The sequence below is a fragment of the Corallococcus sicarius genome (assembly GCF_003611735.1).
In the GTDB taxonomy this organism is placed as follows: Bacteria; Myxococcota; Myxococcia; order Myxococcales; family Myxococcaceae; genus Corallococcus; species Corallococcus sicarius.
This window is the reverse complement of the sequence record NZ_RAWG01000001.1, coordinates 1-163,856: the sequence shown is the minus strand read 5'-3', so window position 1 is coordinate 163,856 and position 163,856 is coordinate 1. Positions and strand designations below refer to the sequence as shown.

Annotated in this window: 66 protein-coding genes, 1 tRNA gene and 1 pseudogene; 35 read left to right on the top strand and 33 right to left on the bottom strand. The window is 70.4% G+C overall.

Annotated elements, in window-relative coordinates; translation table 11 throughout:
* Nucleotides 1–114: 114 nt before the first annotated feature.
* The 3 genes from D7X12_RS42725 to D7X12_RS00325 form a co-directional block, all read right to left on the bottom strand.
* Nucleotides 115–282: a hypothetical protein gene (locus D7X12_RS42725; RefSeq protein WP_158619908.1), complete on the bottom strand. Its 168-nt coding sequence runs from the start codon at nt 280–282 to the stop codon at nt 115–117.
* A 17-nt stretch (nt 283–299) separates the two neighbouring features.
* Nucleotides 300–818 carry a hypothetical protein gene (locus D7X12_RS00330; protein ID WP_120623259.1) on the bottom strand — a complete coding sequence of 173 codons (519 nt, stop codon included), beginning with the start codon at nt 816–818 and terminating at the stop codon, nt 300–302.
* Between the two features lie 74 nt (nt 819–892).
* Nucleotides 893–2,098 carry a phosphatase domain-containing protein gene (locus tag D7X12_RS00325; RefSeq protein ID WP_120623258.1) on the bottom strand — a complete coding sequence of 402 codons (1,206 nt, stop codon included), beginning with the start codon at nt 2,096–2,098 and terminating at the stop codon, nt 893–895.
* Between the two features lie 119 nt (nt 2,099–2,217).
* Between D7X12_RS00325 and D7X12_RS00320 the strand changes: the two genes are divergently transcribed.
* Nucleotides 2,218–3,000, top strand: coding sequence for a 4'-phosphopantetheinyl transferase family protein (locus tag D7X12_RS00320; protein WP_120623257.1), 783 nt, complete (start codon nt 2,218–2,220; stop codon nt 2,998–3,000).
* Here the strand turns inward: D7X12_RS00320 and D7X12_RS00315 are convergent.
* Complete coding sequence (locus D7X12_RS00315) at nt 2,997–3,779, bottom strand: thioesterase II family protein (protein ID WP_120623256.1); 783 nt, start codon at nt 3,777–3,779, stop codon at nt 2,997–2,999. The two genes, D7X12_RS00320 and D7X12_RS00315, sit on opposite strands and share 4 nt — an antisense overlap.
* Before the next feature lie 274 nt (nt 3,780–4,053).
* Between D7X12_RS00315 and cysD the strand changes: the two genes are divergently transcribed.
* From cysD to D7X12_RS00270, 9 genes are all read left to right on the top strand, one after another.
* The gene (cysD, locus tag D7X12_RS00310; protein WP_208718740.1) at nt 4,054–4,959 is read left to right on the top strand and encodes a sulfate adenylyltransferase subunit CysD; all 906 of its coding nucleotides are present in this window, start codon (nt 4,054–4,056) and stop codon (nt 4,957–4,959) included.
* Nucleotides 4,959–6,224 (top strand): sulfate adenylyltransferase subunit 1, encoded by a 1,266-nt coding sequence (locus D7X12_RS00305; protein WP_120623254.1) that lies wholly within the window; start codon nt 4,959–4,961, stop codon nt 6,222–6,224. Before cysD ends, D7X12_RS00305 begins: the two co-directional genes overlap by 1 nt.
* Nucleotides 6,225–6,231: 7 nt before the next feature.
* Nucleotides 6,232–6,792, top strand: coding sequence for an adenylyl-sulfate kinase (gene cysC / locus D7X12_RS00300; RefSeq protein WP_120623253.1), 561 nt, complete (start codon nt 6,232–6,234; stop codon nt 6,790–6,792).
* Between the two features lie 117 nt (nt 6,793–6,909).
* A complete protein-coding gene (gene hppD, locus D7X12_RS00295; RefSeq protein WP_120623252.1) occupies nt 6,910–7,980 on the top strand; it encodes a 4-hydroxyphenylpyruvate dioxygenase in 1,071 nt (356 codons plus the stop codon).
* Nucleotides 7,977–9,182, top strand: a complete 1,206-nt coding sequence (locus D7X12_RS00290; protein ID WP_244224256.1) for an aminotransferase-like domain-containing protein — start codon at nt 7,977–7,979, stop codon at nt 9,180–9,182. The genes hppD and D7X12_RS00290 overlap by 4 nt, the downstream gene beginning before the upstream one ends.
* A gap of 6 nt (nt 9,183–9,188) precedes the next feature.
* Nucleotides 9,189–10,280 (top strand): alpha-hydroxy acid oxidase, encoded by a 1,092-nt coding sequence (locus tag D7X12_RS00285; RefSeq protein ID WP_120623251.1) that lies wholly within the window; start codon nt 9,189–9,191, stop codon nt 10,278–10,280.
* A 31-nt stretch (nt 10,281–10,311) separates the two neighbouring features.
* Nucleotides 10,312–12,105 carry an FHA domain-containing protein gene (locus tag D7X12_RS00280; protein WP_120623250.1) on the top strand — a complete coding sequence of 598 codons (1,794 nt, stop codon included), beginning with the start codon at nt 10,312–10,314 and terminating at the stop codon, nt 12,103–12,105.
* An 8-nt stretch (nt 12,106–12,113) separates the two neighbouring features.
* Nucleotides 12,114–16,205, top strand: a complete 4,092-nt coding sequence (locus tag D7X12_RS00275; protein WP_244224255.1) for a TOMM system kinase/cyclase fusion protein — start codon at nt 12,114–12,116, stop codon at nt 16,203–16,205.
* A 1-nt stretch (nt 16,206) separates the two neighbouring features.
* Nucleotides 16,207–16,629, top strand: coding sequence for a BMA_0021/BMA_0022 family TOMM bacteriocin (locus tag D7X12_RS00270; RefSeq protein WP_158619907.1), 423 nt, complete (start codon nt 16,207–16,209; stop codon nt 16,627–16,629).
* 61 nt (nt 16,630–16,690) lie between these two features.
* Here the strand turns inward: D7X12_RS00270 and D7X12_RS00265 are convergent, their stop codons facing one another.
* Genes D7X12_RS00265 through D7X12_RS00250 form a run of 4 tightly spaced genes read right to left on the bottom strand, consistent with a single transcriptional unit; the run spans nt 16,691 to nt 23,418 of the window.
* Entirely contained in the window at nt 16,691–18,091 is a 1,401-nt protein-coding gene (locus D7X12_RS00265; RefSeq protein WP_120623247.1) for a SagB family peptide dehydrogenase, read from the bottom strand.
* Between the two features lie 10 nt (nt 18,092–18,101).
* Complete coding sequence (locus tag D7X12_RS00260) at nt 18,102–19,259, bottom strand: amidohydrolase family protein (RefSeq protein WP_120623246.1); 1,158 nt, start codon at nt 19,257–19,259, stop codon at nt 18,102–18,104.
* A gap of 3 nt (nt 19,260–19,262) precedes the next feature.
* On the bottom strand, nt 19,263–21,224 hold the full coding sequence (locus D7X12_RS00255) for a B12-binding domain-containing radical SAM protein (protein WP_120623245.1): 1,962 nt from the start codon (nt 21,222–21,224) through the stop codon (nt 19,263–19,265).
* 7 nt (nt 21,225–21,231) lie between these two features.
* Nucleotides 21,232–23,418: a TOMM precursor leader peptide-binding protein gene (locus tag D7X12_RS00250; RefSeq protein WP_120623244.1), complete on the bottom strand. Its 2,187-nt coding sequence runs from the start codon at nt 23,416–23,418 to the stop codon at nt 21,232–21,234.
* A gap of 94 nt (nt 23,419–23,512) precedes the next feature.
* Here D7X12_RS00250 and D7X12_RS00245 point away from each other — a divergent pair, with 94 nt between their 5' ends.
* Nucleotides 23,513–25,189: a S53 family peptidase gene (locus D7X12_RS00245; RefSeq protein ID WP_158619906.1), complete on the top strand. Its 1,677-nt coding sequence runs from the start codon at nt 23,513–23,515 to the stop codon at nt 25,187–25,189.
* A gap of 18 nt (nt 25,190–25,207) precedes the next feature.
* Here D7X12_RS00245 and D7X12_RS00240 read toward each other — a convergent pair whose 3' ends face one another.
* Both D7X12_RS00240 and D7X12_RS00235 read right to left on the bottom strand, forming a co-directional pair.
* Nucleotides 25,208–26,092: a sulfotransferase domain-containing protein gene (locus D7X12_RS00240; protein ID WP_120623242.1), complete on the bottom strand. Its 885-nt coding sequence runs from the start codon at nt 26,090–26,092 to the stop codon at nt 25,208–25,210.
* A 69-nt stretch (nt 26,093–26,161) separates the two neighbouring features.
* Entirely contained in the window at nt 26,162–27,736 is a 1,575-nt protein-coding gene (locus tag D7X12_RS00235) for an MBL fold metallo-hydrolase (protein ID WP_120623241.1), read from the bottom strand.
* 361 nt (nt 27,737–28,097) lie between these two features.
* Between D7X12_RS00235 and D7X12_RS00230 the strand changes: the two genes are divergently transcribed.
* Genes D7X12_RS00230 through D7X12_RS00220 form a run of 3 tightly spaced genes read left to right on the top strand, consistent with a single transcriptional unit; the run spans nt 28,098 to nt 110,080 of the window.
* Nucleotides 28,098–52,145, top strand: coding sequence for a non-ribosomal peptide synthase/polyketide synthase (locus D7X12_RS00230; protein WP_120623240.1), 24,048 nt, complete (start codon nt 28,098–28,100; stop codon nt 52,143–52,145).
* Nucleotides 52,138–69,663, top strand: a complete 17,526-nt coding sequence (locus D7X12_RS00225) for a non-ribosomal peptide synthase/polyketide synthase (RefSeq protein ID WP_120623239.1) — start codon at nt 52,138–52,140, stop codon at nt 69,661–69,663. The genes D7X12_RS00230 and D7X12_RS00225 overlap by 8 nt, the downstream gene beginning before the upstream one ends.
* On the top strand, nt 69,653–110,080 hold the full coding sequence (locus D7X12_RS00220; protein WP_120623238.1) for a non-ribosomal peptide synthase/polyketide synthase: 40,428 nt from the start codon (nt 69,653–69,655) through the stop codon (nt 110,078–110,080). The genes D7X12_RS00225 and D7X12_RS00220 overlap by 11 nt, the downstream gene beginning before the upstream one ends.
* Before the next feature lie 31 nt (nt 110,081–110,111).
* Here D7X12_RS00220 and D7X12_RS00215 read toward each other — a convergent pair whose 3' ends face one another.
* Together D7X12_RS00215 and D7X12_RS00210 are read right to left on the bottom strand one after the other, a co-directional pair.
* Nucleotides 110,112–111,410, bottom strand: coding sequence for a DUF2254 domain-containing protein (locus D7X12_RS00215; protein WP_158619905.1), 1,299 nt, complete (start codon nt 111,408–111,410; stop codon nt 110,112–110,114).
* A 216-nt stretch (nt 111,411–111,626) separates the two neighbouring features.
* The gene (locus D7X12_RS00210; RefSeq protein WP_244224254.1) at nt 111,627–113,393 is read right to left on the bottom strand and encodes a glycoside hydrolase family 15 protein; all 1,767 of its coding nucleotides are present in this window, start codon (nt 113,391–113,393) and stop codon (nt 111,627–111,629) included.
* Between the two features lie 294 nt (nt 113,394–113,687).
* On the opposite strand from D7X12_RS00210, the gene D7X12_RS00205 reads away from it, so the two are divergent.
* The 6 genes from D7X12_RS00205 (at nt 113,688) to D7X12_RS42220 (ending at nt 119,614) form a co-directional block, all read left to right on the top strand.
* Nucleotides 113,688–114,482 (top strand): alpha/beta fold hydrolase, encoded by a 795-nt coding sequence (locus D7X12_RS00205; protein ID WP_120623235.1) that lies wholly within the window; start codon nt 113,688–113,690, stop codon nt 114,480–114,482.
* Between the two features lie 8 nt (nt 114,483–114,490).
* Nucleotides 114,491–116,491: a PAS domain-containing hybrid sensor histidine kinase/response regulator gene (locus D7X12_RS00200; protein ID WP_120623234.1), complete on the top strand. Its 2,001-nt coding sequence runs from the start codon at nt 114,491–114,493 to the stop codon at nt 116,489–116,491.
* Nucleotides 116,492–116,569: 78 nt separating this feature from the next.
* Nucleotides 116,570–116,643, top strand: a tRNA-Arg gene (locus D7X12_RS00195).
* A gap of 527 nt (nt 116,644–117,170) precedes the next feature.
* The gene (locus D7X12_RS00190) at nt 117,171–117,674 is read left to right on the top strand and encodes a phage tail tape measure C-terminal domain-containing protein (protein WP_120623233.1); all 504 of its coding nucleotides are present in this window, start codon (nt 117,171–117,173) and stop codon (nt 117,672–117,674) included.
* Nucleotides 117,675–117,835: 161 nt separating this feature from the next.
* Nucleotides 117,836–117,973, top strand: coding sequence for a hypothetical protein (locus D7X12_RS42720; RefSeq protein ID WP_158619904.1), 138 nt, complete (start codon nt 117,836–117,838; stop codon nt 117,971–117,973).
* Between the two features lie 693 nt (nt 117,974–118,666).
* Nucleotides 118,667–119,614 carry a hypothetical protein gene (locus D7X12_RS42220; RefSeq protein ID WP_147443466.1) on the top strand — a complete coding sequence of 316 codons (948 nt, stop codon included), beginning with the start codon at nt 118,667–118,669 and terminating at the stop codon, nt 119,612–119,614.
* Between the two features lie 661 nt (nt 119,615–120,275).
* On the opposite strand, the gene D7X12_RS00180 is transcribed toward D7X12_RS42220, so the two are convergent.
* Nucleotides 120,276–120,623 (bottom strand): hypothetical protein, encoded by a 348-nt coding sequence (locus tag D7X12_RS00180; protein ID WP_120623231.1) that lies wholly within the window; start codon nt 120,621–120,623, stop codon nt 120,276–120,278.
* A gap of 140 nt (nt 120,624–120,763) precedes the next feature.
* Between D7X12_RS00180 and D7X12_RS00175 the strand changes: the two genes are divergently transcribed.
* Nucleotides 120,764–121,591, top strand: coding sequence for an OB-fold protein (locus tag D7X12_RS00175; RefSeq protein WP_120623230.1), 828 nt, complete (start codon nt 120,764–120,766; stop codon nt 121,589–121,591).
* A gap of 141 nt (nt 121,592–121,732) precedes the next feature.
* Here the strand turns inward: D7X12_RS00175 and D7X12_RS43390 are convergent, their stop codons facing one another.
* Nucleotides 121,733–121,984: a hypothetical protein gene (locus D7X12_RS43390; RefSeq protein ID WP_167508960.1), complete on the bottom strand. Its 252-nt coding sequence runs from the start codon at nt 121,982–121,984 to the stop codon at nt 121,733–121,735.
* On the opposite strand from D7X12_RS43390, the pseudogene D7X12_RS45335 reads away from it, so the two are divergent.
* Nucleotides 121,884–122,261 (top strand): annotated as a pseudogene (locus tag D7X12_RS45335) (phage tail protein); the annotation flags it as partial. The gene D7X12_RS43390 and the pseudogene D7X12_RS45335 overlap by 101 nt on opposite strands.
* Nucleotides 122,262–122,379: 118 nt before the next feature.
* On the opposite strand, the gene D7X12_RS00165 reads toward D7X12_RS45335, so the two are convergent.
* The 6 genes from D7X12_RS00165 to D7X12_RS00140 all read right to left on the bottom strand — a co-directional run bounded on the left by D7X12_RS00165 (nt 122,380) and on the right by D7X12_RS00140 (nt 129,303).
* Nucleotides 122,380–122,853: an SMI1/KNR4 family protein gene (locus D7X12_RS00165; protein WP_120623229.1), complete on the bottom strand. Its 474-nt coding sequence runs from the start codon at nt 122,851–122,853 to the stop codon at nt 122,380–122,382.
* A 5-nt stretch (nt 122,854–122,858) separates the two neighbouring features.
* A complete protein-coding gene (locus tag D7X12_RS00160; RefSeq protein ID WP_120623228.1) occupies nt 122,859–123,500 on the bottom strand; it encodes a hypothetical protein in 642 nt (213 codons plus the stop codon).
* 60 nt (nt 123,501–123,560) lie between these two features.
* A complete protein-coding gene (locus tag D7X12_RS00155) occupies nt 123,561–124,526 on the bottom strand; it encodes an endonuclease/exonuclease/phosphatase family protein (RefSeq protein ID WP_158619902.1) in 966 nt (321 codons plus the stop codon).
* 13 nt (nt 124,527–124,539) lie between these two features.
* Entirely contained in the window at nt 124,540–125,106 is a 567-nt protein-coding gene (locus D7X12_RS45330; protein ID WP_120623226.1) for a protease pro-enzyme activation domain-containing protein, read from the bottom strand.
* A complete protein-coding gene (locus D7X12_RS00145; RefSeq protein ID WP_120623225.1) occupies nt 125,103–127,022 on the bottom strand; it encodes a HEAT repeat domain-containing protein in 1,920 nt (639 codons plus the stop codon). The genes D7X12_RS45330 and D7X12_RS00145 overlap by 4 nt, the downstream gene beginning before the upstream one ends.
* A gap of 112 nt (nt 127,023–127,134) precedes the next feature.
* Nucleotides 127,135–129,303, bottom strand: coding sequence for a hypothetical protein (locus tag D7X12_RS00140; protein WP_244224253.1), 2,169 nt, complete (start codon nt 129,301–129,303; stop codon nt 127,135–127,137).
* A 561-nt stretch (nt 129,304–129,864) separates the two neighbouring features.
* Here D7X12_RS00140 and D7X12_RS00130 point away from each other — a divergent pair.
* Nucleotides 129,865–131,478 (top strand): ATP-binding protein, encoded by a 1,614-nt coding sequence (locus D7X12_RS00130; RefSeq protein WP_244224252.1) that lies wholly within the window; start codon nt 129,865–129,867, stop codon nt 131,476–131,478.
* A 21-nt stretch (nt 131,479–131,499) separates the two neighbouring features.
* Here D7X12_RS00130 and D7X12_RS00125 read toward each other — a convergent pair whose 3' ends face one another.
* Both D7X12_RS00125 and D7X12_RS00120 read right to left on the bottom strand, forming a co-directional pair.
* Entirely contained in the window at nt 131,500–131,703 is a 204-nt protein-coding gene (locus tag D7X12_RS00125; protein WP_244224251.1) for a hypothetical protein, read from the bottom strand.
* 90 nt (nt 131,704–131,793) lie between these two features.
* On the bottom strand, nt 131,794–133,542 hold the full coding sequence (locus D7X12_RS00120) for a CocE/NonD family hydrolase (RefSeq protein ID WP_120623262.1): 1,749 nt from the start codon (nt 133,540–133,542) through the stop codon (nt 131,794–131,796).
* Between the two features lie 156 nt (nt 133,543–133,698).
* Here D7X12_RS00120 and D7X12_RS00115 point away from each other — a divergent pair, with 156 nt between their 5' ends.
* The 3 genes from D7X12_RS00115 to D7X12_RS00105 all read left to right on the top strand — a co-directional run bounded on the left by D7X12_RS00115 (nt 133,699) and on the right by D7X12_RS00105 (nt 135,787).
* Complete coding sequence (locus tag D7X12_RS00115) at nt 133,699–134,286, top strand: TetR/AcrR family transcriptional regulator (RefSeq protein ID WP_120623223.1); 588 nt, start codon at nt 133,699–133,701, stop codon at nt 134,284–134,286.
* Nucleotides 134,287–134,382: 96 nt separating this feature from the next.
* The gene (locus D7X12_RS00110) at nt 134,383–134,838 is read left to right on the top strand and encodes an Rrf2 family transcriptional regulator (protein WP_120623222.1); all 456 of its coding nucleotides are present in this window, start codon (nt 134,383–134,385) and stop codon (nt 134,836–134,838) included.
* Nucleotides 134,831–135,787, top strand: a complete 957-nt coding sequence (locus D7X12_RS00105) for an alpha/beta fold hydrolase (RefSeq protein WP_120623221.1) — start codon at nt 134,831–134,833, stop codon at nt 135,785–135,787. The genes D7X12_RS00110 and D7X12_RS00105 overlap by 8 nt, the downstream gene beginning before the upstream one ends.
* 92 nt (nt 135,788–135,879) lie before the next feature.
* Here the strand turns inward: D7X12_RS00105 and D7X12_RS00100 are convergent, their stop codons facing one another.
* Nucleotides 135,880–137,025, bottom strand: coding sequence for a right-handed parallel beta-helix repeat-containing protein (locus D7X12_RS00100; RefSeq protein ID WP_341868192.1), 1,146 nt, complete (start codon nt 137,023–137,025; stop codon nt 135,880–135,882).
* A gap of 258 nt (nt 137,026–137,283) precedes the next feature.
* Here D7X12_RS00100 and D7X12_RS00095 point away from each other — a divergent pair, with 258 nt between their 5' ends.
* Complete coding sequence (locus tag D7X12_RS00095) at nt 137,284–139,011, top strand: RCC1 domain-containing protein (RefSeq protein ID WP_147443465.1); 1,728 nt, start codon at nt 137,284–137,286, stop codon at nt 139,009–139,011.
* A gap of 46 nt (nt 139,012–139,057) precedes the next feature.
* Here the strand turns inward: D7X12_RS00095 and D7X12_RS00090 are convergent, their stop codons facing one another.
* A complete protein-coding gene (locus tag D7X12_RS00090; protein WP_167508961.1) occupies nt 139,058–139,687 on the bottom strand; it encodes a TetR/AcrR family transcriptional regulator in 630 nt (209 codons plus the stop codon).
* Between the two features lie 123 nt (nt 139,688–139,810).
* Here D7X12_RS00090 and D7X12_RS00085 point away from each other — a divergent pair, with 123 nt between their 5' ends.
* The gene (locus tag D7X12_RS00085) at nt 139,811–140,407 is read left to right on the top strand and encodes a DUF2867 domain-containing protein (RefSeq protein WP_120623218.1); all 597 of its coding nucleotides are present in this window, start codon (nt 139,811–139,813) and stop codon (nt 140,405–140,407) included.
* 129 nt (nt 140,408–140,536) lie between these two features.
* A complete protein-coding gene (locus D7X12_RS00080) occupies nt 140,537–141,694 on the top strand; it encodes a hypothetical protein (protein ID WP_244224250.1) in 1,158 nt (385 codons plus the stop codon).
* A gap of 28 nt (nt 141,695–141,722) precedes the next feature.
* Here D7X12_RS00080 and D7X12_RS00075 read toward each other — a convergent pair whose 3' ends face one another.
* On the bottom strand, nt 141,723–142,559 hold the full coding sequence (locus D7X12_RS00075; protein WP_158619900.1) for a phytochelatin synthase family protein: 837 nt from the start codon (nt 142,557–142,559) through the stop codon (nt 141,723–141,725).
* 261 nt (nt 142,560–142,820) lie between these two features.
* Between D7X12_RS00075 and D7X12_RS00070 the strand changes: the two genes are divergently transcribed.
* Nucleotides 142,821–144,245 carry a YncE family protein gene (locus tag D7X12_RS00070; RefSeq protein WP_147443464.1) on the top strand — a complete coding sequence of 475 codons (1,425 nt, stop codon included), beginning with the start codon at nt 142,821–142,823 and terminating at the stop codon, nt 144,243–144,245.
* Between the two features lie 21 nt (nt 144,246–144,266).
* Here the strand turns inward: D7X12_RS00070 and D7X12_RS00065 are convergent, their stop codons facing one another.
* Nucleotides 144,267–145,283 carry a hypothetical protein gene (locus D7X12_RS00065; RefSeq protein ID WP_120623215.1) on the bottom strand — a complete coding sequence of 339 codons (1,017 nt, stop codon included), beginning with the start codon at nt 145,281–145,283 and terminating at the stop codon, nt 144,267–144,269.
* A 225-nt stretch (nt 145,284–145,508) separates the two neighbouring features.
* Here D7X12_RS00065 and D7X12_RS00060 point away from each other — a divergent pair, with 225 nt between their 5' ends.
* A complete protein-coding gene (locus tag D7X12_RS00060) occupies nt 145,509–147,104 on the top strand; it encodes a S8 family peptidase (protein WP_120623214.1) in 1,596 nt (531 codons plus the stop codon).
* On the opposite strand, the gene D7X12_RS00055 is transcribed toward D7X12_RS00060, so the two are convergent.
* On the bottom strand, nt 147,085–147,660 hold the full coding sequence (locus tag D7X12_RS00055) for a hypothetical protein (protein WP_120623213.1): 576 nt from the start codon (nt 147,658–147,660) through the stop codon (nt 147,085–147,087). The genes D7X12_RS00060 and D7X12_RS00055 overlap by 20 nt on opposite strands.
* Nucleotides 147,661–148,069: 409 nt before the next feature.
* Here D7X12_RS00055 and D7X12_RS00050 point away from each other — a divergent pair, with 409 nt between their 5' ends.
* The 3 genes from D7X12_RS00050 to D7X12_RS00040 all read left to right on the top strand — a co-directional run bounded on the left by D7X12_RS00050 (nt 148,070) and on the right by D7X12_RS00040 (nt 153,363).
* A complete protein-coding gene (locus D7X12_RS00050; protein ID WP_120623212.1) occupies nt 148,070–149,617 on the top strand; it encodes an eCIS core domain-containing protein in 1,548 nt (515 codons plus the stop codon).
* Nucleotides 149,618–149,620: 3 nt separating this feature from the next.
* Complete coding sequence (locus tag D7X12_RS00045; protein ID WP_120623211.1) at nt 149,621–150,040, top strand: hypothetical protein; 420 nt, start codon at nt 149,621–149,623, stop codon at nt 150,038–150,040.
* A gap of 104 nt (nt 150,041–150,144) precedes the next feature.
* A complete protein-coding gene (locus tag D7X12_RS00040; RefSeq protein WP_120623210.1) occupies nt 150,145–153,363 on the top strand; it encodes a Kelch repeat-containing protein in 3,219 nt (1,072 codons plus the stop codon).
* 81 nt (nt 153,364–153,444) lie between these two features.
* Here the strand turns inward: D7X12_RS00040 and D7X12_RS00035 are convergent, their stop codons facing one another.
* The 6 genes from D7X12_RS00035 to D7X12_RS00010 form a co-directional block, all read right to left on the bottom strand.
* Entirely contained in the window at nt 153,445–153,732 is a 288-nt protein-coding gene (locus D7X12_RS00035; RefSeq protein WP_120623209.1) for a hypothetical protein, read from the bottom strand.
* Nucleotides 153,733–154,068: 336 nt separating this feature from the next.
* Nucleotides 154,069–154,566 (bottom strand): hypothetical protein, encoded by a 498-nt coding sequence (locus tag D7X12_RS00030; protein WP_120623208.1) that lies wholly within the window; start codon nt 154,564–154,566, stop codon nt 154,069–154,071.
* 997 nt (nt 154,567–155,563) lie between these two features.
* Nucleotides 155,564–157,303, bottom strand: a complete 1,740-nt coding sequence (locus D7X12_RS00025) for an Hsp70 family protein (RefSeq protein WP_120623207.1) — start codon at nt 157,301–157,303, stop codon at nt 155,564–155,566.
* 4 nt (nt 157,304–157,307) lie between these two features.
* Nucleotides 157,308–158,759, bottom strand: coding sequence for a hypothetical protein (locus tag D7X12_RS00020; protein ID WP_147443463.1), 1,452 nt, complete (start codon nt 158,757–158,759; stop codon nt 157,308–157,310).
* A 106-nt stretch (nt 158,760–158,865) separates the two neighbouring features.
* Nucleotides 158,866–159,267, bottom strand: a complete 402-nt coding sequence (locus tag D7X12_RS00015) for a sigma-54-dependent transcriptional regulator (protein WP_120623205.1) — start codon at nt 159,265–159,267, stop codon at nt 158,866–158,868.
* A 26-nt stretch (nt 159,268–159,293) separates the two neighbouring features.
* The gene (locus D7X12_RS00010) at nt 159,294–162,446 is read right to left on the bottom strand and encodes an ATP-binding protein (protein ID WP_120623204.1); all 3,153 of its coding nucleotides are present in this window, start codon (nt 162,444–162,446) and stop codon (nt 159,294–159,296) included.
* A 224-nt stretch (nt 162,447–162,670) separates the two neighbouring features.
* Here D7X12_RS00010 and D7X12_RS00005 point away from each other — a divergent pair, with 224 nt between their 5' ends.
* Nucleotides 162,671–163,849, top strand: coding sequence for an alpha/beta hydrolase (locus D7X12_RS00005; protein ID WP_120623203.1), 1,179 nt, complete (start codon nt 162,671–162,673; stop codon nt 163,847–163,849).
* The last annotated feature ends 7 nt before the right edge of the window (nt 163,850–163,856 follow it).

Here is a 163,856-nt window from a genome sequence, read left to right as displayed (position 1 = left end):
CCCTGACGCCCACGACCCCGACCCCACCGGACGCTCCACCCGTGTGAAGCGTCCGGAAGGTGGGGGTGCCCCCCACGTCGCGCCAACTGCTCGGGACCGGGGGGCAGTGCCCTGTCAGGGGGTCGGCATCAACGCGAGGTCGTACAGCTCGCTGAAGGACTTGGGGGGCGCGGAGCCCACGTACTCCCAGCCCAGCCCCACCGCGCCCACGCCGCGCCCACGCCGCGCCCGCCGGAGCCGATGGCATTTGAAGAACCTGCCGCGCGGCGCAATCCCTCTCATGGGAGGGGGGCGGTGTTTCAGGTGCCTACGACTTCCACGGTGACGGGCGTGGTGATGGGCGTGCCCGGGCCTTCGCTTTCGCACGCCAGGGTGTAGAGGCCCGTGAAGGTCGCGTGGATCTTGGCCTGCGCGGAGTCCCGTCCGCCGCTGCCCCCGGTGAAGGCGAGCGTGACGGCGCAGCCCTCCTCGTCTTCGATGGGAAGGGCGAGGAGGCAGGTGCCGGGGTTCACCTTGAAGGTGGACTCGCCCGTCATCGTCCCGGTCAGGTCGCAGTCGTAGAACAGGAAGGAGATGCGCAGGCCGTCCTGGGACGCCGGGTCCTGGGTGAGGGTGAACGAGGTCGGGAAGGGTTCGGGCTCCTCGGGGATGCCCGGGATGCGCATGCTCATCTGGACGGGGTGGGTGCCCGTGACGTTGGCGCGCGTGTCCTTGAGCTGCTCCTGGGGCGTGTTGTCGTCGTCCTCGTCGCCTCCGTTACAGGCAGCGCAGAAGAGGGAGAGGGCGGCGGCGGACGTCAGGGCAAGCATGCGGGACATGGCGATGGGCTTCTTTCGGTTCCCGGAGGAAGTGTTCCGGGGCGCGCGTCAGGACGCCGCACCCCGGTCGATATTCAGGCAGGCATTGCGCGGGGAAGGGCCTGCACCCGGGACAGGTCGCGCGCCAGCTCCGCCTCGCGCGCCTGTCTTTGGGCGGGGGAGGTGAAGGCGATGGCCGCCAGGGATTCCACCGCGGCGGCGGCGATGCGGTCCACGCCGTCACGGCAGAGGACGCCCGCGTGGAATGCCTCCACCGCCGCGCCGACGTAGGTGTCGAAGAAGAAGACGTGCTGCGCGCGCCACTCCTCGCGCTTCGGCTCCGGCGTCGCCACCACGTCGTGGATGAACACGGCGCGCACCGCCTGCGGTTGGGCCGCGCGCATCTTCGCGCCGAACTCCACGTCGCCCTGGCCGCTGTCGCCCACGAAGACAAAGCCATACTCGGGGAAGAGGCGGGCGTAGCGCTCGAAGTTGTCGAACTTCTTCTGCGCGATGCGCGTGTTGCCCACCAGGTAGATGAAGCTGCCGGACAGCATCACCGCCAGCGGGACGCCGCGCTCGCGCAGCGACTCCAGCGTGGCGTTCTCGATGAGGCCCAGCGGATCCTGCGGCCGTGCGCTCACGAACGTGAGGTCGCCCGCGCGGCCCGGGATGAGGCCCGGCCCCCGGTCCAGCTCCTGGTAGAACGTGAGCACGCCCGGGTACACCGTCTTCTTCGGGTAGCGCGGGTCCACCCAGTTGGCGAAGAACGTGTCGTCGATGTCACTGAGGATCTTGTTCTCGCCGCTGGGCACCGCCTCCGCCTCGCGCTGGAAGTGGGTGAGCAGCTCCGTGCGCACGGTCAGGTCATCCACGTCGTCGAAGAGCAGGTGTTGCAGGTCGTGGTAGTCGCCGCCCGCGTCGAGCAGGTTCTTGAACGCGGTCAGCTCCCGGCCCTTGAGCGCGAGGAACAGGTCGCGCAGCCGCCGCTCGGCCTGGGAGTGCGTGGCGCCCTTCTGGAGCGCGGTGGCCAGCGACGCGCGCACCGGCAGGGACAGCTCCGGGGCCCGGTGCGTGCACAGGAGGTCCAGCAGCTCCGTGTGGTGGTCGGGGCCCACCGGCCGGTCGTCCACGTCCGACAGCAGGCGCACCAGGTCCACGTTGGACAAGAGGAAGTTCAGCTCCTCGCCCGTGGCGCCCTTCAAGAGGTCCAGGATGCGGCGCTCGTCGTCCCGGTTCGTGTGGCCGGTCATGTCCCCGCGCAGCGCCTGGAGCTTCGTCGTCGCGATGGACAGGTCCATGTCGGTTCACCCGGAGGGCGCGCCCGGCGTGGGCCCGCGGACCGCGAAGCCTACGCGGCCCCACCTGGGAGCGGCCAGCCCCCGTGACATGGGTGGCGGATCCTGCTTCCCTTCGCCGCATGATCGCGTCCTCCCCCTTCGTGCCCCTGGCCCTGCCACCCGACGAGGTCCACGTGTGGCTCGTCGAGCCCGAGCGCATCGTCGACCCTCGGCTGGTGGCGGCCTACCTGCCCCTGCTGGACGCCGGTGAGCGCGAGCGGCAGCGGCGCTTCCACTTCGAGCGCCACCGGCACCAGTACCTCGTGTCCCACGCGCTGGTGCGGCTGGCCCTGTCGCGCTACGCGCCCGTCGCGCCGGAGGCGTGGCGCTTCGTCCCGAACGAGTACGGACGCCCCGCCATCGTCGGCCCGGAGGGGCAGTGGCTGCGCTTCAACCTGAGCCACACGGACGGCATGGCCCTGGTCGCGGTGGGCCGGGACGTGGACCTGGGCGCGGACATCGAGGACGCGCAGCGGTCCGGGGAGACGGTGGAGATCGCGGACCACTACTTCGCCCGCTCGGAGGTGCAGGCCCTGCGCGCGCTGCCGAAGGAGCGCCAGCAGGCGCGCTTCTTCGAGTACTGGACCCTGAAGGAGGCCTACATCAAGGCGCGCGGCGCGGGCCTGTCCCTGCCGTTGGATCAGTTCGCGTTCGACCTGGTGCCGGGCCAGATGCCCCGCATCACCTTCGACCCCCGGATGGGGGACGTGCCGGACGTGTGGCAGTTCGTGCAGCACCAGCCGTCCGAGCGCCACCAGGCGGCGGTGGCCTTCCGCCGGCCCCGGGGCGGGCCCCTCACCGTGCGCTGGCAGCACACCGTGCCGCTCGACGGGGACGCTCCGCCGCTCATCGTGACCGTCTAGCGGACGGGGGCCATCCAGCGCGTCAGGTCCTCGCGCACCGCGGCCAGCACCGGCGGCCCGTGGGTGCGGATGAAGAAGTGGCCTCCCTCGAACTCGCGGATGCGCACCTCCGCGTTGGACTGCGAGCGCCAGTGCTCCATGCGGTCCATGCCCACGTGCTTGTCCGCCTTGCCGCCGTACACGGACAGCGGGATGTCCAGGGGCGCCGCGTCCTCGCCATTCTCCGACCAGGCCAGGGCGAAGTCCGCGCGCAGCGTGGGGAGGATGAGCTCCAGCAGCTCCTTGTGCTGGAGGACCTCCTCGGGCGTGCCGTCGTAATCGCGCAGCTTCGCGATGAAGCCCGGATCATCCAGCTGGTGGATGGGCTCCCGCTCGTTGTGCGACGGCGGCGGCGCCGCGGCCGCGATGAGGCCCAGCGGTCGGGGTCCCCCCATGCTGCGCAGCCTGCGGCAGATCTCCAGGCTGATGCGCGCCCCCATGCTGTAGCCGAAGATGGCGAAGGGCCGGTCCATCAGCGGCGTCAGCACCGGCATCAGCACGTCCAGCAGCGCCGGCAGCGACTTGTAGGCGGGCTCCATGAGGCGCCGCTCCCGGCCGGGCAGCTGCACCGCGCACAGCTCCACGCCCGCGGGGAGCGCATTCGCCCAGGGCGTGTAGATGGCCGCGCTCCCGCCGGCGAATGGCAGGCAGAACAGGCGCAGCCGCGGCTCCGGCAGCGGCTTGCGGGAGGGAAACCAGCGATCAGGGACAGGGGGCGTCGGGGTGGTCGCGCTTCGCATGGGGCGGCCGTCTATACCATGCGCCGCGCCCACGGAATGCCTTCCCGCACGCAGGGTGAGGCCAACGCCTCCACTCGTGGAGCACTCCGAGCAGCTCGGAGCATCTCCGAGCTTCTGGGAGCATCCCGGAGAGACAGCCATCCTGACGGGTGGGGTGGGTGTGTTTCATGGCCCGCTCCCGCATGTCGCATCCGGTGTGTCTCACCGCGCGGCACCCGGAAAACTTTCATGGCCACGGTTGGGTGGAAAGCCGGTTGTGCTACCTTGCTTGCCCGTGAGCTACGAGCTTTCACATCTTGAGGCCCTGGAAGCCGAGTCCATCTTCATCATCCGGGAAGTCGCGGCGGAGCTGGACCGGCCCGTGCTGCTCTTCTCCGGTGGCAAGGACTCCGCGGTGATGTTGCACCTGGCGGTGAAGGCCTTCTGGCCGGCGCCGCTGCCGTTTCCACTGATGCACGTGGACACGGGGCACAACTTCCCGGAGGTCATCCAGTATCGCGACCAGCGCGTGGCGGAGCTGGGGGCGCGGCTCATCGTCGCGTCCGTGCAGGAGGCCATCGACGCGGGGCGCGTCACGGAGGAGAAGGGCCCGCGCGCGTCGCGCAACCGCCTGCAGACGCAGCCGCTCTTGGAGGCCATCGAGAAGAACGGCTTCAACGCCGTCTTCGGTGGCGCGCGGCGCGACGAGGAGAAGGCCCGCGCGAAGGAGCGCGTGTATTCCTTCCGCGACGAGTTCGGCCAGTGGGATCCGAAGAACCAGCGGCCGGAGCTGTGGGGCCTGTACAACGGCCGCCACCGCCGGGGTGAGCACCTGCGCGTCTTCCCGCTCTCCAACTGGACCGAGCTGGACATCTGGCAGTACATCGGCCGGGAGAACGTGGCGCTGCCGTCCATCTACTACACGCACCGGCGCGAGGTGTTCCGCCGCGACGGGATGTTGATGGCGTGGTCGCCGTACCTGCAGACGATGCCCGGCGAGCAGGTGACGACGCAGACGGTCCGCTTCCGCACCGTGGGCGACATGACGTGCACCGCGTGCGTGGAGTCCACCGCGGCGACGGTGGAGCAGGTCATCGCGGAGGTGACCGCGTCGCGCGTCACCGAGCGCGGGGCCAGCCGCACCGACGACAAGTTCAGTGATACGGCGATGGAAGACCGCAAGCGCGAGGGATACTTCTAGTGGAACTGCTGAGATTCGCGACCGCGGGCTCCGTGGATGACGGCAAGAGCACCCTCATCGGGCGGCTGCTGTTCGACACGAAGTCCATCCTCGAGGACCAGCTCGCCGCCGTGGAGCGCACCAGCCACGCGCGCGGCGACGAGTACGTCAACCTGGCGCTGCTCTTGGACGGGCTCAAGGCCGAGCGCGAGCAGGGCATCACCATTGACGTGGCGTACCGCTACTTCTCCACGGTGAAGCGCAAGTTCATCATCGCGGACACGCCGGGGCACCTGCAGTACACGCGCAACATGGTGACGGGCGCGTCCACGGCGGACCTGGCGCTCATCCTGGTGGACGCGCGCAAGGGCGTGCTGGAGCAGACACGGCGGCACGCGTTCATCGCGTCACTGCTGCGCGTGCCGCACCTGGTGCTGTGCGTGAACAAGATGGACCTGGTGGACTACGACGCGGGCGTCTTCGAGCGCATCCGCGAGGAGTTCCGCCAGTTCTCCATGAAGCTGGACGTGTCGGACCTGTCGTTCATCCCCATCTCCGCGCTGGGCGGGGACAACGTGGTGACGCGCTCGGAGAAGATGCCCTGGTACCAGGGCCCCACGCTCCTGCACCACCTGGAGAACGTGCACATCGCGTCCGACCGCGACCTCATCCACCTGCGCTTCCCCGTGCAGGGCGTCATCCGGCCCGCGTCCGCGAAGAAGTTCCACGACTACCGCGCGTACTCCGGTCAGGTATTGGGCGGCGTGATGCGGCCGGGCGACGAGGTGATGGTGATGCCGTCCGGCTTCACCACGCGCATCAAGTCGCTGGAGCTGGCGGGCAAGGCGGTGACGGAGGCGTTCCCGCCCATGTCGGTGAACGTGTCGCTGGAGGAGGAGCTGGACATCAGCCGCGGCGACATGTTGTGCCGGCCGGGCAACCCACCCACCGCGAGCCAGGACCTGGACGCGATGGTGTGCTGGCTGTCGGACCAGACGGTGCTCAACACCGGGGCGCGGCTGGCCATCAAACACACCACCCGCATGGCGCGCGCGATGGTGAAGCAGCTGCACTACCGGCTGGACGTCAACACGCTGCACCGCGACGAAGAGAGCACCGGCCTGAAGCTCAACGAGGTGGGCCGCGTGACGCTGCGCACGACGGTGCCGCTCTTCTTCGACGAGTACCGCCGCAACCGCAGCACCGGCAGCTTCATCCTCATTGACGAAGGCACCAACGCCACCGTGGGCGCCGGGATGATCAACGGCCCGGCCGTGGAGAGGTAGAACGACGATGCATCCGCGTCCGGGCTTCATCCTCTGGTTCACCGGCATGTCCGGCGCGGGCAAGAGCACGCTGTCCACCGCGGTGGTGCGGCAGCTCGCGCCCGTGCAGCGCGTGGAGCTGCTCGACGGGGACGAGGTGCGCACGTACCTGTCCCGCGGCCTGGGCTTCACCCGCGCGGACCGCGAGGAGAACGTCCGCCGCATCGGCTACGTGGCCCGGGTGCTCGCGAAGCACGAGGTGGGCGTCATCACCGCCGCCATCTCCCCGTACAAGAGTTCGCGGGACGAGGTGCGGGCTTTGGCCACCCAGGCCGGCATCCCGTTCCTGGAGGTGTACGTCCAGGCAAGCCTGGAGGCCCTCGTCGCCCGGGATGTGAAGGGGCTCTACAAGAAGGCCCTGGCGGGGGAGATCCCCCACTTCACGGGGGTGTCGGATCCCTATGAGCCGCCTGAAACACCTGAAATCATTGTTCGTTCTGATTCAGAGACAGTGGAAGCGGGGCTCGAGCGCATCCTCGACACACTGAGGGACAGGGGCCTGCTTGCCTCCGCGGCGAGCGCCGCGTAGAGGGTACGTACCGCGAATATCCAGCTGTTTTGGACGGTCGAGAAAGCAGGCGCTGCTGTCGCCTGGATCGTCTATCCTCCGCGCCAATCAGAAATCACCGGGACAGGACCTCCATTCATGTATTTCGATGATATCGAGTACGTTGAGCTCTGCGTCGGCGACGCTGCGGCTGCCTCCGGTTTCTACACGGACAGCCTGGGCTTCACGCGCATGGCGGAGGGCGGTCCGGAGACGGGGCTGGTGGGGCGGCGCTCGGTCCTGCTGCGGCAGGGGACGCTGCGGCTCTTGCTGACGCAGGGGCTGACGGCGGACGACGCGGCCTCGGTGTTCGTCGAGCGGCATGGCGACGGCGTCCGGGACATCGCGCTGCGCACGAAGGACGCGCTGGCGGCGTTCGGCCATGTCACGCAGCGCGGGGCCCAGCCCTTGCGTGAGCCGGTGACGGGGAAGGACGGCGCGGGCCGGCGCATGCTCCAGGCCACCGTGGCGGCGATGGGGGACGTGGTGCACTCGCTCATCCAGAGCGACGCGGCGCCCGGGACCTTCCTGCCGCCGGGGCTGGTGGCGTGCGAGGCGCCCGTGACGCTGGACGCGGCGCTGTTCACCGGGTTGGACCACCTGGCCATCTGTCTGGAGCCGGGCACGCTGGATGAGACGGTGCGCTTCTACCAGCACGTCTTCGGCTTCCATCAGTCCCACCAGGAGGTCGTCCACACGGACGCCAGCGGGATGAACTCCAAGGTGGTGCAGAGCCCGTCGTCGCGCATCGTCCTGCCGCTGCAGGAGCCGCTGTCGCGGGAGAACCCCGGCCAGATTGGCGAGTTCCTCCGCCGCCACGGTGGCCCGGGCGTGCAGCACCTGGCGATGCTGACGACGGACATCGTCGGGTGCGTGCGCCAGTTGCAGCGTCACCTGCCGTTCCTGCAGATCCCGGCGCGGTACTACGAGCGGCTGGAGTCGCGGCTGGGCGCGCTGTCCTTCGACATGGGCCCGCTGCGCGAGCTGGGCATCCTGGTGGACCGCGACGAGTGGGGGACGCTGTTGCAGACGTTCACCCGCTCGGTGCACTCCCGTCAGACGCTGTTCTTCGAGGCCATCCAGCGCCAGGAGGCGCGTGGCTTCGGAGGGGCCAACATCCGCGCGCTGTTCGAGGCGGTGGAGCGGGACTACGCGCGGGTCCAGGCGTGAGCGCGGCCACGGGCGAGGCCGTGTCCCTGCCGCTCGCGGCGTGGGCCCGGGAGCTGAAGCCGTCCGCCATCCAGGACATGCTCCAGCGCATCCACCGGCCGGGCATCCTGTCGCTGGCGCTGGGGCTCCCCGCGCCGTCGCTGTTCCCGTCCGCGGGGCTCGCGGCGGCCGCCGCGAAGGTGATGGCGGAGGAGCCGCTGGCGCTCCAGTACCGGCCCACGCTGGAGCCGCTGCGCCGGCAGGTGGTGGCGCTGATGGCCCGGCGCGGTGTCACGTGCGTGCCGGAGCAGGTGTTCCTCACCGCGGGCGGTCAGCAGGGGATGAGCCTGCTCACGCGGCTGCTGTTGGATCCCGGCGGCACGGTGCTGGTGGAGGACCGCGTCTATTCGGGCTTCCAGCAGGTGTTGGATCCGTTCCAGCCGAAGCGGCTCACCGTGCCCGCGCACCCGGAGACGGGCATCGACGTGGACGCGGTGCGGGTGCTGCTGGAGCGCGGTGAGCGCCCCGCGCTCCTGTACACGATGAGCGACGGCCACAACCCGCTGGGCGTGAGCATGCCGCTGGAGTCGCGTCAGCGGCTGGTGGCCCTGGCGCGCGAACACCAGCTGCCCATCATCGAGGACGACGCGTACGGGCTGCTCCAGTACGAGCCCCAGACGCTGCCGGCGCTGCGCGGGCTGGAGGACCGGTGGGTGTACTACGTCGGCTCCTTCTCCAAGGTGCTGGCGCCCGCGCTGCGCGTGGGCTGGGTGGTGGTGCCGGAGGCGATGGTCGGCCGGCTCGCCACGGTGAAGGAAGCGAGCGACATCGACACCACGACGTTCGCCCAGCGCGTGGTGCTGGCGTTCCTGGAGTCCGGCGGGCTGCCGGCGCACCTGGAGCAATTGCGCGCGGGCTACCGCGAGCGCCGCGACACGTTGCTCGCCGCGCTGGAGCGCCACCTCGCTCCGCATGGCGCCCGGTGGACGAAGCCCGCGTGCGGCATGTTCGTCTGGGTGGAGTTCCCCGACCGCGTGGACACCACGGTGCTGCTCGGCCGCGCGCTGGAGGAGGTCCAGGTGGCCTTCCTTCCCGGGCAGGCCTTCTCCGTGGCGGGTGGACGGACCGCGTCGCACGGCCTGCGCCTCAACTTCTCCCACGCCGAGCCCGCCGTCATCGAAGAGGCCGTGTCCCGGCTGGGCCGCGTCCTCGCGCGAAGCTGACGGCCCATGCGTCCCCTGTGCCTGGACGAGTACGAGCAGCAGGCCCGCGCGAAGTTGCCCGCGGACGTCTTCGACTACGTGTACGGCGGCAGTGACGACGAGTCGTCGCTGCGCGACAGCCGCAAGGCCTTTGACGCGTGGTGGCTGCGGCCCAACGTGCTGGTGGACGTGTCCCGCTGCGACACCTCCGTGAGCCTGCTGGGCACGACGCTTTCGCACCCGCTGGTGGTGGCGCCCATGGCGTACCAGTGCCTCGCGCATCCGGACGGAGAGGTGGCGACCGCGCGCGCGGCCGGGTCGCTGGGCGGGCTGATGACCGTGAGCACCATGGCCAGCCGCACGCTGGAGGACGTGGCCCGTGCCGCGTCAGGGCCGCTCTGGTTCCAGGTGTATTGCTTCCGCGACCGCGCGGTGACGACGGCGCTCATCCGCCGCGCGGAGGCCGCGGGCTACCGCGCGCTGGTGCTCACGGTGGACACGCCCCGGCTGGGCCGCCGGATGCGGGACATGCGCAGCGGCTTCGGCCTGCCGGCCCATGTGCGCGCGGCCAACTTCGAGCTGGATGTGAGCCAGGCCCTGGCCACCCGCGCGCCGGGCGAGTCGGGCATCGCGGCCCATGCGTCGCGGGACTTCGACACCGCGCTGACGTGGGAGGCGGTGGCGTGGGTGCGCTCGGTGTCGAAGCTGCCGGTGCTCCTCAAGGGCGTGCTGACGGCGGAGGACGCGGAGCGCGCGGTGGCGGCGGGCGTGGACGGGCTGGTGGTGTCCAACCACGGCGGCCGTCAGCTGGACGGGGCCCTTCCTCCGCTGGAGGCCCTGCCGGAGGTGGTGGCGGCGGTGCGCGGCCGGTGCGAGGTGCTGGTGGACGGCGGCATCCGCCGGGGCACGGACGTGCTCAAGGCGCTGGCGCTGGGCGCGAAGGCGGTGATGGTGGGGCGCCCGGTGTACTGGGGGCTCGCGGCGGGCGGCGAGGAGGGCGTGGGCCACCTGTTGTCGCTCCTGCGCGAGGAGCTGGAGCTGGCGCTCGCGCTGGCGGGCAGGCCCTCGTTGGCGGCGCTGGACGGGTCGGTGCTCCGGCGCCGGGCCTCTTTCGGCTAGGCTACCCCCTCCGAGGGGGTCCGCCGTGCCGATGCTCGTCTACAACCCAGGCCAGACGGACGAGCTGTCCTATCCGCTGGGGGACGCGCCGCTCACCATCGGGCGTGCCGACGACCAGTCCATCTGCATCCCGCACCGCAGCCTGTCGCGCCAGCACGCCCGCATCGAGTCCTCCGACGGGCGCTTCTTCGTCACCGACCTGCAGAGCAAGAACGGCACCTTCGTCAACGGCGTGCAGATCCGCCGCAAGGAGCTGCGCCCCGGCGACACGCTGACCCTGGGGGAGCTGGTCTTCCTCCTCACCCACGAGGCCCCGCCCGCGGTGGCGCCGGGCCTGCCGGGAGCGCCGTCCGGGACCGCTGCCGAGCCCCGCCCCCAGCTCACGCGCGCGCTCACCCGGGTGCCGCTGAAGACGCTGGTGCAGGCGGTGTCGGGCCCGGGAACTGGGCCCGAGCCGTCCGTGTCCGAGTCCGTCAGCACGGCGACGCGCGCGAGGGAGCGGCTGCGCATCCTCCAGGAGGTCGCGAAGCTGCTGTCCGTCACGGACGACTTCGACACGCTGCTGGGCAAGGTGTTGGACCTCGCGTTTCAAATCCTCCACGTGGACCGGGGCGTCATCCTGCTGCTGGACGAGCAGACGGGGAAGCTGGAGCCGCGCGTGTCCAAGACGGCGGAGGGCACGGCCGTGCGCGGGCCCATCTTCAGCCAGAACATCGTGGACTACGTCCTGCGCCGCAGCGTGGCGGCCCTCTTCTCCGACGCGGTGAACGACCCGCGGCTGGACGCGGCCCAGTCCATCATCTTCAGCTCCATCCGCGCCTCCATGTGCGTGCCGCTCAAGCCGCGGGATGAGGTCATGGGCGTGCTGTACGTGGACAACGTCTCCACGCCCAACCGCTTCTCCGAGGACGACCTGGACTTCCTCGTCGCGTTCGCGGGGCAGGCGGCGCTCGCGCTGGAGAACGCCCGGCTCTACCGCCGCATCGAGGAGGAGACGGTGCAGCGCATGCAGCTCATCATGGACGCGAAGCTGGCCTCGCTCGCGTCGATGGTGGGCGGCATGGCGCACGAGCTGCGAAACCCGCTCAACTTCATCAGCAACTTCGCCGGCCTGTCGGTGGGCCTCACGGAGGACCTGGCCAGCGTGCTGGAGCCGCAGCGCGAACGGCTGGGCCCGGAGTCCGTGCGCGATGTGGATGAAGCGCTCGCCTGCCTGCGCACCAATGTGCAGAAGATCAACGAGCACGGCCGCCGTGCGGACGGGCTCATCCAGGGCATGCTCCAGCACGCTCGCCGCTCACCGGGCCCGCGTGAGGCCGTGGACCTGAACGCGCTCGTCGCGGAGAGCCTGGCCCTGGGGCAGGGCGGCGTGCGCGGTGAGCCCGTGCCCGTGCGGCTGGAGGCGGAGTACGACCCCGCCGTGCCGCACGTGGAGCTGGTCCGCGCGGACGTGGGGCGCGTCATCATCAACGTCGTGGACAACGCGCTCTACGCCATGCGTCAGAAGTGGAAGGCGCAGGGGGCGGCGTACGTGCCGGTGCTCAAGGTCCGCACCCTGGCACGTCAGGAGTCCGTGGAGGTGCGCTTGCGCGACAACGGCCCGGGCATTCCGGGCGACAGTGCGCAGCGCATCTTCGACCCGTTCTTCACGACGAAGCCGCCGGGGCAGGGGACGGGGCTGGGGCTGTCGCTCAGCCATGACATCATCGTCCAGGGTCACCAGGGCACCTTCCGCATGGAGACGGTGCCGGGCGAGTTCACGGAGTTCGTCATCACCCTGCCCAGGCAGGGTCGCCAGCGGTTCGAGGCTCGGGGAGCGAAATGAAGAACCCAATGGATCCCAACCTGCTGGAGGCCTTCCAGGGCCGCTACGAACTCTTGTCGGAGCTGGGCGAGGGCGGGTTCGGCCTCGTCTACAAGGCCCGGCAGGTGACCACCGGCCAGAACGTGGCGGTGAAGCTCTTGCGGCTGACGGAGGGCGCGACGCCGGAGTCGGTGGAGCGGCGCAGCGCGCGCTTCGAGCGCGAGATGAAGCTGTGCGCGCAGATGCACCACCCGAACATCGTGCGGCTCATCGACTCCGGGCGGGCGCCGGGCGGCGCCGTCTACTCCATCTTCGAGTTCGTCCCAGGCAAGAACCTGGCGCAGGTGCTCGCGGAGGAGGGCGTGCTGGATCCGGTGGAGGTGCGCCACCTGATGCTCCAGCTGCTGGACGCGCTGGCGTGCGCGCACGCGCAGAACGTGGTGCACCGCGATTTGAAGCCCGCGAACATCATGGTGGTGCCCACCGGCGCGCGCCGCAACGCGCTGGTGCTGGACTTCGGCATCGGCTCCGTGACGGATGAGCTGACGCGCGCGGAGCCGCAGCCGCGCATCACGTCCACCAATGAATCGCTGGGCACGCCGTCGTACGCGGCGCCGGAGCAGCTCCGAGGCCAGCCGCCCACGCCGCGCTCGGACCTGTACGCCTGGGGCCTGGTGTTCCTGGAGTGCCTCACCGGCAAGCGCGTCTACGAGGGCGCCACCGTCGCGGAGGTCATCTTCCAGCAGCTCTCCGCGGAGCTGGTGGCCATCCCCGCGGCCATCGCCGCGCACCCGGTGGGCAAGCTGCTGCAGAAGGCCACCGCGAAGGACCCGTCCCAGCGCACCGTCTCCGCGGAGGTGCTGCTGCGCCAGCTGGAGGCGGTGGACCTGTCCAACCTGCCGCGCCGGCCCGCGCCCGTGCGCATCCAGCCCGCGGCCCCCAACGCGGAGACGGCGACGGTGGAGCTGAGCAGCCGCACGCCCCACGCGCTGTCCACGCGCTCACGGCGGTGGGCGGAAGGGGAGCGCCGGCAGCTCACCGTGGTGTGCTGCACGCTGTCCGCCACCGCGACGGCGCCGGGCCCGGTGGACATCGAGGAGTTGGACCACGTGCTGGGCGCCCAGCAGGAGGTCTGCATCGAGATCGCCCGGCGCTACAACGGCCACATCGCCAGCGCGCTCGGCGACATCGTCCTCTTCTACTTCGGCTACCCGGCCGCGCGGGAGGACGACGCCCGCCGCGCCGCCCAGGCCGCGCTGGACATGGTGGCCGAGGTGCAGCGCCGCGGCCGTGCCATCGAGGCCGAGCGCGGCACGCGGGTGGAGATCCGCGTGGGCGTGCACACGGGACTCGTGGTGTCGCGCGAGCAGCGCGACCCAACGCTGTCCGGGCTGGGCTTCGTGGTGGGCACCACGCCGAAGCTGGCGTTCCGGCTCTCCACGTCCGCGCCTCCGGGCGGCATCCTCGTCACCGGGGACACGCAGCAGCTCGTGCGCAAGCACTTCCCCATGGCGCCCGGCTCTCCGGCCGTGAGCGACCTGCTGCCTCCCGGCCTGGAGACGTTCGTGCTCCAGGGCGCGGACGCGACGTGGAGCGGCGCGGACGACGCGCTCTCGCTGGTGGGACGCACGCGGGAGCTGGACCTGCTGCTGTCGCGCTGGGAGCAGGTGCGCGTGGGGCAGGGGCAGGCGGTGCTCATCACCGGCGAGCCCGGCATCGGCAAGTCGCGCCTCACGCGTGAGCTGGGTGACAAGCTGGGCGTGGAGCCGCACACGTGGCTGGAGGCCCGCTGCATGGCGGACAGCTCCAGCCAGGCGTACTTCCCGGTGGTGGACCTGCTCACGCGGCTGGTGGATCCGAACCGCGACCTGTCGCCGGAGGGCCGGCTGAAGGGCCTGGAGGCGCTGCTGTCCGGCTTCAGCTTCGACCTTCCGGAGACGATGCCGCTGTTCGCGCCGCTCTTGTCGCTGCCGCTGCCGCCGGAGCGCTGGGCCCCGCTGGACGTGTCGCCCCTGAAGCACCGGGAGCTGACGCGGCACGCGCTGCTCGCGTTCCTCGCCGCGATGGCGGAGCGGCAGCCGGTGGTGCTGGCGCTGGAGGACCTGCACTGGGCGGACCCGTCCACGCTGGAGCTCTTGAAGGAGCTGGTGGCGGAGGTGCCGTCGCAGCGCCTGTTCGCGGTGTTCAGCGCGCGGCCGGAGTTCGAGCCGCCATGGCCTTCGTCGTCGGTGATGCAGGTGCAGCTGGGCGCCCTCGCGCGCGCGGAGGTGGAGCGGCTGGCCGTGGCCGCGGCGGGAGGCCCGCTGTCTGCCGAGGCGCTGGAGGAGATCGCCTCGCGCACGGACGGCATCCCGCTGTTCATCGAAGAGCTGGTGCGCACGCTGCGGGAGTCCGGCGCGCTGGTGGAGCGCGAGGGCCGCTTCGCGCTGGATGCGGGCAAGGCAGGCTCCACGGTTCCTGGCACGCTGCGCGACCTGCTCGTCGCCCGGTTGGACCGGCTGGGCCGCAGCAAGGAGACGGCGCAGATCGCCTCCGTGCTGGGGCGTGAGCTGTCGCACGATCTGCTTCGCCACATCAGCCCGCTGACGCCCGAGGCGCTGGAGGCGGACCTGGAGCGCCTGGTGGGCGCGGGCCTGCTGCACAGGAAGCGCCGGCCCAAGGGCCCCGCGTACCTCTTCAAGCACGCGCTGGTGCGCGACGCGGCGTACGACTCCATGCTCAAGCGGCACCGGCAGCAGGTGCACGCGAAGACGGCGGCGGCGCTGGAGGAGCACTTCCCGGACCTCGTGAACGAGCGCCCGGACCTGCTCGCGCACCACCACGCGAGCGCGAACCTCAAGCGCAAGGCCATCGTCTACGCGCAGAAGGCCGCGCTCGCCGCGCTCATCCGCTCCGCCTACCTGGAGGCCATCCTCTTCGCGCGGCTGGGCCTGTCGTGGCTGGACGCCATCGAGGAGCCGCTGGAGCGCGCGCAGCTGGAGCTGAGCCTCAACGGGGTGCTCGCGCCCGCGCTGATGTCCACCCAGGGCTGGCGCTCGCAGGACCTGCGCACCGTGGCCGAGCGGTCGCTGGAGCTGCTCTTCACCGTGGGGGAGAGCCCGTACGCGGCCCCGACGCTGTGGGTCCTCTCCATCTACTACCACCTGGGGGGTGATCAGCGCCGGGTGCGCGGGCTGTTGGACCGCCTGGTGGCGCTGGCGCAGGCCTCCGGTGACGCGGGCCAGGAGGCGGTGGCGCTCACCATCCTCTCCAACTGCGAGCTGCTGGAAGGCCGGCTGGGCGAGGCGAAGGCGCGCGCGGAGCGGTGCATCGCGTTGTTCGACCCCGTCGCGCACCGCATGCACCGCATCCTCTACGGGCAGGACACGCGCGTGGGCGGCGAGTCGGTGCTGTGCCGGGCGCTGTGGCTGCTGGGCTTCGCGGACCAGGCGAAGGCGCACGGCGAGGCCGCGGTGGCGTGGGGCCGCGAGCTGAACCACGGCACCAGCATCGGCCTGTCGTTCATCTACCTGCTGCTGATGGCGCAGGAGCATGGGGACCGCGCGGAGGCACAGCGGCTCATTGCTCAGCACGCGGAGCTGTCGCAACGCTACGGCCTCTTGGAGCAGTCCGCCTACGTGGGCATCCTGCGCGGCTGGGCGGAGAAGAACCTGGCCGCGACGCGGCAGGGCGTGGCGATGCGCGAGGCGTTCGGCACGGAGATGGACCAGCCGGCGTACTACGCCATCCTCGCGGAGCTGGAGCTGGAGCTGGGCCACGTGGAGGCGGCGCTCGGCTCGGTGGAGCGCGGCCGGGAGCGCGCGCAGGTCCTGGGCGAGGGCTACCACGAGGCGAAGCTCCTCCGGCTCAAGGGCCGGGCGCTTCTCCAGCGTGATGGGAACTCTGCCCCGTCGGCGGAAGCGTGCTTCCGGCAGGCCGCGGAAGTGGCGCATGCGCAGGGCGCGCGGATGCCGGAGTTGCAGGCGATTACTGCACTGGCCCGGGTGCTCCAGGCATCGGGCCGGCAGGAAGAAGCCCGGCAGCGGCTCCAGACGATCTACAGTACCTTCACCGAAGGGTTGGGAACGCCGCCCGTCGTGGAGGCCCGCGCGCTGTTGGATGCGCTGGGAGGAGACAGCTGACATGAGCAAGAAGAAGCCGGAGTCGAAGTCCGCACCCGCGCCCGCGAAGGCCCGCCCGCTGGCGCGCAAGACGCGCGCACCGGGCCAGGGGGCCCAGGCCTCGGTGAATGAATGGCACGCGGTCTGGATGCGCGCCGTCGCCCTGTCGTGGAAGGACGCCGCCTTCGAGAAGGCCCTCCAGAAGGACCCGCGTCAGGCGCTCAAGGAGCGGTTCGACTTCGAGCTGCCCGCCGGCATCCACCTGAAGGTCGTCCCCTCCACCGCGAAGGATCCGGCCGCCGCCACCGAGTGGAAGCTCGCCAGCGCCGACGTGGAGCTGGCCCTGCCGAAGAAGCCGGACAACGTGGCGGACCACGCGGTCGCGCTGTCCAGCCTCACGGACACGTACAACCGCTCGCACTGCTGCGGCAGCCCCTGCTGCTGATGGCGGCTCCCAGGGCTTTGATTCCGTAGCCCCAGGGCCGGAAGCCCCGGGGCGGGACCCTTCAGGGAGCGCCGGACGACGGCTCTCCCCCGGACACCGCGAAGGCACCCACGGACGCCTCCGCGAAGCCGTCCACGCTCGCCACGCGCTGGAAGAGGTCCGGGTCGCTGCGTCCCAGCGCGTAGGGCCGCAAGCCCAGCGCGGTGGACACCAGGTAGAGCGTCTGCACCAGCGCTCCGGTGTCCTGCAGCACCAGCGAGTACGCCAGCGTCTCGTACTTCCACGCGAGCCGGGGCACGCGCGCGGCCACCACCATCAGCACCTCCGGCCGCTCGAAGGGCTCCACCGGGGCGCGGGCCTCGTCCAGCAGCGCGTGGAACTCCGGCGTGGGGCCGCTCATCCGCTCCAGCCGGTGGCCCAGCGGATCATAGTGGTACGCGCCCGAGGCCAGCCCCTGGCACTCGCCCACGAGCGGGTACAGCTCCAGCGCGTACGCCGCGCCAGCGCTGGGATAGGGCCGGTCCGTGATGTCGCCATCGCGCGTGGCCCGCACGTCGCGCACGCGCGCGGCGCGGAAGAGCAGCTCGCCCAGTTGCCGCACGTTGAGCGGCGTGGACCCGCGGCCCCGCAGGCTGCGCCGGTTCTCCAGCACCTCGGTGAAGGACAGGTCCCCGGTGCGCAGCGCCGCCATGTCCGGACGGAACAGCTCCAGCGTCTCCTGCGCCGTCGCCGGCTTGAGCGCGGGCGGGCTGGGCAGCTCCCCCCGGAAGCGGTAGGTGGCGCCCGCGCGCGTCTGGTGGCCCCAGCCACGCGAGCGCAGGTGGAACAGCAGGTCGTGCGGCTCCCACTGCCGCAGCGCCGTGAGCGTCTCCTCCGACGCCGGCACGTCCAGGCCGTTGGGCACGAGGATGCCCGTCTCCGCCAGCAGCCGCACGAGCTCCCGGAGCGTGGCGGACTCGATGCCGGTGTTGAACTGGTTGAGCCGCGCCAGCAGCGTGGGGCGGGCCATGTCGAACAGGAGCGACACCACGCGCCGGTCATGCAGCGCCGCGGTGGCGTGCACGGTGGGGCAGTCCAGCACCGCGTGCCCCGCCGCCATCCGCGTGTGCGCGAAGCGGGACAGCTGCAACGGCAGGTTCGCGTCGAACGTCGCGCGGCGGCGCAGGAAGGACGCCGAGGCCGGCGTCAGCGTCATCAACAGATTTCCGCGCTCCTCCACCGTCCACGACAGCAGGCCGCCGTCACCCGCGAGATCCAACCAGTACCAGGCGAGTGACGCGTCCGTGCCCGCCGCGGCCGGCACCTCCGACTCATGGATGCCGCCGTCCGCGAGCGACTCGAAGACGGCGCGCACACCGGGGGCCAGCAGCCCCAGCCGCAACGAACGACCCGGGCCTTCCAAGCGCGCGTCGTCCGCGTCGGAGCAACGCAACGCCACGCCTTCGGCGAGCGACAATCTCATGCAAGCGGCCTCACGGTTCCGCACCGTAGAACCGGGTCGGGTTTTCCCAGAGAACCTTTCGTAGACGACTTTCGGGTATCAGGTCACGCAAGGAGAGCATGGAACCCAGGACATCGTCTCCGTGGTCCAGATGCGGGAAGTCGCTGCCGAAGAGCAGCCGGTCCTCGGGCAGATGTCGCATCATGTCGGGCAGGTAGGGCTCATCCGGTTCTACTGACACGAAGCAGTGCCGGCGCAGGTAGGCGGATGGAGCCTGTCGGACGGTGGCGGAGACCTCGGCGCCCACGGCCTGGTGCTCCGCGTCCAGGCGCCAGGACCAGTAGGGCAGCCAGCCGCAGCCAGCCTCCATCGCGCCCACGCGCAGTGCGGGGTGGCGCTCCAGCACGCCGCCCTGGAGGAGGGCGAGCAGCCCCATCATCAGCTCCATCGGGTGGGCGCAGGCGTGGTTGGCGAAGCGGGTGTCGAAGCGGTCCGCGCCAGCCGACGGCACGTAGACGTGGCCGCTGCCGTGGAGCACCACCGCGATGGAGCGGGCTTCGCACTCGGTCCAGAAGGGCTCATACGCAGCGTCGGAGAGGAGCCGGCCGCCAATGGGGTTGGGCCGGACCATCACCGCGCGCCAACCGAAGCCCGCCACCCGGCGCAACTCCGACACCATGGCCTCCGGTTCGTGCCGGCTGATGAGGCCCACGCCCCGGAGGCGCTCCGGCTGATGTGCGCAGAAGCCATGCAGCCAGGTGTTGTAGACGGCCGCGAAGGCGGTGGCTACGTGGGGCTTCAGCGGCCAGAAGCCCTCCAGGAGCAGCGCGTACGTGGGGAAGAGGGCCGCGACGTCCACGCCCGTGCGGTCCATCTCCGCCAGGTACACGTCCGGCCGCTGGAGCAGCTCGTTGCGGCCCAGCTGCCGGTACGAGCGCGCGGAGAACTCCAGCCACGCGCGCTCCGGCATGTGGTTCCACAGGGGCTTTCCGTCCACCTCGGGGAGGGGCTGCACGGGCAGGAGGCCCTGGGGACCCAGCCGCTCCAGGCGCGCCTGGAGGGGTTCGTCCCGGAGCCGACCGGGCCGGGGCGCGTGCTTGCGCAGCCCAGGGTCCAGGTGCTCCGCCCAGAGGCTCAAGGGCTCCAGGACGTGTCGGTCCGCGTCGAAGATGTGAAGGCCGTCACGCATCGCTCACCGTCCCCAACTCGCGAGCTCGTCGCGCACGTCCTTGAGCAGCGCTTCCAGCAGGCCCGTGCGGCGGGCCTGGGTGCGCAGCGCCTGCTCGTCGTCGGCCTGGAGGGCCGCGAGTGCCCCGGGGTGTCCGCCCCGGGCCGCCACCGCAGCGTCGCACAACTCGCGCAGGAACTCGTGGTGTTGCGGCTGGAGCGCCTGGAAGCCCTCGCCCCAGCGGGAGACGAAGTCCACCAGCACGTCGCGTGACGCCTCGGGCACGTCGCGGCGGTCGGGCAGGTCGCGGCTCAGCCGCACGTACAGGTCCGGGAACACGTCGCGCATCGCCGTGGCGAAGGTGGCCGGGACGTAGACGGGCTGCGTGTCCGGGATGAAGTCGCCCAGGCGTTCGGCGGCCAGCACTGCGTCGAAGTCGGTGAAGAGGCGCTCGTGACGCCGGCGCTCGTTCTGGTTGCGCGCGAGGAAGAACACCGCGCGCGGCAGCATCGTGGGCGCGGTGCGGCGGACCTCGGCGAGCGTGTCGCCCAACACCGCGCGCTCGGCGGACGTGAGGGCCCAGGCGTCGGTGGCCTCGCGCAGGAAGCGGTCGGTGATGGCCTCGGGCCAGGCGGGCTCCTCCACGCGAGGGAAGCGCTGGATGCCGGAGATGAAGCCCCGGATGCGCTCACAGGCCGCGTCCCAGGTGGACAGCCGCTCCACCAGATCGCGGAAGCCCTCGAGCAACTGGGGCCGCGTCATCCCCAGGGGCATCACGTTGAGCGAGATGGCGCCCCGATCTCTCGACAGCGCCTTGCGCGGCGTGGCGAGCCGGCCCTCCGCGCGCAGCCGCGTCCACAGCTTCGTGCCGCGCGGGGCCTGGAGGGGCGCCACCACCACCCACGGCAGGTGCGAGCGCTGGATGTTGGCGTGCAGCGAGTCGAAGACGGCGGGCGTGTCGTGGTCGAACCCGACGATGAAGCTGCCCCGGGGCCCGATGCCGTGCGCTTGAATCCGCAGCAGGTCGCCCATCAAGTCCGCGCGCACGTTCTGGTGCTTCTGCGCCTCCTTGAGCGCGGCGGGATCGAACGACTCGATGCCGAGCACGACGGTGTAGAAGTTGGCGTCCGCCATGCCTTCCATCAGCTGCGCGTCGCGGCTCAGGTTCATCGTCACCTGGGTGAAGAAGCGCAGCGGGCGGGGCAGGGCGCGGTTCAAGGGCACCAGCCCCGCGAGCACCTCCTTCGCGTAGCCCGCGTCCCCGATGAACTCGTCGTCCGCGAAGAAGACGCCCTCCGCGCCCAGCACCGCGTGGCGCCGGACCTCCTCCAGCACCTGGGCCACCGGCTTGTGCCGCTGCTTGCGGCCGTACAGGTAGATGACGTCGCAGAACGAGCAGTCGAACGGGCAGCCGCGCGTCGTCTGCACGGAGCCCCAGGCGTAGCGCGGGAAGTCGGCCGCGATGCCGTCCCAGCGCGGCGGCGGGCTCTCGCTCAGGGCGGGCTTGTCGATCTGCCGGTACTCGGGCGCGTACTCGCCCTGGAGGTAATCCGAAAGGAAGCGCGGCCAGGTGCGCTCGGCCTCGTTGACGAAGAGCGCGTCGAAGAAGCCGCGGTAGTCCTCCGGCGCGGCGGACACGGCGGGCCCGCCCGCGACGACGGTGGCGCCCCGGTCGCGGAAGAAGCCGCCCAGGAAGCGGGCCTGATACGTGAGCGCGGAGTACATCACCGACACGCCGACGATGTCGTAGTCGCCCACGGGCGTGTCCACGCGCAGCTGCCCGTGCAGCTCCTCATCCCAGATGTCCACGGTGAAGGTGTCGGGCGTGAGCGCCGCGAGCGTCGCGCAGGCCAGCGGCGTCATCGTCGCGCGCTTCACGAGGCCCCGCTCGGGATCGAAATCCTCCGTCTCCCGGTCGACGTGGCGTCGGTCCGGGCCGCACTGGACGAGCAGGATGCGGGGCTTGGGCGAAGGCGTCAGCGTCATGGCGTGCTCAGAAGTAGAAGGGCACGGGGTTGAGCTGGGCTTCCGTCAGGGGTTCGGCCAACCACCCCATCCGCACCGGCACGTCATACAGCCGGCCAGGGCCGAGGCGGGGCCAGAAGTGTCGCAGGCCCGGCACGATGACCTTCACCGCGGACAGCCCCACCTCCGGGCGCCCCTGGTCCACCACCAGCGTCTCCAGCCCCACGCTCGCGGCGCGCTCGACGCAGGCAATCACGTCGTCCCGCAGGTCATCGTGCTCCACGCGCGGGAAGTCGAGCCGGACGCGTGGAGGGGCCGCCTCGTCGGGAAGGAGCCACGAGGGGTCCGCGTGCGCGCGGGTGTCCCACGGCGACGGTGACAGGTCCTTCGGGTCGTAGCACTGGGCCACCTCCGTGAGCGCGCGCTGCACGGCGAGCTTCGCGTCGAAGTGGCTGCCGCAGCCGGCCCAGGCCCGGCCGCGCTCCGGAGACCACGCGAGCGCGACGAACACCGGGATGCCCAGGTCGTGCGTGAGGTCGAGCACCCACAGCCGCAGGCCCAGCGTCCGGTAGTGCGCTTCCACGGAGGCGAACCACGGCTCGTTGAAGCTGCCCAGGTCCACGCGCGGACGGCGCAGGCGGTTGTACCACCAGAGCGCCACCGCATCGCGCTCCACCAGCTCCAGGAAGCCCTGGAGGATGGCCTCCTCCACGCAGTTGCCGGCCGCGTTCCCGTTGGAGTTGAAGAGGGCGAAGGGCCCGTCCGCGGGCGGCGGCGCGAAGAGGTACGCGAACGTCGTGGGCACGGAGCGGTGCTCACCGTGCGTGAGCGACCACGCCGGGCTCCAGTCCATCGGTTGATCCGCGTAGGGCCGGGGCACGGCGGTGCGCGCATCCCGGTGGCCCGGGCCCTCGGGCCGGTTCCCGAACTGGGCAGCGCTGAAGTGCTGGAGCGCGTCCGGGTGGATGGCCCTGGGCCCCAGTGATGACGCGGTGGCGTGGACGCGCGGCTCGTCCCCGTGGAACACGGCGCTGTAGCGCTCCAGGGCCTCGCACAGCGCGCCCGCGCGGGCCTGGGCCTCGGTGCGTCCCTTGCCGCTGGCCACGCGGTGGAAGTCGTCGGAGGCCGGCGCGTCCGTCCACGGGCACACGCGGAAGAGGGCGGACTGCACGTGGCCCAGCGGCGCGTCCCCCGGCACCGCGCGCAGGTCGCTCACCACGCCCGTCACGGGGCTCACGAGGTGACGGTGGCGCTCCCACGTCTCCTCGGGCGTGAGGATGCGGTGGCCGCCATCCCCCGTGAAGCGCTTGGGGCGAGAGGCCAGCACCAGCGGTTGCCGCGCACGCGCTTCCAGCATCATCGGGTCGCCGCAGTCGGGACACTGCGGCCTGCGCGTCACGGCATGCGACTCCAGCTTCCAGGTGGCGAAGTCGAGCGTCCACAGCCGCGCGTGCCGCGCCACGTCTCCATCCACCACCCACCGGGCGACGAGGGTCGCCGCGAACGACAGCCCCGCCTGCGCCGTGGTGGGCAGGCCGGTGCGCGGCGGCCGGGGCGCGTGCGTCCGTCCGCCCCTGCGCGCCAGGTACTGCTCGACAGGGCGGTTGCCCCAGAGCCCCTCCGTGAGGCACGTCCAGCACGCGCCCTCTCCGGGCACGACGACGGGGCCCGCATGGCACGCGGAGCCCGTGACCTTCACCGGCAGGAACGTCACGCCCGCGCTCCGGGCCGCCCGCGCGAGCTCCCGTGCCTCTGGGGACAGGTAGTCATCCACCAGCAGGACGTGGCGGTCCGCCTCTTCGCGCACGTCCAGGCCGGTGTCGCGCAGGGCGTCCGTCAGCCGCTCGACGTCCTCGCCCGCGACGGCGCGCACGGCGACGGGCGTGTCCAGCAGCCGTCCGGCCGCGACCGCCGCGTCGATGCCCAGCGACTCCCAGAACCCGGCGACCTCCGCGTCGAACACGTCCTCCGCTTCCTCCACGTGGCCGCGCTCCTCCAGGAGCGACAGCGCGTAGAGCACCTCTGGCGCGGAGGCCTGTCCCTCCAGCGCGCTGATGACCTGGGCCACGGTGCGCTCGCCATCCAGCAGGGGCACGATGCGCGCGTGCAGCGCCCCCTCCAGGAGGAAGTGGGAGCGCTCACCGACGAGGAAGACGCGTCGCGCATCGAGCACCTCGACGCGCAGGTGGGGCTTGATGCGGAGGACTCGGTTCATGAGCAGGCGGGCGAGCCTACCCGGGGCGCGCGGCGCTGGATATGACCGTGGGTGCGCGGGAGGCGGCCAGGGCGTGCGTGGTAGAAAGCCACCCATGGCCCCCATCTCCCTCCTGCACAGCGAGCGTGTCTCGCCCATCCCCGCGCGCCCTCCCATCCGCAGCCGTACCCCCACCGGCACCGTGGAGGTCACCCTGGTGCTGCGCCACGGCGCGCCGCTGCCGACGGTGGAGGCGCTGTGCGCGGAGCCACCGCGCCGTCCGCTCACGCACGAGGAGTTCGAGGAGAAGTACGGCACGTCGAAGAAGGACCTGGCCACGGTGAAGCGCTTCGCGAAGGCGCACGACCTGAGCGTCACCTCCGTGCAGCGCGACCGGGGCCACGTGCGGCTCGCGGGGAAGCCGGCCTCGCTCCAGAAGGCCTTCGGCGTGGACCTGAAGCGCTTCCAGCACGGCAAGGTGTCGTTCCTCAGCCACACGAAGCCCGTCTCGCTGCCGCGCTCCCTGCGCGACGTGGTGGAGTGGGTGTTCGGCCTGGACACGCGCCCGCTCGTCACCCACAGCGCGGCGTCCCTGCCCGTGCCCGCGAAGCAGGCGGCGCAGGCGGGCCTGCGCTCGTACACGCCCGAGGAGGTGGCGCGCCTCTATCGCTATCCCGCGACGCAGGGCGAGGGCCAGTGCGTGGGCATCATCGAACTCGCCGGGGGCTACAAGGCGTCGGACCTGACGGCCTACCTCGCGGAGCTGGGCGTGAAGCGGGAGGCACCGGTGGACGTGGGGCCCAACACGCCGGGCTTCAGCGTCGCGTCCAACGCGGAGGTCACCATGGACGTGGAGCTGGTGGCCGCGACGTGTCCGAAGGCGCGCGTCGTCGTCTACAACGCGGGCTCCAGGGACTACTCGCTGCACGACTACCACCGCATCCTCGCCACGGCCATCAGCGACCGGGTGAACCGGCCGTCGGTGCTCACCACCAGCTGGTCCTTCTACGAAGGGTCGCTCATCCAGAAGGGCGAGGAGGCGGCCTTCGAACGGCTCTTCCGCGAGGCGGCGCTCCTGGGCATCACCGTGTGCGCGGCCTCCGGTGACCTGGGCTCGCAGGTGCCCACCGAGGGCGGCTCACCTACGGGTGCCATTACGGTGGCGGCGACGAGCTACCCCGCCGCGAGCGCGCTGGTGCTGGGCTGCGGCGGCACGACGCTCGAAGGCAGGGGCGACACCATCCACCACGAGCGCGTGTGGAACCGGCTGGGCGAGTCCATGTGCATGAGCCCCCGGGGCCCGGCGGTAGCAGCCGGCGCGAGCAGCGGCGGGGTGAGCACCATGAACGCGCTGCCCCTGTACCAGCGGGGCATGAACGTGCCCGAGTGCGTGACGACGTCGTGGGAGAACGGCGTGTTCAAGGTGGTGTCGCGCACCCCCGGGCGCGGCGTGCCCGACGTCGCGGCCAACGCCGACCTGCACACCGGCTACCAGATCTACTTCAAGGGTCAGTCCGGAGTGGCCGCGGGCACGAGCGCCGCCGCGCCCATGTGGGCCGCGCTCATCGTCCGCCTCAACGAGGCCCTGGGCCAGCGCGTGGGCTTCCTCCACCCCCGCCTCTACGCGCTGATCAGCGAAGGAGCGCCCGTCCTCAATCGCATCACCCAGGGCGGCAACGGCGCGTGGTTCGCAAGCGAGGGCGCCCTGTGGAACGCGTGCACCGGCCTGGGCACACCGGATGGAGAAGCGCTGCTCGCGGGGCTGCGAAGGCTCCAGCGCCGCAAGCGCTGAAGCCGTCGCGCGCGCGTTTCAGAGCGCGTCGTCGCTGATGCCCATCTTCTGGCGCATGCTGTTGACGCGTGTGTCCAGCTGGGCCTGCTGCTCCGGCTTCATGGCCTGCTTGCCGCGGCCCATGCCGCCCTTGAAGACGAAGCCCCGGCCCGGGGCCAACGGCTCGTACAGCGTCAGCCGCGGGTCGAAGCGGAAGTCGTTCTGCTTCATGTGCTCGAAGCTCGTCTTCTCCATCAGGAGCGGCAGGTCCTCGTCCTGCACGGGGACGCCCAGGAAGGCGCCAATGCGGCGCAGGCACGACTCGCGGTCCGCGATGAGGTCCGCATAGCGCAGGTGCAGCACGTTGGGGTCGTTGCGGTGCGGCCACCACGAGGCCAGGTGCTTGCCCCACTCGTTGACGCCCATGTGCTGGCGGAAGAAGCCGTCGAAGTCCAGCTGCGTTCCGGTCATCAAACAGTTGTGGTGGTAGCGGGACAGCAGGCTGTCCGCGGCGGAGCGCGTGACGTAGATGATGCGGCAGTTCTTGGGCGCACGCAGGGCCCAGTAGGCCAGGTGCGTCTTCAGGATGCGCGGCTCCGCCAGCCCGTCCAGCAGCCGCTCTCCGTGGGGCAGCAGCGCCACCATGTCCACCATGGGCGCCACCTGGAGGATGTGCTCGTACTCACCCCGGCCGCGCGTGAGCAGCTGGTAGACGATCTGCTGCATCCACGTCGTCCCTGCCTTGGGCGCGGTGGAGATGTAGATGTCCGTCGGACGGGGCTTCAGCCACACGTAGCGCAGCCGCAGCCAGCGGAAGATGTCGAACGCCAACACCACCAGGTTGCGCAGCATGAGGAAGAACGCCACCGCGGCGTTCAACACCGCTCGCAGCACGGGACGGGTCGTGGGAGGACGGGGAGCCATGGGGACGCATCCATAGCAAAACCCGCCCTCCCGGATAACCGGTGCGCGGACGGCCTACCGGGTCACCTGCTACTCCAGCACGCGCTCCATCCGGAGGAAGGGCCGAGACGCCGGAATGTTTCGGCCACGGCAGACCTCGATGAACTTGTTCGACTCGATCATCTGCGGCGCTGTTTCGTCGTACTGGAGCACCATGACGTGGCGCAGCCAGGGCTCCTGGCCCATGGCGTAGACGAAGGTCTCCTTCGGCTTCAGGTGGTTGAGGATCTCCGTGGCGCGCGCGGAGTCGGAGCCGTTGAGCCGGCGCGACTGGTCCATCTTGCGCGGCAGGGGCTGGCTGAGCAGCGGGCCGTACATCCAGCTCATCGGGCCGCCCTCGCACTCCATGCCCAGGTAGAGCGCGTCCAGGTCCCCGACGAGCTCCGTCAGGTGCTGGTACATCCGGGGCTCCAGCGCGTTGGAGTCCGCGGCCATCAGCATGGAGCGGCCGCCCAGGCGCACGAGGTGCGCCGTCTTCGCCTGCACGCTCAGGTCGCTGTGCTCGCCGATGAAGGGGATGCCCATCAGCGAACCGCCGGGGATGCGGATCTCCTGCAGGTCGTCGATCTCCACCACGTTGCGGAAGCCCGTCTTCTCCAGCATCAGGCGCAGCGACGGATCCGCCAGCGAGAACGCGTTGGCGCGCGGCACGACGATGGTGCCGATGCGGTGACGCAATTGCAGCAGCGTCTCCATCATCAGGTGGTCGGCGTGGCCGTGGGTGATGAGGACGTAGTCAATCTTCTCCGGCAGGTCGGCGTGCGTGAAGCGCGTCTGCTCCGTGGGGAACTCGTAGCTGATGACGGGGTCGGTGAGGACGGACACCTCGCGCGTCTCCATCAGCACGCACGCGTGGCCGAAGTAGCGCACGCGCACGCCCGGGCCGGTGTAGGGCTCCGGCTTGCGCGGGGCCTCTTCCGTGAAGAGGTCCGCGAACGCGGCCGCCGCGGAGCTCGGCACGCCCAGCATCTCCGCCACCTGGCCGGGGTTGCCCGACGTGTGACGCATGCGGAAGAGCGCGTCGATGCCCTCGTGGCGGAACGGCACCTGGAGCCACAGCGGCGTGTCGCCCTCGAGCCGCGGGGTGCTGAAGACGTACTTGCGCGAGTCGCCGGTGACGCGCATCAGCGAAATGCTCTGCGACGACTCCTTGTAGAGGCTGCTGCGGTAGAGCAGGGGCTCCAGGATGCGGGCGTTGGCGCGGTGGGCCAGGTCGTACGTCAGCTCCACGTAGCCGCGCAGCTGATCCGGCACCTTCGCGTAGAGCGGCTCCAGGGACTCACCCTTGGAGCTGGCGAGCAGCTGCTCCAGGTCCGCCAGGGCCTTGGTGTAGGCCAGCATGTCCGCGTGGTCCTTCGTGGTGCGCTCGAGCAGCGCCTTCACGTCCCCCACGCGCGAGACGGGGTGGTTGATGAAGGGGCCGCCCATCAGCGCCGGGTTCTGGAGCGCGGCGACGTGCACGTCCGGGTTCGCGACGAACGACTGCATCAACTTCAGGTGCAGGCGCGACACGTAGAGGGGCGCCGTCGCGGGCGACAGCAGGTACCACCAGACGTACCACTGGTTGAACAGCGGCTCGATGGCGACATCGGGCTTCAGGTACATGGGGCGCTCGCGCGGGAGAAGGGCAGGGGCTGCCGTTGAGGAGGAGCAGGCATCCGGCTTCCTCCGGAGGCGCTCGCGTCCCGCCAATGTTGATGATTCTCCGGGTGACTTCAAGGCGCTAACACCCGGCGTGCGGGCCGGGGCTTCCCAGATTCCGGGGCTACAGGAGGGTTTTTTTACAGCCCTGTCCGGGGAATGCGGGGCTGTTCCGGGTTCCCATACAGATTTCCAGAGAAAAGCAAGAAGCGCAGGCGTCACATTTCTCGCTGGGTTTGTTTGCGGATACAATCCGGCCCTTGTGCGCAGCCCGGTCCCCCCCGGTTCAGGCCGCGCACCGCCAGCCATCTCGAGGAAGTCCACCATGCTTTTGGCGAGCCACGCGTCGTCCTATGCCACGTTGCTGGACCTGCTCGACGCGAGGGCCGGGCAGGGGGCGGAGGCGCGGCTCTTCACGTTCCTGGAGGACGGCGAGGAGGCGGTGCTGACGTTCGCGGGGCTGCGCGAGCGGGCGCGGGCGATTGGCGCCGCGTTGCAGGCGCACGGAGGCCCGGGGGAGCGGGTGGTGCTGCTCTATCCGCCCGGGCTGGAGTACGTGGCGGGTTTCTTCGGGTGCCTCGCCGCGGGGGCGGTGGCGGTGCCTGCGTATCCGCCGGATCCGTCGCGGCTGGAGCGCACGCTGCCCAGGCTGCGGGCCATCATCCAGGACGCGCGCGCGACGGTGGTGTTGACGACGTCGTTCGTGCTGTCGATGGCGGAGTTCCTCTTCGAGCAGGCGCCGGAGCTGCGGGACGTGAAGTGGGTGGCGACGGACGCGCTGCCCGCGGACGCCGCGGTGTCCTGGAAGGCGCCGGAGCTGACGGCGGACTCGCTGGCGTTCCTCCAGTACACGTCCGGCTCCACGGGCACGCCCAAGGGCGTGATGCTCACGCACGGGAACCTGCTGCACAACCTGGAGCTCATCCACCACGCCTTCCAGGCGCGGACGGACAGCGTGGGCATCATCTGGCTGCCGCCGTACCACGACATGGGGCTCATCGGCGGCATCCTGGAGCCGCTCTACGGGGGCTTCCACGCGGCGCTGATGTCGCCCCTGAGCTTCCTCAAGCGGCCCATCGCGTGGCTGGAGGCCGTGAGCCGCTTTGGCGGCACCATCAGCGGAGGCCCCAACTTCGCGTTCGACCTCTGCGTGCGCAAGAGCACGCCGGAGCAGCGGCAGGCGTTGGACTTGAGCCGCTGGGAGGTCGCCTTCTGCGGCGCGGAGCCCATCCGGCCGGAGACGCTGGAGCGCTTCCTGGAGGCGTTCGGTCCGAGCGGCTTCCGGCGCGAGGCGTTCTATCCCTGCTACGGGCTGGCGGAGGGGACGCTCATCGTCTCCGGAGGCCAGAAGTCGGCGCCGCCGCTGTCGGTGACGTTGTCGGGCAGCGCGCTGGAGCGGCACCGCGCGGAGGAGGTGGACGCGAACGCGCCCGGCGCCCGGACGCTGGTGGGCTGCGGCCAGACGCTGCTGGAGCAGCGCATCGCCATCGTGGATCCGGACACGCGCGAGCGGCGCGCCCCGGGTGAGGTGGGGGAGATCTGGGTGTCCGGCCCGAGCGTGGCCAGGGGCTACTGGGGCCGCGAGGACGCGACCCAGGACACGTTCCAGGCGCGCATCACCCGCGAGGACTCGCTGCCCTACCTGCGCACGGGGGACCTGGGCTTCCTGCGCCCTGACGGCGAGCTGTACGTCACCGGGCGGCGCAAGGACCTGATCATCCTGCGCGGTCGCAACCACTACCCCCAGGACCTGGAGGCGACGCTGGAGGTGGGCCACCCCGCGCTGCGCCCCGGCAACGGCGCGGTGTTCGCGGTGGACGTGGGCGGCGAGGAGCGCGCGGTCGTCGTGCAGGAGATCGACGTGCGCCGGCTGGGTGGCCTGCGCCAGCAGTTCGAGGCGGCGGACGCGGCCATTGGCAGCATCCGGCAGCGGCTGGCGGAGCTGCACGAGGTGCAGGCGCACGCGGTGGTGCTCATCGAGCCCGGGAGCCTGCCCAAGACGTCCAGCGGCAAGGTGCAGCGGCACGCGTGCCGCACCGCCTTCCTCACCGGCGCGCTGCAGGAGGTGATGGCCTGGAAGGAGTCCCCGCCCGAGCCGTCACCCGAGCCGCCCTCGGGCCCGGGCTCCAGCCCTGCGTCGAAGGCCCCCGCGACCGCCGTGGGCACCGTGGCGCCGGTGACGAAGGCGGGCGCCGAGACGGCGGAGGCGCTGGAGGCGTGGCTGCGCGACGTGGTGGCCCGGCACCTGCGCGTGCGCCGGGAGGAGTTGGATCTCCAGGCGCCGGTGACGCGCTACGGCCTGGACTCGCTGGCGGCGGTGGAGCTGGCGCACGAGGTGACGACGGGCACGGGCCTGACGGTGCCCATGGAGGTGATGCTCCAGGGACCGAGCATCGCGTCCCTGGCGCGGCAGTTGGTCGCGCTGCGGGAGGCGCAGGGGCCGGGGCGCACCGCGCCGCGACGCCTGGATGTGAAGGGCGACCGCGAGGTGTCCTTCGCGCAGGCGCGGTTGTGGTTCCTGGATCAGTACGCGCAGGGTGACGTGGCCTACAACCTCCCCGCGGCGGTGCGGCTGGAAGGGGCGTTGGACGTGGTGGCGCTGGAGGAGAGCCTCGCCGCGCTCGCCGAGCGGCATGAGGCGCTGCGGACCACCTTCCGCGCGGAGGATGGACGGCCGCTCCAGGTCGTCGCCCCGCATGCGGCGCTGCCGTTGGAGCGCGTGTCGTTTGAATCCCTGCCGGAGTCGGAGCGGGAGGCCGCCGCGTCATTGCGGGCGCACGAGGAGGCCCGCCGTCCGTTCGACCTGGCGCGAGGGCCGCTGGTGCGCGCCACGCTGCTGACGTTGGAGCCGCGCACGCACGTGCTGGTGCTGGTGATGCACCACGCGGTGTCGGACGGCACGTCCATGGCGGTGCTGGTGCGCGAGGTGTCCGCGCTCTACGCGGCGCTGCGCGAGGGCCGGCCGACGTCGCTGCCCGAGCTGCCGCTGCGCTATGCCGACTACGCCGACTGGCAGCGCGAAGGGCTCACCGGGCCCGCGCTGGACGCACGGCTGACGTACTGGAAGCAGCAGCTCAAGGGAGCGCCCCGGCTGCTGGAGCTGCCCACGGATCGGCCGCGTCCCGTCGTGCGCGAGGCGCGCGGTGAGCGCCTGCCGGTGGCGCTGGACCGGGCGTTGACGGACTCGGTGCGCACGCTGGCGGTGCGTGAAGGCGTGACGCCCTTCATGGTGCTGCTCGCGGGCTTCCAGGCCGTGCTCGCGCGCCACTCGGGGCAGGACGACGTCAGCGTGGGCACCGCCATCGCGGGGCGGGATCGCGCGGAGTTCCAGGGGCTGGTGGGCTTCTTCGTCAACACGCTGGTGATGCGCACCCGGCTGTCCGGCGCGCCCACGTTCCAGCAGCTGCTGGGCCGCGTGCGGGAGACGGCGCTGGGGGCGTACGCGCACCAGGACGTGCCCTTCGAGAAGCTGGTGGAAGCGCTCCAGCCCGCGCGCGAGCGGGGCCACACGCCGCTGTTCCAGGTGATGTTCATCCTGCAGGGCGCGCAGGTGGGGGCGCCCATGCTGCCGGGCCTCCAGTCGCGCCTCTTGGACGTCCACACCGGCACGGCGATGTTCGACCTGACGCTGTCGCTCTCCGAGTCCACGAAGGGCCTGGAGGGCTGGCTGGAGTACGCCACCGACCTGTTCGACGCGGACTCCGTGGCCCGGCTGGCCGGACACCTGCGCGTGCTGCTCCAGGCCGCGGTCGCGGATCCTTCGCGCCGGGTGGACGCGCTGCCGCTGCTGGACGCGGCCGAGGCGAAGCACCTGCTGACGCTGGCCCAGGGGCCCGTCACCGACTTCCCGGCGGACGCCACCCTCGCGTCGCTCTTCGCGGCGCAGGTCCTCCGCACGCCTGAGGCCGTGGCGCTCATCGTCGGGGATACCCGGCTGACGTACCGCGAGCTGCGGCAGCGGGCGCGGGCCGTGGCGAGGGAGCTGCGCGCGCGGGGCGTGGGCCCGGAGTCCGTGGTGGGCCTGTGCGTGGAGCGCTCCGTGGAGCTGGCGGTGGGGCTGCTGGGCATCCTGGAGGCGGGCGCGGCCTACCTGCCCCTGGACCCCGGGTACCCGCCGGAGCGGCTGGCGCAGATGTGGCAGGACTCGGGCGCGCGGGTGCTGGTGGGACCGCGCCACCTGGACGGTGTGCTGCCCGTGCCGGAGGCACAGCGGCTCGTCCTGGAAGCGGAGCAGGACGCGGGCGCGCTGCCGGCGGGGGACTTCCCGGACGCGGCGCCCCGGCAGACGGACGCGGGGACGCTCGCGTACGTGCTCTACACGTCGGGTTCGACGGGCCGTCCCAAGGGCGTGCTGGTGCCGCACCGGACGGTGATGAACTTCTTCCGCGCGATGGATGCGCACGTGTCCCCGCGCGCGGGCACGTGGCTCGCGGTGACGAGCATCTCGTTCGACATCTCCGTGCTGGAGCTGCTCTGGACGTGGACGCGCGGCTTCCAGGTGGTGCTCGCGCCGGTGGGCCTGGAGCCCGTCGCGCTCGCCCAGACGCTGGAGCGCCACGCGGCCACGCACCTGCAATGCACGCCGTCGTATGCGCGCGCGCTCGCGGAGGAACCTCGCGCGCTGGAGGCGCTCGGCGGGCTGGGGCAGCTGCTGGTGGGCGGTGAAGCACTTCCCGGTGCGCTCGCGGCACGCTTGCGGGCACGCGTTCCAGTATTGCTCAACATGTACGGGCCCACCGAGACGACGGTGTGGTCCTCGACGCACCGCGTGGAGTCGGAGCGCTCCGGAACGGTGTCGTTGGGACGGCCGCTGGCCAACACGGGCCTGCACCTGTTGGACGCGCACCTGCGTCCGGTGCCCATGGGCGTTCCCGGCGAGCTGTTCATCGGGGGCGAGGGCGTGGTGCGCGGCTACCTGGGGCGCGCGGATCTGACAGCGGAGCGCTTCGTACCGGATGCATTCGGTGGGACGCCGGGAGCGCGGCTGTACCGCACGGGAGATCGCGCGCGGTGGCGGACGGACGGGACGTTGGAGTTCCTGGGCCGCGTGGATCACCAGGTGAAGGTGCGGGGCTTCCGCATCGAGCCGGGCGAGGTGGAGTCCGTCCTGGGGCAGCACGCGGGCGTGGCGGCCTCGGTGGTCGTCGCGCGCGAGGACGTGCCGGGCGATGCGCGGCTGGTGGCCTACGTGGTCGCCCGGCCCGGACAGACGCTGGTGGAGTCCGCGCTGCGGGAGCACGCACGGCGCCTGTTGCCGGAGTCGATGGTGCCGTCCACGGTGATGGTGCTGGACGCGCTGCCGCTCACGCCCAACGGCAAGGTGGACCGTGCCGCGCTGCCAGCACCAGAGGCACCGCGCGCGGAGCACGGCTTCGTGGCCCCGGGCACGCCCACGGAGGTGCTGCTCGCGGGGCTGTGGAGCCAGCTGCTGCGCGTGGAGTCGGTGGGGCTGCACGACGACTTCTTCGCGCTCGGCGGCCATTCGCTGCTGGCCACGCGGTTGTCCTCCGCGGTCCGGGCCGCGTTCCAGGTCGAGCTGCCCGTGCGCGAGCTGTTCGACGCGTCCACGCTGGAGGCCCTGGCGGCGCGCATCGATGCCCTCCGTCTGGGGCAGGCCGGGGTGCATGCGCCCGCGCTGCATGCGGTGCCCCGCGAGGGCGCGCTGGTGCCGTCCTTCGCGCAGCAGCGCCTGTGGTTCCTGGAGCAGCTGGAGCCGGGCAATCCCGCGTACCACATCCCCGTGGCGGTGGAGCTGGACGGCGCGTTGGACGTGCACGCGCTGGAGCGCGCGTTCGATGCGCTGGTGCAGCGGCATGAGTCGCTGCGCACGACGCTGGTGGCGCCGGAAGGGCAGCCGTTCCAGGTCGTGGCCGCGCCGTCCCCGGTGCCGCTCGTGGGGCGTGATCTGTCCGCGCGGGAAGACGTGGAGCCGGAGGTGCGGCGCCTGATGGCGGAGGAGGCGCGTCGTCCCTTCGACCTGGCGCGCGGACCGCTGCTGCGCCTCACGCTCCTGAAGTGCGCGCCCACGCGCCACGTGCTGCTGCTCACGATGCACCACGTCGTCTCCGACGGCGGCTCCATGCTGGTGCTGGTGCGGGAAGTGGCCGCGCTCTACGAGGCCTTCGTGTCGGGGCACGCGTCGCCGCTGCCGCCGCTGCCGCTCCAGCCCGCGGACCATGCGGCGTGGCAGCGGGCGTGGCTCCAGGGGGAGCCGCTGGAGGCGCAGCTCGCGTGGTGGCGCGCGAAGCTCGAAGGCGCCCCGCACGTGCTCGCGCTGCCGACGGACCGGCCGCGTCCGGTGGTCCAGTCCGCTGCCGGTGCGACGCTCCCGGTGCACCTGTCTCCCGGGCTGACGGAGGCCGTGCGTGCGCTGGCCCGGCGCGAGGGCGTGACGCCCTTCATGGTGCTGCTGGCGGCGTGGCAGGTGTTGCTGGCGCGCCATGCGGGACAGGACGACGTGCTCGTGGGCACGCCGGTCGCGGGGCGGGATCGCGCGGAGCTGGAAGGGCTCATCGGCCTGTTCGTGAACACGCTCGTGCTGCGGGCGCGGCTGGGTGACGACCCGTCGTTCAGGGAGTTGCTCCAGCAGGTGCGCGAGACGACGCTGGGCGCGTACGCGCATCAGGCGGTGCCGTTCGAGAAGCTGGTGGACGCGTTGCAGCCCCAGCGCGACCTGAGCCGTTCACCGCTGTTCCAGGTGATGCTGGCGCTCCAGGAGGATCCGCTGCCGGAGCTGCGCCTGCCGGGGCTGTCGCTGCGGATCCTGGAGGAGGAGGGCGCGGGCGCGCAGTTCGACCTGAAGCTGTCGCTCACCGACGCGGCCTCCGGCTTCACGGGCACGCTGGAGTACAACACCGACCTCTTCGACGCGGCGACGGCGGCGCGGTGGGCGGAGCACCTGGACGTGCTCCTGACGGCGGCCGTGGCCCATCCGGAGACGCGGGTGAAGTCGCTGCCGCTGATGTCGGGCGCGGAGCGTCACCTGCTGCTGGTGGACTGGAACGCCACGCAGCGCGACTACCCCACGGACGTCACGCTGCACGGGCTGGTGGAGGCCCAGGTCGCGCGCACGCCGGACGCGGTGGCGGTCGACTTCGAGGGCTTGCGGCTCACGTACCGGGAGCTGGATGCCAGGGCGAACCAGCTCGCGCGCTACCTGCGGGAGCGCGGCGTGGGGCCCGAGGTGCGCGTCGGCGTCTGCGCGGAGCGTTCGCTGGAGATGGTGCTCGCGCTCCTGGGCGTGCTCAAGGCGGGCGGCGCGTACGTGCCCATCGACCCGTCGGCACCGGCCGAGCGTCTGTCGTACCAGGTGGAGGACTCGGCGGTGGCGGTGCTGCTCACGCAGCAGCACCTGGTGGACGTGCTCCGCGTGGGGGCCACGCCCGTGGTGTGCCTGGACTCGGATTGGGTCCACGTGGAGCGGTCGTCCGCGGATCCGGTGGTGTCGGGCGTCGGGCCGGAGCACCTGGCGTACGTCATCTACACGTCGGGCAGCACGGGCCGCCCGAAGGGCGCGATGAACACGCACGCGGGCATCTGCAACCGGCTGCTCTGGATGCAGGAGGCCTACGGGCTGGAGCCCCAGGACGTCGTGTTGCAGAAGACGCCCTTCAGCTTCGACGTGTCGGTGTGGGAGTTCTTCTGGCCGCTCATCACCGGGGCGCGGCTGCTGGTCGCGCGGCCCGGGGGGCATCAGGACGCCGCCTACCTGGTGGACGTGATGGCGCGCGAGAGCGTCACGACGCTGCACTTCGTGCCGTCGATGCTCCAGGTGTTCCTGGAGGAGCCGGGGCTGGAGCGCTGCACGGCGCTGCGGCGCGTGGTGTGCAGTGGCGAGGCTTTGCCGCTGGAGTTGAAGGACCGCTGCCTGGAGCGGCTGGGCGTGCCGCTGCACAACCTCTACGGCCCCACGGAGGCCGCGGTGGACGTGACCTTCTGGGCGTGCGAGCGCGACGACGGGCGCCGCAGCGTGCCCATTGGCCGGCCGGTGGCGAACACGCGGATCCTCATCCTGGACGCGGCCCTGGAGCCGGTGCCGGTGGGGCTCGCGGGCGAGCTGTACATCGGCGGTGTGCAGGTGGGCCGTGGCTATCTGGGCCGCCCGTCGCTGACGGCCGAGCGCTTCGTGCCCGACCCGCACGGGGCCCCCGGGACGCGGCTGTACCGCACGGGAGATCAAGCCCGCATCCTGGCGGATGGGAGCATCGAGTACCTGGGCCGCCTGGACTTCCAGGTGAAGGTGCGAGGCTTCCGCATCGAGCTGGGCGAAGTCGAAGCCGCGCTGGGCCAGTGCAAGGGCGTCCGCGAGAGCGTGGTGGTGGTGCGCGAGGACTCGCCGGGCATCAAGCGACTGGTGGCGTACGTCGTGGGCCAGGCCGACGCGCGGGTGTCGGCGGACGAGCTGCGCGCGGAGCTGAAGGCGAGGCTGCCGGAGTACATGGTGCCCGCGACCTTCGTCGTCCTGGAGGCGCTGCCCCTGTCGTCCAACGGCAAGGTGGACCGCAAGGCCCTGCCCGCGCCGGAAGCGAGCACGCAAGCCGTTGAGTCCTACGAAGCGCCGAGGACACGGACGGAAGCCACGCTGGCGGGAGTCTGGGCGCGGGTGCTCGGGGTCGAGCGCGTGGGCGTGCGCGAGAACTTCTTCGCGCTGGGCGGCGACTCCATCCTGAGCATCCAGGTGGTGGCGAAGGCGGGACAGGCGGGCCTGAAGGTGACGCCGAAGCAGCTGTTCCAGCACCCGACGGTGGAGCAGCTGGCGAAGGTGGTGGAGGAAGGGCGCGGGGCGGTTGGAGAGCAGGGCGTGGTGGAAGGCGAAGTGCCCCTGACGCCGATCCAGCGTTGGTTCTTCGAGAAGGAGCTGCCGCAGGCGCACCACTTCAACCAGGCGGTGTTGCTGGAGGCGAAGGAAGGGGTGGAGGCGGAGCGGCTGGAAGAGGCACTGCAAGCGCTGGTGGCGCACCATGACGCGCTGCGGATGCGCTACGTGCGCGGCGCTTCAGGTTGGACGCAGCACGACACCGGCCTGCGGAAGTCGCGGGTGTTGCAGCAGGTGGAGCTGTCCGCGCTGTCCGAAGCGGAGCAGGCCCGGGCGCTCGCGGATGCGGTGGCGCGGACCCAGGCGAGCCTGTCTCTGGAAGAGGGCCTGCTGCTGCGCGCGCTGTTGATGGAGCGCGGCGCGGGCCGGACGTCACGGCTGCTGCTGGTGGTGCACCACCTGGTGGTGGACGGCGTGTCGTGGCGGGTGCTGCTGGAGGACCTGGGCACGGCGTACACGCAGCGGCGAGAGGGCCGCGCGGTGGAGTTGCCGCCCAAGACGACGTCCTTCCAGGCCTGGGCGCGCAAGCTGGAGACGTACGCGCGCGGGCCGGAGCTGGAGAAGGAAGCGGCGTGGTGGCTCTCGCAGGCGCAGGAAGTGCCCGCGCTGCCCGTGGACACGGCGGGCGAGAACACCGTGGCGTCCGCGCGCGGCGTGGTGGTGGGGCTGGACGCGGAAGAGACGCGCGTGCTGCTCCAGGAAGTGCCAGCGGCGTACCGGGCCAGCGTGAATGAAGTGCTGGTGGCGGCGCTGGCGCGGGTGCTGACGCAGTGGACGGGCCAGGCGCAGGTGCGGGTGGACGTGGAAGGCCACGGGCGTGAGGAGCTCTTCGCGGACGTGGACGTGACGCGCACGGTGGGCTGGTTCACCTCGCTGTACCCGGTGGTGCTGGACGTGCCGGGCGCAGGCACGCCCGGAGACACGCTGCGGGCGGTGCGGGACACGCTGCGGCAGGTGCCGGGCAAGGGCGTGGGCTACGGCCTGCTGCGCTACCAGGGCCCCGCGGCGGTGGTGGCGAAGCTGAAGGGGGCGCCGAAGTCGCAGGTGGCCTTCAACTACCTGGGGCAGTTCGACGCGCTGGCGAATGGCGCGGGCGGCTTCACGCTGGCGAAGGAGTCCTCGGGCCCGGCGATGGGGCAGGGCGGGCAGCGAAGCCACGTGCTGGAGGTGAATGGGCTGGTGGTGGGCGGCCGGCTGGAAGTGACGTGGACGTACAGCGAAGCACTGCACACGCGGGCCACGGTGGAAGCGCTGGCGCGGGCGTACACCGAAGCATTGCGGACGCTGGTGACGGGGCGTCAGACGCCGGACGCGTCGAAGTACACGCCGGCCGACTTCCCGCTGGCGAAGCTGGATGCACGCTCGCTCGCGCACGTGCAGTCGAAGGTGGACGACTTCGAGGACATCTACCCGCTGTCGCCGATGCAGCAGGGCATGCTCTTCCACGCGCTGCTGGCGCCGAAGTCGGGCGTGTACTTCGAGCAGCTCTCCTGGGACTTCCACGCCGCCCTGGACACGCAGGCCCTGCGGCGTGCGTGGGAGGAACTGGTGGTGCGCCACGCGGTGCTGCGCACGACGTTCCTCTGGGAGGGGCTGGAGGCTCCGTTGCAGGTGGTGCGCCGTCACTCGGCGCTGCCCTGGCGGGAGCTCGACTGGCGGGACCAGCCAGAAGAGGCGCAGCGGCAGCAGTTGAACACCTTCCTGGAGGAGGACCGCGCCCGGGGCTTCGATCTCGCGGAGGGCCCCTTGCTGCGCATCGCGCTGGTGCGCCTGGACACGAACGTCCACCGGTTCGTCTGGAGCTTCCACCACACGGTGCTCGACGGCTGGAGCATGGCCCTGCTGCTCAAGCAGGTCTTCGCGCTCTACCAGGCGCGGGTGCAGGGCCGCGTGTTGCCCAAGGGGCCCGCGGGCGCGGACTACCGCGACTACATCGCGTGGCTGGGACAGCAGGCTCCGGAGCGCTCGGAAGCGTTCTGGCGCGCGGAGTTCGCCGGCATCCACGCCCCGACGCCGCTTCCGGGTGACACGCACGCTGGAGCGTCGACGCTCGTGCCGGAAGGCCATGGGGAGCGCTCGCTCACCATTTCGTCGGAGACCACCGCCGCGCTCCAGTCCTTCGCGCGGCGTCAGCAGCTCACGCTGAACACGCTGGTGCAGGCGGCGTGGGCCCTGGTGTTGTCACGCCACAGCGGAGAGTCGGAGGTCGTCTTCGGCGTCACCGTGTCGGGAAGGCCCACGGACCTTCCGGGCGTGGAGGACGCTCCAGGCCTGTTCATCAACACCGTGCCCGTGCGCATGCGCGTGCCGGCCGAAGCCCCGGTGATCCGGTGGCTCCAGGACCTTCAGGCGCGTTACACGGAGTCGCGTCCGTACGAGCACGACTCGCTGGTGCGGGTGCAGGGCTTCAGTCAGGTGCCGCGCGGCACGCCGCTGTTCCAGAGCCTCTTCGTCTTCGAGAACTACCCGTTGGACGTGTCGCTCGCGGCGCAGGGCAACCCGCTGGGCATCCGGGACGTGCACGGCGTCGAGCGCAGCAACTATCCGCTGACGGCCTCGGCCATCCCGGGCCCGGAGCTGTCGCTGAAGCTGGCGTACGACCTGCCGCGCTTCGAAGCGGAAGGCATCGAGCGGCTGCTGGGACAGTGGCAGCTGGCGCTGGAAGGACTGGTGGCGTCAGAGCAGGGGCGCGTCGCGGCGGTGGACGTGCTGTCCGCCGAGGAGAAGCAGCGCGTCCTGGTGGCCTGGAACCAGACGGCCTCGGTGTACCCGCGCGAGGCGAGCATCGGGGACATCTTCTCCGCGCAGGTCGCGAGGCGTCCGGAGGCGGTGGCGCTGGAGGCGGGTGACGAGAAGCTGACGTACGCGCAGCTGGATGCGCGGGCGAACCAGTTGGCGCACCTGCTGCGGGCACGAGGCGTGGGCCCGGAGTCGCGGGTGGCGCTGTGCCTGGAGCGCGGCGTGGAACTGGTGGTCGCGCTGCTGGGCATCCTCAAGGCCGGCGGGGCGTACGTGCCGCTGGAGGCGGACTACCCGCGCGAGCGGCTGGCCTCCATGCTCATGGATGCGGCGCCGCGCGTGCTGGTGACGACGCGCGCGTTGGGCGAGCGGTTGCCGGTGGACGGGCTGGACGTGGTGCGCGTGGAGGAGGTGCGGGAGGAGCTGTCCCGTCAGCCGACGCACACGCCTGCAGCGGGTGTGGGCGGGAGCAACCTCGCGTACGTGGACTTCACGTCGGGGAGCACGGGCAAGCCGAAGGGCGTGTGCACGGTGCACTCGGGTGTGCTGCGCACGGTGCTGGACACCAACTACGCGCGTCTGGGCGAGGGCGATGCGTTCCTGCTGATCGCGCCCGTGTCCTTCGACGCGTCGACGCTGGAGGTCTGGGGCCCGCTGCTGAACGGCGCGCGACTGGTGGTGTACCCGCCGGTGCCGGTGGGAGATGTGAAGGCGCTGGAAGGGGTGCTGAAGCGCCATGGCGTGACGGTGCTGCACCTGACGGCGGGCCTCTTCACGCAGATGGTGGACGGCAACCTGGAAGGGTTGCGCGGGGTGAAGCAGCTGCTCACGGGTGGCGACGTGGTGTCGGCGCCGCACGTGAAGCGGGCGCTGGAGGTGTTGGGCGTGACGGTGACGGCCTGCTACGGGCCGACGGAGGGCACGCTCTTCACCAGCTGCCACCGGATGCGGACGGTGGAGGACGTGGGCGTGGCGGTGCCCATTGGCCGGCCCATTGGCGACACGCAGGTGTACGTGCTGGACGGGCGCGGGCAGCCGGTGCCCGTGGGCGCGGCGGGCGAGCTGTACGCGGCGGGTGACGGTCTGGCGCGCGGCTACCTGGGCCGGCCGGAGCTGACGGCGGCGGCGTTCCTCCCCAATCCCTTCGGCCCTGCTGGCAGCCGCATGTACCGCACGGGCGACCTGGCGCGGTGGCGCGCGGACGGCGTGCTGGAGTTCCTGGGGCGCGGCGACACGCAGGTGAAGGTGCGGGGCTTCCGCGTGGAGCTGGCGGAAGTGGAGGCGGCGCTGGGCCGCTGCGAGGGCGTCCGCGAGAACGTGGTGATGGCGCGCGGCGAGGGCTCGGGCACGAAGCGGCTGGTCGCATACGTGGTGGGCGACCACCTGGACGTGGCCCGCGTGCGCGCGGCGATGAAGGCCCAGGTGCCGGAGTACATGGTGCCGTCGGCCTTCGTCGTGTTGCCGGCGATGCCGCTTACCGCCAACGGCAAGGTGGACCGCAAGGCCCTGCCGGAGCCGAAAGACGCAGGCGTGGAGGTCTCGGGCGCGTACGTGGCACCGAGGACGCCGACGGAGGAGGTGCTCGCGGGCGAGTGGGCGCGCGTGCTGGGCGTCGCGAGGGTGGGCGCGCGGGACGACTTCTTCGAGCTGGGCGGCCACTCGCTGCTGGCGACGCAGGCCATCTCGCGCATCCGCACCACCTTCGGCGTGGAGCTGCCGCTGCGGGCCCTCTTCGAAGCGCCCACCGTCGTGGACCTGGCGGCGCGGATCGACGATGCCCGGCGCGGAGCGACGTCGGACGTGCGACCGCCGCTGGTCGCCCGACACTGGGAGGGCGCGGCGCCGGTGTCGTTCGCGCAGCAGCGGCTGTGGTTCATCGATCAGTTCGAGCCGGGAAGCGCCTCCTACAACATCCCCGCCGCCGTCCGGCTGGAGGGGGAGCTGGACGTGTCGGCGCTGGAGCGCGGCCTGCAGGCGCTCATCCGCCGTCATGACACGCTGCGGACCCTCATCCGCGCGGATGAAGGCCATCCCGCGCAGATCGTGATGCCGGACTGGGAGCTGCCCCTCACGCTCGTGGACGTGTCGGCGCTGCCCGAAGCGGAGCGTGAAGTCGAGGCCCGCAGGATTGCAGGCGATGAAGCCCGCCGTCCGTTCCAGCTCGCGCGAGGGCCGCTCTTCCGCAGCGCGCTGGTGCGGCTCGCGGAGCGACAGCATGACCTGTTGCTGACGATGCACCACATCGTCTCCGACGGCTGGTCCATGGGCGTCCTCGTGCGCGAGCTGACCGCGCTCTACGAGGCATTCCGCACGGACAAGCCCTCGACGCTGCCTGCGCTGCCGGTGCAGTACGCGGACTACGCGGCGTGGCAGCGAGGCTGGTTGCAGGGAGAGGCGCTCCAGGCGCAGCTCTCGTGGTGGACGCGGCAGTTGGAAGGCGCGCCGTCCGCGCTGGAGCTGACGACCGACCGGCCCCGTCCGGCGGTCCAGTCCTTCCGGGGCGCGCGGCGGCCCGTGGTGCTGAGCGCCGCGCTGTCCGAGTCCCTGAGGGTCCGTAGCCGGAGCGAGGGCGTGACGTCGTTCATGCTGCTGCTCGCGGCGTGGCAGGTGCTGCTGTCGCGCTACAGCGGGCAGGACGACATCAGCGTGGGCACGCCCATCGCGGGGCGCAACCGTACGGAGCTGGAAGGTCTCATCGGCTTCTTCGTCAACACGCTCGTGCTGCGGACGCGGTTCGACGGCGAGCCCACGTTCCGCGACGTGCTGGCGCGGGTGCGCGAGGCGACGCTCGGAGCCTTCACGCACCAGGAGGTCCCTTTCGAGAACCTGGTGGAAGCGCTGAGCCCGGAGCGGGACCTGCGCCGTTCGCCGTTGTTCCAGGTGATGTTCGCGCTCCAGCAGGAGGCACTGTCCGAACAGCAGCTGCCCGGGTTGTCCCTGCGTCCGCTCGACGCGGATGACCGCACGGCCAAGTACGAGCTGACGCTGTCGCTGTCGGACACGCCCGCGGGGTTCGCGGGGTCGATTGAGTACAACACCGACCTGTTCGACGCGGCGACGGTGGCGCGGATGGCAGGGCACCTGGAGGTGCTGCTGACGGCCATCGCCGCGGATCCGGACGCGAAGGTGGGGCGGCTCCCGCTGCTGACGGCGGAGGAGCGGCAGCGGCAGGTGGTGGCGTGGAATGCGACGCGCACGGCGTACCCGCGCGAGCAGTGCATCCACACGCTGGTGACGGCGCAGGTGGAGCGCACCCCCGACGCGTTGGCGCTGCACTTCGCTGGAGCGCAGCGGACGTTCCGGCAGGTGGAGACGCGGGCGAACCAGCTCGCGCACCGGCTGCGGAAGCTGGGCGTGGGGCGCGGCTCGCGCGTGGGCCTGTGCGTGGAGCGCGGCGTGGGGATGGTGGAGGGGATGCTGGGCATCCTCAAGGCCGGCGCCGCATACGTGCCGCTGGACGCGAGCTACCCGCCCGAGCGGCTGGCCTTCATGGTGCGGGACGCTGGCGTGGAAGTCCTGGTGACGCAGGCGTCGCTACGAGGCGCGCTGCCGGAAGGCCCGTCGCGGGTGGTGGACCTGGACGAAGGCTCGCTGGATGCGGAGCCGACGCACGCGCCGGAGAGCGGCGTGGAGGCGGAAGAACCGGCCTACGTCATCTACACGTCCGGCAGCACGGGGACGCCCAAGGGCGTCTGGGTCCCGCACCGGGCGGTGGTTCGACTGTTGGTGGAGACGAACTTCATCCAGCTGACGGCCGAGGACCGCATCGCGCAGGCGTCGAATGCCTCGTTCGACGCGGCGACGTTCGAGGTCTGGGGTGCGCTGTTCCACGGTGCGCGGCTGGTGGGCGTGACGCGGGATGTGGCCCTGTCGCCCGCGGCGTTCGCGGCCTATCTGCGCAATGAGCGCATCAGCACGCTCTTCGTCACGACCGCGCTCTTCAACCAGTTGGTGGCGCAGTCCGCGGAGACGTTCCAGACGTTGCGCCAGCTCCACGTGGGCGGCGAGGCGGTGGATCCGGGGGCGATGCGCACGGTGCTCGCGCGTGGAGCGCCCGGCAAGCTGATGAACGTCTACGGCCCTACGGAGAGCACCACGTTCGCCACGTGGCACGAGGTGACAGAGGTTCCCGGGGACGCGTTGACGGTGCCCATCGGGAAGGCGCTGTCCAACACGGAGCTGTACGTCCTGGACACGCGGCTTCAGCCCGTGCCCGTCGGTGTTCCCGGCGAGCTGTACATCGGCGGCGACGGTCTGGCGCTGGGCTACCTGGGGCGGCCGGCGCTGACGGCGGAGAAGTTCGTGCCGCACCCGTTCAGCTCGCGGCAGGGGGCCCGGCTGTACCGCACGGGCGACCTCGTGAAGCAGTCACCGGGCGGAGCGGTGATCTTCCTGGGCCGCCTGGACTCGCAGGTGAAGGTGCGCGGCTTCCGCATCGAGCTGGGCGAAGTCGAAGCGGCGCTGATCCAGCGCGAGGACGTGCGCGAGAGCGTGGTGGTGGTGCGCGAGGACACGCCGGGCCACCGCCGGCTGGTGGCGTACGTCGTGGGACAGCCCGGCACGGGAGTGACGGCGGAAGGCTTGCGCGCGGACCTGAAGGCGAGGCTGCCGGAGTACATGGTGCCCGCGGCCTTCGTCGTCCTGGACGCGCTGCCGCTGACCCCCAACGGCAAGGTGAACCGCAAGGCCCTGCCCGCGCCGGAGCAGGTGGGGTCCGCGGACGAGTCGTACGACGCACCGAAGTCGAGGACCGAAGAGACCCTGGCGGCCGTGTGGGCCCGGGTGCTGGGCGTGGCGAGGGTGGGCGTGCGCGAGAACTTCTTCGCGCTGGGCGGCGACTCCATCCTGAGCATCCAGGTGGTGGCGAAGGCAGGGCAGGCAGGCCTGAAGGTGACGCCGAAGCAGCTGTTCCAGCACCCGACGGTGGAGCAGCTGGCGAAGGTGGTGGAGGAGGGGCGCGGGGCGGTTGGAGAGCAGGGCGTGGTGGAAGGCGAAGTGCCCCTGACGCCGATCCAGCGCTGGTTCTTCGAGAGGGAGCTGCCGGAGGCGCACCACTTCAACCAGGCGGTGCTGCTGGAGGCGAAGGAAGGGGTGGAGGCGGAGCGGTTGGAGGAGGCGCTGCGGGCGCTCGTCACCCACCACGATTCGCTGCGGATGCGCTACGCGCGCGGCGACGCGGGTTGGACGCAGCACAACGCCGGCCTTGGAAACGGGGCCCTGTTGCAGCGGCTCGACCTGTCCTCACTCGCGGAGGATGAGGCGGCCCAGAGTGATGCGCTGGCGGTTGCCGCGAAGGAACTCCAGCAGGGACTTCGGTTGGAGGAAGGCCTGCTGTTGCGCGCGCTGCTGATGGAGCGCGGAGCGGGCAAGACGTCACGGCTGCTGCTGGTGGTGCACCACCTGGTGGTGGACGGCGTGTCGTGGCGGGTGCTGCTGGAGGACCTGGGCACGGCGTACGCGCAGCGGCGAGAGGGCCGCGCGGTGGAGTTGCCGCCCAAGACGACGTCCTTCCAGGCCTGGGCGCGCAAGCTGGAGGCGTACGCGCGCGGGCCGGAACTGGAGAAGGAAGCGGCGTGGTGGCTCTCGCAGGCGCAGGATGTGCCCGCGCTGCCCGTGGACACGACGGGTGAGAACACCGTGGCGTCGGCGCGCGGCGTGGTGGCGGGGCTGGACGCGGAAGAGACGCGGGTGCTGCTCCAGGAGGTGCCGGCGGCATACCGGGCCAGCGTGAATGAAGTGCTGGTGGCGGCGCTGGCGCGGGTGCTGACGCAGTGGACGGGCCAGGCGCAGGTGCGGGTGGACGTGGAGGGCCACGGCCGCGAGGAGCTCTTCGCGGACGTGGACGTGACGCGCACGGTGGGCTGGTTCACCTCGCTGTACCCGGTGGTGCTGGACGTGCCGGGCGCAGGCACGCCCGGAGACACGCTGCGGGCGGTGCGAGACACGCTGCGGCAGGTGCCGGGCAAGGGCGTGGGCTACGGCCTGCTGCGCTACCAGGGCCCGGCGGCGGTGGTGGCGAAGCTGAAGGGGGCGCCCAAGGCCCAGGTGGCCTTCAACTACCTGGGGCAGTTCGACGCGCTGGCGAATGGCGCGGGGGGCTTCACGCTGGCGAAGGAGTCCTCGGGCCCGGCGATGGGGCAGGGCGGCCAGCGAAGCCATGTGCTGGAGGTGAATGGGCTGGTGGTGGGGGGCCGGCTGGAAGTGACGTGGACGTACAGCGAAGCACTGCACACGCGGGCCACGGTGGAAGCGCTGGCGCGGGCGTACACCGAAGCATTGCGGACGCTGGTGGCGGGCCGTCAGACGCCGGACGCGGCGAAGTACACGCCGGCCGACTTCCCGCTGGCGAAGCTGGATGCACGCTCACTCGCGCGAGTGCAGGCCGTGACGACGGACCTGGAGGACATCTACCCGCTGTCGCCGATGCAGCAGGGCATGCTCTTCCACGCGCTGCTGGCGCCGAAGTCGGGCGTGTACTTCGAGCAGCTCTCCTGGGCCTTCCATGCGCAGCTGGACGCGCGAGCGCTGCGGCGTGCCTGGGAAGCGTTGGTGGCACGCAACGCGGTGCTGCGCACGACGCTCCTCTGGGAGGGGCTGGACGCGCCGTTGCAGGTGGTGCGCCGTCAGGCGGCGCTGCCGTGGGCGGAGCTGGATTGGAGCGGCCAGTCCCCCGAGGCGCAGCGGCAGCAACTGGACACGTTCCTGGAAGAGGACCGCGCCCGGGGCTTCGACCTCGTGGCGGGCCCGCTGCTGCGCGTGGCGCTGGTGCGCCTGGACACGAACGTCCACCGGCTCATCTGGAGCTTCCACCACACCCTGCTCGACGGTTGGAGCCTGGGCCTGGTGATGCAGGACCTGTTCGGGTTCTACGACGCCTTCACGCGCGAGCAGCCCGCGCTGGCCACGGCGCGACCCGCGTTCCGGGACTACATCGAATGGCTGGGGCGGCAGGAGCCGGCCCGCTCCGAGGCGTTCTGGCGCGAGCGGCTCGCGGGCTTCACCGCTCCCACGCCGCTGCCCCTGGACAAGGGCGCGGGCTTCAACGACAGCGAGGCGGTCCACCAGCACGGCTCGCAAGAGATCGCCCTCCTGGCGGAGACCACCTCCGCGCTGGAGTCCTTCGCGCGTCGCCACCAGCTCACGCTGGGCGCGGTGGTGCAGGGCGCATGGGCGCTGCTGCTGAGCCGCTACAGCGGTGAGCAGGACGTCGTCTTTGGCACCACCGTCTCGGGTCGCCCCTCGGAGCTTCCGGGGGTGGAGGGGATGATGGGCCTGTTCATCAACTCCCTTCCGCTGCGCGTGCGGATCGCGCCGGAAGACACGCTGGTGTCCTGGCTGCGCGGCATCCAGACGCAGCAGGTGGCGCTGAGCGCCCATGAGCACTGCCCGCTGGTCCAGGTACAGGGCTGGAGCGAGCTGCCCCGTGGACAGCCGCTCTTCGAGAGCCTCGTCGTTGTCGAGAACTACCCCATCGACGAGGCCATCCAGCAGCGGGCCCGCGGCCTGGACGTGCGCGACTTCGAGGGCCGCGAGCGGCTGACGCTGCCGCTGGCCCCCGCGGTGTTGCCCGGTGAGAAGCTGGGCCTGCGCCTGTCCTACCAGTTGTCGCGCTTCGACGCGGAAGCCATCACCCGCTTGATGGGCCACTGGCGCACGGTGCTGGAGGGCATCGCCGTCGCTGCTCCCGACGCCCACGTCCGCGACCTCTCGCTGCTCACGCAGGACGAACGGCACCAGGTGCTGAAGGGCTGGAACACCGCCGTCGCGCCGCTGGAGGAGGAGGCTTCGCTGCACGGCCTCTTCGAGGCGCAGGCGGAGCGCACGCCGGACGGCGTCGCCGTGGAGCTGGGCGACACGCGTTGGACGTACGGCGAGCTGAACGCGCGCGCCAACCAGCTGGCCCGCCAGCTGAAGCTCCTCGGCGTGGGGCCGGAGGTCCGCGTGGGCGTGTGCCTGGAGCGCTCCCCCGAGCTGCTGATGGCATTGCTCGGCATCCTCAAGGCGGGCGGGGCCTACGTGCCCATGGATCCGGACTACCCGTCGCACCGGCTCGCGTTCCTGCTGGAGGATTCGCGGGTGCCGGTGCTCGTCACCCGCGAGTCCATCGCGGACGAGCTGCCCTCGCGTGGAGAGCAGCTGCTCTGCGTGGACTCCGACGCCGCGAGCCTCGCGCGCCAGGGCACGGGCAACCTGGGCACCTTCGCCGGGGGGCGTCACCTGGCGTACGTCATCTACACGTCGGGCAGCACGGGCCAGCCGAAGGGCACCCTCGTCGAGCACCGGGGCATCGTCAACACGCTGGTCCACGCCGTGCGGGACTTCGACGTGGGGCCCGGCACGCGCACGCTCCAGTTCGTGTCGATGAGCTTCGACGTGTCGCTGCTGGAGATCTTCTCCACGCTCGCGGCCGGTGGGACCCTGGTGCTGGCGCCTCGCGAGGCCCTGCAGCCCGGCCCCGAACTCGCGCGACTGATGCGTGAGCGCAACATCACCACCTCTGTGCTGCTGCCCTCCACGCTGGCGGTGCTGTCCCCCGAGGACTTCCCCACGCTCCAGACGGTGGTGACGGGCGCGGAGGCGTGCTCGGCGGAGTTGATGGACCGCTGGGCGGCCGGTCGCCGCTTCGTGAACTCCTACGGTCCCACCGAGGCGAGCATCACGGTGACGAGCGCGGTCTGCGCACCGGGCTCCGGGACGCCGCCCATTGGCCGGCCGTATCCGAACGTGCGCGCCTACGTGCTGGATGGGACGCGCGCGCCCGTGCCCGTGGGCATCGCGGGAGAGCTGTTCATCGGAGGCGTCGGCGTGGGCCGGGGCTACCTGGGCCGGCCGGAGCAGACGGCGGAGCGCTTCGTGCCGGATCCGTTCAGCCCGGAGCCGGGGGCGCGGCTGTACCGGACGGGCGACCTGGTCCGCTACCGCGCGGACGGAGCGCTGGAGTTCGTTGGCCGCACCGACCACCAGGTCAAGGTGCGCGGCTTCCGCATCGAGCTGGGCGAGATCGAAGCGGTGCTCGCGGGCGCGGGCTCGGTGCGCGAGGCCGTGGTGCTCGCCCGCCAGGACGTGCCCGGAGACCGGCGCCTCGTGGCCTACGTCGTGGCCCAGGAGGACGAGACGGTGGACGTGGCCGCGCTGCGCCGCCACCTGGACGAGAAGCTGCCCGAACACATGGTGCCGTCCGCGTTCGTGGTCCTGGACGTGATGCCGCTCACCCCGAACGGCAAGGTGGACCGCAAGGCCCTGCCCGCGCCGGACGCGGTGCGCTCGGAGCAGGGGCCGACGTATGTCGCGCCCCGCACGCCGGTGGAGGAGACGCTGGCCGCGACCTGGCGCGAGCTGCTGGGCGTGTCCCAGGTCGGCATCCACGACGACTTCCTGGAGCTGGGAGGCCACTCGCTGCTGGCCACGCAGGCCATCTCGCGGATCCGCGCCGCGCTCGGCGTGGAGTTGCCGCTGCGTGCGCTGTTCGAAGCCCCCACCGTGGCCGCGCTCGCCCTGCGGGTGGAGGCCGCCCGTGCGCAGGTATCGCCCAGGGTGCCCGCGCTGAAGGCGGCGCCGCGCACCGGCCCGTTGCCGCTGTCGTTCGCGCAGCAGCGGTTGTGGTTCCTGGAGCAGTTGGAGCCGCAAGGCGCGCTCTACAACATTCCGAGCCTCCTGAAGCTGGAGGGGGCCCTGGACGTGAGCGCGCTGGAGCACGCGTTCAACGCCCTCATCCACCGGCACGAAGGCTTGCGGACGACGTTCCACGCCGAGGACGGAAAGCCCTTCCAGCGCATCTCCGCAGCGCCCGCCTTCCCGCTGGCGGTGGTGGACCTGCGCGGTCTGGACGAGGCCGGCCGTGAGCCGGAGGCCTGGCGACGGGCCCGGGCCGAAGCCCAGCGACCGTTCGAGCTGAGCCACGGTCCGCTCCTGCGCGTCACGTTGCTGCGCATGGCGGAGCGGGAGCACCTGCTGCTCCTGACGATGCACCACATCGTGTCCGACGGCTGGTCCGCGGGAGTGCTGGTGCGGGAGCTTGTCGCCCTCTATGCCGCGCGCATCGAGCAGCGAGAGGCCGTCCTGCCCGAGCTGCCGTTGCAGTACGCGGACTACGCGGTGTGGCAGCGCGGCTGGCTCCAGGGCGAGGCGTTGGAGGAGCAGGTCGGCTGGTGGCGGCGCGAACTGGAAGGAGCCCCGGCAGCGCTGGAGCTGCCGACGGACAAGGTGCGGCCGGCGGCGCCCACGGCGATGGGTGGCTCGGTGTCCGTGCGGTGGTCGAAGTCGCTGACGGATGCGCTGAGGGCGCTGGGACGCAAGGAAGGCGCGACGCCGTTCATGGTGCTGCTCGCGGCCTGGCAGGTGTTGTTGTCGCGCTACAGCGGCCAGGGCGACATCAGCGTGGGCACGCCCGTGGCGGGCCGCACCCAGTCGGAGGTGGAAGGGCTCATCGGCCTGTTCCTCAACACGCTGGTGCTGCGCACGCGGCTGACTCCGGCCGACAGGTTCCGCGAGGTGCTCGGGCGCGTGAAGGAGACGACGCTGGGAGCGTTCGCGCACCAGCAGGTGCCTTTCGAGCGGTTGGTGGATGCCTTGCGCCCGGAGCGCGACCTGGGCCGCACGCCGCTGTTCCAGGCGATGCTCGTGCTCAACACCGAGGTCGACACCGAGCTGACGCTGCGCGACCTGAAGCTGCGCCGCCTGGAGCTGGAGAACCAGCAGGCCAAGTTCGACCTGAACCTGTCGCTGAGTGATGCGCCGGAGGGTTTCCAGGGCGCGTTGACGTACAGCACGGACCTGTTCGAACGCTCCACGGTGGAGCGGATGGTGGAGCACCTGCGGGTGCTGCTGGAGGGCATCGCCGCGAACCCGGACGTGTCCGTGGGAGCCCTTCCGTTGATGGAGGAGGGCGAGCGTCAACGGGTCTTGAAGACCTGGAACCAGACGGCGGAGGCGGTGCCGTCGGAGTGCATCCACTCGCTGTTTGAAGCGCAGGTGGAGCGCGTGCCCGGAGCCGTGGCGGTGGTGGCGGAGGGCCGTCAGCTCACCTACGCGGAGCTGGACGCCCGAGCCAACGGAGTGGCGAAGCGACTGCGAGCCCTGGGCGTGGGGCCCGAGGTGCTGGTGGGCCTCTACGTGGAGCGCACCGTGGAGTCCATCGTGGGCATGCTCGGCATTCTCAAGGCCGGGGGTGGATACGTGCCCATGGACACGTCCTTCCCCACGGCGCGAGTGAAGGCGATTGCCGAGGATGCGGGGCTGCGAGTGGTGGTGACGCAGCGGGTGTTCGCGGGAGCGGTGGCGAACCTGGGGTGCCAGACGCTGATCGTGGAGGAGGTGTCCGCGGATACGGCGCGCGTGGAGTCGGGCGTGCGGAGTGAAAACCCGGTGTACGCCATCTTCACGTCAGGCAGCACGGGGCGGCCGAAGGGCGTGGTGGTGGAGCACCGGCAGCTGGCCAACTACGTGGAGAGCATCCGAGGCCGGCTGAAGCTGACGGAGGGAATGAGCTTCGCGTCGGTGACGACGCTGGCGGCGGACCTGGGGCACACGGCCGTCTTCCCGATGCTGTGCGGGGGCGGGACGCTGCACCTCGTGGCGAAGGACGTGGCCTCGGACGCGGAAGCGCTGGGTGCGTACATGCAGGAGCACCGGGTGGAGGGCCTGAAGGTGGTGCCCTCGCACCTGCGGGCGCTGCTGAGTGGACCGAATGCGAAGCAGGTGCTGCCGCTGAAGCGACTGGTGGTGGGCGGCGAGGCGTCGGACCGGGCGCTGGTGGAGGCGGTGCGGAGGCTTGCGCCGGAGTGCGCCGTCTTCAACCACTACGGCCCGACGGAGACGACGGTCGGCGTGCTGACGAACCCCGTGGAGGGCACGTGGGATGAAGGCGCGGCGACGCTGGCGCTGGGCCGGCCGATTGGCAATGCACGGATGTACGTGCTGGACGCGAGCGGGCGTCCGGTGCCGCGAGGGGTGGCGGGAGAGCTGTACGTGGGCGGCGCGGTGGTGACGCGCGGGTACGCGGGGCGTCCGGAACTCACGGCGGAGCGGTACGTGCCGGATGCGTACAGCGAGGAGCCCGGAGCGCGGCTGTACCGGACGGGAGACAAGGTCCGGCAGCGGGAGGACGGGAAGCTGGAGTTCCTCGGCCGCGTGGACTTCCAGCTGAAGGTGCGCGGCTACCGCGTGGAGCTGGGTGAAGTGGAGGCGGGGCTTGCCGCCTGCGAAGGCGTGCGCGAAGCGGTGGTGGTGGCGCGCGAGGACGTGCCTGGGGACAAGCGACTGGTGGGGTACGTGGTGGCGAAGCCGGGGCAGGCCCTGGACGTCACGACGCTGCGAAGCGAGCTGAAGGGGCGGCTGCCGGAGTACATGGTGCCGTCGGCCCTGATGGTGCTGGAGGCGCTGCCCCTCAACGCCAACGGCAAGGTGGACCGCAAGGCCCTGCCCGTGCCCGACGCCGACTCCGAGCCCCGCGCCCGGGAGTTCGTCGCCCCGCGCAGTGAGCTGGAGCAGCAGCTGGCGGACATCTACTCCGAGCTGCTGGGTGTGAAGCGCGTGGGCATCCACGATGGCTTCTTCGAACTGGGGGGCCACTCGTTGCTGGCGACGCAGGCCATCTCGCGGATCCGGCGGACGTTCGAAGTGGAGCTGCCCCTGCGCAAGTTGTTCGAGTCGCCCACCGTGGAGACGCTCGCGGTGCTCGTGATGGAGGCCCAGGCCGCGCAGGTGGACCCCGCGGAGCTGGAGCGGCTGATGGCGGAGATGGAAGAACTGTCCAGTGACGAGGCGCAGGCCCTCCTGGACGCGGAACCGGCGCACGACAGGAAGACTTCCAATGAGTGACACCTCGAAGCGTTTCTCGTCCCTGTCACCCGAGAAGCAGGACCTGTTGATGCGCAAGCTGCGCCAGAAGAGCGCAGGCACCCCTGCCGCGACGCTGGTGGCGCGTCCCAGGAACACGGCGTCCCACCCGCTGTCCTTCGCGCAGCAGCGACTGTGGTTCCTGGATCAGTTCGACCCCCAGAACCCGCAGTACAACATCCCGCTCGCGGTCCGGCTCGATGGCGTCCTGGACGTCCCCGCGCTCCAGCGTTGCCTGGATGAGTTGGTCCGTCGTCACGAGGTGCTGCGCACGACGTTGCGCGCGGAGGAGGGCGGCGCGGCGCAGGTCATCGCGCCCCCTGCGCCCGTGGCGCTCATCGAGGTGGACCTGCAGGTCCTCCCCGTCGAGGCACGTGAGGCGGAAGCCCGCCTGCGGGTGTTCCGGGACGTGCAGCAGCCCTTCACGCTCTCCGTGGGGCCGCTGCTGCGCGCGATGCTGCTCAAGCTCACCGCGACGGAGCACGTGTTGCTGCTGACCCTGCACCACGTCATCTCCGACGGCTGGTCGCGCGGCATCTTCCTGCGCGAGCTGCTCGCGCTCTACGGTGCGTTCAGCCAGGGCAAGCCGTCACCGCTGCCGGAGCTGGCGCTCCAGTACGTGGACTACGCGACGTGGCAGCGCGAATGGCTGCAGGGCCCCGTGCTCGAAGCGCAGCTCGCGTACTGGCGCAAGCAGCTGCTCGGGGCCACGCAGGCCATTGAGCTGCCCACGGACCGGCCCATCCCCGCGATGCCGTCGGTCAACGGCGCGGTGGTGTCCGCGCACTTCCCCCGCGAGGTGGAGGCCGCGCTGAAGGCGCTCGGGCAGAAGGAGGGCGCCACGCCCTTCATGGTGTTGCTCGCCGCGTGGCAGGTGCTGCTGTCGCGCTACAGCGGCCAGACGGACGTGAGCGTCGGATCCCCCATCGCGGGTCGCAACCGCGCGGAGCTGGAAGGGCTCATCGGCTTCTTCGTCAACACGCTGGTGCTGCGCTCGAACCTGGAGGGCAATCCGTCCTTCCGGGAGCTGCTGCGTCAGGTGAAGGAGACGACGCTGGGCGCGTACGCGCACCAGGAGGTCCCCTTCGAGAAGCTGGTGGAGGAGCTCAAGCCCGAGCGCAACCTCAGCCGGTCGCCGCTGTTCCAGGTGATGTTCTCGCTCCAGAACGCGGCGCCGTCCTCCACAGAGGCGACCACGGGTTCGGGGCTCACGCTGCGTGCGCTGGAGACCGAGGGCAGCACGGCGAAGTTCGAGCTGTCCCTCGACATGGCGGAGACGGGCCAGGGGCTCGCGGCCTCGCTGGAGTACAGCACCGACCTCTTCGACGCGGCGACGGCGCAGCGGATGCTGGCGCACTTCGGTGTGCTGCTGCAGGGCATCGCGGCCCAGCCGGACGCACGCGTGCTGGACCTGCCGATGCTGGGCGAGGCCGAGCGGCGGCGGGTGCTGGTGGAGTGGAATGACACCGACGTGGTGCTGCCCGCGGAGCAGGGGATTCCGGAGCGCTTCGCGGCCCAGGCACGCCTGACGCCGGACGCACCGGCGGTGGTGGCGCCGGGAGAGAAAGCACTCACGTACGGCGAGCTGGATGCGCAAGCGAACCAATTGGCGCACCACCTGAGAAGCCAGGGCGTGGGCCCGGAGGTGCTGGTGGGCGTGTGCCTGGAGCGCACGCCGCGCCTGCTGGTAGCGCTGCTGGGCATCCTGAAGGCAGGCGGCGCGTATGTGCCCCTGGATCCGTCCTACCCGGCGGACCGCCTGGCGCTGATGGTGTCCGAGTCGCGCATGTCGCTGCTGCTGACGCAGCAGTCGCTAGAGGGCACGGTGGAGGCCCCGGGCCTGCCGCGCTACCTGCTGGACGTGGAGGCCCCCGCACGCGCGGGCCTGTCCACGGAGGCTCCGGCCCGGACAGCGCAGTCGGAGAATCTGGCCTACGTCGTCTTCACGTCGGGAAGCACGGGGACGCCCAAGGGCGTCATGGTTTCGCACCGCAGCTGGGCGAACGCGTACCTGGGCTGGGAGCGAAGCTATGCGCTGAAGGAGGCGTGCCGAAGCCACCTGCAGATGGCGAGCTTCTCCTTCGACGTCTTCGGCGGCGACTTGTCCCGCGCGCTGTGCTCGGGCGCGAAGCTGGTGCTCTGCCCGCGCGAGTGGCTGCTGGAGCCGCAGAGGCTGCACGGGTTGATGGAAGAGGAGCGCATCGACTGCGCGGAGTTCGTCCCGGCGGTGCTTCGCGGGCTGTTGCAGCACCTGGAGGAGACGGGCCAGCGACTGGAGGCGATGAAGGTCCTCATCGCGGGCTCCGACGCCTGGTACGTGAATGAGTACCGGCGCATCCGGGGTGTGATTGGCGCAAAGACGCGCCTCATCAACTCCTACGGCATCAGCGAAACCACCATCGACAGCACGTGGTTTGAGAGTGACGCGCTGGCGGCAGGGGACAACCGGCTGGTGCCGATTGGGAAGCCCTTCGCGAACGTGCGGATGTACGTGCTGGACGCGGCGTTGAAGCCGGTGCCCGCGGGCGTGGCGAGCGAGCTGTACATCGGCGGCGAAGGCGTGACGCGTGGCTACTGCCACCGTCCGGAATTGACGGCGGAGCGCTTCGTTCCGAATCCCTACGGGGCACCGGGCTCGCGGCTGTACCGCTCCGGAGACAGGGCGCGGCACCTGACGGACGGGAACATTGAATTCCTGGGCCGTGCGGACACGCAGGTGAAGCTGCGTGGCTTCCGCGTGGAGCTGGGCGAAATCGAATCGGTGCTGGGCAAGCACCCCGCGGTGCGCACGGCGGTGGTGCTGCTGCGCGAGGACCCGCGCCGCCTCATCGCATACGTGGTGGCACCGGAGGGCACGGACAGCGTGCAGTTGCGCGACTTCCTGCGCGAGCGACTGCCGGAGTACATGGTGCCGGCCGCCTTCGTGGTGCTGGACGCGTTGCCACTGACGCCGAACGGGAAGGTGGACCGCAAGGCCCTGCCGACGCCGGACGGAGCGCAGGAGACGGCGCACTTCGTGGCCCCGCGTACGCCGACGGAGGAGTTGCTGGCGCAGGTGTGGGCGCAGGTGCTGGGCGTCGCGCGCGTAGGTGCGGAGGACAACTTCTTCGACCTGGGCGGGCACTCGCTGCTGGCGACGCAGGCGATGTCGCGGGTGAGGAGCGCCTTTGGGGTGGAGTTGCCCCTGCGCGCGCTCTTCGAGGCGCCGACCGTCGCGACCCTCGCGACGCGCGTGGACGAAGCGCTGCGCGCACGGCAGGGCGTGAAGGTGCCGCCGCTGACGCCGACGGTGCGCAGCGGTGAGCTGCCGCTGTCGTTCGCGCAGCAGCGCCTGTGGTTCCTGGATCAGCTCCAGCCGGGCAGCGCCGCCTACAACGTGGCGACCGCGGTCCAACTGGAGGGCACGCTGGACGTGGCCGCCCTGGAGCATGCGCTGACGGAGCTGGTGCGTCGGCACGAGGCCCTGCGCACCACCATCCAGGCGGTCGACGGAACGCCCTTCCAGAGCATCTCCCCGCCGGGGACCCTGGCGTGGGACGTCATCGACGTGAGCGCGCACCCGGAGCGCGACGCCGAGGCCCGCCGCCTCGTCGATGCGTGGACGCGCGCGCCGTTCGACCTCGCTCGGGGACCCCTGCTGCGCACGCGACTGGTGCGCACGGGTGAGCGCGAACACGTGCTCGCGATGGTCATGCACCACATCGTCTCCGACGGTTGGTCCATGGGCGTCCTCGTGCGCGAGGTCGTCGCGCTGTACGCGGCCCGGTTGGCCGGACGCCCCTCGCCGCTGCGGGAGCTGGCGGTGCAGTACGTGGACTACGCCGCATGGCAGCGCGGCTGGTTGAAGGACGAGGTGCTCGACGCGCAGGTGGCGTGGTGGCGGCAGCAGCTGGAAGGTGCGCCCCGGGTCATCGAGCTGCCCACGGATCATCCGCGCACGGCCTCTCCGTTGGTCCGGGGAGCCCGCCGGTCGATGACGCTCTCCCCGGCGCTGCGTGACGCGCTGTGGAGCCTGGGCCGCAAGGAGGGCGTGACGCCCTTCATGCTGCTGCTGGCGGCGTGGCAGGTGATGCTGTCGCGCTACAGCGGGCAGGACGACGTCAGCGTGGGCACGCCCGTCGCGGGCCGCAACCGCACGGAGCTGGAAGGGCTCATCGGCTTCTTCGTCAACACCCTGGTCCTTCGCGCCCGGCTGGGCGGCGAGCTTACGTTCCGAGAGCTGCTCAAGCAGGTGCGGGAGACGACGCTCGGCGCGCAGTCGAACCAGGAGGTGCCGTTCGAGAAGCTGGTGGAGGCGCTCAAGCCCGAGCGCGACCTGTCCCGCCCGCCGCTGTTCCAGGTGATGTTCACGTTCCAGAACGCCCCTCCGGCCGAGGCGATGCTCCCGGGGGGCCTGCGCCTGCGCCCGGTGGAGACCGGCACCGATGCGGCGAAGTTCGAGCTGGCGCTCTCGCTGGCGGACTCCGCCGACGGACTGCTCACGGCGGTCGAATACAGCCCGGACCTCTACGACGACGCCACCGCGACGCGGATGCTCTCCCACCTCCAGGTCCTCCTGGAGGCCATCGTCCAGGAGCCCGGCCAGCGCGTGAGCGACCTGCCCCTGCTCCCGGAAGCGGAGCGCCAGCAGGTCCTGGTGGATTGGAACCACACCACGCGCGACTACGCGCGGGATGCCTGCGTGCATCACCTGTTCGAGTCCCAGGCCGCACGCACGCCGGATGCGGAGGCCGTGCGCTTCGAGGGCGAAGTCCTCACGTACGCGCAGCTGGACCGTCAGGCCAACCAGCTCGCGTGGCACCTGCGCGAGCTGGGCGTGGGGCCCGAAGTGCGCGTGGGCCTGTGCGTGGACCGCTCGCCCCAGATGGTGGTGGGTCTGCTGGGCATCCTGAAGGCCGGCGGTGCGTACGTGCCGCTGGACGCGTCGTACCCGGCGTCGCGGCTGCGCTTCATGCTGTCCGATGCGGGCGCGCCCGTGCTCGTCACGTTGAAGCGGTTCGCGGACACGATGCCGCTCGCGGATGAGCGGGTGGTGCTGCTGGACGCTCACAAGGCCCAGGTGCGCGCGCGTCCGGAGACGCCGTGCGACGCGGGCGTGACGGCGGGTCACCTCGCCTACGTGCTCTACACGTCAGGCAGCACCGGTCAGCCCAAGGGCGTCATGGTGCCGCATGGCGGGTTGAACAACTACGTCGCCTGGGCCCTGGAGGCCTACGGACTGGGGCGGGGCATTGGCGCACCCGTGCACTCGCCGGTGGTGTTCGACCTGACGGTGACGAGCCTGCTGGTGCCGCTCGTCGCGGGGCGTGGCGTGTGGTTGCTCCCGGAGTCGGACGGGGTGGAGGGTCTGGCCCGGTCGCTGCGAGCCCGCGCGGACTACACGCTGGTGAAGCTGACGCCGGCGCACTGGGAGCTGCTGCGCCAGACGCTGACGGCCTCCGAGGCGGCGGGGCGCGTGGGGGCCCTGGTGGTGGGCGGCGAGGCCCTGGCTCCCGCGAGCCTGGACTTCTGGCGCCAGCACATGCCGGGCACGCGGCTCATCAACGAGTACGGCCCCACGGAGACGGTGGTGGGGTGCGCGGTGTACGACGTGCCGCGCGACGCGGACGTGTCGGCCGGAGTGCCCATCGGGCGGCCCATCGCGAACACCCGGCTGTACGTGCTGGATGCGCGTCTGCGCCCCGCGCCGCTGGGCGTGGCAGGCGGGCTGTACGTGGGGGGCGACGGCGTCACGCGTGGCTACCAGCAGCGGCCGGAGCTGACGGCGGAGCGCTTCATTCCGGATCCGTTCAGCACGGAGCCGGGCGCACGGATGTACCGCACGGGCGACGTGGCGCGGTGGCGGGCGGACGGGCAGCTGGAGTACCTGGGCCGCGCGGACTTCCAGGTGAAGGTGCGGGGCTACCGCATCGAGCTGGGAGACATCGAAGCCGCGTTGTCGCGGCAGCCCTCGGTGCGTGAGTCGGTGGTCGTGGTCCGCGAGGACGTGCCGGGAGACAAGCGACTGGTGGGCTACGTCACGGGCGAGGCGGTGGATGTCGCCGCCCTGCGTGCCTCGCTCCAGGAGCAGCTGCCGGCGTACCTGGTGCCGTCGGCCCTGGTGGTGCTGGAAGCACTGCCGCTCACGTCGAACGGCAAGGTGGACCGCAAGGCCCTGCCGGCGCCGGAGGGCGAGTCGCGTAAGGACTCGGATGTTGGCGGCCTTCGCACGCCGACCGAGGAGCTGCTCGCGAGTCTCTTCGCGCAGGTGCTGGGCGTGGAGCGGGTGGGCCCTCGGGACGACTTCTTCGAGCTGGGTGGCCACTCGCTGCTGGCGACGCGCGTGGTGGCGCGGGTGCTCGGGCTCTTCGGCGTGGAGCTGCCGCTGCGCGAGCTGTTCGACGCGCCGACGGTGGAGAAGCTGGCGCGCAGGGTGGAGGCACGGACTCAAGCTGGTGACACGCGACCGGCTCCGGCGCTCGTGCGGGTGCCGCGCACGGACGCGCTGCCCCTGTCGTTCGCGCAGCAGCGGATGTACTTCCTGGAGCAGCTGGAGCCGGACAGCCCGCTCTACAACATCCCCAACGTGATCCGCCTGGAGGGCGCGGTCGACGCATCGGCCTTGGAGCGTGCGTTCGACGCGCTCCTCCAGCGTCACGAAGCCTTGCGCACCACCTTCCACACCGACGCGGAGGGACGCCCCTTCCAGCGCATCGCCTCCGAGCTGAAGTCAGGACTGCTGCGGTTGGACCTCCGCGACCGCCCGGATTCCGAGCGTGAGGTCGGGGCCCGGCGACTGGCTCGCGCCGAAGCGCTGCGACCCTTCAAGCTGGGCGAGGGACCGCTCTTGCGCGCGACGCTGCTGCGCACCGGGGAGCGGCAGCACCTGCTGGTGGTCGTACTGCACCACATCGTCTCCGACGGCTGGTCCGCAGGCGTGCTGGTGCGCGAGCTGGGAGCGCTCTACGCGGCCTTCAGCGCGGGCCGGCCCTCACCGCTGCCCGAGCTGCCGTTGCAGTACGCGGACTACGCGGCGTGGCAGCGCGAGTGGCTGCGGGACGAGGCCCTGGAGGAACAGGTCGGCTGGTGGCGGCGCGAGCTGGAAGGCGCGCCGGCCGCGCTGGAGCTGTCGACGGACAAGGTGCGTCGCGCGACGTCGACGTCCCGGGGAAGCTCGGTGCCGGTGCAGCTGCCGAAGCCGCTGTCGGACGCGCTGAAGGCGCTGGGGCGCAAGGAAGGCGCGACGCCGTTCATGGTGGTGCTGGCGGCCTGGCAGGTGTTGCTGTCCCGCTACAGCGGGCAGGACGACATCAGCGTGGGCACGCCCGTCGCGGGTCGGACGCGGGCGGAGGTGGAAGGGCTCATCGGCCTGTTCCTCAACACGCTGGTGCTGCGCACCCGGCTGACGCCGGAGCTGAACTTCCGGCAGGTGCTGGGACGCGTGAGGGAGACGACGCTGGGAGCGTTCGCGCACCAGCAGGTGCCGTTCGAGAAGCTGGTGGAGGCGCTCAAGCCCGAGCGCGACCTGGGCCGCACGCCGCTGTTCCAGGCGATGCTCGTGCTCAACACCGCGGTCGACACCGAGCTGGCGCTGCCAGACCTTACGCTGCGCCCGGAACCCGTCGAAGGCGAGCACACGAAGTTCGAGCTGAGCCTGTCGCTCTCCGCGTCGGACGAGGGCTTCCGGGGTGCGCTCGGCTACAGCACGGAGCTGTTCGAGCGCTCCACGGTGGAGCGGATGGTGGAGCACCTGCGGGTGCTGCTGGAGGGCGTCGCGGCGAACCCGGACGTGTCCGTGGGCGCGCTGCCGCTATTGGACACCGTCGAGCTTCAACTGGTCCTGAAGACGTGGAACCAGACGGCGGAAGCCGTGCCGCCTGCGTGCATCCACGCGCTGTTCGAGGCGCAGGTGGAGCGCGTGCCCGGGGCCGTGGCGGTGGTCGCGGACGGCCGTCAGCTCACGTACGCGGAGCTGGACGCGAAGGCGAACCGGCTGGCGCGAGCGTTGGTGAAGGAAGGCGTGGGCCCCGAGGTGCTGGTGGGCCTCTACGTGGAGCGCACGGTGGAGTCCGTGGTGGGGCTGCTGGGCATCCTCAAGGCCGGAGGCGCGTACGTGCCAATGGACACGTCCTTCCCGTCGGCACGCGTGAAGGCGATCGCCGAGGACGCGAGCCTGCGCGTGGTGGTGACGCAGCGGGCGTACGCCGAGGACGTGGCGGGGCTGGGCTGCACCACCGTGGTTGTCGAGGCGGTGGAAGAGGCGGGCGGGAGCACCGAGCGCGTGGAGTCGGGCGTGCGGAGTGAAAACCCGGTGTACGCCATCTTCACGTCGGGCAGCACGGGCCGCCCGAAGGGCGTGGTGGTGGAGCACCGGCAGCTGGCCAACTATGTGGAGACGATTCGCGGCCGGCTGAAGCTGACGGAGGGAATGAGCTTCGCGTCGGTGACGACGCTGGCGGCGGACCTGGGGCACACGGCCGTCTTCCCGATGCTGTGCGGAGGCGGGACGCTGCACCTGGTGGCGAAGGACGTGGCCTCGGACGCGGAAGCGCTGGGCGCGTACATGCAGGAGCACCGGGTGGAGGGCTTGAAGGTGGTGCCCTCGCACCTGCGGGCTTTGCTGAGTGGACCGAATGCGAAGCAGGTGCTGCCGCTGAAGCGACTGGTGGTGGGCGGCGAGGCGTCGGACCGGGCGCTGGTGGAGGCGGTGCGGAGGCTTGCGCCGGAGTGCGCCGTCTTCAACCACTACGGCCCGACGGAGACGACGGTCGGCGTGCTGACGAATCCCGTGGAAGGCACGTGGGACGAGGGCGCGGCGACGCTGGCGCTGGGTCGGCCCATTGGCAATGCGCGGATGTACGTGCTGGACGCGAGCGGGCGTCCGGTGCCGCGAGGGGTGGCGGGAGAGCTGTACGTGGGCGGCGCGGTGGTGACGCGCGGGTACGTGGGGCGTCCGGAACTCACGGCGGAGCGGTACGTGCCGGATGCGTACAGCGAGGAGCCCGGGGCGCGGCTGTACCGGACGGGCGACAAGGTCCGGCAGCGGGAGGACGGGAAGCTGGAGTTCCTCGGCCGCGTGGATTTCCAGTTGAAGGTGCGCGGCTACCGCGTGGAGCTGGGCGAAGTGGAGGCGGGGCTTGCCGCCTGCGAAGGCGTGCGCGAAGCGGTGGTGGTGGCCCGGGAGGACGTGCCTGGGGACAAGCGACTGGTGGCGTACGTGGTGGCGAAGCCGAGCCACACCGTCGAGGCCACGGCGCTGCGAAGTGAGCTGAAGCGACGCCTGCCGGAGTACATGGTGCCGTCGGCTTTCGTCGTTCTGGAGGCGCTGCCCCTCAACGCCAATGGCAAGGTGGACCGCAAGGCCCTGCCGAGGCCCGAGCACACGGAAGCGGACGCGCAAGACTTCGTCGCGCCGCGCACGCCCACCGAGCAGACCCTGGAGCGCATCTGGGCCCAGGTGCTGCGGCGGGAGCGCGTGAGCATCCACGCCAACTTCTTCGAGCTGGGCGGCGACTCCATCATCAGCCTCCAGATCGTCGCGCGCGCGGCTCAGGCCGGGCTGCGCATCACCACCCGACAGCTCTTCCAGCACCAGACGATCGCCGCGCTCTCGGGCGTCGCCACGACGGCCCAGCTCGTCGTCGCGGAGCAGGGCGAGGTGCGTGGGCCTGTACCGCTCACGCCCATCCAGCGCCGTCTCTTCGAGGAGGACGTCGTTGATCCGCATCACCTCAACCAGTCGTTGATGATCGAAGTCCGCCGTCCGGTGGACTCCGCGATGCTGGAGCAGGCACTCCGCCAGCTCGTCGCGCACCACGATGCACTGCGCCTGCGCTTCACGCGCGACGCCCATGGCTGGTCGCAGGAGAACGCGGGACTGGACCACCCCCTGACGCTGCGGCGGCTGGATGTCTCCGCGCTGGACGAAGCCGCGAAGGCTCGGGCGCTCCAGGAGGCCGCGTCCCAGGTGCAGGCGAGCCTGGTGCTGGAGGAAGGACTGCTGCTGCGCGCGATGTTGATCGAACGCGGCGCAGGCCACACGGCGCGGTTGCTCCTCGCGGTACATCACCTCGCTGTGGATGGCGTGTCCTGGCGCGTGCTGCTGGAGGACCTGGAGACGGCCTACCAGCAGCTCGCCTCGGGCCAGCAGGTCCGGCTGCCCAGGAAGACGACCTCCTTCCAGACGTGGGCCCGCAAGCTGGAGGCCCACGCCCGCACCCCGGAGGTGCTGGCCGAGCGCGCCTTCTGGCTGGAAGGCACCCGGAGTGTCACGCCGCTGCCCGTGGACCGGGCCGGCGGTGAGAACGTCGTGGCCTCGACGCGGAGCGTGTCGCTGTCGCTCGACGTGGAGGAGACGCGGCTGCTGTTGCAGGAAGTGCCCGGTGCGTGGCGCGCGCAGATCAACGACGTGCTGCTCGCTGCGCTGGTCCAGTCGATGGCGCGCTGGACGGGCCAGCCCCGCGTGCGCGTCAACCTGGAGGGCCACGGACGCGAGGAGCTGTTCGCGGACGCGGACATCTCCCGCACGGTGGGGTGGTTCACCGCCGTGTATCCCGTGCTGCTGGAGGTGCCGGTGTCCGGCAGCCCTGGCGACGGCCTGCGCGCGGTCCGCGACACCCTGCGGCGCCTGCCGGGCAACGGCCTGGGCCACGGGCTCCTGCGCTTCCTGGGAGACGACGCGACGGCGGAAGCCCTGCGCGCCGCGCCTCCCGCACAGGTGTCCTTCAACTACCTGGGGCAGTTCGACGGCGTCGCGTCCGGAGCAGGGGACACCGCCTTCAGCATCGCCCGCGAAGGCAGCGGCCCCGTGCGCAGCCCGCGCGCTCCGCGTCGCCACCTCCTGGACGTCAGCGGGCTGGTGCTGGACGGACAGCTCCAGTTGAGCTGGAGCTACAGCGAGAACCTGTACACCCAGGCCACCATCGAGTCCCTGGCCCGCGACTTCGTGGCCGCGCTGCGCACGCTCATCTCGACGCGTGCGTCGCAGGATGCCGCCCGTCGCACGCCCACGGACTTCCCGCTCGCCCGCGTGGAGCCGGCCGCGCTGGAACGCGTGATGGCGGCGGTGCCCGACCTGGAGGACCTGTACCCGCTGTCTCCCATGCAGCAGGGCATGCTCTTCCACACGCTGCTGGAGCAGGCGTCGGGCGCGTACTTCGAACAGCGCTCGTGGAGCTTCCACTCCGCGTTGGATCTGGGCGCCCTCAAGCAGGCCTGGGAGGACGTCCTCGCGCACCACCCGGTGCTGCGCACGTCCTTCTTCTGGCAGGGGCTGGAGGCCCCGCTCCAGGCCGTGCATGCGCGCGTGACACTGCCGTGGAAGGAACTCGACTGGCGCGGGCTGCCCGCGGCTGAGCAGTCGTCGCGGCTGGAGTCGTTCCTCGCGGAGGATCGGGCGCTCGGCTTCGAGTTGTCCCGTGCGCCCCTGATGCGGCTGGCGCTGATCCGCACGGAGGAACACGCGTACCGGCTGGTGTGGAGCTTCCACCACCTGCTGACGGACGGCTGGAGCTCCGCGCTCCTGCGCAAGGCGGTCTTCACCCGCTACGCCGCGCTCGTGCAGGGCAACGCCCCGGCCCTCGCCAAGGGCCCCGCGTATCGCGAGTACATCGCGTGGCTCCAGCGTCAGGACCTGGCGCGCACGGAGGCCTTCTGGCGCGCCACCCTGGCGGGCTTCTCCTCCGCCACGCCGCTTCCGGCGGGCGTGGCCTCCCGCACTCTCGCCACCGGGGGGCTGTCGGAACAGGCCGTGCTTCTGCCGGCCGCGGAGACCGAGGCCCTCCAGTCCTTCGCGCGCCGTCACCAGCTCACCCTCAACACGCTGGTGCAGGTCGCGTGGGCCCTGGTGCTCGCGCGTCACGCGAACACCTCCGACGTCGTCTTCGGCGCGACCGTCGCGGGACGCCCGTCGGAGCTGCCGGGCGTCGACACGATGCTGGGCATGTTCATCAACACGCTGCCCGTGCGCGCCCGCCTGGAGGAGCAGGCGACCGTCGTGCCGTGGCTCCAGCAATTCCAGGCGCAGCAGGTGGAGTTGCGCAACCACGAGCACAGCCCGCTCGTGCAGGTGCAGGGCTGGAGCGCCGTGCCCCGGGGAACGTCCCTCTTCGAGACGCTGCTCGTCTTCGAGAACTACCCCGTCGACACCACGGTGGACTCGCAGGCCCGCCAGCTGGACGTGCGTGACTTCCACGCCTTTGAGCGGACGAACTACCCGCTCACCGCCGTGGCCGCTCCCGGCCGGGAGCTGTTGCTCAAGCTCGCCCATGAGACGCCGCGCTTCGATGAGGCCACGGCGAAGGCCCTGCTCGGCCAGTGGCGCCGTGCCCTGGAGGGACTGGTTGCTCGGGATGCCCAGCGGCTCGCGGACGTGACGCTCCTGTCGTCGGAGGAGACGCACGCGCTGCGCGACACCTGGAACGCGACACGCACGGAGTACCCCCGCACGCTCGCGGTGCAGCAGCTCTTCGAGGCCCGGGCCGCGCAGGCCCCCGACGCGGAGGCGCTGCGCTGGAACACAGGCCGCATGACGGCCGGGGCACTGGACGCGCGCGCGAACCAGCTCGCGCATCACCTGCGCACGCTGGGCGTGGGCCCGGAGTCCCGCGTGGGCATCTGCCTGGAGCGCGGCCCCGACCTCGTCGTCGCGCTCCTGGCCGTGCTCAAGGCCGGTGGCGCCTACGTGCCCCTGGACCCGACCTATCCCGAGGACCGGCTGGGCTACATGGCCCGCGACGCCGGCCTCTCCGCGCTGCTGACGCACCAGCATCTGGAAACGCGCCTGCCCGGCGTGAACACCCCGGTGGTCCGCATGGACGCGCTGGAGTCCGTGCTCGCGGCGCAGCCGACCACGCGCCCGGACGTGGAGGTGCCACCGGAAGCGCTCGCGTATGTCATCTACACGTCCGGCAGCACGGGCCGCCCCAAGGGCGTGATGGTGACGCACGGGGGCGTCGTCAACTACCTCGCCTGGACGCTGGGCGCGTATCGCGTGGCGGACGGGCAGGGCGCGCCGGTGCACTCGTCGTTCTCCTTCGACCTCACCGTGACGAGCCTCCTGGCGCCGCTCGCCGCGGGCCGTCCCGCCGTGCTGGTGGACGAGGCCGTGGGTGCGGTGGAGGGCCTGGGTGAGGCCCTGCGCCGTCAGGCCGACCACAGCCTCGTGAAGCTGACGCCCGCGCACCTGCGCCTGCTGGAGGCGCAGCTCGGGGAACAGGACGCCCCCGGCCGTGCTCGCGCCTTCGTCATTGGCGGCGAGGCCCTGGGCTACGAAGCGCTGGAGCACTGGCGGCGGTACGCGCCGGGCACGCGGCTCATCAACGAATACGGCCCCACCGAGACGGTGGTGGGCTGCTGCATCCACGAGGTGCGCGAGGACGAACCGCGCACGGGCCCCGTGCCCATCGGTCATCCCATCGCCAACACCCGCCTGTACGTGCTGGACGCGGCGGGACGGCTCGCGCCCCTCGGCGCCGTGGGCGAGCTCTTCGTCGGTGGCGACGGCGTGGGCCGTGGCTACCTGGGCCGCCCCGACCTGACGGCGGAGAAGTTCGTGCCGGATCCGTTCAGCACGGAGCCGGGCGCCCGCCTGTACCGCACGGGCGACACCGTGCGTCGCCGCGCCGACGGCGTGCTGGAGTACCTGGGCCGCAAGGATGATCAGGTGAAGGTGCGGGGCTTCCGCATCGAGCTGGGTGAAATCGAGTCCGTGCTGACCGCGCTCCCGGACGTCGCCGCGGGCGTGGTGCTCGCGCGCGAGGACGTGCCGGGAGACCGCCGCCTCGTGGGCTACGTGGTGCCGAAGCACGGCGCCACGGTGGATGCCGCGTCGCTGCGGACCGCGCTGCGCAAGACGCTTCCGGACTACCTCGTCCCCGTGGCGTTCGTGGTGCTGGACGCGCTGCCCGTGGCGGTGACGGGCAAGGTGGACCGCAAGGCCCTGCCCGCGCCGGAGGCCGCACGCCCGGGCGAGGACTCGGGCTTCGTGGCCCCCCGCACGCCGGAGGAGGAGCTGCTCGCCGGCCTCTTCGCCCAGGTGCTGGGCGTGGAGAAGGTGGGCGTCCACGATGACTTCTTCGCGCTGGGCGGACACTCGCTCCGGGCGACGCAGGCGGTGTCTCGCGCCCGGGACGTGTTCCAGGTGGAGCTGCCCCTGCGCGACCTCTTCGAGGCGCCCACCGTCGCGGGGCTCCTGCCGCGCCTGCTGGACGCGAAGGCGAAGGACGCCGAGGGCCCGCGTGTGCCGCCCCTGGTGGCCGTGCCGCGCACGGACGCGCTGCCGCTGTCGTTCGCGCAGCAGCGCCTGTGGTTCCTGGATCAGCTGGAGCCGCAGGGCGCGTTCCACAACGTACCCGCGGCGCTCCGGCTCACGGGCACGCTGGACGTGTCCGCGCTGGAGCGGGCGTTCGCGGAGCTGTTCCGCCGCCACGAATCCCTGCGCACCGTCTTCCGCTCCGAGGAGGGCAGGCCGCTCCACGTCATCCTGCCGGTGCCGGAAGTACCTCTGCCCACGCAGGACCTGCGCTCACTGCCCGAGTCCACCCGCGAGGCAGAGGCGCTCCAGCGTGCGCAGGACGAGGCGAAGCGTCCCTTCGATCTCGCGAAGGGACCGCTGCTGCGCGTGTCGTTGTTGCAGCTCGCCGAACAGGAGCACCTGCTGCTCCTGACCATGCACCACATCGTCTCCGACGGCTGGTCCATGGGCGTGCTCGTGCGCGAGCTCGTGGCCCTCTACGAAGCGTTCCGCCAGGGCCAGCCGTCGCCGCTCGCGGAGCTGGCCCTCCAGTACGCGGACTACGCGGCGTGGCAGCGCAAGTGGCTGGAGGAGGGCGCGCTGGCGCAGCAGCTCGCGTGGTGGCGTAAGCAGCTGGACGGCGCACCGCAGACGGTGGACCTGCCCACGGATCGGCCCCGGCCCACCGTGCAGACCCACCACGGTGAGCAGCTCCAGGTGCTGGTGCCGCCCTCGGTGATGGCGGACCTCCAGGCCCTGTGCCGCCGCGAGGGTGTCACGCTCTTCATGGCGCTCTTGGCCGGCTTCCAGGTGGTGCTGTCGCGCTACACACGCCGCACGGACATCGTGGTGGGCACGGACATCGCCAACCGCAACCGCGCGGAGACCGAGGGGCTCATCGGCTTCTTCGTCAACCAGCTCGTCCTTCGCGGGAACCTGGGCGGCGACCCCACCGTGCGCGAGCTGCTCGCCCGCGCGCGGGAGACGGCGCTGTCCTCCTACGCGCACCAGGACCTGCCCTTCGAGGAGCTGGTGAAGGAGCTGAACCCCAAGCGCAGCCTGGGGCAGGCCCCGCTGTTCCAGGTGAAGCTGGTGCTCCAGAACACCCCCGCGTCGCGGCTGGAGCTGCCGGGCCTGAAGCTGTCCCAGGTCGGCCAGGAGGTCACCCGCGCCAAGCTGGACCTGACCGTCGCGGTGCAGGAGACGCCCCAGGGGCTCGCCTGCGTCTGGGAGTTCGCCACCGACCTGTTCGACACGGCGACCGTGGCCCGGATGGCGAAGCACTTCGAACAGGTGCTGGAAGGCCTGACGCGCGAGCCGTCCCGCCGCCTGTCCTCGCTGTCCCTGCTCACGGGCGAAGAGCGCCGCACGCTCTTGGAGACGTGGAACGACACCCGCACGGCCGAACTGCCCGGCCCGACAGCCACCGCGCTGTTCGAGGCGCAGGCCGCGCGCACGCCCCAGGCGCTGGCGGCGGTGTTCGGCTCGGAGTCGCTGACGTACGCGCAGCTCGACGCGAAGGCCAATCAGCTCGCGTGGCACCTGAAGCAGAGCGGGGTGGGCCTGGAGTCGCGGGTGGGACTGTGCGTGGAACGCTCGCTCGACATGGTGGTGGGCATCCTGGGCATCCTCAAGGCGGGCGCGGCCTACCTGCCCCTGGATCCGTCCTACCCGGCTGACCGCCTGGCCTACATGCTGGCGGACGCGGCGGTGCCCGTCATCGTCACCCAGGACGCGCTGGCGGATGAATTGCCGTCGCAGGGTGAGTTGCTGGTGTGCCTGGATTCCGACGCGGCCCGCATCGCGAAGCATCCCGTGACTCCGCCGCCCGTGAAGCTGGAGCCGGAGCACCTGGCGTACGTCATCTACACGTCGGGTTCGACGGGAAGGCCGAAGGGGACGCTGCTGCACCACCGTGGCTTGTGCAACACGGCCACGGCGGCCATCGCGGCCCTGGGCATCACGCCCTCCAGCCGCGTGCTCCAGTTCGCGGCGTTCGGCTTCGACGCGTCGGTGTGGGAGACGTTCTCCGCGCTGCTGGCCGGCGCGGCCCTGCACCTGACGCCCCGCGAGGACCTGATGCCCGGCGCGCCCCTGCACGGTCTGTTGAAGTCGCAGGGCATCACCACGGTGACGCTGACACCCTCCGTGCTGGCACAGCTCCCCGCCGAGGACCTGCCCGCGCTCACGTCCGTGGCCGCCGCCGGTGAGGCGTGCTCCGCGGAGCTGGTGCGCCGCTGGTCCCCCGGCCGCCGCTTCCTCAACGCCTACGGCCCCACCGAGGTGACGGTGTGCGCCACCGTCCGCGCGAACGTGGATCCGGAGCGGCCCACCATCGGCACGCCGCTGCCGAACGTGCGGGTGTACGTGCTGGACGAGCACGGACAGCCGGTGCCCGTGGGCATCCCCGGCCAGCTGCACGTGGGCGGCGTGGGGCTTGCGCGAGGCTACCTGCACCGAGCGGACCTGACCGCGGAGCGCTTCGTGCCGGACGCCTTCGGTCCCGACGCGGGCGGCAGGCTCTACGCCACGGGCGACCTGGTGCGCTACCTGCCGTCCGGGGACCTCGAGTTCCTGGGCCGCATCGACCACCAGCTCAAGCTGCGCGGCTACCGCATCGAGCTGGGCGAGGTGGAGGCGGCCATCGCGGATCACCCCGCGGTGGAAGCCACCGTCGTCCTCCTGCGCGAGGACGTGCCCGGCAACCCCCGGCTCGTGGGCTATGCGGTGCCGCGTGAGGGCGAGGTGCTGGACCTGCGCGCGCTGAAGGAAGCGCTCCTCACGCGCCTGCCCGAGTACATGGTGCCCACGGCCTTCGTGTCGCTCCCGGCGCTGCCGCTCACGCCCAACGGCAAGCTGGACCGCCAGGCGCTGCCGGCACCGGACACGGAGCGGCCCGCGCTGGAGAAGGGCTACGTCGCGCCGCGCGACGCGCTGGAAGAGGAGCTCGCCGGCATCTGGGCGGAGCTGCTCGGCGTCAAGCAGGTGGGCGTCCACGACGACTTCTTCGAGCTGGGAGGCCACTCGCTCCTGGGCACCCAGCTCATCTCGCGCATCCGCACGACGTTCGACGTGGAGCTGCCGCTCCGGGACATCTTCGAGTCCCCGACGGTGGAGAACCTCGCCGTCCACATCGTGCAGGCCCAGGCCGCGCAAGCAGACCCCGCGGAACTCGAACGACTCATGGGGGAGCTGGAGAACCTGTCCGCCGAAGAGGCGGAGGCGCTCCTTTCCTCTGACGAAGTGCTCCCCCAGGACACCAAGAAGGCTTCCAGCAATGAGCAGTGACGCCGACAAGCGCATCGCAGCCCTGTCTCCCGAGAAGCGTGCCCTCCTGCTCAAGCAGCTGCGTCAGCAGCAGGCGCAGCAGGGCAAGCCCGCGCGCGCGCCGGTCATCGCCTCTCGTCCGCGGGATGGTTCGCCGCTGCCGCTGTCCTTCGCCCAGCAGCGCCTCTGGTTCCTGGATCAGCTGGAGCCGGAGAGCGCGCTCTACAACATCCCCCTCGCCATCGAGCTGAAGGGCGAGCTGAAGCGGGACGCGCTGGAGCAGGCCTTCACGGCCCTCCAGGAGCGCCACGAATCGCTGCGCACCACCTTCCGCACCACGGAAGCGGGGCCCGTGCAGGTCATCGCGCCACCGTCGCCGCTGACGCTGGACGTGGTGGACCTGCGCGACCTGTCCGGCGCCGCGCTCCAGGACGAGCTGTACCGGCACGTGCGCGAGGAGTCGCTGCGCCCGTTCCACCTCACCCGGGGCCCGCTGGTGCGCGCGTCACTGCTGCGCACCCAGGAGCACGAGCACGTCCTGCTTGTGACGATGCACCACGCCATCTCCGACGGCTGGTCCATGGGCGTCGTCATCCGCGAGCTGGCCTCGCTCTACGACGCGTTCCTCCACGGCCGGCCGTCGCCGCTGCCCCCGCTGACCCTCCAGTACGCGGACTACGCGGCGTGGCAGCGCGAGTGGCTCCAGGGCGAGACGCTGGAGGCGCAGCTCAAGTGGTGGAAGGAGCAGCTCTCCGGTGCGCCGGATGTGATTGACCTGCCCACGGACCGGCCGCGTCCGGCGGTGCAGAGTTCGCGCGGCGCGAAGCACTTCGTGCAGCTGCCCCGCGCGCTGTCGGAGTCGCTCAAGGCGCTCGGGCAGAAGGAGGGCTCGACGCCCTTCATGACGCTGCTGGCGGCGTGGCAGGTGCTGCTCGCGCGCTACACCGGCCAGGACGACCTCCGCGTGGGCACGCCCATCGCGGGTCGCAACCGGGCGGAGCTGGAAGGCCTCATCGGCTTCTTCATCAACACGCTGGTGCTGCGCGCGCGGGTGACGCCGGAGATGACCTTCCGGCAGGTGCTCGCGCAGGTGCGGGAGCGGGCGCTGGGGGCGTACGCGCACCAGGAGGTGCCGTTCGAGAAGCTGGTGGATCTGCTCCAGCCGACGCGCTCGCTCAGCCACTCGCCGCTGTTCCAGGTGATGTTCAGCCTGCAGAACGCGCCCGTGTCGGAGCTGGTCCTCCCGGAGGTGGCGCTGCGCACGCTGCACGTGGAGTCCCAGACGACGAAGTTCGAGTTGACGCTGTCGCTGTCGGAGGCACCGGCGGGGTTCAACGGGTCGATTGAGTACAACACCGACCTGTTCGACGCGGCGACGGTGGAGCGGATGGCGGGGCATCTGGAGGCGATGCTGCAAGGCATCGTGAAGGATCCGGACACGCGCGTCTCGGACCTGCCGCTGATGGGCGTGGAGGAGCGCGCGCGGGTCTTGGGTCCGCTCGCGGGCACGGTGGTCCCGGAGCGTGAGGGCACGGAAACCATCCATGGTCTCTTCGCGGCGCAAGCGGTGAAGACGCCGGGCGCGGTGGCCGTGGTGCACGAAGGGACGGAGCTGACGTACGCGCAGGTGGAGGCGCGGGCGAACCAGCTGGCGCGTCACCTGCGGACGCTGGGGGTGGGGGAGGAGAGCCGGGTGGGCGTGTGCGTGGAGCGCACCGAAGCCATGGTCGTGGCCCTGCTGGGCGTGCTGAAGGCAGGGGCCGCGTACGTCCCGCTGGACGCGACGTACCCGAAGGAACGTCTGGCCTACATGCTGGAGGGCACGGGCGCGCCGGTGGTGGTGACGCAGGCGGGCCTGGAGGACGTGCTGCCGGAGTACACGGGGCAGCGCGTGCGGCTGGATACGGACGCGGGCCTGCTGGCCGCGTACCCGGAAGCATCCCTGGCCACCACGAGCGCCGCGCAGCAACTGGCGTACGTGCTGTACACGTCGGGAAGCACGGGCCGTCCCAAGGGCGTGGCGGTGACGCACGCCAGCGCGGTGACGTTCCTGAAGTGGGCCACCGCGACCTTCAAGCCGGAGCAGCTGAAGGGCGTGCTGGCGGCGACCTCGCTGAACTTCGACCTGTCCGTGTTCGAGGTCTTCGCGCCCCTGGTGAGCGGCGGCATGGTGGTGGTGGCGCAGAACGCGCTGGCCCTGGCCGAGCTGAGGGAAGCCGTGCGCGTGACGCTGCTCAACACGGTGCCGTCGGCCGTGGCGGAGCTGGTGCGAAGCGGAGGCATCCCGCCCGGCGTGGAGACGGTGAACCTCGCCGGTGAAGCGCTGCAGAACAAGCTGGTGCAGTCGCTGTACGCCCTGCCGCAGGTGAAGGAGGTCAACAACCTCTACGGCCCGACGGAGGACACGACGTACTCGACGCACGCGAGGGTGGAGCGCGGGGCGAAGGAGGAGCCGCGCATCGGCCGTCCGTTGGACGGCACGCAGGCGTACGTGCTGGACACGAAGGGCCAGCCGGTGCCCGTGGGTGTGCACGGAGAGCTGTACCTGGGCGGCGAAGGCCTGGCGCGCGGTTACCTGGGCCAGCCCGGGCTGACGGCGGAGCGCTTCGTGCCGGACGCGTTCAGCAAGAAGCCGGGCGCGCGGCTGTACCGCACGGGCGACAAGGTGCGGTGGGGCCGTGACGGCGCGCTCGAGTACCTGGGCCGGATGGACTTCCAGGTGAAGGTGCGTGGCTTCCGCATCGAGCTGGGTGAAGTCGAAGCAGCGCTCAGCAAGTGCGAAGGCGTGAGCGAGAGCGTGGTGGTGGTGAGCGAGGAGCCGCCGGGCATCAAGCGGCTGGTGGCCTACGTGGGCGGTGCGGAGGAGACGCGCCCCACGGTGGACGCGCTGCGCGCGGCGTTGAAGGGCCTGCTGCCGGAGTACATGGTCCCGGCAGCGTTCGTGATGCTGAAGTCGCTGCCGCTCAACGCGAACGGCAAGGTGGACCGCAAGGCCCTGCCGGCGCCGCAGGCGGGTCGGCAGGAGTCGGGCAAGGACTTCGTCGCGCCCCGGACTCCGGAGGAGCGGACGCTGGCGGACATCTGGGCGTCGGTGCTGGGCGTGGAGAAGGTGGGCATCCACGACAACTTCTTCGCCCTGGGTGGCGACTCCATCATCAGCATTCAAATCATCTCTCGCGCCAACCAGGCCGGCCTGCGGCTGATGGCGAAGCAGCTCTTCCAGCACCAGACGGTGGCGGAGCTGGCCCGGGTCGTCACCGCGGCGCTCGCCTCCCAGGCCGAGCAGGGCCTCGTGCGCGGACCCGTGCCGCTCACGCCGGTGCAGGGCTGGTTCTTCGAACACGCGCCTGCCCAGCCGCACCACTTCAACCAGGCGGTGATGATCGAAGCGCGGCAGCGCGTGGACGCCGGGTTGCTGGAGCGGGCGCTGGCGCGACTGGTGGAACACCACGACGCCCTGCGCCTGCGCTTCGTGCGCGGTGAGGCGGGCTGGTTGCAGGAGAACGCGGGCCTGGAGCAGCCGGTGTCCCTGCGGCGCATGGACGTCTCGCGCTTCGCGGGAGACGACGAAGCGCAGCGGCGCGCCATCCAGGCTGCCGCGACGCAGCTGCACCAGGGCCTGCGCCTGGACGAAGGGCTGCTGCTGCGCGCGATGCTGTTCGAGCGCGGCGAGGGCCACACGGAGCGCCTGCTGCTGGTGGTGCACCACCTCGCGGTGGATGGCCTGTCGTGGCGTGTCCTGCTCGAGGACCTGAACACCGCCTACCAGCAGCTGCGTCGCGGCGTGCCCGTGTCGCTGCCGCCGAAGACGACGTCCTACCAGGAGTGGGCGCGCAAGCTGGAGGCCCACGCCCACGGTCCGGAGCTGGATTCGGAGCTGGCGTTCTGGCTGGACGGAGCGCAGCAGGTCGCGCCCCTGCCGGTGGACTTCGCGGGGCCCAACACGCTCGCGTCGGCGAGCAGCGTCCGCTCAGTGCTGGAGGTGGAGGACACGCGCACGCTGTTGCAGGAGGTGCCGGCCGCGTATCGGGCGCACATCAACGACGTGCTCCTGGCGGCGCTGGCGCAGGCGCTCTCGCGGTGGTCGGGACAGGAGCGGGTGCGCATCAGCCTGGAGGGCCACGGCCGTGAGGAGCTGTTCGCGGACGTGGACATCTCCCGCACGGTGGGCTGGTTCACCGCGATGTACCCGGTGCTGCTGGAGGCGCCGCGCGCGGGCACGCCGGGCGACGGGCTGCGCGCCGTGCGAGACACGCTGCGGCGCCTGCCGAACAAGGGCGTGGGCTACGGGTTGCTGCGCTACCTGCGCGACGGTGGGGACGCCGCGAAGCTGCGCGCCGTGCCCCCGGCGCAGGTGTCCTTCAACTACCTGGGCCAGTTCGACGCGATGGCCGCGGGCGAGTCGATGTTCGGACTCGCCCGGGAGCCGGCGGGCCCCGGCCAGGGCGAGGACGGCCTGCGCACCGCGCTGCTGGAGCTGAACGGCCTGGTCATCAACGGCCGGCTGGAGCTGTCCTGGACGTACAGCACCCAGGTGCACGCACGCGCCACGGTGGAGGCGCTGGCGGAGTCGTTCATGACGACGCTGCGCACCCTCATCGCGAACCGCGAGACAGAGGACGCCAAGCGCTTCACGCCCGCGGACTTCCCGCTGGCGAAGCTGGACGCGCCGGGGCTCGCGCGACTGCTGGCGGAGCGCCCGGACCTGGAGGACGTGTATCCGTTGTCGCCCCTCCAGCAGGGCATGCTCTTCCACGCGCTCCTGGAGCCCGGCTCGGGCATGTACTGCGAGCAGATGGCGTGGAGCTTCCACGGCACCGTCAACCTGCCGGTGATGCGCCGCGCGTGGGAGCTGCTGGTGGAGCGCAACGCCGTGCTGCGCACGTCGTTCGTGTGGGACGGGGTGGCGGATCCCCAGCAAGTGGTTCACGCCACGGCCGAGCTGCCCTGGCGGGAGCTGGACTGGCGCGGCCTGTCGCCCACCGAGCAGCAGGAGCTGTTCCAGCAGTACCAGGAGGAGGACCGCGCGCGAGGCTTCGATGTGTCGCGCGTGCCGCTGCTGCGGCTGACGGTGATCCGGCTGGATGATCAGGTGCTGCGCTGCCTGTGGACCATCCACCACCTGGTGCTGGACGGCTGGAGCATGTCGCTGCTCATCCAGCAGCTGTTCGGGCTCTACCGGGCCCTGGACCAGGGACAGGAGGTGCCCCGCGAGCGCCCCGTCGCGTACCGCGAGTTCATCGCGTGGCTCCAGCGGCAGGACACCGCCCGCATGGAGGAATTCTGGAAGCGCGACCTCGCGGGCTTCCGCGCCCCCACGCCGCTGCCGTACGACGAGCGCGCGGCCCAGGCGAAGCTGCACGCGCAGGCCCCCGCGGAGCAGTCCCTCCGCCTGTCCGCGGACTCCACCGCGAAGGTGGACGCCTTCGTCAAGCGCCACCAGCTCACGTTGAACACGCTGGTGCAGGCGGCGTGGGCCCTGGTGCTCGCGCGGCACAGCGGCGAAGCGGAGGTGGTGCTGGGCGCCACCGTGTCCGGTCGTCCGTCCGACCTGCCGGGCGTCGAGCGGATGACGGGCATGTTCATCAACACGCTGCCGGTGCGCGTGGCCGTCCCCGCGAACGAGCAGGTGGTGCCCTGGCTGCGTCAGATTCAAGAGCGGCAGCTGGAGCGGCGCCAGTACGAGCACAGCCCGCTGGTGCGGGTGCAGGGCTTCAGCCAGGTGCCGCGCGGCACGCCGCTGTTCCAGAGCCTCTTCGTCTTCGAGAACTTCCCCATCGACTCCACGCTGAGCCAGCGCGCCAGCGTGCTGGAGGTGCGGGACGTCCAGGGGCATGAGCGCAGCAACTTCCCGCTGACCGCGTCGTCCAGCCCCAGCCGCGAGCTGCTCCTGAAGCTGGCGTACGACACGCCGCGCTTCGAAGCCGAAGGCATCGAGCGGCTGCTGGGACAGTGGCAGCGCGCGGTGGAAGGCCTGGTTGCGGCGGAGGCCGGGCGCGTGTGGCAGGTGGGCGTGCTGTCGCCGGAGGAGCAGCGGCGGGTGCTGGTGGAGTGGAACCAGACGGCCACGGAGTACCCGCGCGAGGCGAGCATCGGGGACGTCTTCTCCGCGCAGGTGGCGCGGCGGCCGGACGCGGTGGCGCTGGAAGCCGGCGACGTGCAGCTGACGTATGCCCAGCTGGACGCGCGGGCGAACCAGCTGGCGCACCTGCTGCGGGCACGAGGCGTGGGCCCGGAGTCGCGGGTGGCGCTGTGCCTGGAGCGCGGCGTGGAGCTGGTGGTGGCGCTGCTGGGCATCCTCAAGGCCGGTGGCGCGTACGTGCCGCTGGAGGCGGACTACCCGCGCGACCGTCTGGCGTACATGCTGGCGGAGGCCGGGCCCCGCGTGCTGGTGACGACGCGCGAGCTGGGCGCGCGGCTGCCCACCGAAGGCCTGGACGTGCTGCGCGTGGAAGAGGAGCGCGAGTCGCTCGCGCGCCAGCCCACGTCCCTGGTGGTGAGCGGCGTGGGGGGCGGCAACCTGGCCTACGTGGACTTCACGTCCGGCAGCACGGGCAAGCCGAAGGGCGTGTGCACGGAGCACGCGGGCGTGCTGCGCACGGTGCTCCACCCCAACTACGCGCGGCTGGAGGCCGAGGACACGCTGCTGCTCGTGGCGCCGGTGTCCTTCGACGCATCGACGCTGGAGGTCTGGGGCGCGCTGCTGAACGGCGCGCGGCTGGTGGTGTACCCGCCGGTGCCCGTGGGTGACGTGAAGGAGATGGAAGGGGTGCTGAAGCGGCATGGCGTCACGGTGCTGCACCTGACGGCGGGCCTCTTCACGCAGATGGTGGACGGCAACCTGGAGGGGTTGCGCGGGGTGAAGCAGCTGCTCACGGGTGGCGACGTGGTGTCGGCGCCGCACGTGAAGCGGGCGCTGGAGGTGTTGGGCGTGACGGTGACGGCCTGCTACGGGCCGACGGAAGGCACGCTCTTCACGAGCTGCCACCGCATGGAGACGGTGGAGTCCATTGGCACGACGGTGCCCATCGGGCGGCCCATCGGCGACACGCAGGTGTATGTGCTGGACGGGCAGTGGCAGCCGGTGCCGGTGGGCGTGGCGGCGGAGCTGTACGCGGCGGGCGACGGCGTGGCGCGCGGCTACCTGGGCCGGCCGGAGCTGACGGCGGCGGCGTTCCTGCCCAACCCGTTCGGCCCTCCGGGCAGCCGCATGTACCGCACGGGCGACCTGGCGCGGTGGCGCGCGGACGGCGTGCTGGAGTTCCTGGGACGCGGCGACACGCAGGTGAAGGTGCGGGGCTTCCGCGTGGAGCTGGCGGAAGTGGAGGCGGCGCTGGGCCGCTGCGCGGGCGTGCGCGAGTGCGTGGTGGTGGCGCGCGGCGAGGGCGCCGGGAACAAGCGGCTGGTGGCTTACGTGGTGGGCGACGGCCTGGACGTCGCGAGCGTGCGTGCGACGCTGAAGGACGCGGTGCCGGAGTACATGGTGCCGTCGGCCTTCGTCGTGTTGCCGGCGATGCCGCTCACCGCCAACGGCAAGGTGGACCGCAAGGCCCTGCCGGAGCCGCGTGAAGCGGGCGTGGAGGTGTCTGGCACCTACGTGGCGCCGAGGACGCCGACGGAAGAGGTGCTGGCGGGCGAGTGGGCCCAGGTGCTGGGCGTGGCCCGGGTGGGCACGCGCGACAACTTCTTCGAGCTGGGCGGGCACTCGCTGCTGGCGACGCAGGCCATCTCGCGCATCCGCTCCACGCTGGGCGTGCAGTTGCCGCTGCGGGCCCTCTTCGAAGCGCCCACGGTCGCGGAGCTGGCGCTGAAGGTGGATGCCGCCGCGCTGGGCGCGAAGGCGCCCCCCCTCCTGCCCGTGGCGCGCACGGACGCGTTGCCGCTGTCGTTCGCGCAGCAGCGCCTGTGGTTCCTGGATCAGATGGAGCCCGGCACCACGGCCTTCAACATGTTCACCGCCCTCCGCCTGGAGGGCACCCTGGACGTGGCCGCGCTGGAGCGCGCCTTCCAGGAGCTGGTGCGTCGGCATGAGTCGCTGCGCACGACGTTCCAGGCCGTGGGCCAGGAGCCGGTACAGCGCATCTCACCCGTGCCGGAGCAGGTGCTCGCGCGGGTGGACCTGCGCGCGCTGGAGGACAGCAAGCGCGAGCTGGAGGCCCGTCGCATCGCGGGCGTGGAGTCGCGCTGGCCCTTCGACCTGGGCCGGGGGCCGCTGTTCCGGGCCACGCTGCTCCAACTGGGGGAGAAGCAGCACCTGCTGCTCCTGGCCAAGCACCACATCATCTCCGACGGCTGGTCCATGGGCGTCCTCGTGCGCGAGGTGACGTCCCTCTACGAGTCGTTCCGCACGGGCCAGCCCTCGACGCTGCCCGCGCTGCCGGTGCAGTACGCGGACTACGCGGCGTGGCAGCGCGGCTGGCTGAAGGGCGACGCGCTGGAGGAGCAGCTCTCCTTCTGGCGCGGGCAGCTGGGAGGCGCCCCGCGCCTGCTGGAGCTGCCCACGGACCGGCCGCGTCCGGCGGTGCAGGGCACGCGCAGCGCCATCCTCCACCGGATGCTCCCGGAGCGGCTCACGCACGCCCTGCGCACGCTGGGACAGCGCGAGGGCGCGACGCTGTACATGACGCTGCTCGCGGGCTTCCAGGTGTTGCTCGCGCGGCACAGCGGCCAGACGGACATCGTGGTGGGCGCGGACATCGCGAACCGCCACCACGCGGAGACCGAAGGGCTCATCGGCTTCTTCATCAACCAGCTCGCCCTGCGTGCGCGGCTGGAGGATGACCCCACCTTCCTCACGCTGCTGGGACGGGTGAAGGACACGGCCCTGGGGGCGTACGCGCACCAGGACCTGCCGTTCGAGGAGCTGGTGAAGGCGCTCAACCCCGAGCGCAGCCTCGCGCACGCGCCGCTGTTCCAGGTGAAGCTCATCCTGCAGAACACGCCCACGTCCGCGCTGGAGCTGCCGGGGCTGACCTTCCGCGCCTCGGGCGCCGAGTCGGTCTCCTCGAACCTGGACCTGACGCTCTCCATCACGGAGACGCCGCAGGGCCTGTCGTGCCAGTGGGTCTACAGCACCGACCTGTTCGACGCGGCCACCATGGACCGCATGTCCACGCGGCTGCGCGCGCTGCTGGAGTCCGCGGTCGCTGAACCCGCGGCGCGCGTGTCCTCGCTCGACGTGCTGTCCGCCGAGGAGCGCCGCACGCTGCTGGAGTCCTGGAACGACACCGCGCTGGCCCTGCCCGAGGAGGGTGGGCTGCACGGGCTCGTCGAGGCCCAGGTGGAGCGCACGCCGGATGCGGTGGCCGTGGAGTTCCAGGGCGAAGCGCTCACGTACCGCGAGCTGAACGCTCGGGCCAACCAGCTCGCGTGGCACCTGCGCGGCCTGGGTGTGCGCGCGGAGACGCGCGTGGGCGTGTGCCTGGAGCGTTCGCTGGAGCTGGTGGTGGCGTTGCTCGGCGTGCTCAAGGCGGGCGGCGCGTACGTGCCGTTGGATCCGTCCTATCCCTCCGAGCGGCTGGGCGCGATGTTGGAGGACGCCCGCGTCCCGGTGGTGGTGACGCAGGACACGCTGGCGGATGAGGTGCCCTCGCGGGGCGAGTGGCTCTTGTCGGTGGACGCGGAGCAGGCGGTCATCGCGCGCAAGCCGAAGGAGAATCCCCCGTCGCTGACGGAGGCCCGCAGCGCGGCCTACGTCATCTTCACGTCCGGTTCGACGGGGCGGCCCAAGGGCGTGCTCGTGGAGCACCGGGGCATCCGCAACACCATCCTGCGCACGGTGGTGGACTTCGACATCCAGCCGGGTCGCCGGGTCCTCCAGTTCACCGCGTTCGGCTTCGACGCCTCCGTGCTGGAGATCTTCGGCACGCTCGCGGGTGGCGGCACGTTGGTGCTGGTGTCCCGCGACGCGCTGCTGCCCGGACCGGAGCTGACCGCGCTCCTGCGCGACCAGCGCATCACGACCTCCGTGCTGTTGCCGCCGGTGCTCGCGGCCCTGCCGCAGGAAGCGCTGCCGGAGCTCCAGACGATCATCTCCGGCGCGGAGGCGCTGCCCTCCGAGCTGGTGGACCGCTGGGGCGTCGGGCGCAGGTTCGTCAACTGCTACGGCCCCACGGAGATCAGCGTCACCGCGACGAGCGCCGAGTGCGTGCCCGGAGCAGGGCGCCCCGGCATCGGTCGGCCGTACCCGAACACCCGCCTGTACGTCCTGGACGGCGCGGGGAAGCCCGTGCCCACGGGCGTGCTGGGCGAGCTGTTCATCGGCGGCGTGGGCGTGGGGCGTGGTTACCTGGAGCGCCCGGACCTGACGGCCGAGCGCTTCGTCCCGGACGCCTTCGGTGGCGAGCCCGGAGGCCGGCTCTACCGGACGGGCGACGTGGTGCGCTACCGCGCGGACGGCCAGCTGGAGTTCGCGGGACGCGCGGACCATCAGGTGAAGCTGCGCGGCTTCCGCATCGAGCTGGGCGAAATCGAAGCGGTGCTCGGCCAGCACACCAGCGTGCGTGACGTGGTGGTGGTGGCGCGCGAGGACGTGCCCGGCCAGAAGCGCCTGGTGGCGTACGTGGTGCCGCAGGAGGAGGAGACGGTCGACGCGGAGGCGCTGCGCCGGTTCGTCAAGGAGCGGCTGCCCGAGTACATGGTGCCGTCCGCGGTCGTCTCGCTGGACGCGCTGCCGCTGACGCCGAACGGCAAGGTGGACCGCAAGGCGCTGCCCCGGCCCGACGTGCAGCGGCTGGCGGCGGCGCCGGAGGACTCCGCGCCGCGTCCGGGTGTGGAGACGACGCTCGCGGGCATCTGGGCGGAGCTGCTGGGCGTGGAGCGCGTGGGGCGCACGTCGGACTTCTTCGAGCTGGGCGGCCACTCGTTGCTGGCGACGCAGGCCGTGTCGCGCATCCGTCAGGCGTTCCGCGTGGACCTGCCCGTGCGGGCGTTCTTCGAGATGCCCAACGTGGCCGCGCTCGCGGCGTGGCTGTCCACGCACGTCCAGGCTTCGGGGCCGGAGGTGCCGGCGCTGGTGCCGGTGTCGCGCGACCAGCCGCTGCCGTTGTCGTTCGCGCAGCAGCGCCTGTGGTTCCTGGAGCAGCTGGAGCCGGGGAGCCTCGCGTACAACATCCCGTTGACGGTGAGCCTGGAGGGCGCGCTGGACGTGCCCGCGCTGGGCCGTGCGTTCGGGGAGATCCTCCGCCGCCACGAATCCCTGCGCACGGCGTTCGGCGTACACGAGGGCGAGCCGGTGCAGGTCATCTCCGGCGTGCCCGACGTGGCGCTGGAGGTCGTGGACCTGGGGGCACTGACGCCGGAGGAGGCCGGGGCGCAGCTGGAGCAGCGCGCGCTGGAGGAGTCGCGCCGCCCGTTCGACTTGTCACGCGGTCCGCTGGTGCGGGCCACGTTGCTGCGTCAGGACGATCACCGGCACGTGTTGCTGCTGACCATGCACCACATCGTCTCCGACGGTTGGTCCATGGGCATCTTCATGCGGGAGATGGCCGCCCTCTACGAGGCGTTCCATGCGGGCCGGCCCTCGCCGCTGCCGGAGCTGCCAGTGCAGTACGCGGACTACGCGGCGTGGCAGCGCGGCTGGCTGAAGGGTGACGCGCTGGAAGCGCAGCTCTCCTACTGGCGCGAGCAGCTGCGGGACACGCCGCGCCTGCTGGAGCTGCCCACGGATCATGTCCGGCCGACGGTGCGCACGCACCGCGCGGGGACGGTGCCGACGGAGTTCCCCAAGGCGCTGTCGGAGAAGCTCCAGGCGCTCAGCCAGCAGGAGGGTGCGACGCTGTACATGACGCTGCTCGCCGGCTTCCAGGTGCTGCTGTCGCGCTACAGCGGGCAGACGGACATCGTGGTGGGCACGGACATCGCGAACCGCAACCACGCGGAGACCGAGGGGCTCATCGGCTTCTTCGTCAACCAGCTCGCCATGCGCACGCGCCTGGACGACGCCCCGACGTTCCGCACGCTGCTGCGTCGCGTGAAGGACACGGCGCTGGGAGCGTACGCGCACCAGGACCTGCCGTTCGAGGAGCTGGTCAAGGCCATCAACCCCGAGCGCAGCCTGGGCCACTCTCCTGTGTTCCAGGTGAAGCTGTCGGTGCAGAACACGCCCGCGTCCTCCATCGAGCTTCCGGGGCTCAAGCTGCGCTCGCTCGGCCGTGACGAGGGGGCGGCGAAGGTCGACCTGACGGTGTCCTTCAAGGACACCGGCATGGGGCTGGTGTCCATCAGCGACTACCGCGCCGACCTGTTCGGGCGGACGACGGTGGAGCGGATGATGGCGCACTTCGGCGTGCTGCTGGAGGGCGCTGCGGCGAACCCGGACGTGTCCGTGGCCGCGCTGCCGTTGATGGGGGAGGGCGAGCGCCAACAGGTCTTGAAGACCTGGAACCAGACGGCGGAGGCCGTGCCGTCGGCGTGCATTCACGCGCTGTTCGAAGCGCAGGTGGAGCGCGTGCCCGGAGGCGTGGCGGTGGTCGCGGATGGCCGTCAGCTCACGTACGCGGAGCTGGACGCGAAGGCGAACCGGCTGGCGCGAGCGTTGGTGAAGGAGGGCGTAGGCCCCGAGGTGCTGGTGGGCCTCTACGTGGAGCGCACGGTGGAGTCCGTGGTGGGGCTGCTGGGCATCCTCAAGGCCGGCGGCGCGTATGTACCGATGGACACGTCCTTCCCGGCGGCGCGCGTGAAGGCGATTGCCGAGGACGCGAGCCTGCGCGTGGTGGTGACGCAGCGGGCGTACGCGGAGGACGTGGCGGGGCTGGGCTGCACCACCGTCGTGGTGGAAGCGGTGGAAGAGGTGGGCGGGAGCACCGAGCGCGTGGCGTCGGGCGTGCGGAGTGAAAACCCGGTGTACGCCATCTTCACGTCGGGCAGCACGGGCCGCCCGAAGGGCGTGGTGGTGGAGCACCGGCAGCTGGCCAACTACGTGGAGAGCATCCGAAGTCGACTGAAGCTGACGGAGGGAATGAGCTTCGCGTCGGTGACGACGCTGGCGGCGGACCTGGGGCACACGGCCGTCTTCCCGATGCTGTGCGGGGGCGGGACGCTGCACCTGGTGGCGAAGGACGTGGCCTCGGACGCGGAAGCGCTGGGTGCGTACATGCAGGAGCACCGGGTGGAGGGCCTGAAGGTGGTGCCCTCGCACCTGCGGGCTTTGCTGAGTGGAGCGAATGCGAAGCAGGTGCTGCCGCTGAAGCGACTGGTGGTGGGCGGCGAGGCGTCGGACCGGGCGCTGGTGGAGATGGTGCGGAGGCTTGCGCCGGAGTGCGCTGTCTTCAACCACTACGGCCCGACGGAGACGACGGTCGGCGTGCTGACGAATCCCGTGGAAGGCACGTGGGAGGAAGGCGCGGCGACGCTGGCGCTGGGTCGGCCGATTGGCAATGCACGGATGTACGTGCTGGACGCGAGCGGGCGTCCGGTGCCGCGAGGGGTGGCGGGAGAGCTGTACGTGGGCGGCGCGGTGGTGACGCGCGGGTACGTGGGCCGTCCGGAGTTGACGGCGGAGCGGTACGTGCCGGACGCGTACAGCGAGGAGCCCGGGGCACGCCTCTACCGGACGGGCGACAAGGTCCGGCAGCGGGAGGACGGGAAGCTGGAGTTCCTGGGCCGCGTGGACTTCCAGTTGAAGGTGCGCGGCTACCGCGTGGAACTGGGCGAAGTGGAGGCGGGGCTTGCCGCCTGCGAAGGCGTGCGCGAAGCGGTGGTGGTGGCGCGCGAGGACGTGCCTGGAGACAAGCGGCTGGTGGGGTACGTGGTGGCGAAGCCGGGGCAGGCCCTGGACGTCACGACCCTGCGAAGCGAGCTGAAGGGGCGGCTGCCGGAGTACATGGTGCCGTCGGCCCTGATGGTGCTGGAGGCGCTGCCGCTCAACGCCAACGGCAAGGTGGACCGCAAGGCCCTGCCGAAGCCCGAGCACACGGAAGCGGACGCGCGAGGCTTCATCGCGCCGCGCACGCCGACCGAGCAGCAGCTCGCGAGCATCTGGAGTGCGCTGCTGGGCGCGAAGCAGGTGGGTCTGGGCGACAGCTTCTTCGAGCTGGGTGGGCACTCGCTGCTGGCGACGCAGGCCATCTCCCGCATCCGCCAGACGTTCCAGGTGGAGCTGCCGCTGCGCGCGTTGTTCGAGGACGCGGTGTTGGAGCGGCTGGCCACGCGCATCGACCTCGCGATCCATGCGGGCAGCGGCATGCGGATGCCGCCCCTGGTGCGGGTGAAGCGCACGGAAACGCTGCCGCTGTCGTTCGCGCAGCAGCGCCTGTGGTTCCTGGATCAGCTGGAGCCGGGCGGGACCTCCTACAACATCCCGACGGCCGTGAGGCTGTCGGGCGAGCTGGACGTGGCCGCGCTGCGCCGCACGTTCGGCGAACTGGTGCGGCGTCACGAGTCCCTGCGCACGACGTTCCGAGCCCTCGCCGGAAGCCCGGTGCAGGTGGTGGCATCCGCTGCGGAAGTGCCCCTGACGTGGGTGGACCTGTCGGGCGAGGTGGACGCGGAGGCCCGTGCCCAGGCGTTGGCCGAGGCTGAAGTCCGGCGTCCGTTCGATCTGGATCGGGGCCCGCTCTTCCGGGTGACGCTGATCCGGTTGTCGGCCGTGGAGCACGTGCTCCTGTTGTCGGTGCACCACATCGTCTCCGACGGTTGGTCGCGCGGCGTCCTGGTGCGGGAAGTGGCCGCGATCTACGGCGCGTACAGCACCGGGCAGCCGTCGCCCTTGCCGGAGCTGGCGGTGCAGTACGCGGACTACGCGGCCTGGCAGCGCGGCTGGTTGCAGGGAGACGTGCTGGCGGAGCAGCTCTCGTATTGGAAGCGGCAGCTGGGCGGAGCGCCGCACGCGCTGGAGCTGCCCACGGACCGGCCGCGTCCGGCGGTGCAGACGTTCCGGGGCAGCAGTTGCTCCGTGACCATGCCCCAGTCGCTGCGAGACGCCCTCTGGGCCCTGAGCCGCGAGGAGGGCACGACGCCCTTCATGACGTTGCTCGCGGCCTGGCAGGTGCTGCTCTCGCGCTACAGCGGGCAGGACGACATCAGCGTGGGGACGCCCATCGCGGGCCGCAATCGCACGGAGCTGGAAGGGCTCATCGGCTTCTTCATCAATACGCTGGTGCTGCGCACGCAGGCCGCCGGTGATGCCACCTTCCGACAGGTGCTGCGTCAGGTGCGGGAGGTGGCGCTGGGCGCCTATGCACACCAGGAGGTCCCGTTCGAGAAGCTGGTGGAGGAGCTGAAGCCTGAGCGCGACATGAGCCGTTCGTCGCTCTTCCAGGTGATGTTCTCGCTCCAGAACGCCCCGTTGCCCGCGGCTCAGCTCCCGACGGGACTGAGGCTGCAGCCGCTGGATGCCGAAGGCGACACCGCGAAGTTCGAGCTGTCCCTCGATATGGGAGACCGGGGCCAGGGCCTGTCAGCGTCCCTCGAGTACAACACCGACCTCTTTGACGCGGCGACGGCGCAGCGGATGCTGGCGCACTTCAGCGTGCTGCTGCAGGGCATCGCGGCCCACCCGGACGCACGCGTGCTGGACCTGCCAATGCTGGGCGAGGCCGAGCGGCAGCGGGTGCTGGTGGAGTGGAACGACACCGACGTGGCGCTGCCCACGGAGCAGGGGATTCCGGAGCGCTTCGCGGCCCAGGCACGCCTGACGCCGGACGCACCGGCGGTGGTGGCGCCGGGAGAGAAAGCACTCACGTACGGCGAGTTGGACGCGCAGGCGAACCAGCTGGCGCACCACCTGCGAAGCCAGGGCGTGGGCCCGGAGGTGCTGGTGGGCGTGTGCCTGGAGCGTACGCCGCGCCTGCTGGTGGCGCTGCTGGGCATCCTGAAGGCAGGCGGCGCGTATGTGCCCCTGGATCCGTCCTACCCGGCGGACCGCCTGGCGCTGATGGTGTCCGAGTCGCGCATGTCGCTGCTGCTGACGCAGCAGTCGCTGGAGGGCACGGTGGAGGCCCCAGGCCTGCCGCGCTACCTGCTGGACGTGGAGGCCCCCGCACGCGCGGGCCTGTCCACGGAGGCTCCGGCCCGGACAGCGCAGTCGGAGAATCTGGCCTACGTCGTCTTCACGTCGGGAAGCACGGGGACGCCCAAGGGCGTCATGGTTTCGCACCGCAGCTGGGCGAACGCGTACCTGGGCTGGGAGCGAAGCTATGCGCTGAAGGAGGCGTGCCGAAGCCACCTGCAGATGGCGAGCTTCTCCTTCGACGTCTTCGGCGGCGACTTGTCCCGCGCGCTGTGCTCGGGCGCGAAGCTGGTGCTCTGCCCGCGCGAGTGGCTGCTGGAGCCGCAGAGGCTGCACGGGTTGATGGAAGAGGAGCGCATCGACTGCGCGGAGTTCGTCCCGGCGGTGCTTCGCGGGCTGTTGCAGCACCTGGAGGAGACGGGCCAGCGACTGGAGGCGATGAAGGTCCTCATCGCGGGCTCCGACGCCTGGTACGTGAATGAGTACCGGCGCATCCGGGGCGTGATTGGCGCAAAGACGCGCCTCATCAACTCCTACGGCATCAGCGAAACCACCATCGACAGCACGTGGTTTGAGAGTGACGCGCTGGCGGCAGGGGACAACCGGCTGGTGCCGATTGGGAAGCCCTTCGCCAACGTGCGGATGTACGTGCTGGACGCGGCCTTGAAGCCGGTGCCTTCGGGCGTGGCGAGCGAGCTGTACATCGGCGGCGAAGGCGTGACGCGTGGCTACTGCCACCGTCCGGAATTGACGGCGGAGCGCTTCGTTCCGAATCCCTACGGGGCATCGGGCTCACGGCTGTACCGCTCCGGCGACAGGGCGCGGCACCTGGCGGACGGGAACATCGAATTCCTGGGCCGGGCGGACACGCAGGTGAAGCTGCGTGGCTTCCGCGTGGAGCTGGGCGAAATCGAGTCGGTGCTGGGCAAGCACTCCGCGGTGCGCACGGCGGTGGTGCTGCTGCGCGAGGACCCGCGCCGCCTCATCGCGTACGTGGTGGCCCCCGAGGGCACGGACAGCGTGCAGTTGCGCGACTTCCTGCGCGAGCGACTGCCGGAGTACATGGTGCCGGCGGCCTTCGTGGTGCTGGACGCGCTGCCACTGACGCCCAACGGGAAGGTGGACCGCAAGGCCCTGCCGACGCCGGACGGAGCGCAGGAGACGGCGCACTTCGTGGCCCCGCGCACGCCGACAGAGGAGTTGCTGGCGCAGGTGTGGGCGCAGGTGCTGGGCGTGGCGAAGGTGGGGGCGGAGGACAACTTCTTCGACCTGGGTGGGCACTCGCTGCTGGCGACGCAGGCGATGTCGCGGGTGAGGAGCGCCTTCGGAGTGGAGTTGCCCCTGCGCGCGCTCTTCGAGGCGTCCACCGTGGCCAAGCTCGCGCTGCGAGTGGAAGCGGCGCAGCGGGCAGGGCAGGAAGCCGTGGTCCCGAAGCTCGTGGCGGTGGACCGCGCCGCGAGCGACCTGCCGCTGTCGTTCGCGCAGCAGCGGCTGTGGTTCCTGGATCAGCTCCAGCCGGGCAGCGCCTCCTACAACATGGCCACCGCGGTGAAGCTGGCGGGGCGCCTGGATGTGCCTGCGTTGGAGCGCACGTTCACGGAGTTGGTGCGTCGGCACGAAGCGTTGCGGACGACCTTCGAGACTCGCGACAGTCAGCCGGTCCAGGTCATCGCTCCCCGGGTCGCGTCCGCGCTCGAAGTGATCGCGCTCGCGGGACGGACCGCCTCCGAGCAGGCCGCCGAAGTGAACCGGTTCGCCAGGGAGGAGGCCACCCGTCCGTTCAATCTGAGCCGGGGTCCGCTCTTCCGCGCGAAGCTGGCGCGGCTGTCGGAGACGGAGCACGTGCTGGTGCTCGTGATGCACCACATCGTGTCCGACGGCTGGTCGATGGACGTGCTGGTGCGCGAAGTGGCCGCGCTCTACAGCGCGTATGCGGCAGGCCGAGCGTCGCCGCTGCCAGAGCTGGAAGTGCAGTACGCGGACTACGCGGCGTGGCAGCGCGGCTGGCTGCGAGGCGAGGTGCTGCAGGGCCAGCTCGGCTGGTGGCGTCAGCAGTTGGAGGGAGCGCCGCACGCGCTGGAGCTGCCCACGGACCGGCCGCGCCCGGCGACGCAGAGCTTCCAGGGCGCGAGGACCGGGCTCCAGTTGCCGCGAGCCCTGGAGGAGGGAGTGGCGGCCCTGGCGCGTCAGGAGGGTGCGACGCCCTTCATGGTGCTGCTGGCGGCGTGGCAGGTGCTGCTGGCCCGCTACAGCGGACAGCAGGACATCACCGTGGGCACGCCCATCGCGGGCCGTAACCGCACGGAGCTGGAAGGGCTCATCGGCTTCTTCGTCAACACGCTGGTGCTGCGCACGAAGCTGGAGGACGGCGCAAGCTTCCGTGAGGTGCTGCGCCAGGTTCGCGAGACGACGCTGGGCGCGTATGCGCACCAGGAAGTGCCGTTCGAGAAGCTGGTGGAGGAGCTGAAGCCGGAGCGCGACCTGAGCCGCTCGCCGCTCTTCCAGGTGATGTTCACGTTCCAGAACACGCCGGGTGGATCAGGACAAGCGCTGCCGGGCGGGCTCGTGCTGAGCCCGGTGGAGACGGAAGGGACCACGGCGAAGTTCGACCTGTCGCTGGGAATGGCGGAGACGGGCCGGGGCCTCGCGGCATCGCTTGAGTACAACACCGACCTGTACGACGCAGAGACGGCCCAGCGGCTGTTGGGGCATCTCGGAACGTTGCTGGGCGCGATCACGAAGAACGCGGATGCGAGTGTTTGGGACCTGCCGCTGCTGGAGGCGGAGGAGCACCAGCAGGTGCTGAAGCACTTCGCGGGCACTCCGACCCCGCAGCGTGAGACGACGGAAACCGTCCACGGGCTCTTCGCGGCGCAGGCGGCGAAGACGCCGGACGCAGTGGCGGTCGTGTACGAGGGCGCGCGGTTGACGTACGCGCAGGTGGAGGCGCGTGCGAACCAGTTGGCGCGTCACCTGCGGACGTTGGGCGTGGGGGAGGAGAGCCGGGTGGGCGTGTGCGTGGAGCGCACGGAAGCGATGGTGGTGGCGCTGCTGGGCGTGCTGAAGGCGGGCGCGGCGTACGTGCCGCTGGACGCGACGTACCCGAAGGAGCGCCTGGCCTACATGCTGGAGGGCACGGGCGCGCCGGTGGTGGTGACGCAGGCGAGCCTGGAAGGCGTGCTGCCGGAGTACACGGGCCAGCGCGTGAAGTTGGACACGGATGCCAGGGTGCTGGACGGCTACGTCACCACGCCGCTGAAGGTGAGCAGCGTCCCGAATCAGCTGGCGTACGTGCTGTACACGTCGGGAAGCACGGGCCGTCCGAAGGGCGTGGCAGTGACGCACGCCAGCGCGGTGGCCTTCCTCCACTGGGCCACGGGCACCTTCAAGCCAGAGCAACTGAAGGGCGTGCTGGCGGCGACGTCGCTGAACTTCGACCTGTCGGTGTTTGAAGTCTTCGCCCCGTTGGTGAGCGGCGGCACGGTGGTGGTGGCGGAGAACGCGCTGGCCCTGGCCGGGCTGAAGGAAGCCGGGCGCGTGACGCTGCTGAACACGGTGCCGTCCGCCGTGGCGGAGTTGGTGCGAAGCGGAGGCATCCCGCCGACGGTGCAGACGGTGAACCTCGCGGGTGAGGCGCTGCCGAACCGGCTGGTGCAAGCGCTGTACGCGCTGCCGCAGGTGAAGGAGGTCAACAACCTCTACGGCCCGACGGAGGACACGACGTACTCGACGCACGCGCGAGTCGAGCGCGGAGCGAAGACGGAGCCGAAGATTGGCCGCCCGCTGGAAGGCACGCAGGCCTACGTGCTGGACACGAAGGAGCAGCCGGTACCGGTGGGCGTCCCGGGAGAGCTGTACCTCGGAGGCGAAGGCCTGGCGCGAGGCTACCTGGGCCAGCCCGGGCTGACGGCGGAGCGCTTCGTGCCGGACGGCTTCAGCCAGAAGCCCGGCGCGCGGCTGTACCGCACGGGCGACAAGGTGCGGTGGGGCCGCGACGGCACGCTGGAGTACCTGGGCCGGATGGACTTCCAGGTGAAGGTGCGAGGCTTCCGCATCGAGCTGGGCGAAGTCGAAGCCGCACTGGGCGCGCAGCCGTCCGTGCGCGACGTGGTGGTGGTGGTGCGCGAGGACGCACCCGGAGACAAGCGACTGGTGGCCTACGTGGTGGCGCAGCCGGGCCACACCGTGGAGGCCACGGCGCTGCGAAGCGCACTGAAGGGCCGGTTGCCGGAGTACATGGTGCCGTCGGCCTTCGTGGTGCTGGAAGCGCTGCCCCTCAACGCCAACGGCAAGGTGGACCGCAAGGCCCTGCCCAGGCCGGAGGCAGGTGCGGAGCGCACGCGCATCTACGTCGCCCCCCGCACGAAAACCGAGGAAGGACTGGCGAACGTCTGGGCCCATGTGCTGGGCGTGAAGCAGGTGGGCCTCCACGACAGCTTCTTCGAGCTGGGCGGCCACTCGCTGCTGGCGACGCAGGCGGTGTCGCGCATCCGCACGGCGTTGAACGTCGAGCTGCCGCTGCGAGCCCTCTTCGAGGCCCCCACGGTCGAGGAGCTGGCCCTCAAGGTGGAGGCAGCCCGAAGCGCGGGGCTCGCATTGACGGCTCCCCGCCTGGAGGCACTGCCTCGGACGGGTCGGGAACCCCTGTCCTTCGCGCAGCAGCGGCTGTGGCTGCTGGATCAGCTCCAGCCCGGAAGCGCGTCGTACAACCTCCCGCTGGCGGTGCGTCTTTCGGGCGCGCTCGACGTGGTGGCCCTGCGCCGCACCTTCGACGAGCTGGTGCGGCGTCACGAGTCCCTGCGCACGACCTTCCAGGTACACGACGGTCAGCCCTTCCAGGTGGTCGCTCCCTCGCAGGAACTGGCCTGGGCCTTCACGTCACTGGACGGCCTGTCCGAGTCGCAGCGTGAGACGGAGCTCCGGAAGCAGGTTAACGCGGATGCCCATCGTCCGTTCGACCTGAGCCAGGGCCCGCTCTTCCGCGCGACGTTGGTGCGGCTGACGGAGACGGAACACGCGCTGGTGCTCGTGATGCACCACATCGTGTCCGACGGCTGGTCGATGGACGTGCTGGTGCGCGAAGTGTCCGCGCTCTACGGCGCGTATGCGGCGGGCCGTGCGTCGCCGCTGCCGGAGCTGACGGTGCAGTACGCGGACTACGCGACGTGGCAGCGCGGCTGGCTGCGAGGCGAGGTCCTGGAGGCGCAGCTCGGCTGGTGGCGTCAGCAGTTGGCCGGCGCACCGCATGCGCTGGAGCTGCCGGCGGACCGCCCAAGGCCCGCGGTGCAGCGCTTCCACGGCGCCAACGCGTCCCGCGTGTTGCCGAAGTCATTGAACGAGTCGCTGAAGACGCTGGCACGTCAGGAGGGCGCGACGTCCTTCATGGTGCTGCTGGCGGCGTGGCAGGTGCTGCTGGCCCGCTACAGCGGGCAGCAGGACATCAGCGTGGGAACGCCCATCGCGGGCCGCAACCGCACGGAGCTCGAAGGGCTCATCGGCTTCTTCGTCAACACGCTGGTGATCCGCTCGCGGCTGGAAGGCAGTCCGTCCTTCCGTCAGGTGCTGCGTCAGGTGAAGGAGACGACGCTGGGCGCGTACGCGCACCAGGAGGTCCCGTTCGAGAAGCTGGTGGAGGAGCTGAGCCCGGAACGCGACTTGAGCCGCACGCCGCTGTTCCAGGTGATGTTCACGTTGCAGACGGTCTCGCCCAACACGGGAGAGGTGCGTCCGACCGAGGGACTCGCGCTGCGGTCGCTCAACACCGAAGGGGCGACGGCGAAGTTCGACCTGACCCTCGGAATGGCGGAGACGGAGCAAGGCCTCGCGGCGTCGCTTGAGTACAACACCGACCTGTACGACGCGCAGACCGCACAGCGGTTGCTCGGACACCTGGGCATGCTGTTGGAAGGCATCGCGAAGGACACGGACGCGAGCGTCTGGGATCTGCCGCTGCTGGAGGCGGAGGAGCGCCAGCAGGTGCTGAAGCACTTCGCGGGTACTCCGGCCCCGGAGCGTGAGACGTCGGAGACCGTCCACGGGCTCTTCGCGGCGCAGGCGGCGAAGACGCCGGACGCAGTGGCGGTGGTGCATGAAGGCGCGCGGTTGACGTACGCGCAGGTGGAGGCGCGGTCGAACCAGTTGGCGCGTCACCTGCGGACGTTGGGCGTGGGAGAAGAGAGCCGGGTGGGCGTGTGCGTGGAGCGCACCGAAGCGATGGTGGTGGCGCTGCTGGGCGTGCTGAAGGCGGGCGCGACGTACGTGCCGCTGGACGCGACGTACCCGAAGGAGCGCCTGGCCTACATGCTGGAGGGCACGGGCGCGCCAGTGGTGGTGACGCAGGCGAGCCTGGAAGACGTGTTGCCGGAGTACACGGGGCAGCGCGTGAAGTTGGACACGGACGCGGGCGTGTTGGCCGCGTATCCGGAAGCGGCCCTGAGCACCACGGGTGCCGCGCAGCAGTTGGCGTACGTGCTGTACACGTCGGGAAGCACGGGCCGTCCGAAGGGCGTGGCGGTGACGCACGCCAGCGCGGTGGCCTTCCTCCACTGGGCCACAGGCACCTTCAAGCCGGAGCAGCTGAAGGGCGTACTCGCGGCGACGTCGTTGAACTTCGACCTGTCGGTGTTCGAAGTCTTCGCCCCGTTGGTGAGTGGCGGCACGGTGGTGGTCGCGGAGAACGCACTGGCCCTGGCCGGACTGAAGGAAGCGCACCGGGTGACGTTGCTGAACACGGTGCCGTCGGCCGTGGCGGAGTTGGTGCGCAGCGGAGGCATCCCGCCGACGGTGGAGACGGTGAACCTCGCGGGTGAAGCGCTGCCGAACCGGCTGGTGCAGGCGCTGTACGCGCTGCCGCAGGTGAAGGAGGTCAACAACCTCTACGGCCCGACGGAGGACACGACGTACTCGACGCACGCGCGGGTGGAGCGCGGAGCGAAGACGGAGCCGCGAATCGGCCGTCCGCTGGAAGGCACGCAGGCGTACGTGCTGGACACGAAGGGCCAGCCGGTACCGGTGGGCGTCCCGGGAGAGCTGTACCTCGGAGGCGAAGGCCTGGCGCGCGGCTACCTGGGCCAGCCGGGGCTGACGGCGGAGCGCTTCGTACCGGACGGCTTCAGCCAGAAGCCGGGAGCGCGCCTCTACCGCACGGGCGACAAGGTGCGGTGGGGCCGGGACGGCACGCTGGAGTACCTGGGCCGGATGGACTTCCAGGTGAAGGTGCGAGGCTTCCGCATCGAGCTGGGCGAAGTCGAAGCAGCACTGGGCGCGCAGCCCCAGGTGCGCGACGTGGTGGTGGTGGTGCGCGAGGACGTACCCGGAGACAAGCGACTGGTGGCCTACGTGGTGGCGCAGCCGGGCCACACCGTGGAGGCCGCGGCGCTGCGGAGCGCGCTGAAGGGACGACTGCCGGAGTACATGGTGCCGTCGGCCTTCGTGGCGCTGGCCGCACTGCCCCTCAACGCCAACGGCAAGGTGGACCGCAAGGCCCTGCCCAGGCCCGAGGCAGGCGCGGAGCGCACGCGCATCTACGTCGCCCCCCGTACTCAGACAGAAATCGTCCTCGGTTCACTCTGGGAAGCAGTCCTCGGCGTGAAGCAGGTGGGCCTCCACGACAACTTCTTCGAGCTGGGCGGCCACTCGCTCCTGGCGACACAGGCGGTGTCGCGCATCCGCACGGCGTTCAACGTCGAGCTGCCGCTGCGAGCCCTCTTCGAAGCCCCCTCGGTCGCCGAGCTGGCGCTCAAGGTGGAGGCCTCGAACCAGGGGCTGTCCGCGCCGAAGCTGGTAGCTTCCGTCCGCACGGGCGCGGAGCCGCTGTCCTTCGCGCAGCAGCGCCTCTGGCTGCTGGATCAGCTCCAGCCCGGGAGTGCGTCGTACAACCTGCCCGCGACGGTGCGCCTCACGGGCGCGCTGGACATCGACGCCCTGCAGCGCACCTTCCAGGAGCTGGTGCGGCGTCACGAGTCCCTGCGCACGACCTTCCAGGTGCGAGACGGCCAGCCCGTCCAGCACATCGACCCCACGCGCGACCTGGCATGGGAAGTCGTGGTGCTCGATGCGGTGGATGCCACGCAGCGCGAAGCCGACATGCGCCGCCGTGTCGAACTGGAAGCGCGGCGTCCCTTCGACTTGAGTCGGGACTCCCTGCTCCGCATCACGCTGTTGCGTCTGACCGAGCAGGATCACGTCCTGGTGCTGGTGATGCACCACATCGTGTCCGACGGCTGGTCCACGGGCGTCCTCGTGCGCGAAGTGGGAGCGCTCTACACGGCCTTCTCGCAGGGCCGTCCGTCTCCCTTGCCGGAGCTCCCGGTGCAGTACGCGGACTACGCGACCTGGCAGCGCGGCTGGCTCCAGGGCGACGTGCTGGAAGCGCAGCTGTCCTGGTGGCGTCAGCAGCTCGCGGACGCACCGCACGCGCTGGAGTTGCCCACGGACCGGCCTCGGTCCGCGGTGCAGACGTTCCGGGGTGCCCATCGGTCGGCGCATTGGCCGAAGGGGCTCGGAGAGCAGCTCAAGGCCCTGGCACGCCAGGAGGGCGCGACGCCCTTCATGGTGCTGCTGGCGGCGTGGCAGGTGCTGCTGGCCCGCTACAGCGGGCAGCAGGACCTCTCCGTGGGAACGCCCATCGCGGGCCGCAACCGCACGGAGCTGGAAGGGCTCATCGGCTTCTTCGTCAACACGCTGGTGCTGCGCACGAAGCTGGAGGACGGCGCGAGCTTCCGGCAGGTGCTGCGTCAGGTGAAGGAGGCGACGCTGGGTGCGTACGCGCACCAGGAAGTGCCATTCGAAAAGCTGGTGGAGGAGCTGAAGCCGGAGCGCGACCTGAGCCGCCCGCCGCTCTTCCAGGTGATGTTCACCCTGCAGAACGCGGAGTCCGGAACGCCGGAGGCACCGTCCTCCGAGGGCACGCTGTCCCTGCGCTCGCTCGAAACACCCGGAGACACGGCCAAGTACGACCTGACGTTGTCGATGATGGACGACGCCACGGGCCTCCTCGCGTCGCTCGAGTTCAACACGGACCTCTTCGACCCGACGACGGCGGAGCGGATGTTGAAGCACCTGGGGTTGCTGCTGGAGGGACTCGCGAAGGACGCGGATGCGGACGTGTGGGACGTGCCGCTGCTGGATGCGGCCGAACGTCAGCAGGTCCTGGTGCTCTGGAACGACACCCGCGTCGACTTCCCGGAGGACGGAGCCGTACACGAGCGTGTCGCGGCCCAGGCCGCGCGGGCGCCCGATGCGTTGGCGGTGGAGTCGGCCACCGGCGTGAAGCTGACGTACGGCGAGCTGGAGGCCCGGTCGAACCGACTCGCCCGGCACCTGCGCGCGTTGGGCGTGGGGCCCGAGGTCCGCGTGGGCCTGTGCGTGGAGCGCTCGCCCGAGATGGTCGTGGGCATGCTGGCCGTGCTCAAGGCGGGCGGCGCGTACGTCCCGTTGGATCCGGCCCATCCTCGCGAGCGACTGGCGTACCTGCTGGAAGACGCCCGGATGCCGGTGGTGCTCTCGCAGCGCTCGCTGCGTGAGACGTTGCCGGAAGGACCGGCGCATGTGCTGTGCCTGGACTCGGACTGGGAGACCCTCGCGGCCCCGGAGGCCGGACCCCTGGCCCCGGTGGCGGCGAGGCAGCTCGCCTACGTCATCTACACGTCGGGCTCCACCGGAAGGCCGAAGGGCGTGGAGGTCGAACACGCGAACCTTACCCACCTGGTGACGTGGCATCAGCACGCTTACGGGGTGAAGACAGCGGACCGCACGACGCAGCTCGCGGGCCTGGCCTTCGACGCGTCCGTCTGGGAGATCTGGCCCACGCTGGCCGCGGGTGCGAGCTTGCACCTTCCGCCGGAAGAGGTGCGCACCGCGCCCGTTGAGTTGTTGCGCTGGCTGACAGCTCGGCGCATCAACATCGCGTTCCTGCCCACGGTGCTCGCCGAAGCGGTGATCGCTCAGGAGTGGTCCGGACCGACATCGCTCCGGACGCTGCTGACGGGCGGAGACCGGTTGCACGGCGTGGACGTCGACGGCCTGCCGTTCGATGTCGTCAACCACTACGGCCCCACGGAAGGGACCGTGGTCTCCACCGCGGCCGCGGTGAATACCTCGACACAGGCGCCTCCCATCGGTCAGCCCATCACCAACATGCGGGCCTACGTGTTGGACGCCCGCCTGCGGCCAGTCCCTGTCGGGGTCGGTGGCGAGCTGTACGTCGCGGGAGCGGGCGTGTCGCGCGGCTACCTGCGCAGGCCCGAGCTGACGGCGGAGCGCTTCATCCCGGATCCGTTCACCACCGAGCCCGGAGCCCGGCTGTATCGGACCGGCGACCGGGTGCGCTGGCTGGCCGAAGGGACGTTGGAGTTCCTGGGCCGCGCCGATGATCAGGTCAAGGTGCGTGGCTTCCGCATCGAGCTCGGAGAGATCGAACAGGCGCTCACCCTGCACCCGACGGTGCGCGAGTGCGTGGTCGTCACGCGCGATGACGCCCGGGGTGGCAAGCGACTGGTGGCGTACGTCGTGGGCGAAGGCGGAGCGACGCTGGAGACGGGCGTGCTCCACGCCTTCCTGCGCGAGCAGCTGCCCGAGTACATGGTGCCATCGGCGTTCGTGGCGCTGGACGCGCTGCCGCTCAACACCAGCGGCAAGGTGGACCGGCGCGCACTGCCGGCACCCGAGGCGGGCCCGTCTCGTCCGGACCAGCAGGTGACCCCGAGCACCCCGACGGAGGTGTTGCTGGCGAGCCTCTGGGCCCAGGTCCTGGGCGTGCCCCAGGTATGGGCGGAGGACAGCTTCTTCGAGCTGGGCGGCCACTCGCTGCTGGCCACGCAGGCGATGTCCCGCATCCGTTCAGCGTTCGGCGTGGAGCTGCCGCTGCGTGCGCTCTTCGAGGCACCCACGGTGTCCGGCCTCGCAAGGAAGGTGGACGAAGCGGTGCGTGCGATCCACGACACCGCGGGGGCCGGGGTTCCTGCCCTGGTGCCCGTGGCGAGGACGGGAGCCGAACCGCTCTCCTTCGCGCAGCAGCGCCTGTGGTTCCTGGATCAACTCCAGCCGGGAAGTGCGCACTACAACCTGCCCGTCGCCCTGCGGCTGTCGGGGCGACTGGACGTGCCGGCCCTGGAGCGCACGTTCGCGGAGCTGGTGCGTCGGCATGAGGCCCTGCGGACCACGTTCCAGGTCCGTGACGGCGAGCCGGTCCAGGTCATCACGCCAGCGACCTCCGGGACGCTGGTCCTCACTGATCTCTCCCAGCGAGCGCCGGATGCACGGCAGGACGAAGTCCGGCGTGTCGTGGAGACGGAAGCCGCGCGTCCGTTCGACCTGGCGCAGGGCCCGCTCGTCCGCGCGTCGCTGCTCACGGAGTCGGAGCAGGAGCACGTGCTGGTGCTGGTCATGCACCACGCGGTGTCGGACGGCTGGTCGATGCGGGTGCTGGTGCGCGAGGTGGTCGCGCTCTACGCCGCGTACACGGAAGGGCGTCCCTCGCCGCTGCCGGAGCTGGCGGTGCAGTACGCGGACTACGCGGCGTGGCAGCGCGGATGGCTCCAGGGCGACGTGCTGGAATCGCAGCTGTCCTGGTGGCGTCAGCAGCTGGAGGGGGCCCCGAGGGCCATCGAGTTGCCGACGGATCGGCCCAGGCCCGCGGTCCAGACGGTGCGGGGTGCGAACACGTCGGTGCAGTTGCCAAAGGCGCTGGAAGAGGCGGTGTCGGCGCTGGCACGCCAGGAAGGCGCGACGTCCTTCATGGTGCTGCTCGCGGCGTGGCAGGTGTTGCTCGCGCGCTACAGCGGCCAACAGGACATCAGCGTGGGCACGCCCATCGCGGGCCGCAACCGCACGGAGCTGGAAGGCCTCATCGGCTTCTTCGTCAACACGCTGGTGATCCGCTCGCGGCTGGAGGGCAGTCCGTCCTTCCGGCAGGTGCTGCGTCAGGTGAAGGAGACGACCCTGGGCGCCTACGCGCACCAGGAGGTCCCGTTCGAGAAGCTGGTGGAGGAGCTGAAGCCGGAGCGCGACCTGAGCCGTTCACCGCTCTTCCAGGTGATGTTCACCCTGCAGAACAGCGCGAAGGGACCGGACGAAGCCCTGACCGGCGGTGGCGGGTTGACGTTGCGTCCGGTGGAGACGGAAGGCGCGACGGCGAAGTTCGACCTGACGTTGACGATGTCGGAGACGGGCCAGGGGTTCGCGGCGTCGCTCGAATACAACACCGATCTGTACGACGCACAGACGGCCCAGCGGCTGCTGGGACACCTGGGGACGTTGCTGCGCGGGCTCACGAAGGACGCGGATGCGAGCGTCTGGGACCTGCCGCTGCTGGAGGCGGAGGAGCGTCAGCGCGTGCTGAAGCACTTCGCGGGCACGGTGGCCCCGGAGCGTGAGGGCACGGAAACCCTCCACGGTCTCTTCGCGGCGCAGGCGGCAAAGACGCCGGATGCGGTGGCGGTGGCGCACGAAGGCGCGGGGCTGACGTTCGCGCAGGTGGAGGCGCGGGCGAACCAGCTGGCGCGTCACCTGCGAACGTTGGGCGTGGGGGAGGAGAGCCGGGTGGGCGTGTGCGTGGAACGCTCGGCCGAATTGGTGGTGGCGTTGCTGGGCGTGCTGAAGGCAGGGGCCGCCTACGTGCCGCTGGACGCGATGTACCCGAAGGACCGTCTGGCCTACATGCTGGAGGGGACGGGCGCTCGGGTGGTGGTGACACAGACGGGCCTGGAGGACGTGCTGCCGGAGTTCACCGGGCAGCGCGTGCGGCTGGACTCGGATGCGGACGTGCTGGCCGCGTACGCGACGGACAGCCTGGGAGACACCGGCGCCGCGGAGCAGCTGGCGTATGTGCTCTACACGTCCGGAAGCACGGGCCGTCCGAAGGGCGTGATGGTGCGTCACAGCTCGGTGCTCAACCTGCACCAGGGCCTGAAGCGGACCGTCTACCAGGGGCTGCCCGCGGGCTCGCGAGTGAGCCTCAACGCGCCGCTCGTCTTCGACGCCTCCGTCCAGCAGCTCGTGCAGCTGCTTGACGGCCACTGCCTGTGCATCGTCCCGGAAGCCACGCGGAAGGACGCGGAGGCGATGGTGGCGTGGCAGCGGAGGAATCGGGTCGTCGCGCTCGACTGCACGCCGTCGCTGTTGCGTCTGCTGTTGCAGGAGGGACTGCTGGAGGGAGAAGGCGCCCCGGAGCTTGTGGTCTCCGGCGGTGAGGCCGTCGATGAGGCGACGTGGGAGGTGCTGGGCGCGTCGGAGCGCACGCGCACCTTCAACGTGTACGGCCCCACGGAGTGCACCGTGGACGCGACGGCCATCGCGGTCCAGCAAGGCACGCGGCCCACGTTGGGAGGGCCGCTGCTCAATGTCCGGACGTACGTGCTGGACGCGAACGGGCAGCCGGTTCCGGTGGGTGTGCCCGGAGAGTTGTACCTCGGAGGCGAAGGCCTGGCGCGCGGCTACCTGGGCCAGCCCGGACTGACGGCGGAGCGCTTCGTGCCGGACGGCTTCAGCGAGGAGCCGGGAGCGCGCCTGTACCGCACGGGCGACAAGGCGCGGTGGGGCCGCGACGGCACGCTGGAGTACCTGGGCCGCATGGACTTCCAGGTGAAGGTGCGAGGCTTCCGCATCGAGCTGGGCGAAGTCGAGGCGGTGCTGGGTGCGCAGCCGCAGGTGCGCGACGTGGTGGTGGTGGTGCGCGAGGACGCACCCGGCGACAAGCGACTGGTGGCGTACGTGGTGGCGCAGCCCGGGCACGGGGTGGACGCCGCGACGCTGCGGAGTGCGCTGAAGGGACGGCTGCCGGAGTACATGGTGCCGTCGGCCTTCGTGGTGCTGGAAGCGCTGCCGCTCAACGCCAGCGGCAAGGTGGACCGCAAGGCGCTGCCGAAGCCGGAGGCAGGCGCGGAGCGCACCCAGGAGTACGTGGCGCCGCGCACGGAGACAGAAGAGGTGCTCGCGCGACTGTGGGCGCTGCTGCTCGGCGTGAAGCAGGTGGGCCTCCACGACAGCTTCTTCGAGCTGGGTGGCCACTCGCTGCTGGCGACGCAGGCGATGTCCCGCATCCGCTCGGCCTTCAGTGTCGAGCTGCCGCTGCGAGCCCTCTTCGAGGCCCCGACGGTGGCAGGGCTCGCCCTCAAGGTCGAAGCGGCCCGGAGCACGGGGCTGGCGTTGACGGTGCCGAAGCTGGAAGCCATGGCGCGGACGGGCCGGGAGCCGTTGTCCTTCGCCCAGCAGCGGCTGTGGTTGCTGGATCAGCTCCAGCCCGGGAGTACGTCCTACAACCTCCCCATGGTGGTGCGGCTCTCCGGTGCACTGGACCTGGAGGTGCTGCGTCGCACCTTCGACGAGCTGGTGCGCCGCCACGAGTCCCTGCGCACGACGTTCCAGGTGCATGACGGCCAGCCCTTCCAGGTGGTCGCGCCGTCCCAGGAAGTGGCCTGGAGCCTGATGGCACTGGAGGGCGTACCGGAGGCCTCGCGTGAGACGGAACTCCGCAAGCAGGTGGGCGCCGAGGTCCTCCGTCCGTTCGACCTGGGCCAGGGCCCGCTCTTCCGGGTGACGCTGATGCGGTTGAGCGGTTCGGAGCACGTCCTGGTGCTGGCGATGCACCACATCGTGTCGGACGGCTGGTCGATGGACGTGCTCGTGCGTGAAGTGACCGCGCTCTACAGCGCGTACGCGGAAGGGCGTCCTTCGCCGCTGCCGGAGCTGGCGGTGCAGTACGCGGACTACGCGGCGTGGCAGCGTGGGTGGCTGAAGGGCGAGGTGCTGGAGGCGCAGCTGTCCTGGTGGCGTCAGCAACTCGAAGGCTCACCGCACGCACTGGAGTTGCCGACGGACCGGGCACGGCCCGCGGTGCAGACCTTCCACGGCGCCAATGCGTCCCGGGTGCTCCCGAAGACGCTGGAGGATTCCGTCAAGACGCTGGCACGTCAGGAGGGCGCGACGTCCTTCATGGTGCTGCTGGCGGCGTGGCAGGTGCTGCTGGCGCGCTACAGCGGCCAGCAGGACATCAGCGTGGGAACGCCCATCGCGGGCCGCAACCGCACGGAGCTGGAAGGCCTCATCGGCTTCTTCGTCAACACGCTGGTGCTGCGCACGAAGCTGGAGGACGGCGCGAGCTTCCGTCAGGTGCTGCGTCAGGTGAAGGAGACGACGCTGGGTGCCTACGCGCACCAGGAGGTCCCGTTCGAGAAGCTGGTGGAGGAGCTGAAGCCGGAGCGCGACCTGAGCCGCACGCCGCTCTTCCAGGTGATGTTCACCCTGCAGAACACGCCGAGCGGTTCGGGAGAGTCGCTGCCGGCGGGCCTCGTCCTGCGCCCGGTGGAGACGGAAGGGACCACCGCGAAGTTCGACCTGACCCTCGGGATGACAGAGACGGGTCGAGGCCTCGCGGCGTCACTCGAATACAACACCGACCTGTACGACGCGGAGACGGCCCAGCGACTGCTGGGGCACCTCGGCGCGCTGCTGGAAAGCATCGCGAAGAACGCGGATGCGAGTGTCTGGGACCTGCCGCTGCTGGAGGCGGAGGAGCGTCAGCAGGTGCTGAAGCACTTCGCGGGCACCCCGGCCCCGGAGCGTGAGACCACGGAGACCGTCCACGGCCTGTTCGCGGCACAAGCGGCGAAGACGCCGGATGCGGTGGCGGTGGTGCATGAAGGCGCGCGGTTGACGTATGCGCAGGTGGAGGCGCGGGCGAACCAGCTGGCGCGGCACCTGCGGACGTTGGGCGTGGGAGAAGAGAGCCGGGTGGGCGTGTGCGTGGAGCGCACGGAAGCGATGGTGGTGGCGCTGCTGGGCGTGCTGAAGGCGGGCGCGACGTACGTCCCACTGGACGCGACGTACCCGAAGGAGCGCCTGGCCTACATGCTGGAGGGCACGGGCGCGCCGGTGGTGGTGACGCAGGCGAGCCTGGAAGGCGTGCTGCTGGAGTACACGGGCCAGCGCGTGCGGCTCGACACGGATGCCAAGGTCCTGGGCGGCTACGCCACCACTCCGTTGAAGGTGAGCAGCACCGCGCAGCAGCTGGCGTACGTGCTGTACACGTCGGGAAGCACGGGCCGTCCGAAGGGCGTGGCGGTGACGCACGCCAGCGCGGTGGCCTTCCTCCACTGGGCCACGGCGACCTTCAAGCCAGAGCAGTTGAAGGGCGTACTCGCGGCGACGTCGCTGAACTTCGACCTGTCGGTGTTTGAAGTCTTCGCCCCGTTGGTGAGCGGCGGCACGGTGGTGGTGGCGGAGAACGCGCTGGCCCTGGCCGGACTGAAGGAAGCCGGGCGCGTGACGCTGCTGAACACGGTGCCGTCGGCCGTGGCGGAGCTGGTGCGCAGCGGAGGCATCCCGCCGACGGTGCAGACGGTGAACCTCGCGGGCGAGGCACTCCCGAACCGGCTGGTGCAGGCGCTGTACGCCTTGCCGCAGGTGAAGGAGGTCAACAACCTCTACGGCCCGACGGAAGACACGACGTACTCGACGCACGCGCGAGTGGAGCGCGGAGCGAAGACGGAGCCGAGGATTGGTCGCCCGCTGGAGGGCACGCAGGCCTACGTGCTGGACGCGAAGGGGCGGCCGGTACCGGTGGGTGTGCCCGGAGAGCTGTACCTTGGAGGCGAAGGCCTGGCGCGCGGCTACCTGGGCCAGCCCGGATTGACGGCGGAGCGCTTCGTACCGGATGGCTTCAGCCAGAAGCCGGGAGCGCGCCTCTACCGCACGGGCGACAAGGTGCGGTGGGGCCGAGACGGGACGCTGGAGTACCTGGGCCGGATGGACTTCCAGGTGAAGGTGCGAGGCTTCCGCATCGAGCTGGGAGAAGTCGAAGCGGCGCTGGGTGCGCAGCCCCAGGTGCGCGACGTGGTGGTGGTGGTGCGCGAGGACGCACCCGGAGACAAGCGACTGGTGGCGTACGTGGTGGCGCAGTCGGGCCACACCGTTGAAGCCACGGCGCTGCGAAGCGCACTGAAGGGACGACTGCCGGAGTACATGGTGCCCTCGGCCTTCGTGGCGCTGGCCGCACTGCCCCTCAACGCCAACGGCAAGGTGGACCGCAAGGCCCTGCCCAGGCTGGAGGCAGGCGCGGAGCGCACGCACGTCTACGTCGCCCCCCGCACGAAAACCGAGGAGGTGCTGGCGAACGTCTGGGCCCAGGTGCTCGGCGTGAAGCAGGTGGGCCTCCACGACAGCTTCTTCGAGCTGGGTGGCCACTCGCTCCTGGCAACGCAAGCGGTGTCCCGCATCCGCTCGGCCTTCAGCGTCGAGCTGCCGCTGCGATCCCTCTTCGAGGCCCCCACCGTCGCGGAGTTCGCCCCGAAGGTGGAGGAAGCCCAGCAGTCGGGACGTCGCTCGACGATGCCCGCGCTCGTGAAGCAGGCCCGCACGGGCGAGGAGCCGCTGTCCTTCGCGCAGCAGCGACTCTGGTTCCTGGATCAGCTCCAGCCGGGCAGTGCCTTCTACAACCTGCCCGCGGCCGTCCGGCTGTCGGGTCCATTGGACGTGGACGCCCTGCGCCGCACCTTCGACGAGCTGGTGCGGCGTCACGAGGCCCTGCGCACGACCTTCCAGGTCCGTGACGGCCAGCCAGCACAGGTGGTCGCACCGTCGGCGAAGGCGGTGCTGGAGTTCGTGGACCTCGAAGCGTTGCCCACCGCCGAGCGTGAGGCGGAGGCCCAACGCCGGGCGCAGTGGGAATCCCAGCGTCCGTTCGACCTGGCCCAGGGCCCGTTGTTCCGAGCCCGGCTCCTGCGGCTGAGCGCCACCGAACACGTGCTGGTGCTGGTCATGCACCACATCGTGTCGGACGGCTGGTCGATGGGCGTGCTGGTGAAGGAAGTCGGAGCCCTCTACACGGCCTTCACGCAGGGCCACGAATCGCCCCTGTCCGAGCTGCCGGTGCAATACGCGGACTACGCCGCGTGGCAGCGGGGCTGGCTGAAGGGCGAGGTCCTGGAGTCGCAGCTCGGCTGGTGGCGGCAGCAGTTGGAAGGCGCGCCGCCCGCACTGGAGTTGCCGACCGACAAGCCGCGTCCGGCGGTGCAGCGCTTCCGGGGCGCGAGCCACTCGGTGGCACTGCCGCGCTCCCTGGAGGAGCAGGTGAAGGTGCTGGCACAGCGGGAGGGCGTGACGTCCTTCATGCTGCTGCTGGCCGCATGGCAGGTGGTGCTGGCGCGCTACAGCGGACAGCAGGACGTCAGCGTGGGGACGCCCATCGCGGGCCGCAACCAGACGGAGCTGGAAGGCCTCATCGGCTTCTTCGTCAACACGCTGGTGCTGCGCACGAAGGTGGAGGGGCATCGCTCCTTCCGTCAGGTGCTGGCCCAGGTGCGGGAGATGACGCTGGGCGCGTACGCGCACCAGGAGGTCCCGTTCGAGAAGCTGGTGGAGGAGCTGAAGCCGGAGCGCGACCTGAGCCGCACGCCGCTGTTCCAGGTGTCCTTCACGCTGAACACCGTGCCGACAGGCAACGGCCAGTCCCTGCCGGGCGGGCTGGTGCTGCGCTCGGTGGAGACGGAGGGCGCGACGGCGAAGTTCGACATGACGCTGGCGATGTCGGAGACGGGCCAGGGTCTGGCGGCGACGCTGACGTACAACACGGACCTCTTCGAGGAGGCAACCGCGAAGCGGCTGCTCAAGCACCTGGGCGTCGTCCTGGAAGGAGTGACGGCCCGACCCGATGCCCGCATCGAGCAGGTGGCCCTGCTGCGGGGCGCCGAGGCGCAACGCGTGCTGGTGGAGTGGAACCAGACGGCGGCGGAGTTCCCGCGAGAGGCGACGCTGCACGGCCTCTTCGAGGCGCAGGCCCGGAAGACGCCGGAGGCGGTGGCGATCGTCAGCGAAGAGGGGACGTTCAGCTACCGGCAGGTGAACGAAGCCGCCGAGTCGTTGGCGGACAAGCTGCGCGCCTGGGGCGTGGGCCCGGAGGTGAAGGTGGGCCTGGCGCTGGAGCGTTCCGCGGCGCTGGTGGTGGCGCAGGTGGCGACGCTGAAGGCAGGCGGCGCCTGGGTGCCACTGGACGTCGAGTATCCGGCGGAGCGGCTGGGCTTCATGGTGGAAGACAGCGGCGCGGCCCTGGTGCTGGCACATGTGGCCCGGGCGCACGAGCTGCCCGTCACCACCGCGCGCGTGGTCCACATCGAGGAGGCCCTCTCCGCGGGGGCCTCGCTGGAACGCACTCCCCGCGAGCCAGCCCGAGATGCGGACGCCTTGGCGTACGTCATCTACACGTCGGGCAGCACCGGGAAGCCGAAGGGCGTGGGCGTGGGACACCGCGCCGTCGTCAACCACCTGCACTGGAGGCAGGAGCGCTTCCCGATGGAGGCTGGCGACGCGTTCCTGGCGAAGGCATCCAGCAGCTTCGACATCTCCGTCTGGGAGGTCTGGGCGCCGCTGATGAGTGGAGCGCGGCTGGTGTTGGCGAAGCCGGGAGGCCAGCGCGACACGGAGTACCTGGTGAAGACGGTGGCGGAGCACGGAGTGACGCACCTTCACTTCGGGCCGGCGCCGCTGGGGACCTTCCTGGAGACCGCTGGAGTGGAGCGCTGCGAAGGCCTGCGGTACGTCTTCTGCGGCGGTGAGGCATTGGGAGCGGGCCTGCACCGGCGCTTCGTGAAGAAGCTGGGCGCGAAGCTGGTGCATCAGTACGGCCCGACGGAAGCGTGCATCGACTGCGTGACGTGGGAGACGCCGCGCGAGGCGGTGGAGGTGGTGCCGCTCGGCCGGCCCATCGCGAACACGGACGTGTACGTGGTGGACGAAGCAGGGCGTGCCGTGCCGGTGGGCGTGGCGGGCGAGCTGCTGGTGGGCGGCGAGGGCCTGGCGCGGGGCTACTTGGGCCGCGCGGACCTGACGGCGGAGCGCTTCATCCCGGACGGGCTGAGTGGACGTGCCGGAGCGAGGCTGTACCGCACGGGAGACAAGGCGCGCTGGAGGGAGGACGGGACGCTGGAGTACCTGGGCCGGTTGGACTTCCAGGTGAAGGTGCGGGGCTACCGCATCGAGCTGGGCGAAGTGGAAGCCGCGCTGGTGGCACAGGCCGGAGTCCGCGAGGCCGTGGCGGTGGTGCGTGATGAAGCCGCGACGGGCAAGCGGCTCGTCGCGTACGTGGTGGCGAAGCCGGGTGAAGCGCTGGAGGCCCAGGCGCTGCGCGCGGCCCTGAAGCAGCGGTTGCCGGAGTACCTGGTGCCGTCGGCGCTGGTGGTGCTGGACGCGCTGCCGCTCAACGCCAATGGCAAGGTGGACCGCAAGGCCCTCCCGGCGCCGGAGGCGGCTCTGTCGCAGGCTGGCAGGTACGAGGCGCCACGCACGGCGACGGAAGAAGCGCTGGCGTCTCTCTGGGCGCAGGTGCTGGGTGTGCGGCAGGTGGGTGCCCAGGACGACTTCTTCGCCCTGGGGGGGCACTCGCTGCTGGCGACGCAGGTCGTGTCGCGCATCCGGACGGCCTTCGGGGTGGAGCTGCCGCTGAGGGCCCTCTTCGAGGCCCCCGTGCTGCAGGGCCTGTCGGAGCGGATCGACGCGGAGGTTGCTCAGGGGAAGGGCACGAAGCAGCCGCCGCTGGTGGCCCGGCCGCGCACGGGACATGAACCGCTGTCCTTCGCGCAGCAGCGCCTGTGGTTCCTGGATCAGTTGGAGCCGGGCAGTGCCCTCTACAACCTGCCGTCCGCCGTGAGGTTCACGGGACGGGTGGATGTGTCCGCGCTGGAGCGCACGTTCGCGGAGCTGGTGCGCCGGCACGAAGCCCTGCGGACCACCTTCCAGGGGGTCGACGGAGAACCGATCCAGGTCATCGCGCCGCTGGCGGCGAAGACGCTGAGGGTCATCCCTCTCTCCGAGCAGGGCACCGAGGAGCGCCGGGCAGAGGCACGTCGCCTCGCGGAAGAGGAGGCTGCGCGTCCGTTCGACCTGGCACAGGGCCCGCTCTTCCGTGCGGCCCTGATCTCGGTGTCGGAGGAGGAGCACGTGCTGGTGCTGGTGATGCACCACATCGTGTCGGACGGCTGGTCGATGCGGGTGCTGGTGCGCGAAGTGGCCACGCTCTACGCCGCGTACGCGGAGGGGCGTCCCTCGCCACTGCCGGAGCTGGAGGTGCAGTACGCGGACTACGCGGTCTGGCAGCGCGGGTGGCTGCGCGGTGATGTGCTGGAGACGCAGCTCGCCTGGTGGCGTCAGCAGTTGGAGGGCGCGCCGAGGGCCATCGAGCTGCCCACGGATCATCCGAGGCCCGCGGTGCAGACCTTCCGGGGCGCGAACACGTCAGTGACGTTGCCGAAGGCGATGGAAGACGCGGTGTCGGCGCTGGCACGGCAGGAGGGCGCAACGTCCTTCATGGTGCTGCTGGCGGCGTGGCAGGTGCTGCTGGCGCGTTACAGCGGGCAGCAGGACATCAGCGTGGGGACGCCCATCGCGGGCCGCAACCGCACGGAGCTGGAAGGCCTCATCGGCTTCTTCGTCAACACGCTGGTGCTGCGCACGAAGCTGGAGGACGGCGCGAGCTTCCGGCAGGTGCTGCGTCAGGTGAAGGAGACGACCCTGGGCGCGTACGCGTACCAGGAGGTGCCGTTCGAGAAGCTGGTGGAGGAGCTGAAGCCGGAGCGTGACCTGAGCCGCTCGCCGCTGTTCCAGGTGATGTTCACCCTGCAGAACAACGCGAAGGGGCCGGACGGAAGGCAGCCCGGAGACGAAGGGCTGGCGCTGCACGAAGTCGATACCGGGAGCGGAGCCGCGAAGTTCGAGCTGTCACTGGCCATGGCGGAGACGGGCCGGGGCCTCGCGGCGTCGCTCGAATACAACACCGACCTGTACGACGCGCAGACGGCCCAGCGGATGCTGGGGCACCTGGCGGTGCTGCTGGAAGGCATCGCGAAGGATGCGGACGCCAGCATCTGGGACCTGCCGCTGCTGGAGGCACAGGAGCGTCAGCAGGTGCTGAAGCACCTCGCGGGTGCGGCGGCCCCGGAGCGTGAGACGACGGAGACCGTCCACGGGCTCTTCGCGGCGCAGGCGGCGAAGACGCCGGACGCGGTGGCGGTCGTGTACGAGGGAGCGCTGCTGACGTATGCGCAGGTGGAGGCACGGGCCAACCAACTGGCACGTCACCTGATGGCGTTGGGAGTAGGGGAGGAGAGCCGGGTGGGCGTGTGCGTGGAGCGCACGGAAGCGATGGTGGTGGCGCTGCTGGGCGTACTGAAGGCGGGCGCGACGTACGTCCCGTTGGACGCGACGTACCCGAAGGACCGTCTGGCCTACATGCTGGAGGGCACGGGCGCTCCGGTGGTGGTGACACAGGCGAGCCTGGAAGGCGTGCTGCCGGAGTACACGGGCCAGCGCGTGCGGCTCGACACGGATGCCAAGGTGCTGGACGGCTACGTCACCACGCCGTTGAAGGTGAGCAGCGTCCCGAGCCAGCTGGCGTACGTGCTGTACACGTCGGGAAGCACGGGCCGTCCGAAGGGCGTGGCGGTGACGCACGCCAGCGCGGTGGCCTTCCTCCACTGGGCCACAGGCACCTTCAAGCCGGAGCAGCTGAAGGGCGTACTCGCGGCGACGTCGTTGAACTTCGACCTGTCGGTGTTCGAAGTCTTCGCCCCGTTGGTGAGCGGCGGCACGGTGGTGGTGGCGGAGAACGCGCTGGCCCTGGCCGGACTGAAGGAAGCTGGGCGCGTGACGCTGCTGAATACGGTGCCGTCGGCCGTGGCGGAGCTGGTGCGCAGCGGAGGCATCCCGCCGACGGTGCAGACGGTGAACCTCGCGGGCGAGGCACTCCCAAACCGGCTGGTGCAAGCGCTGTACGCCTTGCCGCAGGTGAAGGAGGTCAACAACCTCTACGGCCCGACGGAGGACACGACGTACTCGACGCACGCGCGAGTGGAGCGCGGAGCGAAGACGGAGCCGAAGATTGGCCGTCCGCTGGAAGGCACGCAGGCCTACGTGCTGGACACGAAGGGCCAGCCGGTGCCGGTGGGCGTGCCCGGAGAGCTGTACCTTGGAGGCGAAGGCCTGGCGCGCGGCTACCTGGGCCAGCCGGGGCTGACAGCGGAGCGCTTCGTACCGGATGGCTTCAGCCAGAAGCCGGGAGCGCGGCTGTACCGCACGGGCGACAAGGTGCGGTGGGGCCGCGACGGCACGCTGGAGTACCTGGGCCGCATGGACTTCCAGGTGAAGGTGCGAGGCTTCCGCATCGAGCTGGGCGAAGTCGAAGCGGCACTGGGCGCGCAGCCGACCGTGCGCGACGTGGTGGTGGTGGTGCGCGAGGACGCACCGGGGGACAAGCGACTGGTGGCGTACGTGGTGGCGCAGCCGGGCCACACCGTGGAGGCCACGGCGCTGCGAAGCGCACTGAAGGGCCGGTTGCCGGAGTACATGGTGCCGTCGGCCTTCGTGACGCTGGAAGCACTGCCCCTCAACGCCAACGGCAAGGTGGACCGCAAGGCCCTGCCGAAGCCGGCGGTGGGAACCAGCGCCGCGGGGACGGTCATCGCGCCCCGTGACACCGTGGAGTTGCAGCTGGTGTCGATCTGGGAGGAGCTGCTGGGGACCTGGCCCATCAGCGTCGATGCGGACTTCTTCGAACTGGGAGGCCACTCGCTGCTGGCGGTCCGGCTGATGACGGCGATCCGCAAGCGGCTGGGGAAGGGCCTGCCGTTGGCGGCGCTCTTCCTGAGTCCGACGGTGGAACGGCTGGCGGCGCTCCTGCGCCAGGACGCGGCACCGTCGATGTCTCCGCTGGTGACCATCCAGCCGGAAGGCAGTCGTCCTCCGTTGTTCTGCGTCCACCCGGCCGGAGGCAACGTCCTCGGCTACGTGGAGCTGTCACGGCAACTGGGTCCGGATCAGCCGTTCTACGGCTTGCGCTCGCTGGGCATCGAAGGCGAGCAGGCGCCGTTGGAGACCATCGAGGCGATGGCGACCGCCTACGTCGAAGCCGTGCGCACGGTGCGGCCGCAAGGGCCCTACCTGCTCGCGGGCTGGTCCATGGGCGGAGCCGTGGCCTACGAGATGGCCCGCCAGCTGCGTGCGGCGGGACAGACCGTGGCGCTCCTGGCGCTCATTGATCCGGGCTCCGTGAGCCCGACGGGAGGCACGGGCACGGAAGGCGAGCAGGTCAGCCAGGAGCTGGAGGCCCTCTTCGAAGAGGCCCCCGGGGCTGGCGAGCGGCCCTCGAAGGACGCGCTCCTGGCGCGGCTGTTGGACGAGGCGAAGAAGGCTGGAGCCGTGACGCCGGACGTGGAACTGCAGGACTTCCGCATCCTGATGGGCATCTTCGAGCTCAACCGCAGGGCAACCCGTCAGTACGTCCCCGCCCCGCATGAGGGCCGCATCACCGTGTTCCGCGCCAGCAAGAGCGCGGATCCCGCGCCGCTCGGCCGGGACCGGGGATGGGGCGCTCTCGGCCTGGGAGGCGTGACGCTGCTCGAAGTGGAGGGCGACCACTACTCCATCCTCCGGGCCCCCCAGGTCTCGGTCCTGGCCGAGGTGCTTCGGAAGCGGATCGCGGAGGCGCTGGAACAAGGCCCGGAATGACCCTGCTCCTCCGCAGCCAGGCTGCCAGCGCTCAGAACTCGAGCGCTGGCAGGGGAGGGAGGGGTGCTCCCTCCATCGCCCGCTCCACCTCCCGGGCGTAGCGCTGTTGCAGTCCCAGCGGGGGCGAGTCCCTCCGAGCCCGCTCTGCTTCGGCGAGAATGCGCTGGAGGGTGGCGTGCGCGGCCTGCCGATCCTCCGGCTCCCGTGCGCTCTGCCCCACCGCGCCCACCAGTCTCAGCAGCCGCAGCACGACCACGGGCTCCCCGGCGCCGTAGCGGGTGATCTGCTCCGTGGCGAGGTCCAGGTAGTCGCGCAGCTCCGGCGCGCGCAGGAAGACACGCGCCCGCCCATCCCCATCCGCCAGCACGCGCGGCCCCAGTCGCAGGTGTGCCAGCCCGCACAGGACGAAGGTGAGCTGATCCAGCGCCTCCACGGCCGTGTACGGATCATTGATGCCCGGCGACAGTGCCTTGATCGCGATGTCCACCAACTGCCGCACGCCCAGGGCCACGTCCGCATCCTGATCCCTCCAGCGGTCCAGCGCGATGGCGCTCACGAGGGACTCGGGCTCGCGTGCCGCCCGATGCAGCCCGGTGCGCTCCGGCTCCACCCACCCGATGGGGGTGCCCCGCAGCACCGGCTCGCCAATGGCGACGTTCACGTGCACCACGAGCCTCCGCGCCTCCGCCCGCGCCAGCAGGGCCGCCCCGTCCACGTCCACGACGAAGCCGTCCGCCGGGGCCCTCAACGGCAGGGCATGCGGGGAGCGCGGCGGCGGCGCGACCGGAGGCGCGTCCGTCTGGCGGCGTTGGTCCAGCCTGCGCGCCACGGCCATCGTGATGCCCGCCACCTTTCGCACCAGGTTCTCCACGCGCAGGAGCTGGAGGGTGTGCAGCACCTGGAACACCAGCGCTGCTCCACACGCGACGAGCAGGAGGACGGCCATGCCGGCCGCGGGGCGCGGCTGCTCCTGAACGCCAGGAATCAGGCCGAACCGTTGGATCGCCACCACGCAGTAGACGCAGGTGGTGATGAACACCGGGATGACGATCCGGATGCCCGCGTCGCGCTGGTAGATGCGCAGCAGGCGTGGCGAGTACTGCGCACCCAGGTTCTGCGCCACCAGCATGGACAGCGACAGGATGATGCTCAGCGAGGTGATCGCGGTGCCCAGCACCGTGGACAGGACGGTCCGGGTCTCCCTGGGCGTGCCCCGCCACGCCAGGCCACCGAGCGCCCACACCGAATCAGCGGACGGATCCACCAGCACCACGCCCAGCACGACGCCCAGCAGCGCCGCGAGCGTGGGCAGCAGCCAATTGCTCCTCAAGCTCCAATCGCGGAGCCGGCGGGTCTCATGCCAACGCTTCGTCCGCTTCGGGGCGCCGCCTGGCCGCGCCTGCGCGTGGAGAAGTGCCCCGGTGCCCGCCATCTGCCTCCCCCTCCACGGCTGAGTGCCTTCGCCAAGCGTGGCCATGGGCCCGGAGCGCTTCAACCCGCCGCTCCCCCGGCCGCGCGAGGGCTGCCGGGCGGCGGGCTTCGCCTGCTAATGCGGCAGCGGCTTGTATCCCTCGGCGAGGATGTAGGCGCAGTTCACAAGCGCCAGGTGGCTGAACGCCTGGGGGAAGTTGCCAATCTGCCTGCGCTCTCGGGGCAGGTACTCCTCGGCGAGCAGGCCCACGTCGTTGCAGAGCCCCACCAGCTTGTCGAAGAGCCGCCGCGCGTCCTCTTGCCGCCCCATGAGCTGGTAGGTGTTCGCGAGCCAGAAGGAGCAGGCAAGGAAGGCGCCCTCCTCGCCGGAGAGCCCGTCGACGCTGTCCTCCGTCAGGTAGCGCAGCACCAGCCCCTGTGGCATCAGCTCCTGCTCGATGGCCCGCACCGTTCCGACGACGCGGGGATCATCCGCCGGGAGGAACCCGGCCATGGGAATGAAGAGCAGGCTCGCATCCACGCCCTTCGAGCCGTAGTACTGCGTGAACGTGTTGCGTTTGGCGTCGAAGCCCTTGCTGCACACCTCGTCGAAGATGGCCTGCCGCAGCTTCACCCACGGCGCCTTGTCCTCCTTCAAGCCGTACAGCTCGATGGCTTGCACCCAGCGATCGACGGTGGTCCACGCCGCCACCTTGGAGGCGGTGAACTCGTGCTTCGGACCCCGCATCTCCCAGATGCCATGGTCTGGCTGCGTCCAGACCTCGGACACCCGGGTCGCCAGGATCTTGAGGGCGTTCTGACCGCGCTCTGGCAGCTTGCCTATCAGCTGCGCATGGATGAAGAGGACCGCGGCGAACTCGCCGAGGACGTCGAGCTGGAACTGCGTGTAGGCACCGTTCCCGGTCCGCACGGGCCGAGCCCCTTCGTAACCTTGCAGCCAGTTCAGCGGGATCTCGGTGAGGTGCCGCTCGCCCCGGATGCCATACATGATCTGCAGCTGGCCCGGGGCGCCTCCGACGGCGTTCTCCAGCCAGGTGCCGAACGCATCCGCCTCGCCCGTGAGGCCGGAGCGCATGAGCGCGTTCAACGTCAGCACCGAGTCGCGAATCCAGCAGAACCGGTAGTCCCAGTTGCGCTCCCCCCCCGGGGTCTCCGGGAGCCCGAAGGTGGGCGCGGCGACCAGCGCCCCCGACGGATGGAAGGTGCACGCCTTGAGGGTGAGCAGCGAGCGGAGGACCACGTCCTTGTACTCGGCGGGCAGGCGGAGCTTCGAGGCCCAGTCCTCCCAGAACGACTGCGTCTCACGCAGGGCGACGTCCGGGTCGAGCGGCTCGGGGATCTCCTCGTAGGGCCGGGCCCAGGAGAGCACGAAGGGAATCCGCTGGCCGGCTTGAACCTTGAACTCCGACTCGAACGGAGGTGGCGCCTCACCGACCGCGCCTCGCAAATAGAGCGCGTCCGGACCGGCGATGGCGGCGCAGGAATGGTCTGTCTTGCGCACCATGGGGACGGTGGAGCCGTTGGCGAACCGGGGCCGCAGCTCGCAGCGCATCGTCACCGTGCCCTGGACTCCCTCCACCCACCGCACCAGATGGGGGGTGCCCTTGCGAATGGGCATGAAGTCCACCAGGCGCACCGTGCCCTCGTCCGTCACGAACTCCGTCTCCACGATGAGGGTCTTGCCGCGGTAGCGCCGTTTCACGTCGCGCACGGTCGCCGTCGGAGCAATCTTCCACCGCCCGTTGTCGGTTGTTCCCAGCAACGACGTGAAGCACGCGTCCGAGTCGAAGTCCGGGAGGCAGAGAAAGTCGATGGACCCGTCCCGGGCCACGAGCGCTGCCGTATACAGATCTCCCAGGAGCGCGTGATCCTCGATGAGCAACCCCGGCTCCTGCCGGGTCTTGGTTCCCCAACCGGTCCTGGGGGACTCCTTCGTTTGCACGGTCTGTGTCGAAGCCATTCACCGCTCCTGGTTTGTGGGTCCCGGAAAACGTAGGCACCGTCACCCCTCAGGCCAGTCACGTGGGGGCGTACAAGCCGGCCCACCCCAACCCGGACGCACGGTGTCACCTGCCGGGCAGGAGCGGGGCACGATCCAGAAATTCATGGAAGGAACAATGAACTTCGGTACTCATAGGAGTGGTCGCAAACCCTCCCTTCACCGTTGGAGTCACACATGGGTGTGCTCACCCGGAACAACGTCAAGGTGAAGGGGCAGGGCGGCCAGGCCATGGTCTTCTCCCATGGCTTCGGCTGCGACCAGAACATGTGGCGCTTTGTCGCCCCCGAGTTCGAGCGGGACTACCGCACCGTGCTCTTCGACCACGTGGGGGCGGGCGGCTCGGACATCACCGCCTATGACCGCACGAAGTACGGAACGCTGGCGGGCTACGCCCAGGACGTGTTGGAGATCTGCCGCGAGCTGCGGCTGGAGAGGGTGGTCTTCGTCGGTCACTCCGTGAGCGCGATGGTCGGGGTGGTCGCGGCCATCCAGGAGCCGGAGCGCTTCGACAGGCTCGTGCTCGTCGGGCCGTCGCCCTGCTACATCGACGACGAAGGCTACGTCGGCGGCTTCTCGCGCCAGGACATCGAGCAGTTGCTGGAGTCGCTCGACGACAACTACCTGGGGTGGTCCAGCACGATGGCGCCCGTCATCATGGGCAACCCGGATCGCGCCGAACTGGGCGCGGAGCTCACGAACAGCTTCTGCCGAACGGACCCGGAGATCGCGAAGCACTTCGCGCACGTGACCTTCCTCTCCGACCACCGGGCCGACCTGCCGAAGGTCCAGACACCGTCCCTGGTGCTCCAGTGCTCGAATGACGTCATCGCGTCGGAGGCGGTGGGCGAGTACGTGTGCCGGCACCTGCCTGGCGCGGAGCTGGTGCTCCTGAAGGCCACGGGCCACTGCCCGAACCTGAGCGCTCCCGAAGAGACCGTCGCTGCCATGAAGGCCTATTTGAGCGCCTGAGCGCGACGATGCCGGATGACGTGGAGGACACCGGATCCGCAGAGGCGCCGTTCGAGGAGTCGGCGGAGGACCTCTATGAGAACGCTCCGTGCGGCTACCTCTCGACGACGCCGGAAGGGCTCATCGTCAAGGTCAACCAGACCTTCCTGACGTGGACGGGCCACACCCGGGAGGCGCTGGTCGGACGCAAGCGGTTCCGGGAGCTGCTCGCGGGCGCCGGCCGCATCTTCCATGAGACGCACTACGCGCCGCTCCTCCAGATGCAGGGGTTCGTCCACGAGCTCTCCCTGGACCTGCTCTGCACCCATGGCCGTCCGCTCCCGGCGCTGATCAACTCCGTGCAGGTGCGGGATGCGCTGGGCAGGCCCCGCTCCGTCCGGACCACGGTCTTCAACATGACGGACCGCAAGCGCTACGAGCGGGAGCTGCTGCTGGCGCGCAGGAAGGCGGAACAACTGGCCCAGGCCAAGGCGAGCCTCCTGGCGACCCTGAGCCACGAGATCCGCAACCCGCTCAACGCCATCACGGCCGCCACCCGGCTCATGGGGATGACGCCGCTGTCGGACAAGCAGCAGAAGTACCTGCGCATCCTCGGGTCGTCCTCCGGCAACCTGCTCGCGATGGTCAATGACATCCTCGACTGGAGCAAGATCGAGGCGGGCAAGCTGTCGCTGGAGCAGCGCGAGTTCGATCCTCGCGAGCTGATCAGCGGCATCGTGAATGGACAGTCCGCCCGGGCCGAGGAGAAGAAGCTCCTGCTCCAGGTGGAGCTGGACGCGCAGCTCCCGTCCTGTCTCCTGGGGGATCCGGTCAAGCTGGGGCAGATCCTCACCAATCTCCTGAGCAACGCCCTCAAGTTCACGGAGAAGGGGGCGGTGCGGCTCGCCGTGGTCGTCCGGGCCCGGGAGGGCGACGCGTGCGACCTGTCCTTCCAGGTGAGTGACACGGGGATTGGCATCTCCCGGGACCGCATCGCCGCCATCTTCGAGGAGTACACCCAGGCGAACTACGACATCGGGATGAAGTACGGAGGCACGGGCCTGGGCCTCAGCATCAGCCGCAAGCTGCTGGAGCTGTACGGCAGCAGGATGGTCGTCACGAGCGAGGTGGGGAAGGGAACGCGCTTCTCCTTCGACCTGCGCCTGAAGGTGGGGGCAGGGGACCCCGACACGGCGCCTGACCGCGCGTTGCCCACGCAGATCCTCCGGGGGCTGCGGGTGCTCGTGGTGGAGGACAGTGAGGTCAACACCTACGTGCTCGCCCGTTGGTTCGAGCAATGGGGGGTGGTGTTCGATGCCGTCAGGAACGGGCAGCAGGCGGTGGAGCGGCTCCGCCAAGGTGACTACGAGCTGGTGCTCATGGACCTGCACATGCCGGGGCTGGGCGGCTTCGACGCGGTGAGGGTCATCCGGCAGCTCCCGGACGAGCGCCTGCGCAAGCTGCCCATCATCGCCATCTCCGCCTCCGCGAGGGCCTGGCAGGAGGGCCGCATCCTGGCCTCCGGCTTCACGGACTTCATCGGCAAGCCCTTCGACGCGGACGTCCTGCTGCAAAAGATGGCGAGGTGCACGTCGCGCGAGGTTCCAGCGGAGCCCGTGCGCGCGCCGGAGCCGGTCCTCCGGGCTTCCGGGTCCACCGACATCTTCCAGGCCCAGGCGCCGGACTTCAGCCTCGCGAAGCTGGGGCAGCGGGCGGCGGGGGATCCGCAGGCGCGCGCGGCGCTGGCCCGTCTGGCCCTCCAGGAACTGGAGCAGGTCCGGCCGGTGCTCCTGTCGACGCTCAAGGCCGGGCACCGGGAGGCATACGTGCGCCTGTGTCAGGGGCTCACGGGGACGCTCGACTTCCTGGAGGCCCAGGGGCTCGCGGCCGCCCTGCGGCGGGCCCGGGGAGTGCTCGACAGCCCCTCCCAGGCCCCCGCGAGGATGCAGGCGGCCCTGTTCGCGGTGGACTGGGAGGTGGAGACCCTGGTGGGAGCCCTGGTGGCCGTCGCGAGCGAAGCCGACCCGTGAGCAGGCGGACACCCCGCGGCCGGGGGGCCTCACGCGCGTTGCGCGCGTCGGGACGCCTGCTATAAAGCCCACCGCCCTGACCCCGTAGCTCAGTTGGATAGAGCGGCGGTTTCCTAAACCGCAGGCCACAGGTTCGATTCCTGTCGGGGTCGCTAGCTAACCCCCCGGCCCGACTGAGGAAATCAGCGGGCCGGGGGCGGACGACCCAGCAAGCAGCAAAGCCTTGGGAGTTCCGGTGACGGTGCTCGCGCGAGCGGCCCGCCAGGACTCCCCGACAGCTTCCACACCGTGGAGGGACTGCGCGGGAGGGGCTGCGCGCCATCATCGCTGCCGCTGCGAAGCCTTCCGAGGAAGCCTCCACGCTCGCCGAGGCGTTCGGCCAGGAGTTCTCCGTGCTGAAGCACATGCAGGACTCCGCCGGGCGCACCGAGGCAGCCTTCCAGAAGATGGCCTCGACGCCCCCAGTTCGCCCTGGACCAACTCCGGGCCCGCTTCTCGGAGCTGCAGGGCGAGGTGGGCGGGGACATTCTGTCGGCGACGAAGCCGGGCGTCCCTGAAGACGGAAATGGATCAGCTCGCCAAGCAGCTCAACCCGACGGCGGAGCTGCAGAAGCGCCTGGAGATGGTGATGCAGCTCTTCGCCGAGGGGCGCGTCACCGCAGCGCAGTACCGGTAGGAAGTGGATCGCCTTCAGGACCAGATCAACACCGGCTTCAGCTACACGAAGGAGATCGTGGGCACGGCCACGCAGCACATGGCGGACACCTTCGCGAACTTCGTCACCACGGGTCGGCTGGAGTTCGGGGTGATGGTGGACGGCATCCTGAAGGACCTGGCGCGCCTCATGGCCCAGAAGGGCTTCGTCGCCCTGGTGGACGCGGGCCTGAGCGCCATCGGGGGAGGGAGCACCTCCTCACTGTCCCTGGGCGGTGCCCACGCGGCCGGCGGGCCGTCCGCGCGGCCCAGGCTCACTTGGTGGGCGAGCTCGGGCCGGAGCTCTTCATCCCCAGCAGCTCCGGCCGCATCGTCCCCAACGATGCGCTGGGCGGGGCCCAACGTGAACCAGACCATTCACGTCACCGTCAACGCGGACGGCTCCTCGCAGGTGAGCGCCTCGGTGGAGGGCGGGCGCGCGGAAGCGGAGCGCCTCGGCAAGCGCATGGGAACGCCATCCGCAAGGTGATGCGGGAGGAGATGCCCCCGGCGGCATGACGTACACCTTCGTCCGGGGGCGGTAGGGGTAACGGGTAGGTGCGTGTCACCGTCTCTGAGCTAGACGGTGACGGCGGGTATGGGGAGAACGGACCGCCCGTCAAGAAAGTGATCGCTCGCTATGTGGGCTGTATGACAAACCACATCACGAAGCACATCAAGACGTCGTCCATCCGCCGTGCCTCCGAATGCCTCAAGCTTGTCTTCTACGCCTACAAGGTGTTGAAGCTCGCGCCCGAGGTGCTCCACGACATCGCCCAGTTCTTCTAGCCGCAGGCCGCAGCCTGCCTCGAAGCCTTGGGGCGGGCTGCGCCAGGAGGCCTTGCAGCAGTTCGCCGCACTCCAGGTTGTAGCGCTCGCGCAGCAGCTCCGCGCGGCGGCCTATGCGGGACGGCCGTTGTCCGCGAGCAGGTCTCTTGCGTTGCCGAGCGCCCGCAGCGCCGCGTCCGCGTGGCCCAGCGCCTCTTCCCACCTTTTGCACGTCTGTCCATGCCTGGAGAGAAGGGGCGCCGTGCGCTGACCGTCGGCATCACCGACGGTCGGGAGCGGACCGGACCGGTGGGGCGAAGCACCAGGGATGCCCGGCGAACCGGGGCTCTTCGGAGGAGGCAATCCAGCGGAAACCTCAACGGCTCATCATGGTTATGCTTGCCGCCTCCCGGACTTGCCGGACCGGACCGGCAGGGCCAAGGGTACGCACGCCGCGCGTACCCCAGGGGTGTCCATGCTGTGGACACCCTTCCCGCCCAGGCGGTTCAGGTTTCGCGCCCTCATTCGAGGGGGCAAAACCTGAACCAGGTCAGACAGCGCGAGTGTGGCCACCCGCCTCCAGCTGGCGCGCGGCGCGTTCGCAGTAGCGCTCCTCCAACTCCACGCCCACGGCCCGGCGCCGAGCTGCTGCGCTACGGGGGCACCGGCCGACGACAAGACAACGCTGTTCAGGGTCGCTACCGTCAAGGTCCCATGAGCACTGGCGACCCAGAGATCACCGTCGACGCCGACTTCGTGCGCGACTGGTATGAGCACATTAGAGCGAAGCTCGTCCAATTGGGTGACAAGCCCAAAGCAGATGAGCGTGGTCAGGACCTGTTCGTCCGCCTCCTCAATATTCGGAACCGAGGGGTGCCGGTTCGCCCTCGCGCCGTGGTGCGGTCACGAGAGTTGGCGTGCCCACCCGAGCATGAAGATGGCCTCGCTCTATTTGTGGAAAAGGCCGAAAGAGGGGAAGACCTACGGCCACATCTCAGCACCAGCATTGAGGCTGACTTTGGATTTAATGATTTTCTTCTCAACTCCCTAGGTGTGCACCACTTCCACCTGGGGCGAGAGATCAAAAAAATCAAGAAAGTAAAGGGCGATTTCGTCCGGCGAACTGGCCCTCTTCTCTTCGCAAGAGTCACAGCTGATGAACTCTATCTCATCAGCATAACTGGACACAAACCAGCTCCGTGGCATCGCGTCCACTTTGTTGAAATACTTCACGCCAATTGGCCTGAAGCCATTTCTGATTTCCGCATCAATGGAGTGATGGCGCCGCGACTGGCTGACGAGGAACGTGCCAATCTTCAGAGCCGCAATATGAACTCATTCGTCCAAGTGGCAGACGGAACGGTCTATGGGCTGATCGGGGGCGGAATGGCTGCTGCCGGCAACACTGTTCCTGTGATTTTCGAACATGACTTCAAAGTTAAAACACTAGAGTACATGGAGAAGGCGGTGCGCGAAAACATCTCCGCCATCGCCGCGAATCTTCGGTCCAACGGAGTAGCGATAGGTTCGGAAATGCGGCTCCGTCATCAATTCGACGCGGGCGGCGAGCCAGCAACGATTCTCGAAATGACAAGCGGAAGGCAAATTCGACTTACAGTTGCATATTCGGAGCCAGGGTCAGAAAATAAACAGCCGAACTGAGTCGCTATCCACAAACGTCGCTCAATGCACCAGCACGCCATGCCGCGTGCCGGAAAGACGAAGACGCATCCAGAGCGGCGTCGCGGGCACCACCGCTCGCATCAGTGAGCCGTGCCGGTGCCGCGACGGCTGAGTCTGGTGGAGCCTGATGGTCAGCACCAGCAAACGGCCCGCCCCGGCCCACCCTGGGGGGCGGGGTGCTTCAGCGCGCCAGACGTACTTGGCGGGCCATCGGGGCCGCCGTCCACGCCCCCACCGAAAATCCGGAGCATGACCAAGTCGACTCATGACGGGGGGCGGTAAGCTGTCAGGGGCCGGGGTCATGGACCGCATCCGGGTCGGCCAAACGGATCGCGACTCCTGATCGATCAGGACTGGCCGCTTGCGGCCGGTTGCCCTTCGCCCGCGCGCGGAGGGAGGGGCAAGGGCGCAGAACCGTTCAGGTTTCGGCGTAGCCGACCCTTGACGCTCCCGAGCACGCGGGCTGGTCGGGCTGATCGAGACAGCGATCCGAGGAGGTGACCCTCGCGCGATCCGATAGGGCGGCCCATGACACCTGGAGCGGGGCCGGCCAGCTATCCGAGCAGATCGAACAATGAGCGCTGAGATGTAAGCATTGTCGGATCTAACGCCGGCATGTTGCAAAGCTTGTCGGAAGCCGTCAGCAGGCAGGCACCTGGATCGCCCGCCACGCGGAGCCCGGAGGGTAGCTCCGCTGTTGATGGCAGACGTAGCGCAATGCAGCCAGGACGAGGTACCGCCCCTCGGGAACGCTGAGCCGACGGGCGATGGCCATGGCGGTCGAGTACTCCGCGTCACCCATCTCAACCGTCAGCGTATCAGACAGCGCCTCAGTCGCGGACTGCCAATCCTGGAGCCTCATCATGCCGCCCATGTCGACCGCTGCGTGCTCGATCAGCCGCTCGGCGGAGAATCCGCCCACCGCTGCAGCTGCGCGGATGGTGGAGGCTTCCAAGGGGGTGGCGTGGAGGGTGAGCGTGACGGTCATGACGTCTCCAGGGAGATGGAGGAGCGAGCCTCGACGCAGCGGACTTCGCCGTCAAGGCGATCGGATGGGGCATCCTGACCCCACGCCTTGCCCGTAGCCTTCGCTCCGTGCTGTCGTGCCGCCCCTCAACGGAGGGGACGATGCGCGCGTGTTGGCTCGTTGCTGTGCTGATGGTGGCCGGGTGCAAGCAGGAAGCGGTGCCCTCCACTGGACAGGCGGCCGCGCCGGCCGGAGAAGCCCCAGGCACTACCGGCAAGGCTTCCACTCCACCGATGACTCCGGCTGTCCCTGCTTTGCTCCACGTCGGCCCGCGCGAACTGTGGGATGCCTACACCGACAACGAGGTGGCTGCGGACATGAAGTACCGCGGGAAGGAGGTGGAGGTGGCGGGCCTCATTCAAGATATCGCCAAGGATGCTACGGACAGCATCGTCATCTCACTGGACGTGGGCGAGATGATGAGTTCCGTCATGTGCCTCGTTCCGGACGAGCAAATGCAGGCTGTGGCAGAGCTGTCGAAGGGGCAGCTCGTCGCCTTTCACGGCAAGGTGCGAGGTCTCTTTCTAAAACGGCCTGTCGTCCAAGACTGCCGCGTGGCATGGGCCGGTCCCAAGGCGAAGGAGAAGATCGACAAGCAGGGTGCGCGCCTTTTTGCGCGTGCCGCCGAAACATGTGCGTTCCAGATCATGCGTCGGCTGAGAGGTCCGAGCATGAAGCGCGCTGATGGTGGCGTGGTCACCGACGAGGAGCTTCGAGCCATCTCCGAGGCGCCCGACTCGCCCGTAGGTAAGATGATTGCTCGTGCTCGTGCGGATCTCGCCGATGCTGGGATCACTTCCGTATCGTGCGATCAGCCAGCCCTGCCACTCCCGCTTCGATGTGATGAAGGTGGCTCGCAATCGAAACATCCGGCGCCGGAGTGCCGGACTCCTTTCGTTGACGCCGTTATCAGCGAGATGCAGCACTGACGGCAGGGGCGCCGCGCACGTCGGGATGCTGTCCACGCCTGGGGCGATGAATCCCCTATGGTTGCCCCTTGCCAGCTGGCGCTGGCTGAAGACGTCCTTGCCGCCGGACAAGCCCACGCCCAGGAGGCCTACCCTCGCGAGTCATGCGGCCTCGTGGTGCTGGTGGACGGCGCCCAGCGGTACCTGCCCTACCGCAACCTCGCCGACGGTCAGGCGCACTTCGTCCTCGCCCCGGAGGACTACGCTCAGGCGGAAGGAGAGGGTGTCCAACCTCGCGAGCATCTTCCGGGGCATGACGTACTGGGCTTCCGGCGCCGTCTTCGTCGCCCAGGACGCGCCGCGCGACGCCGAGTACCTCTTCACCCCGGCCAACGTGGTGGACGGCCTCTTCACCTACGCCTCCAGCGGCAAGCGCGCGCGCCACTCCGTCGCCCTCGTCACCTGGAATGATCCGGCCAACCACCTCAAGGCCGCCCAGGAATACGTCACCGACGAGGAGGGCCTCGCCACCTACGGCTACAACCCCACCGACGTGGTGGCCCTCGGGTGCACCTCCCGGGGGCAGGCGCAGCGCGTGGGCCGGTGGCTCCTCTTCACCGAGAGGCTGGAGACGGAGACGGTGACGTTCCGGACGGGCCTCGAGGGCGCCATGCGCAACCCGGGCGCGGTGGTGAAGCTCCAGGACCTGTACAGGGCCGGGAGGCGGTGGGGCGGGCGCGTGGTGGCCATCGTCACCACGGCTGAGGAGGCGTGGGCGCTCACCGCGAGCCTGGAATGCCACCGAAGGCTCAACCCTCCGGTGTGCTTCCGCTCAGCCAGTAGGCGCGGTTGCCGCTGCGCAGGGCCTTCTCCAGGAACTCCGCGAAGGACGGGGCGATGCACTCCAGCTCAGGGAATGTCTCGTGGAAGGCGTCAAACAGGGGGTAACGCCCTGCCTCGCGCTGAGCGGTGTCCAAGACGACGTAGTCGGAGTCCTGCATGTCCACCAGGGTGAAGACGGACGGAGCCCCATCCCGGTCCTCATCGCTGGCCCGGATAGCCAGGCGTGCTCGGCGGATCTCCGCGAGCGGCAGGACGCGGTAGAGAGCGTCGGCCCTGGGAGCGAAGAGGGTGCACCCGTCGCAGTGCAGGTAGAAGGCGCGCAGGTCCTCGTCCAGCAGCCAGCCGACGCGCACCTCGAAGGCGACGAGCTGCGCGGGCGTCGCGGGCGCGTTGGGGAAGTGGAGCCGGGAGACTTCGGCCAGCAGCGGGTCCATGGGCATGGCCGTCAATCCACGTAGGGCCGGTCGGGGCCTGGTTTCAGCCATTGGCCACCCGGCGCGTAGCAAGCGGGGTACTCGCGGTTGAACACGCCGTGCACGTCATCGGGCACGGGCAGGACGTTGTCCCTGGCCAAGGGAGCCCCGCCGTGGCCCAGGTCGTAGATGTGGTGTCCCTGCCAGTTGACGCCGCCCGTCGAGGGCCACGTGCCGAACTCACGGCCCCACTCATCGCGGAAGGCGGAGCGCGAATTCTTCCACGTGTCCCGACGCCACTTCAGGTCCGTCGCCTTCGGGTAGTCGCAGCAGCAGTGGGTGATGGCGAGGCGCCCGCCGGCCGCCGCGGGCATGAGCAGGAAGCGTCCCTGCCAGTCGCCCTTGAAGTCGGCCAGCCAGATGCAACCCCTGAGGGCATACCCCTGTGCCGCGCACTTCGCCTCGCACCGGGACATGAACGCGACGCTGCACTGCCAGGGCCCGTAGTAGATGGTCGTCCGGACCTGACCGCCGTCCGGCGTGGCGACGACCGGGCTGACCCACTTCGCGGGCGCAGGGCGGCCGACGGTGCCGGTGGTGGCCGAGCCGCAGCCTATGAGGGCGAGGACAAAAGTGGCGCTCGCGGCGCGCTGCAGGGGGCGGACGGCTATCACAGCAAAACGTGATAGCGCGACCAGTGCGGCAAGTGAAGTCACAGGGGCGAGCGCGCCCTGTCAGCCGGTGATGTCGCAGCGCCCCCGCTTGATGTCGTGGTCCGACTCGGTCGACTGGACTGGCACCACGCCGCCGGACAGGGTGGCGTTGTCGCAGGTCTGCCGGTTGAAGAACACGTAGTCCAGCTTCGAGTTCCCGTGGGTGGGCTGCATGTCGCGGCACGCCTCGTTCGGGCAGTACGTCCCGTCCGTCTGGTCCGCCTCCCGGAACTCGCCATCGCCGGTGTGCGAGCCACCCCGTGTCAGCCGGTAGATGTTGTCCATGTGCACCGACGCCGGCTGGAGGTTGAAGTCGCCCGTCAGGGTCACGATCTTTGACGCGACGTGCGGGTTGGTAAGAGCCTGGATGGCCTCGAGCTGCCGCCGCTTCCCGTTCAGGTTGGCGTCGTCGTTCGCCGCCACCGCGAGGTGCGTGTTGCACGCGCGGACCGTCTTCGTGAAGCCTTCCATCCTGAACTCCCCGCACTGGAGGGTGAAGTGCTTGTCGCCGTCCACGAACGGCAGGTCCGCGACCTCATAGTGGGTCAAGGTACCGTGGACCATGAGCACCTGGCCCTGCGGGTACGGCGCGTCTTGACCGTAGGTACAGGACGGGTGCGGCAGCGTCTGCGAGGTCGGGTCCGAGAGCGGCCCGGTGCGACGCAGCGACTCGAACCGCAGGCTCCAGCCCAGCGGTTCGTAGGTGTTCTTCAGGTTCTGGAATTGCAGCCAGCCGACCTCCTGCAGGCCGACCACCTGGGGCTGCCAGGTGTCGATCTGGTTCTTGATTGAAGTGAGGTAGGCCGGGTTCCCCGCGTGGCCGCCCGGACAGCCTTCGATGTTGTGGCTGATGACCCGCAGGGGCTGGGTGCTCGTCAACGGGGCCGATGCGTGAGCGGTTTGTTGCTCAAACGCGTCGTCATCCGTGGCCCCGCAGGCGGTGAGCGCACACGTAGTCATCAGCAGCGACACCTTCAACATTTTCATCATCCTTTTCCTCTCAGGTTCCGCACGGCGCCGAACCATTCGATGACGCCATCCTCGATGCGAAGCACGGCGGCCTCGTCTTCCCGAACGTCACGATAGGTGAGGGAGACCTTGGACCGGTACAGCCTGACGTAGGCTTCCGATTGACAATGCGGGTCCCAGCCTGGGGGTTGCCGGCCTGGGGCGCCTTGCGCTCCAGCACGCGCAACGTCACGCCGAAGGCATCGTTGAGCTGGCCCACCGTGCCGGTGAAGTGGATGAGCAGCCGATTGGTGGCCACCGCCCCCTCCTTGAAACCCTTGCTCACCAGCCAGTCTGTGACGACGCGCACGTCGCTCTCGGGCGGAGCATGGCGCCGATGCAACTCCTCCGCGCTCAGGTACTGGCGGAACAGGGGGGCCCGTCGGGTATGCCCTCGCGGGGGGCCGTCGCGAGCGAAGCCGACCCGAGAGCAGGCGGACCCCCTGCCGGCCGGGGGGGGCGATTCCTGTCGGGGTCGCGGCCCTGCTTCCCAAGTCCCGGGGAGCAGGGCTTTCTGCTGTCCGGCGGGAGAGGTCAAACCTCTCCTCCCGCGCGTCACCCGCCCAGCTGCGCCCCCGCCTGGGCCATCAACGACAGCACCCGCGCCCGCGTGGAGCCCTGCAGGCCCGGCCGCACGGAGAGAGCCTGGAGCATCTGGAAGACGGGCGTGCCGCCCTCCAGGTGCCGGGCCGCGACCGCCAGCAGCGCCGGCTCTTCGCCCGCCGCCAGCCGTCCCGCCACCACCCAGGCCCGCAGGTGCTCCAGCGCGGAGGCATCCAACGGGCGCGTGTTCAGCGCGTCCAGCAGGACCCGCTGCACCGCGCGGTCCTGCTCCGTGTCCAGCGCGTCCAGCAGCATGCGCGTGGCCAGCTCCTGCGGCGCGCGGCGCAGCGCATCCACGGCGGCGGCCCGCACGTCGGCGGAAGCCGAACGCAGGTGTGGCGAGGCCACATCCAGCAGCCGCTCCGAACCCGTGCCCCCCAGGGCCCGCAGCGCATGCGCCCGCGCCTCGTCTCCCGACGCCTGCGAAAGCCCCGCCTCCAGGGTGCGCAGCGCTTCCCGCGCCTCCGCCGACTCCGGCTTCAGGTGCGAGGACCAGGCGCCCAGTGCGTAGGACGTGGCCCGCTCCACGTTCACGTCGCCCTCCGCCTTCGCCCGGCCCAGCAACCTGTTGAGCATCGCGCCCGTCTCCGGCTCCGGCTGCTCCAGGAACCCCGCGCGCTGCACCATCAGCACGTAGGCCCCCGCGTGCTCGCGCGCCTCCGGGGACTGGATGAGCTGCCGCAGCACGGCCTGCGCCTCCGCGTGGCCCGCGCCCACCAGCAGGTCCAGCATCAGCTCGCGCTGCCCCGGGTTCGTGCCTGCCTTCAGGAACAGCCGTGACAGCTCCTGGCTGCGCCCCGGCTCCAGCTTCAGCGCCGCGATCGCGCGCCTTGCGAACACATCCAGCGAGACGATGGCCTCCGGATTGCCCGCCTCCTCCAGCGTCTCCAGCAGCGCATCCACCGTCATCCCGTCCGCCTGTCCATGCAGGCGCGCCAGCTCGGGGTCTCCCTCGAAGGCGATCTGCGACGGCGTGCGCACCAGCATCTTGTCCTCGGCCGCGGGAGCCAGGGGCTGCATCTGCCGCGACTGGAACGTGAGCCGCAGGCGCAGCCGCCGGGACAACAGCGTGCGTCCGTCCGTCCCCGTCGCGTCCAGCAGCTCGTCCTGGCTGATGGCGAGCAGGCGGCCCTCGGCGTCCCGGTCGAAGCGCGTGAGCGACCCCAGCTGCTGCCCGGCGATGACCGCCGCGCCCGCGGAGCGCAGCTTCAGGTAGCGGGTGCGACCGCGCGTCAGCCGCGAGGCGTCCTCGCCCTCGAAGGCGAACTTCGCCTCCACGTCGCCTGTCTGGGTGGACTCGGTGGCCGTCCACCCGGCCTCGTCGCGCAGCTCGGAGGGGAACAGCTCCGCCGCCAGCGTCTGCGCGAACTGGCGGAACAGCGGCGGATCCGCTTCGGAGAAACGCACCGCCTGGAGCGCGCCGCGCGCGTCCAGCTCCAGCCACGCGCTGGCCGTATCGGGCAGGTGCTGCTGGACGGCCGCCGCGTCGGGCAGGAGCGCCTGTCCGGCGAAGAGCGCCTCATGCCGCCCCAGCCGCCGCAGCGTCAATCGCAGACGCGTGCCCGTGGCCCGCGACTCCAGCGCCTGGAGCGTGAGCTCTCCCTCCAGGTGCAGCGTGCCTTCGAGCATTCCCTGCTGCGCCGCCCCCGAGCCCTGGCTGGTGGGCAGCGCCACGCGCTCCAGGTCATCCCAGACCAGGTGGAAGGTATGGGCCTCGCCCACGCGCCAGCGGAACAGCGGCAGCCGGTGGGAAGCCTGGGCCTCCGCCGCGCCAGCGGTCTGGGAGGGCGAGGACCGCCAGAGGAAAATCGCACCCAGGCACAGCAGGGCACAGAGGCCGGCCACGCCACGAACGAGGGTCGAGCGACGCATGCGGAGAGACTCCAGCGTGAAGACGTGAAACCTGCTTGGGAAGGACACCCGGACACGCCCCGGGACCGTGCGATGACGGTCCCGGGGAACGTGCCCGGGAAGGAGGGTGCGGCTAGTAGAGCTGCGCGAGCGGCAGGTAGTACTGGTCGCTGAACAGCCGCTGGCTGGTGCCGACGCCCGTCCAGGAGACGATGGGGAACTCCGCCTTCAGGAACAACAGCTCCCCGAACAGGGACAGCTTCCCGCCCAGCGACTTCATCGTCATGTCCAGGTTGAGCCCCAGGGACAGGAACAGGGTGTTGGGGTTCGTCGGGTGCGAAGCGTTGCTCAGCGCGATGCCCACGTTGCCCTCCAACGGCAGGTTGAAGTCGAGGATGACCAGCTCGCCGCGCACGCCCACGCGGAGGCCCGGAACACCGATGCCCACGTCCGCGAAGCCGTTGGCGATGGCGTACGGCCCCACGTTGCCAATCAGGTCCAGCGCAATCAGGTTCTGCGTGCAGTCTCGGGTGACAGCGCCGCCCAGCGTCGTGCGGATGCCCACCTCCGCGGACAGGCCGCCCTTCACCGTGACGGGGATGAACCACACCATGAAGGTGGTGGACGCGCTGACCGCGTCCTGGTCCACGAACGGCGTGCTCTGCACGAAGGTGAAGCGCGTCGGCTGGGAGTGGTCATAGGTGAAGATGGAGTAGCCCAGCAGGCGCGCGCCCACCTGGACGCGGACGGCGGAGGGCTCCGTGAACGCCCGGCCCTCCAGGTGCGCGAGCTCCGTGCGGACGGGGCTGAACACGTTCGCGTAGAGGGTCAGCTCGCTGGAGACGCTGGCGTTGGTGTCGCACCAGTTGCCGGTGAAGGCCGTCCCCGGCGTCGTGACCTCCCAGCCGGCGCGCAGCGAATAGCCACCGCCGAAGTCGTTCGACCCCGCGTAGCCGCCCGCGGAGACGTCCTGGGCGTGGCGCTTGGTCATCGTCGCCGGCTGCACGGGTTCCGGCTGCTGCGCCAGCCACGTCGCGAAGGTGCGCAGGTAGTGCTGCAGCATCTGCGGCGACCTCGTGTAGTCGCCCTGGTCCAACCCCTCGATCTTCAGCCGGTCCGCGTTGCGCACGAAGCTCTCCGCGCCGAAGTCGTTGCCGGTGAGCGTCAGGCACACGCCCAGGTCCGCCTCGCGACGCGGAACCATGACCGCGTCCACCATCGCCTTGTAGCGGCGCGGGCTCCAGTCACAGGCCGTGGTCTTTTCCGTGGTGAGGCAGCCTTCCTTGTCCGCCCTCACCAGCGACACCTCGATGGCCTTGTCCAGCGCATAGAGCCGCTCGGCCGTCTGCGCATCCAGCTCCGCCGTGTCGAAGTCCCGGGCCTTGAGCGCCTCCGACGCACGCTGCCACTGCAGGTAGACGGCATCGCGACGGCCCAGCAGCGCGGTGAACTTCTCCTGCCGCTGCTGCGAGTCATTGAGCACGTCGTCCGGCGTCTCGCTGAGCGCCTCGCTCATGGACAGGTGCCACCCGTCCGTCGGCGCCACCCACTTGCGGCCCTCGGGGTTGTTCGCCTTGAGCGCCGCCTCGGTGGAGAAGGTGTAGGCCTGCGTGCCCTTCGGGTACTCGCCCGGCTCGAAGCGGAAGTACGCGTTCTTCTCCACGCGCGTGTCGCCGTCCCAGAGAGGCGGGAGCTTCTCGCCGTCCTTGCTGAACAGCGTGCGCTCCGCGATGCCCTCGGAGCCGTAGGCCGCGGTGAACAGCGCGCGATAGTCGTCGCCAAACTGGCCCGCCTCCTGCTCGAAGCGGCTGTAGTCGTAGTGCTTCTCGTGCACGTACTCCTGGCAGGAGCGCGCCAGGGTTTCGTTGTCATCCCAGCCCTTGCGCTGCTCGGCGTACGCCTTCTCCACCTCGGTGAGGTTTTTGTAGCCCTTGCGCGCCAGCACCTGGCCCCGCTGGATCTGCCCCACCACGGTTTCATCCGAGCCCTCGAAGGTGCTCGTGACGACCGGTCTGTCCTGCACGGCCACCGTGGCGACGCCGCCGCCCAGGCTTTTGGGAATGATGGCGGTGCGCGTGGGAGCCGACTCGTAGCGGACCTTCCACTCCGTCTCCATGAGGCCCTGGCAGTAGCCGTCGTACTCCTGGCCGCAGGCCGAGGCGCGGTACTCCACGTTGGAGCACTCGGTCAGTTCGGGCTGGGGACACGACGAGGCCGCCAGGGCCTGGGGGGCCGCCAGCATCACGGTGGAGGTCAGGGCCCACCGCGCGGAACGCGGTAGCCGGAAGGGGAGTCTGCGCATGCTCATACGTTCTTCGTCCTGGGAATGGACGGGTCGGGAAGACCTGTCGTCCGCCCCCCTGAGCACGATGCGTGCCGGGCCTTCCCGCCCGGGCGCCCAGAGGGGAGCGTGGGCGGGGCGTGAGGACGGGGCGGCCACATCGGCGCCCAGGCGTTGCCCGCGGCGCAACAACAGACAGTAGGGGAGCAGAGGATGCCCACGCAGTCGCCCGCGCCATTGTCTCGCGCGACGTTCCCGCCCCCGTCGAAGGCGGTGGGCGCGTAGATGCCAAAGCCCGTATTGCCCAGGGCGACATCGCTGATCACCGTGGGGGGCTGGGAGCCAGGACCCGGAGACCATCACCGTCATTGGCCAGGAGCTGGTGTGGAAGAGGTGCGCCCTGGCGGCACTGCGGCCGAAGAACCAACCGGAGAGTTCCACGCAGCCAGGATACGCGGAGTGGACCCGAGAGGTGCGTCGCCCGCCTTGCGCTGGCGTCAGGCCGACCAGCTGCGCATGTTTCCTTCATCGGGCAGACCGACCCGCAACGCTGGAAGGGAGGCGGCCGGAATGAAGGGCGACATGCGTGCAGGGCCGGCGGCACGGGAGGGCCCTGAACACTCGCGGGCCACGCCCACCGTCCGCCCTTCGCCGGTCGAACTGCTGCTCCAGGTGGGGTCGAGCCTCCGTGCCGCGCTGATCGTGGACAGCGATGGGCGGATTGTCTGGATGGACCCGGTGCTGGCCGGCGCCGCCGGGTGGCAGAGCAGCCCTCCCTTCGGCCGCTCCGCGGAGGAGGTGCTCGGCGGCCTGCCCTGGCTTCAGCACGCGCTCGACGAGGCCCTCACCGGCACGGATGGGCTGTGTGAGGACGGCGGGCAGGACCAGCGACTGAGCGCGGTGGTGGTGCCCGTCTTCGGCGAGGACGGGACGCAGCTTGGCGCCTGTGCCCGCCTCCGGAAGTCAGGGCTGCGGCCGCAGGCGCTCTGCCCGGGCGCCGCCGAGGAGCGCAGGGCGCAGGGGCACCTGGAGACGGCCGAGCGCCAGGCCCTGGCGGAACAGGGGCGACTGCTCGCCGCCGAGCGCGAGGCGCGTGAGCAACTGGAGGAGTCCTTCGCCGTGCTCGACGCCCTGCTCAATCACGCGCCCGTCGCCCTGGGCTTCATCGGGCGGGACCTGCGCTGCCTGCGCATCAACGACGCACTGGCCGCGCTCCACGGCCGGAGCCGCGAGGAGGAGATTGGCAAGACGGTGCGGGAGATGACGCCCCAGCTGGCGCCCATCGTCGAGCCCCTGATGCGGCGGGTCCTGGACGAGGGAACCCCCATCATCGGGCTCGACATGACGGGAGAGGACTCCGCCACCCCGGGCGAGCAGCGGCACTGGAACGTCAGCTACTACCCCGTGCGGTCGTCAAGCGGCACCATCCTGGGCCTGGGTGCGGTGGTGTCCGAAGTCACGGAGGAGTACCGCGCCCAGGCCGAGCGCGACCGCCTGCTGCGCGAGGCCCAGGAGGCCATCCGCGTCCGGGACGACTTCCTGTCCATCGCCGCCCACGAACTGAAGACGCCGCTCACCCCCCTCAAGCTGCATCTCCAGATGCTGAAGGGCCAGGCGGACGCCGGGCACGCCGTGGCCCCGCGCCACGTGGACAAGGCGCTCGCCCAGCTCGCGCGGCTGTCGGTGCTCGTCAATGATCTGCTCGACACCTCGCGAATCCAGGCCGGGAAGCTGGAGCTCACGACGGAGCCCCTCCCGCTGCGGGAGTTCATCCGGGAGGTCCTCGCGGACTTCCGCGGCACGAATTCCCTCCACTCACTCCGGTTCGAGGCGCCCGACGAGCCGCTCGTCATCAGGGGAGACCGCGCCCGGCTCGCGCAGGTGCTGGGGAACCTGGTGGAGAACGCCTTCAAGTACAGCCCCACCGGCGGCACGGTCCGCGTCACGGCGCGGCGCATGGGGACAGAGGCGTGCGTCTCCGTGAAGGACGAGGGCATCGGCATTCCGAAGGAGGAGCAGGCGCATCTCTTCGAGCGCTTCTTCCGCGCGAGGAACGCGCCCATCTCCGGCTTCGGAGGCCTGGGCCTGGGGCTCTACATCTGCCGCGACATCATCGAGCGCCACGGCGGCCGCATCTGGGTGGAGAGCGGAGTGGAGCAAGGCTCGACGTTCCACTTTGCCCTGCCTTGCCTGTGACGACCGAAGGCACGGCGTCCGTCAGCCGGCCATGGGGGCGGGCGCGGTCCACCCTTCCGCGCGCAGCGTCTGGGTGGCCATGCCCGACATGCTCTCCGCCAGCGAGTGCACGGTGTGGGTGGCCTCCTGCGTCTCCTGCACCGTCTTGAGCGTCTGGCCCATCTGCGCGGACAGCTCCCGGATGGCCTGTGCCATCTGGTGCGTGCCCGCGTCCTGCGTGCTCACACCGAGCTGCCTTGCGCCGAGCGAGTGCCCGGCGAGCGAAGATGCGCTCGAAGTCATCGACCCCGCGATCGACCGTTCTTCGACGGCCCTTCAACGACTCCTCGCCTGGACGGGCAGCTGCAGGTAGGAGGTGTGCGCGCCGCCGGTGTGGACGACGTGCTGTCCGCTGTTGGCGGCGGTGTACTCGCGGATCGCGGGCATCATCGTCCCCAGAAGGCTCCTGCCGCTGATGACGAAGCGGAGCTGTTCGCCGGGGTGGAACGCGAGGCCGATCGGGAGCAGATCGATCTCGATCTCGACGACCTCACCGGGTGAGAGCTTCTCGATCCTGTCGAAGCTGTGGGCCGGCACGGCATCGGTCGACAGCGTGTCGTCCAGGTGGCGCAGGGAGACGCGGAGGCGTCCGTCCGAGCCCTTGTACCGCAGGATCGAGGCGCCGCGTTCGGTGAGGTCCTGCACCAGCGCGCTCTGGTTGGGCACGGTGAACTGCTGCAGGGGCGTGCCGTACGCATCGAGCTTCTGGACGAGGACGAAGAGGTCCATGTCGTCCGAGCCGCGTGCTTCGACCCAGAGGTGCGCCTTCGGGTAGCCGACCAGGACGGTCTCCTTGTCGAAGCGCGTGATGAACGACACTGCATCCGGGTTGGAGCTCACGTCGTAGCCCGCCGTCGCACCATGGGCCGGTGCCGTCGTGGTCAAGGCGCGCGAGCGGCCGTCGAGGTAGTACTTCGTCGGCGTGACGTCCTTCGGGGGGAACTCCTCCGCACCGACCCGGACCTGGTCGCCGCCTTCGAGATCGAGGACGGAGTACCGCACGCGCGGCGTCTGCTCCCACCCGTTGTCCTCGCCCTTCAGGTAGCGGTCGAAGAAGCGGCGCAGCTCCTCCCTGTTCGCCTCGTCGTAGTAGTCGGGCCACTCCTGGGAGTTGTGGATGCGGAGCCACTTCTCCTTCGAGCCCATCCGGCGCCAGGCGCGGAACGTGCCTGCCGTGTGCAGGGTGTTCGAGTAGCTGGCCACGACGTAGGCCGGAACGGTGATCCGGTCGAAGCGCGGGATCTTGTTCTCCCACAGGTCGCTCATGAGGGGATGCCGCTCGGCCTCCGCGAGGATGTCCTCCCTGCGCCCCTTGCCCCAGTAGCTGTTCTCCTGCAGCTGCCTCGCGAACCCGGTGTCGGGCATGCCGCCGCGCAGGACGAGGTCCCGGTAGACGTCGCTGACGCCCTCCCACGGGTTGATCGCCGCGAGGTGAGGGGGCTGTTCGGCGGCGGTGAACCACTGCGACACCGCGAGATAGGACGTCCCGCTCATCGCGACCTTGCCGTTGCACCACTCCTGGACGGCCAGCCACTCGATCAGGTCGTAACAGTCGCGTCCCTCCTGGCGATCCCAGATGACGCTGTCCCCCTCGCAGTCGCCCACGCCTCGGATGTCCGGATTGCAGATCGCGTAGCCCTGCGCGCACCAGTACGCCGGGTCCGGCCCCTCGAACTTCTCCAGGCCCGACACGACCCCGTTGTCGATCCCGACCAGGTTGAAGATGCCCATCACGCTCGGGGAGGTCCCCTGGCCCTTGCCGTACGGGCTCCATGCCACGATGACCGGCACCTTCTGCGTTCCGGCGGGGCGAAGCACATCGACGTAGATCGTCACGCCGTCCCTCAAGGTGACGGCAACGTCCTTCTCAAGGACGATTTCGACCGGCACCGACCGGAACGGGGGCGCGATCCGGAATCCGGCCGGCAGGGTCCGGGTGCCTGGGGCAAACCCACTCAAAACGCCGTACCTGGCGCCTGGCTCCAGCGGCCGGGACGGTACGAACACCTTCGGGTCATCGCTCATGAGGATCTCCTCGTGTCTCTTCATCCAGGGACCGGCGCCGTGTCGGTCCTCGTCCTTCGGGCTCCGAACATGAATGGCCACGCACCCGGCATTGTCACCATACAGAACGGCCATTCTGTTTGGCAAGTGGGGCATGGGTGTGACTAGTCTTGGGTCATGCCCAAGCTGAGCGAGGGTTCGAGGCAGCGGCGGCGCGAGGTCATCGCGGCGGCTGCCATGCGGTGCTTTGCTCGTCAGGGCTTCGCCAGCACCTCGATGGCGGACATCATCAGCGAGGCGGGCTCATCCGCCGGATCGGTCTACTCGCACTTCTCGAGCAAGGCCGAGCTCTTGCGCTTCGCGGCCTCGGCCGCTCTGAGCGATGTCGTCGCAACCTTGAGCGACGAGCTGCCCTCGGAGCGCACTCCTGCCAGCGTCCTCGCGCACCTGCTGCGCTCGAGGCGTGACAGGGTGCACGCGCAGACCCTGCTTCAGATATGGGCGGAGGGGCCTCGCGACGGTGAGCTTGAAGAGATCGCCCGGGACAGTGTGAACGAGTTGCGCGCACTCGTGCGGACCGCGTTGCTGCCCTGGTGTCAGGTTCCCGCGCGCGCAAGAGCGAGGCCTCCGGACGCTGCCGCGGACGATCTCTCCGACGCCGTCGTCACCGCCGTTCATGGCTACCTGGTCAGAGTCAGCATCGACCGTGACCTCGACAGGGATCTCGTCGCGCGCCGCTTGATCGCCGTCTTCGAGAAGTTCTGATCCCACGTCCGAGGAGCGCGGCGGAAGGCGTCCGCACGGCAGACAGCCAACCTCCGTGCCTTGACGTCCGGCCACTCATGTAACATAAATAGTGGCATGAGGCGCGACAGTCGGCTCTCCGTTGCTTTGCACGTGCTCCTCCACATGGAGGAGCTGGGGCCCGTGGTGACGTCGGAGGCCATCGGGCGGTTGATGAAGGCGAATCCCGTGGTGGTGCGGCGCACCATGGGAGGGCTGCGCGATGCCGGAATCATGTGCTCCGCGAAGGGGCACGGCGGGGGCTGGTCGCTCGCTCGTAAGCTTGATTCCGTGACGCTCGCGGACGTGTACGAGGCGCTCGGAATGCCCGCCCTGTTCAGCATCGGCCCTCGTCATGAGAGCCCTGGATGCCTGGTGGAGCAGGCGGTCAATGGCGCACTCGGCAAGGTGCTCGGCGAGGCCGAAGCGCTCCTCATGAAACAGCTTCGAAGCACCTCCGTGGCGGACCTCGCCAGGAGCGTCCAGCGCGGCGCCGCTCGCTCCGCGAAGAAAGGCACCGCGACCCATGTCTGACATCACGCACCGCACCGTCCAGACGAACGGCATCCACCTCCACCTCGCCGAGGCTGGCGAAGGCCCGCTGGTGCTGCTGCTCCATGGCTGGCCGGAGTCCTGGTACTCCTGGCGCCACCAGCTCCCGGCCCTCGCGGCCGCCGGCTACCACGCCGTCGCGCCCGATGTTCGCGGCTACGGCCGCAGCGACAAGCCGGAGGCTCTCGATGCGTACAGCATGAAGAACCTGCTCGCCGATTACACCGGCCTGCTCGATGCCCTGGGGGAGAAGACCGCCGTCGTCGTCGGCCACGACTGGGGCGCGGCGATGGCCTGGAATTGCGCCGCGCTTCATCCTGACCGCTTCCGCGCCGTCGTCGGCATGAGCGTGCCGCACCTGGGCCGCACGCCCATGCCGCCGACGCAGCTCTTCAAGGCCCTGTTCGCGGAGAAATGGTTCTACATCCTGTACTTCCAGGAGCCGGGCGTCGCGGAGGCGGAGCTCGATGCGGACATCCCGAGGACGATGCGCACGATCCTCGCTGGCGTTCCCGGGTTCGATACGACGGCGGAGGTCGTGCGGAACCGGAAGAAGGGCGACGGGTTCCTCACGGGCCTCGACACCCCGGGCACGCTCCCCGCTTGGCTGACGGAAGCCGACCTCGCGTACCTCGTGAAGGAGTTCGAGGGCAGTGGCTTCCGTGGGGGGCTCAATCGCTATCGCAACATGGACCGCGACTGGGAGGAGCTGCCCGAACTCGCGACGCGCAAGATCGAGCAGCCCGCGCTCTTCCTCATCGGAGAAAAGGACCCGGCACGCGCCATGGCCCCGGTTGACCTCATGAAGCCGCTGGTGCCCCACCTCCAGGAGGTGCGCGTCATCCCGGGGGCGGGCCACTGGCTTCAGCAGGAGCGCGCAGCGGAGGTCAACGCGGCGCTGATCGCTTTCCTGAAGACGCTGCCCGCGTGACGGTGGTCGAGGAGGATCCAGGGCGAGGTGGAGCTCGAAGCCACCGAGGGACTACCGGAAGCGGTTCGCGACGAAGCCTACGCTCCGGGTCGTCAGTAGGGGGCGCAGAGGATGCCCACGCAGTCGCCCGCGCCATTGTCTCGCGCGACGTTCCCGCCCCCGTCGAAGGCGGTGGGCGCGTAGATGCCAAAGCCCGTATTGCCCAGGGCGACATTGCTGATCACCGTGGGGGTGCTGGGAGCCAGGACCCGGAGACCATCACTGTCATTGGCCAGGAACTGGTTGCCTCGGACAATGCCCGTGAGCGGGACGGTGAAGGGCCCCGGGCGGTCGGACAGGATCAGGCCTCCCGCGTTGTCATAGAAGGTATTGCCATCGATGTAGACCGTCTCGGCCGCGGCCTGGAGACTCGAGCCATTGTTGACGGCCAGCGAGTCAATCATCGAGAGCCTGAGCGGCTCCCAGACTGGAACGGCCGGGGGCGCGAAGGCGGTGTTGTTCGCGATGAGTGTGTTCTCGAACCGCATCTGGCCGCAGACGCGGGGGCCGTCGCCGTCGTTCGGGATCGTGCTCACGGAGGCGTTCCAGGCAATGGTGCTCGACCTGAAGCGGACGCTGCCCTCCCAGCAAAAGACGACGTTCCCGTTGGATGTGAAGGTGGAGTCAAGCACGTCGATGGAGTGGTAGTCCGCGATCATCGCGAGCTCGTTGTGGGTGAAGACCGAGGACCTCACGTCGAACGAGCCGGTGGCCGCATCGAACTCACGGGTCAGCCCTTGGCCATTCCCGCTCACGCGGCACTCCGTGATGAGGAAATTCGTCGCCCCCTGGTTGTAGACGCCGCCGCCGTTGTCGAGGATCGTGAGTTTGTGCAGCCGGACATACAGCGCGTTCAGACGGGTCACGAGCCCAAAGCCGAAGCCCTGGATGGTTCCGTTGCGCACCATGCTGTCGGCCTCGAGTACGATGCCTTGCGAGCCGATCACCTCCGGGCCGGCGCGGCGCACGGTGTAGCCCCCCAGGTCGAGGACGACGCCTGCACCGGTGACGCGGAGCGCGTAGGGGAGCGTGCCCGGACAGTTGAGATCGCGCGTGAGCTTCGTGTGCTGGGTGAGGGTGTCCCCGCACTGGACGGTGGCGCCACCGAGGCTGTACGCAACCTTGGCATCCGCATCGAACGGCACTGCATCCCTGGCCTGGGCCGCGGTTGCGCCCAAGAGCAGGGTGCTCATGGCCATGACGACAACGAATCCGCGTGTCTGTTGCATGCTGCCTCCCCGGGCCGGAGGTGTCCGGCCATGAGCAGACAGGCTGGACATCGCGCTCCAAATGGCTTCCCCCCCGTGGGGGCAGGGCGCTGCCCGGAGCGTGACACCCAGGGGGCTCGGAAGGGTGAGGGCCCCCAATGAATACCGACCCGGCTTTCCCGTCACTTTCCTCCCTCAACGTGATGGCGGGGTGTTCCTGGAGCACCCGCTACACCTTGAGGAAGACACTTGAACTCGAAATGGAATGACAGTCGGAAGCAGCAGTGGGCCGGGTTGTTGGGAGGGCTCCTCCTGGTGGCCTGTGGCGCGCCGGAGGCCACGGAGCAGGGTGCTGACGAGGCGCAGTCCGGCGTGGCCCGGGCGTCGCTCCTCGAGACCCTCTTCGCGGAATACGATCCCACCCTGAAGGCCTACAAGTGCAACGGCCTGACTTGGAATTGCGACCCGGGCCGGTGGACGGATGGGCGCGGACAGGCCGTCGCGGAGCGCTACGCTCCCAACACCCTGGGCGGGACGTGCCTGGATGGCGAGCAGGGCTCCTTTTCGGAAGGTGAGTGGGTGCGCCGCGTGCGCATCTTCACCGAGGACCAGACGGCGTTGACCCAGGGCCGGCCGGCGAGCATCGAGGTGACGGTCGAGATGCCCTGGTCCCCCCAGGGCAACCTCCTGGACCTCTACGCCACCACGTCCGTGACGAACCCTTCGTGGACGTGGATCACGACGCTGACGCCCACGGCGGAGCGCTCGCAGACCCTCAAGGCCACCTACACGGTGCCGGTGGGTTCGGGCGTGCAGGCCGTCCGCGCGGCCCTGCGCCGGGGCGGCACCGCGAGTCCCTGCACCAGCGGGGGCTACGATGATCGCGATGATCTCGTCTTCACGCTGGCCGCGCCGTATGTGAGCGGCGCGAAGGCCCTCAGCGTCGCGTCGGGGCGCAATCACTCGCTCGCCCTGCGCGCGGACGGGACGCTCTGGGGCTGGGGTGACAACTACTACTCCCAGCTGGGCGCGGGGGCCGGATCCATGCCGAGCATCCTCCCGGTCCAGGCCACGATCCTCTCCGGCGTGAAGTCGGTGCATGCGACGGTCGACTCGTCCCTGGCGCTGCGCACGGATGGGACCGTGTGGGCGTGGGGTGGCAACAGCGAGGGTGTGCTCGGCAACGGGACCACGCTCGCGAGCGCGACGCCGGTCCAGGTGGTGGGCCTCACGGGCGTGACGGCGTTGGCCACGGGCAGGAACCACGTCCTGGCGCTCAAGAGCAACGGCACGGTCTGGGCCTGGGGGGACAACTCCGACGGGCAGCTGGGGGACGGCACGAACCTCCGCCGGACCCTCCCGGTGCGGGTGGGGACGCTGACGCTGGTGACGGCGCTCGCCGCGGGGCGGACCCACTCGCTCGCGCTCAGGAGCGACCGGACGGTGTGGGCCTGGGGGGACAACACCCTGAGCGCCCTGGGCAATGGGTTGATGGACGAGAGCCCCATTCCCCTCCGGGTGTCTGGGATTTCGGGGGTGACCTCCATCGCCGCGGGCAACCACTTCTCCCTGGCGATTCGCGAGTCGCGGGAGCTGTGGGGCTGGGGCGGGGGACCGCTGGGTGACGCCATCCAAAGCCACCCGAGGCCGGAGCGGACGTACCGGTGGACCACGGGGACCTTCTCCGTCTTCGCGGGCGAGGACCATGCGGTGGCCATCGAGCGCACCCAGGGCACGGCCTGGAGCTGGGGGGCCTTCTCCGTCGGAAACAGCTGCGCGTCTTCGACGGTGAACTACGGCGCGATCCCGGCGCCCATCAATGGCCTGACCGGCGTGACGGGGGTGAGCATCGGCGAGTTCTACGCCCAGGCCCTCCTCGCGGACGGCACGGTCTGGGGTTGGGGAGACAGCATGTTCCAGGAAGGCTCGGAGACGGGCTCGGGAGAGTGCGCCCCCTTGAAGGTCATGCTGCCCTGACCCTGTTGCCAGGCGTGGGGCTGCTGGGACTTCTCCGCCAGCAGCCTCAGGCGGGGATCAACGTCCGGGCGACATGCTGGACGTAATCCGCGCGGGCGCGGCTTGAGCTCAGCGTCTTGGGGCTGGCGATGGCGAGGTGCAGGAGCCCCACGTAGGTGGAGTACGCCTGCAGGGCCCAGTTGCGCGCCTCGCGGGCCGGCAGCCCGAGTGCACGGTACAGCTTCACCAGGTAGTCGAGGCGCCGCTGTGACACCCGCGCGAGGACCGGCTGGATGTGCGGGTCCGCGGCGGCACCCGCGACGATGGCGACTTCAATCTTCCCATGCGGGCCCAGGTCGAACGTCAGCGCCAGCAACTGATGCAGCCGCTGCTTGGGGTCCGGCAGGGCCTCCAGCTGTTGGATGAACTGCGTGGTCGCCAGCTGCTCCCAGCGCGCGAGCGCGGCCTGGAGCACGTCCGCTCGGTCCTTGAAGTGCCAGTAGAAGCCACCCTTCGTCACCCCCAGGCCGCGCGCCAGCCGCTCCACGGACAGGGCATCCACGCCCTCCGCGAGGCTCCAGAGGGCGGCGTCCGCCCAGTCTTCGGCTGACAGGCCCGGCCCCCGGTGTCGCTTGCGGAGGTCCTCGATGCTCCGGAAGGGCGAAGGCTCCGGCGGGCGGGAAGTAGGGCGTCTCATCGTTGACCGCAAGTCTGGCGGGCCCCCTCCCGGAGGTCCAGTGCGCATTCCCGAAGGTCCGGCGCTATACGGTACCGTATCGGGATACGGTGCCGTATCCGATGACAGGAATTGGGGCCGTGCATGCGGGTGATGACAGGGACGTTGCTGATGCTCGTGGGAGGGGTTCACAGCGCCATCGGGCTGGGGCTGGCCTTGCTCTTCAAGTCCCGCACAGCCTCGCCGCTGCCGGAGGTGCTGCGTCCCTTCGCGCAAGGGGCGGACCACGTGGACGTGAAGACGGTGGAGTCGGAAGCCACGCTGCGCGAGTTCCTCGCGGCGCTCCTGTCGTACCAGCCCGCGTGGATGACGGCCCTGTACGGGGTGCGCGCCGTCTTCGTCCGGTTGCTCGGGATGCGCCAGCACGGTGTGCCCCGGCCCCAGCACCTGCGCCCGGAGGACATCCCCATGGCTCCGGGCGGCGCGGCCCTGTTCTTCACCGTGCGCCACGCGGAGGAGGGGCACGTCTGGGTGGTGTCCGCGACGGACAAGCACCTGGACGCCACCCTCGCCGTCGTGATGGAGCCGGGTGATGGACCCCGGCGGCGCTTCCACGTCGTCACGCTGGTGCACTACCGGAACTGGGCCGGGCCCGTGTACTTCAACGTCATCCGGCCCTTCCACCACCTCGTCGTCAGGGGCATGGCGCGCAGTGCGGCGCGCGCACCGGGCCCGGCGTAGTCGAGACAGGGTGGCTCGTGCGCACCGGAGCTGCCGGTCACCCGGCCGGAACGACCGCTCCGCCTCAAGTCGTGACCGCCGGCCACCCGGTCGCCCCGGGCACCCAGGGACGTGGTGACGTCTCCGCGCATGTCCGAAGCCTCCTCTTCCTTCCGTGTCCCGCGGGCGCTGCTCCCGCTCCTGGTGCTGTCCTGCTGCCTCCCGGTGGCTGCCCGCGCGGAGGGCACGCCGAACGACGGAGGCACCCCCGCGCCCCTGGCCTCGCCGGAGCCCACGACCGCCGCACTTTCCAGGGACTCGTGGGCGGCGCTGGAGAAGCGAATCCTCGGCAAGGGCTGCGAGCCGAAGCTGCTCGGCGACGCGAGCCGCAGCTTCATCGAGGCGCAGCTCCTCTGCGATGCGCACCTGTCGTTCATCCTCATCCAGGCCGCGCTGGACGGGCACCCGGTTCCGGACACGCAGCGCCGGCTGAAGGCCCTGCTCGCGGATGCGCTCGGACGGGCCCGACACCCCTTCAACGCCCAGAAGGGGACGCAGGTCGCGGGGCACATGCTCCCGCACAGCGTCCTCTACCGGGGCTACGTGCTGCTGATGCTCGCGGGCATGGAGCGCGCCGGGCTCGCGGACGCGGAGTCCACCGTCCTCTTCGACGCGCTGGCCGCACAGCTGGTGGAGGCGCTCTCGCGACAGCTCCTCCTGCCCAGCTTCGGGCGCACCATCTGGCCCTGCGACAGCGCTCCGGCCGCGGCGGGGCTGCTGCTGCACGGGCGGCTCAGGGGCAACGCGGACTCGCGGGCCGCGGGGGAGCGGCTCGTCGCGCGCCTCGTCGAACTGGCGGACCTGCCCACCGGCTTCCCCGCGAAGGTGGACGCGAAGGGGCGCCTCGTGGAGCCCACGCAACGCGGCACCACGCTGGCGTGGACGGGCGCCTTCCTGGCCATGGCCTCGCACCCGGCGGCACGGCGCTTCACGGCCACGCTGGTGGACGGCTACTGCGACCATCCCGCCGGCAGCGCCATGCCCCTCGCCGCCTGCCGCGAGTGGCCGCGCGGGGTGAAGGGCCCGGAGGACTCCGCCAGCGGCCCGCTCGTCTTCGGCGGCTACTCCCTGGGCGCGAGCGCGCTGGCCATCGCCGCCACCCGGCTGTCTGGCGAGCACGGTCAGTGGCACCTCCACCTGCTCAATGCCGCCAGGGAGATGGGCATCCGCACCACCCTGGAACACCCCGAGAAGCGCCCCCTGGAGGCCTCGCTCTATGGGTGGGGTACCACCGTGCGCCCGTGGTAGCGCACGGCGGAAGACCCGACGCCAGGGGCTATGGCGTGTCGCGCGCCTGGGCGGGCTTGCCTTCCGTCACCAGGAGGTAGCCCCGGTGCTCCTGCACATCCGGCGTGCGCATGGACGCGAGGAGGGCGGAGGCCTTCACCCACACCCAGCGCTGGTCCGTGGCGTTGACGTCCATGACCAGGAACGAGTCGGACTTCGCGTCATACGCCGCCAGCGGCGAGATGTGACCGCCGCCCTGCTGTCCCAGCACGGGCCGGAAGTAGTTGATGATGACGTAGTCGCCCTGCGTCTTGAGGTTCTGCTTCAGCTCCTCGCGCACGGCGGCGTCCTTCAGCGAGTCGTCGAGGATGCGCAGCTTCACGTCCAGCCCCTGCGCCGCGAGCATCCCCGCGAGCTGGCGAAGCTGGATGCCGCTGTCGGACTTGCCGGCCTCGCCGCGCGGCTGGCCGAAGACCTCGGCGCGGGCCTTCACCTCCTGCACCCTGGCGTCGAAGAAGTTGTTCTGCGTGTACCGATGGAAGAGCGGGTCGAAGCCCGGAGGCAGCTGCTCGAGGTCCTCGGCGGACACGAGCGAGGGGTCCTGCGGCTTCGCCACCGCGTCGTTCCCCATGCGCACGGCGTTGAGCACGATGACGGACGAGGTCGGGCCGCAGAAGGCCTTGTTGCCCTGGGACTCGAACTGGTTGGACAGGTGGAAGAAGTCCACCTTGTGACGGCTGCGCTCGAGGCGCTTGATGGACTCGGGGGCCGTGAAGGTGACGATGACGGGGGGCGCGGGCTTGGAGCCCCTGGCGGGAGCCGTCATCGGCGCGAAGGCGGCGAGCCCACCGCCAAGCACGAGCAGCGTGGTGCGGAGCATCTTCATGAAGGCTGTTTCCCTGGAGGTGTGCGCACGGAGGGCGTGCGCGAAGCCTGCCATGGGGACGGACATCACGGAAATCCAGCCCCGCTGCGCACCCAGCCCCGCGGGGCCGGTGAGGGGGGACCGCCGCTCCCCTCCGGAAGCGGGCCCCCGTAGAAATCGAGACTTCCTCCAGCCCATGGGGCCGGCCGCGTGCGTATCCCCTTCATGACTGGGACGGCACGCATGTCATTGCATGAGCGCCGTTCGTTCCTTGGGGGCGCCATGAGGATGCTGGGACTGCTGTTGCTGGGAGCGGGGCTGGCCGCGTGCCAGACGGAGCCGGGAGGCGGTGCGGATGCGGGCACGGAGGTGGATGCCGGGACGTCCTTCCCGACGTTGGCTCGGGACGCGCGCCTGCTGGAGGTGGATGCGAGTCAGCGCTTCCTCCTGTCCGTCCGCGCGGATGGCACCTACGCGCAGACGCTGCCGGAGGGCGAGGCCGTGCGCATCGCGGACGCGGCGGAGCGGGCCTTCACCGCGAGCGACGGCGACGCGGTCGTGCTCTGGAGCCCCCAGTATGGAGGGCTGACCCGGACGGTGTGGCTGTGGCGGCCCGGAACGGACGCGGCCATTGCCCTGACTTCCCGCGCCGGGCAGGTGGCGTATGACCTGGGGGTGTCCTTCGTCGCCTTCGATGAATACGACGAGGCGTCGGGGACGGACTCCGTGCGCGTGGCTCGCCTGGACACCTGCACCCGGGAGGCCTGTCCGCTCTGGACCCCACTCGAGCGCCCGTCGCGGGCCGTCCGTTTCCAGGCGGGAGGGACGACGCTGCTCGCTTCGGAGGGCCCCCAGGCGTGGCTCATCGACGTGCCGTCCGGCGCCCTCACGGAGCTGGGGCCGACGGTGTCCGATCCGGTCCTCTCCGCGGATGGCACCCGCTATGCCCTGTTCGACGCGGCGAACCACCTCCAGGTCTTCGACACGGCCACGCGGAAGCTCCAGTGGGAGCAGGTCTGGCGGGACGATGCCACACGGAAGAACTGGCACGTCTCCACCGCCATCATGACGGACATGGGGACCCTCATCCTGAACCTCAAGGCGGACAACACGCCGGAGACCGACTCCGTCGCCTGCGACGCGACGGGCTGCCGGGACATTGACGGGGGCGGCTGCCAGAACAGGGCCGGCAGCCCGGGGGTGGTGCTCTGTCGCGTCGAGACCTGCTCGCCGAATCGTTGCGATGCTGACGCGGCGTACCTGGATGGGATGGGACGCACGCTCGTCGACACCGCGACCACCCGCCGTTCCTCGGTGTATCCGGCCTTCAGCGCGGACCTCCACAATCAGGCCTGGACCGTGCGCGAGACCCGGGATGGCGCGAAGGTGGACACGCTGTGGTGGAGGTCGCCGGATGCGACGCGCCAGTCCCCGCTGGAGGGCCTGGCGGATTACACCCTGTTCAGGTTCACGCCAGACGCCCGCCAGGTGCTGTTCTCCCGCGCGCTGACGATCGCGGAGGGGAAGACCGAACACCGTCTGTCCGTCTGGGATGGAGAAGCCGTGTCCGACCTGGGGGTTCTGGAGGGTGAGCCCTTCGCGAACCCCATCTCCCCCATGGTGCGTGACAACCCGCCCACGCTGTACCTGACCGTCAGCCAGGGCGTGGGCGGATCCACCTCCGTCATTCGCGCACCGCTTCCGTAGTCAGGCGCCGCGAGGACGAAGTCAGCCCAGCGAGCCCCCTGCCTTCCCGGCGACCTTCCCCAGGATGTCGGTGAAGAAGGGCTCGGAGTAACCGGCCAGGAATGCCAGGAGGGCAAGCGCGGCTGGGTTCAGCTGCGCGAGCCCTCCCACCTGAAGCAAGCCGGAGGTGAACACCAGGGCGATGATCAGCGCCGCCGTGGCTCCAAGCACCGGCTGGGCCACGAACACGGTCCATGCCGAAATGAGCGCACGGATGCCCAAGGGCGTCTCCTGGGGGCGCACGTCGCCGGGACGCAGCGCTTCTCCCGCGCTGAGGGGCTGTTTGCTCAACTTGATTGCCCGGCTGAGCACACTGCCGACAGCACCGGCGAACAGGACCAGGAGGAGGAGGACCGAACCGATGGCCTCCCCCCACACCAGGGCGACGCTGAAGAGCGTCAGGAGGATCAGGAGCACCGCCGCCATGATGAGCAGTTGCCGCTGTCGCAGCCGCATCTTGGCCCGGTCGCGTCGGTATTCGTGGGCCTGGGCTCGCCGACGCTGGACCAGATACTCTCTGGCGCGGTCGATATCCAATGACTGCGCTCCCGTCGAGCCGTTCCCTGTCTCCGAAGCTGGACGCGCAGGTCGCAGCGACTCCGGTAGGTCCCGAGGAAACTCATTGAGGATCAGTCGTCGTACATAAGGGTCGTCGCCCAGCCGCACCAACATCACCTCCATCGCATCCGCCAGCTCCCAGACATTGTTCGCGGACAATTCTCGGGGAGAATCGAGTTGTGTCAGCAGGCAGCCGAGGAGTTCCTGGTTCTCCGGCGGCAGGCTGTCGCGCTCCTGCACTACGAAATAGAGGACGTCCTGGAGCTGGGTGGCGATCTTCTCCAGGTTCTTGGTCCTGACCGGATCCTCCGTCAGCCACAAGCGAGCCCGGCGTGACACGGGATTCAGCGCGTTCAGGTGTTCGCGGATCTCCTGCTCGCAGTGGTGAAGCTGCGCAATCAGTTTCTGCCGCGAGGGATGCCCGGAACGGGAGGGCTCCACCGCGGAGGCTCCTGAGCCATTCCCAGTCAACTGCGTCATTCATCGTCTCCGCCAGGCCTGGATGCGGTGCGGAATCTCTGTCTGGAAGCGGGCGCTGGGTATTGCCCCGTTGGATCGAGCCTCCGTCCTCTACTGGAGCTTCGAAGCCGGACTCCATGTCAGAACTGTATTATATGGGATCCCAGTAAGTTGGTTCTCTCTCGCCATTCGAACTGGAGCACTCCCATGCCGAAGACCTCTTCTCCCTCCCTGCGCCCGCTGCGTGGCGCGCTGGCGGGCCTGGCCCTGGTGGCCCTGGCCCCCGCCGCCGGAGCGACTCCCCGGGCCCTGGCGCCGCGCGCCGCGGTGGTGAAGCACACCGGGCACGAGCTGACCGCGGGCACTCCCGTGGAGCGCCTGGTGGTGAAGTTCCACGAGGGCAGCCGCGTTCGCCTGCGTGACAACGCCCTGGTGGCCCTTGTCTCCGAGCGCTCCTCCGCCGAACGCAGTCTGTTCTTCGGCCGCGGGATGTCCGAAGCCCGGCTCACGGAGGACCTGCGCTCCGTGGAGGCCCTGCTGGACCGCGCGCCGCGGACCCGGGGCCCGCAGCGGTTGATCCAGGAGGACGAGGCCACGCTGGAGGCGCGCAAGGCCTCCGGTGAGGCGCGGAGCGGTGAGCAGCTGGCGGACCTCAACCTCTACTTCCAGGTGCCGCTGCTGCCGGGCACCACGTCCGAGCGCGTGGCGGACGTCGTCGCCGCGCTCAACGCGCTGGACACCGTGGAGGTGGCCTACGCCGAACCTCCTGTCGAGGACGCCGCGGTGAACACGGGCCTGGACGCGGCGCTGCGGGGCGTGCTGGCCGCCGCCGACCTCCCGCCCACCACGCCGCTGTACACGGCCAACCAGGGCTACCTCAACGTGGCCCCGGGCGGCATCGATGCGAACTACGCGTGGACGGTGGCCGGCGGCACCGGCACGGGCGTGCGAATCATTGACGTGGAGACGGGCTGGAACCGGTCGCACGAGGACATGCCCAACCTCGTCTACGTGGGCGTCGCGGGGACTGTCAGCGACCACGGCACCGCCGTGCTCGGAGAGCTGGTGGCGGCGAACAACGCCTACGGCATGAAGGGCATCGCCTACGGGGCCCAGATGGGCGTCGAATCCCATACGCCGCAGGGCCTGACGACGGCCCTCTCCAAGGCCGTCACCGCGGCGGGCCCGGGTGGCATCGTGCTCGTCGAGGTCCACCGCCTGGGCCCCAATGACGGCACGGCGTGCACGTGCAACACCAGCCAGTGCCACTACATCGCCGTGGAGTACTGGCAGGCCGAATACGACATCATCCGCAACGCCACCGCCAACGGCGTCATCGTCGTGGAGGCGGCCGGCAACGGCAGCGCCAACCTGGACGCCGCTGCCTACGCGGGGCGCTTCAACCGCGCCACGCGCGACTCGGGCGCCATCATCGTCGGCGCGAGCACGGCCACCACGCGCGCGCCCATGTGCTGGACCAACTTCGGCGGCCGCGTGGACGTCCACGGTTGGGGTGAGCGCGTGGCCACCATGGGCTACGGCGACCTGTTCGGCTCCACCTATGGCGTCAACCAGTACTACACGGCCACCTTCAGCGGCACCTCCAGCGCCTCGCCCATCGTCACGGGCGCGGCCGCCAGCGCGCAGGGTGTGGCGCGCGCCAATGGCAGCCTCCTGACCTCCGTGCAGATGCGCGGCCTGCTGCGCAACAACGGCACTGCCCAGGCCGCGGACGCCCGGCAGATTGGCCCGCTGCCCGACCTGCGCAAGATGTTGCCCAAGGTCATCTCCGGCAACTACTGACCGCGGGCTTCACCTGGAAGAGCGGGCCGCGCGTCTCCACCTTCAGCTGGCCCTCGTTGATGGCCACGCTGAGCCGGCGCAGGAGCTCCACTTGCTGCTGGGGCGTGAGCGAGGGCACGGCCGCCGACAGCTCGCGCGCCTGGGCATCCCCCCACCGGCGGGCATCGAGGGCCCGGTCCACCACCTCGTTGCCGCGGGCCCAGGCCGCGGCATTCTGCGCGTCCGGCGCGGGGGGTTCCCGAGGTGCCGGGGCCTCCCGGGGCCCGGCGTTGGAGGCCTGGGCCTGCAACGCGCGGGTCACGGCCTGCTCGATGCGCGCGTCCAGGTCCGAGAGCAGCGCGGGCGCCGGGGAGGGCACGCCGGCTGGCGCCACGGCGGGACCCTGCCGCTGCGCGAGCAACTGGTGGAGCTGCCCCTCCATCCGCTCCAGCCGGGCTTGGAGCTCCTGGGCGCTGGTGGAGGCGCGCTGGCCCTGCACGAAGAGGGCAAGCCCCGCGCTGTCGTAGGTGACCTGCAGGTTCGAATCCGAGTTCAGCGAGCGGATCGTCGCGATCATTCCGGCGTCGATGGTCGCGCAGCTCGCGCTGACCCCGGAGGCATCCTTCGCGTCGCAATACCCGACGCCCGTCGAGACGGAAGAACACCACAGGTACTGCAGGCCGTCCGAGCTGTTGCGGGGCGTCCCCAGGTTCCCGCTGAAAGCGCGGGTGAACCCGGTGGCCGCGTGGGTGACGAGCCTCCCGACTGGTAGGGCTCGAAGAAATACACGGGCGCCAGCAGGCGGCCCGCCTCCCCTGGGACGCCCGACGCTCCGGAGGGACGAAAGCACCCTCGCGGGGGACCCCGGAGGCAACTCACGCCGGAGCACGGCGACAATCCGAGGGGGTTGCCTCGATTTGAGGCGGATTCATGGCTCCGATGTAAGTCTGACTTTTCTCGAATCCTGTTGAAGGGGGCGTGGCCGAATGAAGATTCAACCGAAGGTGCCACTGCTGGAGCCTCGCAAGGCGCTCGCGGCAGGCGGATCGGCTCCGGCGAGGAGCCCCGGAGCGGCCCCCGCGGAGACGCCCGGTGCGACGGCTCGCAAGGCGGGCTTCTCGCAGGCCAGTGAGTTCAACCGCAAGACGCCCGACGTGGCGTCCACGTTCCGGCGGGAGTTTGGCGCGCTGGCTTCGGACAAGCAGCAGTTCCACGACACGATGCGGACCGTGTACGGCGAGGGCTACAACGCCATCCAGGCCGAACAGTTCCGGCAGAAGGCCCAGGGAGGCGACTTCGGCTGGCTTCCCACGGTGAAGCTCGTGCCCCCCGAGACGTTGGAGGGGGCGTACGGCGCCTATGACGCCGATTCGGGGACGGTGCTGATCAACGATTCGCTGGCCCCCGCCCTGGCCGCCTCCACCTTCGTGGAGGAAGCGGGCCACCACCTGGACACGAAGCTCAACACCCAGGACACGGTCGGCGACGAAGGGGAGCTGTTCCGCCGCGTGCTCTCCGGCGAGAAGCTGTCGCCCGGACAGGTGTCGGAGCTCCGCGCGGAGAACGACAAGGGCACGCTCCAGATTGACGGCAAGGCCACGGAGGTCGAGTTCCGCAAGAAGGGGGGCTTCTTCAAGCGCGCCGCCAACTTCATTGGCGATAAGGCGAAGGTGGTGGGCAACGCCTTCAAGGACGCAGGCGAGTTCGTGGGCGGGCTGGTCGGCGGCGGAGCCAAGGCCGTGGGCAAGGCGGCCACGGCGGTCTGGAAGGGGGTGCAGACGATGGTCCCCCGGGTGGGTGACGCGACGCGCAGCCTTCTCACGGGCGTGAAGAGCGCCGTGGTGGGGCAGGCGCGCAACCTTTCGGAAGGCGTGGGCACCTTCTTTGGCGGCGTGGGCAAGCTCTTCCAGGGCAAGGGCGGTGAAGGCCTCAAGCAGATGGGAATGGGCTTGGTGAAGGTGTTCGTGCAGTCACCCGTCGACGTCCTGATGATGTCGGGGGGACGCACCATCAGCGCGGTGCAGACACTGATTGGCCTGGAGCCGGTGGGCCGCAAGCCCACGGCGGATGAGATTGCCACCCTCCGCCAAGTGTACGGAGACAGCATCGACTACTCCGCCATGCGCATCAAGGAAGGCAAGGCCGGGCTGTTCAGCGCAACCCAACGCGCCTTCACCCACGGCGACACCATCTACATCCCGCCGGAGGACATGCCGATGACTTCGGAGCTCCTGGTGCACGAGTCGGCGCACGTCTGGCAACACCAGAATGGCGGGACGGACTACATGAGCGAGGCGCTGTGGGCCCAGCACTTTGGTGAAGCCTACGAGTTTGACGGCGCGTTGGACGCGGGCAAGACCTGGAGCGAGCTGGATCCGGAGCAGCAGGGAGAACTGCTGTCGCAAGCCCAGCGCCAGGGCTACTTCGACGAGCCCGTCGGCGCCCGTCCCTTCATCGCCGAGAATGGCACGGACTACACGGACGCCCTGGTCGATGCGCTCGCGCAGGTGCGGGCCGGCAAGGGAGCCCCCTAGCCCATGAAGTCGCCGCGCTTCGCCAGCCCGCTGCCAGCCTTCGTCCTGACGCTGATGCTGTTGCTGCTCTGCGCCTGCCGCCCGCGCATCCAGGTGATGCTGGTGGCGGACGCGGCGCGGCTTCCAGCCCCCCGCTTCGAGGTGGAGGATCCCGAGCACCCCGACCGTCCCCGCTACGACACCGTCAAGGTGATGGACAGGTCCGGGGAGCTGCTCTGGCACCTGCGGGCCGCGCCGTTTGGCGAGAGCAACAGCGTCCGGGCCCTGACCTACGGAGAGGCCCCCGGAGGCTTTGAAGTGGTGGAGGGTCCCCAGGCGCTCCAGCCAGGAGGGCGCTACGCGCTCTTCGTGATTGGGGGGAACCGGGGCTCCCTCCACTTCGACGTGGACGCGGAGGGCCACGTCGTCGCCGTTCCACCGTGACGGCGGCGACGGCGGCGCCGTCACTCCAAGAATCACCCGGGATGACCTAGAGTGCGGCCGTGCTCCCCACACCGGGTTCGAGCACGCTCGAAAGTGTCAGCCCCATGCCCCACGTCGAATCCTCCGAAGCGCCTTCGCGTGCCATCTCCGAGCCGCGATGCCGGTCTCCCCGCGCGAAGTCCCTCACCCCGCTCACCGTGGCGCTCCTGCTCGCGCTCACCGCCTGCGGGCCGGACCTGACGCAGCAGGGGACGTGGGGGCAGGGCGCCGCGGCGGCGCTCACCTCCACGGCGACCCTGTCCATGGTGCGAGACAACCACACGGCGACGTTGCTGCCGGACGGCCGGGTGCTCGTGGTGGGCGGAGTGGTCTCCAGCAGCAACGCCCTCGTCAGCGCGGAGCTGTTCAACCCGGCCACCGGCACCTGGTCCGCGACCGGCTCGCTGGCCCAAGGCCGCTTCAACCATGCGGCGACGCTGCTCCCCGACGGCCGGGTGCTCGTGACGGGAGGACGCGGGAGCGGTGAGGTCGGCGCCCTCGCCAGCGCGGAGCTGTATGACCCGGCCACGGGAACGTGGTCCTCCACGGGCTCGCTCTCGGTGGCTCGCTACTTCCACTCGGTGACGCTGCTGAACACCGGCAAGGTGCTGGTGGCAGGGGGCCTGGGTGTCGGCGTCACGGGGTCCAACATCCTCGCCAGCGCGGAGCTGTATGATCCGGCCACCGGCACCTGGGCGAACACCGGCGCCATGCCGAACGTCCGCTACACCCACCAGGTGACGGCGCTGCTCACGGGCAAGGCGCTCCTCGTGGGCGGTCGTACCGCGGCCGGCGCCTACTCCGCCGCGTGCCTGCTCTACAATCCGGCGACCGGTACCTGGGCGGCGACGGGTGCGCTCCCCGCGTACCGTGCCTATCCCGGACAGACGCTGCTGCCCGATGGCCGGGTGCTGGTGACCGGGGGAAGCAACGCGAACGTCAGCCTCGCCACGGCCGTGGCGTACAACCCGGCCGCGGGCACCTGGGCCGCCACCGCCGCGATGGCGGAGGGTCTCTCCTTTCACTCCTCGACCCTGCTGGCGCAGGGCCGGGTGCTCCTCGCGGGCGGAGGCAAGACGGTCCAGGTGTATGACCCTGTGACGGGTTCCTCCACGGTGGGCCGTCTTACGCAGTCCCGCTCCAACCACACGGCGACGACGCTGCAGGATGGCCGGGTGCTCGTGGTGGGCGGCACCGGCACCAACGGCTTCGCGCTCGCGACCTCCGAAGTGTTCGACCCGACCACGGGCTCGTGGGTGCAGACTCCGACCCTGGCCGAGGCCCGCCAGCTCCACACCGCGACGACGCTGGACGACGGCCGGGTGCTCGTCGTGGGCGGGCTGGGCGCCAACGGTTCCCTCACCAGTGCCGAGCTCGCGGACCCCGCCACGGGCACCGTGTCCGTCACCGGCCCGCTGGCCCAGGCCCGCGACAGCCACACGGCCACGCAGCTGACGGATGGCCGGGTGCTCGTCACCGGCGGAAGGGACGCCAGCGGCGCGCTCGCCACCTGCGAACTGTTGGATCCGGCCACCGGCACCTGGACGACGACGGGCTCGCTCGCGCAGGCCCGCCGCCTCCACACGGCGACGCTGCTGTCCGATGGCAGGGTGCTCGTCACCGGCGGTTTTGGGGCCAGCGCCCCCCTCGCGATCAGCGAGGTGTTCGACCCGGCCACCGGCGCCTGGACGACGACGGGCTCGCTGGCGGCGGCGCGCTCGCTCCACACCGCGACGCTGCTGCCCACAGGCAAGGTGCTCGTCGCGGGCGGCAGGAGCGCCACCGCGGCCCTGGCCACCGCCCAGCTCTATGATCCGGCCACCGGCGTCTGGAGCGCGACGGGGGCCCTGACGGCGCGTTCCGCTCACACGGCGACGCTGCTGGACAACGGCAAGGTGCTGGTGGCCGGCGGAGATGGCGCCACCGTGGCCCTGGCCACGGCCCAACTGTATGACCCGGCCACCGGCGTGTGGACCGCGGCGGGTTCGATGGCGGTGGGGCGCTCCAGCCACACGGCGACGCTGCTGCCGGATGGCCAGGTGCTGATGACGGGCGGCAAGGTCGCCACCGGTTTTGTCTCCAGCACCGAACTCTTCGTTCCGGTGCTGGGCGTCTGGCACACCTCCGCTCCGCTCACGACGAGCCGCGCCTGGCACACCGCGACCGCGCTGCCCGACGGCAAGGTGCTCGTCATCGCGGGGCTCGGCCCCAGCGGCACCCTGCGCGGCTTCGAGCTGTTTGATCCGGCCGTCGAAACCTGGAAGGCGACCGGGCCGCTCGCGCAGGCGCGTCGCTACCACACGGCGACGCTGCTGCTGGACGGCCGGGTGCTCGTGGTGGGAGGGCAGGGGCCCGCCGGCGCGCTGGCGAGCGCGGAGCTGTATGATCCGGCCACCGGCACCTGGGCCCCCACGGGCGCGCTCACCGGGGCCCGCTACAGCCACACCGCGACGCTGCTGAGCAATGGCCAGGTGCTCGTGGTGGGAGGCATTGGCACGGCGGCCCTCGCCACGGCGCAGCTGTATGATCCGGCGACGGGCCTCTGGACCGACACGGGCTCGCTGGCCCAGGCCCGCTACAGCCACACCGCGACGCCGCTGCCTGGCGGCAAGGTGCTCGTGGTGGGAGGCCATGGCACGGCGGGCCTTGCCACGGCGCAGCTGTATGATCCAACGACGGGCGTCTGGACCGCCACGGGCTCGCTGCCAGCGGCCCGCCTCAATCACACGGCGACGTTGCTGCCCGCGCAGTTCCAGATGACGCCGGGGCAGGTCCTCGTGGTGGGCGGCCAGAGTTCCACCGCCATCACCTCGGCCCTCGCCACGGCCGTGCAATACAGCCCGACGACGGGCACCTGGAGCGCGGTGAGCGCACTGACCCTCGCCCAGGCCCGTGCCTGGCACACCGCGACGCTACAGCCTGACGGCAAGCTGCTCGTGGCGGGTGGGACGGGCACCGCCGCCTCGCTTGCCACGGCCCAGCTGGTCAATCCGTTCTTCAAGAGCCCCTCCGTGGCCGTCACGGGAGGGCTCATTCAAGCCCGCTCGCGCTACACGGCGACGACGCTGCAGGATGGCCGGGTGCTCGTGGCGGGCGGGACGGGCACCACCGTCATCCTCGGCAGCGTAGAGGTGTATGCCTCCGGCACGTGGTCGAACACCGCCACGCTCATCCAGGCCCGCCGGGCGCACACGGCGACCCGGCTCCCCAACGGCCAGGTGCTCGTGGTGGGCGGAGAGAACGGCACCAGCCTGCCGTACCTCGCGAGCGCCGAGCTGTACTGAACCGCGGGCTGCACAGGGGCGTCGCCTCGCGGATCATGCGAAGCGACGCCCCGCGACAGACGTTGGCGGGGCAGCGGGTGGCTAACCCCGGGCCTCGGGCTCGCGGCAGACGGCCTCCGACGCATCCTCTTCGGTCTGGGAGGGCGCGGGCTGGACGGAGGCCTGCGGCTCGGACGGAGCGACCGGCGAGGCGCCGATGCAGACGCCGTAGCCACCGCAGGTGGTGATGCGGCCGGCCTCCAGACACAGGGCGCTGCACGACATCGTTTCACAGTAGTCGTTGGTGCAATCCGGCGGCCGGGCGCTGGCGGACAGTGGCGCGAGGAGCAGGGCGGGAACCAGGAGCAGGGAGCGGGGGAGCAGCGTCATGAGGCACCTCGGGAACGGGTAGCACCATTGCGGCGGAAGACTGTCCGGTGACAGGACAGTCCTGCGCATGCTCGCCCGGAACCCAATGACTGATCAAACCCGAAAGGGACCTCCTGGTATCGCCCGCGGAGATTGAAGCGGCAGTGCGCGCGCCGCACGCGCTGGAGAAGTACGAAACGCAGAAGCTGTCGCCCTGGCTGCGGTGCAAGTACGTCACCGTGCTTTCTTCGCGGGACGCATCCGGACACTTCTTCGCTTCTTCGGGAGTGTGGTCGAGCACGTCTTCAACCAGCAGGTGGAGGAGCACCTGCGGCGTATGTCGGGCACACCCATGGGTCAACGGAGCTGTGCGGGCAACGGACTGAGGAGCCGTGCTACCTCGGCGCGCCGGAAGGCGAGGAACTCCCGGATGTGCACGGAGGTGCCGACAGGGTCGGCCCACGTGAATCGATCCAGCTCCCATTTTTCAGACGAGGCAGCAGGGATGGAGAACTCGGCCGGGAGCAGGCGGCAATCCGAGCCGTAGAGGCTCTGCGCGCGGCGAATCAAGAGGTTCCGGAGAGCCCCCGCGAAATCAGTAGGGCGGATCAGATTGCAAGGGACATACACGGTATTGGCGGCGCTGGTGTACAGGCCAAAGAGTGGCCGCGTGGGCGTCGATGGCGAGGTGCGCGCGAACTCATCAGACGCGCGGTTCCGGTGTTGCTTGTGATCGGCCAAGTGGGCCAGGGAGTAGCCTTCCGGGCCGTTTTGGGCGAACTTCGCGCCCCGAAACACGAAGGACCAGAGCTGCTTCGGGTAGCCGTTGTCGTCGAGGCGGAGGGCACCCGTCATCACTCCCGCCGGGAGCGAAGTGTGTCCGCGGTATGCCGCTACCTCGTGACTGCCTGCATGGCGGCGTACCCCCGGAAACACACATGGCGATCCATCCCAGAGATAGATTTCCGGATCGATTCCCCGCTCTAACAATACCCTCGACCAATCCTCCCGGTGCTGCGCGGTGTCCTCGACAACCGCACGGACGATGTCAGGGTGAAGGTAACGAACCAGTGGTATGGCGGCTTGGGCGAGTTGGAGTACGTCAGCCTCGCTGGGCTGTGGCCAGGCCGGCCAGCCAGCCCGGAGAGAGCGTGCAGTCCGGCCTGGTTGCGGCGCCAGGAGGTCCGTCGGACGAGCCATGAGTTGCACACTGCCAGCCCTGAACTGCTTGTAGAGCTTTACCGCCTGACGAAGCGTCGACGTGCCGGTGTACTGATCCCCATCAATTGGTATTCCGTGGCGCGGCGGTCTCCCTGCCCGTGCCTCCTGCTTCGGGTACTTGAGGCGCTGGAGGAGTAACTCCAGGCCATCCCGCTCGAAATGAAGGTCGAGATTTCCCTCATACCGCTCAACTGTTCGGCAGGTGGACACGCGCGAAGCGCGCGCCCCGGGATTCATCCGGGTTCCTCGCTCCGTTATGTAGGTCTCAGCGAGCCAGCGGTGAAAGGCAGCCTCATTCATGTTGATTTATCGGGACTGCCGGGAACGGTGGTGGCGAGTGCGTGGGGGCGACGCTACAGGGCGGGGAAGTCCTGGCAGCATTCTACCATCTGGCATCGAACTGGCGCCCCCAGCGATGGCCCTGTCCTCAACTTCAACTTCGCGAGTGGCCCCCTGTTGAACGTCCGCGCCTGCACCAGGCCCACCCGTTGGTGGGCCGCGTTCTGGGAGGGCGTGGGCTGCACGGAGGGAAGGCTCCGCCCTGCGTGAAGTCCTTCCGGCGGGGCAATCACAAGCCAGACTCAGGGTCACAATGGCTGTGTGGAAGGCCGCCGCGCTTCATGATTCCGCCTCAGCGCTCCCGGAAGTGTCGCACCATCGCGTTGAGCCGCTCGCGGACCTCGCCGATGCGCGCGGCCTCCTGGGACTCCAGCGCCAGGCGGAAGGCGGCGATGGCCGCTGCGAGCTCGTCCCGCAGCGGGCCCGTGAGCTGGACGAACAGGGCGTCCGCGCGCGCCATCGCGGTGGTGTTGGGCAGGGCGTCGCGCGGATGGAGCTTGAGTCCGCTCATCCGCTGACGTGCCTCCTCCAACTGCGTCGGCGTCAGACGCCCGGGGCGCTGTTCGATGACGAAGGCGGACTTGCGCCCGGTGGACACCACCGTCATCTCCACCTCCAGGATGCCGTTGAGGTCGTAGCTGAAGCGCACGTCCACGGACTGCTCACTGGCGGGCGCGGGCGGCAGGCCCTGGAGGAGGTACTCGCCCAGCTTGACGTTGTCCTCACAGCGGGCGTGTTCGCCCTGGTAGACCTCCAGGCGGATCTCCCGCTGGAAGTCGCCGCTGGTGAAGTAGCGCTCCACGCGGCTCGTGGGGATGACGGTGCCGCGCTCCAGGATGGGGCTGAAGATGCCGCTGATGTGTTGCCGGCCCTCACGCGCCGCGGTGGCGACGCCCAGCGTGAAGGGCGCCACGTCGGTGACGACCAGGTCCTCCACCGCCCGGTCCCCGCCCTTCATCGCCCCCTGCACCGCGGCCCCCAGCGCCACGGCCTCGTCCGGTGGCAGCTTGCGCAAAGGCAGCCGGCCGAACAGCTCCGCGCTCAGGGACGCCACGCACGTCATGCGCGTGGAGCCGCCCACCAGCAGCACCTCGTCCACGTCCTTCGCCTGGAGCGACGCGTCCTTGAGCGCCTGACGGATGGGCCCCCGCACGCGCTCCAGCACCGGGGCCCAGGCGTGGTTCGCCTCCTCGCGGGTCAGCTCCAGGTCCAGGGTCACCCGGCGGCCCGTCTCCAGCGGAAGGTCGGGCAGCACCAGCCGCGTGCGCTCCGACGAGGAGAGCCGGCGCTTCACGCCCTCGCACGCCTCGCGCAGGCGCGACCACGCGGCGGCGTGTTCCTCCAGGTCCAGGCCCTGCTTCTCGCGCCACGCGTGCGCCACGTGCCGCGCGAGCGCGGTGTCGAAGTCCTCGCCGCCCAGGCGCGCGTCGCCCGCGGAGGATTGGATTTCGATGACGCCCTCGATGATCTCCAGCACCGTCACGTCGAAGGTGCCGCCACCCAGGTCCAGCACCGCCACGCGCAGCTCGCGGTCGCGCTCGTGCAGGCCGTAGGCGAGCGCCGCGGCGGTGGGTTCGTTGATGATGCGCTCCACCTTCAGGCCCGCGATGGCGCCCGCATCCCGGGTGGCCTGCCGTTGCAGGTCTCCGAAGTAGGCGGGCACCGTCACCACCGCCTCCTCGACGGGCATGCCCAGGGCGGCCTCCGCGTCCCGCTTCAGCGAGCCCAGCACCAGCGCGGACAGCTCCTGCGGCGTGAAGGACCGGCCGCCCAGGATGCGCGGCCGCTCCAGGCCCATGTCGCGCTTGAAGGCCACCGCGCCGGAGGTGGGGTCCAACACCGCGCGGGCCTTCGCGGCCGCGCCCACCAGCACCTCGCCGTTCTCCGTGAGGCCCACCGCGCTGGGGGTGAGGACCTCGCCCAGCGCGTTGGGCACCACGGTGGGGCGGCCGTCGCGCATGACGGCCACCAGCGAGTACGTCGTCCCCAGATCGATGCCCACGATGGGGCTCCTGCCCTGACCATCACTCATCGGTTCATTCCGGACATACGTTCAAGAGGGCGCGCCGGAACTCCTCACGCGCGGACTTCAGTCTCTGGCGCTGGGCTTCCTGCACCAGGTCGGCCCCCGCGCCCAGGGCGGCAACCTGCGCTTCCAGTTGCCGCTCCACCGCGACCTGCTCGCCGAGCACCTTCGAACACCTGCCCTCCGCGCCCCACACCACCAGCTGTTGCAGCGTCCCGCAGAGCTGGTGCTTGTCTTGCGGCCCCAGGTGCGAGCAGAGCCGGGTCGCCAGCCGACGCGCCTCCACCACGACCGGCCGCTCCGTGCCGCTGGACTCCCGGCCCGACTGAAGGAAGAGGGACTTGAGCAGGAAGAACAGGAGGATGAACATCCCCGACGTGACACCGCGTCCCTGGGGCGACCCCGCCGCGTTCCGGAGGACCGTCAGCACCGTGGGGGATGGCAGCCCCGGCGTTCGCATCCGCGGCGACACCAGGAAGTCTTTCAGGCCCGGGGCGTGCGCACGCACCAGGCGGACCGCCTGCGCCGCTTCCTCGGGAGCACGGTCCTGGAGCGCCTGGAAGGCCTCGCGCGTGGGGGCCAGCTCCCCGTTGAGCAACGCCTGGGCCATCCCCGAGCGCAGGGCCGGGTCGAAGGCATCCGGCAACGCGTGCAGCTGCGCGAGCAGCGACCAGAATTGGGCGTAGTCACCGGACTGGATGGCATCCTGCAAGCCCTCACTCCGGACCCAGTCCCCGTAGCGACGTCCGACTTCGCGCGCGGGCCCGGGTTGGGATTGCCGGTGCAGCAGGAGCTGGACCTGCAGGAACCAGTCTGGAGGGGGCGGCGGCTCCTGGGGATTCGCGCCCATGCGCTCGAAGGCGGCCAGCGCGCACTTCGCGGCGCGAGCTCCGTCCCCCTGCTGGAGCAGTAGCTCCGTCAGGCTCCAGAAGAAGCCGTGGGGAGCGCCGGACTCCGCCAGCAGGGCCAGCTCCGCGTCCTCCAGTTCGCGGGGAAAGCGCTGCGCGAGTTCGAAGAGGAAGCCGGTGAAGCCCTGCCGGTACGCATCGCGATACACGACCAGGGCTTCTGGGAAGCGGTCCGCGGAGAGCAGCGCTTCGACCAGCCAGTGCCGGGGTTCGACCCTGTCTGGCAGTGCCTCCACCGCGCGGCGGGCCACCTCCACCGGTACCTCCAGGGGGGCGTCCGGCGGCAGCGCGCGGAACTCGGCGCGGAAGCGGTCGAACACGTCCTGGGGCAGCAGGGAGACGGGGCCCGCGGCGTCGGGGGGGCCCGCTTCTGGCGGGGGTGCGAGCGGTTCCGCCTGGGTGCGCGGCCCTTCACGTCCCTCGCGAGCGGCCAGCACCGTTTCGTAGGCCTGTCGCAGGCGTGCGAAGCCTTCGGGATCGGTCTCGGGTTTGCGAGTCTTCAACCGTCGCAGGTACGCACGGCGGACGGTGTCGTCTCCCGGGTCAGCGTCCACGCCCAGTTCCCGGAGGGATTCCTCGAAATCCATGCGGGTCGGAACGATAGCGCAGGAAGGACTTCACGGCACGTCAGGCATTGCCCAGCAAGGCGCGATGCGGCCTTCAGCACCTCTGCGCGGATGGCCCGTCAGGGGGCACTCGACCGTCAGCGATGGCCCGCTCCACGATTCGCAGCAGCTCGTCCATGTCGAAGGGTTTCTTGAGGTAGTCGTGCGCGCCCTCGCTCATGCACCGGCGGGCCGTCTCGCTGGACGCGTAGCCGGTGGCCACGATGACCTGGAGACAAGGGTGGCGCTGCTTCAGCGCCATGAGCGTCTCCACGCCGTCCATGCCCGGCATCTTCAGGTCCGTGATGACCAGGTCGAAGTGCTCCACCTCCGCCCGGGCGATGGCGGCGGCGCCGCAATCCGCGGTGCGGACGTCGTAGCCCTCCAGGGCGAGGATCATCTCCAGCGCCTCGCGGATGTCCTCCTCATCGTCGACCACCAGGATGCGGCCGGGCATCCGGGCCTCCTCTGGCAAGGCCCCGGTCACCCTTCGGCCCTGCCTGCCTCGGCGGCGACGCACGGCGCGTCCTTCGCGGGGAGCCACAGCCGCACCGTGGCCCCATGGCCCTCCTCGCTCTCCACGTCGATGGTGCCGCCCTGGCCCGTGATGAACTGCTGTGCCAGCGGCAGGCCCAGCCCCATGCCTTCACCCGGGGCCTTCGTCGTGAAGAACAAATCCAGGACTTGCGGCAGCACCGCGGGGGGAATGCCAGGCCCGCTGTCGAGCACCCTCACTTCCAGGCCCTGCTGGCCGCCCCGCGACAGCGGCCGCGCCTCGACCCGCACCGTGGCGCCCGCGGGGCTGGCCTCCAGCGCATTGGTCACCACGTTGAGCAGGGCGGTCTCCACCTCCGTGGCATTCACGTGGACCCAGGGCAGGGCAGTCGCGGGGAGCCCTGGCACCAGGCGCACCGTGCGGCGGTGGGCCTCGGGGCTGGCGGTGGCGAGCGCCCGCTCCACCAGCGCCCCCGCCGGGTGCCACGCGCGTTTCACGGGCGCCTGTCCGGAGAAATCCTGCAGCGCCGTCAGCAGGCACGCGCAGCGCTGCGACTGCCGCTCGATGACGAGCAGCGCCCGGTGCAGGAGCTTGGGGTCCACCGCGTGCCGGGCCAGCAGCTGGGCGTTCATCCGGATGGCGGCGAGGGGGTTGTTCAGCTCGTGGCAGAGCCCCGCGACCAACGTGCCCACCGCGGCCTGCCGGGCGCCCTCGACGACCTCCGCCTGCGTGTCGCGCAGGGTGTGCAGCGTGGCCTGCAGCTCGCGCGTCCGGGCGTCCAGTTCCACGTAGACGCGGTGAAGGCGCTCGGCGGCGCGCACCCGGGCCTTGAGCTCCGCGGGACTGAAGGGCTTGCCCAGGTAGTCATCCGCGCCCGCGTCCAGGCCGTACACCACGTCATCGTGACCGGTCTTCGCCGTCAGCAGCAGGAGGGGCACGTCCCGGAACCGGGGGTCGGCCTTGAGCCGCGCCGCCAGCTCCATGCCGTCCACCTCCGGCATCATCACGTCCGACACGATGACGTCCGGGCGGCGCCGCTGCACGGCATCCCACGCCTGCTGGCCGTTCTCCACCAGCTCCAGATCATAGCTGTCCGCCAGCAGCTCGGCCAGGTATGCGCGCATGCCCGGGTTGTCTTCGGCGATGAGCAGGTGCGGCGCGTCGCGTGCGGGCCTTCGGGGCTCCGCCTGTGATTGCTGCGGCGTCTGGAACTGCTGGAAGTAGGCCTGATGCGAGCCGGAGGGCTGACGCTCCTCCGGGCTCGCGTGGGTGGGGCGCGCCGGCTCCGCCGGGAGCCGCACGGTGAAGCAGGTGCCCTTTCCGGGCTCGCTCTCCACGCGGACGTGGCCGCCCATCAGCTCCGTGAACTCCTTCACGATGGCCAGGCCCATCCCCGTCCCCCCGTGCTGGCGAGTGGCGGAGCCGTCGAGCTGCTGGAAGCGCTGGAAGATGACCTCCTGTCTGTCTTTGGGAATCCCCGGTCCGGTGTCGCTCACGGACAGCTCCAGCTCCCCCTCCACACGCCGCAGGCGGACGGTCACGCGGCCTTCGGCGGGGGTGAACTTGAGGGCGTTGCCCAGCAGGTTGAGGACGAGCTTCTCGAACTTGCGCCCGTCCAGGAGGACGGTGCCGAGCGAGGCGTCGGGCTCGAAGCGCAGCTGAATCCGCCGCGAGCTTCCCGCGGGCCGGGCATCCTCCACGATGCCAGCGACCAGGGCGCAGACGTCCACGGGCTGCGGGGCGACCGAGAGCTGTCCTGCCCCCAGCTTCTGGTGGTCCAGGATGTCGTCCACGAGGTGGAAGAGCCGCACGGCGTTGCCGTGGATGCGCTCCAGCGCGTACCGGGTGCGGTCGGACAGGGTGCTGGTGGAGGACGCGAGCAGCGTGCCCAGCGGACCCAGGATGAGGGTCAGGGGCGTGCGCAGCTCGTGGCTCATGACGGTGAGGAATTCGTCCTTGGCGCGGGCCGCCTCTTCGGCGACCTGCTTCGCCTTCTGCAGCTCCGTCTCCATCCGCTTGCGCGCGGTGATGTCCACGTAGATGCCCAGCAGGCCGGTGACGTGCCCGTCCTGATTCCGGATGGGGACCTTGCTGGTGAGCAGCGTGCGCTGGGTGCCGTCGGAGCGGAGCACCGGCTCCTCGATGTCATGGAACGCCCGGCCCTGCTCCATCACCTCGCGGTCGACCTGGACGAAGAAATCCGCCTCCTCGCGCTTCTTCCACACGTCGTAGTCGCTCTTGCCCACGAGGTGCTCGAGCGTGCCCATGCCGGTGTCGTTGATGAAGTTCTGGTTGCCGCCCAGGAAGCGGCCCTTCCGGTCCTTCCAGAAGACCGCGTGGGGCACGTTGGCGATGACGTACTGAAGCACCGATTGTTGATGGCGGAGCACCTGGATGGCCCGCTCCCGCGCGGTCACGTCGAAGGCGATGCCAATGCCGCCGCTCAGGCTCCCCCGAGCATCGCGCAGTGGGGTGTAGTGCACTTCGAACCACGTCCCGTGCACGTTCCCCACCGCGGAGACCTCCTCACCCGCCAGCACGCGGTGGACGCTCTGGATGATCCAATCAATGTCCGCGTAGACCTTGAAGATGGACTCACCGACGAGTTCGCCCTGCGCCTTCCCAAGGCCTTCGACTCCCTTGCCTTCGGAGACCGTGAGGATGCCCTGCGTGTCGAACGCGAACAGGAGGACGGGCGTGTGGTCCAGCACCAGCCGGAGTCGTCGCTGGGCCTCTTCGAAGGAGCTGGGATCCCCACGAGGACTCCCGCGCGCGTACTCCAGGGAGACGTCGCGCACGAAGAGCCATCCCTGCCCGCGCCGCGGATGAAGGCGCACCTCCAGGCTCCGTCCGGAGCTGGCGCGATGCGCGACGAGCTTCGCGGGCTCCCCCCGTGCGAGCGCACGGAGGAGCGCTGGCTCGTCGAAGAGGGACTCCAGGCTCCGGCCCAGCAGCTCGGCGCGGGGCCGCTGGAGGAGACGCTCGGCGCCCGGGTTCACCGCCTGGACCTGCCCCAGGGCGTTGACCGCGATGACCCCGTCGTCCAGGGCCTCCGCGAGCTCCCATGCGGACACGCCCTCCAGGCCGCTGGCCTGGAAGGGAAGATGGGGCAGGGTGTCGTCACAGGGGTGCTGCGCCATGGCGCGGGGGCCTCAAGGGTGTAGGCAAAAGCTACGCATGTGCCCGCGCTGGAGCCATGCGACCTGTGCCCGGCATCCCTCATCGCCACAGCGAGCCGGAGGGCCTGGGCCCGGCAGCTTCACCCGGTGGTGGCAGCGGCATGAGGCAGACCCTGGCACTGGTCGGGCCATGTCTCGCGTCCTACCTTTTTCTGGACAGACATCACGCGAGGGGAAAGCCCATCATGTTGAAACCCTACCATCGTCAGATTCCGCTCTACACCTTGGAAGGGGTCCGGGATGCCCACGTCAGCCCGCACGCCTTCACCAGCGGCGACAAGCTGGGCCTGAGCATGCTGCGCTTCCAGCGGGAACCCAGCGAAGACGTGGTGCTCATCATCCATGGGCTCACCACGTCCACGGACATGTTCATCATGCCCGAGCACTACAACCTGGTGAGCTACCTGCTGGACCACGGCTTCCCCGACGTGTGGACGCTGGACTTCCGGATGAGCAACCGGTTCCCCTACAACCTCCAGCGCCAGCGCTTCGACATGGATGACATCGCCGCGTTCGACTTCCCGGCGGCGATCGCCGAGCTTCGCGCGCAGGTGGGGCCCGACGCGCGCATCCACGTCATCTGTCATTGCCTGGGCGCCGTGTCCTTCATGATGAGCCTGTTTGGCCGCGCCGTGACGGGCATCACCAGCGTCATCGCCAACAGCGTGGCGCTCACGCCGCGTGTCCCCAACTGGTCGAAGGTGAAGCTGTGGATGGCGCCCTTCTTCCTGGAGCAGCTCGCGGGCATGCCCTACCTCAACGCCGCTGGCGCGGAAGAGGGCGGGCTGTCACGCAACAAGCTGCTGGCGAAGGTGGCCGGGCTCATCCATCGCGAGTGCGACGTGCCGGCCTGCCACACCCTCAGCCTCATGTGGGGCACGGGCTTCCCCGCGCTCTACTCCCACGAGAACCTCCAGCCGGTGACCCACGAGCGGGGAGGCGACCTCTACGGCGCCACGGGCTTCCACTACTACCGCCACGTCCGGAAGATGGTGAAGGCGGGCGGCGCGGTGAAATACGACCGCCGCAAGTCCTCCCTCAGCCACCTGCCGGATGACTACTTCCAGTACGCGAAGGACATCCAGACGCCCGTGCTCTTCTACACGGGGGCGGACAACCACGTCTTCACCGACTCCAACATCGTCTGCCACCAGCGGTTGGAAACGCTGGTGCCTGGCAGACACGCGCTGCGCGTGGTGTCGGGTTACGGGCACCAGGATGTCTTCATGGGCAAGGACTGCCACCGGGACGTGTTCCCGCACTTCGTGTCCTGGCTGGAGAAGCACCGGGGCACGCGCTCCCGCCCCCTGCGTTTCGTCCCGTCCCCGCGTCCTGCCGAGCCGCCCTCCGCGCACGCGCACTGAAGGCGCC

Coding starts and splice junctions, on each gene's coding strand:
- D7X12_RS42725 (WP_158619908.1), bottom strand. CDS start 282: ATGAGAGGGATTGCGCCGCGCGGCAGGTTCTTCAAATGCCATCGGCTC.
- D7X12_RS00330 (WP_120623259.1), bottom strand. CDS start 818: ATGTCCCGCATGCTTGCCCTGACGTCCGCCGCCGCCCTCTCCCTCTTC.
- D7X12_RS00325 (WP_120623258.1), bottom strand. CDS start 2,098: ATGGACCTGTCCATCGCGACGACGAAGCTCCAGGCGCTGCGCGGGGAC.
- D7X12_RS00320 (WP_120623257.1), top strand. CDS start 2,218: ATGATCGCGTCCTCCCCCTTCGTGCCCCTGGCCCTGCCACCCGACGAG.
- D7X12_RS00315 (WP_120623256.1), bottom strand. CDS start 3,779: ATGCGAAGCGCGACCACCCCGACGCCCCCTGTCCCTGATCGCTGGTTT.
- cysC (WP_120623253.1), top strand. CDS start 6,232: ATGCATCCGCGTCCGGGCTTCATCCTCTGGTTCACCGGCATGTCCGGC.
- hppD (WP_120623252.1), top strand. CDS start 6,910: ATGTATTTCGATGATATCGAGTACGTTGAGCTCTGCGTCGGCGACGCT.
- D7X12_RS00285 (WP_120623251.1), top strand. CDS start 9,189: ATGCGTCCCCTGTGCCTGGACGAGTACGAGCAGCAGGCCCGCGCGAAG.
- D7X12_RS00280 (WP_120623250.1), top strand. CDS start 10,312: ATGCTCGTCTACAACCCAGGCCAGACGGACGAGCTGTCCTATCCGCTG.
- D7X12_RS00275 (WP_244224255.1), top strand. CDS start 12,114: ATGGATCCCAACCTGCTGGAGGCCTTCCAGGGCCGCTACGAACTCTTG.
- D7X12_RS00270 (WP_158619907.1), top strand. CDS start 16,207: ATGAGCAAGAAGAAGCCGGAGTCGAAGTCCGCACCCGCGCCCGCGAAG.
- D7X12_RS00265 (WP_120623247.1), bottom strand. CDS start 18,091: ATGAGATTGTCGCTCGCCGAAGGCGTGGCGTTGCGTTGCTCCGACGCG.
- D7X12_RS00260 (WP_120623246.1), bottom strand. CDS start 19,259: ATGCGTGACGGCCTTCACATCTTCGACGCGGACCGACACGTCCTGGAG.
- D7X12_RS00255 (WP_120623245.1), bottom strand. CDS start 21,224: ATGACGCTGACGCCTTCGCCCAAGCCCCGCATCCTGCTCGTCCAGTGC.
- D7X12_RS00250 (WP_120623244.1), bottom strand. CDS start 23,418: ATGAACCGAGTCCTCCGCATCAAGCCCCACCTGCGCGTCGAGGTGCTC.
- D7X12_RS00245 (WP_158619906.1), top strand. CDS start 23,513: ATGGCCCCCATCTCCCTCCTGCACAGCGAGCGTGTCTCGCCCATCCCC.
- D7X12_RS00240 (WP_120623242.1), bottom strand. CDS start 26,092: ATGGCTCCCCGTCCTCCCACGACCCGTCCCGTGCTGCGAGCGGTGTTG.
- D7X12_RS00235 (WP_120623241.1), bottom strand. CDS start 27,736: ATGTACCTGAAGCCCGATGTCGCCATCGAGCCGCTGTTCAACCAGTGG.
- D7X12_RS00230 (WP_120623240.1), top strand. CDS start 28,098: ATGCTTTTGGCGAGCCACGCGTCGTCCTATGCCACGTTGCTGGACCTG.
- D7X12_RS00225 (WP_120623239.1), top strand. CDS start 52,138: ATGAGTGACACCTCGAAGCGTTTCTCGTCCCTGTCACCCGAGAAGCAG.
- D7X12_RS00220 (WP_120623238.1), top strand. CDS start 69,653: ATGAGCAGTGACGCCGACAAGCGCATCGCAGCCCTGTCTCCCGAGAAG.
- D7X12_RS00205 (WP_120623235.1), top strand. CDS start 113,688: ATGGGTGTGCTCACCCGGAACAACGTCAAGGTGAAGGGGCAGGGCGGC.
- D7X12_RS00200 (WP_120623234.1), top strand. CDS start 114,491: ATGCCGGATGACGTGGAGGACACCGGATCCGCAGAGGCGCCGTTCGAG.
- D7X12_RS42720 (WP_158619904.1), top strand. CDS start 117,836: ATGACAAACCACATCACGAAGCACATCAAGACGTCGTCCATCCGCCGT.
- D7X12_RS42220 (WP_147443466.1), top strand. CDS start 118,667: ATGAGCACTGGCGACCCAGAGATCACCGTCGACGCCGACTTCGTGCGC.
- D7X12_RS00180 (WP_120623231.1), bottom strand. CDS start 120,623: ATGACCGTCACGCTCACCCTCCACGCCACCCCCTTGGAAGCCTCCACC.
- D7X12_RS00175 (WP_120623230.1), top strand. CDS start 120,764: ATGCGCGCGTGTTGGCTCGTTGCTGTGCTGATGGTGGCCGGGTGCAAG.
- D7X12_RS00165 (WP_120623229.1), bottom strand. CDS start 122,853: ATGCCCATGGACCCGCTGCTGGCCGAAGTCTCCCGGCTCCACTTCCCC.
- D7X12_RS00155 (WP_158619902.1), bottom strand. CDS start 124,526: ATGAAAATGTTGAAGGTGTCGCTGCTGATGACTACGTGTGCGCTCACC.
- D7X12_RS00145 (WP_120623225.1), bottom strand. CDS start 127,022: ATGCGTCGCTCGACCCTCGTTCGTGGCGTGGCCGGCCTCTGTGCCCTG.
- D7X12_RS00140 (WP_244224253.1), bottom strand. CDS start 129,303: ATGCGCAGACTCCCCTTCCGGCTACCGCGTTCCGCGCGGTGGGCCCTG.
- D7X12_RS00130 (WP_244224252.1), top strand. CDS start 129,865: ATGCGTGCAGGGCCGGCGGCACGGGAGGGCCCTGAACACTCGCGGGCC.
- D7X12_RS00120 (WP_120623262.1), bottom strand. CDS start 133,542: ATGAGCGATGACCCGAAGGTGTTCGTACCGTCCCGGCCGCTGGAGCCA.
- D7X12_RS00115 (WP_120623223.1), top strand. CDS start 133,699: ATGCCCAAGCTGAGCGAGGGTTCGAGGCAGCGGCGGCGCGAGGTCATC.
- D7X12_RS00110 (WP_120623222.1), top strand. CDS start 134,383: ATGAGGCGCGACAGTCGGCTCTCCGTTGCTTTGCACGTGCTCCTCCAC.
- D7X12_RS00105 (WP_120623221.1), top strand. CDS start 134,831: ATGTCTGACATCACGCACCGCACCGTCCAGACGAACGGCATCCACCTC.
- D7X12_RS00100 (WP_341868192.1), bottom strand. CDS start 137,025: ATGGCCATGAGCACCCTGCTCTTGGGCGCAACCGCGGCCCAGGCCAGG.
- D7X12_RS00090 (WP_167508961.1), bottom strand. CDS start 139,687: ATGAGACGCCCTACTTCCCGCCCGCCGGAGCCTTCGCCCTTCCGGAGC.
- D7X12_RS00085 (WP_120623218.1), top strand. CDS start 139,811: ATGCGGGTGATGACAGGGACGTTGCTGATGCTCGTGGGAGGGGTTCAC.
- D7X12_RS00080 (WP_244224250.1), top strand. CDS start 140,537: ATGTCCGAAGCCTCCTCTTCCTTCCGTGTCCCGCGGGCGCTGCTCCCG.
- D7X12_RS00075 (WP_158619900.1), bottom strand. CDS start 142,559: ATGAAGATGCTCCGCACCACGCTGCTCGTGCTTGGCGGTGGGCTCGCC.
- D7X12_RS00070 (WP_147443464.1), top strand. CDS start 142,821: ATGAGGATGCTGGGACTGCTGTTGCTGGGAGCGGGGCTGGCCGCGTGC.
- D7X12_RS00060 (WP_120623214.1), top strand. CDS start 145,509: ATGCCGAAGACCTCTTCTCCCTCCCTGCGCCCGCTGCGTGGCGCGCTG.
- D7X12_RS00055 (WP_120623213.1), bottom strand. CDS start 147,660: ATGATCGCGACGATCCGCTCGCTGAACTCGGATTCGAACCTGCAGGTC.
- D7X12_RS00050 (WP_120623212.1), top strand. CDS start 148,070: ATGAAGATTCAACCGAAGGTGCCACTGCTGGAGCCTCGCAAGGCGCTC.
- D7X12_RS00045 (WP_120623211.1), top strand. CDS start 149,621: ATGAAGTCGCCGCGCTTCGCCAGCCCGCTGCCAGCCTTCGTCCTGACG.
- D7X12_RS00040 (WP_120623210.1), top strand. CDS start 150,145: ATGCCCCACGTCGAATCCTCCGAAGCGCCTTCGCGTGCCATCTCCGAG.
- D7X12_RS00035 (WP_120623209.1), bottom strand. CDS start 153,732: ATGACGCTGCTCCCCCGCTCCCTGCTCCTGGTTCCCGCCCTGCTCCTC.
- D7X12_RS00030 (WP_120623208.1), bottom strand. CDS start 154,566: ATGACGGGTGCCCTCCGCCTCGACGACAACGGCTACCCGAAGCAGCTC.
- D7X12_RS00025 (WP_120623207.1), bottom strand. CDS start 157,303: ATGAGTGATGGTCAGGGCAGGAGCCCCATCGTGGGCATCGATCTGGGG.
- D7X12_RS00015 (WP_120623205.1), bottom strand. CDS start 159,267: ATGCCCGGCCGCATCCTGGTGGTCGACGATGAGGAGGACATCCGCGAG.
- D7X12_RS00010 (WP_120623204.1), bottom strand. CDS start 162,446: ATGGCGCAGCACCCCTGTGACGACACCCTGCCCCATCTTCCCTTCCAG.
- D7X12_RS00005 (WP_120623203.1), top strand. CDS start 162,671: ATGTTGAAACCCTACCATCGTCAGATTCCGCTCTACACCTTGGAAGGG.